This is a genomic window from Cutibacterium nasicola, from assembly GCF_052654715.2.
The window spans coordinates 2237193-2467878 of the sequence record NZ_CP199745.2; the positions used below are offsets into that span (position 1 = coordinate 2237193).

General features: G+C 62.9%; 183 protein-coding genes, 1 tRNA gene, 12 pseudogenes and 2 riboswitches (1 of these 198 running past the window's edge). Of the genes and pseudogenes, 98 read left to right on the plus strand and 98 right to left on the minus strand.

The window, feature by feature from the left end:
• The 11 genes and pseudogenes from ACUCCZ_RS10520 to ACUCCZ_RS10570 form a co-directional block, all read left to right on the plus strand.
• On the plus strand, positions 1 to 893 hold the 3' portion of the coding sequence (locus ACUCCZ_RS10520; RefSeq protein WP_435918221.1) for an oleate hydratase. The gene continues 892 nt to the left of window position 1, outside the view; only the last 893 of its 1785 coding nucleotides appear in the window; its start codon lies beyond the left edge, outside the window; its stop codon occupies positions 891 to 893.
• Positions 894 to 954: 61 nt separating this feature from the next.
• Positions 955 to 1734 (plus strand): AIR synthase related protein, encoded by a 780-nt coding sequence (locus tag ACUCCZ_RS10525; protein WP_435918220.1) that lies wholly within the window; start codon positions 955 to 957, stop codon positions 1732 to 1734.
• Positions 1735 to 2007: 273 nt separating this feature from the next.
• Positions 2008 to 3288 carry an ABC transporter substrate-binding protein gene (locus tag ACUCCZ_RS10530; RefSeq protein ID WP_435918219.1) on the plus strand — a complete coding sequence of 427 codons (1281 nt, stop codon included), beginning with the start codon at positions 2008 to 2010 and terminating at the stop codon, positions 3286 to 3288.
• 65 nt (positions 3289 to 3353) lie between these two features.
• The gene (locus ACUCCZ_RS10535) at positions 3354 to 4358 is read left to right on the plus strand and encodes a FecCD family ABC transporter permease (RefSeq protein WP_435918313.1); all 1005 of its coding nucleotides are present in this window, start codon (positions 3354 to 3356) and stop codon (positions 4356 to 4358) included.
• A gap of 11 nt (positions 4359 to 4369) precedes the next feature.
• A complete protein-coding gene (locus tag ACUCCZ_RS10540) occupies positions 4370 to 5356 on the plus strand; it encodes an ABC transporter ATP-binding protein (protein ID WP_435918312.1) in 987 nt (328 codons plus the stop codon).
• Between the two features lie 86 nt (positions 5357 to 5442).
• Positions 5443 to 6621 carry a radical SAM protein gene (locus ACUCCZ_RS10545; protein ID WP_462981575.1) on the plus strand — a complete coding sequence of 393 codons (1179 nt, stop codon included), beginning with the start codon at positions 5443 to 5445 and terminating at the stop codon, positions 6619 to 6621.
• Positions 6618 to 10634, plus strand: a complete 4017-nt coding sequence (cobN, locus tag ACUCCZ_RS10550) for a cobaltochelatase subunit CobN (protein WP_435918217.1) — start codon at positions 6618 to 6620, stop codon at positions 10632 to 10634. The genes ACUCCZ_RS10545 and cobN overlap by 4 nt, the downstream gene beginning before the upstream one ends.
• Positions 10635 to 10645: 11 nt before the next feature.
• Complete coding sequence (locus ACUCCZ_RS10555) at positions 10646 to 12709, plus strand: magnesium chelatase subunit D family protein (protein WP_435918311.1); 2064 nt, start codon at positions 10646 to 10648, stop codon at positions 12707 to 12709.
• 1 nt (position 12710) lies between these two features.
• A complete protein-coding gene (locus tag ACUCCZ_RS10560; RefSeq protein WP_435918216.1) occupies positions 12711 to 13703 on the plus strand; it encodes an ATP-binding protein in 993 nt (330 codons plus the stop codon).
• A gap of 134 nt (positions 13704 to 13837) precedes the next feature.
• Positions 13838 to 15472, plus strand: coding sequence for an ABC transporter transmembrane domain-containing protein (locus tag ACUCCZ_RS10565; protein ID WP_435918310.1), 1635 nt, complete (start codon positions 13838 to 13840; stop codon positions 15470 to 15472).
• Positions 15469 to 17208 (plus strand): annotated as a pseudogene (locus ACUCCZ_RS10570) (ABC transporter ATP-binding protein); the annotation flags it as partial. The gene ACUCCZ_RS10565 and the pseudogene ACUCCZ_RS10570, both read left to right, overlap by 4 nt.
• Positions 17209 to 17360: 152 nt before the next feature.
• On the opposite strand, the gene ACUCCZ_RS10575 reads toward ACUCCZ_RS10570, so the two are convergent.
• The gene (locus tag ACUCCZ_RS10575; protein WP_435918215.1) at positions 17361 to 18812 is read right to left on the minus strand and encodes a catalase; all 1452 of its coding nucleotides are present in this window, start codon (positions 18810 to 18812) and stop codon (positions 17361 to 17363) included.
• 227 nt (positions 18813 to 19039) lie between these two features.
• Between ACUCCZ_RS10575 and ACUCCZ_RS10580 the strand changes: the two genes are divergently transcribed.
• The 4 genes and pseudogenes from ACUCCZ_RS10580 to ACUCCZ_RS10595 all read left to right on the plus strand — a co-directional run.
• Positions 19040 to 19315: a GNAT family N-acetyltransferase gene (locus ACUCCZ_RS10580; protein WP_435918214.1), complete on the plus strand. Its 276-nt coding sequence runs from the start codon at positions 19040 to 19042 to the stop codon at positions 19313 to 19315.
• A 138-nt stretch (positions 19316 to 19453) separates the two neighbouring features.
• Positions 19454 to 20539 carry a hypothetical protein gene (locus tag ACUCCZ_RS10585; protein WP_435918309.1) on the plus strand — a complete coding sequence of 362 codons (1086 nt, stop codon included), beginning with the start codon at positions 19454 to 19456 and terminating at the stop codon, positions 20537 to 20539.
• Positions 20532 to 23309, plus strand: a complete 2778-nt coding sequence (locus ACUCCZ_RS10590; RefSeq protein ID WP_435918212.1) for a multicopper oxidase domain-containing protein — start codon at positions 20532 to 20534, stop codon at positions 23307 to 23309. Before ACUCCZ_RS10585 ends, ACUCCZ_RS10590 begins: the two co-directional genes overlap by 8 nt.
• Positions 23306 to 23869: pseudogene (locus ACUCCZ_RS10595) on the plus strand (helix-turn-helix transcriptional regulator); the annotation flags it as partial. The gene ACUCCZ_RS10590 and the pseudogene ACUCCZ_RS10595, both read left to right, overlap by 4 nt.
• A gap of 76 nt (positions 23870 to 23945) precedes the next feature.
• On the opposite strand, the gene ACUCCZ_RS10600 reads toward ACUCCZ_RS10595, so the two are convergent.
• The 8 genes from ACUCCZ_RS10600 to ACUCCZ_RS10635 form a co-directional block, all read right to left on the minus strand.
• Positions 23946 to 25103 (minus strand): 6-phosphofructokinase, encoded by a 1158-nt coding sequence (locus ACUCCZ_RS10600; RefSeq protein ID WP_435918211.1) that lies wholly within the window; start codon positions 25101 to 25103, stop codon positions 23946 to 23948.
• 583 nt (positions 25104 to 25686) lie between these two features.
• On the minus strand, positions 25687 to 28053 hold the full coding sequence (locus ACUCCZ_RS10605; protein ID WP_435918210.1) for a glycogen/starch/alpha-glucan phosphorylase: 2367 nt from the start codon (positions 28051 to 28053) through the stop codon (positions 25687 to 25689).
• A 55-nt stretch (positions 28054 to 28108) separates the two neighbouring features.
• Positions 28109 to 29395: a chloride channel protein gene (locus ACUCCZ_RS10610; RefSeq protein WP_435918209.1), complete on the minus strand. Its 1287-nt coding sequence runs from the start codon at positions 29393 to 29395 to the stop codon at positions 28109 to 28111.
• Positions 29396 to 29439: 44 nt separating this feature from the next.
• Positions 29440 to 30897, minus strand: a complete 1458-nt coding sequence (locus tag ACUCCZ_RS10615) for an NAD-dependent succinate-semialdehyde dehydrogenase (protein ID WP_435918208.1) — start codon at positions 30895 to 30897, stop codon at positions 29440 to 29442.
• 83 nt (positions 30898 to 30980) lie between these two features.
• Positions 30981 to 31751, minus strand: coding sequence for an ABC transporter ATP-binding protein (locus ACUCCZ_RS10620; protein ID WP_065672958.1), 771 nt, complete (start codon positions 31749 to 31751; stop codon positions 30981 to 30983).
• Positions 31748 to 32911, minus strand: coding sequence for a FecCD family ABC transporter permease (locus tag ACUCCZ_RS10625; RefSeq protein ID WP_065672957.1), 1164 nt, complete (start codon positions 32909 to 32911; stop codon positions 31748 to 31750). Before ACUCCZ_RS10625 ends, ACUCCZ_RS10620 begins: the two co-directional genes overlap by 4 nt.
• Entirely contained in the window at positions 32911 to 33858 is a 948-nt protein-coding gene (locus tag ACUCCZ_RS10630) for an ABC transporter substrate-binding protein (protein WP_435918207.1), read from the minus strand. The genes ACUCCZ_RS10625 and ACUCCZ_RS10630 overlap by 1 nt, the downstream gene beginning before the upstream one ends.
• Positions 33859 to 34008: 150 nt before the next feature.
• Positions 34009 to 34189: riboswitch (cobalamin riboswitch) on the minus strand.
• 30 nt (positions 34190 to 34219) lie between these two features.
• Complete coding sequence (locus ACUCCZ_RS10635; RefSeq protein WP_435918206.1) at positions 34220 to 35029, minus strand: class I SAM-dependent methyltransferase; 810 nt, start codon at positions 35027 to 35029, stop codon at positions 34220 to 34222.
• A 124-nt stretch (positions 35030 to 35153) separates the two neighbouring features.
• On the opposite strand from ACUCCZ_RS10635, the gene ACUCCZ_RS10640 reads away from it, so the two are divergent.
• Positions 35154 to 35906: an ABC transporter ATP-binding protein gene (locus tag ACUCCZ_RS10640; protein WP_435918205.1), complete on the plus strand. Its 753-nt coding sequence runs from the start codon at positions 35154 to 35156 to the stop codon at positions 35904 to 35906.
• Positions 35900 to 37348, plus strand: a complete 1449-nt coding sequence (locus tag ACUCCZ_RS10645; protein ID WP_435918204.1) for an FtsX-like permease family protein — start codon at positions 35900 to 35902, stop codon at positions 37346 to 37348. Before ACUCCZ_RS10640 ends, ACUCCZ_RS10645 begins: the two co-directional genes overlap by 7 nt.
• 36 nt (positions 37349 to 37384) lie before the next feature.
• Here ACUCCZ_RS10645 and ACUCCZ_RS10650 read toward each other — a convergent pair whose 3' ends face one another.
• From ACUCCZ_RS10650 to galE, 4 genes are all read right to left on the minus strand, one after another.
• Positions 37385 to 37540, minus strand: a complete 156-nt coding sequence (locus tag ACUCCZ_RS10650; RefSeq protein ID WP_435918203.1) for a hypothetical protein — start codon at positions 37538 to 37540, stop codon at positions 37385 to 37387.
• Positions 37541 to 37544: 4 nt separating this feature from the next.
• Positions 37545 to 39944 carry a YhgE/Pip domain-containing protein gene (locus tag ACUCCZ_RS10655; protein ID WP_435918202.1) on the minus strand — a complete coding sequence of 800 codons (2400 nt, stop codon included), beginning with the start codon at positions 39942 to 39944 and terminating at the stop codon, positions 37545 to 37547.
• Positions 39941 to 42751 carry an MMPL family transporter gene (locus ACUCCZ_RS10660; RefSeq protein WP_435918201.1) on the minus strand — a complete coding sequence of 937 codons (2811 nt, stop codon included), beginning with the start codon at positions 42749 to 42751 and terminating at the stop codon, positions 39941 to 39943. The genes ACUCCZ_RS10655 and ACUCCZ_RS10660 overlap by 4 nt, the downstream gene beginning before the upstream one ends.
• A 345-nt stretch (positions 42752 to 43096) precedes the next feature.
• On the minus strand, positions 43097 to 44086 hold the full coding sequence (galE, locus tag ACUCCZ_RS10665; RefSeq protein WP_435918200.1) for a UDP-glucose 4-epimerase GalE: 990 nt from the start codon (positions 44084 to 44086) through the stop codon (positions 43097 to 43099).
• A gap of 185 nt (positions 44087 to 44271) precedes the next feature.
• On the opposite strand from galE, the gene ACUCCZ_RS10670 reads away from it, so the two are divergent.
• The 6 genes from ACUCCZ_RS10670 to ACUCCZ_RS10695 all read left to right on the plus strand — a co-directional run bounded on the left by ACUCCZ_RS10670 (position 44272) and on the right by ACUCCZ_RS10695 (position 51781).
• Positions 44272 to 45630 carry a sensor histidine kinase gene (locus ACUCCZ_RS10670; protein ID WP_435918199.1) on the plus strand — a complete coding sequence of 453 codons (1359 nt, stop codon included), beginning with the start codon at positions 44272 to 44274 and terminating at the stop codon, positions 45628 to 45630.
• Between the two features lie 388 nt (positions 45631 to 46018).
• On the plus strand, positions 46019 to 46675 hold the full coding sequence (locus ACUCCZ_RS10675) for a response regulator (protein WP_435918198.1): 657 nt from the start codon (positions 46019 to 46021) through the stop codon (positions 46673 to 46675).
• A gap of 116 nt (positions 46676 to 46791) precedes the next feature.
• A complete protein-coding gene (locus ACUCCZ_RS10680) occupies positions 46792 to 47859 on the plus strand; it encodes an ABC transporter ATP-binding protein (protein ID WP_435918197.1) in 1068 nt (355 codons plus the stop codon).
• Entirely contained in the window at positions 47859 to 50339 is a 2481-nt protein-coding gene (locus ACUCCZ_RS10685; RefSeq protein WP_435918196.1) for an ABC transporter permease, read from the plus strand. The genes ACUCCZ_RS10680 and ACUCCZ_RS10685 overlap by 1 nt, the downstream gene beginning before the upstream one ends.
• A 224-nt stretch (positions 50340 to 50563) precedes the next feature.
• Positions 50564 to 51235, plus strand: a complete 672-nt coding sequence (locus ACUCCZ_RS10690; protein WP_435918308.1) for a hypothetical protein — start codon at positions 50564 to 50566, stop codon at positions 51233 to 51235.
• A gap of 24 nt (positions 51236 to 51259) precedes the next feature.
• Positions 51260 to 51781, plus strand: coding sequence for a hypothetical protein (locus tag ACUCCZ_RS10695; RefSeq protein WP_435918195.1), 522 nt, complete (start codon positions 51260 to 51262; stop codon positions 51779 to 51781).
• A 37-nt stretch (positions 51782 to 51818) separates the two neighbouring features.
• On the opposite strand, the gene ACUCCZ_RS10700 is transcribed toward ACUCCZ_RS10695, so the two are convergent.
• The 3 genes from ACUCCZ_RS10700 to ACUCCZ_RS10710 form a co-directional block, all read right to left on the minus strand.
• The gene (locus tag ACUCCZ_RS10700) at positions 51819 to 52229 is read right to left on the minus strand and encodes a hypothetical protein (RefSeq protein ID WP_435918307.1); all 411 of its coding nucleotides are present in this window, start codon (positions 52227 to 52229) and stop codon (positions 51819 to 51821) included.
• Positions 52230 to 52458: 229 nt separating this feature from the next.
• Positions 52459 to 54168, minus strand: a complete 1710-nt coding sequence (locus ACUCCZ_RS10705; RefSeq protein ID WP_435918194.1) for a formate--tetrahydrofolate ligase — start codon at positions 54166 to 54168, stop codon at positions 52459 to 52461.
• A gap of 44 nt (positions 54169 to 54212) precedes the next feature.
• Entirely contained in the window at positions 54213 to 55649 is a 1437-nt protein-coding gene (locus ACUCCZ_RS10710) for an APC family permease (RefSeq protein WP_435918193.1), read from the minus strand.
• Between the two features lie 345 nt (positions 55650 to 55994).
• Between ACUCCZ_RS10710 and ACUCCZ_RS10715 the strand changes: the two genes are divergently transcribed.
• Positions 55995 to 57338: an MFS transporter gene (locus ACUCCZ_RS10715; RefSeq protein WP_435918192.1), complete on the plus strand. Its 1344-nt coding sequence runs from the start codon at positions 55995 to 55997 to the stop codon at positions 57336 to 57338.
• A gap of 2 nt (positions 57339 to 57340) precedes the next feature.
• Here the strand turns inward: ACUCCZ_RS10715 and ACUCCZ_RS10720 are convergent, their stop codons facing one another.
• The 11 genes from ACUCCZ_RS10720 to ACUCCZ_RS10770 form a co-directional block, all read right to left on the minus strand.
• Positions 57341 to 60112, minus strand: a complete 2772-nt coding sequence (locus tag ACUCCZ_RS10720; RefSeq protein ID WP_435918191.1) for a LysM peptidoglycan-binding domain-containing protein — start codon at positions 60110 to 60112, stop codon at positions 57341 to 57343.
• Complete coding sequence (locus tag ACUCCZ_RS10725) at positions 60109 to 60546, minus strand: TadE/TadG family type IV pilus assembly protein (protein ID WP_435918190.1); 438 nt, start codon at positions 60544 to 60546, stop codon at positions 60109 to 60111. The genes ACUCCZ_RS10720 and ACUCCZ_RS10725 overlap by 4 nt, the downstream gene beginning before the upstream one ends.
• Positions 60543 to 60851 (minus strand): TadE/TadG family type IV pilus assembly protein, encoded by a 309-nt coding sequence (locus tag ACUCCZ_RS10730; RefSeq protein WP_435918189.1) that lies wholly within the window; start codon positions 60849 to 60851, stop codon positions 60543 to 60545. Before ACUCCZ_RS10730 ends, ACUCCZ_RS10725 begins: the two co-directional genes overlap by 4 nt.
• A gap of 65 nt (positions 60852 to 60916) precedes the next feature.
• Entirely contained in the window at positions 60917 to 61129 is a 213-nt protein-coding gene (locus ACUCCZ_RS10735; protein WP_435918306.1) for a hypothetical protein, read from the minus strand.
• 69 nt (positions 61130 to 61198) lie between these two features.
• A complete protein-coding gene (locus ACUCCZ_RS10740; protein ID WP_435918188.1) occupies positions 61199 to 62101 on the minus strand; it encodes a type II secretion system F family protein in 903 nt (300 codons plus the stop codon).
• Positions 62094 to 62969, minus strand: coding sequence for a type II secretion system F family protein (locus ACUCCZ_RS10745; protein WP_435918187.1), 876 nt, complete (start codon positions 62967 to 62969; stop codon positions 62094 to 62096). The genes ACUCCZ_RS10740 and ACUCCZ_RS10745 overlap by 8 nt, the downstream gene beginning before the upstream one ends.
• Positions 62960 to 64156, minus strand: coding sequence for a CpaF family protein (locus tag ACUCCZ_RS10750; RefSeq protein WP_435918305.1), 1197 nt, complete (start codon positions 64154 to 64156; stop codon positions 62960 to 62962). The genes ACUCCZ_RS10745 and ACUCCZ_RS10750 overlap by 10 nt, the downstream gene beginning before the upstream one ends.
• A gap of 284 nt (positions 64157 to 64440) precedes the next feature.
• Positions 64441 to 65259, minus strand: coding sequence for a hypothetical protein (locus tag ACUCCZ_RS10755; RefSeq protein WP_435918304.1), 819 nt, complete (start codon positions 65257 to 65259; stop codon positions 64441 to 64443).
• A complete protein-coding gene (locus tag ACUCCZ_RS10760) occupies positions 65259 to 65732 on the minus strand; it encodes an SAF domain-containing protein (RefSeq protein WP_462981576.1) in 474 nt (157 codons plus the stop codon). The genes ACUCCZ_RS10755 and ACUCCZ_RS10760 overlap by 1 nt, the downstream gene beginning before the upstream one ends.
• Positions 65733 to 66201: 469 nt before the next feature.
• Positions 66202 to 66861 carry a hypothetical protein gene (locus tag ACUCCZ_RS10765; protein WP_435918302.1) on the minus strand — a complete coding sequence of 220 codons (660 nt, stop codon included), beginning with the start codon at positions 66859 to 66861 and terminating at the stop codon, positions 66202 to 66204.
• 20 nt (positions 66862 to 66881) lie between these two features.
• On the minus strand, positions 66882 to 67454 hold the full coding sequence (locus ACUCCZ_RS10770; protein ID WP_435918186.1) for a GNAT family N-acetyltransferase: 573 nt from the start codon (positions 67452 to 67454) through the stop codon (positions 66882 to 66884).
• A 50-nt stretch (positions 67455 to 67504) separates the two neighbouring features.
• Here ACUCCZ_RS10770 and ACUCCZ_RS10775 point away from each other — a divergent pair.
• A pseudogene (locus tag ACUCCZ_RS10775) lies at positions 67505 to 68221 on the plus strand (patatin-like phospholipase family protein).
• A 3-nt stretch (positions 68222 to 68224) separates the two neighbouring features.
• Here the strand turns inward: ACUCCZ_RS10775 and hisC are convergent.
• From hisC to ACUCCZ_RS10810, 7 genes are all read right to left on the minus strand, one after another.
• A complete protein-coding gene (gene hisC / locus ACUCCZ_RS10780) occupies positions 68225 to 69283 on the minus strand; it encodes a histidinol-phosphate transaminase (RefSeq protein ID WP_435918185.1) in 1059 nt (352 codons plus the stop codon).
• 258 nt (positions 69284 to 69541) lie between these two features.
• Positions 69542 to 70294, minus strand: coding sequence for an amino acid ABC transporter ATP-binding protein (locus ACUCCZ_RS10785; protein ID WP_435918184.1), 753 nt, complete (start codon positions 70292 to 70294; stop codon positions 69542 to 69544).
• On the minus strand, positions 70291 to 71754 hold the full coding sequence (locus ACUCCZ_RS10790; protein WP_435918183.1) for an amino acid ABC transporter substrate-binding protein/permease: 1464 nt from the start codon (positions 71752 to 71754) through the stop codon (positions 70291 to 70293). Before ACUCCZ_RS10790 ends, ACUCCZ_RS10785 begins: the two co-directional genes overlap by 4 nt.
• Before the next feature lie 156 nt (positions 71755 to 71910).
• Positions 71911 to 73260: a GntP family transporter gene (locus tag ACUCCZ_RS10795; protein ID WP_435918182.1), complete on the minus strand. Its 1350-nt coding sequence runs from the start codon at positions 73258 to 73260 to the stop codon at positions 71911 to 71913.
• Between the two features lies 1 nt (position 73261).
• A complete protein-coding gene (locus ACUCCZ_RS10800; RefSeq protein WP_435918181.1) occupies positions 73262 to 74143 on the minus strand; it encodes an NAD(P)-dependent oxidoreductase in 882 nt (293 codons plus the stop codon).
• A gap of 44 nt (positions 74144 to 74187) precedes the next feature.
• Positions 74188 to 75621 carry a four-carbon acid sugar kinase family protein gene (locus tag ACUCCZ_RS10805; protein WP_435918180.1) on the minus strand — a complete coding sequence of 478 codons (1434 nt, stop codon included), beginning with the start codon at positions 75619 to 75621 and terminating at the stop codon, positions 74188 to 74190.
• Between the two features lie 96 nt (positions 75622 to 75717).
• The gene (locus ACUCCZ_RS10810) at positions 75718 to 76419 is read right to left on the minus strand and encodes a FadR/GntR family transcriptional regulator (protein ID WP_435918179.1); all 702 of its coding nucleotides are present in this window, start codon (positions 76417 to 76419) and stop codon (positions 75718 to 75720) included.
• 403 nt (positions 76420 to 76822) lie between these two features.
• Here ACUCCZ_RS10810 and ACUCCZ_RS10815 point away from each other — a divergent pair, with 403 nt between their 5' ends.
• Positions 76823 to 78466 carry an IS1634 family transposase gene (locus ACUCCZ_RS10815; RefSeq protein WP_435917672.1) on the plus strand — a complete coding sequence of 548 codons (1644 nt, stop codon included), beginning with the start codon at positions 76823 to 76825 and terminating at the stop codon, positions 78464 to 78466.
• Positions 78467 to 78706: 240 nt separating this feature from the next.
• Here the strand turns inward: ACUCCZ_RS10815 and ACUCCZ_RS10820 are convergent, their stop codons facing one another.
• Positions 78707 to 80599, minus strand: coding sequence for a BglG family transcription antiterminator (locus ACUCCZ_RS10820; protein ID WP_435917671.1), 1893 nt, complete (start codon positions 80597 to 80599; stop codon positions 78707 to 78709).
• A 272-nt stretch (positions 80600 to 80871) separates the two neighbouring features.
• Here ACUCCZ_RS10820 and ACUCCZ_RS10825 point away from each other — a divergent pair, with 272 nt between their 5' ends.
• The 6 genes from ACUCCZ_RS10825 to ACUCCZ_RS10850 all read left to right on the plus strand — a co-directional run bounded on the left by ACUCCZ_RS10825 (position 80872) and on the right by ACUCCZ_RS10850 (position 86933).
• On the plus strand, positions 80872 to 81945 hold the full coding sequence (locus ACUCCZ_RS10825; protein ID WP_435917670.1) for an alcohol dehydrogenase catalytic domain-containing protein: 1074 nt from the start codon (positions 80872 to 80874) through the stop codon (positions 81943 to 81945).
• Entirely contained in the window at positions 81935 to 82237 is a 303-nt protein-coding gene (locus tag ACUCCZ_RS10830; RefSeq protein WP_435917669.1) for a PTS sugar transporter subunit IIB, read from the plus strand. The genes ACUCCZ_RS10825 and ACUCCZ_RS10830 overlap by 11 nt, the downstream gene beginning before the upstream one ends.
• Positions 82238 to 82257: 20 nt before the next feature.
• On the plus strand, positions 82258 to 83514 hold the full coding sequence (locus ACUCCZ_RS10835) for a PTS transporter subunit IIC (protein ID WP_435917668.1): 1257 nt from the start codon (positions 82258 to 82260) through the stop codon (positions 83512 to 83514).
• Between the two features lie 57 nt (positions 83515 to 83571).
• Positions 83572 to 84048, plus strand: a complete 477-nt coding sequence (locus ACUCCZ_RS10840) for a PTS sugar transporter subunit IIA (protein WP_435917667.1) — start codon at positions 83572 to 83574, stop codon at positions 84046 to 84048.
• Positions 84049 to 84299: 251 nt separating this feature from the next.
• On the plus strand, positions 84300 to 85799 hold the full coding sequence (locus ACUCCZ_RS10845) for a xylulokinase (protein ID WP_445439692.1): 1500 nt from the start codon (positions 84300 to 84302) through the stop codon (positions 85797 to 85799).
• 99 nt (positions 85800 to 85898) lie between these two features.
• Complete coding sequence (locus tag ACUCCZ_RS10850) at positions 85899 to 86933, plus strand: NAD(P)H-dependent glycerol-3-phosphate dehydrogenase (RefSeq protein WP_435917666.1); 1035 nt, start codon at positions 85899 to 85901, stop codon at positions 86931 to 86933.
• Between the two features lie 176 nt (positions 86934 to 87109).
• Here ACUCCZ_RS10850 and ACUCCZ_RS10855 read toward each other — a convergent pair whose 3' ends face one another.
• The 15 genes from ACUCCZ_RS10855 to ACUCCZ_RS10925 all read right to left on the minus strand — a co-directional run bounded on the left by ACUCCZ_RS10855 (position 87110) and on the right by ACUCCZ_RS10925 (position 103672).
• Complete coding sequence (locus ACUCCZ_RS10855; protein ID WP_445439681.1) at positions 87110 to 87280, minus strand: SMR family transporter; 171 nt, start codon at positions 87278 to 87280, stop codon at positions 87110 to 87112.
• 63 nt (positions 87281 to 87343) lie between these two features.
• A riboswitch (guanidine-III (ykkC-III) riboswitch) is annotated at positions 87344 to 87409 on the minus strand.
• Between the two features lie 126 nt (positions 87410 to 87535).
• Positions 87536 to 87609 (minus strand) — tRNA-Ile (locus ACUCCZ_RS10860).
• Positions 87610 to 87703: 94 nt separating this feature from the next.
• The gene (gene rbsD / locus ACUCCZ_RS10865; protein ID WP_435917664.1) at positions 87704 to 88087 is read right to left on the minus strand and encodes a D-ribose pyranase; all 384 of its coding nucleotides are present in this window, start codon (positions 88085 to 88087) and stop codon (positions 87704 to 87706) included.
• A complete protein-coding gene (locus ACUCCZ_RS10870) occupies positions 88084 to 89025 on the minus strand; it encodes a ribokinase (RefSeq protein WP_435917663.1) in 942 nt (313 codons plus the stop codon). The genes rbsD and ACUCCZ_RS10870 overlap by 4 nt, the downstream gene beginning before the upstream one ends.
• Positions 89022 to 89966, minus strand: coding sequence for a D-ribose ABC transporter substrate-binding protein (locus tag ACUCCZ_RS10875; RefSeq protein WP_435917662.1), 945 nt, complete (start codon positions 89964 to 89966; stop codon positions 89022 to 89024). The genes ACUCCZ_RS10870 and ACUCCZ_RS10875 overlap by 4 nt, the downstream gene beginning before the upstream one ends.
• 50 nt (positions 89967 to 90016) lie before the next feature.
• Positions 90017 to 91018: an ABC transporter permease gene (locus ACUCCZ_RS10880; protein ID WP_435917713.1), complete on the minus strand. Its 1002-nt coding sequence runs from the start codon at positions 91016 to 91018 to the stop codon at positions 90017 to 90019.
• 53 nt (positions 91019 to 91071) lie between these two features.
• A complete protein-coding gene (locus ACUCCZ_RS10885) occupies positions 91072 to 92583 on the minus strand; it encodes a sugar ABC transporter ATP-binding protein (RefSeq protein ID WP_435917661.1) in 1512 nt (503 codons plus the stop codon).
• The gene (locus ACUCCZ_RS10890; RefSeq protein WP_435917660.1) at positions 92580 to 93587 is read right to left on the minus strand and encodes a LacI family DNA-binding transcriptional regulator; all 1008 of its coding nucleotides are present in this window, start codon (positions 93585 to 93587) and stop codon (positions 92580 to 92582) included. The genes ACUCCZ_RS10885 and ACUCCZ_RS10890 overlap by 4 nt, the downstream gene beginning before the upstream one ends.
• Before the next feature lie 236 nt (positions 93588 to 93823).
• On the minus strand, positions 93824 to 94456 hold the full coding sequence (locus tag ACUCCZ_RS10895; protein WP_435917659.1) for a DUF3566 domain-containing protein: 633 nt from the start codon (positions 94454 to 94456) through the stop codon (positions 93824 to 93826).
• The gene (gene gyrA, locus ACUCCZ_RS10900; RefSeq protein WP_435917658.1) at positions 94449 to 97124 is read right to left on the minus strand and encodes a DNA gyrase subunit A; all 2676 of its coding nucleotides are present in this window, start codon (positions 97122 to 97124) and stop codon (positions 94449 to 94451) included. Before gyrA ends, ACUCCZ_RS10895 begins: the two co-directional genes overlap by 8 nt.
• A gap of 49 nt (positions 97125 to 97173) precedes the next feature.
• Positions 97174 to 99231 (minus strand): DNA topoisomerase (ATP-hydrolyzing) subunit B, encoded by a 2058-nt coding sequence (gyrB, locus tag ACUCCZ_RS10905; RefSeq protein WP_435917712.1) that lies wholly within the window; start codon positions 99229 to 99231, stop codon positions 97174 to 97176.
• A 300-nt stretch (positions 99232 to 99531) separates the two neighbouring features.
• Positions 99532 to 100329, minus strand: coding sequence for a carbohydrate ABC transporter permease (locus ACUCCZ_RS10910; protein ID WP_435917657.1), 798 nt, complete (start codon positions 100327 to 100329; stop codon positions 99532 to 99534).
• Between the two features lies 1 nt (position 100330).
• Complete coding sequence (locus ACUCCZ_RS10915) at positions 100331 to 101224, minus strand: carbohydrate ABC transporter permease (protein ID WP_435917656.1); 894 nt, start codon at positions 101222 to 101224, stop codon at positions 100331 to 100333.
• Positions 101224 to 102597 carry an ABC transporter substrate-binding protein gene (locus tag ACUCCZ_RS10920; protein ID WP_435917655.1) on the minus strand — a complete coding sequence of 458 codons (1374 nt, stop codon included), beginning with the start codon at positions 102595 to 102597 and terminating at the stop codon, positions 101224 to 101226. Before ACUCCZ_RS10920 ends, ACUCCZ_RS10915 begins: the two co-directional genes overlap by 1 nt.
• Positions 102598 to 102646: 49 nt before the next feature.
• Positions 102647 to 103672, minus strand: coding sequence for a carbohydrate kinase family protein (locus ACUCCZ_RS10925; RefSeq protein ID WP_435917654.1), 1026 nt, complete (start codon positions 103670 to 103672; stop codon positions 102647 to 102649).
• Between the two features lie 129 nt (positions 103673 to 103801).
• On the opposite strand from ACUCCZ_RS10925, the gene ACUCCZ_RS10930 reads away from it, so the two are divergent.
• Both ACUCCZ_RS10930 and ACUCCZ_RS10935 read left to right on the plus strand, forming a co-directional pair.
• Complete coding sequence (locus tag ACUCCZ_RS10930) at positions 103802 to 104563, plus strand: DeoR/GlpR family DNA-binding transcription regulator (protein ID WP_435917653.1); 762 nt, start codon at positions 103802 to 103804, stop codon at positions 104561 to 104563.
• A complete protein-coding gene (locus ACUCCZ_RS10935) occupies positions 104560 to 105897 on the plus strand; it encodes a 6-phospho-beta-glucosidase (RefSeq protein ID WP_435917652.1) in 1338 nt (445 codons plus the stop codon). Before ACUCCZ_RS10930 ends, ACUCCZ_RS10935 begins: the two co-directional genes overlap by 4 nt.
• A gap of 64 nt (positions 105898 to 105961) precedes the next feature.
• Here ACUCCZ_RS10935 and manA read toward each other — a convergent pair whose 3' ends face one another.
• The 7 genes from manA to dnaA all read right to left on the minus strand — a co-directional run bounded on the left by manA (position 105962) and on the right by dnaA (position 113417).
• Entirely contained in the window at positions 105962 to 107155 is a 1194-nt protein-coding gene (gene manA / locus ACUCCZ_RS10940) for a mannose-6-phosphate isomerase, class I (protein WP_435917651.1), read from the minus strand.
• A gap of 18 nt (positions 107156 to 107173) precedes the next feature.
• Entirely contained in the window at positions 107174 to 107542 is a 369-nt protein-coding gene (locus tag ACUCCZ_RS10945) for a hypothetical protein (protein ID WP_435917650.1), read from the minus strand.
• A gap of 41 nt (positions 107543 to 107583) precedes the next feature.
• The gene (locus tag ACUCCZ_RS10950) at positions 107584 to 108189 is read right to left on the minus strand and encodes a DciA family protein (RefSeq protein WP_435917649.1); all 606 of its coding nucleotides are present in this window, start codon (positions 108187 to 108189) and stop codon (positions 107584 to 107586) included.
• Complete coding sequence (recF, locus tag ACUCCZ_RS10955; RefSeq protein WP_435917648.1) at positions 108182 to 109366, minus strand: DNA replication/repair protein RecF; 1185 nt, start codon at positions 109364 to 109366, stop codon at positions 108182 to 108184. The genes ACUCCZ_RS10950 and recF overlap by 8 nt, the downstream gene beginning before the upstream one ends.
• 48 nt (positions 109367 to 109414) lie before the next feature.
• Complete coding sequence (locus ACUCCZ_RS10960; RefSeq protein ID WP_435917646.1) at positions 109415 to 110068, minus strand: DUF6226 family protein; 654 nt, start codon at positions 110066 to 110068, stop codon at positions 109415 to 109417.
• Between the two features lie 124 nt (positions 110069 to 110192).
• Positions 110193 to 111353, minus strand: coding sequence for a DNA polymerase III subunit beta (gene dnaN / locus ACUCCZ_RS10965; protein WP_435917645.1), 1161 nt, complete (start codon positions 111351 to 111353; stop codon positions 110193 to 110195).
• Positions 111354 to 111908: 555 nt separating this feature from the next.
• A complete protein-coding gene (dnaA, locus tag ACUCCZ_RS10970) occupies positions 111909 to 113417 on the minus strand; it encodes a chromosomal replication initiator protein DnaA (protein ID WP_435917644.1) in 1509 nt (502 codons plus the stop codon).
• Between the two features lie 361 nt (positions 113418 to 113778).
• Between dnaA and rpmH the strand changes: the two genes are divergently transcribed.
• The 9 genes from rpmH to ACUCCZ_RS11015 all read left to right on the plus strand — a co-directional run bounded on the left by rpmH (position 113779) and on the right by ACUCCZ_RS11015 (position 122423).
• Positions 113779 to 113913, plus strand: coding sequence for a 50S ribosomal protein L34 (rpmH, locus tag ACUCCZ_RS10975; protein ID WP_435917643.1), 135 nt, complete (start codon positions 113779 to 113781; stop codon positions 113911 to 113913).
• 6 nt (positions 113914 to 113919) lie between these two features.
• A complete protein-coding gene (rnpA, locus tag ACUCCZ_RS10980; RefSeq protein WP_435917642.1) occupies positions 113920 to 114366 on the plus strand; it encodes a ribonuclease P protein component in 447 nt (148 codons plus the stop codon).
• Positions 114363 to 114836 (plus strand): membrane protein insertion efficiency factor YidD, encoded by a 474-nt coding sequence (yidD, locus tag ACUCCZ_RS10985; RefSeq protein WP_435917641.1) that lies wholly within the window; start codon positions 114363 to 114365, stop codon positions 114834 to 114836. The genes rnpA and yidD overlap by 4 nt, the downstream gene beginning before the upstream one ends.
• The gene (gene yidC, locus ACUCCZ_RS10990; protein ID WP_435917640.1) at positions 114836 to 115915 is read left to right on the plus strand and encodes a membrane protein insertase YidC; all 1080 of its coding nucleotides are present in this window, start codon (positions 114836 to 114838) and stop codon (positions 115913 to 115915) included. Before yidD ends, yidC begins: the two co-directional genes overlap by 1 nt.
• A 75-nt stretch (positions 115916 to 115990) precedes the next feature.
• Positions 115991 to 116596, plus strand: coding sequence for a Jag family protein (locus tag ACUCCZ_RS10995; protein WP_435917639.1), 606 nt, complete (start codon positions 115991 to 115993; stop codon positions 116594 to 116596).
• 293 nt (positions 116597 to 116889) lie between these two features.
• Complete coding sequence (locus ACUCCZ_RS11000) at positions 116890 to 117267, plus strand: hypothetical protein (RefSeq protein ID WP_435917638.1); 378 nt, start codon at positions 116890 to 116892, stop codon at positions 117265 to 117267.
• Between the two features lie 1129 nt (positions 117268 to 118396).
• Entirely contained in the window at positions 118397 to 119035 is a 639-nt protein-coding gene (rsmG, locus tag ACUCCZ_RS11005) for a 16S rRNA (guanine(527)-N(7))-methyltransferase RsmG (RefSeq protein WP_435917637.1), read from the plus strand.
• A gap of 1469 nt (positions 119036 to 120504) precedes the next feature.
• Positions 120505 to 121497 carry a ParA family protein gene (locus ACUCCZ_RS11010; protein WP_435917636.1) on the plus strand — a complete coding sequence of 331 codons (993 nt, stop codon included), beginning with the start codon at positions 120505 to 120507 and terminating at the stop codon, positions 121495 to 121497.
• A complete protein-coding gene (locus ACUCCZ_RS11015) occupies positions 121494 to 122423 on the plus strand; it encodes a ParB/RepB/Spo0J family partition protein (protein ID WP_435917635.1) in 930 nt (309 codons plus the stop codon). The genes ACUCCZ_RS11010 and ACUCCZ_RS11015 overlap by 4 nt, the downstream gene beginning before the upstream one ends.
• 315 nt (positions 122424 to 122738) lie before the next feature.
• On the opposite strand, the gene ACUCCZ_RS11020 is transcribed toward ACUCCZ_RS11015, so the two are convergent.
• From ACUCCZ_RS11020 to ACUCCZ_RS11030, 3 genes are all read right to left on the minus strand, one after another.
• Complete coding sequence (locus tag ACUCCZ_RS11020; protein ID WP_435917634.1) at positions 122739 to 122924, minus strand: hypothetical protein; 186 nt, start codon at positions 122922 to 122924, stop codon at positions 122739 to 122741.
• On the minus strand, positions 122917 to 123864 hold the full coding sequence (locus tag ACUCCZ_RS11025) for a D-alanine--D-alanine ligase family protein (protein WP_435917633.1): 948 nt from the start codon (positions 123862 to 123864) through the stop codon (positions 122917 to 122919). Before ACUCCZ_RS11025 ends, ACUCCZ_RS11020 begins: the two co-directional genes overlap by 8 nt.
• A gap of 242 nt (positions 123865 to 124106) precedes the next feature.
• Positions 124107 to 125453 (minus strand): aminotransferase-like domain-containing protein, encoded by a 1347-nt coding sequence (locus ACUCCZ_RS11030; protein ID WP_435917711.1) that lies wholly within the window; start codon positions 125451 to 125453, stop codon positions 124107 to 124109.
• 199 nt (positions 125454 to 125652) lie between these two features.
• Here ACUCCZ_RS11030 and ACUCCZ_RS11035 point away from each other — a divergent pair, with 199 nt between their 5' ends.
• Positions 125653 to 126333, plus strand: coding sequence for a hypothetical protein (locus ACUCCZ_RS11035; protein WP_435917631.1), 681 nt, complete (start codon positions 125653 to 125655; stop codon positions 126331 to 126333).
• Here ACUCCZ_RS11035 and ACUCCZ_RS11040 read toward each other — a convergent pair.
• Together ACUCCZ_RS11040 and ACUCCZ_RS11045 are read right to left on the minus strand one after the other, a co-directional pair.
• Positions 126261 to 126869: pseudogene (locus ACUCCZ_RS11040) on the minus strand ((2Fe-2S)-binding protein); the annotation flags it as partial. The gene ACUCCZ_RS11035 and the pseudogene ACUCCZ_RS11040 overlap by 73 nt on opposite strands.
• 249 nt (positions 126870 to 127118) lie before the next feature.
• Complete coding sequence (locus ACUCCZ_RS11045; RefSeq protein ID WP_435917630.1) at positions 127119 to 130499, minus strand: hypothetical protein; 3381 nt, start codon at positions 130497 to 130499, stop codon at positions 127119 to 127121.
• 327 nt (positions 130500 to 130826) lie between these two features.
• On the opposite strand from ACUCCZ_RS11045, the gene ACUCCZ_RS11050 reads away from it, so the two are divergent.
• From ACUCCZ_RS11050 to ACUCCZ_RS11130, 17 genes are all read left to right on the plus strand, one after another.
• Positions 130827 to 131642, plus strand: a complete 816-nt coding sequence (locus tag ACUCCZ_RS11050) for a DeoR/GlpR family DNA-binding transcription regulator (protein ID WP_435917629.1) — start codon at positions 130827 to 130829, stop codon at positions 131640 to 131642.
• Positions 131643 to 131875: 233 nt separating this feature from the next.
• The gene (locus ACUCCZ_RS11055) at positions 131876 to 133402 is read left to right on the plus strand and encodes an FGGY family carbohydrate kinase (RefSeq protein ID WP_435917628.1); all 1527 of its coding nucleotides are present in this window, start codon (positions 131876 to 131878) and stop codon (positions 133400 to 133402) included.
• Positions 133392 to 134438, plus strand: coding sequence for an NAD(P)-dependent oxidoreductase (locus ACUCCZ_RS11060; protein ID WP_435917627.1), 1047 nt, complete (start codon positions 133392 to 133394; stop codon positions 134436 to 134438). Before ACUCCZ_RS11055 ends, ACUCCZ_RS11060 begins: the two co-directional genes overlap by 11 nt.
• A 14-nt stretch (positions 134439 to 134452) precedes the next feature.
• Positions 134453 to 135103, plus strand: a complete 651-nt coding sequence (locus ACUCCZ_RS11065) for a class II aldolase/adducin family protein (RefSeq protein ID WP_435917626.1) — start codon at positions 134453 to 134455, stop codon at positions 135101 to 135103.
• A gap of 63 nt (positions 135104 to 135166) precedes the next feature.
• On the plus strand, positions 135167 to 135745 hold the full coding sequence (locus tag ACUCCZ_RS11070; RefSeq protein WP_435917625.1) for a glycerol-3-phosphate responsive antiterminator: 579 nt from the start codon (positions 135167 to 135169) through the stop codon (positions 135743 to 135745).
• A gap of 74 nt (positions 135746 to 135819) precedes the next feature.
• The gene (locus ACUCCZ_RS11075) at positions 135820 to 136488 is read left to right on the plus strand and encodes an L-ribulose-5-phosphate 4-epimerase (RefSeq protein WP_435917624.1); all 669 of its coding nucleotides are present in this window, start codon (positions 135820 to 135822) and stop codon (positions 136486 to 136488) included.
• A 242-nt stretch (positions 136489 to 136730) separates the two neighbouring features.
• Positions 136731 to 137219, plus strand: coding sequence for an RpiB/LacA/LacB family sugar-phosphate isomerase (locus ACUCCZ_RS11080; protein WP_435917623.1), 489 nt, complete (start codon positions 136731 to 136733; stop codon positions 137217 to 137219).
• Positions 137220 to 137373: 154 nt separating this feature from the next.
• Positions 137374 to 138453: a hypothetical protein gene (locus ACUCCZ_RS11085; protein WP_435917622.1), complete on the plus strand. Its 1080-nt coding sequence runs from the start codon at positions 137374 to 137376 to the stop codon at positions 138451 to 138453.
• Positions 138454 to 138476: 23 nt separating this feature from the next.
• The gene (locus ACUCCZ_RS11090; RefSeq protein ID WP_435917621.1) at positions 138477 to 139331 is read left to right on the plus strand and encodes an HAD-IIA family hydrolase; all 855 of its coding nucleotides are present in this window, start codon (positions 138477 to 138479) and stop codon (positions 139329 to 139331) included.
• Between the two features lie 65 nt (positions 139332 to 139396).
• On the plus strand, positions 139397 to 140959 hold the full coding sequence (locus tag ACUCCZ_RS11095) for an FGGY-family carbohydrate kinase (RefSeq protein ID WP_435917620.1): 1563 nt from the start codon (positions 139397 to 139399) through the stop codon (positions 140957 to 140959).
• 26 nt (positions 140960 to 140985) lie between these two features.
• Positions 140986 to 142350, plus strand: a complete 1365-nt coding sequence (locus tag ACUCCZ_RS11100) for a sn-glycerol-1-phosphate dehydrogenase (protein WP_435917619.1) — start codon at positions 140986 to 140988, stop codon at positions 142348 to 142350.
• Between the two features lie 94 nt (positions 142351 to 142444).
• Entirely contained in the window at positions 142445 to 144133 is a 1689-nt protein-coding gene (locus tag ACUCCZ_RS11105) for a ribulokinase (protein WP_435917618.1), read from the plus strand.
• A gap of 162 nt (positions 144134 to 144295) precedes the next feature.
• A complete protein-coding gene (gene tkt, locus ACUCCZ_RS11110; protein ID WP_435917617.1) occupies positions 144296 to 146353 on the plus strand; it encodes a transketolase in 2058 nt (685 codons plus the stop codon).
• Positions 146354 to 146372: 19 nt separating this feature from the next.
• Entirely contained in the window at positions 146373 to 147344 is a 972-nt protein-coding gene (locus ACUCCZ_RS11115; RefSeq protein ID WP_435917710.1) for a sugar-binding transcriptional regulator, read from the plus strand.
• Between the two features lie 147 nt (positions 147345 to 147491).
• Positions 147492 to 148550, plus strand: a complete 1059-nt coding sequence (locus tag ACUCCZ_RS11120; protein WP_435917616.1) for an NAD(P)H-dependent glycerol-3-phosphate dehydrogenase — start codon at positions 147492 to 147494, stop codon at positions 148548 to 148550.
• A gap of 347 nt (positions 148551 to 148897) precedes the next feature.
• A complete protein-coding gene (gene trxA / locus ACUCCZ_RS11125) occupies positions 148898 to 149224 on the plus strand; it encodes a thioredoxin (RefSeq protein ID WP_004809990.1) in 327 nt (108 codons plus the stop codon).
• 9 nt (positions 149225 to 149233) lie between these two features.
• Positions 149234 to 149671 (plus strand): OsmC family protein, encoded by a 438-nt coding sequence (locus tag ACUCCZ_RS11130; RefSeq protein ID WP_435917615.1) that lies wholly within the window; start codon positions 149234 to 149236, stop codon positions 149669 to 149671.
• 94 nt (positions 149672 to 149765) lie between these two features.
• On the opposite strand, the gene ACUCCZ_RS11135 is transcribed toward ACUCCZ_RS11130, so the two are convergent.
• Both ACUCCZ_RS11135 and ACUCCZ_RS11140 read right to left on the minus strand, forming a co-directional pair.
• Complete coding sequence (locus ACUCCZ_RS11135; protein ID WP_435917614.1) at positions 149766 to 150695, minus strand: alpha/beta hydrolase; 930 nt, start codon at positions 150693 to 150695, stop codon at positions 149766 to 149768.
• A complete protein-coding gene (locus ACUCCZ_RS11140) occupies positions 150696 to 151868 on the minus strand; it encodes an MFS transporter (protein WP_435917709.1) in 1173 nt (390 codons plus the stop codon).
• Positions 151869 to 152311: 443 nt separating this feature from the next.
• On the opposite strand from ACUCCZ_RS11140, the gene ACUCCZ_RS11145 reads away from it, so the two are divergent.
• A complete protein-coding gene (locus ACUCCZ_RS11145) occupies positions 152312 to 153157 on the plus strand; it encodes a pseudouridine synthase (protein WP_435917708.1) in 846 nt (281 codons plus the stop codon).
• A gap of 196 nt (positions 153158 to 153353) precedes the next feature.
• Here the strand turns inward: ACUCCZ_RS11145 and trxB are convergent, their stop codons facing one another.
• Both trxB and ACUCCZ_RS11155 read right to left on the minus strand, forming a co-directional pair.
• Positions 153354 to 154403: a thioredoxin-disulfide reductase gene (gene trxB, locus ACUCCZ_RS11150; protein WP_435917613.1), complete on the minus strand. Its 1050-nt coding sequence runs from the start codon at positions 154401 to 154403 to the stop codon at positions 153354 to 153356.
• 57 nt (positions 154404 to 154460) lie between these two features.
• Positions 154461 to 155507 carry a LacI family DNA-binding transcriptional regulator gene (locus tag ACUCCZ_RS11155; RefSeq protein WP_435917612.1) on the minus strand — a complete coding sequence of 349 codons (1047 nt, stop codon included), beginning with the start codon at positions 155505 to 155507 and terminating at the stop codon, positions 154461 to 154463.
• A gap of 161 nt (positions 155508 to 155668) precedes the next feature.
• Between ACUCCZ_RS11155 and arfA the strand changes: the two genes are divergently transcribed.
• The 6 genes from arfA to ACUCCZ_RS11185 all read left to right on the plus strand — a co-directional run bounded on the left by arfA (position 155669) and on the right by ACUCCZ_RS11185 (position 162129).
• Positions 155669 to 157186, plus strand: coding sequence for an arabinosylfuranosidase ArfA (gene arfA, locus ACUCCZ_RS11160; RefSeq protein WP_435917611.1), 1518 nt, complete (start codon positions 155669 to 155671; stop codon positions 157184 to 157186).
• 56 nt (positions 157187 to 157242) lie between these two features.
• A complete protein-coding gene (locus ACUCCZ_RS11165; RefSeq protein WP_435917610.1) occupies positions 157243 to 158571 on the plus strand; it encodes an ABC transporter substrate-binding protein in 1329 nt (442 codons plus the stop codon).
• On the plus strand, positions 158571 to 159539 hold the full coding sequence (locus tag ACUCCZ_RS11170) for a carbohydrate ABC transporter permease (RefSeq protein WP_435917609.1): 969 nt from the start codon (positions 158571 to 158573) through the stop codon (positions 159537 to 159539). The genes ACUCCZ_RS11165 and ACUCCZ_RS11170 overlap by 1 nt, the downstream gene beginning before the upstream one ends.
• Positions 159536 to 159745, plus strand: a complete 210-nt coding sequence (locus tag ACUCCZ_RS11175) for an ABC transporter permease family protein (RefSeq protein WP_435917608.1) — start codon at positions 159536 to 159538, stop codon at positions 159743 to 159745. The genes ACUCCZ_RS11170 and ACUCCZ_RS11175 overlap by 4 nt, the downstream gene beginning before the upstream one ends.
• A 63-nt stretch (positions 159746 to 159808) precedes the next feature.
• Positions 159809 to 160366 carry a carbohydrate ABC transporter permease gene (locus ACUCCZ_RS11180; RefSeq protein WP_435917606.1) on the plus strand — a complete coding sequence of 186 codons (558 nt, stop codon included), beginning with the start codon at positions 159809 to 159811 and terminating at the stop codon, positions 160364 to 160366.
• A gap of 359 nt (positions 160367 to 160725) precedes the next feature.
• Positions 160726 to 162129 carry a S1C family serine protease gene (locus ACUCCZ_RS11185; RefSeq protein WP_435917605.1) on the plus strand — a complete coding sequence of 468 codons (1404 nt, stop codon included), beginning with the start codon at positions 160726 to 160728 and terminating at the stop codon, positions 162127 to 162129.
• 80 nt (positions 162130 to 162209) lie between these two features.
• Here the strand turns inward: ACUCCZ_RS11185 and ACUCCZ_RS11190 are convergent, their stop codons facing one another.
• A complete protein-coding gene (locus tag ACUCCZ_RS11190) occupies positions 162210 to 163157 on the minus strand; it encodes a sugar-binding transcriptional regulator (RefSeq protein ID WP_435917604.1) in 948 nt (315 codons plus the stop codon).
• Between the two features lie 186 nt (positions 163158 to 163343).
• Here ACUCCZ_RS11190 and ACUCCZ_RS11195 point away from each other — a divergent pair, with 186 nt between their 5' ends.
• Together ACUCCZ_RS11195 and glpK are read left to right on the plus strand one after the other, a co-directional pair.
• Positions 163344 to 164132: an MIP/aquaporin family protein gene (locus ACUCCZ_RS11195; RefSeq protein ID WP_435917603.1), complete on the plus strand. Its 789-nt coding sequence runs from the start codon at positions 163344 to 163346 to the stop codon at positions 164130 to 164132.
• A gap of 61 nt (positions 164133 to 164193) precedes the next feature.
• A complete protein-coding gene (gene glpK, locus ACUCCZ_RS11200; protein ID WP_435917602.1) occupies positions 164194 to 165717 on the plus strand; it encodes a glycerol kinase GlpK in 1524 nt (507 codons plus the stop codon).
• A 414-nt stretch (positions 165718 to 166131) separates the two neighbouring features.
• On the opposite strand, the gene ACUCCZ_RS11205 is transcribed toward glpK, so the two are convergent.
• Both ACUCCZ_RS11205 and ACUCCZ_RS11210 read right to left on the minus strand, forming a co-directional pair.
• Positions 166132 to 167937, minus strand: coding sequence for a protein kinase family protein (locus ACUCCZ_RS11205; protein WP_435917601.1), 1806 nt, complete (start codon positions 167935 to 167937; stop codon positions 166132 to 166134).
• A 67-nt stretch (positions 167938 to 168004) separates the two neighbouring features.
• Positions 168005 to 169936, minus strand: coding sequence for a DUF6049 family protein (locus tag ACUCCZ_RS11210; RefSeq protein ID WP_435917600.1), 1932 nt, complete (start codon positions 169934 to 169936; stop codon positions 168005 to 168007).
• Here ACUCCZ_RS11210 and ACUCCZ_RS11215 point away from each other — a divergent pair.
• Positions 169935 to 170177: a DNA-binding protein gene (locus ACUCCZ_RS11215; RefSeq protein ID WP_435917707.1), complete on the plus strand. Its 243-nt coding sequence runs from the start codon at positions 169935 to 169937 to the stop codon at positions 170175 to 170177. The genes ACUCCZ_RS11210 and ACUCCZ_RS11215 overlap by 2 nt on opposite strands.
• A 20-nt stretch (positions 170178 to 170197) precedes the next feature.
• Here the strand turns inward: ACUCCZ_RS11215 and ACUCCZ_RS11220 are convergent, their stop codons facing one another.
• Entirely contained in the window at positions 170198 to 171697 is a 1500-nt protein-coding gene (locus ACUCCZ_RS11220) for a CCA tRNA nucleotidyltransferase (RefSeq protein ID WP_435917599.1), read from the minus strand.
• 120 nt (positions 171698 to 171817) lie between these two features.
• Positions 171818 to 172072, minus strand: a complete 255-nt coding sequence (locus ACUCCZ_RS11225) for a hypothetical protein (protein ID WP_435917598.1) — start codon at positions 172070 to 172072, stop codon at positions 171818 to 171820.
• Between the two features lie 49 nt (positions 172073 to 172121).
• Between ACUCCZ_RS11225 and ACUCCZ_RS11230 the strand changes: the two are divergent.
• A pseudogene (locus ACUCCZ_RS11230) lies at positions 172122 to 173332 on the plus strand (glycerate kinase).
• Positions 173333 to 173507: 175 nt separating this feature from the next.
• Here ACUCCZ_RS11230 and ACUCCZ_RS11235 read toward each other — a convergent pair.
• From ACUCCZ_RS11235 to ACUCCZ_RS11245, 3 genes are all read right to left on the minus strand, one after another.
• Positions 173508 to 173747: a helix-turn-helix domain-containing protein gene (locus ACUCCZ_RS11235; protein WP_435917597.1), complete on the minus strand. Its 240-nt coding sequence runs from the start codon at positions 173745 to 173747 to the stop codon at positions 173508 to 173510.
• 597 nt (positions 173748 to 174344) lie between these two features.
• Positions 174345 to 174920, minus strand: coding sequence for a P-loop NTPase family protein (locus tag ACUCCZ_RS11240; protein ID WP_435917596.1), 576 nt, complete (start codon positions 174918 to 174920; stop codon positions 174345 to 174347).
• A 189-nt stretch (positions 174921 to 175109) separates the two neighbouring features.
• Complete coding sequence (locus ACUCCZ_RS11245) at positions 175110 to 175967, minus strand: mechanosensitive ion channel family protein (protein ID WP_435917595.1); 858 nt, start codon at positions 175965 to 175967, stop codon at positions 175110 to 175112.
• A gap of 124 nt (positions 175968 to 176091) precedes the next feature.
• Here ACUCCZ_RS11245 and ACUCCZ_RS11250 point away from each other — a divergent pair, with 124 nt between their 5' ends.
• On the plus strand, positions 176092 to 176784 hold the full coding sequence (locus ACUCCZ_RS11250; RefSeq protein ID WP_435917594.1) for a suppressor of fused domain protein: 693 nt from the start codon (positions 176092 to 176094) through the stop codon (positions 176782 to 176784).
• 4 nt (positions 176785 to 176788) lie between these two features.
• On the opposite strand, the pseudogene ACUCCZ_RS11255 reads toward ACUCCZ_RS11250, so the two are convergent.
• Together ACUCCZ_RS11255 and ACUCCZ_RS11260 are read right to left on the minus strand one after the other, a co-directional pair.
• Positions 176789 to 177202, minus strand: a pseudogene (locus tag ACUCCZ_RS11255) (substrate-binding domain-containing protein); the annotation flags it as partial.
• Between the two features lie 12 nt (positions 177203 to 177214).
• Positions 177215 to 177612 (minus strand): annotated as a pseudogene (locus tag ACUCCZ_RS11260) (LacI family DNA-binding transcriptional regulator); the annotation flags it as partial.
• Between ACUCCZ_RS11260 and ACUCCZ_RS11265 the strand changes: the two are divergent.
• Both ACUCCZ_RS11265 and ACUCCZ_RS11270 read left to right on the plus strand, forming a co-directional pair.
• Positions 177600 to 178238 (plus strand): annotated as a pseudogene (locus ACUCCZ_RS11265) (carbohydrate ABC transporter permease); the annotation flags it as partial. The pseudogenes ACUCCZ_RS11260 and ACUCCZ_RS11265 sit on opposite strands and share 13 nt — an antisense overlap.
• Position 178239: 1 nt before the next feature.
• Positions 178240 to 178809: pseudogene (locus ACUCCZ_RS11270) on the plus strand (hypothetical protein).
• Between the two features lie 244 nt (positions 178810 to 179053).
• Here ACUCCZ_RS11270 and fumC read toward each other — a convergent pair.
• Positions 179054 to 180460, minus strand: coding sequence for a class II fumarate hydratase (gene fumC, locus ACUCCZ_RS11275; protein WP_435917593.1), 1407 nt, complete (start codon positions 180458 to 180460; stop codon positions 179054 to 179056).
• 350 nt (positions 180461 to 180810) lie between these two features.
• On the opposite strand from fumC, the pseudogene ACUCCZ_RS11280 reads away from it, so the two are divergent.
• Positions 180811 to 181691, plus strand: a pseudogene (locus tag ACUCCZ_RS11280) (DUF559 domain-containing protein).
• A 171-nt stretch (positions 181692 to 181862) separates the two neighbouring features.
• Here ACUCCZ_RS11280 and ACUCCZ_RS11285 read toward each other — a convergent pair.
• Positions 181863 to 182726 carry a hypothetical protein gene (locus tag ACUCCZ_RS11285; protein WP_435917592.1) on the minus strand — a complete coding sequence of 288 codons (864 nt, stop codon included), beginning with the start codon at positions 182724 to 182726 and terminating at the stop codon, positions 181863 to 181865.
• 124 nt (positions 182727 to 182850) lie between these two features.
• On the opposite strand from ACUCCZ_RS11285, the gene ACUCCZ_RS11290 reads away from it, so the two are divergent.
• The 3 genes from ACUCCZ_RS11290 (at position 182851) to ACUCCZ_RS11300 (ending at position 186412) form a co-directional block, all read left to right on the plus strand.
• Positions 182851 to 183687: a nucleotidyltransferase family protein gene (locus ACUCCZ_RS11290; protein WP_435917591.1), complete on the plus strand. Its 837-nt coding sequence runs from the start codon at positions 182851 to 182853 to the stop codon at positions 183685 to 183687.
• Positions 183684 to 184874, plus strand: a complete 1191-nt coding sequence (locus ACUCCZ_RS11295; RefSeq protein ID WP_435917590.1) for a galactokinase family protein — start codon at positions 183684 to 183686, stop codon at positions 184872 to 184874. The genes ACUCCZ_RS11290 and ACUCCZ_RS11295 overlap by 4 nt, the downstream gene beginning before the upstream one ends.
• Positions 184875 to 184987: 113 nt before the next feature.
• Entirely contained in the window at positions 184988 to 186412 is a 1425-nt protein-coding gene (locus ACUCCZ_RS11300) for a phosphoglucomutase/phosphomannomutase family protein (RefSeq protein ID WP_435917589.1), read from the plus strand.
• 202 nt (positions 186413 to 186614) lie between these two features.
• On the opposite strand, the gene alr is transcribed toward ACUCCZ_RS11300, so the two are convergent.
• Entirely contained in the window at positions 186615 to 187742 is a 1128-nt protein-coding gene (gene alr, locus ACUCCZ_RS11305; RefSeq protein WP_435917588.1) for an alanine racemase, read from the minus strand.
• Positions 187743 to 187980: 238 nt separating this feature from the next.
• Entirely contained in the window at positions 187981 to 189489 is a 1509-nt protein-coding gene (locus ACUCCZ_RS11310) for an amino acid permease (protein ID WP_435917587.1), read from the minus strand.
• A 622-nt stretch (positions 189490 to 190111) separates the two neighbouring features.
• Between ACUCCZ_RS11310 and ACUCCZ_RS11315 the strand changes: the two are divergent.
• Both ACUCCZ_RS11315 and ald read left to right on the plus strand, forming a co-directional pair.
• Positions 190112 to 190551, plus strand: a pseudogene (locus tag ACUCCZ_RS11315) (Lrp/AsnC family transcriptional regulator); the annotation flags it as partial.
• A gap of 230 nt (positions 190552 to 190781) precedes the next feature.
• Positions 190782 to 191894, plus strand: coding sequence for an alanine dehydrogenase (ald, locus tag ACUCCZ_RS11320; RefSeq protein ID WP_435917586.1), 1113 nt, complete (start codon positions 190782 to 190784; stop codon positions 191892 to 191894).
• A 64-nt stretch (positions 191895 to 191958) separates the two neighbouring features.
• Here the strand turns inward: ald and ACUCCZ_RS11325 are convergent, their stop codons facing one another.
• From ACUCCZ_RS11325 to ACUCCZ_RS11340, 4 genes are all read right to left on the minus strand, one after another.
• A complete protein-coding gene (locus ACUCCZ_RS11325; RefSeq protein WP_435917585.1) occupies positions 191959 to 192984 on the minus strand; it encodes an adenosine deaminase in 1026 nt (341 codons plus the stop codon).
• 286 nt (positions 192985 to 193270) lie between these two features.
• The gene (locus ACUCCZ_RS11330; RefSeq protein WP_435917584.1) at positions 193271 to 194557 is read right to left on the minus strand and encodes a citrate synthase; all 1287 of its coding nucleotides are present in this window, start codon (positions 194555 to 194557) and stop codon (positions 193271 to 193273) included.
• A gap of 313 nt (positions 194558 to 194870) precedes the next feature.
• Positions 194871 to 196304, minus strand: a complete 1434-nt coding sequence (locus ACUCCZ_RS11335; RefSeq protein ID WP_445439683.1) for a septal ring lytic transglycosylase RlpA family protein — start codon at positions 196302 to 196304, stop codon at positions 194871 to 194873.
• 242 nt (positions 196305 to 196546) lie between these two features.
• Positions 196547 to 197716: a L,D-transpeptidase gene (locus ACUCCZ_RS11340; RefSeq protein WP_435917582.1), complete on the minus strand. Its 1170-nt coding sequence runs from the start codon at positions 197714 to 197716 to the stop codon at positions 196547 to 196549.
• A gap of 295 nt (positions 197717 to 198011) precedes the next feature.
• On the opposite strand from ACUCCZ_RS11340, the gene ACUCCZ_RS11345 reads away from it, so the two are divergent.
• Positions 198012 to 198137, plus strand: a complete 126-nt coding sequence (locus ACUCCZ_RS11345) for an acyltransferase (RefSeq protein ID WP_435917581.1) — start codon at positions 198012 to 198014, stop codon at positions 198135 to 198137.
• Between the two features lie 190 nt (positions 198138 to 198327).
• Entirely contained in the window at positions 198328 to 199068 is a 741-nt protein-coding gene (locus ACUCCZ_RS11350) for a LolA-like protein (RefSeq protein ID WP_435917579.1), read from the plus strand.
• 446 nt (positions 199069 to 199514) lie between these two features.
• Here the strand turns inward: ACUCCZ_RS11350 and ACUCCZ_RS11355 are convergent, their stop codons facing one another.
• From ACUCCZ_RS11355 to ACUCCZ_RS11365, 3 genes are all read right to left on the minus strand, one after another.
• Positions 199515 to 201761 carry a 6-phosphofructokinase gene (locus ACUCCZ_RS11355; RefSeq protein ID WP_435917706.1) on the minus strand — a complete coding sequence of 749 codons (2247 nt, stop codon included), beginning with the start codon at positions 201759 to 201761 and terminating at the stop codon, positions 199515 to 199517.
• A gap of 172 nt (positions 201762 to 201933) precedes the next feature.
• Positions 201934 to 204003, minus strand: a complete 2070-nt coding sequence (locus ACUCCZ_RS11360; RefSeq protein ID WP_435917578.1) for an NAD(+) synthase — start codon at positions 204001 to 204003, stop codon at positions 201934 to 201936.
• A 38-nt stretch (positions 204004 to 204041) separates the two neighbouring features.
• On the minus strand, positions 204042 to 204947 hold the full coding sequence (locus ACUCCZ_RS11365; RefSeq protein ID WP_435917577.1) for a carbohydrate kinase family protein: 906 nt from the start codon (positions 204945 to 204947) through the stop codon (positions 204042 to 204044).
• Positions 204948 to 205198: 251 nt separating this feature from the next.
• Between ACUCCZ_RS11365 and ACUCCZ_RS11370 the strand changes: the two genes are divergently transcribed.
• Genes ACUCCZ_RS11370 through ACUCCZ_RS11380 form a run of 3 tightly spaced genes read left to right on the plus strand, consistent with a single transcriptional unit; the run spans position 205199 to position 206831 of the window.
• Positions 205199 to 205867 carry a L,D-transpeptidase gene (locus ACUCCZ_RS11370; RefSeq protein ID WP_445439693.1) on the plus strand — a complete coding sequence of 223 codons (669 nt, stop codon included), beginning with the start codon at positions 205199 to 205201 and terminating at the stop codon, positions 205865 to 205867.
• Positions 205864 to 206439 carry a hypothetical protein gene (locus ACUCCZ_RS11375; RefSeq protein ID WP_435917575.1) on the plus strand — a complete coding sequence of 192 codons (576 nt, stop codon included), beginning with the start codon at positions 205864 to 205866 and terminating at the stop codon, positions 206437 to 206439. The genes ACUCCZ_RS11370 and ACUCCZ_RS11375 overlap by 4 nt, the downstream gene beginning before the upstream one ends.
• Positions 206436 to 206831 (plus strand): hypothetical protein, encoded by a 396-nt coding sequence (locus ACUCCZ_RS11380; RefSeq protein WP_435917574.1) that lies wholly within the window; start codon positions 206436 to 206438, stop codon positions 206829 to 206831. Before ACUCCZ_RS11375 ends, ACUCCZ_RS11380 begins: the two co-directional genes overlap by 4 nt.
• A gap of 12 nt (positions 206832 to 206843) precedes the next feature.
• On the opposite strand, the gene ybaK is transcribed toward ACUCCZ_RS11380, so the two are convergent.
• Positions 206844 to 207332 (minus strand): Cys-tRNA(Pro) deacylase, encoded by a 489-nt coding sequence (ybaK, locus tag ACUCCZ_RS11385; RefSeq protein WP_435917573.1) that lies wholly within the window; start codon positions 207330 to 207332, stop codon positions 206844 to 206846.
• Positions 207332 to 208204: an aminodeoxychorismate lyase gene (locus ACUCCZ_RS11390; protein ID WP_435917572.1), complete on the minus strand. Its 873-nt coding sequence runs from the start codon at positions 208202 to 208204 to the stop codon at positions 207332 to 207334. Before ACUCCZ_RS11390 ends, ybaK begins: the two co-directional genes overlap by 1 nt.
• Before the next feature lie 138 nt (positions 208205 to 208342).
• Here ACUCCZ_RS11390 and ACUCCZ_RS11395 point away from each other — a divergent pair, with 138 nt between their 5' ends.
• Both ACUCCZ_RS11395 and ACUCCZ_RS11400 read left to right on the plus strand, forming a co-directional pair.
• Positions 208343 to 208990: a TetR/AcrR family transcriptional regulator gene (locus tag ACUCCZ_RS11395; protein WP_435917571.1), complete on the plus strand. Its 648-nt coding sequence runs from the start codon at positions 208343 to 208345 to the stop codon at positions 208988 to 208990.
• Complete coding sequence (locus tag ACUCCZ_RS11400) at positions 208990 to 210336, plus strand: MATE family efflux transporter (RefSeq protein WP_435917570.1); 1347 nt, start codon at positions 208990 to 208992, stop codon at positions 210334 to 210336. The genes ACUCCZ_RS11395 and ACUCCZ_RS11400 overlap by 1 nt, the downstream gene beginning before the upstream one ends.
• Positions 210337 to 210407: 71 nt before the next feature.
• On the opposite strand, the gene ACUCCZ_RS11405 is transcribed toward ACUCCZ_RS11400, so the two are convergent.
• The 3 genes from ACUCCZ_RS11405 to ACUCCZ_RS11415 all read right to left on the minus strand — a co-directional run bounded on the left by ACUCCZ_RS11405 (position 210408) and on the right by ACUCCZ_RS11415 (position 214835).
• A complete protein-coding gene (locus ACUCCZ_RS11405) occupies positions 210408 to 213017 on the minus strand; it encodes an AAA family ATPase (RefSeq protein WP_435917569.1) in 2610 nt (869 codons plus the stop codon).
• Positions 213014 to 214192 carry a metallophosphoesterase family protein gene (locus ACUCCZ_RS11410; RefSeq protein ID WP_435917568.1) on the minus strand — a complete coding sequence of 393 codons (1179 nt, stop codon included), beginning with the start codon at positions 214190 to 214192 and terminating at the stop codon, positions 213014 to 213016. Before ACUCCZ_RS11410 ends, ACUCCZ_RS11405 begins: the two co-directional genes overlap by 4 nt.
• A 97-nt stretch (positions 214193 to 214289) precedes the next feature.
• Complete coding sequence (locus ACUCCZ_RS11415; protein ID WP_435917567.1) at positions 214290 to 214835, minus strand: YceI family protein; 546 nt, start codon at positions 214833 to 214835, stop codon at positions 214290 to 214292.
• 140 nt (positions 214836 to 214975) lie between these two features.
• On the opposite strand from ACUCCZ_RS11415, the gene ACUCCZ_RS11420 reads away from it, so the two are divergent.
• A complete protein-coding gene (locus ACUCCZ_RS11420; protein WP_435917566.1) occupies positions 214976 to 215467 on the plus strand; it encodes a MarR family winged helix-turn-helix transcriptional regulator in 492 nt (163 codons plus the stop codon).
• Positions 215468 to 215582: 115 nt separating this feature from the next.
• Positions 215583 to 216989: an amino acid permease gene (locus tag ACUCCZ_RS11425; RefSeq protein WP_435917565.1), complete on the plus strand. Its 1407-nt coding sequence runs from the start codon at positions 215583 to 215585 to the stop codon at positions 216987 to 216989.
• Between the two features lie 32 nt (positions 216990 to 217021).
• On the opposite strand, the gene ACUCCZ_RS11430 is transcribed toward ACUCCZ_RS11425, so the two are convergent.
• A complete protein-coding gene (locus tag ACUCCZ_RS11430) occupies positions 217022 to 218794 on the minus strand; it encodes a chloride channel protein (protein ID WP_435917564.1) in 1773 nt (590 codons plus the stop codon).
• A complete protein-coding gene (locus tag ACUCCZ_RS11435; RefSeq protein WP_435917563.1) occupies positions 218791 to 219309 on the minus strand; it encodes a MarR family winged helix-turn-helix transcriptional regulator in 519 nt (172 codons plus the stop codon). Before ACUCCZ_RS11435 ends, ACUCCZ_RS11430 begins: the two co-directional genes overlap by 4 nt.
• 75 nt (positions 219310 to 219384) lie before the next feature.
• On the opposite strand from ACUCCZ_RS11435, the gene ACUCCZ_RS11440 reads away from it, so the two are divergent.
• The 4 genes from ACUCCZ_RS11440 to ACUCCZ_RS11455 all read left to right on the plus strand — a co-directional run bounded on the left by ACUCCZ_RS11440 (position 219385) and on the right by ACUCCZ_RS11455 (position 224995).
• A complete protein-coding gene (locus ACUCCZ_RS11440) occupies positions 219385 to 220350 on the plus strand; it encodes a 2-hydroxyacid dehydrogenase (RefSeq protein WP_435917562.1) in 966 nt (321 codons plus the stop codon).
• 417 nt (positions 220351 to 220767) lie between these two features.
• Positions 220768 to 222402: an anaerobic glycerol-3-phosphate dehydrogenase subunit GlpA gene (gene glpA, locus ACUCCZ_RS11445; RefSeq protein WP_435917561.1), complete on the plus strand. Its 1635-nt coding sequence runs from the start codon at positions 220768 to 220770 to the stop codon at positions 222400 to 222402.
• Positions 222399 to 223742: a glycerol-3-phosphate dehydrogenase subunit GlpB gene (gene glpB, locus ACUCCZ_RS11450; RefSeq protein ID WP_435917560.1), complete on the plus strand. Its 1344-nt coding sequence runs from the start codon at positions 222399 to 222401 to the stop codon at positions 223740 to 223742. The genes glpA and glpB overlap by 4 nt, the downstream gene beginning before the upstream one ends.
• Positions 223743 to 223744: 2 nt before the next feature.
• The gene (locus tag ACUCCZ_RS11455; protein WP_435917558.1) at positions 223745 to 224995 is read left to right on the plus strand and encodes an anaerobic glycerol-3-phosphate dehydrogenase subunit C; all 1251 of its coding nucleotides are present in this window, start codon (positions 223745 to 223747) and stop codon (positions 224993 to 224995) included.
• A gap of 276 nt (positions 224996 to 225271) precedes the next feature.
• Here the strand turns inward: ACUCCZ_RS11455 and ACUCCZ_RS11460 are convergent, their stop codons facing one another.
• The gene (locus ACUCCZ_RS11460; protein WP_435917705.1) at positions 225272 to 225847 is read right to left on the minus strand and encodes a DNA-3-methyladenine glycosylase; all 576 of its coding nucleotides are present in this window, start codon (positions 225845 to 225847) and stop codon (positions 225272 to 225274) included.
• Complete coding sequence (locus ACUCCZ_RS11465) at positions 225844 to 226017, minus strand: hypothetical protein (protein WP_435917557.1); 174 nt, start codon at positions 226015 to 226017, stop codon at positions 225844 to 225846. Before ACUCCZ_RS11465 ends, ACUCCZ_RS11460 begins: the two co-directional genes overlap by 4 nt.
• A gap of 106 nt (positions 226018 to 226123) precedes the next feature.
• On the opposite strand from ACUCCZ_RS11465, the gene ACUCCZ_RS11470 reads away from it, so the two are divergent.
• Positions 226124 to 226438, plus strand: coding sequence for an ArsR/SmtB family transcription factor (locus tag ACUCCZ_RS11470; RefSeq protein WP_036976361.1), 315 nt, complete (start codon positions 226124 to 226126; stop codon positions 226436 to 226438).
• Positions 226422 to 226745, plus strand: coding sequence for a hypothetical protein (locus ACUCCZ_RS11475; RefSeq protein ID WP_435917556.1), 324 nt, complete (start codon positions 226422 to 226424; stop codon positions 226743 to 226745). The genes ACUCCZ_RS11470 and ACUCCZ_RS11475 overlap by 17 nt, the downstream gene beginning before the upstream one ends.
• A gap of 104 nt (positions 226746 to 226849) precedes the next feature.
• Here ACUCCZ_RS11475 and ACUCCZ_RS11480 read toward each other — a convergent pair whose 3' ends face one another.
• Positions 226850 to 227860: a zinc-binding alcohol dehydrogenase family protein gene (locus ACUCCZ_RS11480; protein WP_435917555.1), complete on the minus strand. Its 1011-nt coding sequence runs from the start codon at positions 227858 to 227860 to the stop codon at positions 226850 to 226852.
• A gap of 70 nt (positions 227861 to 227930) precedes the next feature.
• Entirely contained in the window at positions 227931 to 229277 is a 1347-nt protein-coding gene (dnaB, locus tag ACUCCZ_RS11485) for a replicative DNA helicase (RefSeq protein ID WP_435917554.1), read from the minus strand.
• Between the two features lie 664 nt (positions 229278 to 229941).
• Here dnaB and ACUCCZ_RS11490 point away from each other — a divergent pair.
• Together ACUCCZ_RS11490 and ACUCCZ_RS11495 are read left to right on the plus strand one after the other, a co-directional pair.
• Positions 229942 to 230337 carry a metal-sensitive transcriptional regulator gene (locus ACUCCZ_RS11490; protein WP_462981540.1) on the plus strand — a complete coding sequence of 132 codons (396 nt, stop codon included), beginning with the start codon at positions 229942 to 229944 and terminating at the stop codon, positions 230335 to 230337.
• Positions 230338 to 230359: 22 nt separating this feature from the next.
• Positions 230360 to 230680: pseudogene (locus ACUCCZ_RS11495) on the plus strand (heavy-metal-associated domain-containing protein); the annotation flags it as partial.
• Between the last annotated feature and the right edge of the window lie 6 nt (positions 230681 to 230686).

Sequence of the window (230686 nt, forward strand, 5' to 3'; positions counted from 1 at the left end):
GCATCGACATGACGCCGAAGGACCTCGTCCTCGTGACGAACGGTTCGCTCACTGAATGCACCGGATACGGCGACATGGACACCCCTGCCCCCTACCACAAGGACATGCAGGCCGGATGGGAGCTGTGGCGCAACCTCGTGAAGCGCTCCCCGGTCTTCGGGCGCCCCGACGTCTTCTGCGCCGACGCCGACAAGACGGTGTGGCAGTCGATCAGCTTCAACTTCATCGGCGCCGACCACCCGTTCCTGCGCAAGATCAAGGAACTGACGGGCAACGATCCGCTGTCCGGACGCACGGTGACCGGCGGCATCATCACCGCCGAAGACTCGTCGTGGTGCATTTCCCTGACGATGAACCGTCAGCCACAGTTCCATGGCCAGCCCAAGGACTGGGGTGTCGCATGGGCCTACGGCCTGTACCCGCTCAAGAAGGGCGACCTCATCAAGAAGCCGATGCTGGAATGCACCGGCGAGGAGCTACTCAAGGAATACTGTTACCACTTCGGTCTGCTCGACCAGTTCGAGGAAATCAAGGCCCACACGAAGGTGCGCATCGCGACGATGCCCCACGTCACGGCCTTCTTCATGCCGCGTGGCAAGGGCGACCGACCCGAGGTTATCCCCGACGGCTGCGTGAACCTGGCCTGCCTGGGACAGTTCGTCGAGACCCCCGACGACTGCATCTTCACCACCGAGGGATCGGCCCGTACCGCCATGATGGCCGTCTACGGGCTGCTCGACCTCGACCGTGACATCCCGCCGATCTGGCCGGCCCAGTACGACATCCGGGCCCTGCTGGCCTCCGCCAAGACACTCAATGATGGACGCCTGCCTGGCGGATGGTTGTTGTCGAAGCTGCTGCACAATACTTACTTCGAGGACATCCTGCCGTGACGTGCTGACGTCATGACGCCCTGACAGTGCGGCTTCGGGGCGGTCGCGATTGAATGGCACCGTGACCGCCCCGAACCATGTCCCCTCGTCCCCGCTGCCCGTCACCAGACTGCGTGACCTGCTGATGGCCGATGTCCCGGCGTCTCGCCTGGTCATCGCCTGCGACACCGTCGGTGGCATCGGTCCGCGTCCTGACGACTCCTACCCGGCTGACCCGGTGTGGTGTGCTCATCTGGGAGCGCGGGTGCCGCTGTTGGAGGTGTTGTGTGCCGGTGCGCACCCCCTCATCCTCGTCGACACCCTCTGCCAGGATCGAAGGTCCGCCGAGCCCATGATCGAAGAGTTCCGCCACTGCGCGGTCACCGCCGGAATTGACCCCCAGGCGGTCACGGGCTCAACGGAGGACAACGTCGCGACGACCCAGACCGGGATTGGCGTGACAGTCATCGGCGTCATGCCGGAAGGAGAGCCACCCAGGGCTCATGATGGTGACGTGCTGATCTGCGTGGGGGCACCCATCTCAGCCCCTGACGACGACGTCACCCCAGGCCGGAGGGAGATCGTGACCGTGTCAGAGGTGCGAGACCTGCTTGCCTCCGGGAAGGTCCACGACTGCGTCCCGGTGGGTTCTCATGGGATCGCCTGGGAGGCGGCGCAGCTCGCCTCCGCCGCAGGACTACGGGCTGAGTTGCGGAAGGTGGAGGTTGACCTGATGCACTCGGGAGGACCCTCGACCTGCCTCGTACTGGCCTGTGGTCCGGGTGCCGTCGAGGAACTGCACGCCCTGGTGGCCCCGCGACGGCCATGGACGGTCATTGGTCGGCTCGCATCAGAATCCTGAGGGCTCGATACCTGAGGATCACCACACCCCTTGCTCACCACCGTTCACATGGGTGTTACTCTGCGATTGCCTCGAATCGGACTCGGTCCGGGGCACTCCTCAGCGAGCGAAGTCGGTGAGAATCCGACACTGTCGCGCAACGGTGATGCCTCACGGCTCAGTCCGGTCGACTCCCTGCGGAGTGGCAGGTGACGACTCTCGCCGTAGGAGTCTGCCGGGCACACAACGCGCGTGTCACAGCGAGTCCTGCGGCATGACCGCAGGGAGAACCGCGTGAGTACCCCGAAGACCACGCCGAGGAAGATCTCGGCCCTCATCACCCTCCTCGTAGCCCCCAGCCTCGCGCTGGCAGGATGCTCGGGCTCCGAGGGCAAACCTACACCGAGCGACAAGCCGGCGGCATCGTCCTCCGCCAACACCGGCGGGAGTACGTCCGGCTGTATCAAGGACTTCGACTCCTCGAAGGACTACTTCCCCGACAAGGCGACCTTCCGTGATGCCCGTGGCCTCACCGTGTCGTACCACAAGTCGTACAAGGTGGTGACGGTCAAGAACCCGTCGAACACCGCGAAGAAACCCGTGCAGTACGTCCTGGTGCAGTGCGGCGCCCCGCAGCCGAAGCTGGACGGTGACCTCGCCAAGGCACAGCGGATCACCATCCCCACCACCAAGGTGGCGCTGGGTTCGACCACTGAGCCGATGAAGTTCCAGATGATGAACAAACTGGACGCCGTGGTCGGAATGGCCAGTGTGGACAAGGTCGGTGACCCGAAGACCCGTCAGGCCCTCAGGGATCACAAGGTCGCTGACTTCGGCGTCGGGGACGGCACCACCGAGGTCAACACCGAGAAGCTGGCCGCCCTGCGTCCCGACCTGTTCATCATCAGCGGCCACGACGACCCCGGCAAGTTCGCCAAGGTCAAGGAGATGGGTACCCCAGTCGTCGCCGAGCCCGACTTCCTCGAGAACACGCCGCTGGGACGAGCCGAGTGGATCAAGTACGACGCCCTCTTCGTCAACACCGAGAAGGTCGCCAACGAGAAGTACGACGAGATCGCCAAGAAATACCACGAGACGACCCAGCTCACGGCCAAGGTCAAGACGCGACCCAGCGTGCTCTACGGCTACCAGTTCAAGGGTGTCTGGTACATCAAGTCCAACGAGAACTACTCCATCCAGTTCCTGCGTGACGCAGGCGGCGAGTACGTCTTCACCGACGTCCACGGCGTGGTCTCATCGAAACTGGACACCGAGACGATCCTCAGGAAAGCCCATGACGCCGACTTCTGGATCGACGGTCAGATCAACGAGTCGGAAAAGGCCTCCCTTCCGGCCATCGTCAAGGACGACCCGCGCATGAAGGCCCTCAAGGCAGTGCGCACCGGCAGCGTCTGGAACGCCGTCCTGCGTGATGACCCGAAGCACGGAAACGACTACTGGCAGACCGGCGTCGTCCGTCCTGATCTGGTACTGGCAGACCTGTCCGCCATCCTGCATCCCGAGCTCAGCCCGAACCACGAGTTCACCTTCTACAAGAAGGCACCAGCCAAGTGACCGCGTCGCAACGGACGACGCAACGGCGGCGTGGGTTGCCGTTGCCCGTCCGCTTCGCGATCCTCATGGTGATCTTCATCGTGGTGACGATCGCCGGGCTGGCGCTGGGGTCGGTGAACATTCCCATCGGTGACGTCATGACGATCGTCACCGGGGGTACCGGCGTCGACCCGGTGTCCCTGACGATCGTCCAGGACGTCCGGGAGCCACGCACCATCACCGCCCTGCTGGTCGGGGCGGCCCTGGGGATCGCCGGCCTGGAGATGCAGACCCTGTTCCGCAACCCGCTGGCCGACCCCTATGTGCTCGGCATCTCCTCGGGTGCCAGCCTGGGCGTCGCCCTCGTCGTGCTCGGCACGGCGTCGTCGGTGGGTGCGGCGACCTTCGCCTCCGGACTGGGTATAGGACCCGATCTGTTGATCATGGTGGCAGCCGCTCTGGGAGCGGCCGTCGTCCTGTTCATCGTCATGCTGGCAGGACGATTCATCCACTCCTCGACGATCCTGCTGCTGCTCGGCGTCATGATCGGATACTTCGTGTCGTCGGGGGTCACCGTGCTGTTGTCGCGAGCCAGTCCGGAGCTCATCGCCCAGTACACCCGCTGGCAGTTCGGCAGCTACCACGGCGTGACGTGGCAGAACCTACGAGTCATGGTGCCGATCATGGTGGTCATGATCCTGGCCAGCCTGCTGCTCGCCAAGCCACTCAACGCCTTGTTGTTGGGGGAACGCTACGCCCAGACGATGGGAATGAACCTCAAGGCGGTGCGCACCCTGCTGGTGGCCAGTACCGCGATCCTCGCCGGCGCCGCCACCGCCTTCTGCGGGCCTATCAGCTTCCTCGGCATCGCCATCCCCCACCTCACCCGAGGGGTGCTCGGCACCGCGAATCACCGCCATCTGCTGCCCGGCTGCATCCTCACCGGTGGCTCCCTGGCCCTGATTGCCGACATCCTGGCCCAGTTGCCGGGTGATGACGTCCTGCCCGTCAATGCCGTCAACGCGGTCTTCGGCGCTCCGGTCGTCATGGTCATCCTCATCCGTTGGTATCGGGATGCGGAGGCGACGTGATCGGTCTTGCCATGACGGATTTGTCCGTCGGCTACACCTCGGGCCACCACGTCACGACGGTGTTGTCCGGGGTGACGGGATCGGTGGAGGCCGGTCGAATGATCGGGCTGGTCGGGCCGAACGGGGCCGGTAAGTCCACCCTGCTACGGTCGGTGGCCGGGTTACAGCCGACTCTGGGTGGCGAGGTGTCCCTCAACGGCACGCCGACGTCAAGGATGTCACGTCGTCACATCGCCCAGACCCTCTCGACGGTGCTGACCGACCGAGCATCGGTGGCCCGTCTCACCTGCCGCGACGTCGTCTCGCTGGGACGTCATCCGCATTCGGGAATCAGGGGACGGCTGAGGCCCCACGACCAGGCCGTCATCGACGAGTCCTTGGCCGCGGTGGGCGCCACCGAGTTGGCCGAGGCCTTCGTCGGCGAGTTGTCGGACGGGCAACGTCAACGAGTCATGGTGGCTCGGGCGCTGGCCCAGGAGCCATCCATCCTGCTGCTCGACGAGCCGACCTCCTTCCTCGACCCGCCGGGCCGTATCGCCCTGCTCGGGATGCTGCGTGACGTGTGTACAACCAGGGACATCGGCGTCGTGGTGTGCAGCCACGACATCGAGCCGGTGATGCGTTACGCCGACACCCTGTGGGTGGCCGGTCCCGGCACTGACGTGACGATCGGTGCCCCCGAGGACCTGGCCCGCACCGGCACCCTCGAGGAGGCCTTCCGGACCGAGGGGATCACCTTCGATCTCCGCACTCTCACCTTCTGGCAGTCCGACGATGGACGCCCGACGGCGCGGGTCGTGGGGTCGGGGGTGGACGCCGACCTGGCTCATCACACCCTAGCACGATCCGGGTACCGGGTGGTCGAGGACCCTGCGGACGCGAAAGTAACGGTGAGCGTTTCCGATGGCGGTTGGGAGGTCGACGGTCACGTGCTGGCGAACCTGTCACAGTTGCATGATCATCTCGCTGGTCGTCGGGAGGAGAGCACCCGGTCATGACCGTCCGCTACCTCGTGCTGTGGCCCACCGCCGCCTGTGACCTCGCCTGCCCCTACTGCTACCGACGAAACCGCCGGGGCGGCCGGATGAGCATCGAGGTGGCGGACGCGGCACTGGATCTCGTCGCCGATGGCGTGCGCGGCACCGGTCGGCCTGCCCACGTCCAGCTGGCCGGCGGGGAGCCGACCCTGGTGCCGGACCTCGTCGAGCACGTCGCCCGCCGGGTCGCAGCCATTCGAGGCGGGCGGGTCACCTGCGGCATACAGACCAATGCCATCCACCTCGATGGCGACATGGTCGCCATGCTGAGACGCCATCGGGTGCGTGTCGGGGTGAGCCTTGACGGGCCGCCACAGGTGCAGGAGCAGGCGCGTGGGTCGGCAGCACAGACCTTCCGGAGCCTGATTGAGCTGGCTCGAGCTGATGTCCCGGTGCGAGTGACGACGGTGCTCTCGGCCCTCAACGTCGACCATCTGGGGGAGTTGGCGGTCACCCTGGGCGGGCTTCCCCACGTCACCGGGTTCGGACTCGACCCACTGGTGCCGATCGGGAGCGCGGCCGGTCGGGAAGATCTGGTGCCGTCCGAGGAGGCCGTCGTCGCGGGGGTCACCGCCCTGCACCGATGCCTCGCGCAGGTCAACGCGATGCGGGCCGACCCGTTGCGCTGGCGTGAGCTGGAGACCGTTCGGGCAGCGCTGCGTCGCGCGCCGAGCGGTCCCACTCGCCCCGGGCCAGGACAACCGCGTCCACCAGCCACCGGGGAAACGTCCCGGATCCGATCCACATACCCCTGCTGCATCCGCACACCAACACCCGCCGACGATTCGAGCCACACCGGCACGTCGAGCCCTCGTGGCAATCCTGTTCGTAACGACGTCAACTGCCACGCAGACGTGGTCGACCCGTCCGGGCGAGCACTTCTGCCACTGGCAATGCCGAACCGACCGTACTGTCATGCGGCGGTCGGCGAATCCTTGGCGGTGGCTCCCGACGGGAGCGTCTACCCCTGTTCCCAGGCCGTCGGAGACGTGGCGTCCCGGGTCGGAACCATCGACGACGTCGACTGGGATGGCTTGAGGCGTCGTTTCGCGCACGATGTCCACACGTTGCGTGGACCGTGTCATCGCTGCGCCCTGGCGGACCGGTGCCCCGGCGACTGCCCGTCCCGGGTGGAGGCGAATGCGTTGGCCGACCCGGAACACCGTCACACCCCGCTCACCTGCCTCATCGACGACACCCTTGCCCGTCTGGAGATCGCGTCATGACCACCCTGTGCTTCTTCTCAGCCACCGGAGGGGAACTCACCCTCGTCAGCCAGGCCCTGGCTCGGATGCGTGCCGACGGGATCAACGTCACCCTCTTCGGCCGCACCAAGGACCAACTCCTCGATCCGGAGTTGTCCCGCGCCTTCGCCCGAGCAGCCGCTCGCAGTGACGCCGTCGTGCTGAGTCTCCACGGTGGGACGGCCTCCTGCCCGGCGTGGTCGGACCTCGTCGAGGCCTGGCAGGACCGTCGCTCCCGCGGCCTGCCGCTGCCGTGGATCCACGTCCAACCCACCTCCGGGGACGACGATGGGCTGCTGGCCGCCCAGGACTGGGCCAGTGGCCTGGACGACGGCACCTGGCAGGGCCTTGTCGGGCTGCTGGGGATGAACGGTCCGGTCAACGTCGAGTCGGCACTGCGAGTCCTCGTCGACCGGGTACACGGAGGCTCGGCCCCGATCCCCGACGTCGTCCCCGCCCCCACCGAGGGAATCTGGCATCCGCGTCACGGCCTGTTCACCAGCCTCGCCGAGTATCGGCAGCACCTGAACCCCGACCGACCCACTGTCGGGATCACCTTCCCGCGCAGCTACTGGCTGGAGCACAACACGGCCCACATCGAGGCCCTCGTCACCGCCGTCGAGGAGCTCGACGCCAACACGGTGCCGTTCTTCTGCCTGCGGCTGCCCGACGCGCGACGCGGCAACCCCGGCATGGCGCAGGTTCTGGAGAATCTGTTGCGTGACGACGAGGGCCGATGTGTCGTCGACACCCTGGTCGACGTCCACGGGATGTCCATGACGGCTGGCGTGCCCGCCAATGCCGACGCCTACCCGAATCTGGGGGTGAGTGTGCTGCACGCCCTCACCTCCTACGCCCCACGAGCTGCCTGGCAGGCCACCGCCCAGGGCATGGGGTCAATGGACGTCGCCACCCAGGCCGCGCAGCCGGAGTTCGACGGCGCCCTCATCACCAAGTTCCTGGCCACCCGGGAGGTCGACACCGTTGACGACCTCACCGGAGCCGTCGTGCCCCGCATGGTCCCGGTCCTGGGCCGGGCGCAGGCGATGGCAGAGCTGGCCCTGTCCTGGGCCCGGCTGGCTCGCACCCCAGCCGGTCAGCGCAAGGTGGCGATCGTCTTCCATCACCACCCGCCACGCAATGATCGCATCGGCTGTGCCTCCGGTCTGGACACCTTCGAGTCGGTGCGTCAGCTGCTCATCCGGATGGCCGACGAGGGGTACGACGTCCCGGAACAGTTCGAGACCGGCGACGACATCGCCCAGATGCTGTTGTCGTGCCTGACCTGCGACCAGCGCTGGCTCACCCCCGAGCAGATGCACGAGAGGGCCGAGGCCCACGCCGATCTGGAAATCTCGCGTCCCTGGTACCGGGGGCTGCCGGACTCCGTGCGGGAGTGCATGGACCGCAACTGGGGGCCGCATCCGGGCACCCTCTTCGTCCACGACGACGAGTTCTCCTTCGCCGGTCACCTCGACGGCAACGTGTTGCTGACGATCCAGCCACCGCGCGGGACATTCGAGGCCGTCACGGACTCTGCCATCCACGACCCGGTGCTGCCTCCCCCGCACCACTACCTGGCCCACTACCGCTGGATCCGTGACGTCTTCAAGGCCGACGCCGTCATCCATGTGGGCACGCACGGCAGTCTGGAATGGCTTCCCGGCAAGGGGCTGGGCCTGTCCGAGGAGTGCTACCCGGAGCTCGCCCTGGATCGGATGGTCAACATCTACCCCTACATCATCAACAACCCCGGCGAGGGCACCCAGGCCAAGAGGCGCAGTGCCGCCGCCCTCGTCGACCACCTCACCCCACCCATGCGTCAGGCCGGCCTGTACGACTCCACCGCCGAGATCGACCGCATCCTGCGCGAGCACGCCGGGGCGCAGTCACAGAGCCCGCAGCGCGCCCGCCTCGTCGCCGAGCAGGTGTGGGACGCCGTCGTCGAGGCCGGCTTGGACACCGATCTGGGCCTGACCGCAGGTGACGTCGACTCAGACCCCGCCGAGCTGCTCGACAAGGTCCATCACCACCTGCTCGAGCTGCAGGATCGCGAGATCTCCGACGGTCTGCACGTCCTCGGACAACTCGTCGCCGGCCAGGACGACCCCGCCGCGGCCGAGGTGGAGTACGTCGCCCAGCTCACCCGTCAACCCAACGGGCAGGTGCCGTCGCTGCGCGAGGCGGTGCTGGATGCCTGGGGAACGAGTCTCGACGAGGTCAGCACCAAGGCGGGCGAGCCGGTCACCGTCACCGCTGACCTGCCCGACGGGCTCAGCGGACGCGAGATCATCGAGGCCACTCACCGGCAGTGCGTCGACCTGCTGGCCCCAGTCGTCGCCTGTCACCACGGTGGATGCTTCGACACCGAAGGGGCCCACGACCTCGCCGTCCAGCTGTGCCGAGAACAGCTCGGTGCCGAACGGGGTGACGTCGTCGAGACCCTCACCTGGGTCGCCACCGACCTCATGCCGCGCCTGGACGCCACGACCGACGAGATCGAGTCGATCATGACGGCCCTGGACGGTGGATTCGTCTCCCCCGGACCGTCGGGAGCGCCCAGCCGTGGCAACGCCCACATCCTGCCGACCGGTCGAAACTTCTTCTCCCTCGACCCCGAGACCATGCCGACGCCAACCGGTTGGCGAGAGGGGGTCGAGCTCGCCGAGCAGCTGCTGGCCGGGTACGCCGAGGCCCACCCCGACCAGCCGTGGCCGCGCACCGTCGGTGTCGTGGTGTGGGGAACGGCCAACATGCGCAGCGGCGGGGCCGACATCGCCGAGATCCTGTACCTCATGGGGGTGCGCCCGGTCTGGGAGTCATCAGGCCTTGTCAGCGGGTTGCAGATCATCGACCCGGATGAACTGGGACGTCCTCGCATCGACGTCTCCCCGCGCATCTCCGGGCTGTTCCGGGACGCCTTCCCCAACCTCGTCGAGATGGTCGACCGGGCCGTTCGGATGGTCGCCGCCCTGCCGGAGGATGGCGACGACAACATGCTGCGTGCCCACGTCGAGGCCGACGTCGCCGACATGATCGCTCGCGGGATCGACGTCGGGCAGGCTCGCCGCAAGGCGACGCTGCGGGTCTTCGGTTGCCCACCCGGCGGATACGGCGCCGGTGTGGAGGAACTCATCGAGACCAAGGCGTGGCAGGACAAGGCCGATCTGGGTCGGGCCTACATCGCGGCCTCCTCCCACGCCTACGGCGAGGGGGTGTTCGGGGACGTGGAGCCCGAGCGATTCACCGCTGCGTTGTCGCGGATGGACGTCACCGTCAAGAACGAGGACACCCGCGAGTACGACATGCTCAGCTGCACCGACTTCTACAACTACTACGGCGGGCTCATCGTCGCTGCGACGACGGTGCGCGGTGAGGCACCGATGTCGTTCGTGGGTGACTCCTCCGATCCTGCCCGGATCGCCACACGCACCACCACGCAGGAGGCCCGGATCATCCTGCGCTCCCGAATCCTCAACCCGTCGTGGATCGAGGGTCTGCAGCGCCACGGGTACAAGGGGGCCGGAGACCTGTCCAAGGTGCTCGACATCCTCATCGGCTGGGACGCCACCGCCGACGTCGTCGACGACGGCCTGTGGGAGAAGGTGGCGCGTCGTTATGCCCTCGACCCGGCGATGCAGGAGTGGTTCCACGAGGTCAACCCGCACGCCCTGCACAACATCGTGGACAAGCTCCTTGACGCCGCCCAGCGCAACATCTGGCAGGCCGACCCGGGCACCGTCGAGGAGTTGCAGGACACCTACGCCGACATCGAGGGGACCATCGAGGAGGTCTCCGACGACCCGTGCTCGGGCACCGGCGGCACCCCCATCCGCCCCAGGAACCCCATCAGCTCTGGGGATACCACCGGCACCGGAGACTCCCACGGCTCGACGAGCACCACCAGCCCGGCCGAGACTGCCCCACCAAAAACCTCCGACGGGGGCTTGGACCTTGCCGCGCTGAACCTCACCTCACTGAGGTTGAACCGATGACGTCTGTTCCGATGATCTACCCGTTCACCGCCGTCGTCGGGCAGGACGAGGCCAGGAGCGCCCTGCTGCTGTGCGCCGTCAATCCTCGTATTGGCGGGGTGCTGCTCAGCGGGGAGAAGGGGACGGCCAAGTCGACGGTGGTCCGTGGCCTGGCCGAGTTGCTTCCCGGTCGGGTGATGCGCACCCTGGCACTGGGGACCACCGAGGACCGTCTCGTCGGTGGGCTGGATCTCGAGGCCACCCTGGCCACCGGCCGTCCAGTGCTGCAGCCCGGGTTGCTCAGTGAGGTCGATGGTGGGGTGCTCTACGTCGACGAGGTCAACCTCCTCGACGACCATCTCGTCGACCTGGTCATCGACGCCTGCGCCGGCACACTCCGGGTGGAGCGGGAGGGCCTGACAGCCACCCTGGCAAGCCGCTTCGTCCTAGTCGGGACCATGAACCCGGAGGAAGGTGCGCTGCGCCCCCAGTTGCTGGACCGGTTCGGACTGTGCGTCGAGGTGCACGGCGAGTCGGACCCGGACACCCGCGCCGAGATCATCCGTCGTCGTCTCGACCACGACGCCGACCCAACTGGGTTCGCACGCCGTTGGCAGGACGACCAGGAACGTCAGACCGCGGCCATCAGCAGGGCACAGCGCATCGTCGACCAGATCGCGCTGAACCGCACCGTCACCGAGCTCATCTGCTCGCTGTGCCGACACAACCACGTCGCCGGGCACCGGGGCGACGTCGTCATGGCAGAGGCCACTCGTGCCCATGCTGCCCTGGCCGGCCGCAGGACTGCCACCGAGGACGACGTGTTGGCGGTCAGCGAGATGGTGCTGCGACACCGCCGACGTGACGAGACGCCGGCTGACCCTCCCCCACCGCGAGACCAGCACCCCGAGAACCGTCCGGACCGGCCCGAGGACCCCTCCCGCAATCCTGATTCCACCCCCGAGGGGTCCGATCCACCTCAGAACTCGGAGCAGGGCCCCGACCCAGGCGTGGAAAATCTGCATGGGAACGACGATGCTGCCACCTCAGGTGGCACACCGGGCGATCACGCGCACGATGACCACGGCAACGCCGAGGACAGCGACCCCGATGACGATCTGGCAGGCGGGAACCAGCAGTCCGAGGGCCAGCGCGACGCGGATCGCGACAGCACCAAGAACCCATCCCACGGCAGCGACCAGGTGGCCGCCCTGGGTGAGGCATTCGCCGTGCGCCCCCTGGAACCCGAGCAGGATCGCCTCTCCCGGCGGGCCTCGGGGCGACGCCTGCGCACCCGTAGCGAGGGCCGTCGCGGCCGTTACGTCTCGTCCCGCCCCACCGACCGTCCCGACGATCTCGCCCTGGACGCCACCCTGCGAGCCGCAGCGATCCACCAGAAGTCGCGGCGGACCGGCCCGCACCGCTCGGGCAAGACGCCCTCCAGCGGGGCGATTCGCATCGAACCCGTCGACTGGCGTGCCAAGGTGCGGGTCGGTCGAGCTGGCTCCTGCGTGATCCTCGTCGTCGACTCCTCAGGGTCGATGGGGTCACGTGGCCGGATGACCGCATCCAAGGGGGCCGTGCTCTCACTACTACTCGACGCCTACGTCAAACGTGACCGGGTCTGCCTCATCGGGTTTCGTCGGGACCGGGCCGAGGTGCTGGTCCCGGTGACCTCCTCGGTGGAGGTGGCCCAGCGCTGCCTCGCCGAGCTGCCCGTCGGCGGACGCACCCCACTGGCAGCTGGACTGGTCAAGGCCTGTGAGGTGGTTCGCCCGCTGCTGCTCAAGGACCCCGAGCTGCGGCCGCTGCTGGTGCTCGTCACCGACGGACGCGGCAACGTCGGTCTGGACGCACGACCCAACGGTCGAGCCACCGACGAGGCAATCGCGTTGGCAACCGAGATCGGTGCCGACCGACGTCTCAGCTGGGTCGTCATCGACACCGAGGATCCACGCGGCATCCGGTTGTCCCGTGCTCGCGACATCGCCGCCGCGTTGGGCGGGCCGTGCCTGCACATCGACGACCTGCGCGCCGACGACCTCGTCAACGTCGTCTGCCAACTCGACCCCACTGCTCCCCGAAAGGACTGCTGACATGGCACCACGTCCCGTCTACCCCTTCTGCGCCATCGTCGGACAGGAGGAGATGAAACTCGCCCTCATCCTCGCCACCATCAGCCCCGACCTGTCCGGGGTGCTCATCCGCGGCGAGAAGGGCACCGCCAAGTCCACTGCGGTCCGCGGTCTGGCAGCCCTGCTCCCGCAGCACCGGGAGGTTTCCGGTGCCTACCACCTGTCCCCCGAGGAGTACTCGGCCCACGCCGAGGAGCTTGGCCTGCCGGCAACCATGCCCGAGCCGCGTACCGTCCAGGTGCCGGTCGTCGACCTGCCGGTGGGGGCCACCGAGGATCGCGTCACCGGCACCCTCGACATGGAGACTGCCCTGCGGGAGGGACGACGTCGCTTCGAACCCGGTCTGTTGGCTGCGGCCCACCGGGCGATCCTCTACGTCGACGAGGTCAACCTGCTCGACGACCACGTCGTCGACCTGCTGCTGGACTCGGCTGCCATGGGGGTCAACACCGTCGAGCGCGAGGGGGTCAGCGTCACCCATCCGGCACGGTTCACCCTGGTCGGCACCATGAACCCCGAGGAGGGAGAACTGCGTCCCCAGCTGCTCGACCGGTTCGGCCTGTGCGTCACCGTCGGTGGGGAGGACGACCCCGAGCAGCGCATCGAGGTCATCCGGCGTCGGCTGGCCTTCGAGGATGATCCGGCCAACTTCACGCGCAAGTGGGAACAGCAGGGCCACCAGATCAGCGAGAGGATCGGGCACGCCACCGAGCTCGTCAAGGAGGTCCAGATCGACGACGAGACCCTCATGACGGTCGCCCGCACCTGCATCAACGCCCATGTCGACGGCCACCGCGCCGACATCATGATGGTGCGGGCCGCTCGTGCCCTGGCAGCGTGGGAGGAACGCACCACGATCACCACCGAGAACCTCACCCAGGCCGCCCGGCTCGTCCTGCCGCACCGCATGAGGCGGCGTCCCCTCGAGTCGGTCGGCGGGCCGGGGGCAGCGTGATACGTACTGTCCACCGTCATTGGCGGCCGAGGCTGAGGTGGCTGCCCCACATCCCGAAACAGACCCCACCACCCTTTGACGTCTCCCTCATCAACGTCAACGAGGTCCACGAGGGCCGGGCCGTGGTGCGTCAGATGTCTCACGACGGGAAGCGGTGGCTGCTGCCCGGCTCGATCGCCTCAGCCCTCGTCAGCCTGGTCAACATCGGGGTGCCGATGGCCCTTGGCCGCGCCATCGATGACGGAGTGGTCGCGGCCAACGCCGCTGTCCTCGCCGGATGGCTGGCCCTGGTGGCGCTGGCCTACGTGGCCCGCGCGGTTGCCCAGACGGTGCGGATGCAGACCAATGTCGGTGCCGCACTGGCCGAGCACGACCTTCGCGTCCAGGCCCTCGACCGCATCACCGCCCCGGAGGGAATCGGGGGAAGGTCCCGCCTTCCCGGTGATCTCCTCGCCGTCGTCGTCACCGACGTCCGGGCAGTGTCACGGGCCTTCATCGCCCTGGCCTCGATCCCCGGCAACATCGTCACCCTGCTCGGTTCCCTCGTCGCGATGGCCCTCATCAACGGCTGGCTCGTGCTCGCAACGGTGTGCATCGTCCCGCTGCTCATCCTGCTGTCGGTCAAGGGGGTCGCCCCGGTCAAACGCAGCACCCGCCGGGAACGACGAGCCGAGGCCGCGGCAGCTGGGTCCGCCGCCGATCTCACCAGCGGACTGCGCGTCATCCAGGGTCTGTCAGCCGAGCATCGCGCCACCGAGCGGTTTCGGGTGGTCAGCCGAGAGGGGTTGGCGGCCAGCCTGCGCAACCGGCGGGTCAAGGGGGTTTACACCGGCATCATCAATGCTTCCGTCGGGGTTTTCATCACGGCACTGACGGTGCTCGCCGGATGGCTCACCCTCAAGGGTCACATCAGTGTCGGACAGCTCGTCACCGTGGTGGGTCTGGCGCAGACTCTCGGCCCGCCGCTTCGGGCCCTCGGCGTCGACACCGCATCCATGTTGGCCAGTGCGAACGCCTCCGGGGACAGATTCTGCGAGCTTCGGGACAGTCCGGCTGCCTGGCCGGTCCACCCCGACGACGGGGCTCGCACCACTCCCGGAGACGGCCCGGTGTCGCTCCACGTTCCTGTCGAGGAGCCGGACTTCTGTCTGGACGTCCCCGCCGGGACCCACCTGGGGATCGTCGCTCCACAACACGTGTGTGATGCCCTCGCCAACGCCATCGACCATGGCCCCCGAACCCTTCTCAACGGGGTGGCGGCCAGCCGCCTCAACCCTTCCCAGCGGCGACGTCTGGTCCTGGTGGCTCCACGCTGCCCAGAACTCTTCGACGACACTGCGCGGTCCAACATCGTGCTGGAGCGCCAGACGACGGTGGCCAAGCTCAACGCCGTCGTCGCCGCCGCCGCTCTGGACACCGTCGCCAAGGTGCTGCCGCGTGGTCTGGAGACCGAGGTCGGAGAGGGCGGACGTCATGTCTCCGGAGGCCAGCGTCAGCGGCTGGCCCTGGCGAGAGCGCTGCTGCACTCCCCTGACGGTCTGGTGCTGATTGACCCCACCACCAGCATCGACGCCGTCACGACCGCCACCATCGCGGAGCGGCTGCACGAGTTGAGGAAGGGACGCACCACCGTCATCGCCACCACCTCCCCGGCCCTGCTGGACCGGATGGACGAGGTGGTCATGCTCGACGGCGACGGTCGCGAGGTCGCCCGCGCCCCACACCGCGAGTTGCTGACCCGCGAGAACTACCGGGGGATGCTGTCATGAGCACTTCCCATTGGCTACCACTCGCCACTGCCGCCCAGGTTCGTCAGGACGTCCAACGGGCAGCACGTGGCGTGCGCGGGTACTTCGTCGGAGCGATCATGGTGATCACGGCGGCGGCCCTGCTGGACCTGGCCGTGCCGATGGCAACCGGGTGGATCATTGACGCCGCCCGGGCCCACCGTCCGCCATCATCCCTGCTCACCCCTGCCCTCGCCATGGCCGTTGCAGTGGTCGGGTCGGGGATCTGCAATGGTGCGGCCCAGGCCCTGACGCCTTCCTTCTTCACGACCATCGTCACCCGGTTACGGGAGTCGATGATCCAGGTCGGACTAGGGCTGGACCAGCAGCGGGTGGAGAGGGCCGGTACCGCCGACCTGGTCTCGCGCGCGTCCGACGACGTCCAAGCGGTACGCGATGCGGCGAATGGAGCCCTTCCACGCCTTGTCAACACCATGATCATGGTCATCGTGTCAGTGGGTGCGCTGGCCAGCCTGCATCCGGCCTTCTTCATCCCGGTGCTCCTCGCGGGGGTTCTCTACGGCCTGGCGATCCGGGAGTTCCTGCGTACTGCCCCGCCCGTGTACCGAGCTGAGAGACGGGCCTCGACGACCCAGTCGCAGCACATCCTCTCGACCATCCACGGGCTCGACGTGGTGCGGGCCTTCGGGCTGGAGAACCTGCGTACTCGAACGGTGGCAGGCGGATCCTGGCAGGCCATCCGATGGGGCCTTCGCGGACGATTCCTCGGGAACACGCTGGTCGTCAGGCTGTTGGCCGGGGAGGCCGTGGCAACCATTGGCGTCGCGTGGACGGGATACCTGCTCGTCGCCAGCAACAAGCTCAGCGTCGGTGCGGCCGCGACGGCGGTCCTGGTGTTGCTGAGGGTGTTCTCCCCAGCGCGGTTCCTGCTGATGTTCCTCAACAACCTGCAGGCCGCGTGGGTGTGTCTGCAGCGAGTGGTGGGTGTCATCCATGCCCGTCACGAGGAGCCGACCGTCGTCGAGCACACCCACCAGGGCCCGACGTCGGTTCACGTGGAAGGGCTGAGTTTCGGTTATCAGGACGGTCCGGAGGTTCTGCACGAGGTGAGCCTGACCATTCCTGCCGGGCACACCATGGTGCTCGTCGGGGAGTCCGGTGCTGGCAAGTCGACTCTGGCAGCACTCGTGGCAGGCCTGCTGGAACCTCGGTCTGGTCAGGTCGCCATGTCCCCAGCCCATGCCCGAACCGTGCTCATCAGCCAGGAAATCCACACCTTCTCGGGAAGCCTTCTCGACGACGTGGCGCTCGGGTTGCCGACCACCGTCGAGGACTGGTCTGACGACCAGGTTCGCGAGGCCGTCCTGGACGCTCTGGAACAGGTCGGTGCCGAGTGGGTGGAGAATCTGCCCGACGGCGTCGACACCGTGGTGGGACGACTGGGAACTCGGCTCTCCCCGGCCCAGGCCCAACAGGTGGCACTGGCCCGGGCCCTGCTGGCGGATCCCCCAGTCATCATCCTGGACGAGGCGACAGCCGAAGCCGGTAGCTCGGGAGCGGCTGCCCTCGACCGAGCCGCCGCTGAGGTCGTCACGGGAAGGACCGCTCTGGTGGTCGCTCACCGATTGTCCCAGGTGGCGATGGCCGACGAGGTCGCGGTCATGGAGGACGGGCGGATCGTGGAGGTCGGGCCTCCCGAACAGCTGTGCGCGGGCGACGGTCCTTTCGCCCAGCTGTGGCAGGTGTGGTCGAGCCAGCGTTGGGCCGCTCTCAGCCACACAGCTGCGCCACCGTCCGACGCCTACGCCGCGAACGACCGACGCAACTGACAGAAAAAATGGCGCAGTTGGAAAGAGATGGTCCCCGAGAACCTCCATTCCCCGGGGACCACGAGTGGGTCAGAGCGACATCACATGGTGGACTCCACCTTGTCAGCGATACCGGCATCGATGTTGCGCCAGTAGGTCAGGGTGTTGCCGATGACCGGCTCCTCCATGTCGAAGTTGGTCAGCAGATCGACCAGGGTGTCGACGAGGTCGCTGCGCTCCTTATCGGAGAAGACGTCATGGACCAAGGTGTGAGCCTGACCGAAGTCGTCGTCCTCAGTGTGCAGGGTCTGGGCGGCGCGAACGAGGTCGCCGTCGGTCTCCCAGCTGGTCTCCGAGCCGAGACGGTAGCCGGTGGCGTAGTCGCGGCGATAGGAGTTCGGGGCGTAGGTCGGGGCGGAACCGGCATGCTCGTAGACCATCTGGCCGTCAAAGGTGTACTGGTTCGTCGCGACGGTCGGACGGTTCACGGGCAGCTGCTCGTAGTTGACGCCCAGACGGTTGCGGGCGGCGTCGTTGTAGGCGAAGACGCGACCCAGCAGCATGCGATCGGGTGACAGACCCGTGCCCTCGACGGTGTTGAACGGGGAGAAGGCCGCCTGCTCGATCTCGGCGAAGAAGTTCTCCGGATTGCGCTCCAGGGTGAATGTGCCGATGGTGTGCAGCGGGTAGTCCTGGTGCGGCCACACCTTGGTGATGTCGAACGGGTTGAACCGGTAATCCTTGGCGTCCTCGTAGGGCATGAGCTGCACCTTGACGGTCCAGGACGGGTAGTCCCCGTCGGCGATGTGGTTGAACAGGTCCTCGCGATGAATGTCAGGGTGATCGCCGACGATGGCCTTGGCCTGGTCGGCGGTCATGTTGTGGACGCCCTGGTCGCTGATGAAGTGGTACTTCACCCAGGTGATCTTGCCCTCGGCGTTCACCCACGAGTAGGTGTGCGAGGAGTAGCCGTTCATGGTGCGGTAGCTGAGCGGAATGCCTCGCGGTCCCATGAGGTAGGCGACCTGGTGCGCCGACTCCGGGGAGAGACTCCAGTAGTCGTACATCATGTTCGGGCTACGCAGGCCGGAGTTCGGCAGCCGCTTCTGGGAACGGATGAAGTGCGGGAACTTCATCGGATCGCGCATGAAGAACACCGGAGTGTTGTTGCCGACCATGTCGAAGTTGCCCTCGTCGGTGTAGAACTTCAGCGAGAATCCGCGAACGTCACGCCAGGTGTCGGGGCTGCCGAGTTCACCTGCGACCGTGGAGAACCGGGCCAGCATCGGAGTGTCCTTGCCCTTCTGCAGGAAACCGGCCTTGGTGTACTCCGAGACGTCTGCGGTGACCTCGAGGTGGCCGAAGGCGCCGGAGCCCTTGGCGTGCGGTTTGCGCTCGGGGATGTTCTCGCGGTTGAAGTGTGCGAGGGTGTCAACCAGGTGAGCGTCGTGCAGTAGCACCGGACCGTCGGCGCCGACAGTCAGGGAATATTCATCGCTGGGCGCCGGGGAACCGTTCGTAGTGGTTGACGGCTTGCTGGGATCAATGGGCATGACGCCTCCGTTCATCGGGTACGTCCCACCCTGCCCCCGTGACAGGCTGTATCCAAGGGGGCAGTCACGTCGCGCTCGACACCGCGGCTCGTTGTGGCAAACGTGTGTAGTAATACCCCGGTCACCACCAGAGGTGGCAGTGGTCCCCGTCCCGAACGGGATTACCACACGCCGGCACGAGCGCCATCAACGTTGGGCTACCGAAGGCCGCGGACAACAATGGAGCCATGACAACCGTCACCAGGAATGACCAGAAGTCGCGGTACGAGGCTCACATTGGCGGTGGGCTCGCCGGGTTTGCCGACTTTCGACACGAGGGGAACGTCGTCGTCATGCCTCACACCGAAGTGTTCAACGCCTTCGGTGGTCAAGGTGTTGGAGGCGCGCTTGCCCGCTTCGCCCTTGACGACATCGCCTCCCAGGGTCTGGCGGTGCGACCAGACTGTTCCTTTATCAGGGGTTGGTTGGACAAGCATCCCGACCACCCCGCGAATGTGGCCTGAACTCAGCTCGGAACCACGGGGCTGGTGCAGCTGGCGGGAGCACACATAGTATTTTGAGGATCCGATAGTCGAAAAAGGATTCTCGTGCCCATGCCCTCCACCGGATCGCACTCCACCAGATCGCGTCGCGCCTGGCTCATGGTCGGGGCCGGCGTCGCTCTCCTGGCCGGTCTCGATGGCGCCTTGCTCCTCCTCGGTGTGTGGTCGCCCGTGATGTCGTCGCGGCTGGCCGCCTGGCACGGCCCTCTCATGGTCCTCGGATTCATCGGCACCGTCATCTGCCTGGAACGGGCGATCGCCCTCGGGGCACGTCTCGGCTATTGCGTCCCGGCCATTTCAGGGCTCGGTGTCATCGTCTTGCTGACGCCCAGCCCGCCATGGCTCGGTCTGGCCCTGCTCGCCCTGGCCCAACTCGGACTGCTGGGCATATACGTCCCGTTGTGGAGACGCAGCCACGACGATGCGACGGTCATCCAAATCACGGGGGCATTCTGCGCCGCGGGTGCCGCCGCCCTCCTCACCTCAGGGGCCGAGGTGCCCGACGTCGTCGGATGGTTGGCCTGCTACCTCATCCTGACGATCTGTGGGGAAAGACTCGAGCTTTCTCGTCTCACGATGTCGCGCAATCGCGCCCTCCCGGGACTGTGTCTGGCAGTCGTGGCAGCCCTCCTCGTCTGCGTGGTGAGCCCACAGATCGGGTACCGAGTACTGGGAGTCGTGCTCGTCGCTCTGGCGGCGTGGCTGTGTCGCAACGACGTCGCCCGCGGTGGGGTGCGCCGCGGCGGTCAGGGCGCCTACATCGGCATCCTGCTCATGGTCGGCTATCTGTGGCTCGGGGTGGCCGGCCTTGCATGGGCGGTCAGCGGACCCGTCACCTCCGGTAGAGCCTACGATGCCGTCGTCCACTCAGTATTCCTTGGATTCACGATGGGGATGATCCTCGGCCACGCCCCTATCATCCTGCCGGCTGTGTTGCGCGCACGACTCGAGTGGACGACATGGTTCTGGCTGCCAGCGTTCCTGCTGGAGGCCTCTTTGCTGGCACGTGTCGGAATCGGTGACGGCCTGGGCCGACCCGCCGTTGTGCAAGCTGGCGGCGTCATCAATGTGATCAGCCTCGTAGCCCTGGTGGCCGTCGTCGCCGCCCACGTCCGACCCCGCAACCAGTCCGGACCACACCCGCAATCCACACCTTGCGTCCAGTCAGGAGAGGCTCATGCCTGAAATCTCCCCCGTCGGTCACAAACCCGACACCAACAAACGCAATTGGCACCGTAAAGCCTCACGTCCGGTCTCCGGGTGGCTAGCGGCACTACTCATCGTGGCGATCACGAGCCCGTGGATCCCACAGTCGCGCTGGCTGTTGGTACACATGGTCACCTTGGGCGTCGCGACGACGTCAATCATGGTGTGGGGGCAATACTTCACCGAGGCGATCTTGCACAACAGCCTCACTGACACCGACCGTCGTCGCCAAGTGTTGCGTATCAGACTCTTGACGGTCGGCATCATCGTCACCTGTATGGGAATGGTGGCGACGTGGCCGTGGGTGACCGTCGGCGGGGCAGTGGTGGTCGGATGCGTGCTGACGTGGTACGCCTTCGCCTTGGCTCGCCAAGTCGGCCACGCGTTGCCGGGACGGTTCGCCTCCACGGTGTGGTTTTATTGCGCGGCCGCTAGTGTGCTGCCGCTGGGAGCGGCTCTCGGCGCGATTATGGCCTTTTCTCCCACTGAACCGTGGCGGACTCGTCTGTTGGTGGCTCACCAGGCGCTCAACCTGCTTGGGTTCGTGGGACTGACCGTCGTTGGCACCCTGGTCACGCTATGGCCCACGGTTTTGCGCACCAAGATGCAGCCTTCCCAGGATCGCCACGGCAAGATTGCGCTCTACATCATGCTCGGTGCGGTTGTGGTGACAACCACCGGGGCGCTGGCCGGGCTGTGGTGGCTGGCAGCCCTTGGGGTAACGGCGCACATCGTCGGGATCTGCATCGTGCTGGGCGACCTGGTGGCTTGCGCCATCCACAAGCCGCCGCGCGACTTCCCCGGATTCACCATGGGTGCCGCCATCTGCTGGATGCTGGTGTGGCTTGTCTGGCTGACGTGGAAGCTGGCAGTCAACGGAACCGGGCTGCTGGCTGACGACATCTTCACCCTCTCGGTGCCCGTCATCGTCGGTTTCCTGCTCCAGCTCCTCGTCGGAGCCATGAGTTACCTCATGCCGATGGTCATGGGTGGCGGGCCGAAGATCGTCCGGGCCACCAATGCCAAGATGCACGCCTTCGGATCGCTGCGAGCCACCATCACCAACGCCGGGCTCGTGCTGTGGGTGCTCGCCATAGGCACCTGGACTCGTCGCATCGGCATGGTGATGGCCGTCGCCGGGCTGGCGACATTCCTGCCTGCCACCGCAGCGATGGTGCGCACCGGCATTCCCCTCCTCAAGGAGAAGGGACGCCAGATGGCGGGCAGGACGGCCGCTGCCGAGAAGGGGACACCCACGGTCTCCTCCGGCAAGGCGACCGTCTCGTCTGCTGCCAAGCCCGCAGACACCACGTCCACAGGCTCCGACGCACCGAACCGTTCCGCCGTCGCCGGGATCACACCCAAGGGTGTCGACCCGGCTGTCACCGCTCCGACTGATCGTCGCTCCTTCGTCGGAGCCTTTGCCGGTGTTGCCACCGCCCTGACAGCAGCCGCCGTCGGTCACCGACTGGACCAGAACACGCCTGTCGAGGACGCCGATGGCCCAACAGCGGTCGCCGGGAAGGTGTCCCCCACCGGCCACACGACGACGGTCAGCGTCACTGCCGAGGGAATGAAGTACCACCCCAGCACCATCAGCGTCCCGGCCGGTGACGAGCTCGTCGTCGAGATCACCAACACGGACCGCAACCAAGTCCACGACCTGCAGTTCGCCAATGGCGCTCATTCACCACGCCTCGACCCGGGGGCCCGCGCGACCGTCAATGCTGGAATCATCACCGGCCCGACCGAGGGCTGGTGCACCATCGTCGGCCACAAGTCGATGGGGATGGTGCTCAAGGTTCAGGTAAGCGGGGTGTCAGGAGCCGGCGAGCACGACGACCACATGGGCTCAACGGATCCTCGCCGCACGATCGACCTCACCAAGGCTCCCGGCAAGGGGTTCGAGACCCGTGACGCCGTCGTCCCCCCGCTGCTGGCCGGACGCGTCCACAAGATGACCCTGACCGCAAAGGAGTCGGTGCAGGAGATCGCCCCGGGAACGACCATCGACGCCATGACCTACAACGGCCGCTACATGGCCCCGGTCGTCCACGCCCGGATCGGAGACGAGATGCGCGTGCACCTGGTCAACAAGGGGACAATGGGACACTCTCTCGACTTCCACGCCGGCACCGTGTCGCCCGACAAAGTCATGCGCACCATTGCACCGGGCCAGGAACTGGACTACAACTTCACCCTGCACCGCGCCGGGATCTGGCTCTACCACTGCTCCACCATGCCGATGTCTGCCCACATCGCGGCTGGCATGTTCGGCGCCGTCATCGTCGCCCCACACGACCTGCCGCGCGCCGATCGCGAGTACTACCTGGTGCAGTCGGAGACCTACCTCAGCGAGCACAACGGGGCCGAGGTCAACATGGCCAAGATAGCCAACGAGACCCCTGACCTGACGATGTTCAACGGTCACGCCAACCAGTACGTCTTCGAGCCGCTGAAGGCCAAGGCCGGGGAGCGAGTACGCATCTGGGTGCTGGCAGCCGGACCGAGCCGCGGGTGCTCCTTCCACGTCGTCGGGACCCAGTTCGACACCGTCTTCAAGGAGGGCGCCTACACCCTCAAGCGTGGCAATCCGGAGGGCGGGGGCTGCCAGGCCCTCGGCCTGTCCAGTGCCCAGGGTGGTTTCGTCGAGATGGTCTTCAAGGAGCCGGGCCACTACACCTTCGTCAACCACTCCTTCGTGGAGATGGAGCGCGGTGCCCGGGGAATCATTGAGGTGACGGCATGAGTGAGACCAGCCTGGTCGACCCAGGGTCCGAGAAAAGGGTCGACAAGGTTGCCGACGCGCTGCAGAAACGAGGCGGGTCCGCCACCAGCGCTGAAGTGGCCGCTGACCTGGGGATCCACCCCTCGACGGCGCGGTTCCACCTCGACCGCCTCGTCGAACAGGGACGCGTCGGGACCGCTCGTGAGCATCGCGCCACTCGAGGCCGTCCACACACCGTCTTCACCCTCGTCAACGACGAGGGACCGCGCGCCTACCGGCTGCTGGCCCAGATGCTGGTCGAGGACGTTGCCACCAGCGACGATCCCATCTCGACAGCCACACGCATAGGTCAGCGCTGGGGATGTCACCGTCTCGGGGACCTCGTCGCAGTCCTTGACGACATGGGCTTCTCCCCCGCCCCCGAGGAGGAAGAAATTGTGCTGCGTCACTGCCCCTTCCTGGACCTCGCCCTCGATCACCCACAGGTGGTCTGTGCCCTGCACTGCGGGGTCGTTGAGGGTGTGACGGGAAAAGCGGCGACCATCGACGCCAATCCAGGGACACGGTGCGTGGTCCACACCGTCGCCTGGAAGCCGTCGACACAACGGATGGTGCCCACAGGGCAGGGCCGCGGGCATCACAACTCAGTCAAGGAGGTCAGTCGCCAAGGCCCGTTCCGACCTCACGGGCTGCCTCAACCCACGGATGGTCCGCGGGCACGTACTTGACCTTGCCCGCGACCTCCTTAAGGGGAACGGTCGTCGTGTCCCCACCCTTGGCGGCCACCATGATGCCGAACTCACCGTCGTCGACGAGTTTGGCACCCATGGTTCCCAGGCGGGTGGCGAGCAGCCGGTCGTGGGCACACGGGATACCGCCGCGCTGCACGTAACCCAGGATCGAGACCCTCGACTCCAGACCGGTGGCCTCCTCGAGCCGGGCCGCGAGCTTGAGGGTGTTGTCGCGCATCGAGTGCTCGAGATCCTTCTTGGCCTTCTTGGCGGCAGCCTTCGTCTCCGAGGTCTTGGAGGCGTCGACGAGGGCCCGAGCCCCAGCCATGGCAGCCGAGTCAGCCTCGTCACGAGCTCCCTCGGCCACCGCGATCACGGAGAAGTTGAGCCCCTGCTTCCGACGGCTCTCCACCGCTTCGACAATGGAGTCAACCTTGTAGGGCACCTCGGGCAACAGGATGACGTCGGCCCCACCGGCGATGCCAGACCCTAGGGCAAGCCAGCCAGCACGGTGGCCCATGATCTCGGCCAGGATGATGCGGTGGTGGGAGTGGGCGGTGGAGTGCAGCCGATCGATGGCGTCCGTGGCGATCTCGAGCGCCGTCGAGAATCCGAAGGAGTCATCGGTCCCGACGATGTCGTTGTCAATGGTCTTGGGCAGGTGTAGGACGTTGAGTCCAGCCTTGGCGAGCTTGTAGGCATTCTTGGACGTGCCACCGCCACCCAAGGTGACCAGGGCATCGAGTCCCAGTTTCTCGTAATTGTCGACGATGGTGGGGACCATGTCCTTTTCCTCGCCATCAATGATCATGCGATTGACCTTGTCACGGCTGGTTCCAAGAATGGTTCCCCCGACAGTCAGGATGCCAGAGAGGGCACCTGGCCCCAGAATGATGGTGCGGTTGTCCGCCAGCCCGAGAAAGCCATCTTGAATACCAATCAGCTCCATGTCGTGCTGTCGGATGGCTGCCTTGCCAAATCCACGGATTGCGGCATTGAGTCCAGGGCAGTCACCACCAGCGGTGAGGATGCCGACCTTCTTCTTGGACATGACGACTCCTGATCTGTGTCGAGTGTGCTCCATCCTTCCATGAATGGCGTCACCAGCTGAAGGGTGTCGACGATGCTGCCGGTCTCCGTGGCAATCGGGTTCGTCGTCACGTCGGTTGCCAATCGTTGTGGCAGGCGGCGCCCTACCCAGCATGATTGCCACAGCGGTGACAAGGAGAAGCGGCGGGTGCGGGGTAACCGCACCCGTCAATACTCGAACGGCGGGTATCAGGCGCCCGCCCCCACCGTGGTAAACCCGCGAGGAACGGCGGAGGATGCCACTCCCCGTGGCACGGCACCCCCATTCCCACCGAATCACCACAGCCGCCGACGTCGGGCAGCAATTCACGTACGCCCCGACGGCACCGACGAGATGCGCCGGTTCTGCCAAGTGGCCCAGGTCGCCGTCGATCTAGCCCAGGAGGCGCAATGCCCGTAGCCACGAGGATCGCGGCAGCCCACCTCAGGGTCAGACGCAACGCAAGCCAACAAGGAATCGAGCGCAGCCATCGAGCAGTTCATCATCGGACCGATGACGTCGGCATCGTGGGCCTGCCTACTCGCACTAACCGCTCGAGCGCTCTGCTGATCCGACACCCGGGTGGGCCGACCCCCTCTCAGGATATCGGCGTGGGATCCAGCTTCCACACCTGCTCGGCGTAGTCGCGGATGGTGCGGTCCGAGGAGAACCGGCCGGACTTGGTGATGTTCACCCACGCCTTGCGGGCCCAGCCGCGGTCATCGGCATGGTCGGCAGCCATGGCATCCTTGACGGTGCGGTAGGACTCGAAGTCACCGAGCACGTAGTAGACGTCAGGGCCCTCCCAGCCGGGCTCCATGAGGCTCTGACGCAGGTCGTGGAACCAGCCGGAACCATTGTCGTCGAGGGTGCCGTCGGTCAGTGCATCGATGACTCGTTTGAGACCGGGCACGTTCTCGTAGTACCAGCGCGGGTCGTATCCGCGCTTGAGTACGGGCAGCTGCTCCTCGGTGGCGCCGAAGATGTAGGCGTTCTCGTCACCGACGGCGTCGAGGATCTCGACGTTGGCCCCGTCGAGGGTGCCCAGAGTGAGCGCGCCGTTCATCATGAACTTCATGTTCGAGGTGCCCGAGGCCTCCTTGCCGGCCATCGAGATCTGCTCGGAGACGTCGGCAGCCGGGATGATGTGCTCGGCTGGGGAGACGTTGTAGTTGTGGACGAAGACGGCCTTGATGCGACCGTTGATGTCCTCATCATTGTTGACCAGGCGAGCCACCTCGTTGATGAATTTGATGATCGCCTTGGCGTGGATGTAGCCGGGAGCGGCCTTGGCTCCGAAGACGAAGACTCGTTTGGGGACGTCGAGGGTCGGGTCGTCCTTGAGACGGAAGTACAGATCCAGCACGTAGAAGGCGTTGAGCAGCTGACGCTTGTACTCGTGCAGCCGCTTGATCTGGACGTCGAAGATGGCATCCGGATCGACCTCGACTCCCTCGCGCTCGGCCACCCAGGTCGCGAAGTCGACCTTGTTGGCGTGCTTGATCTCGTTGATACGGTCGTAAACCGAGTCGTCCACGGAGTCGGTGTGGTTGGCGAGCACCGAAAGGTCCTTGACCCAGGCGTCGGACCCGGTGACCTCGGTCAGCAGGGCTGCCAGACGCGGGTTGCACTGGTTGAGCCAACGCCGCGGGGTGACGCCGTTGGTCTTGTTGTTGAACCGCTCCGGCCAGATCGCGTGCCACTCCTTGAGGGTTTCGCGCTTGATGATCTCGGTGTGCAGGGCGGCGACACCGTTGATCGAGTACGAGGCGTAACAGGCGATCCACGCCATCCGCACCTGGTTGCCCGAGACCGGAGCCATGTACTCGATGGTCTGGCCGTCGAGGCCGCGCTTGCCCATGTCCTCACGGAAGCGACGATCAATCTCACGGACGATCTCGCAGATGCGCGGGAAGAGACGATCGAAGATCTGCATCTCCCACTTCTCAAGAGCCTCGGCCAGCACGGTGTGGTTGGTGTAGGCGAAGGTGTGGGTAACGATCTCCCAAGCCTCGTCCCAGCCCATGCCGTGCTCATCGAGCAGGATGCGCATGAGCTCGGGGATGGACAGCACCGGGTGGGTGTCGTTGAGCTGGATGGAGTTGTACTTGGCGAAGTCGGCGAGGTCCTCGCCGTGGTGCTTGACGTAATTGTCAACGATCTCCTGCAAGGAGGCCGAGCAGAAGAAGTACTGCTGACGGACCCGCAGCACCTTGCCCTCGAAGGTGGTGTCGTTGGGGTACAGCACACGCGAGATGTCGGAGGTGCGCTCCCGCTCGACGATGGCGTCGGTGAAGCGCTGGGAGTTGAAGGCCTGGTAGTCGAACTGCTCCATCGGCTCGGCCTTCCACAACCGCAGGGTTCCGACGTTGCGAGTTCCGTAACCGGTGATCGGCATGTCGTGGGGGATGGCACGCACCCACATGTCGGCGTAGCGGACGATGCGCTGCTGCTCCTCGCGGCGGATGACGAAGGGGTAGCCCTCCTCCATCCACGGGTCCGGGTGCTCGGTCTGGAAACCGTTGTCGAAGAGCTGCTTGAACAGGCCGTAACGGTAGAGGATGCCGTAGCCGGTAACGGGCAGTTCCAGGGTGGCGCAGGAGTCGAGGAAGCAGGCGGCCAGACGACCGAGGCCACCGTTGCCGAGGGCTGCGTCCGGCTCCTGCTCGAGCACCTGGGACAGGTCGATGCCGAAGCTGGCCAGGGCCTCCCGGGTCTCGTCGACCAGGCCGAGGTTCGACAGGTTATTGAGCAGGGCTCGTCCCATGAGGAACTCGGCGGAGAAGTAGTGCTCCTGACGTCCTGCCTTGTAGACGGCGTCAGTGGCCTCCCAGTCGTCGGCAATGCGGCCCACGACGGAGGCTGACAGTCCCTGCCACACCTCCATGGGGGTCGACGCGGCGACGGAACGTCCCGAGGTCGATCGCACCTGGGATGTGATTGCTGAAGTCAGATCCTGAGTCATGTGCCCTTCCTTGGTTGGGAGGATCGCCGCGCGGCGGCTGGTACATCCAGTCAGACTATCGCGAATCTGACGTATTCCCCGGAGCACGACCGATCCCGCCGTGGAACCCCAGCCCCCGTTTGCCGATGAGGACGAAGCCAGCCCACCCCAGCAGAACCGCCACGACAACGACCGGAATGCCCAATGCTCCGGCACGGGTCAACTCCAGGGCGAACACGGCCGCGAACAGGGGCGCGCGCTGTGTCATCGACAGCACACAACCGGCTCCCACAATGGCCATCACTGCGACTTGGGAGGGAGACTCCATTCCCACCGCTGCCGCGATGAGGGTACCAACGAGAGCACCGGACGCCAGGGACGGGGTGAGCAGACCACCGGCTGCTCCCGACCTCAGTGCCACCGTGGTGGCGAGGATTTTCCCGACGAGCAGAGTTGCCAACGTGGCCGGGGCGACGGGGTGAGCCAGCACCAGATTGACGATGACCTGGCCGTTTCCGACCACCTGAGGAGCCATGAGGGCGATGGTCGTCACTCCGACCGATCCGAGCGGCACCGTCCACCACAGTCGGGAGGTCATCGGGACGCAACGTTTCATCTGCCCGAAGAGCACGCCCATCCCCGCTCCGACGAGGGTGGCCACGGCGACGACAAGGACGATCCATCCCAGAGTGGACGGGGTGACCTCAACCACCGGGGAGCGGTAGACGGGTCGATCGTGGTTGAACAGCCATGCCGTCACCGTCGAGAGCACCGAGATGACGACCGCACTCCCCACCTGTCCCCAACCACGGCGGGTGCGCAGGTTCGGACGCACCGTCAGCTCCACGGCATAGAGGGCACCAGCAACCGGCACGTTGTAGACCGACGCCAGGCCAGCCCCGGCGGCGCTGGCCAACAGCACTCGTCTCGTCGCGGCGTCGACGCGAAAGCCATCTGACAGGCCCTGGGCAGCCAGGGCAGCCATCTGCCGAGGCGCAGCCTCTCGGCCCAAGGAGCTTCCCGACCCGACGACGACGAGCTGGGCAAGAGCGTCAACGATCGTTTCGACCGGCCGCAACCGCTTCGGGGAGGCGACGTCGACAGCCTGGCGTACCGAAATGATCGAGCCTGACGGACGCAGCCACCACCACGTCAGACCGGCGATGACCGCACCCACGACCGGGGCAACCAATCGTCGCCACAGGACGACCTCGCCGACACCGGTGGTCGAGAAGGACAGGGGGGCACCGAAGGCACAGGACTCGATGAGGTGCGACAGCTCGCTGGTAAGGCCACCGATGAGTCCGGACACCAGCCCCGTCAGGACGACGGCGGCGATGCATCGGAGACGTGAGGTGCCCACCTGACAGACGCTACCGTCCCACCCTCGAGATCACGTCCGTTGACTCACGCCTGAAAAGCAACGTAAATCGTCTCCAGGAATTCCTCAATGCCCTGGTAGGAGCCTTCTCGACCCAGACCAGACTCCTTGACACCGCCAAATGGGGCAGCTGCGTTGGAAAAGACACCGAGATTGGCACCGATCATGCCGGTCTCCAGCTTCTGACCCATCCGCAGGATTCGCGCGGTGTCACCGGTGAAAACGTAACCGGCCAGTCCGACGGGGACGGAGTTGGCGATGGCCAGAGCCTCTTCCTCGGTGCTGAAGGTGGTGATCGGGGCGACCGGTCCGAAGATCTCGGTCTGCATGATCTCGGCATCGGCGGGCACACCGGAAAGCACCGTCGGTGGGTAGAACCAACCCTTGCCCTCCGGAACCTCACCACCGCAGCGGACGGTCGCACCGGCCTCGACCGCGCAACGAACCAGGCCGTCGACCTTCTCGCGGTCCTGCTCTGTGATCATGGGTCCGACCTCGGACTTCTCGTCCAGACCGTCCCCGACGGTGAGGTCGGACATCATCTCGACCATCCGGTTGGTGAATTCCTCGGCCACCGACTCGTGGATGATGAACCGGTTGGCGGCGATGCAGGCCTGGCCCATGTTGCGCATCTTGGCGCCTTTGGCCCCGGCAATGGCCTGGTCGAGGTCGGCGTCCTCGAAGACGATGAAGGGGGCGTTGCCGCCCAGCTCCATCGACGTGCGCAGTACGTGCTTGGCAGCCTTCTCCAACAGGTTGGTGCCGACTCCGGTGGACCCGGTGAAGGAGAGCTTGCGAAGTCGTGGATCCTCCAGGATGGCGTCGGTGACGGCGTGGTCACGACCGGTGATGACGTTGACGACCCCGGCGGGCAGACCGGCGTTGACGAGGGTCTTGGCGAAGAGCAGTGTGGTCAGCGGGGTGGCCGAGGCCGGGCGGATGACCACGGTGCAGCCGGCGGCGAGGGCTGGGGCAATCTTGCGGGTGGCCATGGCCAGCGGGAAGTTCCACGGGGTGATGAACAGGCAGGGACCGACGGGACGCTTGGTGACGAGCTGGCGAACCTTGCCTTCCGGGAGCAGGCCGTAGTCACCGCGAATGCGCACTGCCTCCTCTGAGAACCAACGCAGGAACTCCCCGCCGTAGGTGACCTCTCCGTAGGACTCGGCCAGCGGCTTGCCCATCTCGAGGGTGATGAGTTTGGCGAAGTCGTCCTTGCGCTCGGTGACGAGCTCGAAAGCCTTGCGCAGGATCTCGCCACGCTCACGCGGGGCGGTGTCGGCCCAGGACCCCTGGGCACGGACAGCAGCGTCGAGGGCGTCGGTGCCCTGGTCGAGGGTGGCATCGGCGATGGCGACGAGTGGCTTCTCGGTGGAGGGGTCGAGGACGTCGAAGGTGCGCGACGCCTCGGCGTCCACCCATTCTCCGTCGATGAGCAGCTGGGTGGGGAGATCAGGGGGAAGCGAGCGGTCGTTGGTCGGCATGAACCCACCCTACGACGGGGTTTCGACGCTTTGAGGGAGTTCGGTGTTCACGGGGAGGGGAACACGGCCGGCACCACCGACAATCACAGGACGGTTACTTGAACAGCGCCACTCGGGTGTCGACCGAGATGAGTGCACACTTTGTAGACGTCGTCCAGGATTCCCGGAGACAGCACGGCCGATGGCGCACCCGCTGCCACACATGTGCCCTTCGACATCAGTACAAGGGTGTCGCAGAATCGTGCGGCCAGATTGATGTCGTGAAGTGCCACCACCACCGTCGACCTGAGGCGCCGCGACAGCTCCATCACCTTGAGTTGATGATGAATGTCAAGGTGGTTCGTCGGTTCATCCATGATCAGCAGGCCGGTCTGCTGCGCCAGCGCCCTCGCGATTGTCACCCGCTGCCGTTCTCCTCCAGAAATCCGTGAGAATGTCGACGTCGCGAGATCTCCAACCTCCATAAGCTCCATGGCTGCGCCGCACAGGGCAAGGTCGCCCTCGCTCAGCGACCGCCACGACTTCTTGTGAGGTGTCCTCCCCATCCGGACGATTTCCCCGCACGTCAGCGGGAACTCCGCGGGAGTCTCTTGGAGAACCACCGAAATGTGCCGGGAGGACCACTTCGTGTCTCGCGCCCAGACATCGACACCATCGACGGTCACCGTCCCCTTCGTAGGGCGTCTCGAGTGGAAGATTGAGCGCAGCATCGTCGACTTGCCGCTCCCATTGGGGCCGAGGATCCCCACCACCTGACCGGGATGGGCGACGAAGTCGACATCCTGGACGATGTGGCGCCCCTCGATGTCGACACCCAGGCCCGCGACCACCAGTTCTGCACCACTGACGATCATGACGTCTCCCCCAAGGTGCGTCGCAACAGGAACAGGAAGAATGGAGCCCCGACAAGCGCGGTCACAATACCTACCGGCAATTCCTGCGGCTCAATGGCCATCCGCGCCCCAACATCCGCCAGCACGGTGAAAATCGCACCCAGAAGCAGTCCTACGGGAAGGGTTCGGCGGTGATCTGCGCCAACCAGCATCCTCGTAATGTGCGGCATCACCAGGCCGACGAATCCTATGACGCCACACACCGCAACTGTCACACCGACAATTGCAGCTGCCACAACGAACATCCAGGTTCGGAACCGATCAACGTCCAGGCCGAGAGAACCCGCTGTCCCTTCCCCACCAAGAAGGAGGTTGAGATTTGACGCCTCAGCCAGGCATAAGAGCATTCCCACAGCGAGGACGAGGGTGGGGACGGGAAGGTTCTCCCACTTGGCGGCCCCGAAGCCTCCGAGACTCCAAAAGAGGACTTGCGACGCCAGTTGCGGATCCGGGGAGGTCAGAACCATGAAGTTGTTGACTGCCGACAACAGGGCCGAAACCGCCATGCCGGTGAGAACCAACGTGCCTGCAGAAAGGGTTTGCCTCCGTCTGGCGATCACCAAGACGAGTAGAAGCGTCAGGAACGCGCCTGCGAACGCGGCCAACCCGAGAGAGACCGCACCACCGAGGAGCAGACCAAACCGCATGACGGTAATGGCTCCGGTTGCAGCTCCCGACGACACGCCGAGCACCGTGGGGCTCGCCAGTGGGTTGCGAAGCAGCGCCTGCACGACTGTGCCGACAGTGGTCAGCGCCATCCCTGCGACTGCCGCCAGGAGCACACGAGGAAGCCGGACATCAGCAACGATCCTGTCGATCGACGCAGTCCAATCAACGGTGACGACACCTGCCGGCAGAGCCCGGTGCGCAACGACCTTCCATACTTGGACGAAGGGAACATGAACCGAGCCAATTGACAGCGCGAGTCCCAGGACAAGAATCAACGTGACGGCCAGTACGGACAAGACTATGACCAGGTGTCCACGATGCGAATCGCCACGCCACCTGTCTTCCCCGACAGATGCCGACTCGGATGGAAGGGCATTGAGGACAGCAACGAGTTCGTCCTGCCGTTTCACAGCCGTGGATGACTCATCAATGCCACCACGTGCACCCATCATCAGCCGTGGAACTGCTTGGCAAGCTGCTCGATACCTTCAGCCGAACGCGGGCCGGGCTGTGCCAACGAGAGACTGATCACCGGGAAGGCATTGTTCTTGACGGCCTTGGTGTCCTTCAGTGCCGGAATTGACTTCAACGTCTTGATCTTCTGATCGACACTCGGGGTCTTGTAGTCGTAAATCAGAATCATGTCTGGATCAGCTTTTGCAACCTGCTCCCACGACATCTTTCCCCACCGCAGCGGTTCATTCGCGAAGATGTTCTCGCCTCCCGCCGCATCGATCATCACCGATGCATAGGCCCACCCACCAACTGTCGTCGGGGCGTCCTCACCTGAGTTGTAGAGGAACACCTTGGGGCGCTCCTTCCCCTTCACGGACTTCTTGACGGCATTGACCTTGTCGTTGAACTTTCGAATCGATGCCTCAGCTCGGTCATTCACATCGAAGATCTGGCCGATGGTCCTGATCTCCTTGGTCTCATCATCCAAGGCCTTGACCTCATTGGTGCATCCCACAGGGCTGAGATGCGTCTTGATCCCCATCTTCTGTAGGTCTTCCCGGGTGTGACCGTTGCTCCTTGAGAAACCGTCCGGGTACCCGGAATACACGAAATCAGGATTTACGGACAAAAGCTTCTCCATGGAAGGCTGCCCAGCGGCCAAAACCGACACCGAGTCGTAGGCCTCCTTGTATTGGGCACCGATGGGGCGAGTGCGTTGGTATGCCGTCCCGACCATGCTCTTCTCCAGCCCTAGCTCGAGCATCGTCTCAGTCGCCGTCGACGTCAATGTCACTGCGCGCGTCGGGGCGGAATCGAACGTCTGCTTCACCCCACAGCTCTCCACCGTCAGCGGGTATGACGTGTGCCCGGCCTTCGAACCGGTTGCGTGGGACGACGCCGTCGAGGCGTTCTGCTCCGTGACGGCGCTCCCACAACCAGCCATGAATGAGACAGGAATCACTAATGCAGCGACAAGAGCGACCCTCCGCGTGTACCTTCGCGCCATCGCAATGGTCCTTCCGTTCCCACGCCAACGGTCACAGATGGGCCCCACGTAAGGGTTTCCAACCAAAAGCCATGACGCGAGCTTGTGTCGAGTGGATTTTCATCGGCAGGTCTTCGGACTGGGGTTCAACCCGTTTCAGCACCTTCCCAGGCCTCACTGGCCCAGTGGCATACGCCGAGACGGTCACCGTCACCGCTGCGCGTCAGCCCCGGAGTCACACCGGAGTTCCCTCACACCCATTTGGGTTACCGACACACATACCCTATCAATGAAGACCTTGAACTGATCGACACTCCCCTCACACAGGCATGTCGGGCAGGGCCCCCACAAGGCCCTTCGCATCTACATGCACCAGACCAATTGTGCGTCTACACCTCCATCCGCGAGGGAATCCAATCGCATAGGAATCCATGATCCTGATCGCCTCGGAAAAATTACCTCCTCGAGTCTGGACCTCATGGTACAATTCATCTTCAGAAACAACTCGATATTCCTCGAGAATTCTAATTTCTGCTGGAATCCCCAATTGTGCGAGGCCACCTGCAAGGAGTAGATGGCGAGCCTGTGAAACACGGACATCTTCCCCCTGTGCTGCTGCAAGGGCATGATCCCAGGCCGTCGGTGATCCAGTGGTGTCAATAATGATGACGTGCCGTCGAGCCTGCCGAACCAATGCTCGCAAGGACGCCGCCAGATCGAGGACCCAGTACAAGGACCATGCAGCAAGAACGGTGTCGAAAACCCTTCCTGTGTCCATGGGCCATTGCCCCTGGATCGTCTCGATCTTGACTTCCTCGGCTTCAGCATTCTCCGAAAGCACACGGAGCATGTCCTCTGAACGGTCTACGACAGTCACACGGCAGCCGCGTTGTGCCAGCGGAATCGCGAACCGTCCAGTTCCGCCGCCAACGTCAAGGATCGATGACTCAGGTTCGACGATGCTGGTCACGGTGCCGATCTGAGCCAGGGAACTGCACGTCAAACCTGCGTGCTGGTCGTAGACCGCTGCGTGCCCATGCCAAAACGCCTTTTCCTGTTCCAAAGATCTGCGCGCGGGGTCCGATCTCCTATCGTTCTCCCACAGTCCGAAGTAATCACTGATCCTCATCGGCGCCTCCCATGTTCATCGGGACCAATCCTGTGGCATCGCCATCCTCCTACCACGGGAGGACGCTCCGATTCGACCGCCAGCACGATGTGCGACGAGGGGCCCGGACGGCACAGTGGATGACATGTTGACGACAACCCGCCCCAACCCTCACGCCGTCGCCGAATCTGTCCGCGGCGCTGACCTGCGCGCCCTCGGACTGACGAAGACCTACGGGACGACTCGTGCCCTCGACCACGTCGACATCGCCGTCCCGGCCGGCCAGTCGGTCGCCGTCATGGGCCCGTCCGGATCGGGCAAGACCACCCTGCTGCACTGCTTGTCGGGGATCCTCTCGACCGACTCCGGAAGTATCGAGCTGGGTCTGCCCGACCGCGTCATCAACGTCGAGAGCCTCTCCAATGAGGGTCGGGCGCAGCTGCGTCGCCAGTCCCTGGGGTTCGTCTTCCAGCAGGGGATGCTCGTGCCCGAGCTCACCGCTGTGGAGAACACCGCCCTTCCCCTCATGCTCAATGGTGCCTCTCGATCGCAGGCCATCGGGTACGCGGCGCAGTGGCTGAGCTCAATGGGGCTGGGAGGCATGGAGGACCGACGCATCGGTCAGCTGTCAGGTGGCCAGGCCCAGCGGGTCGCCATCGCGCGGTCCCAGGTCATCGACCCGGCCATCGTCTTTGCCGACGAACCGACCGGCGCTCTCGACTCGGCGACCGCTGTCGAGGTGATGTCCATCCTGCTCTCCGCGACGACCGGGCGGGGACGGACCCTCGTCGTCGTCACCCACGACGAGGGCGTCGCCCGTCGCTGCCAGCGCATCCTGCGCCTGCAGGATGGCCGGATCGTCTCCGATGAGATGCGTCACTCCGACGGGAAGTGGTGACCATGACCACGACGCCCGCCATTGAACCAGGAACCGCGGATCAGCAGATCCCGTCGATCTGCATCCCCGAACCACTCGGGGCCACAGCGGGACGCCCGGCGACCTCGTCAATCCTCACCATGACCCTGCGTGCCTCGGCCGCCGACCACTCCACCTGGCGGCTCCCGGTTGTCGCTTTCGCGGTCATCACGACGATCATCCTTGACGTCACCGGCGGTGCTGTCATGATGTGGCACCTGTCTGGGGAGAACGCCGTCTTCTACCGGCTGACGTCCTCGATCGCCGTCATTCTGCTGGTGTTGCCGCTGACGACCCTGGCCTCCTCAGCTGCACGGTTGTCCGCCCGACGCCGCGACGACCGGCTGTCCTCCCTGCGACTCGTCGGCGCGTCCTCCCGTCTGCTGCGAGTCATCACCCTGGCCGAGGCTGGCCTGCAGGCCTTGGTCGGATCCCTGCTCGGCATCGTCGGCTACCTCATCTGCGTACCACCACTGGGACGGTTGTCCTTCAACGGCAGCCAGATCGGGGCAGGATCGGTCTTGCTCGAACCTGCGCCGGTGGCCGGGGTCATCCTGGCTTTGGTACTCCTCGCCCTCATCAGTTCCGCCATTGGCTTGCGCCGCGTCGACGTCTCTCCCCTCGGGGTGCGGATGCGTAGTCAACCCCGCTCGGTGTCGTGGATTCGGCTGGCCATCGGGGGTGCCATCGTCCTCGTCATTCTCTCCTCGAAGACTGTGCTCAGTGTCCTGGGAGGTCAGACCGGCGTGGTCGGTGTGTACGTCTTCCTCGCCATCGTGCTGGCGGCCGTCGTCGAGCTCGCCAACATCATCGGCCCCAAGCTGCTGTCGATGTACTTCAAGCACCGCCTCGACAAAGCCAGGAGCGCGACCGATCTGGTCGCTGCCCGTCAGGTGCTGGAGAACCCGCGCGCTGCCTGGACCCAGGTCGCCTCCCTGGCAGCGGTGTGCGTGGTGGGAATGCTCGCAGGAACCGGGGCCGCCATGATGCAGGCGGCGAGCACCGGCGCTGACCCGACTGCCCGGATCATCGGGCAGGATTTGCAAACCGGCACCATCCTGCTCATCGTCTTCGCCTTCGCCACGGTGGCCTGCTCAGTGGGGGTCAATCAGGCCTCTGCGATCCTCGACCGTCGCTCGGTCGAGGTGGGTCTGGACGTCGTCGGGATGGATCTGGCCGCCCAGGACAAGGTGCGACGGATCACCGTCATCTCACCGATGAGGTTTGCCATGGTGACAGGCCTGGTCGCCACCGGGCTGTTGGTCGTCCCGATGGTGGGGGTGGCCCTCGTCGTGAGGCCGGTGACGATCCTCGTGACGGTCGGCACCATTCTCATCGGTTCAGGCATGGTGCGACTTGGCCTGTGGGTGACCCGTCCGACCATGAGCCGGGTGCTCGACGACGGGCTGGCACGCACTGAATGAGACCGAACCGGATGAGGGGCCGCCTGGCATCGACGATCAGCTCCACTGGTCGTCGTCGGGGCCTTCGTCGATCCCCTCCATGCCGAATCGCCACACCTCGTCTATCCAACCCCTCCGGACCGAGCGGATCCGACTGGTCACGGCAATGGCACTGGCCAGCACGGCAAGACTCGCGAGGAGGGGTTTGTTCATGGTGTCACTCTAGATCGCCGCGGCGCTCCCTGGCCGCGCTGGCCGCCAGAAGTTCCTTGGCGCTGGTCTTACGCCGTCGTCCCACCGCGAGCAGGCTGGCGAGGAGAGCGGCCACCGCCCATGTGACGACGGCCAGCAAGGATCCGAAGCTGGGACTGTTCCCGGCCACGACGGCCTGCACAGCCTGCAACGCAGGTCGCAGCGGGGAGACGGCGTCGCCCCAGCACACCGGGGCGGGGACAGTGCTCGCCAGCCCGGCAGCAACACTCACCGTCACCAGGACGACGCTGATGAGCCGCCCCAGACCATGCAACCATGCGGCCAGGGCGTGGTTGACCAGGCCGAACATCACACCGACGAGGAGCAGCGATCCTCCCAGTCCGATCGACCTCGGCACCGACAGCCCCAGCGCCACCGCGGCAATGACGGTCAGCCCTATGCTCACCGCGACGGTCACGATGACGCCGACCGACATCGTCCGGGCCAGCAGCCCCAGGGTCGAGCGCGCGGAGCTCAGCGCTCGCGAGGGGACCGTGCGAGCCACCAGCCAGGTCACCAGGGCGGCGAGCCAGGCACCAAGGATGAGCAGAACCGCCACCGCGGCCACCGAGGTCGCAATGGCAGGCCCATCCCCATTGACGGGAGCGGACACGACGTCAGCCAGCTTGGTGCGGTCATTCTGAGAGTAGGTCGGCACCTTCTTGGCCCCAGCAGCGAGCTCACTGGCGAACGTGCCGGTGCCGTCGGTCAGTTTCTGGGCCCCACCGTTGAGTTTCGTCATCCCGGACGCGAAGGTGCCGACCCCCACGGAAGCCTTCATCACCCCGTCGGAGAGCTGGTTCACACCGCCGACGTAGTGGTTGACCCCGTGCTCGAGCTTCGGGGTTGAGGCAGCAGCCTTGGAGACCCCACCGGTGTAGGCGTCCACACCATCGGCGAAGGTCGCAGCCCCGGCGGAGAGCCTGGCCCCGCCCGCTTTGAGTTGCCGGGACTTGGTGGCCAGGGTCTGAGCGCCGGTGGCGGCCTGGTGGATGCCATCTCGCAGCTGGGCGATCTGGCCGACCATCGTAGGCAGCCCGGTACGCATCTCAGCCGTGAACGTGGCGACCCCTTGGGACAACTGCGAGGAGCCGTCAGCCAGTTGGTCGATGCCGTCGTCGATGCTCATGCCGGAGTTGGGATCCTTGATGGCCATCGCCTTGACGGCCACCGCCGAGCCAGCGCGCACGCCGAGGACGTACCCGTCGGTCATGGCGTCGTGGACGAGAGGCAGTAGGTTCTGGCAATCCTGCGCGGTGTGCTTCTTGGTGCAGCGCGCCAGGAAGTCCGCCTCAACATGGGACAGGGCCTCCTTGTTGAGTTCGGCAGTCTTCTCCCCGGAGGCGTACTGATGAATCTCAGTGCGATACCCGACCAGGCCATCCGTGAACTGATCGATCCCGTCTGCCAGCTGGCTGGCCCCGTCGGTGAGCTGGTTGAGCTGGGAGGTGTCGATCTTGCCGGTGGCCGCGCTGACCTTCTGGTCCATCGTCGTCAGGCCAGCGGACAGCTGACCGATTCCATCGACGACCTTGCCGGTGCCATTGGTGTAGGTCGCCACCCCGCTGGCCAGCCCATTCGCACCGTCACTGAGCTGGTTGCCCTTTTCAGACAGAGCGTTGAGGCCACCCGAGAGCTGGGAGACGCCGTCAGTGAGTGTGCCCCCGTTGGCCTGCAACTGCCGGGCTCCACCACTGAGCTTCGTCATGCCGGTGGCCAGGGTCCTCGCTCCGGCGGCTGACGTCTTCGTGCCATCGGCAAGTTTCGTCGCCCCGTCATCGAGCTTGGCGGCGGCGTCGGCCATCGTGCCCATCCGCTGGGCAAACTGGTTGAAGCCGATGTAGACGTTCTCGAGATACCCCGAGGTCAGGGTGGTGTTGAGGGAACGTCGCGCCACCTGGGCAGTGAGGGCCGCGATGGTGGTGTCGGAGACCGGTGAGGTCTGGGAGGTGGTGATGTCGATGAGGGCCGGCCTGGCCTTGGTGGCGTCATTGGCGGAGTAGGAGGTGGCGTCGGACGAGAAGGACTCTGGGATCGTCACGACCGCCGAGTAGGTGCCGTCTCGCAGCCCCTTGGCGGCCCCGTCGGCGTCGGTCAAGGTCCAGTCGACGGTGTGGCCGTCAGTGATGTGAGAGCCAGAATCGACCAGTTCCGCGGTGAGCTGGCGTCCGATGGGAACCAGTCGTCCACCGACCTTGACGGCCTTGTCCTCGTTGACAACCGCCGCCTTCACCTGGCCTAGCCGGTCAGTGGTCCGCCAGGTGGTGCCGACCAGGCCGGCCACCACCACCAACGGTACGAGGATCAGGGCGACCACCGCCGGCCACCGCAATCTGATCGTGGAGTGGGAACGTTCGGTCATCATCGGGTACCTCCGAGGGATGGCTCGGGTTGGTGTTCGGTCAGGTCATGAACGGCCTGTGGCTCCAGCCAGTCAATGCGGCCGGCACGCTGGGCTCCCAGGATCACGGCGGCCTCACCGGCCTGGTTCACCTCGACAATGAGGGATTCCAGCTGGTCGCGGTGGGACTGCTCGACGATCTGATCAGCGTGGTCTATGAGGAACAGACGCGGTGGGCGTCGCGGCGGATGGGTGAGGGCTGACACGGCTTCCTGCAGTTCCTCGGTGAGGTTCTTGCCGGCGGCATCGATGAGCCATGCCACCCGACGCACCACGGAGGCCCGCTCGGGGAGGAGACGGCCACCCGACCTCATCCGACCGTGGTCGATGGCAAGTCGTCCCCCGGCCGCCAGCAGCACGGCCGTGACCGAGCCCGGTGACCCCACGACGGCCTGCACCTCATGTGGCTCGACGTGCAGGTCGAGGCCGGCGAAGAGACCGTCGACCCCGATCCCCTCGGCGTGCAGGGCCTCGGTGTGGTCAGGGGTGGGCCATTCTGCGAATTGCTCCTCGTGGGCAATCCCCTCCCCCTCGATGTCGAGTCGGGGCAGGCGGCGATCCAGCCATGTCGGCAGCCACCAGGCCTTGTCACCGAGCAGGCTCATGACTGCCGGGACGAGGGTCATTCTCACCAGGAAGGCGTCGGCGAGAATGCCGATGGCCAGGGCCAGGGCGATCTCCTTGATGGCATTCATGCCCTCCGGGATGAAGAAGACGAAGACCGAGACCATGATGACAGCGGCTGCCGTGACGACCTTGCCCGAACCGATGAATCCCCTGATCACCGAACCCTTGGCGTCACCGGTGTGGACGTACTCCTCGCGCATTCTCGACACCAGGAAAACCTCGTAGTCCATGGCCAGGCCGAAGAGAATGCCCATGACGACGATCGGCATGAAGGAGATGATCGGGACAGGACGGTCGAGGTTGACCACGGACAGGCCGATGCCTCGGTTGAAAACCAGCTGTGCGACTCCGAAGGCGGTCAGCACCGAGAGCAGGTAACCGATGGTTGCCTTGATGGGGACCGCGATCGACCGGAACACCACCGTCAGCAGCACCAGGCACAGCCCGACGACGAAGATTCCAAAAGGCAGCAGGGCGGCTCCCAGACGGTCGGAGACGTCGAGCTTGATGGCCGTCAGTCCGGTGACGGCGGTGTCAACCCCGTACTTGTCGTGCCATTCGGACTTGTGGCCGCGCAGTTCGCGAACCAGGTCACTGGTCGCCTCGTCGGTGGGACCGGTGGTCGGCAGCACCTGGATCATGGCTGTGTCGGCGTTCTGGTTCGGAACGGCCAGGGCGACGGTGTCGACGCCAGGAAGCTTCTCGATGTCAGCCTTGAGCCCATTGACGATCTTCATCGGGGCGGTCGAGGTGACGATGTCGGCGGTGACGATGACCGGGCCGTTGAATCCTGGCCCGAACTTCTTCTCCAGGGCGTCATAGGTCTGACGGGCGGTGTTGTCGGCGGGCAGTTCCGCGGCGGTGGGCAGGCCGAGGTGGAGGTCCTTCATCGGAACGGCCAGGGCCCCCAGCCCCACCACGACGACGAGGATGGTCACCAGTGGGACGCGGGTGACGGTGCGCACCCACCACCCGAAGATCCCGCCGGAGCGTTCTCCCTTGCCAACCGCAGTGGTGCTGGTCGACGGTGCGTCCCCACCAGCTGTGGCATTGTCGTCACTGTTCGCCCCGGTTGCCATCGCAGTTGGCTTCGACCCCCGTCCGCGACGAGATTTCCACGGGCGCAGTCTCTCTCCCATGAGCCCCATGAAGGCCGGCAGCATTGTCAGGGCGATGACAACCGCCAGAGCGACACCGATGGCAGCGAAGACGCCCATGACGGTGAGGAAGGGAATGTTGGCGATGGCCAGGCCAATGAGGGCGATGAGGACCGTCGCCCCGGCGAACACCACCGCCGAACCCGAGGTCGCAACGGCTCGGGCGGCCGATTCCTGCACCTCAAAGCCGTCACGCAACTGGTCGCGGTGACGCGACAGGATGAACAGGGCGTAGTCGATCCCAACGGCCAGCCCCAGCATGACGGCAAGCATCGGTGTGACTGAGTTGACTGTCGTGAACCGGGTGAGGATCGCCATGATCAAGTACGTGATCCCCACCCCGAGGACGGCTGTGATGATCGGCATCCCGGCTGCCACCAGGGATCCCAAGGTGATGGCGAGGACGACGAGGGCCACCCCGACGCCGATGACCTCGGTGATCGACAAGGAGGGCAGCATGGCCTCGAAGGCCTGGCCACCGACGTGGACGTGTGACCCCGCCGGGAGGCCAGCCTGTATGTCGTGACCCACCTGTTGCAGGTCGTCACGCCCGGAATCGGGGAAGGTCACCGCGCTGACCTGTCTCAGTTCCACCTGGATGACGACTGCGGTGTGGTCCTTGTTGACCATCCCGGTGACGTACTTGCTCCACGGTGACGTCGCCCCGGCGACGTCCTTGAGGTCCTTGAGCTCCTCAACCCCCTTCTCGATCCGGGAGCGAATGGGTGTCGAGGAGATGTCGGTGCCATCGGGCACGGTGATGACGACGTTGGCGCTCAGCGCGGAGGCTTGCGGGAAGGTCACCTGGAGCTTGTCGTAGGCCAACTGGGAGGGAGCACCCGGGATGGTGAAGGAATCGTCGTAGTCGCTGTGCAGGGCGACCATTCCTAGCCCGAGCAGAACCAGCAGGCCCAGCCACAGGGCGACGACGGTCTTTGCTCTGCGAAAGCACCAGGCCCCAAGATCGTGAAGGAAGGAGGACATCATCACCCCGCAATGAACTCGCCCGCACACCACTCGACACAAGTATGTATTCGATGCAGTACCGAACCCGATACTGCATCGTATTCAACGATCGAGGTCCCCAGGAGCGTCATACCCATCGCCACCTTCGCCCGCATGGGTGTGCCGGGACCCACCGTCGAGGAGACCTGCGAGGAGACTGGTGTCACCCTCGGAGCCTTCCACCCCAACGTCATTCCAAAGGACGAGCTGCGGGAGGTGCTGAGCCGCTACGTCGACACGAACCTGGCTGCCCTGGGACACGGGTCGGGGAAACACCACTGGCCCCGCACGAGTGCGAGGCCAGTGACAGGTCGGGGGTTCGGAGGATCAGTAACCCAGGATCTCCTTGCGACGGGGCAGCCAGGCGACGGCGTCCCGAATGCCATCGGCCGGGGTCAACTCCGCGCTCCAACCGAGCAGGTCCTTGGCACGGTGTGAGACGGTGTATGCGCCTGCGACATCGCCGGGGCGCGACGGGCCGTAGACGACATTGAGAGCCTTGCCAGTACCTTCCTCGAAGGCCTTGACGAGCTCCTTGACGGTCACGCCGTTCCCGGTGCCGATGTTGAACACCTGGTAGGGCTCGTCGACGGTCACCTCGTCAAGGTGCTCCAGAGCGGCGACGTGGGCCTGGGCCAGGTCCCAGACGTGGATGAAGTCACGGATGCCGGAGCCGTCCCGGGTGGGCCACTCGACACCCGTGACGGTGAAAGTGGAGTCCTCCATCCAGGCGTCGATCATCTTGCCGAGCACGTGGGTGGGGTGTTCGATCTGCTGACCGGTACGCAGCTTGGGGTCCGAACCGATCGGGTTGAAGTAACGCAGGCTGAGTGCCTTGAGGTCGGAGGCGTGGGCGGCGTCACGCAGGATGAACTCCACCATGAACTTGGTGGTGGCATAAGGGGAACCGGGGTCCAGCGGGGACTCCTCGGTCACCTTGAACTCCTCGTCGGTGGCGTAAATGGACGCCGAGGAGGAAAACAGGACGCGATGCACACCGTTGCGCTCCATGCCCTTGAGCAGGGCGACGGTCTTGCCGACGTTGTTGTCGTAGTAAGTCAGCGGCTCATCCACCGACTCCGGGACGATGATCTTGGCCGCGCAGTGCACGACTGCGTCGATCTGGTTCTCGGTGAAGACGCGATCGAGCAGGTCTTGATCGGCGATGTCGCCCTCGTAGAAGGTGCGGTCGCGGACGAATTCGCGGCGTCCGGCGGACAGGTCGTCCAGGACGACGACCTCGTGTCCTGCTTCCTCGCATGCCGAACCGACCGTCGATCCGATGTAACCGGCCCCGCCGGTGATGAGAATCTTCATGAGAACCTTCCGTGTCGCCGTGATCTTCGGCCTCAATTCTAGGGGCCGTTCACTGGCCTGAGCAGCAGGCGCGAACCGTGCGTGGTGAAGTGGTCGCCCATCGTGCACATTGCCACCACAGATGGCATCACCTGGCATCAGGAACCAATCCGCCATGGTTGGTCGGCCTTCCTAGACTGGCGGACATGGAGGAGACCGGCTCGCAGACCCCAACCGCGGACAACCGTTCCACCGGGTCCCGCGGATCTGGTGTGCGCGCCCGACTCAACCGGTTCAACCCGACCCGGAACAACGTTCCGCAGATCTCCATCCCCGGCATGGAGGAGGTGCTGGACCCCAAGCTCGACGACGGTCGTCCGGCAGACACTGAAAAGGCGTGGTGGGGAGATGTCACCCTCACCCTCGCCATGGCCGTGGTGACGATCGTCCCTTACCTCGTAAGCCTGGCGGAACATCCCCATCCCGAGTACGCGGCGGCCCTCATCTCCTCCATGATCATGGTGGCCTCACTACCGATGCGCCGTGATCACCCCCTGCTCATGATGGCCCTGGTGGCCTTCGGCGCGGGCATCCAATTCATCTTCGTGCCCTTCCCGGTGCTGAGCATCTTCATCGTCCCCATCGCCTCCTACTCGGTGGCCAGATGGGTGGACGGTCACCAGTCTCGCTGGGTGCTGTGGATCGGAGCGCTGGGATCGGTCGTCGGCCCCATGAGATGGCAACCCACCATCGCTGCTGGATACGATCCCTCTTCGGGGAAGCCCTGGGTGCTGCTGATCCTGGCCATGATGGTTTGTGCAGGTCTGGTACTCACCCCTTATGCGGTGGGGCGACGACTGCGCGAGTCGGCCCTCATCGACTCCCAACAGCGCATCGTCAAGGCCCAGCGGTACCGAGCCATCCTCGCTGAACGTGAACAGCAGGCCAGGGTCGCCGAGGAGCGCACCCGCAGCGAGATCGCCCGTGAGCTCCATGACATCGTCGCGCACTCGCTGTCCGTCATGATCGTGCAGGCCGAGGGCGGCAAGGCGCTGGCGACGAAGAAGCCGGAGAAGGGTCCTGAGGTCCTCGACACCATCGCCGAGACCGGTCGCGAGGCCCTCGTCGAGATGCGCCGCATTGTCGGGGTGTTGCGACAGGACACCGATGCTGAGTACTCCCCCTCTCCCGGACTGGCGGAGATTCCGGAACTCGTCGAGAAGTCCGGGGTGAAGGTCACCTTCACCGTCACGGGACAGGAGCCGGTGGTCTCCCAGGCCCTCGGTCTGGTGGTCTACCGGGTCGTCCAGGAGGCCCTCACCAATGTCCTCAAACATGCTGGCCCCAGTGCCCACGCCTCGGTGACCCTGGCCTACTCGCCCACCGCGATCGACGTGGAGGTCCTCGACGACGGGTATGGGGCGGCCGTTCAGGGAGACGGACGAGGCCACGGCCTGCAGGGCATGCGTGAGCGGGTGACGTCGATGGGAGGGAGGCTGGAGGCCGGTCCGCGTACCGAGGCCGGGTTCCGGGTTCAGGCCGTCATTCCCATTTCCGCAGCGTGAGACGCCAGGACAGCTGAACAGGTCCGTGAGGAACTCGAAGCTGTGGTCACCACACATGAGATCCTGCAACCTGACGGGGTTGCCGCCAGCCGTGGTGGATGCGGGAGGTCAGGTACGAGTTGCCCCAGAACGTGGTGGATGACGGAAGGACGCACCGGATCGGTGTCGTGGGGACGACGATCATCGACCCGGGCCTGGGAGGTGCCCTTCGCAGGAGACAGGGTCCTCAGCATGGCTGCGAGCTACCTGTCCTCGTCGACAGATCAACCGGCCATGTGACATCAGGACGTCACCGTCGGAGGCCCTCGTCGTGACTTCTTCCCCGCACGGCACGGACTGTCCCGCAACGGCAAGGCTCTACCATTACTGGCAAGTACCTGGAGGTGCCATGCCTGATTCGATCCGCGTCATCCTCGTCGACGACCAGTCCCTCGTCCGCTCGGGATTCCGCATGCTCATCGAGGCCGAGGACGACATGGAGGTCGTCGCGGAGGCGTCCAGCGGCGTCGAAGCCCTTGACGTGCTGCGTCGAATGCCGGTCGACGTCGCTCTCATGGACATCCGGATGCCGAAGATGGACGGCGTCGAAGCCACTCGACGCATCACCGCGTCCCCGCTGGACACCAAGGTACTGATTCTGACCACCTTCGACCTTGACGAGTACGTCTACGCCGCCCTCAAGGCCGGCGCCTCTGGGTTCCTCCTCAAGGACGCCCGCCCCACCGAGCTGTTGAGTGCGATCCGCAACGTCGCTGCTGGCGACGCGGTCGTCGCACCATCGGCCACTCGACGCCTGCTCGACCACGTCGTCCCCACCCTGCCCAATGACCCCAAGGCTGCCGACAAGCGGCTGTCTGTGCTGACGGACCGCGAGCGGGAGGTGTTAGTGGAGATCGCCAAGGGGGCCACGAACGCCGAGATCGCCCAGACCCTCTACATGGCGGAAGGGACCGTGAAAACTCACATTGGCCGGCTACTATCGAAATTGGAGTGTCGAGACCGGGTTGGACTCGTGCTTTTTGCGCATGAAGTCGGCCTTCTCTGACAACTTCCGACCACACACATATATTCGATATTGGATGCATCTAGTATCCACATCATTTTTCACGTCACTTCAGGCGTGAGGGGCGTCGTCCACCCGTCGATGCCTCCTCGGGAACCATGAAAGGCATCATGAGCGACCACATCCGACCTTATGAATCTGAAGAGCCCTGGCAGCCGAGCGACGCGGCCTCGAGCGAGCCAGAATCCTTCGAGTCACCGCGACACGGTGCCCCGTCTGAGCACGGTGCCCCATCGGAGTGGGCCAAGCCCTCGCCCCAGCCCAGCGATGAGCAGGACCGACAGCCGGGTCAGCCGTGGGGACGGTCACAATCGCCTGATCCCCAATCGGCTCGCGCCGCCGAGCCCTTCCCGACAAAGGCTGGGCCTGCCCAGCCTTTCAGCTCGAGCGGTACGGTCCGTTCTGATGGTCTGGCTCCTGGGCTGTTGAACACTCCCTTCGAGACGGACGCCGCCGCCGGTATCGACCTCACCAAGGTCTTCGGAGAAGGAGCGACCCGGGTCACTGCCCTGGACTCCATCAGTGTTCGCTTCACCCGCGGCACTTTCACCGCGATCATGGGCCCATCCGGATCCGGCAAGTCGACTCTCATGCATTGCCTCGCTGGCCTGGACCGGATCACCTCCGGTCGAGTGTTCCTGGCTGGCCAGGAGATCTCGGGCCTTCCTGATCCCAAGCTGACGACGCTGCGTCGCGACAATGTCGGCTTCATCTTCCAGTCATTCAACCTGTTGCCGATGCTCACCGCCGAGGAGAACATCTTGCTCCCTCTCGACCTGGCCGGACGCAAGCCGGACAAGGCCCTGTGGGATCAGCTCATCACCGGCCTGGGGATCGCTGATCGCCTCAAGCACCGTCCCTCGGAGTTGTCGGGTGGCCAGCAGCAGCGTGTTGCTTGTGCCCGAGCCATGATCACCAAGCCCCACGTCGTCTTCGCCGACGAGCCCACCGGTGCTCTGGACTCCAAGTCGGGAGCGAACCTGTTGAGCTACCTGCGCCACTGCGTCGACGACCTGGGGCAGACGATCATCATGGTCACCCATGACGCCAAGGCCGCTTCCTATGCCGATCGCGCCCTCATGTTGCTGGACGGTCGCATCGTCGACGACATCGCCTCCCCCACCGCCGAAGCGGTGAACGAGGCCATGGCCGGGTTGGAGGGCTGATGTTCACCGAGGCTCTCAGAGAGCTGCGTCAGCATCCAGGCAGGATGGCCGCAACCCTCATCGCCATTGCGGTGTCCGTCGGGTTTCTCGTCGGCATCTCGATGTTCGTACGAACCCAGGGAATGGCCCTGGGAAAGGAACAGGCGGTTGCCACCTCGAAGGCTGACGTCGTCGTCTACAACGCCGATTTCGAGGCCAGCCCCGAGGACATCACTCAGGGAATTCGCGACACTCCCGGCGTCCAGACCGTCGACGTCGTCCAGTCGACCACCATGGCCGCTTCCCATGGCCAGGACTCCACGATGATCGACGTCCACAAGACGCCGGTCGAACCGTTCCGCTGGTCCTCGGTGACCTCGGGCAACTGGCCATCAGGGCCCGGTCAGATCGCGCTGTCCAAGGCAGCAGCCGAGAACCTGAACGTCAGTGTCGGGGACACCATCGACATCGCCGGGAACAGCATCAAGGTGGTGGGAATCACCGACGATGCGAACGCCCTGCAGACCGCTCCGGCCTACAGCACTGAGGACGTCGACGAATTCCCTCACACCTGGGTCGTCAAGACCGAGGACGGGACGACTCCCGACCAGCTCGTCACCAACCTTGAGAAGACCCTGCCCACCATCAAGGGTGCCCCCAAGTTCAACACCGGCGAGAAGTACGGATCGACGATCGAGACCGCGCCCGATCATCAGAAGAAGACCGTCACTGATCTGGCTCAGGGAGTCGAGGTCACCAAGTACCTGCTCATGGTCTTCGGGGCCATTGCTCTGCTGGTGGCTGCGATCATCATCACGACGACCTTCCTCATCCTGTTGGCCCAGCGACGCCGTCAGATCGGCCTCATGCGGGCTGTCGGAGCGTCGAGTGGCCAGGTGAAGAAGCGGGTTCTCGGCGAGGCAATCCTGCTGGGTGCCATCGGATCGGCCCTGGGCATCGTGCTCGGAATCCTGCTGACGGTCGCTGGCGCTGCCTACACGGGCGCCCTGGCCTTCGGGTTGGAATGGCCGTGGATGGACATCGTCATTGAGTTCTTCATTGGCATCGTCATCACGGTTCTGGCCGCCTTCCTGCCGGCGCTGCGGGCCACTCGCGTGGCACCTCTGGAGGCGCTGCGCCCAGTTCCGACGGTGGAGCAGAAGCGCCGGGTCGGTCTGGCACGGATAATCACCTGTTCCCTGCTCGCAGTGATCGGAGTCACCACCTCCGTGGTGGCGATCACCGGCCACGGCAGCGCCATCGTCGGTTGGGCCATCGTGTCGGCCATGTGCCTGTCGCTGGCCCTCCTCATCGCCACACCGTTGTACGTGCCGTGGCTCATCAAGGGGTTCGGACTCCTGTTGCGCCCGCTGGGGCCGACGGCTCGGCTCTCGACCTCCAACGCCACCCGTAACCCGACTCGTACCTCGTTGACGGCGGTATCCCTCATGCTGGCTATCGGGCTGTCGGTGACCCTGCAGGTCGGCATCTCCACGACCCGCACGACGGTCATGGATCAGATCGACGATCACTACCCGATCGACATCACCTTCACGAACCTTCCCAGCAATGACCCGAGCACCGGCGAGCCCAAGGCGGGAACCCTCGATTCGTCGGCCACCAAGGCGGTGCAGAACCTGCAGAACGTCAAGGAATCCGTCATCCTCAAGGGTGGGTTCGTCGAGACTGACATGTCTCCTCAAACCCACATCGTTTCTGCCGACAAGGACAAGATCGCCAAGGTCGCGCCCTCGATTGCCAAGGAGATGGAGCCTGGGGTCGCGCTGGTGACGTCAATGGGCAATCCTGCGAAGACGATGGATTTCTCGTCGCCCAGGGGAAAAACGTCTCTCAAGGTCAAGAAGGTCAACGGACTCCCCTATTCCGACGTCCTTCTCACCGAGGAGGACATGAGGCAGATCGTTCCCTCCGTGGGCGACCAGGCTGCCTGGGTCCATCTCGAGGACCGGAGCGATCTGTCCTCGGTGCTGACGGTGATGGTCTCCTCGACGTCGGCGGGCACCGATTCGCAGCACACGGAGGTTGGTGGTGGCGCCCTCATCGGCGGCATCATCGAGCTGGTCCTCAAGGCCCTGCTCATCGTCATGACGGCTCTGCTGGGTGTTGCCGTGCTCATCGCCCTCATCGGTGTGGCCAACACCTTGAGCCTGTCGGTACTGGAGCGACGGCGCGAGTCGGCACTGCTGCGAGCCATGGGCATGCAGCGGCGCGGGCTACGGCTGATGCTGCTCTACGAGTCGATCCAGGTCGGCATGGTCGGTGTCGTCGTCGGAATGGTGGCGGGGTTCTACTTCGCCTGGCTGGGCATCCGGTCGATATTCCGGGTGGCTTCGGACACGGTTCCGGTGCATTTCTCGATCGACTGGCCCTGGACCCTCGGTCTCATCGCAATCTGCTTGGTGGCGGCCTGCCTGGCATCGGTCCTCCCGGGGCGACGCGCTGCCATGGCTGCCCCCACTGAGACGCTGGCCGACGAGTGAGTCTTTCACCGCCCGATCTGCGTGATGACGACCGGCCGTGTCCTTCGGGGCACGGCCGGTCGTCTTGATGGAAGAGTCTTGTCGTCATGGCACCGGACAACACTCACGTGAAGACGGACAACACTGAGCTCCGCATGGGCAACATCCTGATCCCGGCAGACAACACCAGGGGCAACGTCCTCTCGGTGGACTTGGGTTCATCCCCGATCCCGAGAGGTGCTGCTATGACAACCATGATCGACAGCCGTCTGAACTCCCACTGGGCCGAGATGTGCGCTCACCCCCGCGCCGAATGGCGGGCCAACCTCTTCTGCACCGGGTGTACGCCCGCCGACCTTCCTCGGACACTGCGTGACGACGACACGGCTGCCATCCGGGCCCTCATCGCTGCTCGCAGTGGTGCGGGCCAGACATCCGAGTTCGCCGGGATGGCACTGATCCAGGCGATCCTGCCAGCCCTCGTCATCATGGCGCGCAGGGATCGGCGGGCATGTCTGGACGATTATGTCGGTCAGGCATGGCTGGTCATCGTCAATTTCCCGCTGCCGCGCAACCGCAAGGTGTGCACGAATCTGGCCCTGGACTGTCTGCACGTCCTCTCGTCGGGGCGACGTGGGGCGAACAAGGAAACGCCGGTCGAGATCATGGAGATCAGTACGCCTGAGATGCCGGACAACCCCGGTGAGGTTGCCTCGAAACTGCTCACCGCCGCCGAGGAATTGGGAATCATCACCTCAACCAGTGCGCCCGTGCTGCGCAGCGTATGGGTGGACGCCCTGGATTCCGCATCCGCAGCACGACGCCACGGAACGAGTCCAGAGGCAGTACGTGCCCGATGCTCGCGGGCGAGTCGAGCCATGAGGGAGCGTCGTGACGAGCTGCTCGCCGCGTCATGAATGGGGTTGTCATACCTGCGACGTATGCTGTTCGCCGTGACGAAGTTCAAGCGTGTCATGGCCCTGCTGGGGGTCATCTACCTGGCCACGGTGGGATGCCTGTACTTGGTGCTGGCCGAACGCAGCGACGATTTCATTCGCAACGGTCAGATCATCCGGGGAACCGTCACAGCCGTGTACCTGCACGACCCCGTCAATACCGGAGCCACCAGGTACCTCATGCACACCGAAGGCGGCAACGTCGCCACCATCACATACACCTATGAGGGTGTCACCGACACCGTGCCGTCGAATCCGTATCGCGACGTCAAGAAGTACCAGGTCGGACAGCAGGTCGATCTGGTTGTCCAGGCCGCCCCAGGGCGCCCTGAGGACACCATCGTCACCGTGCGCGACCGCACCATCCTCGGTCTGCGTCTCGTCCCGTGGGGGTTCTTGGCCTGCGCTGCCCTCATGGCAGCCTGGTTCTGGCGTGATCACCTCAAGCCTCAACGTCGCCGTCGCATCACGTCACACCGACGGACGCCAGCCACCGTCACGGAGTGATCGTCAGCAGCGACGGCCTCTCGCCCACCAGAGTGGCTCAATCGGCCAGCAGCCAGCCCAGAAACTCCTTGAGATCGCCCGTCTCACCGTCACGTCCGCCACGACCAATGTGCATTGGCGGTAAGGAAGGCTCCAGCGTGACCCCACGCATCTGCTCCATGAGGCCACCCGGGACGACGAGCTGGTAGTACTCACCGTTCTCGCCGATGGCCAGGGAGTGCTTGGCGTTGAGGTACCAGCCTCGTTTGTCCGTGCGCGCCTCATGGCCATCCATGAGTTGGGCGCGCAGCGGCTCGGGTGTCATGCCCTTGGCCCGAGCGGCGGCGAGGAAGTCGTCAATGAGCCGTTGAGCCTGGGCAGCCTCCTGTCGGCGAGCCCCCTCCTCGAGTTCGATGCGAAGTCGGGCGTCCTCGGCGCGTTTGCTGCTCACAGATTGAGGGTACGGCACCTCGGAGTTGGCGCAGACCTTGGGCGGCGTGAACGCGACACGCGAATGACCGAGCGGTGGTCTGATGTCATCGCCATGTCCTGACGGCTGGGACACACACCGCACCATCAATGGGAGCCATGTCCGATGACCGGCGGTCCTGTTCGCCGAGGGACGTCGTCTTTGTCGGCACGAGGGGACAAAGGTCGGGGCCGCGGAGTTCGTCGGCAGCCCCGATGATCAAGATCGATCAGAACAGTCCGACGGTCTCGCCGTTGTCGTCGATGTCGATGCGCTCGGCGGCTGGGTGACGACCCAGGCCCGGCATGGTCCGCATGTCACCACAGATCGCGTAGATGTACCCGGCGCCCACGGCGGCCCTCACCTCGCGGACGGGCAGCCGCCACCCGGTCGGGGCTCCCTTGAGGCAGGGGTCGTGGGACAAGGACAAATGAGTCTTGGCGATGACGACCGGGAAATTGCCGTAGCCAAGATCCTCGAGGTGAGCGAGCTCCTTGGCAGCAGCCGGGGCGGCGTCGACTCCGTCAGCCCCGTAGACCTTGGTGGCCACCTTGGTGAGCTTGTCGACCAGGGAGTCCTTGAGGTCGTAGGTGTAGCGGAAATCGGTGTTCTGGTCGCACGCCGCGACGACCGCGCGCGCCAGATCGACGGCACCGTCGCCACCGTCGATGACATGGGTCGAGGCGGCGAAGTGAGCACCGGCAACCTCTGCCACTTTGCGGATGGCATCGATCTCGTCGGGATGGTCACTCGGAAAGACATTGAGAGCCACCACCGGGGAGACACCGAAGTCGCGGACGATCTCAATGTGCTTGCGTAGGTTGGCGGCACCGGCCAGGACGTCATCAGGATTGTCCTCGAGCATGGCCGGGGGCAGCGGCTTTCCCGGAACGACCTGGTGGCGACCGGCGTGGGTCTTGAGCGCACGCACGGTGACGACGAGTACGGCGGCGTCGGGACGCATGCCGCCCACGCGACACTTGACGTTGAAGAATCGTTCGGCACCCATGTCGGCGCCGAATCCGGCCTCCGTCAGCAGGTAGTCGCCGCAACCGATGCCGACGCGGTCGGCGATGACCGACGAGTTGCCCGTGGCAATGTTGCCGAAAGGGCCTGCATGGACGAGTACCGGGCTGTTCTCGGTGGTCTGCAACAGGTTCGGCTTGATGGCGTCCTTGAGGATGACAGCCATCGATCCTGCGGCATGCAGGTCCTCGGCGGTAACCGGCTCCTTGGAACGGTTGTACCCGATGACGATACGGCCCAGCCGAGCGCGCAAGTCCGACAACGACGTGGCCAGTGCCAGGATGACGCCCACCTCGCTGGCAGCGGTGATGTCGAATCCGCTCTGACGGGGGACTCCGTCAATCCGTGACCCGAGGCCGACGATGGTGTTGCGCAGGGCCCGATCGTTGATGTCGACGACGCGACGCCATGAGATGGAGTGAGGCTCGATGTCGAGCTCGTTGCCGTGGTGCAGATGGTTGTCGATCATGGCGGCCAGCAGGTTGTGGGCCGCGCCGATGGCATGAAAGTCACCGGTCAGGTGCAGGTTAAGTTTTTCCATCGGCAGCACTTGGGAATACCCAGCCCCGGCGGCACCACCCTTGATGCCGAAGGTCGGGCCCATGGAGGGTTGGCGTAGAGCGAGCACGCTACGCTTTCCGATCTTCTCCAAGCCCTGCGCCAGACCGACGGCTGTGGTCGTCTTGCCTTCACCAAGGGGTGTGGGGGTGATGGCCGTGACGACGACGTATTTGCCACGCGAACGGTCTCTGTTGTGCTCGATGACATCGAGATCAACCTTGGCGACGTCACGCCCGTAGGGCTCGAGGTACTTTTCCTCAATGCCGGCCCGAGCCGCCACCTTTTCAATGGGGTCAAGGTGGGCCTCACGAGCAATTTCCAGATCCGACTTCATTGTCATGTCTCCCATCATGGCGTGTTGTCAGGCCCTTTGCACACCTTTGAGAACAGGCGTCGTCAGCTCTTGACCGTGGTCTCTTCCACATTACCCAGGTTTTCATTGAGGTCATCAGCGTAGGAACCGAGCAAGTTGCCGAGGGCTTCGTCCTCGCTCATGGGCCTGGCCAGCTGCCACAGGATGACACCGATGACGGCCCAGACGAGCAGGACCAGGTACTCACCCGGCCACACCAGTGAGCTGTTCGTTCCCGGCCAGATCGCCATGACGACCGTGACGAGGGCGCCGACAGCTCCCACCCAGGGCAACCATCCGGCATGGTAGCTGGAACGCAGGTGGGGGTACTTCTTCGGCAGGGCGGACAAGGTGATGACGACAATGATCCACACCAGTCCGAGGTATATGCCGCCGGTGTCGAGGAACCACAGCATGGCGCCCGGGCCGAGGGCTCCCAGCAGCAAGGTCATGACTGTGGTGAGCAGGATGGCCCTGCGCGGGACCCCGCTCCTCTCGTCGACGGCGGCGAGGCCCTCCGGAAGGAGCCTGGCCCTTGCCATCGCGACGACGATGCGGGAGACCGCCATGAACAGGCCGAGGAAGCTCGTCAGCAGGCCGCAAATGGCAATGACCCAGGCTCCCCAACCGAGGATCGGGAATCCGGCAACGGTGTAGGCGTCAATGGTGCCAAGGTTCATCTTGGCGACGTCCTGCCAAGGAACGATCCAGGCCGAAGAGGCCAGCACCAAGCAGTAGAACAGGGTGGCCGTCAGAACGGTGAGGACGGTGATGCGACCGATCCTGCGGGCGGGGATGTCGGCGTCCTCGGCCAGCGCTGCCACCAGCCCGAAGCCCGCCATGTAGGTCATACCGGGCACGACGAAGCGGAGGGTGTCACCGACAGCGTCGGCATCGGCACGGTAGGGCGGGATGAAGTTGCTCGGGCTTCCGAAGACCAGTGCCGTGACGACCAGCACCAGTCCGATGACGACCATGGCCACGAACAGGATGGTCTGGATCTGACCGGAAAGGCTCACTCCGAACCAGTTCATCGCCGCGATGATGAGAGTCAGGACGACGCCGATCATCAACACAGTCAAGTCGACTGATTCCCCATTCACTGAATACAGCGGCACGGATCCCAAATTCGGCCAAATCTTTTCCAAGAGATATCCGAAAGCCGTCACGTAAAAGGCGGTGGACGAAAGATAAGCGCCGATGAGGAGCCAACCCGTGACAAAGGATGCCCCTCTCCCGAGGCCGACGTAACAGTAGACGACCTCGCCTCCAGCTCGAGGAAACAGCGTTGTCAACTCGCTGTAAGCCAGAGCCATACAAGCTGCAAGCAAACCTCCGAGGAGCATGCCGAAAATCATGCCGCCAGCGCCATACCTGTCAAAGAATTTCGAGTTTGTGTAAATCCAACTCGAGCCGATCAATCCGGCTACCCCGAGCGCGAGGAGCTGGAAGAATCCTAGGCCCTTCTTGAGTTCAGCCACGGTATCTCCTTCATTGTCAGCCCAACACCGCATTGCATTGCACGGCATCAATTAGGATACGTGAACGACATTGTTGCAGACAGAACGACAGAGGCATCCGTGGGGCGGTTGCGCATGCGGTGAACACGGCGTCGATCCAACACCGACCGATACGAGTGGTTGGAATCTGGCTGACCTTCCCAGGTCCACACCCTGTCTTCGGTGAACTCCTCATGCAGCGACGTTCTTGGGCCCCTTTCGGCTGTCCCACACCAGTCATGCTCGCGCACACAGCGACGGATCCGTTCAGCATCTCCTTCCCACGACCCTCTAGTATCGAGGCAGGCCGGCCCTGAAGGAGACCATGTGTTCTGGCAGAACCTGTGCCACCTGTGGCGACGCCACGACTTCCGAAAGATCCTCGGAGTCCGCGTAGCCACACAGGCGGCCGATGGCACCCTGCAGGTAGGGATGGCCTCCTACGTGCTGCTTTCTCCCGAGCAGCAGCCTGACGCGTGGTCGATCGCGATGGTGCTGGCCATCACCTTGTTGCCGTTCAGCATCATCGGGCCCTTCATCTCTGTCGTTCTCGACCGTTGGTCACGTCAGCGAATCCTCGTCTACACCGACGGCCTGCGCTGCCTCATCGCGATTGGGCTGGGGATCTTGGTCTGGGACGGTGCACGTGACCGACCTTCTCATCTGGTCTTGCTCATCGGGTTGCTCATCGCGATGAGCCTCAACCGCTTCCTTCTCACGGCGTTGGTGGCGGGGCTGGAGTACACCATTGACAAACGCGACTACCTGACGGCGTCCTCGATCATGCCGACGATTGGTCCTCTGGGACTCATGATCGGTGCCGTCGTCGCTGCTGCCGTTCGCATGATTGCCGGACGCTACATGCCGGTTCACCACGCCGACACGATCATCTTCTGCATCTCGGCGGTCCTCTTCGCGATGTCAGTGGCACTCGGGCTGCAGTTCTCGCGCCGAGAGCTCGGGCCACCACTGGTGCACCGCTCCCGGACGATGCGTGCTGTTGCCGGGGAGGTCGTTGACGGCTTCCGGTATCTGGGAAGGGCGCCCCTGGTGGGTCATTCCCTCACTCTCATCGGCGCCCAGCGCGCACTGTTCGGCGTGTACTCGGTGGCAATGATCCTGGGTTACCGCAACCGCTTCCACGTGCAGTCCGACATCAACGGCGCCATGGCTGACATGACGATCTGGGCGGTGGCCATGGGTGCCGGCTTCGTGCTGTCGGCCGGATTCATGCCGATGCTGGTGCACAGGCTGGGCATGAGGAAGGCCCTCATCAGCCTGTTGGTCGGCACCGCCGTCATTCAGGCGTTCCCGGGAGCCGTCCCGAACCGCTGGGGTCTGCTGGTCGCCGGCTTTCTCATCGGCTTGTTTGCCCAGTCCCTCAAGGCCGGGGTCGACACCATCTGCCAGGCCCACATCTCTGATGGTTACAAGGGCCGGGTCTTCATCGCCTACGACATGGTCTACAACGCGTTGTTCGTGGGTGGCTCGGCCCTGGCGGCGCTCGTGCTGCCGGTGCACGGACTGTCGGGACCGCACATGATTGGTCTGGCACTGGCGTACCTGATGGTGGCCGGAGTCTTCACCCTGGCCACCCGCGCGCACGGTGACGATGTCTTCGACAAGGGCAGCGCCATGGGAGGTCTTCCCACGGGCAGTTCTCAGGACTGAACTCACACCACCCGGGCTCGAACGTGGCCTTCCATCGCTTCCTGCAGGACTGAGATCGTCTCCTCCGACAAATCGACGCCAAGGCGACGAGCCTGGCGCGACAGCACGTAGACCAACCGTTCAACCTCGCCACGGTCGTCGAGTTCGTCAGCGAGTTTGATGCGCGCCACCAACAGCACCTCGTCCTCAGGGCAGGCGACGGTGGCACGTGCCAAGGCTCGAGATGCCAGCTCGAAGTCGCGAGTCTCCGTGGCTCTACGAGCCACCTCCACCCCGATGTCACGGATCATCTGAATCATGTCGATGCGCCATTCCTCGGCCCAGTGCCACTGCCCGGGAGCGGCGTCAGCCAACGGAGCCCCACGAACGAGATCCAGGGCCGAGAGGAGGTTGGCCAGCGGAGCGGTCGAGACCCCTCCTGCAACAAGCAGTTCAAGCCGTTCCCAGTCGCTACTGACGACATCTGCCAGACGCAGGGAACCGTCATACCCTTCGGGCAGATAGGCCCTACCGTCATCGTCGGTGCCCAGCCATCGCCGCAGTCGGGAGACATTGGAGCGTCGGGTCGGCTCGGCGACCATGAGGGCGTCAGCCATCTGCACCGACCGTGCGCCCGGATGGCACAGCAACCAGGCACAATACTCGAGACACTGCCGACGGGCCTTGGTCGGCGGATTTCCGCGAGCTCCTACGAGGTCGACCGGGCCAAGGAGGCGCAGGACGGGAGAGGGCACTTCGCCGACGGGTACGGGCAACTGGGCGACATCGCTCAGTGCAGTGGGCGTGAGCACGTGTTCCTCCTCGACGGTCGTATGGGCATCACTGGGCGGTAGTACAACGCAGGTCTCGGCAACCATCGGCGGAGGACTGGACGTCCCCTCCCCTCGCCGTGGCCCCCACCAGGGGGCAGGCTCGGTATCAGTTCGAGCGGTGGTCTCGAGCAGCTCGACGACGGCACGGCGCATCGGTGCGGTGACGATCTGGGGTGTGAAAGCCTGACCGTCCAGCTCGGCATGGTCGGGGTCGGTGACGACGACCGTCCGACCACATGCACTCGGCATGACGACGACGATTCCCGCCTCGACCACAGACGACGAGGTAGGAAGGTCGAGTGGCCGAGAGGACAACACGACCCTGCTGATCGATGGGTGATGACCGCTGGACCGGTCAGGCAGGCCTGCCAGCCCCCTGACGACTTCATCGGCGCCAGCACATTGCACATCGTCACTGCCGGTCCGTGACAACCACGCGAGGTCGTCACCGACGGCGACGATGTCGATTCCGCCGGACCACGGCGCCGCGACCAGGGACAGGCCGATCGATGCCACCATCGCGGAGGCCAACTCGGCGGTGGCGTCAATCCCCAGGAGACCGTCGATGTCGGCAAGATCGATCAGGACCGGGGTGTGCGGGTCAGTGGTTCCCAGCACGACGGTCGTGGGAGTCAGCGTGTCGGCGCACACGGGCTCGGTGGCCATGGCGTCGCTGCCCCGCACTGGTGCGTCATCCACCTGATCTGCCGCGGCGTCAAGTATTCTCCTGGCGCGACGCGGTGGTCCTGACACGGTGGGAATCCGCCGTCCCATCGGGCGGGTGAAGAGCTGCTGTTGACGGCGGGCAGTGACCGTCCCGGCGACCCCTCCGGCCAAGAACAGGCTCAGGCCCGCCAGCCCGGTACGGAGGATCTCGGCAGGGTCCTGGCCGACCCCGGCGGAGACCATCTTTGTCTCGGGTTGAGCAGATGGGGCATCTGTTGCAGGCGCATCCGGCGGCAGTGCGCTCTGGGGCATCTCTGCATCGGGTGTCTCGCCGTCGTGGTCGGGGAAGGTTTTCTGCGGCTCTACGATGGCAGCTTCGTCCATGTCGGGCGCTGACGTCGTCGTGGCCTGCTGAGGCTGCGGGCCCGGCACCACAAGTTTCCAGCCCGGCTCGATGTGGTCGGGATCTGTGATGACTTCCCCATTGAGATGCCACAGAGTCGGCCAGGCTGCGGCATCACCGAGCCAGGTCCGTGCGAGCTCGCTGAGGGTGTCCCCCTCCTGGACAGTGATCGTTCGGACGCCATGGTCTCCAGCTGACGGGGTGAGCCGATCGAGCTCGTCAGCATCGAGAGGACGGCCAGCGCCAGTATGACCGCTGGGGACGGTCATGGTGACCCCGGGAAGAGCGAGTTCCTGACCGACGGCCAGGTGGTCGACGTCGATCCCGGGATTGGCGGCTGCGATACGTCGCCACGAGGTGCCGTCCCCGTACCAGGTTTCGGCTATCGTCCACAGGTCTTCATGGGCACCGATGGTGACAGTCATGACCTCCTCGTCAGGGGCGGACTCACCCTCAGCCCTCGCCTGCACCGCATCTACAGGCTGCGGCGCCGCGGCAGCCGTCGCCACGATCGGCACCGGAGTGGGCGGAACAGCCGAGCGTGTCAGAGGGGACAGGACTGTCAGACTCGCCACGAGCAGTCCGGCGGCGATGCCCTGAACTGTGCCCAGTCCCGGAAGCTTGATGTGGCGACGCTGACTGGTCACCAACCCAACAACCTCCGCAACCACACAGACCGTGAAGACCACCCATGCCAGCCAACCGACGACGGTCGCAATCACCAGCAGGATCGTCCCGTCGTCAGGGGTGATCCAGCTTGACGGACGCAGCATGGTGGTGGCGTCAAGGCGTCCCCATGCCACCAGGGCGGCCGGGGAACCGAGGACCAGGATGACGAGGGCCACGAAGGCCGCAAGACCGCGCACTCTGGCGCGGAGGGATGTGTTCTTCATGCGTGTCGCTCCCGATGGCTGTCGACGGTGGAATGTGCCCTCGACTCGACGTGGAGGGCTCCCGGCATTCCTGGGACGAGAAGGTCAGCGAGCCTGACGGTGCACCTCACCCGGGCCGAGATGAGTCCCGTGGACCCCACTGGCACGGCCAAGGCCGATGAATCGATGGTGATGGCAGGGTCGCTGCACCTCGTACCGGCGAGCTCTACCATGGCGACTCGCTGGCCCACCGCATGACCTTCGCCGACCGTCGAGGCGACCGATCCAGCGCGTGCGGCTACCTCGGCAGCCGACTGGGCATCGGCTCGCACCTCGGACAGCCGCCAACCCCCTGTCGCCACTGCGGCGATCATGAGAAGGCTGGGAAGAATGAGCGCAGCCTCGACGGCAAGTGCACCGCGCTGATGTCCCCGACACTGAGCATGTCGAATCATGTCCCCTCCTCGACGGCGACGGCGTGGCCATTGACAGGGACGACAGCTCCGAACAGCGTCGCTGCCTTGCCCTCGACGTCAACACGTACCAAGGAGTCAGTGGTTGACACCCGTACCCTGACATCGGCCAATTTGGAGGCCTGGGCCACGTCACGAGCAGCAGCTTCGGCATCACCACCATGGGAGCCACGCAAGGCTTGCACCCGGACTGCTGCCCGGGCTGCCTCGGTGGCTGTGGCCCGAGCCTGCAGCACGACCGAGGTCTGCACGACCCCGACCACCACGAGCAGGACCACAGGCCACACCAGCGACCATTGAAGGGATTCGGAAACCCCGCGCTCCCGGGTTCGTCGGTCCGCCTGTCTCGACCTCACTTCGGCAGGTTCGAGGTCACATATCCCTTGATCACGGTTACCACCACCGTTGCGATGGACACAGCACCCACCAAGAGAATGGCGTTCTCGGTTGATTGGCTGAGTCCCCTCTCGTCGTGCTTCTCGACGACCGGCGGGATGCCGGCCATCATCGGCAGGACGACGGACGCGACGGTATTGACATGTTTCATGGCGACCTCCTTGGTCATTCGCACCGGTCTCTCCGGTGACGTCACGAACCCTGTTGTGGGGCAGGGTGTTGAGGGTGCAGGGCGTGGTCATGACGCCACCCCAGCCATGATCAGAAGCGGTGGAGTGATGAGCACCAGGCCCAGGACGAGAACTGGGATGACCATCCAGATCGTCAAGGATTCGGAGGTCGTCTGGGCCTCGACCTTCTCCCGGTTGAGATGGGCGTCCCTCATGTCATTGACGCGTGCTCGCAGAGTTTCGGCCAGCGAGGCCCCTTGATCGTCGAGCCGAAGTACCTCAACGAGCTCAGCCAGCTCCGGGAGCCCCAGTTCCTCGGACAGAGTCTCCAGGCCAGCCCAGGGCGACTGTTGTTCCAATCGGGAACGCTCCAGCGTGGTGCGGATCCGGGCCAGGACCGGGTGATCACTCATCTGTGCAGCCTCGACGAGGGCTCGAGGTGCCGACTGATTTGCCAGCCTCGCCAATGTGACGAGGTCAATGTAGACCAGTACCGCTTCGGCAGCATCCTGGCGGACCGCTCTGGAGCGTGACCTGATCCGGGTGTCAGGAATGAACCATCCAAGAATGGCAAGCACAACCGCCAGTCCGACAGGAGTCACCGGGAGGGCGTCACCCCATATCGCTGTCACGACTCGGGCGAGGACGGGCATCGTCATTCCGCCCACCGCCATGACAGCCTTCTCGGCGACCAAGTCACCGGGAGTCCGGCCCTGCAGCGCGAGGGTTCGACGAGACTTCTCACTGATGAGACGTGGCCACCGTGCCGCAGCGCGTGCTCCCCATCTCTCCAGCCGTCCATCCTCGGAGGCTGGACCGGCGACGGCGTCCTGCCGGATAGGCGCGGACAACCCTGCCAGAGCGTCAGACAGCCTCAGAGGAGCACCACGTCTTCCCGCCATGACGACGATGGGAGCGGATGCCAGCAGTGCTCCACAGATCGCGGCAAGGACCTGGGTGGATTCAGTCATGGTCGGCCTCCCGTCTCAGCAGGATCCGGGCGCGCCGTCGAGGCCTGCTGCGTCGCGACAGGGCGATGAGTCCGACGAGGTACAACCCGGCGTAGCAGCACAGCAGCAGCTGGCCGACACCAGTGCGATAAGGAGCCACATATTCCCGTCCCAGGACGAATGCGCCAGCCAGCACGACGGCGATGATGACGCTGACCTGGCGGACGACGACTCGTGGCTTGGCTCGCTCAGCCCGGATTTCTCGAGCTGCACGAATCCGTTCCTGGAGGGATGCGGCCAGCGCATCAAGGGTGGTGGTGGCTCCCGTTCCCCCTCGCTCGGCTGCCATCATGATCGCGCCAATGACCTGGTCGGCGTCCGCGCTGTCGAGGTCGTCAGCAAGGCCTTGGAGGGCAGTTCGGGTGTCCCATCGCGAATCCAGCCGCGCCACCATGCGAGTGAGCGGTTCCACAAGCACTTCCGGGGCCTGACGACGCGTCGCTCGGATGGCGTCGATGACAGACTTGCCCGTCGACGCGGAACCGCTGACCAGACGCACCCACCGTTCCAAGGCGCGCATGACATCGAGGTCATGCCGTGGCGGGTCGACCAACAAGGCAGGGACGACGACAGCCAGAACCGGCACGATGACGATCAACACCGCCCAGCCCGTCACCAGGTACCCGAGGGCGCCGATCCCCAGACCAGTGAGTCCGTGGACGCGGCTGCGGCGGGGCAATCGGGAAAACCACTTGTCCACCGTTGTCCACAGGCTTGTGGATTGACCTGTGGACAACTGATGGATTGGGGCTGCCCCGATGACGACCAGAGTCAGTCCTCCGACCAGCAGAACCCCCAGCAACGCGGCGACTGGTGTACTCATGCCCATCTCGTCACCTCGGGCTCGTAGTGGGCGAGTTCAGCAACGAGGGCCGGGTCGGGGTGGAAGAGCCCAGGACTCGTGGGAGTCGGTGCGGCGTAGGTGAGATGAGTGATGGGACGACCGTTCTCCAACGCACCGGTCAATTGCCGTATTTCCGTGACGTGACGACTCCGGGTTCCTCCTCGCCAGGTGTCGTCGACCAAGGTGACGTGGACGAGGAAGGTGATGTTGTGGGCGATCTGGCGGTACGCCTCTTCGATCGTCATGACCCCGCCCATGGCGACTCGTCCAGCCAAACGATCCATGGTCGAGGTCGCGGAATGGGAGTGGGTGGTGCTCATGGTTCCGGCCCCAGCCTGCATCGCCTCGAACATGGCGGCTGCCTCGACACCGCGAACCTCGCCGACGACGAGGCGTGACAGATTCTGACGTAGCGCCTCCGGGATGAGATCAGCAACCGTGAATTCACCGAGGGAGCGACCATCCACCTTCTCCCCGAGCCCGACGGTGGCCTGTAGGGCGACCATGTTGTCGCGATCCGGGTTGAGGTGGGTCAGCAACTCATAGTCGGTTTCGAGGGTTCCGAACCGCTCAGTGGGCGGGATCGTGTCGACAAGGGCACGCAACAGGGTCGTCTTGCCAGCTCCCTGGTCTCCCGCAATGACGATGGATCGTCGGGCCAGCACGGCCGCGCGCAACAACATTCCGACGTGGTTGGGCATCATTCCGGTGGCGACGAGGTCATCGATCGTCACCCTCGTCAGGGTGTGGTGACGGATGACGACCGAGGGCCGGTAGGACAGCCCGAACCCGATGGCGTGCAGACGATATTCCGAGCCGAGAGCCACCGTCATCGTCGGATGGGCGTCGTCAAAGGGCCGCGGCGGGTTGGCGGACTCTCCCAGGAAGCGGATCGCCTCCACGAGTTCGTCATCGCTGTCGGCGACCGGTGGGCCCGATTCACGTCGTCCGTCTCCGTACTGGATGAAGACCCGATCACAGCCGTTGATCTCAATGTTCTCGGCATCAGTGATCTGAAAGAGGGGCTGCAGCCGCCCGAACCCGAAGATCGCGTCCATGACGGCGTTGATATAGGCCTCCTTGGTGCGCGTACTCCACAACGCCTGGCCTTCGACTGTGAGCTTCTCGGCGTGGGATTCGACCACCTGGCGCACAATCGACCGACCGAGCATCCTCACGTCATCGCCGCTGAGATCGATTCCGTTGCGCTCACGATGCGATGCTCGTTCCGAGGAGATGCGCTCCGACGCCGTGCGACGCAGGACGACAACTGTGCGCCAGTCAACGTCAGTCGTCTCGAGTCGTCTTGGCGTGGGGCGAGGAGCCGTTGCTGGAGAAGGCGTCACGGACGGCGACATCCGTGACAACAGACCAGCAAGGTCTTCCCGGCTCTCGATGGTGGCTACCGGGGTGTCATCGGCGTACCGGCATACCGCCGAAGAGGTCTCATCAATCGTCATGACGCCGCCCCCACGGCCAACGAGGTCATGGGCTGTGGCCCGTTGATGGTCTCGTTGGAGCGACGAAGTTTGAGTTCCATCGTCTCGGCGAGGGCCCGCAGACTCGAGGCGTACCGTCCACGACTCCACCTCTTCCCCGCCGGGTCGCCATCGGACAGGACAGCCGCAGCCTGAGGATCCCGAGCCACCTCTCCCAACACCGGCAGGCCAAATTGATGTCCGATCTCGTGCGAGCTGTACGGATGCCCAGAGCCCACGACAGCAAGTCCCACCGTTGCGGTGGTGGTTGAGGAGATCGCCTCAATCTCCTTCGATCGCATGGACAGCCCGGCAAGCTGTCGCAGACGCGATCCCGTCACGATTCCGATGAGTGAGGAGCGAGAAATGAGGCTCTCGGACAAGGCTTGTGGACCGATTCGACCACCGTCGACAATAACGTCGACCCCGGCCTGACCGAGATCGGTCATGGCGCTGACAAGACCTGGCCAGGCAGCACCCATGAGAGACGCCTGCCCAAGATGCCCGTAACCGCTGATGAGCCCGACCATCCTATTCTCGTCATCGTGGGGAAGCGGGATGCTTTCCTCCCACATGGCCTGGACCGGATCGGCACCGTCACGACAAGCAGCGGCCAATCCGATCAGCCCAGGGCGCGGCGAGACACGTCCTGCCAGGAATCCTGATTCGATGGCGTGGCCTGGGCACGGGTCAGCGTCAATGAGAATGACGTCGCGTGGCCAGCTCAATGCCAGACCCAGGGCGGTCGTCGTCAGACCAGGGGCTCCTCCAGAGCTGGTGAGAAGCAGGATCGCCATCATCGTCCCCTCTCAACCAGGGCGATGCGGTCCAGTGAGGCCAGGTCAGCGAGCCGGGCCGCACTGCCGGAATCCACCTCGACGTCGACCAGCCAGCCCCCGTGATCGCTGGTACCTTTCGGGGCTGCCACGACGACGGCGTCAAATTTCGAGAGCTGTAAGACGGTCTCGGGCTCCTTGTCAGAGCTGGTTTCCACCAAGATCACCTGAGCTCCGGCGGGAAGGGAGACGGTGGGTAGACGTCCAGCAGCGAGCTTGAGACCAACCCGAGCGCGCCCCGATGCCACCCGAAGCTCGCCGACCGAGTGGGAGCCGAGCAGTTGGCCGGCAGAAAGATCGACGAGAGCATGATGGCCAACAATCTCGTCGAGCTGAGATGCCGGGATGGTCGTCACCGCCCGATCGACGGCCACAGATGTCAGACCGATATCCGTATTGCGGACGATCTCGCCCTGCCCCACTGCTCGCGTCATGACGAGAACCTGATCTGTATGGGCTGCACTGTGCCAGGCGAATGCTCCGCCCAGGCCGCCCAGGCAGGCGCAGAGTACCCCGATGGCGATGAGACGGGGCGAGCGACGAAGCCGAGGTGCCGGCGTCGCCATGTGTGCAGGAGTCGTCGCAGACATGGCCGTGAAGCTATGTGCGCGCCTCGGCTGCTCTCAAGAGACTCACAGCACATCTGTGAACAACAGTTTCATGGGTGTTTCAGATCACACCGCTCACGATCGTCATCCACAGTTTGGCACCGCAGTTGTGGACACTCCTGTGGACAACAACATCTCGGACTCTGCCCTGGCGCCCCTGTCGGGATGGTCATGAGTGAATGGCGTATCACACCACAGACCGTCGCCACCCGTCAGAAGGTGGCCTATGAACATGGCGATTGTGCCATTCAGACACGCCGCATTGATACGGGGGCGAGCTCCCAACTCCTCATGGCTACGCCAAATGCACCTGACCGGTGAGGGTCCACCCCAACCCCGGGTCCACCGCCCCTGCCGAATCGCACACCACGACCTTGGCCGTCACATCGAGTTGCTCTGCTGTCTCATAGGGGTAATTCGCCCCCACCATGAATGACTCTCCAGGTCCCAACACATATGGCGGCCGAGCATTTCCGGGAGCAAAAGGAGTCGTCACCACCTTGTGCATGGCATCGGCCGCTGGCGCCGGCACCGACACCAAGGGCTGACGCCAACTCCAGTCCGGGTAACGCGCAGTGATCGTCACAGTTCCCAGCCCCAGGTTGATCGGTGCGGTGGAGAGATTCGTGATGATGTAACGAACCAGCACAATCGGCGATCCCTTGCGCACCACCGGCGTACCGTCATCCGGATCAACCATGACGGAATCCTTGGGAGCCTTCACGATGGCGGCCTGCTCGACCTCGATGCGGATGCGGTCGTCGCCAAAGCTCCCCAGTTTCGTGCCCGATCGCGTCACCGTGACAGCCCAGGACGGATGAGCATCAGTCCCGACGGTCGGCGAACTCGCCGAGGATGTCGGAGTGGGTTGCGGATCCGTCAAAGGTTTGAGGGTGCTGCATCCACAGATGAGGACACAGAGGAGCAGGGCACATACCACCACGCTGCGGCGCATCTGCTCACCCCCCACCTCATTCAACTCGTCCAGTCGGCGCGCAACAAGGCCATCGTCACCGAATCCCACCGACGTCCTTGCCACGACCGTGCTTGCGGAATCCTGCCACATTCTCGGTATCCCACAGCATTGGCACAGTGAATCATTCTGTCATTGCCACTCCAGGTCGTCAGAGTCACCACCAGCGCATCCGTCGTCGCGAAGGTCTCCTCAGTCCACAATCGCAACGCTCGACGACCCATCCCTCGTCCCCACAGATCAGGTCGGAACAACACGATTCCGAGCTCCCACCAGCCGTCTCCAGCTGGTGGGAGCTCGAACCGGGAGACGAATCCAGCGCGGTTCCCGTCCACCGTCACCACGGCTCGGTGGCCAGTCATGAGGCCCGAGCGCCATTCCTCGGCGAATTCCTCCAAAGTACGGTCATCGTCAGCCCCGAAATACGGCCCGTCCCACTGTTTCCACTGCGGATCGACAACCTCGACATCCCAGTGCCACAGCCACTCCAGGTCCGCCTCCACGAGTGGCCGGACATCAACCTCTCCGACCCGCTCAGGGTCGCCACCACGAGGAACATCGGTTGGAGGAATCACTCCCCCATTCTGCCCGCCAATCCCAACCCGCAGCGTGGCAGGCTGGACGCATGACCACTCCCATGGAACGCACAGCTCTGGTCCTCGAGGGGGTGGGATGCGCTCCTCGTACACCAGCGCCGTCATCGTCAGACTCTTGGACATGGGCTGGGAATTCCCACACGTGTCCGGCATCTCGGCTGGGGCAACACACACCCGTCAACTACATCTCTCGCGACCATTGGCGTACCCGGCAATGCTTCACCGACTTCGCCGACCCCCGATTCGGCAATCTCGGCACCTGGATCATCGGGCGCGGATTCTTCCACGCCGAATACATCTATCAGCGCACCGGTAGGCCCAACCAGGCACTCCCCTTCGACTTCCAGACCTTCTCCGAACCCACCCAGCAATCTCGTATTGACGCCACCCGTACCGACAACGGCCAGCAGACATGGTTCACCGGCGACGAGATGACCACCATGGACGACCTCATGGTGCGGGTACGGGCCTGCTCGACGATGCCTGGTTTCATGCCCCCAATGACCATTGACGGCGTCGAGTACGTCGACGGAGCCATCGGTGACGCGAGTGGCATCCCCATCGACGCCGCCCGGGAGATGCTGCGCGACCTCGAGGCCGATGGCAAGGCCTACGTCTTCTACCCGCGCGTCATGCCCGTCACCAACAAGGAGAAGGACGTCACAAGACTGCGTCAGGCCTATGCCCTCGGAATGGCGCAGGTCAACGCCGAGCTTCCGAAATGGCAGGACTTCCTGGGGGTCTGAAACTCAGCCCTTGGCCACAACAGCCAGCGCCTCGATCGCCCGGTCGTTCTCCGCAGGCAACCCCATCGACAAGCGGATCCCCTCGCTACTCCAGCACCGAGCATAGACGCCCTGGGAAGCCAACGCCTCGTCAACCCGATCGGTGTCGTCCCCTGTTGCCAGCCACAGGAAGTTCGCGTGGGAGGGGCTGACCTGCCACCCCTGCCCGACCAGCGCATCAAAGACCCTGGTGCGCTCGGCGATGATCTGTTGGACCCTCTCGTTGAGCTCGTCCTCGACGGCCAGCGACGCGACTGCAGCCTGCTGAGCCAGGGAGGTCACCGTGAATGGGGTGGCGACACGACGCAGGTCGTCACTGATCTCGGGGGTGGAGATCGCGAAACCAATACGTAGACCCGCCAAACCATAAGCCTTGGAAAAGGTCCGCAGCACGACGACGTTCGGGTGGTGGTCGAGAAGGCTGAGCCCGTCTACGGCGCCTTCCTCCTTGTTGAAGTGGCAGTAGGCCTCATCCATGACGACGACGACCTCCTCGGGCACTTTGGTCAGGAACTCCTCCACCTCGTTGGTGTGCAGGACCGTCCCGGTCGGGTTGTTGGGGGTGCACAGGAAGATGAGTCGGGTGAGGTCGGTGATCGCAGCAGCCATCGCGTCGAGGTCGTGACGCAGATCCTTCGTCAACGGCACCGGAACAGGGGTGGCCCCGGCGACTTGGGTCAAGATTGGGTAGGCCTCGAAGGAGCGCCACGGAAAGATGATCTCGTCGCCAGCACCGCACACGGCATGCATGAGTTGGCTGGCGACCTCGGTCGACCCAGCCCCGACGGCCACCTGGCGCATGTCGACGCCGACATGCTCAGCGATGACCGAGCGCACTTCCTCAGCACTCATCAACGGGTAACGGTTGAACCCGACGAGCATCCGGGTGACGGCCTCGACGACACTCGGCAACGGCCCGAACGGGTTCTCGTTGGACGACAGTTTGACGGTCCCCTCACCGGGAGCGGCCCCCTGCTTGTACAGCGGCAGTCCTCGAACAACATCCCGCCGACTCTGGCTCACGTCGTCCTCCCATCGTCGCTTCGGGAACTCTTTCACACCCTGACTTCCGAGCTGACGCTGTTTCGTCTGGCGGCACCCGGCATGGTGGTGGAGAACGGGTTTGTGATCGGTCCCCCTGCCACCGTGAATAGTAGCTCCGACCGTCAGCAACCGAATTACCACACGCGATCCCAGGCACCCTCTCACCAGCCACCAACGCCCCCAGACACGGACGTGGCGACGCTGGGGAGCGTCGCCACGTCAGATCTCAGAGGTGTCTCACAGCACCTTCGACAGGAAGTTCTTCGTCCTCTCGTGCTGAGGGTTGGAGAGCACCTCGACCGGATCTCCCTCCTCCACGAGGTATCCGTCAGACATGAACATCAGTTTGTCGGCGACCTCGCGAGCGAATCCCATCTCGTGGGTGACGACGGCCATCGTCATGCCGCCCTCGGCGAGGTCCCTCATGACGTCGAGCACCTCACCGACCATCTCGGGATCGAGGGCCGAGGTCGGCTCGTCGAAGAGCATGACGTCGGGATCCATAGCCAGGGCACGGGCGATCGCAACACGCTGCTTCTGACCACCTGACAGCTGTGAGGGACGGACGTCGGCCTTGTCGGCCATGTGCACCCGCTCCAGCATCTGACGGGCACGCTCGGCAGCCTCCTTCCTGTTGGCTTTCTTGAGCTGCACCGGAGCCAGCATGATGTTCTCGGCAACGGTCATGTTCGGGAACAGGTTGAAGTGCTGGAAGACCATTCCCACCTTCTGGCGCACCTTGTTGATGTCGGTGTCCTTGGCAGTGAGGTCCTGGCCCTCCACCTTGACGGTGCCGCTCGTCACCTCCTCCAGCAGGTTAAGGCAGCGCAGGAACGTTGACTTTCCGGACCCGGAAGGGCCGATGATGGACAACACCTCACCCTTGGTGATGGTGGCCGAGATGCCCTTGAGCACCTCCATCTCCCCGAAGGACTTGTGCAGGTCGATGACCTCGATCATGGGGCCGTCAAAGGAAGTTGCGGTGGTCACTTGTTCACCTTTCTGTCGACGAAGTTCGACAGCTTCGTCAGGGCGAAGATGACGATGAAGTAGATGATGCCGACCATCAGCCAGATATCGAAGGACCGGAAGTTCCGTGCGATGATCTGCTGGCCCTGATAGGTCAGCTCGGCGAATCCGATGACAGCCAGCAGCGAGGTGTCCTTGAGGCTGATGACGAACTGGTTGATGACAGCCGGGGTGCTGATCTTGACCGCCTGCGGAACGATGACCTTGCGCATCGACTGCATCCAGTTCAGGCCCAGGGATCGGGACGCCTCCATCTGCCCGGGATCAACGGACTGGATGCCGCCGCGAACGATTTCAGTCATGTAGGCACCGGCGTTGAGGGACAGGGTCAGGACGCCGGCCGTCAGTACGCCGATCTTGATCCCGGTCACCGTGGGCAGACCAAAGTAGAAGAAGAAGGCCTGGACCAGCAGCGGTGTCCCTCGGAAGACGTCGACGTAGATGGCCGCGATGACCTTGAGGATCCCGATACCGGACACCTTGCAGAACCCGAAGATGACGCCGAGCATCGCTGCGAACAGCAAGCTCAGCGCAGTGGCAGCCAGGGTCATTCCCAGACCCTTCATGAGCGCAGGGAAGCTGCTCACGAAGAGCTGCCAGAAGGACTGGTCGGCCTCAGCGTCGGGGGCCTTGAGGTACTTGTCGACCATTTTGTCGTAGGTGCCGTCGGCCCTGACGTCTGCCAAGCCCTTGTTGAAGGCATTCATGAGGGCCACATTGGTGCCCTTGAGGACCGCGAAACCATAGGACCCGCCAGCCACCTTGGGCGTGACGGTCTTGAAGCCATTGCCCTGGGCAATGCCGTAGGCCAGTACCGGGTAGTCGTCGAAGACGGCGACCGCGTTACCGGTCTGCACCTCGGAGTACATGGTGTCCGCCTTGTCCAAGGCCTTGACGGTGAATCCGTACTTCGTCGCGATGGACTTGGCATACATCAAGCCCTCGGCGCCAGTCTTGGCGACCACCGTCTTGCCCTTGAGGTCCTCGTACCCGGAGATGTCCGAATCCTTCTTGACGGCCATCTGCACGCCGGACTGAAAATACGGATCAGAGAAGTCGAAAACCTTCGTGCGCTCGTCGCTGATCGACATTCCGGCGATCACGGCGTCGGCCTGTTTCGCCTGGACGGCCTGGAGCGCAGCGTCGAAGCCGATCGCCTTGATGTCAACCTTGAATCCCTCACGGTTCGCGATCTCGCGGATGAGATCCATGTCGATACCGACCATCTCACCGGAGGAGTCACGGTACTCAAACGGTGCGAAGGTGGTGTCAGTGGCAATGATGAAGGTCTTGCCCTTGACCGACGAGGAGTCGTCGGCATGTGCCTGGGTCATTCCGGAACCCATGAGGGTCACCAGGCCCACGAAGGCAGCCATGATGAGACCCATGAGTCGTCTGACCCGCTGTGACACGTGAATCATGCGGTTTCTCCCAACTTGACGCCGCTGTGGCGCCACGGCGGGAATCGTAGTGATATCGGGGGCCTTCCCGCATTCGTGCCACAAGGCGCACCCGCCCGGGAAAACCCGAGCGGGTGTGCCTTCGCCCATTCCGACGGCGGCCTTACAGCACCCTGATCAGGAGACCAGCGCGAACACTCCCCACGTCAGCAGGAAGCCTGTCAGGCTGAAGATCGTCGACAGGACTGTCCAGGTGCGCAGGCCGTCCTTGACGCTGAGCCCAAGGTACTTCGTGACGATCCAGAAGCCAGAGTCGTTGATGTGCGACAGGCCGAGGCCACCGAAGCCAATCGCGAGCGTTACGAGCGCCACCTGGGTGCTGCTGTAGCCGACGTCGGCGATTGGCTGCGCCATCAGACCAGCGGCGGTGAGGATCGCGACGGTGGCCGAGCCCTGCGAAGCGCGCAGCGCGGCGGCGATCAGGAAGCCAGCGAGGATGACCGGCATGTGGAGGCCGATGAGCACTTCGGAGAATGCTTTGCCGATACCCGACGTGACCAGCACGTTCGCGAACACTCCGCCCGCGCCGGTGACGAACACAATTACTGCCACGTCCGGTAATGCCGAGTCGAGCACCAACCCTCGCTTCGCCAGCCCCCACCGCTGCTGATGGCCGACGACGAGGTAGGCCACGATCACTGCTGTGAGGAGTGCGAGCGGGGCGGCACCGATGACTGCCGCGAGTTTCTGCGGCATCGAGCCTTTGGCGAGCATCATGTTGCCCACAGTGCCGATCATGATTTGCACGATCGGCAGCAGGATGAGCGCGACGACGGTCCCGGCCCCCAGCGGCTGGCGAGTTCCGCCGTCGACAGGCTCCGCCTGCTTGGTGGCCGGCGACTCCCCGAGCGTGACGCTCTCGAGCTTGAACAGCTTTGCGGCTATGAAACCGATCACCGTGGTCACAGCGGCAATCGGCAGGCCGATGAGCAGTGACATGCCGTTGTCGGCACCCGTGATACCCGCAGCAGCAACCGGGCCCGGATGCGGAGGCAGGGCGACGTGCACCGTCAGCATTGCACCTGCCACGGGGAGGCCGATGCGCAGGGGATTGATCTTGGCTGCGCGAGCGAAGCCGAAGATGATCGGAGCAAGGATGATGAACCCCACATCGAAGAACACGGGAATGCCGAGGACGAATGCGGCCGCAGTCACGGAGGCGACGACGCGCTTCGGCCCCAGCGCGGCCGAGAAGCGCTGCGCGAGTGAGTCGGCACCGCCGGCCGTCTCGATCAGGCGCCCCAACATCGCGCCGAGACCGACGACGATCATCACGCTGGACAGTGTGTTGCCCATGCCCGTGGTCATCGTCGGGATGATGTCGAGCAATGGAATACCCGCTGCCAACGCGGTACCGAATGACACGAGCAGCATGGCAACGAATGCTGGCATCTTGACTTCGATAACCAGCAACAACAGCAGCACGATGGCACCGAGTGCGATGCCGAGCAGCGCTCCGGCTCCCATGTCAGCCCCGCTTTGGGGTGACGACGTCGATGATCGACGAATCGTCGCGCGCAGCCTGACCGTTCGCGTAGCCGAGCAGGTAAAGTTGTTCGGCTGCGGCCGCGACGGGAACGGCCATGCCCACCGACTTGGCGGTGGCCGTCACGATCCCCATGTCCTTCACGAAGATGTCTTCGCGTGACTTCACCTCAGCCTCCTCGCCGCGATAGCGTTGAATGGCGCGGGGACCGCGGTCGCCCAGCATGAAAGACGCGGCAGCGCCGGACATGAGCGCTTCAAGGGCCTTCTCTTGGTCCAGGCCAAGTTGGCCCGCGAGCGCCAGCGCCTCGCCTGCGGCGGCGATATGGACGCCGCAGAGGAGCTGGTTGACCGTCTTCATGGCCTGCCCCTTGCCGGGCGTTTCACCGACGAGCACCAGGTTGGAGGCCATGGCCTCGAGCACAGGAAGGGCGTGGGCATACACGTCGGGGTACGCTCCGACGACGACCAGCAGGTCACCCTTGCCCGCGCGGACGGGGCCTCCTGAGACGGGCGCGTCGACGAGGCCGATGCCGTCGTCCGCAAGCCGTTGCGCGACCTGCTCGACAGCAGCAATACCGACGGTGGAGGTGAGGATGATCGCGCTGCCCTTCGGCAACATCTCGACGATGCCCGCGCCGCCGTAGAGGAGCTCTTCGAGCTGGGCCTGATTGCGCACTGCGACAAGGGCGACGTCCGCGTCGGCGCAGGCCTCTCGCGCGCTGGCGCGGCAGGTGACCCCCTGTTCGGCTGCGAGCTGGGCGCGCTCGTCGGCGATGTCGAAGCCCGTCACGGTGAATGACTGAGTAAGCCAGGTGGCCATGGGCAGTCCCATGGCACCCAGGCCGAGAACGGCGATGTTCATGGTTAAATCCTTTCGGTTGGAGGGGAACAGCGATGGTGGTGGGATCAAGCTTGGGTGAGTTTCACGACGACTTCGGCCAGCGAATTGGCCTGCCCAACGTTGCCAGCGAACACGACGAACGGAATGCCGGCTGCGGGGCCGTCCTGGGCGGACCAGAGCGACACGATGCCCGGCAGCATCGGACCGACGACGTTAGCCCGCCGGAAGCCGAGCCCGTGCGTCGCCACGTCGGATGAGGTGATGCCACCCTTGGCGACGACGAACCGCGGCAACGTCTTCGCCAGCACCTGCTGCACCACCTCGACGACGGCCTCCGAGACTCTCCGAGCGATGTCGAGCGACGCCTGCCTGTCGGGGCCCGTGACGAGGGCGCGGGAAGTGCGGACGACCACATTCCCTTCGGCGAGGTGCTTTGCCGCGCGGGCAGCGACATCACGAACATGCTCATCCCGACGGCCCTCACCGACGATCTGCGCCACCTCGATTTCGAGCTCGAACGGCTGTTGCGTCTCGCGGAGAAGGTTGAGCTGGTGAGTGGTGAGATCCACGTGACTCCCAACGACGATCAGTCCGCCCGGCGTAACGTCACGACCGCTGCGGGAGGCGCGGATCTCGTCGACGCTCACGGGCTCCTTGACAGCCTGTCCGATGCGGCCGCGGAGAAACGGCGGACCTACGCGATACACGAAGTGTGAGCCAGCGGACTCTGCCGCGATGAGGGCGAGCGCCAGAGCGCGCAGGTCGTTCTCTTCCACAATGTCCACGACGATCGGCTGCCGGTTCGTCGCCGAGCGCAACAACGCGATGGCGCCCTCATGGTCGGCGCGGAGCGTGGCGAGATCGAGCACCAGCACGTCGGCGGCGGGGACGGCGCCGTCGGTCTTCTCCTCCACCCAGCGAGGCAGGTGCGACGAGGAGTAGCCGAACGTCGCGTCGCGCGCGAACTGCGTCTCGCCGACGGGTGAGAACCCCTCGGCCACGGATCCGGCGTAGTGGGTACCGCGTACCGTGATTCGGCCCGCGTCACCGAAGGCAGGGACGATGACCACGCCGTCGACGGGGCGCGCTCCATGCCGAGCTAGCTCGTCGGCGATGGTGTCGGGCTCCAACGGGAAGTGCCCGCGCAGCGTGGAGTCCGAGCGCGAGACAAAAGCGACGGGGTGCCCTTGACTGGCCTCGATCGCGGCGGCTACGACCTCCCTGTTGACGCGCGCTGCGTCGTCGGGGGCCAGCGACCGCGAGTTGGTCATGACGTAGACGGCGGGTTTCCCGCTCGAGAAGGCCCAGCGGAAGTCCTCGACCTCCCAGTGCGTGAGCACCGGAAGATCGGCGACGGACTGCGTGCCGGTGGGGTCGTCGTCGAGGACGACGTAGGTGGTGGTGTCGTTCGCTCTCGTACGCGCCTCGACGACGTCCGCTGCCGTCAGCTCACGCGCTGGGGGCATCCCGTCCAAGAGTTCGGCCAACAGGAAAGCCATGCTCTCACTCCTTTGTGCTCAGACCTCTGAGGTCTTTGCTTGATGGTAGACACACCGAAGAATGTTGCGCAAGGGATCGTCGGAGATTTGGCCGGCTCAGTGGTCCGAGGCAAACTTCGCGATGTCGTCGCGCGTCTGCGTCATGTGTGCCCGCATGGCGTTCTTGGCTGCCTCCGCGTCCCTGACCTTGATCGCCCGGAGGATGTCGCGGTGGTGGCGCGTCGCGCGCTCCCGCACCTCAACCTGCGCCGAGGTGACCCGACGGGAACGCTGGAGGGCATCGGTCAGCGAGTGCATGACGGGGGCGAGGAAGGGATTGCCTGTCGCGCGGAGAATGCACTCGTGGAAGTCGAGGTCGAGGCGGACGACCTCTTCGATGTCTTCCCTGGCGGCAGCCCGATCATAGTCTGCGAGGCATGTTCGCAGGGCGTCGAGGTCCTCGTCTGTACGGTGCTGCGCAGCAAGTCCGCAGGCGCCAACCTCGATCATCCGCCGCACCTCCGTGAGCTGACGGCCGAGTTCCCGGGGTGAGGTGGTGCGGGCGACGACGTTGATAAACGTGGGCAGGTCGCGCCACTCGCGCTGCTCGGTGACGTAGGTGCCACGGCCGTGCACGACGTTGAGGATGCCACGGTCGGTGAGCGCACGGACCGCTTCTCGCATCGTCGGGCGCGAGACACCAAGGAGATTCGCAAGGTCCTGTTCCGACGGCAACGCCTCGCCGGGCGCAAACGTGCCGTCGACGATGTGGTCCAAGATCGCGTCGATGGCCTCGTCGGCAAGGGGTCGTCGGGCCATACTCTCCTCCGTCCTCCCGGCATGACCAAGTATGGCCAGCCGGTGTGTAGGGACGAGTCTAGTGGTGGAGGCCCTTTCCTCACCTGATCGGAGGGAGGCAGCCGCCCACAGCATCGCTTGGTGCAGGATGCCGCCAAGGTGGCTGTCGCGCGTGAAGGTCGCCCCGTCGCAGTCGAGCGTGACCGTCGGCTACCTCGGGGCGGCGATCGCGGGCACGGCCGGTCAAGTCCCTCGTAGTGGTGTAGCGGTGTGTTCTTTCGCTTAGGTGGGGCGGGCAGTAAGCCTGACTTGATGCAGTTTTTCGGGGTTCGGTCGGGTGTGTTGGTCTGGCTAGGGGTTTCGTGTTCGATCGTGGCTGTTTTGGGGCACTAAGACGGTCCTGGGGGCCCGTATTGTGGGGGTCATGACCTATGTCCGGACGGTCCGCACGGGTTCGGGTGCGGTGGCGGTCCAGATCGCTGAGAAGCGACGGGGCAGGCGCATCATCGTGGAGTATGTGGGCTCGGCTCACAGTGACGAGGAACTGGCGGTACTCAAGACCACTGCCTGGGCCAGGATCGAGCAGTTGAGCGGCCAGGAGCCCTTGGACCTGGGCGTGGAGATCCCGGTTGCGGTCGAGGAGTCGTTCACCGAGCCCGTGGTCCAGGACAGGTTGACCGGTGAGGACTCTGGACGCCATGAGAGTTCAGCGCTTGCCAGGCCTGCGCAGGTCGTCTCGACGGCCTCGGACCTGTTGTGGTCTGTGCTGGACAGGGCCTATCGCCGCCTGGGATTCGACGCGGTTGCCGATCAGGTGTTCGAGCAGGTCGTTGTGGCCCGGATCGTCGAACCCACCTCGAAACTGGCTGTCGGGCGGGTCCTGACCGGTTTGGGTCAGGACCTGCCGCATCACACCACGATCTACCGGCACCTGGCTCGTGCCCAGGACCGCGACTACCGTGCCGTGATCACTGATGCCTGCCACCGGTACTCGGCCGGTGGCGGGGAGGTGACTCTGGTGCTCTATGACGTGACCACCCTGTACTTCGAGGCTGAGAACGAGGACAGTCTGCGCAAGGTCGGCTATTCGAAGGAACGCCGGGTTGATCCCCAGATCGTGGTCGGGCTCCTCGTGGACCGCTGGGGCTTTCCCCTCCAGATTGGCTGTTTTCCCGGCAACAAGGCCGAGACCACGACCCTGATCCCGATTGTTGAGGCCTACCGGTCGGCCCACGAGATCGCCGACATGGTGGTGGTCGCAGACGCCGGCATGCTGTCGGCCTCCAATCTGGAGGCCCTGGACGGTGCGGGTCTGCGGTTCATCGTGGGATCCCGGTCGGTAAAGGCCCCCAGCGACCTGGCCGGCCATTTCCACTGGAACGGCACGGCCTTCGATGACGGGCAGATCATCGACACGATCACACCCCGCACAGTGAGGAGGAAGACCTGCCACCCTCGCAGCAGACGGGCCGAGCCGGTCTGGGATCCAGCCGGGTCCACCGATAGCTGGCGGGCGGTCTGGCAGTACTCCCGCAAACGGGCCGTGCGGGACTCGGCCACATTGACGGCTCAGGAGAACCGCGCCAAAGCCGTGGTCGACGGTGACAGACCGGCCCGCAAGCCACGGTTCGTCAGCGCATCGGCGAACGGCTTGTCCTTGGATCACAAGGCGATCGACCGGGCCCGCCAACTGGTCGGGTTGAAGGGATACGTGACCAATATTCCAGTATCGGTGATGACTCCGGTCCAGGTGATCGGGGCCTACCACGACCTCTGGCACGTCGAGGACTCCTTCCGCATGGCCAAGTCCGACCTGCGGGCCCGGCCCATCTTCCACCGGCTCTCTGACTCCATCGAGGCCCACCTGACCACGGCATTCGCCGCCCTGGCAGTCTCGCGTTACCTACGACAGGTCACCGGCCTGTCGGTCAAACGGATCGTCCATACCCTCGCCCCACTACGCTCAGCGACCCTGGAGATCAACGGCTCGCTTCACACCATCAAGCCCCAGACCACACCCGAGGCCCGCGCCATCATCAACGCGATCGAGTCCGATGCGGGGCACTAAGCCAATGCAACAAGTCAGGTGCCACGGAGCGCACCTGCCCGGGAAGGCGCGCCTTTGCCCATTCCAACGGCTGATCAGGCGAGCTCGTGGTGGTGCAATTCTTGCCTTTCGTCTCGGGTAGGGTGTCCCGCAGGATGACGTCGCGCAGCAGGCCGAGGGACATGCCGGCGGTACCGGTGATGGTGGGGTCGGTGCCGGCCGGACGTGATGACCGGAACGAAGGCGACGGCCCCGGAGACCTCACATGGATATTTGCTTGTCGAGAAATTTCATGAATTCATGATACGACGAAATTGACCGTAATTCTGTGAACAATTCCTGATCGTAGAGGACACGAATCAACGGCTGATAGAACCTCACGAAATCATCATAGTCCCCCTCATTGATGGCAAGCAGGAGAACCAAGCTAACATCTGACGTTTCCCAGTCGATCGGAGTTGACGGTATGAGGATCGCAATCTTGGTCTCATACGCCAAGAAGTCCATCGCGTGTGGGACCGCGAACCTCCGGAAGAAGACCGTGGATGAGTACCCTTCCCTCAGAAAAACACTTTCCCTGAAGGTGTCGGGAACAATACCATTCCCCTCCATCGCCTCACACATGAAGTCGAGAGTTTCACGCCATGAGTCGAAGGATCTTCCAGTGAAGAACAATGTAGGATCGAGAAAACGTTTCATCGCGCTTGCAGTGGCAATCCGCGACTTCTTCTCACTAGCCCTCAAGAGTGCAGAATCAATCGCCGACAGATCGAGATCCGACATCAACGCACTGATGGGAACACAGGTATGACGGTGCGATGGTTCCTCAGTCGTCGATATCACGATGTCGCAATCGCAGGTATCTGCTTCCGCGACAGATGAGACGATGTCCACAATTCTCATCCGATCCGCGAAATGGTCGACCAGTCCGGTCAATAGAAGATCACGGAGTGCCCGGTAACGAGGACAGACCACCACTGCTGTAACCAAACTCGGATTCGGCGCAGGTTCAGAATACAGTCCTATGTAGACGGCCAAAAGCCCGATCTCGTCATCGGTGAAGAAAATTCCCAACAGCCTCGAAAGCTTGTCAGCCAAGTACACGGCGGCGTCATAAAGGAATGGTGACCGTGATCTCAATGACTCACGCAGAGTATTGCGAAAATAGGGCATTGAAGGAGCGTGAGCCATGAGTCGTTCAACATGTTTCGAAACACTGCCGTACAGCTCTTCCTTCGCGATGACCAACCCGAAGTGTTCAACCGTGTCATCCAGGCACCTGCTCACTGTCGAGCAAATGTCACAGGAATCAGAGTGATGATCGGGTTCGCCATGCCCAAGTCCGAGGGTCGCTCCAATGATTGACCTCAAGTAGGCGTCATCAGCGGATGACAGTGGGCGATCAGGGTACAACTTCCGCAATCCAACCAGAAACTGATCGCACAACATCTCAGATTGGTTACTCATCACCAGATCCGTCGCCGCGTCGTCCTCGATCGGAAAACTGTACCGTTGTACGCATATTGCGATGTTCACGACCATGTTGCTGAGTCGTATGTCATCAATTTCCAGGTAGTGATCACACAACGTTTCGACGACCAAGTTCTCGATATCACCCAGTCTGACATCTGGCAGATACCTGGCCACCTTGTCATTCTGGCCGACAACAGCGTCCATGGCCGTATTCACGAGGCTTCCCAAGAAATTTCGGAAATGAACTTCGTCGCCATCCAGCTGAATCTCTGAACCCTTCACCGACAGGTGCAACGAATGATCTTCGAACTGTGGCTTCAAACGTTTCAGCGATGCTTTTATGACAGACTCGCTGAGATAGCAATCACGCATGACGTCATAGATCGTGGTGTCGGGAGTGTCGAGCAGATACAGGAGTATCCGTTCGTGATGCTCGAGCTGAGTTGAAAACTCTGAATTCCTTGCAACGACCTCGGTGTACACGGATTGCTCCACCGAATATCCGTTCGTCGTTGATTCAATAATATTTTCCCGACTGATCCCATTGATCCGCGCAATATCGTATCTGAGCGTCCTCGTACTGACACCAAGGAGCCCCGCGAGGTCGGTCCCTTTGATGGAGTGATCGACCTCGCTGAGCAGCTGCAGCAACAGAGCCTGCCGCTGTGAAAAACGAATCAACAGAACACACCTGACATCGACGTATCATCACTGGAACGACACATCATGTCATAGATCCTTGTGCGGTGGAATTCGGGTTTTGCCTCGGCACTGGCAACGAAGCGTTTCCCCCTGGACGGCAACGAATCTGATCCGCACTCCTGGAACCGATGGGGCATGAAATGCTCGTCGGCCTCAACCATCATTGTCGTCCAGGAAGGGTCATCGCTGACCCAGTGCCGAGGACAAAACGGCAACCACATCGCACCGCGGCGAAGACAGGAGGTTACTCAATGGCCGAGATGATGAACGCTGCACTAATGTATGGACCTGGCGACATTCGTGTCGAAGAGGTACCGAAGCCCACGTGCCCTCCCGGAGGATTCATTCTGAGGGTCGATGCCGTGGGACTGTGTGGTTCAGACGTTCGCAATCTCACGACGGATTCCCGGAAGGGCGACTATCCCTTCATCTACGGACACGAGGTCGTGGGGACGGTGTGCGAGACGGCCGATGACGTGGCCGGGTACAAGACTGGCGACAGGATCTACGTCTACCCCGAAGCACACTGTCTGAAATGCGAGTACTGCCGTTCGGGACACAGCAACCTGTGCACTGACGTCGAACACTACGTGGACCGCCCCGGCGGTTTCGCAGAGTACGTTTCGTACACGAGTAAGCGTGTCGAGCGCGGTGCAACGTTCCGGGTACCCGAGGGAATCTCACCGGTTCGTGCCAGCCTGGCCGAGCCCCTGTCGTCGGCGTATTCGTGTGTTGAGAACATCAACGTCAAGCTCGGGGACACCGTCGCGATCCTCGGAGCTGGCCCCGTTGGCATTTTCCTGTCCATCCTGAGCAAGCTGCGCGGGGCATCGCGGATCATCCTGATCGACATCAACAAGAACCGTCTGACGCGCGGGCTGGATTTCGGAGTCGACGAGATCATTGACTCCAGCGATGTTGATCCGATCGGCGCTGTCCGTGAGCTCACGCACGGATTGGGCGCAGACAAGGCCATCTCAGCAAACCCGACCGCTCTTGGCCAGCAACAAGCCGTCGAGATGACTCGCCCCGGAGGAACCGCTGTCTTCTTCGGTGGTGTCCCCAAGGGGACCTGTGTCAGCCTTGATTCCAATTCCGTCCATTACAAGGGCATGTGGATCTACGGCCACTATGGGGCAACCAGTGTTCAGGTCCAAAAGGCATTCGAACTCGCCATTGACGACAAGTTCCCCGCCGAACAGGTCATCAGCAACGTTGTGCCACTGAGTCAGATCAACGAAGCTATCGAACTCACCCGTACCGGCGAGGCCCTGAAGGTGGTCCTCGTACCCCATGAAAAGGAAGGTGAACACCATGACAAGTGAAGTCAAAGTTCTCATCGCATGTGGCTCAGGAATCGCCACGTCTACGGTCGCTCAGGAAAAGGTCAAGGAAATCCTGCGAGACGCCAAAATACCCGCAAAGATCACCAAAGGGACTGTGGGACAGCTGCCGACTCTCCAGGACGGAGTCGATGTCATCATGTTGACGACCCGCTACGGCAAGCCGTTGAACAAGCCCGTCATTCAAGTGTTCGGTCTCATTTCCGGTATCAACCAAGACGCGGTGGCAGAAGAAATCATCTCCACGTGTCGAGATGTCTTGAACCAGAAATGATCTTCTAGGAGCATTTTATCATGTCAATCATCAAGGATATTCTTGACATCGGCGCCGTGGTCATCCTGCCGATCGTCATGCTGATCCTCTGCCTGATCTTCAGGATGCCTTTCGGTAAGTCCCTCAAGGCCGGTCTGATGATCGGTATCGGATTCTCCGGCCTGTCCCTGGTCATCGGATTCCTGATGACGTCCGTGCAGCCGGCAGTGGATTACTACCGGCACATGGGCGGTGGATTCACGACGGTTGATGTCGGCTGGGCAGCAGTTGGTGCGGCATCATTCGGAGTACCGTTTGCCGCTCCCGCCATCCTCCTTGTCGTCCTCATAAACGTTGTCATGATCCTCGCGAAGATGACGAACGTACTCAACGTCGACATCTGGAACTTCATTCATTTCCTGGTCCCCGGGACGCTGGCCTATGCACTGACGAACAACGCCTGGATAGGACTGGGTGTCGTCTTGGTGCTTTCGGTCATTGATCTCATCGTGGCTCAGCATGTCGCACCAAAGTGGCAGGAATACTATGGTCTCACAGGAACAACATGTTCGACTCTTTCCTACATCACATCGGCATGGCCCATCGCAATCGCATTGAACTGGGTCATCGACAAAATTCCCGGAGTTCGTAAGATCGACATCTCCATGGAGAATGTCGGCGACAAGCTCGGATTCTTCGGCGACACCGCCTTCATCGGTCTCATCGTTGGTGTATTCCTAGGACTCATGACCCGTCAGCCCTGGCAGGGCGTCCTCATCATGGGTATGGGAATCGCCGCCGTTCTGGTGCTCCTGCCTCGAATGGTCTCGGTCATGATGGAGGGTCTGTCGACGGTCGGTGAAGGTGCGAAGGCCTTCATGAAGCACCACCTCGGGAAGAACAAGGATGGCAGTGAACGCGAGCTCAACATCGGCATGGATGTCGCTCTGGCACTCGGTGACCCGGCAGCCATCACCATCACCGTTCTCATGATCCCGCTGTGCATTGCCTTCGCATTCATCATTCCTGGAATGAACTACTTCCCGGTCGGGATGCTCACCGTGATCGTCTACATGATGCCGATGATCTGTCTGGCATGCAACGGAAACATGTTCCGCTCTCTCGTCATTGGAACGATCTACATGTTCTTTGTTGAGTGGGGTGCCAGTTTCTTCGCGCCAGAGGCTACTGCGATGATGCACGCCACCGGCGTTCAGGTTTCCGGCTCTGTGACTGATGCATTCTTCGGTTACAACCTTCCCAACGTCATCATCTCGCTCATCCACCGGATGTTCTGATCTGACGGAGCACAGTATCCCCGCGGCTATTTCCGAGCCTGTGAAAGCAGTAACAATATGAGTGTACTTCTGAACACCAAGCTCACAAGCATAAATATCGACGCCACCGACCGTGATCACGTCCTGACAACCATGGCTGACCAGCTGGATGAGTCCGGGGTAACCAGGCCAGGATTCTTGGAAGCCCTCTTGAAACGAGAGAAGGACTACCCAACCGGCCTGCCTGTCAGTGGCGGCGTAGCCATCCCGCATACAGATCCTCTGTATGTCACGAGAGATGCCCTGGCTGTCACGACCTTGCGTACACCGGTTCTCTTCGGTCAGATGGGAGGATCAGAAGAGGATGAGGTTCCAGTGTCCGTCGTCATTCTCATGGCTTTGTCGAATGCGGACGATCATCTGAGCATGCTTCAGAACATCGTTAAATCCATTCAGGATGGCGATCTCATGAAAACGATCAGGAGCGCTACCGAACCAGAAGAGATCGTTTCCCTCGTCAGGGCGATGATACCTTCTGATGCCGAAGCTGCCTGACGACAGCTGGCGCTGAATCTCATACCAGATTGTGCAGCGCGACATCATGCCACGACAAAAGAATGAGCTTGTGTCGCTCATGACGTCGCGCTGTATTCACATTCGATCCTGATTGTTTCGGCATGTGATCGGGATCACCAAGACGACTTCGTCGTTGCAGTTGTTTTTGGAAAGGCTGAAGAATGAACAACAAGAGCACTGACGGGCCCCTTGTCGTCGCCATCGATTCATCAACGACCTCCACGAAGGCCATCGTCGTCGATGTCGACGGAAATGTGCTGGACACCGCCAAGCGTCCCATCCAGTTGCACACCCCTGCAATGGATCAGTACGAGCACAATCCCATCCGCTGGTGGGAAACCTCGCGCGACACGATCAGCGAGGTCATTTCTGGTCTCAGTCCTGCAGATCGATCCCGTGTCCGCGCTATTGGCGTGACACAGCAGCGAGAGTCCTTCGCCCCGTTCAAGGCAGACGGCACACCACTGCGCAACGGCATTCTGTGGTTGGATGGCCGCGCCACCGAGCAAATTCGCACCTACGGCACTGATCGCGTCCACCAGTTGTCCGGAAAACCGGCAGGCGTCACACCTGCCATCTACAAGATGGCATGGCTCAAGCAATACGAACCGGACGCCTTCGCCCCGGCCGACAAGGTCATCGACGTCGGCGGCTACATCTGCTTCAACCTCACCGGGAGGTGGGCCACGTCGGAGGCGTCCGCCGACTCCCTTGGTCTGTTCGACATCGAATCGCGCACGTGGGCCGACGAACTCCTCGAGGTCGCCGGTGTCCGTCGCGACCAGATGGCCGAACTCGTCCCACCTGCTGATGTCATTGGCAATCTACGCCCCGAGCTTGTCGCGGACTGGGGACTTGACGGTACGATCCCGGTCATAGCGGGGCTTGGCGACGGTCAGGCAGCCGGCATCGGCGCCGCCGCAATCACTCCCGACATCGCCTACCTCAACCTCGGCACCGCCGTGAACGCTGGCGTCGAATCCCCCACCTACAGGTACGACTCCGCGGTACGGACCCTGGTGTCCGGAATTCCTGGTGAGTACGTCTTCGAGGTTCTGCAGTCGTCCGGCTCCTACCTGGCCGGGTGGTTCCGCGAGGCGCTCGGTGATCCACGTCTCCTGGGTGAGCCAGATCCCGAGCTCGAGGCGGCTGCCAGCACCATCCCTCCTGGCTGTGAGGGCCTCATCACCCTCCCCTACTGGAATGCCGTGCAGTCTCCGTACTGGGATCCGGTCGCCCGTGGAGCCGTGGTAGGTTGGCGCGGGACTCATTCCCGTGCACACATGTATCGCTCCATCCTCGAATCCATCGGATTCGAGATGCGCTTCAACCTGGACTGCATCGAGAAACAGACGGGCGTCCGCATCACGACCTTGCGTGCCATGGGAGGCGGAACTCGTTCCACGCTGTGGCGTCAGATCATGGCCGACACCGCCGGTGTGCCCATCACGACATGCGTCGAGGACGAGATTTCTGCGCTGGGTGCCGCTGTGCTCGCCATGGCCGGTATCGAGGCACATGGCAGCCATGACGTCGCCGTCTCCGCCACGGCGATGGCTCACTTCGGCGACACCACCGAGCCCGACATGTCCCTGCACGAGCAGTACGAGGACATCGCCGAACTCCAGCATCGTCTCTACCCGCAGCTTCAGGAGGTCTTCGAGGACCTCCACACCTTGGCCAACAGATACCCCAGCACCAAGCCCGAGTCACCCAAGCTGTCGTGCTGAGGAGGGGCAAGACTACGGTGGGGTTGAAGGTGCCAGATCTGACATCCTTCGCGACACCGTCCGCCTCGTGATCGACAGCGAACACAGGAAGGATGCAACATGTCAATTTTCACCGTTCTGGGCGCAGGAGCCATGGGCACCGCGCTGTGCAAACCCCTCATCGAATCGGGTTGGGAGGTGCATCTGTGGGGGACATGGTTGGACGACCACCTGCTCGACTGCATCGAGAAGGGTGAGTCCCATCCCCGCATCAAGGTCGAGGCAGCACCGGGAATCAAGACATATCGCTGCGACGAGCTCGCGGCGGCCCTCGCGGACTCTGAGGTCATCGACATCGCCGTGACGTCTGACGGCCTGCCGCATGTCACCGAGATGGTGCTGGAACACCTCGGAGATCTGCGGGCTCTGTGCCTGACGGCCAAGGGCTTCTGGACCAATCCCGAAGGACGCATCACACTGCTGCCCGACGCCATTCGTGCCATCGCAGCTGACAAGGGGGTCTCCCTTCCCCCGATCGTCGCCATCGGTGGACCTGTCAAGGCCAATGAGTGCGCTGCCGGAGAGGTGACGGCGACGACCTTCGCCTGCACCGACTTCGACATCGCCAAGGGACTGGCAGCTGATGCGTCCACCGCCACCTACGGCATTCGTCCCAGTGACGACGAGGTCGGCGTCGAGCTGTGTGCTGCCCTCAAGAACGTCTATGCCATTGCCCTGGGCATCGCTGACGGTCTGGGGGAGGCGAGCGGCATCCCGCGTCACAACCTCAAGGCAGCGACCTTTGCCCAGGCCGTCCGGGAGATGTCCATCCTCGTCGACCATGCCGGTGGTCATGCTGAGACTCCCTACGGCCTCGCCGGGGTGGGAGACCTCGAGGTCACCGGTCTGTCCGGCCGAAACAAGCTGTACGGCGTTCGCCTCGGCAAGGGGGAACACCCCGATGACGCCTTGGCGACCATGAATGAGCTCGAACAGACCGTCGAGGGGTACCCGGCAGCTCCGCTGGCCGTTCGATTCGCCGATCAACTTGGTGCGGACGAGAAGACGGTCCCACTGCTGCACACCGTGGCCCGCATCCTTTCCGGGGAGGCAAACGACGTCCACAAGGCTGTAGCTGCCGCCGTCAAGCCCTGACGATGTGACAGGAACAGTGCGGTGCGGAGTCATCGATCCGCACCGCACTACTTGTCTCGTGCGTGGGCGACAACATGGACACCTACGTCACTCCACGAGCGTGAGACCAATGACGCACCCGACGATCCCGCCCAGCAGCAGAACCCTGACCACCCAGCCCGGCTCAACGCCGATGATCATCGCGTACACGACCGTGACAACGGCCTCGTTCCAACCCACACGGCACAGGCCGTCCCTACACGTACGGACTTCAGTGCCATCGCCACGCCGAGCATGCTCACGGCACACCCGACAACGACGCTCGGGACGGGTTTGGTGAATCCTTCGGATCGACCCATTACCGTCATTCAGACGGCCCCAAGGAACCGAGCACCACAAGACTCAGCCATGCCATGACAACAACCACCTTTTCCAGGCCGCCTTGTCGCTGCCCGGGTACGGCTCCCTCGTCCGGATCCCACTGGTCAGGGGCATGGCCCCTCCTCACACACAGCGAGCTACCGACCCAAAAGGCCTCCACTGCGGACAAGCATGGCGCACAGCGCCAGTGAGACGCCATCTAGACGCAACAAAACCCCTTGTCATCAAGGGGTTTTGTGTCGTGGGCCTAACTGGACTTGAACCAGTGACCTCCGCCTTATCAGGGCGGCGCTCTAACCGACTGAGCTATAGGCCCGAACCTCGACCGGTTTACCGGCCGCGAATAAGGACCCTAATGGATACTTACCGTTCAGGGCAAATCGGCATCCGATCGAGGTGTCATGCTCCACTCAGAACGCCACTCCACAATGAACGATGACGTTGGAGTACGGAGTCGTCTCACCGGTTCGCACCACGAAGGAGACACTCGGAAGTGCCTTCTTCAGGTCTTCGTGACTGACGGCTCTGACCTCGTCGATCCGATTCCTCACCCACTCCTCCGGCTCGTGGCCGACAGCTTCGGTGGCGATCGTGGCCCCCTCGACGGCGACCTCATCCAGGATGGCGTCGAAAACCTCCTGGAACCTCGGAGTTCCCAGCACCAGGGCCAGATCAATCACCGGAACGTCCGCAGGAATCGGTAACCCGGCATCCGCGACGACGAAGGTCTGGGTATGCCCCAACCTGGCCACCGCCGCACACAACTGAGGGTTGAGCAATCCGCTCTTCCTCATGCTTGATCCCCCTGACGAAGGCTCTCGATCTCCCCAACGCTGGGGTAGGAGGTCTGTGCCCCTCGTCTGGTCACCGTCGCCGTCGCCACCGCAGTGGCAAAACGGCAACCTTCGAGAAGGCTATGGCCGCGAGCCAGCTCAGCGGCCAAGGCACCGACGGAGGCGTCACCCGCACCGACCGTATCGACAGCAACAGTGCTCGTTGCCGGCACGGAGTCGAAGCCTTCCGGTCCGCCGACAATGCATCCGGCCGATCCCAGGGTGATGACGACGCTGCGACACCCAAGGTTCAACAACTCACGCAGGGCGGCATCAGGATCCTCCTCGAGGCGAGGTGTCGTCGACCCCAGCGCGGCAGCGACAAGGGCAGCCTCGTGCTCATTGACCACCAGTGGATCGGACATCCGGATGACCTCTGGGTCCACGTCAATGACCGGAGCCAGGTTGAACACGAACCTCTTGGCGCAGCGGGCCGCCGCGGCGATCCCGTCGCGCGGGATCTCGCCCTGGCAGACCACGACGTCAGCGCCCTCCACCCTCTCGGCCTGAGCACGCACGCTCTGGCCATCAACCGTCCCATTGGCAGCCGCGATGACGATGATCGAGTTCTCCCCGGAATCAGCCACCATGACGACGGCGGTCCCCGTCAGGATGTCTCGATGCTCCACACCGTCAAGGCCGACGCACTCCGAGAGCAGGGAGAGGGCCGTCCGTGCGGTCGGATCATTCCCGACGGCACCGACCATCTCCACCTGGGCTCCGCAACGCGCCGCCGCGAGGGCCTGGTTGGCCCCCTTGCCGCCGGGGGTCAGGGTGGCCTCTCCCCCGGCCAGGGTCTCCCCAGGTCCTGGGAACCTCTCCACACCGACCCTCATGTCGGTGTTGATCGACCCCACGACGGCAACCTTGCCGGAAGATGTCACACACTCATCGCTCATTCGTAGTCCTTCGCGTTGTCCTTGGTCACCAGCACAACCTTGATCGGGGTGGTCTTGGAAACCGTCTTGCCGGCCAGAATGTCGGCGGCCTGGTCCACCGCGGCCTTGCCAAGCAGAGCGGGCTGCTGGGCGATCGTCGCTCCCAGGGTTCCAGTCTTGACGGCCTTGATGCCGTCAGCAGTGCCGTCGAAGCCGACGATCTTGACGCCCTTGCCAGCCTTCGATCCCAGAGCGGAGATGGCGCCGATGGCCATCTCGTCATTCTCGGCGAAGATGCCAGCCGCCTTCGGGTGTGCCTGCATGAGATTGGTCGTCACGTCGAGGGCCTTGGAGCGGTCGAAGTTGGCGGTCTGCTTGGCGACCACCTTGATGGACGGGTGTTTGGCGATCTCCTCGGTGAATCCCTTGCCACGGTCGCGGGATGCCGAGGCTCCCGGGGTCCCCTGCAGGTGGATGATCTCGCCCTTGTCGCCCATGATCTTGGCGAGCTCCTTGGCAGCCTCGGCACCACCAGCCACGTTGTCAGAGGCGATGAAAGAGGCGACGTCACCGCTGGAGGAGCTGCGGTCGACAGTGATGACCGGAATCCTGGCCTTGTTGAGGGCCTTGACTGAGGGGGCGACGGCGTCGGAGTCGGTCGGGTTGACGATGACGACCTTGGCCGCAGTGGACACCGCATTGGCGAGCTGGTTGGCCTGGGTGGCGGCGTCGTCGGAGGCATCCTGGACCTGGAGGTTGACCCCCTTGGCCTTGGCCTCCTTCTCGGCGCCGTCAACCAGCTGGACGAAGAAGGGGTTGGTCTGGGTGGAGACGGCCAGCACGACCGTCCCGGTGGCGGCCGATCCGGATCCGCCGTCGCGGTTGCAGCCCGCCAAACCGGTGGCAGCCATCGACGCGACGACCGCCGTCGCGAGGACCTTGTGAGCAGTCTTGAACTTCATCGTTCCACCTTTCATCTTTCAACAGTGTTTTTCAGTTGCCAATATTGTGCTCAGGACTCTTTCTTGGACCTGAGGACGTCGAATCCGACAGCCAGGGCAATGACGCAGCCAATGACGACCTGCTGCCAGAAGGAGGACACATTGAGAATGTTGAGGCCATTACGAATGACAGCCAGAAGGACAGCACCAATGAAGGTACCGCTGGCCTTTCCAGAACCGCCCGACAGGGAGGCGCCACCAATGACGACGGCGGCGATGGCATCCAGCTCATATCCCATACCCGCTTGGGGCTGAGCCGAGGACAGGCGACCGGCCAGCACCAGGCCGGCCAAGCCTGCGAACAGACCGGCGAGGGCGTAGACGGCGACGAGGATGCGACGCACCGGAATTCCGGAAAGGCGAGCAGCCTCCTCGTTGCCACCGATGGCGTACAGGGACCGGCCGAGCACTGTGCGCGACAGGATGAACCAGCACACCACGCCAGCCAGAGCCAACATGATGACGGGGACGGGGATCGGACCGAGGTCCGCACCCAGGTGGTCCACCGCATCCGACGTGGCAACCGGTGTTCCACCGGATATGACGAGAGTCAGGCCACGAGCGACGCTCATCATGGCCAGCGTCGCGATGAAGGCCGGCAGCTTTCCGTAGGCGATGGCCAGACCGGAGGCGGCCCCGGCGAGGAGACCGATGAGCAGGCCGATGATGAGGGTGAGCCATCCCGGCAGACCGACGTTGGAGAACATCCACGCCGAGACCATGGCCGACAGCGCGGCGACGGAACCGACCGACAGGTCGATGCCGGAGGTGACGATGACGAAGGTCATACCGAAGGCCATGATGGCCACCACGGCTGCCTGAATGCCGATATTGATGATGTTCGGCACGGTGAGGAACACCGGGGTGGCAATGAACAGGGCAATACACAGAATGATAAGACCGACAAGGGCACCATGATTGAGGGCCCAGGAACCAATTCTCCTACCGACTGACGGTTTTTGAGTGGTGGCTGTTGTTGCGGTGGTCACGATGATATTTCCTTTCCCGATCATCGCCGATCGAGACAAGACGACATTGTTTCAATACTTTTCGGATTCAGAAATGGTCATTCTGGTTTTTCATCGACGGGATCGACGGAGGCCACTGCCAACTCCATGACGGCATCCTCGGTGGCCGTCCTGGCATCCAGGGTCCCCATCGCCCGTCCGTGGGCCATGACGAGGATTCGATCGCTCATCCCGATCACCTCGGGCAATTCGCTGGACACCATGAGGACGGCTCCCCCGGCTTCGGTGACGGAGTTGATGAGCTGGTAGATCTCGACCTTCGCACCGACGTCGACCCCTCGGGTCGGTTCGTCGAGCAGCAGGATTGACGAGTCCGCGAGGATCCAGCGACCGATGACGACCTTCTGCTGGTTGCCACCGGACAGGTTGCGCACCGGCTGATCCAGACCGGCCATCCGCACCCGCAGTTTCCCGGCGACGTCCTGGGCTCGTCGTCGCTGGCCGGATCGATCAACCAGACCGGCGTGGGAAGTCGACTTCATGGTCGCGTAACCGAGATTCTCGTTGACCGAGGCGTCCAGGACCAGTCCCTGGGACTTGCGCTCCTCGGGCACGTGGCCGATGCCATGGGCAATCGCGCGGGATACCTTTCCGCCCGGAAGCTCCTTGCCATGAACGCGGACGGTGCCGGAGTCGTACTTGTCAGCCCCGGCAACGGCTCGCAGGACTTCGGTACGTCCGGCTCCCACCAGGCCGGCCAGACCCAACACCTCGCCGGCATGCAGCTCGAATTCGACGTCCTGGAATGCCCCTTCACGACTGAGTCCCTTGACTGACAGCAGCACCTCTCCGACCTCGCCGCGGTGGCGCGGGAACTGGTCGTCAATGTCACGGCCGACCATCATCTTGACCAGCTCGCGCTCGGTGGTGGAGGCGGGAACCTCACCGACGAGGGTGCCGTCGCGCAGCACGGACACATCGTCACCAACGCGCGAAATCTCGTCGAGGTGGTGGGAGATGAACACCATCGCCACGCCCTTGGCCTTGAGGTCGTCCATCACCTCGAAGAGCTGACCGGATTCCTTGCGAGTCAGGGCAGCGGTGGGCTCGTCGAGGATGAGCACCCTGGCATCCATCGAGAGAGCTCTCGCGATCTCCACAAGCTGCTGGTGCGCAGTACTCAGCGACCCGACGAGCCGATCCGGGGAGACGTCCAGGCCAATCCGCTCCAGAGCGGCACGGGCCTGGGCTCGCATCGGACCCCAACTGACGAGTCCACCACGGCTGGGAGTACGTCCCAGCATGATGTTCTCGGCCACCGACATCTGTGGAACGAGGTTGAGCTCCTGGTGGATCGTCGCGATGCCCTCGGCCTCAGCAGCCTTGACGGTGGGAAGGTCAACAGGGTTGCCATCGATGACGATGGATCCCGAGTCTGGGTGGTAGATACCGCTCATCATCTTGATGAGGGTGGACTTTCCGGCTCCGTTCTCACCGAGGAGGACGCGCACCCTGCCCGGGATGACGTCCACGGAAATGTCCTCAATGACCTTGACGGGCCCAAAAGCCTTACTGACGTGGTCCAGTCGAAGTACTGGCGATGTTGTCACTGGTCCTCCTTGACCATTCGGGTTGATGCCCTGACGATGAGATGGGTGTCCAGTCGAGCGGAGCTGGTCGGTTCACCAGCCATGGCATGGTCCAGCAGATCAACGGCCACCTTTCCCATGGCGTCGATGTCCTGGGCAACGACGGTGAGGGCCGGATTGGTGAGACTGAACACCGGAAGGTCGTCGAAACCGACCAGGTCGATGTCTTCACCGATGCGAACTCCCCTGTCGAGGCAGGTTCGCAGGGCTCCCATCGACATCAGCGAGTCGGAGGCGAAGACGGCGGTGGCACCGCGATCGAGTAGTTGTCCGGCACCGACGCGTCCCGATTCCTCCTGGTAGTCACCTTCCACCACGAGGTCATCGACGACGTCGACATCATGCTCGGCCAACAGCTGGCAGTAGGCCTGGTAACGCTCCAAACCAGTCGACGTCTGTTGGGGGCCGGTGATGAAACCGATCCTGCGGTGCCCACGTTCCAACAGGTGATCGACGGCCTCCCCCATTCCGTTCCACGGATCAGAGGTGACGGAGGGCAGTGACGACCCCGCGACCTCACGGTCCACGCAGACCACCTGGACCCCGTCGTCGACCAGGTCCTTGACGGCAAGTTCTCCCAAGCCGGTCGGGGTGACGATCGCACCGTCGACTCGCTGACGACGAAGGGTGTCGACGTATCGGTTGAACTGGTCAGGGGACTCATCGGCGTTGCACAGCAAGGTGGCCCAGCCATGGGCCAGGCAGGCGTTCTCCACAACTGATGCCAGCTCGGCAAAGTACGGGTTTCGAATGTCCGGGACGACCAGACCAATGACGCCGGTGTGGGCCGAACGCAGCGACCTGGCATGAGCGTTCGACAGATAACCGAGCTCCTTGGCCGCCTTGCGCACTGCAGTACGCGACGCTTCCGAGGTCGCGGAACTGCCATTGAGAACGCGAGATGCTGTCCCGAGGGACACACCGGCCAGCTTGGCGACGTCCTTGATCGTCGATTTGCGATCCACCTTTCCCTCCTCTCGTCATCGAGTCCGAGGTCGCCGGGGCCTGTCCCCGACCTCACCCGTGGAAACGTTTCCACAGATGTATGGCATAAATGAAAGCAAACGAGGAACCCCGTGTCAAGGGAATTGGCAGCGGTCCTCGTCAGACCAGTGGGATTGGTATGTGACGTCGCGTCGGACAACACAAAACGTCCCCGAATGCTCACGCATCCGGGGACGTTTCCGCACTTTCAAAGTCCTCAGTCCTCCGCGAGGGTCACCTCCAAGCCACCCATGATCTGAGCGGCCAGGTTGTACAGGAAGCTGAACAGGGTCGAGATGGCTGTGAACAGCACCGCGTTGATGGCACCGATGAGGGCGGTCAGACCCAGCACTCGGCCAGTGTTGACGTAATCGGACAACTGGAACTTCGAGTTCGAGCTCGGGGAGCTGATGAGGTCGTTGGCGACCTTGTTCATAGAGTCGAAGGCACCCGAGGCACCGATGATGCCCCAGATGATCCAGGTCGCGATGAAGAAGATGATGGCACCGGCGACACCGAAGAGCAGGGAGGTCTTCATGACCGACCACGGGTCTACCCGCGTCAGACGCAGCCGGGCCTTACGGGTACGCCTGGCAGCGCGGGCGGGTTGATGCGCCTGGGCGGGACGGGAATCCGGCTGATTGGGCGCCTTCTCCCACGTCGTCGCTCTCGCGTCGGCGCGCTTCACCGCAGGGGTCGACGCCGTCGTCCGCTTGCGATCAGACTCTTGACGCGGGTCGCGGCGCTGCTGGCCCTTCTGCTGGAAGGTACGACGAGCTTCACCGGCAGTCCAGTGCGTCGCCTCTGGGTCGTCGGGACCCGGATGCGTCACCTTCTTCTCGTCACTCACCGTTGTCCTCCGGCTTCATGTCGCTTTCCGCCGTATCGACGGTACGGTCGTCGTCCACAGTATCGCCTTGCGGAAGCACATCCCCGGATTCGGTCTGCGTGGCACCACCTTCGGCGGTTTCCACAGCCTTTTCCTCGACGTCCTCCTCGACCTCGTGCTCGGGATTCACCGCGATGATCGAGACGGCGTCGTCACCGTGCACGGAGACGAACTTCACCCCCATCGTCGAGCGTCCCTTGGCGGGAACCTCGGAGACGGCCGACCGTGTGATCTGACCCGAGGTCTTGATGGCGATAATCTCGTCAGCCTCGCTGACCACCAGGCCACCGACGAGGGAACCACGCTCCTCGTTCAGGGCCATGGCCTTGATGCCAAGGCCACCACGTCCCTGCTGACGGTACTCCGAGACGGCGGTGCGCTTGGCGTAGCCACCGTCGGTCGCAGTGAAGATGAAGCGGTCGTCCTCAGGCATGTCGGAGTGAATGATCGACATCGACAGCAGCTCGTCGTCACCACGGAACTTCATGCCGGTCACGCCGGAGGTGGCACGACCCATCGGCCGCAACTGGTCATCACCGGCGGAGAACCGGATCGCCTGACCTTTGCGGCTGATGAGCAGGACGTCGTCCTCGGCCGAGCACTGCTCGGCACCGATGAGTTCGTCGTCCTCGGTACGGAAGTTGATGGCGATGACGCCGGCCTGACGGGAGGAGTCGTAGGCCTTGAGGGCAGTCTTCTTGACCAGGCCCCTACGGGTTGCCAGCAGCAGGTACTCGGCGTCCTCGTAGGAGCGCAGGGTCATGACCTGGGCGATCTTCTCATCGGGCAGGAAGCTCAGCAGTCCGGCGACGTGACCACCCTTGGCGTCACGGCCGGCCTCCGGCAGCTGCCACACCTTGGTGCGGTAGACACGGCCCATGTTCGTGAAGAAAAGGATCCACTGGTGGTTGGTGGTCGTGAACAGCTGGGCCACCTCGTCGTCAGCACGCAGGCTGGCACCGCGAACACCCTTGCCACCGCGCTTCTGCACGCGGTAGAGGTCGGTGCGCGTGCGCTTAGCGTAACCACCACGGGTGATGGTGACGACGACATCGTCGTCGGGGATGAAGTCCTCCTCGGAGAAGTCCCCGTCAGCCGCGATGATGCGGGTGCGACGCTCGTCACCGTACTTCTCGACGATCTCGGCGAGCTCGGTCGAGATGATCTCGCGCTGACGATCCTCGCTGGCCAGGATGGCCTTGTACCCGGCGATGAGACGCTCGAGTTCCTCGAGACGGTCGATGATCTTCTGGCGCTCCAAGGCGGCCAGACGACGCAGCTGCATGTCGAGGATGGCGCGAGCCTGGATCTCGTCGATGTCGAGCAGCTCCTGCAGGCCGGTGCTGGCGGCCTCGGTGTTCGGGGAGCGACGGATGAGGGCGATGACCTCGTCGAGCATGTCGAGGGCTTTGACGAGGGCTCGCTGGATGTGAGCGTCCTTCTCGGCCTGGGCCAGACGGTACTCGGTACGCCTGCGGATGACCTCCATCTGATGATCGATCCAGTAACTGATGAACTGATCCAGACGCAGGGTGCGCGGCACGTTGTCCACCAGGGCCAGCATGTTGCAGCCGAAGGTGTCCTGCAGCGCGGTGTGCTTGTACAGGTTGTTCATGACGACGCGCGGCTGGGCGTCCCTCTTGAGGACGATGACCAGACGCTGACCGGTACGGGCCGAGGAGTCGTCACGAATGTCCGCGATGCCGTTGATGCGACCGGAGTTCACCAGGTCGGCGATCTTGGTGGCGAGGTTGTCGGGGTTGCACATGTAGGGCAATTCGGTGACGACCAGGCACTGGCGTCCCTTCTTGTCCTCCTCCATGTCGATGACGGCGCGCATCGTCACCGAGCCACGACCTGTGCGGTAGGCGTCCTCGATCCCCTGACGACCCACGATGAGGGCTCCACCGGGGAAGTCCGGGCCCTTGATCCGCTCCATGCACGCCTCGAGCAGTTCCTCCTGGGAGGCCTCAGGGTGTGCCAGGGACCACTGCACAGCCTCGTTGACCTCGCGCAGATTGTGGGTCGGGATGTTGGTGGCCATACCGACGGCAATGCCCGAGGAACCGTTGACGAGCAGGTTCGGGAACCTGGCCGGCAGGACGACCGGCTCGGTCTCCTTGTTGTCGTAGTTGGGCTGGAAGTCGACGGTGTCCTGGTCGATGTCGCGGACCATCTCCATGGCCAGCGGAGCCATCTTGCATTCGGTGTACCGCATGGCCGCGGCACCGTCGTTGCCCTGGGAACCGAAGTTGCCCTGGCCTTGTACCAGCTTGTAGCGCATCGCCCAGGGCTGAGCCAGTCGCACCAAGGTGTCGTAAATGGCCGAGTCGCCGTGGGGATGATACTTACCCATGACGTCGCCGACGACGCGGGAGCACTTGTTCCACCCGCGATCGGGACGATATCCGCCGTCGTACATCGCGTAAATGACGCGACGGTGCACCGGCTTGAGGCCGTCGCGCACATCGGGCAGGGCTCGCCCGACGATGACGCTCATCGCGTAGTCGAGGTAAGCGCTCTGAATCTCGTTGCGAATCTCGACCGGCTGGATTCCGACGTGACGGCCGGTCACCAATCCTTGACGGTCCGCCTGGTTCTGTTCGTCGGGCTTCTCGTCGTCAGCCATGGAGTGTCCTTTGAATGATCAGTGGATGAAGGGAGGTTCGAGGGGATGTTCAGATGTCGAGGAAACGAACGTCCTTGGCATTACGCTGAATGAACGATCGGCGCTGCTCGACGTCCTCACCCATGAGGATGGAGAACATCTGGTCGGCCAGGGCGGCGTCGTCAAGGGTCACCTGGAGCAGCAGGCGCTTGTCGGGGTCCATGGTGGTGTCCCACAGATCCTCGGCGTCCATCTCGCCCAGACCCTTGTAGCGCTGGATCGGGTTGACCTGAGGCAGCTTCTTGCCATGGGCCAGACCGTCGGTGCGCAGCAGGTCGCGCTCCTCGTCGGAGTAGGCCAGCTCATGGGGGGAGTTCGTCCAGCGCAGCCGGAACAGCGGTGGTTGGGCCAGGTAGACGTGCCCGGCGTCAATGACCGGACGCATGAACCGGAACAACAGGGTCAACAGCAGGGTGCGGATGTGCGCGCCGTCGACGTCAGCGTCAGCCATGAGGATGATCTTGTGGTAGCGCAACTTATCCAGATCGAAGTCCTCGTGGACGCCGGTTCCCAGCGCGTTGATGATCGACTCGATGGTCTCTGAGCTCAGCGCGCGGTCGAGACGGGCCTTCTCGACGTTGAGGATCTTTCCTCGCAGCGGCAAGATCGCCTGGATTCGCGGGTCGCGGCCCTGGGAAGCTGATCCACCGGCGGAGTCACCCTCCACGATGAAGATCTCGCACTCCTCTGGGTTGGTCGAGGAGCAGTCCTTGAGCTTGCCGGGCAGAGAGGTCGAGCCCAGCAGACCCTTGCGGTTACGAGCCAGGTCGCGGGCCTTGCGGGCTGCCACTCGGGCCTGGGCAGCGGCCTGGGACTTGCGGACGATGTTCTTGCCCTCATTGGGGTTCTCCTCGAACCAGTCGGAGAGCTTCTCGTTGAGGGCCTTCTGGACGAAGGACTTGGCCTCGGCGTTGCCGAGCTTGGTCTTCGTCTGGCCCTCGAACTGCGGTTCGGTGAGCTTGATGGAGACGACGGCGGTCAGTCCCTCGCGGATGTCGTCACCGGAGACGCGGTCCTCACGCTTCTTGATGAGTCCCCAGGTCTCGCCCCACCGGTTGACGGTGTTGGTGAGGGCAGCACGGAAGCCCTCCTCGTGGGCGCCACCCTCGATGGTGTTGATGGCGTTGGCGAAGGTGTGGACGCTGGTGGTGTACGAGGTGTTCCACTGCATCGCAATCTCCAGACCCATGCCCTCCTCGGGACGGTGGGACTCCAACGAGATGATGGTGGGGTTGATGACGTCGCGGGTGCCGGTGAGGAAACGGACGTAATCCTTGAGGCCCTCCTTGTAGAGGAAGTCCTCGTGGACCGGGTTTCCCTCGTCATCGGCGTGGTCGGCACGACGGTCCGTGAGTGTGATCCGCAAACCCTTGTTGAGGAAGGCCATCTCGCGGAACCGGTTTGACAGCGTTTCGTAGTCAAAGACGATGGCATCGAAAATCTCGTCAGACGGCTGGAAACGCACCGTGGTGCCCTCATGGTCGTCGGGGCCGAGGGCCTCGCACTGCTCCAATGAGCCGTCCGGTTCTCCCAGACTGAAGGACTGACGCCAGTGGTAGCCATCGCGTCTCACCTCAACGACGAAGTGGGAGGCCAGGGCGTTGACGACCGAGGAACCGACCCCGTGCAAACCGCCGGAGACCTTGTAGCCGCCATTGCCGAACTTGCCACCGGCGTGGAGCTTGGTCAGCACCAAGGTGACGGTGGGGATGTGTTCGATGGGGTGTTCCTTGACAGGAATACCACGTCCGTTGTCGGTGACCTGGCACCAGTTGTCATCGAGTAGCTCGACCCGAATGGTGTCGCAGTAACCGGCCATCGCCTCGTCAACGGAGTTGTCGACGATCTCGTAGACGCAGTGGTGCAGGCCGCGCTCACCGGTGGAACCGATGTACATGCCAGGACGCTTCCGAACGGCTTCCAGACCTTCCAGGACGGTGATTTGACCGGCGTCATAGGACCCGTCGACGGTCGTCGGGGGAAGATCCGAGTTGAGAACGTCAGGATGATCAGTGGCGTCGATGAGAAGGTCCTCGGGGGTGTCCCCGTTGGTCACGGACTCGGGCATCTCGGGCTGGCTCACGGGCAATGCGCTCCTGTGTCTCTACAGAGGTCACGGTGACCTCCGGGCCTGGCGTCACCGTCGGATGTCGTGAGCCGACGGAGAGCTCAACGCCCTAATGCTACCGCAATCCTGCGCGGTACCGGACAGTGGAATCCGCGAGACGGACTTTGAAAGGCCCTGAGAGCGATTCGACCCCCTACCCCGACCACCGGGTCCGGAGTCGGGGGTCACCGCTTCAGCAGCGTTTCGCGGCCCGTCATGGACGAGACGCCGTGACCCTGACGATCCGGGCCCCGGGCGAGGTCATTTCACGGCACCCTCGGTGATGCCCGCGATGAAGTACTTCTGCAGGATGACGTAAGCAATGACGACGGGCAGGGAGATGATCACCGAGCCGGCGGCCAACAACGTGAATCCCTGGGTGTACTGCCCCTGGAAGAACGCCAGCCCGAGAGGCACGGTTCGCAGGGAGTCCTTGGTCGTCATGACCAGCGGGATGAGGAACTCGTTCCACGTCCACATGAACTCCAGCACCAGCAGGGTGAGGATCGAGGAACGCCCGAGCGGGGCGACGATCCGCCACAGCGTCTGCCAGGAATTGAGGCCGTCGATCCGGGCAGCCTCGACGACGGAGCGGTCGGCCGATTGGAAGTAGGTCCGCAGCCAGAAGGTGCCGAAGGCGATCGACTGAGCGGTCTGCGGTGCCACCACCGACCAGATCGTGTCGGTCAGACCCACCGTCCTCATGTCGAAGTACAGGGGCACGATGATGGCCTCACTGGGCATCATCATCCCCAGGATGAACACATAGAACATCACCGTCGAGCCGCGGAAACGCATCGTCCCGAAGGCATAACCGGTCATGATCGACGCCACCGTGGCGATGATGACCACGAGCAGGGACACCGTGATGCTGGCCAGCATCGAGCGCCCGAAATGTCCTTGGGTCCAGGCCTGGCCGAAGTTCACCAGACCTCCCGGAGCCCCGGCGTCATGGCCCATCGCGGCCTGCACGAGGATCACCAAGGGCAGCAGGGCAAACAGACAGAACAGGACGAGGATGACGTAGTTGACGACCGTCTCACTGGTACGGGTTCGCATGTCAGCCCTCCTTCCCGATGCGCTGGACTCCGACCGAGATGACGAAGATGATGAGGGTCAGGAAGACGCCCACGGCCGCGGCCTGTCCGACGCGGCCCAGCTCGAAGGCCTGGTGGTAGACCTGATACGACGGCACGGTCGTGCTGTACCCCGGCCCGCCCTTCGTCATGACGTAGACGAGGTCGAAGGTCTTGAGCGCGGCGATGACGGTCATCGTCAGGGACACCGCTATCTGCGGACGCACCGACGGCAGCGTGACGCTCAGGAATTCCTGGATCGGTCCGGCACCGTCGAGGCGGGCGGCCTCGTACTGTTCGCGCGGAATGCTGCTCATCCCGGCCAGCATAAGGACGGTCACCAGACCGATCTCCACCCACATCCCGACGATGCCGACACTCGGCAACGCCCAGCCCCTGTCCCCCAACCACGCCTTGGTGGCCACTCCCAGTCCGATGGCGCGCAGCGCTACGTTGAGCGGACCGTCGGGCTCGAAGATGTGGCGCCATGCCACACCGATGGCAACCATGGCGACGACCTGGGGCACGAAGATCACCGTCCGGAAGAAGGGAATTCCCCGGATCCTGCCCCGGTCGATGATGGCCGCCACGACGAGCCCGATGACCAGCGGTATCAGGGCGAAGAAGATGATGAGAACAGCCGAGTGCACGAAGGCGACGCCGAGCTTCTCGTCGGAGAAGATCGCCCGGTAGTTTCCCAGTCCCGCCCACGTACCCAGGGTGATCCCGTCCCAGTCGTACAGGGAGATCTGGACCGACCGGATGAGGGGGTAGAGCAAGAAGGCGGCGTAGATGAGGAAGCCGGGCAGCAGGTACAGCCATGCCACCCGCCTCGGCTCACCCGGCGCTCCTCGGCTGGGGGTTGTGTTCCTTCTCATCACGAATTCTGGTTCCCCACGAAGTCCTCGTAGTCCTTCTCCAGGGTCTTGAGGGTGTCCTCCGGGGAGGCCTCACCTGCCAACAGACTCTGCAACGCCGCCCCGAGGGTGTCGCTCATCGTCGGGGTCGCCCAGTCGAGGTAGGGCAGCAGGGAGTTGTCCTGCGAGGCCTTGCCGAAGGCGTCGAGGAGATCCTCGGTCATGTCGTCGGAAGCCTTCTGGTCGGTCGTCTCGACCACCGGCAGGTTTCCGGTCTCGGCAATGACCTCCATGGCGTCGGCACTGGTGATGTGGTTGATGAAGGCAGCAGCGGCATCGGGGGTCTTGCACTTGCTGGTGACGGCGAAGGGCAGACCGGTGGCACCGGTGGTGTACGAGACCCCGTCGGCCTTGGCGGGCGGGGGAAGGATGAACTCGACGTCACCTCCCATAGCCTTGGCCAGGTCGGCACCCAACCAGGTGCCGCCGATGAGGAAGATGCCCTTGCCCTTGGAGAACTGCTGCCAGGCCGGGTCGTAGCCCAGTCCGTTGACCCCGGAGTTGAAGTAACCCTTCTTGACCCATTCCTGGATTCTCTCCATGACCTTCCGGTTGCCGTCACTCTGCCAGGTGGCTCCCTTGTTGCCGTATCCGAGCTTGCGAACGGCCTCGGGGTCCTCGAAATGCCCTTGGACGGCACCCAGGACGTGGATGGCAGGCCACTTGTCGAGGTTTCCGAGCATGAGTGGGACCTCGTTGGCGCCCTTCGCCTTGCCCAGGGCGGACTCGAAGTCGTCCCAGGTCTTCGGCAGCTCGAGGCCGACCTTCTTGAGCTTGGCCTTGTTGACGTAGACGCCGACGACCTCGCCGACCTGGGGCAGACCGTAGAGCTTGCCGGCTCCGAAGGTCTTGGCGTCGTCGGAGTAGGACGCGGTGGCACGCACCGACTCGGGGTAGCGCTTGTCCCATCCGTAGGCCTTGGCGTACTGGTCCAATGGGATGAGCTGACGGGCCTTGACGAACTGGCCGAGCTGGGATCGGGTGTTGTTGGCCTGGACGACGTCGGGGGCGTCATTGCCGGACAGCGCCAGGCGCAGGGTCTTGGTGAGGTCGTCGAAGGACCTCGACACCCGCTTGATCCTGATGTTCGGGTATTTCTTCTCGAAATCCGCAATGAGACGGGTCATCTGAGCGTTGCCACCACCACGGACCTCCTGGTCCCAGACCGTCAGGGTGACGTCGCCCATCGCCTTGGCGTCGGTCTTGACCGAGGAGGGCTCGACCTTCGGACTCGAGATGGATCCGCTGTTGGAACCCGGAGCACATCCAGCGGCGAGGACGGCGACCGCCAACCCCTCGATGACCGTCCTTCTGCTGACCTGGTTGTTCCTCATGGTGTGCCCTCCTTGGCGTGGTGTGCCTGCGATGGTGAAGACGATGTGATCAGGGTGTGGCCACCGTGGGGTTCGGTCGACGGGCTGGTCCGGTGCCCTCCGGGCAGTCGGCGAGGAAGGCGAATCGCGTCGCCAACTCCTCGTCGGAGCGACCGATGGTCCACCACCACTGATGGATCTCGGTCCAGCCGGGGGTCGAGAGGGAACCGGTGAGTCCCTCGACGGTCAGGGCCGAGCACAGACTCGCGAGGTCAAGGGTGCGTGCCAGTGGCCAGCCGTTCAGGGTTCCCCACAGCACTGCGGCGTCGAACTCGTCGCCAGCCCCGGTGGCGTCGACCATGGACGCCTCAACGGGACGCACCGGGAATCCCTCGGGATTGTCCGGATCAACCGCCCAGGCACCGTTGGCGCCGTCGGTGACGATGACCGTCGGCACCCGGGACGCGAGAACTGCGGCCGCATTTTGAACGGTCCACACCCCGGTGAGGGCACGGGCCTCCAGGGAATTGGGAACGATGATGTCGCAACGGTCCAGCAGGGACAGCGCGTCAAGGTCCCACCTGCCCGACTCGTCGAAACCGAGATCCCCCACGACGATCGCCCCCTCGGGAATGTCGACGTGCTGGTCACGTCGCGGGTCGAGGTCGACGAACACGGCACGAGGGTGCCCGACGATTCTCCGGTCGTGGGAATCAGGCGTGGGGGTCTGGTAGGTGATCATTCGGCGATCGTCCGCCTGTGCCAGAGAGACGGTCACGGGTGTGACCCAGCCGGGATGTGTCGCGACGTTCTGCAGGCCGACACCCTCGTCATCGAGGATCGCCAGCATCCGGTGGCCCAGCAGGTCGTCCCCGGCGTCGGTGGACAGATCCACGCGGGCTCCCAGTCGGGCCAGGCCGACCGCCAGATTCGCGACGCCACCGGGAGCCATGGCCATCGTCGTGGTGAAGATCTCCTCACCGCCCTCGGGCAGGCGTGCCAGATCAGCGAACACCATGTCGACGAAGAGTTGGCCGCACAGCGCGACATCAGTCCAGCCGTGTCGGCCAGTGGGACAGGCGATTGGTCGCGTCATCGGAGTCCTCCGTTGGATAGTCCATCTGACCTCATGATGCAACGACGATATCCGGATCGCAACCATTTGCGCCGAAATTCCATCATGTTTGGAACAACATGAGCGTTTTTGAGTGTTAGGGTGATCACCATGAAGGAGATGCGACAGGACCAACTGGCAACCCTTCTCGCCGGCCGCGACACCTGCACCGTCACAGAACTGGCCGCTGCCGTGGACGCCAGTGTGTCCACGGTACGCAGGGATCTCGACGAGATGGCCCGCAGTGGACGTATTCGCAGGGTTCGTGGTGGCGCGATGGCCGCCCACGACCGGTCCGACTCCGACGAGAACAACCCCTTCCAGGTCGTGCTGAGCCACAACCGCCCCAGCAAGGACGCCATCGCCCGGAGAGCCGCCGAACTCGTTAAGGACGGCGACTCGGTCATCATCGACATCGGGACGACGACCTGCCGGCTCGCCCACTACCTCGTCGGTCGACCACTGACCGTCTTCACCTCGAGCCTGCCCGTCCTCGACGAGTTCCGTCATGACAGCACGACCGAGGTCATCGTCATCGGTGGGAAGCTCCGGCGGTCCTACCAGAGTCTCGTCGGCGTCATCACCGAGGACGTCCTGGCGAGGATCTCGGCGAACTGGGCCTTCCTGGGAACCAGCGGTGTCTCACGGGGCCGGGTTCTCGACACCAGTTACGTCGAGGTGGGAATCAAACGCTCGATCCTCACCCATGCGGACAGGACGGTCCTGCTGGCCGATCACGACAAGTTCCCCGGGAGCGGGAATCTCGAGGTCGCACCCGTGGGCGACTTCTCCGTACTCGTCACCGACTCCGCCACTCCGGACGGCGTCATCAATGAAATTCGTGAAGCTGATGTGGAGGTATTGTTGGCATGAAACTCACAATTCTGGGCGGCGGCGGATTTCGCGTCCCACTCGTGCACAATGCAGTGCTGAGTGACCCCGAGTGTGCCATTGACGACATCTGCCTGTACGACACCTCGCAGCCCCGTCTGGAGATCATGAGGTCGGTACTCGTGGCTCAGGCCGAGGAGATGGGAACCTCCCGACATCCCTCGATCACAACGGATCTGGACCGGGCACTAGAGGGGGCCGACTTCGTCTTCTCGGCGATCCGCGTGGGAGGACTCGAGGGTCGTTGCTGCGACGAGCGAGTGGCCCTCGGTCATGGCCTGCTGGGTCAGGAGACAACGGGGGCCGGAGGTCTGGTCTACGGCCTGCGAACCCTTCCGGAGGCCATGCGCATCGCCCATGCCGTGGCCCGGACGGCTCCGAACGCCTGGGTCATCAACTTCACCAATCCGGCCGGGATGATCACCCAGGCCATGCAGTCGGTGCTGGGCAACCGTGTCATCGGCATCTGTGACTCACCGATCGGACTGGGTCGACGGGCCGCACGCGCACTGGGCCTGGATCCGGCACGAACCCAGTTCCGCTACTCGGGCCTGAATCACCTCGGTTGGCTCCACGAGCTGCGTCACGAGGGACGCGACGTCCTCCCCGAGCTGTTGGCCGACCCCGACCGGTTGCGCACCACGGAGGAGGGTCGTCTCTTCGGTTCGGAATGGCTACAGATCCTCGGCTCCATTCCCAATGAATATCTCTATTACTACTACTTCAATCGTGACGCCATTGAATCCATCACCCGGGCTGACGAAACACGCGGCGAATACCTGCGCCGGACCCAGCACGATTTCTATCAGGAGGCATCTGCGGAACAGCGAAATTCCCTCGACATCTGGAATGACGTGCATCGTTCCCGCGACGCGACGTACATGAAGGAGTCCCGCGGGAACGGGGAGGAGCGCGACGAGGAGGACATCACCGGTGGTGGGTACGAGAGGGTGGCCGTCGCCATCATGAAGGCGATCTCCCGGGACGTCCGGACCTCCATCATCCTCAACACACGCAACGACGGCGCCCTCGCCGGTCTCCCTGACGACGCCGTGGTCGAGATCCCGTGCACCGTCGACGCAGCAGGTCCAGCAGCACTGCACCCTCATCAGTTGAGTGGTCACCAGCTCGGGTTGGTGGCCACCGTCAAGGAGTGCGAGATGCTCATCATCGAAGCCGCACGTGACAAGGACCGTCGGGCAGCGGTCAAGGCTCTTGCCATTCACCCGCTGGTCGACTCGGTCACGGTTGCCGAACAGATGCTCCGAGAGCACACCGAGAGATCACCCTGGATTGCCGCCGTTCTTCCCCACTGACTCGCAAACCTGGTGCGGTTGCCCACCGCACCGGGTTCGGTCCGCGGTGCGTGCCACGTCTCACTCAGGAGTGGTCGGTGTCCACTCCGGCACTCGCCAAGAATCCATGCCCTTGACCTGTCAGCGTGACCTGTTCACCAGCGGCCAGCCACGCCGCTTGGCCACGGTGTAGCTCAAGGTCGTCACTATTGGATTGGGCCACCACCGTGCCCTCAGTAATAAGAACAATCCGCCCCAGCTCGACAGCAGGAAGGGTGATCGGATCGTCGCCGCCCTGTACCGACCAGAGCCTGAATTCCGGGAACTCAGTGCGGTACAAATCCACTCCAGGGGAGATCTGCTGTGGATACTCACCAACGCACGGCACAGGACTCATGATGGCGTGGTCACGCAAGGCCTTGACATCGATGTACTTGCTGGTCAGGCCACCGCGCAGGACGTTGTCGGAGTTGGCCATGATCTCCACACCAGTGCCCCGCAGATACGCGTGCAGGGTCCCAGCACCAAGATGGATGTGCTGGCCGGGTGCCAGTCTGACCCGGTTCATGAGCAAGGCGACAAGAATCGACGGGTCGCCGGGATGGTCTCGCCACAGGTCGACGGCAGTGTGAGCCAGACTACGGACGTCCTCGTCCGTTCCATCGCTGAGATATGCGCGCGAAGCCGTCACAACTCTCTCAACGACCGAGGTCACCGCGTCGCCACCTGACAACGCCGTCGCCACGAACTCAGCCAGGCCATCGTCCCTGCTCAGCAGTGTCAGCAAGTGGTCGAGGCCGTCAACCTTGCCCAGGCCTGATAGCAGCGCCAGGGATGACGAAGACTCGCGGAATCCACACAGGGCGTCGAAATCGGTGAGGGCGACGATCATCTCCGGTTTGGGCCAATCGTCACGAAAGATGCGATTGGGGGCATCGACGGGCACGCCAGCCTCGTTCTCGGCGGCGAATCCTTCCTCGGCCTGCTCACGCGACGGATGAGCCTGGATGCTCAGGGCATGGGAGGCCGACAAGATCTTGAGCAGGAAGGGCAGACGATCACCGAAAGCCTCACGGCTTTCTGCGCCCAACTCGTTGGGGTGCTGCACGAGCCACTGGTCTAACGCTGAATCGTCAGGCAGGGTTGACGGCGCTTTAGGGTGGGCACCTAGCCAATATTCGGCCCACGGGGTGCCATCGGGTGTGACACCGAGGATGGTGGGGATGGCGTCGGCTGAACCCCAGTCGTAGTGTTGAATCCGGCCTGTCAGTGCACGCATGACCCAATTTCATCACGCCTATCGTGGTCGAGTCATCTGGACAAGAATGGTCCCGACGATCATGAGGATCACCCCGCCGATGACGCCCGAGAATCCGAAAACGTTGATGGTCGTCGGTTCATCGTGCACAAGGAAGGAACCGACCGCAACCGCAAGGACCACGCACCCGATGCCGTGAACCCACCGTGATGCACGAGACCCTGGTCCCTTGACGGCTGCCAACACACCCAGTACACACGCGATTGTGAAAATAATCCCAAATACACAAGCATAACCTAACGAGCCATCGATTCTCTTGTCAGCTGACACCATAATCATAACGACGAGCGTCACGATGTCCGCGATGACAATTCCGCTTGACCACATGGAAAGATTGCTTTTCATCATCCACACCTCGAGAACACGATCACAATGACTGGACTTCCGCCTCATCCGTAGGTATCTCGCGGCCCACGTCCTGGCACTGACCGTGGCCCATGCCTCCAACTCGGTGTATTCGGTCCCTCAATCACAACACGAGTGACGGTCCCCTCCCCCAGCCGGCGATTGAGTTCGGCGACCAGCTGTGGGGCGATGGTGCGCAAGGAGGTGGCCCACACCGTCGCCTCGGTACGCACCGTGAGAACCGTGCCCTGGTACTTGACCGGCCGGGAGTGCTCGGCGTTGGTCGGGCCGACGAGTTCTGGCCAGCGTGAGAGGACCAGGTGCAGGTTGACCTGACGTCCCCATCCCTTGGACTTCACAAGGTTGGTGAAGGCATCTCCCAGGGCCATCGGGTCGCGGGCGTCCTTTCCCGGGCCTGACCATGTCGGGGTACCGGGGGGACGATGACGTCTCCTCGCCGTGGCGCGCCGAGGGGGTGGTAGCAGAACCTCACCGTCATCGTCACGACGCGGGGTTCCTGCTGGTTCGCCACGGGCAGCCCGGGCGATGGTCAGGGCGACGTCGACCCCTTCGTCATCATGATCGGCGGCCAGACGACGGTCCTCGTCGGAAGGGACGACCCGGTCTCGCGGATCAACTCCGTCAGTCATCGTCACTCCCCTCATGAGCCAACACCTGACCACCACCGACGTCGAACCTCTCCCCTCGCAGAATCTTGGGGACGTCCGAGGCCACCGCAGCCGTCACAAGCACCTGATCGGCCTGCACCACTGACGATGCCAGTCGATCCCGGCGCGTTGCGTCCAGCTCGGCGAAAACGTCGTCAAGGACCAAAACGGGCTCAACCCCATCGTCACGCAGTAGCTGGAACGACCCCAGTCGTAAGGCCAACGCCAGCGACCACGATTCACCATGTGAGGCATATCCTTTGGCCGGCATCTCACCAATATGCAAGACGATGTCGTCGCGCTGTGGTCCAACGAGGGTGACGCCACGACTGAGCTCATCACCTCGGCGCCTCGCCAGGGCGTTCAGAAACCGATTCGCAAGCTCACCACGGTCAATGGGGGCACCAGTGTGACCCTCCTGCGGAGGCGACCACAACCCGTCGAGATCAATCGTCGACTTGTATGACGCTGTGGCCAAGTCGTTCACCGGAGCAATCTCGCGGTAGGCAACTGAGGTCAACGGCATCACAGTCGACAAGGTGTCCAAGCGCGCAGAAAGCAACTCGGCACCGATCGTGGCCAGCTCATCGTCCCAAATCTCCATTGTGGCGCCGATCTCAGCCCCAGCCGATGGTCCCTTGCCAGCAAGTGATTTGAGCAGGGCATTGCGCTGTTTGAGGACGCGTTCGTAGTCCGCCTTCACCCCAGCCATCCGCGGCCATCGCGTCACCACCAGGCCATCGAGGAACGCTCGACGATCCGACGGATCACCGCGCACCACTGCCAGGTCATTGGGTGAGAACACCACCGTTCTCAGCACCCCGAGGATCTCGCGAGGACGCGTCAGCGGAGCACGATTGATGCGTGCCCGATTCGCGCGACGAGCATTGACCTCCACCTCCAACAACAAGCTGCGAGCATCGTCGACTCCGGCACGAACCCGGCCTCGCACGACTGCCTGATCGGCTCCCAGCCTCACCAATGGGGTGTCGTTGCTGACGCGATGCGACGACAACGTTGAAAGGTATTCCACCGCTTCTACGAGGTTCGTTTTCCCCTGACCGTTGGATCCGATGAAGGTCGTGGCCCCTGCGGTCATCGGAACGTCGGCACGAACGTACGAGCGGAAATCAACTAGTTCGAGGCGCTCAACAAACATCCGAACCTCCCCCGATGCTCAACCTGTCAGGTTACCGGACAGGCATGGTCACAGCCACGGCCTACCGTGCAGGATGACGCAACCCTCGGGCAGGAGAGGATCATCACCGCTGCGGATCGCGTCGACGACGGCTTCCGGTTCCGACAGCGGAGCAGGACCGTCCCCTCCCCAGTCCAACGCGCAGCGTCGGCTGGTGGCCACCAGTCGGAACGCCGACCGATCCGAGTCCGACGGGGCGACGATGGAGACCAGACTGCCGTCGACGAGGGCCGTCATGTCGTCGTCGAGGACGGCCAGCAGGTCCGCAGACCCGGAGTCACAGGCATCACAGGCACAATCGGGGACGATGTCGAAGGGGTCGGCGTCGGAGGTGACCGACAGCCCGAGGAAGGGGACCTGGTCGAAGGTGACGACGGAGACGTACAGCGGCAGAGTGTCTCCGTGCGGGCTCGACCAGCGCTGCTGCAACCGGTCCTCCCCCTTGGTCATGGTGTCGACGTCGACGTCGCACAGGATGGAAAGAGCCTGTTGCCAGGCTTGCAGACGAAGCACGAGAGCCCGATACCGCTGTGGATCGGTGACCCTGCTGTACTCCTCCTCGGCCGCAATCGGGTTGTCAGCGTGGGGATCGGGCCAGGAAGGCGCATTGAGGGCATCGAAGACGCGGTTAACCTCAGTCCTGACGTCAGCGATGGTTGTCATGGAACCAGTGTGGCAATCCGTCCAGGACAGTTACCTGGCACCCCATAACACATGGGAACAAGGGACAGTGCTATGGCCCGACACGACTAGGCTGAGATCAGCGTTCTCGTGACTCGCCGCGACGTCAGGACGGCAACCTCATCAGCATGATGACGTGACGGTAATCCGTCTCCGGCTTGCCGTCGAGATCATTGAGACCGGTGACCAGGCACGGCTTACCGGGAGCGGTGAAGGAGAAATGCACGTAGGGGGTGTCCAGGGCACTGAGGGCGTCAGACAGGTAGTGCGGGTTGAATCCAGCCGCCGTGATGGTGGGCTCTCCGTCGACGTGGTCAGTGACAATGGCCTCGATGGCCTCGGAGGCCTGGGCCTGGTCGCCGGTGGCAGCCGACAGGGCGACCGAGTCGTCATTGATGACCATGCGTAGGGGGGTGTTGCGCTCGGCCACCAGGGAGACACGACGCACCGAGTTGATGAGCTCGTCGGTACGAGCGCGCACCGATCGGGTGGCCTTGATGTCCATGAGGTGGCGAACCTTGGGGAACTCCCCACTCAGCAGACGGGTGGTCATCCGACGCATGCCGTTGGCACCATCACCCTCGAAACCAACCAGGCCCTCGCCGTTCTCGCCTGAGGAGAGGTTCACAGTGACGTGCTCACCGGAGGTCATGGAGCGGGCGGTCTCATTCATGACCTTGGCCGGCACCAGCGCGGTGGCCTCGGCGTCGGTGGTGGCCGGGTTCCAGGTGATCTCCTTGAGGGCCATGCGGTAACGGTCGGTGGCCAGGAGGGAGAGGACCTCGCCATTGATCTCGACGCGCACGCCGGTGAAGACCGGCAGCAACTCGTCGCGGCCAGCAGCCACAACGACCTGGGCGACAGCCCGGGAGAAGACATCGGCCTCAACGGTGCCGGTGGCAGCCGGCATCTGCGGCAGGTCAGGGTACTCGTCAACCGGCAGAGCCTGCAAGGTGAAGCGGGCAGATCCACAGACAAGATCCATCTTGGCGGGATCCGTGGTGATCTGGATCGGCTTGTTGGGCAAGCTGCGCGCAATGTCGGCCAGCAGCTTGCCGGAAACCAAGGATTCGCCAGGCTCGTCGACCTGGCCGGGAAGGGTGATCTGAGCACTGGTCTCGTTGTCGGAGGCAGACATCACGACGGAGCCGTTCTCGGCGCGCACGAGTAGTCCAGCCAGGATCGGCACTGTCGGCCGGTTCGGCAGGCTGCGGGCAGCCCAGGCGACAGCTTCGGCCATGACATCACGTTCCAGACGGATTTTCACTGCGTCCCCTTGACTTAGCGTCTTGCACCCCACGGTGCTTGCAGGTCGATCATATCCATGCCACAGGGCGAATCGCACCCAGGTGATGTCAATGTTGAGGGTGTGGTCGACGATCTGGGGGAACTTACCGTCAGTAGATCTTGTGGGGTTGAGCAACAGCGAAGGAGGCCTTGTCCCCAAATCCACACCCACAGACTTTCAAGGGATGGAGATGTATGTCTTTTCTTCATACTCATAACCCCTGTGGATCTTGTGGATAACCCGTGAAGACCCTTGTCGCAGAGTCTTTGAGGGTGTGGATGACGACGTGGATCGGATGTGTGTGCCGAAGAGGTGTCTGTGGACGGTCGACGTTGTCCCCCGAGTGTCCACCGGTTTTCCACACACGGGTGTGGGAATGGGCGTATGGATGCGTGGGTAAGGCATCCGCAGAAGCAGGAATGGGTCTTGGAACGCGCACGTGCTTCGGCTGGATGCGGACAGGCATCAGCATGGCAGGGTTGGAGGGGCGACCGATGACGGTTCCTCAGAAACGCCGGGATCGTGGAGAGACGGTCAGTACTGCTTGATGCGGTTGGTGATCTCGGAGACCTGGTTGAAGATCTGCCGCTGTTCCCCCATGAGAGCGCGGATCTTGCGGTCGGCGTGCATCACCGTGGTGTGGTCCTTGCCACCGAACTCAGCACCGATCTTGGGCAACGAGAGATCGGTGAGTTCCCGACACAGGTACATCGCGATTTGTCGGGCTGTGACAAGGGTCTGAGTGCGTGAAGTGCCCAGCAGGTCATCGGTGGAAATGTCGAAATAGTCGGCGGTCTCGGCAATGATTCGTTCGGGAGTCACTGGGGTCTCCCGGCCTTCTGGCATGAGGTCCTTGAGGACGACTTCCGCCAAGGAGATGTCCACCGGTTGTTGGTTGAGGCTGGCAAAGGCCGTCACCCGGATAAGGGCGCCCTCGAGTTCACGGATGTTGGTCTGGATGCGGCTAGCGATGAACTCCAGTACTTCAGGCTCAACGGTGATCTTCTCCGCTGCGACCTTACGCCGCAGGATGGCGATGCGTGTCTCGAGATCGGGGGGCTGGATGTCGGTGAGCAGGCCCCACTCAAACCGGCTGCGCAGACGTGGCTCCAAGGCCTCCAGCAGCTTTGGCGGCCGGTCGGAAGTCATGACGATCTGCTTCTGGGCGTTGTGGAGGGTGTTGAAGGTGTGGAAGAACTCCTCCTGGGTCTGGATCTTCGACTCCAAGAATTGGATGTCGTCGACCAGCAGGACGTCGACGTCGCGGTAGGAGCGACGGAATTCCCTGGTGCGGTTGGTGCCGATGGCGTTGATGAAGTCGTTGGTGAGTTCCTCGGTGGAGACGTATTTCACCTTGACGTTGTCGTAGTAGGACATCACGTAGCGACCGATGGCGTGCAGCAGGTGGGTCTTGCCCAGTCCGGAGCCGCCATAGATGAGTAGCGGGTTGTACGACTTGCCGGGCGCCTCCGCGACGGCGACAGCAGCCGCGTGGGCGAACCGGTTGGAAGCGCCGATGACGAAGGAGTCGAAGGTGTACTTGGGGTTGAGTCGGTTGCCCTCGTCATCATCAACGCCTGGGGTTGGCTGGGTGGAGGGTTCAGCCGCTCCGACGGTGACCTTGGGAACGAATTGGGCCGGTGGGACGGGAGTCTCTTCCTCCTCGTCGTCATGCTCGGGGGCACCGAGGGCCAACTCCAGATCGGAATCGATCGTGATGGCGAGTCGGATGCCCTTGTGGAACTGGTCGGAGAGGAGCTCTTCGAGTTCATGACGCATCTTGGACTCGACGCGTTCACGGGCAAATTCGTTGGGGACGGCGATTATGACGGTCGACCCGTGCATCGTCACTGGTGTGGTGTTGGACAACCACGCGCGGTTGGGTTTGGAAACCTTCTTGAGGATTTCGTCCCAAGCCGTGTTGAGGGCCTTGATGGGATCACTGTCGCTCGGCTGCGAACTCATCGGTGGGGGCAGCACGGCGTCCGGATGAATCGGCGCGGGACGAGGGTGGTCGGCGTCGCCGAACGGGGTGTCGGACATTCCACCACCTGTTCCCTTAGAAAGTCGTCGAGAGTTGTCCACACAGTTTTCCACAACCCGTGTGACAGGGCACCGGAAGGGCGCCGTACTGTCGAACGCTAGTGAGTCACGGGTCCATCCGCAACCGGTTTGAATGGCTTGTCAGGCGGGTCAGAGCACTACATCACTGTGGTTTCATGGATGTTGTTCAGTAGCTGTTCGTGGCGAGATTGCCAGTTTGCCGACAACGGGTTTGACAACGTAGAGTTGTCCGGTCGCTGTCCTCAGCGTCCACTTCCCCTGCGCCCATCCGGGCGCCCCGGAGGCACCGGCTCGTGTCGATCCCCCGGGTGATCCCCGAGACACAAGGGAGAACATCCCCGTGAAGCGCACCTTTCAGCCCAGCAACCGTCGTCGTGCCCGTAACCACGGCTTCCGTTCCCGCATGCGCACCCGTGCCGGCCGCGACATCCTCGCCGCTCGTCGTCGCAAGGGTCGCGCCAAGCTGTCGGCCTGAGTCTCCATGCTGCCCGCCCGGTTGCGGATGCACCGTCCTGGTGACTTCCGCGCCGCGGTTCGCGAGGGCGTTAGATCAGGCCGTCCCACTCTCGTCGTCCACGCTGGACGATGTGCATACGGTCAGCCTGAACCGACCGATATCACCGAGTTGTCCACAGCTGTTGTGGACAACTGTGGTACCGGTGGGCCACCAGCGTCCGACGGACCGACAACTTCCCGACCCGAGCTCGCGCCACGGGTCGGTTTTGTCGTCTCCAAAGCCGTCGGCAATGCCGTCACCCGCAATCGGGTGAAGCGTCGTCTGCGGCACCTGTGTCGTCCCTTCGTTGACGAACTCGAGGATGGCACCGTCGTCGTCGTGCGAGCCCTGCCAGCTGCCGCAACCCAACCTGATCGGGTTGCCAAGGATCTCGACGGGGCATGGCACCAAGCATTGCGGAAACTTCGATGATGACTGCAACGGTACCGGCACGGCGTCCGGCTCACAGCAGTGGTCTGTGGGGCACGCCGCGACGTTTTCGCCCCTTCACATGGCTGGCCATTGGCTTCGTCAAAGGCTGGCGGGCCTTGATCTCGCCACTCTACGGTGATGTCTGCAAGTACGAACCGAGCTGTTCCTCCTATGGTCTGCGAGCCCTGCAGGTGCACGGAGTGTTCCGGGCGACGCCGATGATCATCTGGCGGATCCTGCGATGCAATCCATGGTCCAACGGTGGGTACGACCCTGTGCCGGGCACCCGCGAGGCGAGACAATGGTGTGACCTGCACCCCGAGCTGGCGCGCTCCACAAAGAAATCGACCGATGACCTGACGGGTGATGACCCGAGGGATCACGGATCGGCCCCACGAACCATCCCCGGACACACCGATCCGGGGAGTACCCACATGGGTACCCCTTCCCACACCCGAGGTGAGAACTGATGCTCAACCCGATGGTCATACTTGGCCTGGGCGGCGCCCTACATGCGATGGGTCACGCCATCATGGTGCCGCTGTACTGGGCGGTGTCCGGCCTACTTGTCCTCTTCCACTACCTGTGGTCGCCGCTGTTCGGTCGCGACTCTGGCGTGTCGTGGACGTTGGCCATCGTCTGTCTGACGATCTTCATCCGTCTGCTGTTGGTGCCGCTGTTCGTCAAGCAGATCAACTCTGCGCGATCGATGCAGCTGATTCAGCCGAAGATGAAGGCCATTCAGGAGAAGTACGGCGATGACCGGGAACGTGCCGGTCAGGAAATGATGAACCTTTACCGCGAGGAAGGGGTCAACCCGGCGGCGTCCTGTCTTCCCGTGTTGCTGCAGATGCCAATCTTCCTGGCCCTGTTCCGCGTGCTCGACGGTGCCTCCCGCGGTATCGCCCGCGGTCACTTCTTCACCGAGAACCCGGGACTCATGGAGTCCCTGCAACATGCCAAGTTCTTCGGCGCTGAGCTGGCCGGCCGCTTCCTGCCGATGAACAACGGCTTCGGTGGCACCCAGATCGTCGCCCTGGTCCTCATCATCATCATGGTGGCGACGTTGTTCTACACCCAGCTTCAGCTGATGCGCAAGAACATGCCGCCGGAGTCCCTGACCGGCCCGATGGCACAGCAGCAGAAGATGATGATCTACCTCTTCCCTGCGATGTACCTGTTCTCCGGTGTGAGCTTCCCGATCGGCGTCATGCTCTACTGGTGCACCTCGAACCTATGGACCCTCGGTCAGCAGGAGATCCTCATTCGTAACAACCCGACGCCGAACACCCCGGCCTACATCGACTGGCGTGAACGCATGATTGCCAAGGGCAAGGACCCTGACGAGATCGAGCGTGCCCGTCGCGAGAAGCGTCGCCGCAAGGTCGTCGCCCCCACTGCGGTGGCAACCGCCGAGGATGGCGAGAAACCGATGGTTGCTCGTCAGGGTGTCACCCGTCAGACGGTGCGCAAGGACGTCAGTGGTGGTCGTCAGGTCGTCCGTCGTCAACAGCCTGCCAAGCAGACGCGAGCCCAACGCAAGAAGTGAGGTCGGGCCCCGGTCCGCCACGAACCATTCCACGGACCAGCATGACTGGTTGATCTTGAGAGGTAACGAACAACGATGAGCGAGAGCAGCGAGCGTATTGAGGAGCTCGACGTCGATCAAGTTGAGGATCGCGGCAGTCTTGATGTCGAGGATATTGAGGACGACGACGTCGACCTCGAGTCGGAGGATGACGTCGACGACGATGAGGAGGGCGGCGAGGAGTCTGGTGACCCCCTCGATGAGGAGGGTGACGTCGCCGCTGACTATCTCGAGGAGCTCCTCGACATCGCCGACCTGGATGGTGACATCGACACCTATGTGGAGAGCGGGCGAGCCCACATCTCCATCGTCACGGATTCCCAGATCCTCGTCGGCAAGGACGGCAAGGTCCTGGAGGCCCTGCAGGAGTTGTCCCGCCTGGCCGTCATGACTGAGGTCGGGCATCGCTCCCGCCTCATGCTTGATGTCGCCGGATACCGGGAGTCGCGTCGCAAGGAGCTAGTGGTCCTGGCAACCGAGGCAATTCAGTCGGTCAAGGAGACCGGTGAGCCAGCCCATCTGGCTCCCATGAACCCCTTTGAGCGCAAGATCGTGCACGACGCGGTTGCGGCCGCGGGACTCGTCAGCGAGTCCGAGGGTGTTGAGCCCAAGCGTCACGTGGTCATCACGCAGGAACAGTGACCCATACTCAGTCGAGTCATGAGCGTGGGACCCGGCGGGTGTGACACCCGCCGGGTCCCTTTTTGTGCATGAGTCGTGCCCGAAGTGAGCAGGTCAAGCCGACAGACATGGCTGTCATCTTTGATGAAGGGATTATTCCGACGTTGTGGTCAGAAGACAATTCCGTTCGCCTCATTCCCGTCCCTACGATGCTCGAGTTCATTGCGGCACGAAGGTCACGTTCTTTTTGCAAACCCCGGCTCGGGTGCAGGTGAAGGGGCAGTAGCGAGGTGAATGGATCGGGTCTTACGACGGTGACGAACTCACCTTGTTACCTGGCCTATTTTCCAGGAGGACCGGTCCTCAACGAGTACCGCAACGACATTGCCGAGCACCGTATCTGGGGTACCAAGACGATCAGGGACGCCATCACCAATCACAACGGCATCTCGCTAACCGAGGTGGAACTGGACGTCACGGCCCCTGAAGGCCAGCGCGTGACGTCGGTACTCAAACAGGGGACTCAGAGTGGCCACGGACTTGCCGCCGGAAAGCCACAGTTCAACGTCCAGCTTGCGTTGCGCCACGAGGACGGGACCCTCAAGACCGAGGACGAGCTTCGAGGGCTTGAACCAGCTGCTGAGGTGACCTGCAGGGCCCCGGTTGTAGAACCTTTGTGCGAGCCGCCCTGACGTGCTGAGGGTGAGTCGGTGGTGGCGCCACTCTCCTGCTGTCATCGCCAACCTGTGGGGACCGCCGAGCTGTATGGATGGCCGCGGTGCCAAAATCCTGCGTGCTGTTTGGTCATGGACGTCTGGCTGGGGGAGAGGTCGGAACTTGCAGGTCTCGCTCGGGCACATGGATCACCGACCCAGCGCGGATAGGATATTTATCGATAAACAGCTATATAGCTGGAGTCTGTCCCACGCGACACGTTCGAGTTCTTGAAGGGTGTCGTTGGTAGCCGATGCCTGGATATTGCCGGTCTTGTCGATGGGATACCAGAAGCGATACGTGAAGATGCGATGGTCCGTCCGCCGGCTGACCGTACGAAACCGAGCTCCATGGTGTGCCGATCGTATAAATCAGAGGACGATGTGTTCACAACTTGAGTCCTGAGGACTCTACAATTCGGGCATCACTGAGTCATGCTGGAGCCGAATGTTCGAAGCGCCACTCAATGGGTGACTGAAACATATGGCTGAAATTCTGTCGTGCACAAGTTATTGAATACCAGTGGTATCTTGAATTTGAGTAGAAGTATGGGTGACGAATTGGATGGGCCTCACTGGGTGGGTCTTACGAGCTAGGACGTCCAGTCCTCGCGTGAGCCGCGGCCTCACCGCGACGAGTCTGTGTTGAGGCAGCGCGCCACACTTGTTGGCACAACTGGGGCAGACCCTGAGATGGTCGGCCTTCACGGGAGGACAGTTCAAGGGCGTCGGTGACTACTCCCCCGGTGTGGGGCAACCAGTGTCGACACGTGGTCATGGTACCGCCTTGAGGCTTGTGGAGGTGATCATGGGCTTGGTTGGGTCTAATGGGGATGCCCGGTACTACCGGTGGCTGGGCCCGCGTCCGTGGAACAAGGAGCTCGCGGTGTGATGGAATCGCGACGATGGGAAGGTCGAGAAACCCAGGGTCCTCGGGGGAACGTGATGTGGCTGATACCCTCGAGGCGACCTGAGAGTCGCGATGAGCTCTGTCGGGGGTGGGCGGAACGAGTGGTGTCGGCGGATCGCGAGGACGCTGGAACTTGCCACCGTGGTATCGAAGTGCTGGAAGAGAGCGATCATGCTCACTGTATGCAGGCATGGCAGGATGTCTGCCATGACCCAGGTGACAGACGATGCGATAGCCGAGCGGCTTTACGGCGCCAGATATGAGACAATTAAACGATATGTCGATATATTGTCTAATCGCGGAGTTGAGTGGGGATTGATTGGACCCCGTGAGGTCGACAGGTTGTGGGAGCGCCATGTCCTCAACAGTGCGGCGCTGGAAAGCCTGATTCCGCAAGGATCTCACGTTGCCGACGTGGGAAGTGGCGCAGGCTTGCCTGGCATTCCACTAGCGGTTTTGCGACCAGACCTGGAGATGACCCTCGTTGAGCCGATGCTGCGACGCTACAACTTCTTGACTGACGCCGTTGATGAACTTGAGCTGAGCGATCGGGTGACGGTTGTGCGGGACCGTGCCGAAGACGCAGGCATTTCGGTCGACGTTGTCGTGTCCCGAGCGGTTGCGAAGCTGGTCACCCTTATTGCGTGGACGGCTGATTTGTTCGGACGGACTGGTTGTCTTCTGGCATTGAAAGGGCAGTCTGCCGATGAAGAAGTGGCCAAAGCGAAGAAGGAACTTTCCAAGCGTCATCTTTCTGCGGAGGTACTTCTCGTTCGCGCTGATAGATCGTCGGAAGTGACGCGCGCAGTGCGTGTCCGTCGATCTGAATCTGCCTGAAACGGTGTGATTGTCCAATAGCGAGATTCAAAGTCGAGATCCCCGACGAAAGTCTGCGTGATCGCTGTCTGACTAGGTTGGATTCGTAACCTCGATAGCGGGAGATCTGCTATGAGAGCTGGGTCGAGGTTGGGCGTCCTTCGTTGAGGTCAGGATGCCAGTTGGTTCACGAGGCGGTGTGGTGGGGTGCCTCAGTGGTGGGGTGGCCCATTGCCAGAGTGGCACCGTCGTGCGGTGTGGTTGACATAATGGTCTGTGGGGGCGAGGGCAAGACCTGGGTTCACAGCCATGCTCCGTGCGCGGAAGAAACTGACGCCACGGAGTGATTGGCGCAGCGAGCGTCGTTGGGATTTGTAGCGTGTATGGCCGAAAGTTGAAGTGACCGAGCTTGGTCGGTGCAGTGCGATCCTGGTTGCATCGCCGAGCGATCAGACAGTTCGACCGCGACCCGACTGAGATGGACCGGTCCTGTTTCACGTGAAACACGACTCCACATGCGTTGTTGGTGATCTCACGGTACCGATCGACATGACGCTGGCGAATCGTGCCGACCACCTCGTACTGGTCGACTTGGAGTAACCCCTGGTGCCGTCCCCATCAACATGGCCAGTAACGTAAAGTCCTCCGTTGGTGCGTGCATGACTCTGTACTGCGCAACAAAGATCGTTGGTGATGTTGCCCACAGGTGACCCCCACGTGGCTGCCAACTGTATTGGTGCAGCGTTGAGGGGCAACACCAACACCGAGTCGAAGGAGGAAGCGAAACTTTCTGAGGACTTATGTAGTCAGAAAGGTTACTGTCGACCGCGTGGCGGTATGAGGCACTGGAGGTAGTTCTCCAAGGCGGCGCATGAGGGGTGATCTGGTCACGTGGCGGGCCGGTCGGATCGACTGAGTCAACAGTTGGAAAGGCAGGTTCATCGGACAATTCAAGTGTCAACCGGGCTCGACGGAAGATTGCTACTGGGCGAGTTCTTGACCAACCAGGGGAAAGTGATCATGCGACATAGACCACGGTGCGACTGGGATCCTGGACCCGGTGGGTGATCTCGAGTGACTCTAGGTGTGAGGCACGCATCATGGAAGTTCGACCGAAAGACTTGGTATAACGGGATGGTTCTTGAGGCCGGAACGCGATGCATTTCCACGACCCGGATCACACAGGGGCAGTCTGTCTTGGGGACTCGTGAATTGATGTAGTCTTCAGCCAACATGAGTCGAGACAATTCCTGGCCTGGGGGTTCGTGGCGGAAGAGGCCGAAGAGAATCTTGAGTCGGCATGTTCTCAGTTCAATTATCTAAGTCACCGTTATCCACCTGCGCTATGAGGTTATCCACAGGATCTCGTGGTTGGGGTGTGTAGTTATCCACAGGCGAAGAGATGTCTCTAAGTCTGCGGGAGGTGCCCGGTAGAGTGACCAGACGACGGTGTCTCACGTGAAACATCACTCTCGCTCGCAACTGAAAGGATGCGCATGATCGACGAGGTCCCCATCTATGACGGAGCACCTAAGCGGGCGGCCTTTGATGGGCCCGAGGTGCCTGAGGCACCGGATCCAGCGGCCGATCGCGTCGACGATTCGAGGGCGTCTGCTGTACCATTGACACTCCCCCGTCCCACCAGAGCCACGACGATCGCTGTGGCCAATCAGAAGGGCGGAGTGGGTAAGACAACCACAGCGATCAACATTGCCGTCGCCCTGGCCATGAGCGGGCTAAAAGTGCTCATCATCGATACCGACCCTCAGGGTAACGCATCGACGGCCCTTGGAGTTGAGCATGAGGCAGGGACACCTGGAACGTACGAGGTCCTCATTGATGAGGAGGACATTGCCCTCGTCACCATGGAGAGCCCGGAGGCGCCCGGACTCGAAGTCGTACCTGCGACGATTGATCTTTCCGGAGCAGAGCTTCAACTTGTCGATGTGAAGGGACGAGAGCGTCGCCTTCGGAAGGCGCTGCGCAAGTACCTCAAGACTCACGACGTCGACTATGTCATTCTTGACTGCCCGCCGTCTCTTGGCTTGCTGACCCTTAATGCGCTTGTCGCCGCTGATGAAGTCTTTGTGCCCATCCAGTGTGAGTATTACGCCCTTGAAGGTGTCACTCAGCTCATGAGAACTATTGACGCCGTCCGTCGTGCGATGAACAAGGATCTCCGCCTGGGTTCGATTCTCATGACGATGTTTGACGGCAGGACCAGGCTGTCCACACAGGTGGATGAGGAAGTACGCACCCATTTCGCACGTGAGACGATGAAGACACGGATTCCGAGGTCTGTTCGGGTTTCAGAAGCACCTAGCTACGGTCGGAGTGTCCTCACATACGAGCCAAACTCTGCCGGCGCCGTCGCGTACCGAGAGGCGACCGCGGAGTTCGCCAAACGGCACGCACCTGCCCCATATTCCAGCGAGCATGGCGGTGACTCGCCAGTTGATACCTCCGATGCGAAGGAGAAGTGACGATGCCAGCAAAGCACAGCGGTTTGGGCCGTGGTTTCGGCGAGTTCTTCCAGAGGACTGATCTCGATGACGATGATGAGGAGATCCTTGACACGGACGGCGACTCCGCGGATGCATCTGCGGAAGATGGCATCCAAGGTTCACGATTCAGGCTCATTGAGGTCGACAAAGTCCGGCCGAATAGCAAACAGCCACGCAAGGTCTTCGACGATGATGAGCTGACGGAGCTGGCTGAGTCGATCAAGACGGTGGGCGTCTTGCAGCCTGTGATCGTCACGCCAGTTGACGATGGGTACGAACTCGTCATGGGCGAGCGACGGTGGCGTGCAGCCCGGAAAGCTGGTCTAGCGACGATTCCTGCGATCGTGCGAACGACGGCGAGCGAGGACATGCTGCGAGATGCCCTTCTCGAGAATCTCCATCGTGTCCAACTTAATCCATTGGAAGAGGCCGCCGCGTACGAGCAGATGCTCAGCGATTTTGGTTGCACCCAGGATGAATTGTCGGAACGTATTCGGCGGTCTCGGTCGCAGATTGCCAATACGATACGACTGTTGAAGCTCAGCGCAGGTGTTCAAAAGCATCTCCTCGAGGGTGACATCACTGCCGGACACGCTCGTCCACTGTTGTCGTTGGACGATTCGGAGCTCCAGAACAGGATTGCCGATCGTATTGTGGATGAGGGTCTGTCAGTGCGAGCGACGGAGGAACTCGTTCGGCAGACCCTGGATGACACGACGGAGGTCAAGCCCCATCAGCGCAAGAAGCCGCATAGGGACGCCGAGGCCGTGAAGTGGGGGGATGAGCTGTCCCAACGTTTCCAGACCGCGGTGAAGGTGAAGCGGCGCAACGGTCGGGGCACGGTCACCATGGCCTTCAATAGCAATGAAGAGTTAGAACGACTTATCGATAAATTGTCACAGTGACACGGTATCTGCGACAGCCGTGCCGGCGGTGGCTTCAGGTGCTGGAGAAGCGTGTATGGATGGTGACATACGCAGGCTCGGTCGTCAATGTCATCGGGTAGTCGGGCGTGGGTGATCAATCGTCGACACCGCTGTGACCGGTCAGTGCGAACGTCAGTGGCATCCCTGCCAGTGCCACGCACGTTTTTTGGCGCGCCTGTAAAGGGCCAGCCAAGAGTCTCGCCGGTCACGTCGTCGCCGTGTTGCACGTGAAACAGAGTACTGAGGCCGGCCAACCAACACTTCCAGTCGAAGTCAGGAGTACAACGGTCGAGATCACGGAGTCGTGATGACCGTCGTCAGCACCTTCTGCCAAGGTGACCGTGCGCTGGGTGGAATGGGCACTCTCTTACCCTTGCATACCTGATCAACCCCGGCCAAGAGAATGCCGACCAGCATGATGGGTGCCTGCCCGATGCGAGTGGTAAGGACGGTCCGTGAAATCTGGTCGATCTCAGCCATGGCTATGAGCGACATCGTCAACGAGCTCCGAACACACCTCGCCAAGATCCAAACCAGCAGCTTCCATGGCCACAGGGACAAGGGATGTTGCCGTCATGCCTGGAACAGCTCCGGCTTCCAGGAAGACTGGACGACCCGACTCGTCCACGATGGCGTCCACTCGTGAAATACCTGAGAAGTCGAGTTCACGTTGAACGATCCTGGCCATCTCGGTCGCAGCTTCTGCCGCGTCATCGCTGATGTCGGCGGGAGCGGTCAGACGAGCCTCGCCACCGGTATACATCGTCGAGTAGTCATAAAACCCGCCGACCGGGCGGATTTCCACAGCAGGCAGCACCTGCGTCCCTTGAGAGGTCGTGATCATGCCGATTGCCAGCTCCGTGCCAGTGATGAATTCCTCGACGACTGCCATGTCATCGTAGGAATATGCGTTGGCAATGGCTTGGGGGAGATCTACGGCATCGTCAACCTTCGTGACTCCCAAGCTCGAGCCGCCGCAAGCTGGTTTCACGACGACTGGGAGTCCGAACCGTTCCGCGATGGACTGGATGACGCTCCGAGCTCCGAGCTCTCGGAAGATGCCGTGGGGAAGAGCAACCTGCTGCGGTGTGGTGACACCCGCGGCAGCAACAGTTCGTGACGTGATGGACTTGTCGAAGGAAATGCGGCAGGTCGCCGGTCCCGACCCCACATAGGGAACACCCATGAGCGTGAGCACATCAAGAAGGGCACCATTCTCTCCCAGGCCGCCATGCAAAAGGGGGAAGACAACAGCTCCATCGTTGGCACGCAGGGTCTCAATGAGGGAGGAGTCGACGTCGGCCTCGACGACCTCATGCCCGACTCGGCGCAACGCCTGTGCAACGGTGCGACCTGACTTCAAGGAAATGTCGCGCTGGTGGCTGAGTCCCCCTGCAAGGACGACGACTGTCTGCAACATGGAACCATTCAACCAGCGTCGAGACGAGGACAGGGATACCGACCCCCCATGTCAGCCAGACAGGGCACACAGCCCTAAACAGACGCGGCTCACATACATCGATTCACAGATAAATCGACAAATCGTTGTTTTCTGGTCGACGACCACGTCACTCTCGCGGCCCATGAATCATTGCCCAGTCAGCCAGACGTGGCGTCGCGCCCACGGGCAAGGTTCTCACAGACTTCGCGCCCGTAGGGGGATTAGGTGAGGTTCGGTCCTGGGCCAAGATCGCGAGTATAACGTTGGCCGTCAGCCAATTCGAAGGTCTCGGCGATCTCGAGCTCCTCGCGCATCACACCGGCAAGTCTCTCGACGCCGACCTTGATCCGCTCAGGCGTCGGGTAACAGAACGACAGTCGAATATTTCGCTGTCCTCGTCCGTCGGAGTAAAAAGCCGTTCCGGGAGTGTAGGTGATGAGCTTGGTGACGGCCCGGGGGAGCATTGCCGCTGAGTCAAGCGCTCCCGGCATCGTCAACCAGACGAAGAACCCACCAGATGGACGAGTCCACGTCGTCCCTTCAGGCATGTGCTCGGCCAGACAGGTCAGCATGGTGTCGCGACGGACGCGATACATGTCGATGAAGCTGCGGATCTGCCCGCGCCAGTCCCAATGTGTCAGGTAGCTGGAGATGGCGAACTGAGAGAAGACCGGCGGGCACAAGGTTGCCGACTCCTGGGCGAGGACCAGCTTGTCGCGCACGAAGGACGGGGCGAGCACCCAGCCGACGCGGAACCCCGGCGCAAAGGTCTTGGAGAATGATCCCAGGTAGACGACGTTCTCGGGATCCATCGATTTCAGGGTCGGCAAGGGATCCCCGTCAAGATTGAGCAGACCGTACGGATTGTCCTCGACCACGAGCAGGTTGAGCTCGTCCGCCACGGCCAGGACCCCACGTCGCCTGTCGGCAGACTGGGAGATTCCCGACGGATTCGAGTGGTTGGGAATCGTGTAGAGGAACTTGACCGACTTGCCCTTGCGACGGGCGTCCGTAACCTTCTCGCGCAGCGACTCCGGCACCAGGCCGTCGTCGTCCATGTCAACGTGGATGACCTCAGCTTGGTAGGAGGCGAAGGTGTTGAGAGCCCCGACGTAGGACGGCGATTCCGCCATGATGACGTCGCCCGGATCGCAGAAGACTCGAGTCACGAGGTCGAGTCCCTGCTGGGACCCGCAGGTGACGGTGACATCGTCGGGGTCAGCGACGAGACCTTCGACGGCCATGACCTCACAGATGTGCTCGCGGATTTCCGGCTCGCCCTGGCCTGATCCGTACTGCATGACGATAGCGCCGCGGGTGTCGACGAGTTCCTTCAACGATTCGCCGACGACGTCGAGGGGTAGGTCGGCGATGTTCGGCATGCCACCGGCCAGAGAGACAACCTCGGGCCGATTCGCCACCGCGAAGAGGGCTCGAACCGGAGAGGTCTTGAGACCGAGGGTGCGGACGGAGTAGCGATCATGGAACTTGTCGAAGGTGGTGTCGACGCGACGGGTTGCGGTGGCCCCAGCGGCCTTGGGAGCGGCAGTGGCGGCATTGATGCGCACGTCATCGGTCGAAGGGGCGGGCTGCCTGATGATGTGGTCTGTGCTGCTCACCCCCTCACTGTGCCCCACCAATGCTTCGGAAATCTAGAATGACACTCATACGGATGTGGTCTATGTCACCCACCGCGACGTGACAAAAGGCCCTGTCGGTAGTGTTCATCGCCACCGGCCATGCATGGGGCTCATTGGAGGAGGCATCGTGCGAGTCAGACACCTGACGACCCTGGAAAGGGAGGATGTCGCATCCCTTGGTAGGTCCGGAAATCTTCGTCCCTGGGGGATCGACGCCGATTCGCCCTTTCCTGACTGGGCTGACGCCGCGTGCCGAGCCTGGGGATTCCTCGGGGTCGCAAGTCGGCACGGGGACGAGTTCGACGGGATCATTCTGGTGGCCCCCGAATCCTGTCTTCCCCTCGAACACCCGATTTCGAAAATTCCCCGTACACCGGGGGGAGCGGTTCTGGTGGGCTTCCTGCCCCATCGAAATGACGTTTCTTGGGGACGAGTGCGTACCTCTTTCCTGGCAGCACGCCTGTACGGGTCAGTTCCGGTCATCGAAGCCGGTGGTGTCGTCGGACCGTGTGGTGATCGACGGCTCGCGCCGGTGACCTGGTTGGAGTCGTGGGGATTTCAGGAGACCGACCCCATGTGCGCGGGGCCCGTTCGACGGATGAGGCTGGATCTGCGCAGGTCAGTCAAGGCTGAGGAGAGCTGGGCGGAACGCTGGTTCGGGTGGCTGCGCGGTAACGGGCTCGCCCCGGCGGACGTCGGACGGTTGCGATGGCCGACGGGTTCAGCGCGCCAGGATCATGAACCGACGGCGACCGTTGAGACCAGGACGCAGTCCTTGCAGCAGGCGATTCGCGAGCCGCTCACCTGATAGTAGAGGCAGCAACTGCGTCGCTGAAACCTTGGACCGGCAGTGACATCAGGGCGAGGGTCGACCATGACCAACAATTCGGTTGCAGCATTGATGGCCGCCTGCCGTAGATCGGGACGGCAGCGGGAAATCATGACGACCGACGTGCTCACCGCTGAGGCCAGGTTGTCGAGAGCGACAGCTTTGCTCAGCCCGGCGTCGATGAAGGCATCGGTGATTCGTCTCACCGCCGAGTCGGTGATGTTGGCTGGTCCAGGTTTCCAGGACACCGAGATCGGAACGGGGGCTGCAAGCACATCCTGGAACCAGAGATCCTCCAATCGGGGGAAATCGACGTCATGGCCGAGCGTGCGAGCCGCGACCACGGATACGACGAGCCTGGCGACAATCCCCAATTGGGTGGCGGACAAGGCGACTCGACGGGCAACCGGGCCTGAGGCTGCCGCGACGTCGTGACCGTGACCGGCCTTTCCCTCGTGACGCTGGGCCAGCAGGGCCTCATGGGTGTGGTTGATGCGACGTCCCATGACCTCCGGGGTGACGAGGAGAGTGCCGGGAAAGGGCTGGTTCTTCGCAGTGAGGGGCCATTTGGTAGTCACGGGCCTGTTTTTGGGCAGCAGTGGGTCTCAGGTGCGAAAACCCCCGCCCCGGACAGGGCTGATGCACTCGTCTGCGTCGGGCCCTGCTGAGGCGGGGATTTTTGTCACCAAGAGGGCAGAGGGTGGTTGTGAATGACCCCGGGGAGAGAAATCGGCTCCCGGTGACATCACCTGGAGCCGTCAATCTCAGCGGAAGTTGACCTGTCGGCCGAGAGTTCCCACCAACTGCTGGCGATATTCCACGCTGACGGCCCGGTCGTGGAACCTGCGGACGTGGTTCAGGCGAGCCTGGACGTCGATCTCCTCGCAGGCAGCGGCGTTGCGCGGGTCAGCCATGAACTCCTCGAGTTGTGCAATGCCCTTCTCGGAGCGCCGGACGTCCTCGGCCTGCTTGGCGTCGAGGCGCTCGGCATACCAGTCAGAGGCCAGCACGGACTCGTGGGTGAACATTTCTCGCAACTCGGGATCGTCCAGGGTCCAGCCCTCCGAACAGGTCCCGTTGGCCATGACCTCGAGCAGGGCCCGAATCGGTGGCACGGCCAGTGAGATCGTCCCGTCGTCGAAGTAGGCCTTGGCCACCCGGGCGTGAGTCATCGAGATCGTCCGCACCGAATCAGCGAAGATCTCGGCATCCTGCAGCTCCGGACGCAGCATCTCCGGGGTGAAGACCGTGTCGGGGTGCAGGAAAATGCGGCCGAAGTAGGCGCGCATGAACTTCTCGGTCATGCGGTAGCCCAGACGGGAAGCAAGAATGACCTCCCCGTCCTTCTCGAAGTCCTCCATCTTCTCCAGGTACCCGCCCTCGATGAGGGTCTTGGCATCCCTCTCCTCCGGCGACATCCGGGAGAAGATTTCCGGAACGAGCAGGGAGATGTCGTGGGCCACCTCGACGTTGGGTCCGATGAACCCGGCCGAGGACAGCCAGCCGTCGTAACCCGACAGCACGAAGGACAGGAAGGAGGAGTTGAGGTCGAAGACCGCCGGCAGGGCATTGAACGGAGCTTTCGTCAGCGCCCCCTCCGAACCGGCACCCGTCGTCGAGGGGCTCTTGCCGGTCATGGAGGAGATGAACTCCATGAACAGCTCCGGCAGCTCCATGTAGTGCAGCGGGTTGTAGGCGCACAGAGCCGGAATCTTGTCCTCCGGCGGGTTGTTGCGGCGTCCAGCGGCCACGACGTCGACCGGGAGCGGCAGCGGCTCGTTGACCCGACGGTCGTAGTACAAGTGGCTGGCCAGGTTCGCGATGGCCGTCTCGCGCGGCTTCGCGATGTCGGGACGAACCTGCAGGTAACGCGGGTTACGCGACCGCACCCCGTCGATGAGACGCGGGTCCGCACTGGAGACGACGTACTTCGGCGCCTCGGAAGGATCGGAGTCGGCGAAATTCGACAGGAAGGTGCGCATCGGCTTGGTGAACTTCGAGAACGCGACCACATCGTCGCGCATCGCCGTGACGTCCTCGCGAGTCAGCGGCTGATAATTCGAGATGAACAGGCCACGCTCACTCATGTCGCGCTCGGTCTGGGTGTCATAGCCACGGTGAATGGCGTCGTCAGGACGCTGGAAGAGGAGAGCCTCACAGTTGGCGACGACCTTGCGCGACAGGCCCTCCGGACCGGTGACCATGCCGGGGGAGGTGACGATGGAGGCCGTCATGTCGTCCTCCGTCTGCACCTTGATGGCCGGGGCGTAGTCGTGGCGCAGGGTGAACAGACGCCAGGAACCGTCGGGCTGGAAACCGACGCGAGCCATGCTCACTAGGATCTTCTGCCCGTCGAGTCGCACCATGTTGCCGTGCCGACCATTCGTCGGCGCGACGGTGAAGTGGGAGCGCCAGTCGTCACCCCATTCCGGCTTGTAGTAGCGCTTGATGGTGAAGACGAGCTCCTTGCGGAACGACGGAATGGAGTTGATCCAGTCGTTGTACCAATCGGTGAAGTCCGAGGACGGAGTCAGCAGCTTGATGACCGACCCGACAGAACGCTCCGCCGACAGGATCGGACGGTGATCCTTGCCGTTGAGCTCGGGATCGGCGAATCGGGTCGAGAAGTCGCGATGCAGGATGTCCTCGACGGCATCCATGTCGGCCTCGAAGTCCGGGACGTAGGCGTTGCCCTGCAGGAAGGTGTCCGAGATCGCCTTGGAGATCTCCGACTTGCCTCCACCGGAGACGGTGCAGCACTTGTGCAGGGTCGTCGACTCACCGTAGGTGCCCTTGAGGTACCACTGGTCGTCGGCCTCGTTGTGGATCATCGTCATGCGGTAGCCGTCAGGGGAGAGGTACTCGGTGTCGGCCCGCATCGGGATGGACTGTGCACCGTCATCCCAGGAAACGGTGCCATCCCGCAGGCTGAACTTAGTCCCGCCGGGCACCAGCAGGACGTTGTCGATGCCGAGGACCTTCGCATGGCCCTTGTCGAGCATCTCGAAGTCATCCGGGTTGTCCGCGACGACGTCGGCGACCGTCTGCTGGCAGCTCGGGGTGGCGTACTCCTGGCCCTGGTTGTGGGAACGGTAGGCGCGGGCACCGCCGGAGTGCTCCTCCTCGGCCAGTCCGAAGAGGTTCGCGGAGTAGGAGATCTGGGTCTTGACCTCCTTCTTGCAGTAGCCGAAGTAGTTGTCGGCGACAATGGTGAGGATGACTCCGGACTCGTCACGGGCGCACAGCTTGAACGGCTTGCCCTCGTTGTAGAGCTCGGACTCATCGGACCAGCACATTCCGTCGCGACGCTGCCGGTCGGTGGCCTGGTCGATGTGAGGCAGACCGACGTCGACCTTGCGGACGAGGTTGAGGTGCGGGGCCAGGATGACACTGCCGCTGTGGCCGGTCCATCCAGCGGGGGCGAGGGCGGAGTCGTTGCCCGGCAGCAGCGGATCGCCGGCATTGCCGAAGATCCCCTCGACGAAATCGAGGTTGGAGACCAGACCACCGGGGGCGAAGAAGCGGATCTCCATCCGACGCTCGGAGACGAAGTCGGGAATCTCGGGAACCACGAGCGGGCGGAGCAGCAGGGACACCCAGGTGTGAGCCTGACGCTCCACGGGCTGGGTGGAGGTGTAGGGGAGCAGGGTGTGTTCCGGTGGGGCCTGGAAGGCGAGGTCGAGGAGGCGAGCGACGACCTCGATCGGAACGGCCTTCTTGTCGTCGGGGATTGCCAGCCCGCCCTCTGCGACGTGGAAGACGCCGGCCGTGGTGCGGCGGTCATTGCGCGGGTTGTGCAGCACGCCGTTGGCAACCCGGTAACTCGCGACCAGGTCGGAGGTGAACTCGTCACCATCGACGGGGAGGGAAAGGGCTCGGGCCAGACCGGGCTCATCGAGAGTCAGGGTGGTTTCGGGCAGGTGGGGATGGACGGGAGAGTCCTCACCGAGGTAACGGTCGATGAATGCTTGGATGCGTCGGTCAGCCGGGCAGAGGAGCTCGGGGACCTCTCGCCTGAGCTCCCGTTGACGAGCAAGTACTGGGGCGACGACGTCGATGTCGGAGGCGCGCGCGGCTGTCGGCAGTGGCAGGCCGTTGAGCGCCAATCTGAGGTTCACGGAGTCGGTGTGAGCTTGGGTGGCCATGGATCCATTGTCCCCTGAGTTCGTGAGCTTTCCATGAAGAATGGTCAGAAGGGCAATGGGCCTGAGCGGGGGTGGGCGTAAGGGCAGTCGTCCTTCACTCCCACCCCAGCGGCTGCCCAGGCTCACCATCGACGAGGCCATCGAGCTTGGCACGCCGTCACCACGCTGAACTCAGCAACCTTCGTGATGTGTGGGGTGGCGGCGGACAATGGTGCCGGGTTCTGGCATCACTCGTGGTCAACCGCCGATCTCTGCTCTTGTCAACAGCGTGCGACCATCTTGTCGATAGAATTCTTGCGAATTGGACGTGTTGGGAGGCGATGAGTGATGGCCGGCAGTGGGACCACGGCTCCCAAGGGTCAGGACGGGCCGCGGGCGCGTCAGCTTGCGATTGCAGAGGCGGTCGTTCGAGCGGGGTCGGTCACCGTCGAGGATCTCGTTGAGGCCACCGGCGTGTCTGCCATGACGGTTTATCGCGACCTTGCGATCCTCGAAGCCAGTGGAGTGCTGCAGCGCCACCGTGGCCGGGTCGTTGCGGTGGCCAACGGTTTGCACGAGGCGGACGCCACATTTCGACTGGAGCAGAGTTCGACGGACAAGCAGGCGGTGGCCGACCTTGCTGGTGATCTCATTGGCCCAGGATGCTCGATCATGCTTGACGACTCGACGTCGGGAGTGTGGCTGCTGCGCTCCCTCGGAGACCATTCGCCACTGACGGTTGTCACCAATTCCCTCTTGGTGGCCGACGAGGTCATTGCCAATGGTTCGGACAAGCTCGTCGTCTCAGGTGGCGAGTACCAGTCGTGGGCAAAGTCGTTGATGGGCCCCGCGGCGGTTCGGATGATCCGTTCCATGCACGCGGATCTGTGCGTCCTGTCCGCCTCAGGGATTTTCGACGCCGGCTGTTATCACCCGTACCAGGAGGTCGTTGAGGTCAAGCGGGCCATGCTCGAGTCCGCCGAGAAACGGGTCCTGCTGCTCGACCACACCAAGTTCGGGCGACGCGCGCTGTTCAAATTTGCCGATCTGACAGAGTTTGATCACGTCGTCGTCGACGCCCACACCCCGCACGGGATTCTTGACCAGCTGCGCGATCTCGGGGTTCACCTCATGGTGGCAGAAAGTCCTACGAAGAAGTCGTGACTACTGGCGGGGCATTGTTCTCCAATCCCCTTGATCTGGAACGTATGGGGTGACACGATGGGGTGACACCCGCTGATGGCGGGCAACCCTCTCGCCTTGGTTTTGGGTTTGCGAAGGGTGATCGGTGGAGTGCGTCCGCGTGGACGCCGAGCCGAGAAACCACGTGGTCACAGATGTCGATCGGATGTATTCCGGCGACAAGGACCAGCAAACACACTCACGAGGAAGTGGCCATGGCTGAAATCGTCATTGGTGTCGATGGGGGAACGACCGCAGTCAAGGCGGTCGCATTCAGTCTTTCGGGCGACGTCGTCTCGACCCGTCATGAATCGGTCCCAGTCAGGTACGGCGATCATGGCGAGGCTGAGCAGGACATGAATCAGATCTGGGAGGCTGTCGCAACCTGTATCCACGGTGTCGCGGATGCCTTGGGCCCAGAGGACGACGTCGTGGCGGTCGGTCTGACCGGTCAGGGCGACGGAGCGTGGCTGATAGACGAGGATGGGACTCCTGTCCGGCCTGCGGCAACGTGGCTGGACGGTCGGGCCAGCGAACGAGTCGAGCAGTGGAATGACGATGGCCGAGCGTCCCGGGTCTTTGACGTGACAGGGACGAAGATCTTCGGCGGGCTCTTCCCCGTCCTCATGGAGGAGCTGTTGGAGACTGATGGATCTCGTGTCCGCCGTGCAGCGACTCATCTCAACTGCAAGGACTGGATACGATTCAAACTCACGGGGAATCGTCTCACGGATTACACCGAGGCCTCCCGATCATATTTGGATGCGACGACTGCTCAGGGATTCTCGCGCGGATTGGCGGAGGACTTGGGGCAATCGGAATTACTTGACCTTCTTCCGGACATTCGACGTTGCGAGGACATCGGGGGTTATCTCACGGAAGAGGCATCCCATGAGGTAGGGCTTCCGGTCGGTACTCCGGTCGGAGTGGGCATGCTCGACATCGCTGTCACTGGCGTTGGTCTGGGCGCGGCTCATGACGGGGATGGCTGGCTGATTCTGGGAACCACTGGATTCGTCGGGACCCTGCTGCCGTCCATCGAGGACCGTAGGTCCAAGGAGTCCATGCTGGTGGCGACCGGTCGTGGCACCCAGGTGCTGGAATTCATGGCGCCCATGACGGGCACGCCAAACCTTGACTGGATCCGACGGACCCTGGGGTTGGCCGATGAGAGCTGGCAGAGCATCGAGGCCCGCGCTCGCCGGTCCACCCCTGGGGCGAATGGCGTCGTGTACCTGCCCTATGCCTCCCCTGGGGGCGAGCGCGCGCCCTTCGTCGACACCAACGCCAGCGCATCGTGGATGGGGATGTCGCTCACCACGACCCCCGAGGACGTGTTGCGCAGCGTCTATGAGGGCGTTGCATTGTCCCTGGCCGACTGCGTCTCACACTTGGCGATGAGTGGCGATCTCGTCGTGTCCGGCGGTGGGTTCAGGTCCGACCTGGTCTGCGAGATTCTCGCTGACATTACGGGCAAGTGTGTGGTGCGACAGAGCGCGCCGGAGGCCGGAGCTCGCGGAGCAGCTGTTCTTGCCCTGGTCGCGGCCGGCCGTTACGAGACGATCGGGGACGCCTCTGCAGCCATGGCATGTTCCTTCGAGACCTTCGACCCGCATCCGGAGCGCGGTGAGATTTACCAGGCCGTCGCGGATGTGTATTCCGAATCCCGTAATGCCATCAGGCCGGTGTGGCCCCAGATGAGAGCCCTTCGACAGATCAAGGAGGCTGACAATGAGCGTTGAGTGTCCGGTGAAGGTCCTTGTGGCAGGAGATCAGTTCGAGACCGTCGAGGTGCTTGAAGACGCCTTGCGCAAGGCTGTTCCCGATGCCGAGATCACTGAGCTGTCATCGCAGTGGCCCATCACGCCAATGGGTGACGTCGACGAAGTGCACGAGGCAGCCGGTGACGTGGGTGAACTCATTCAGGCGCTTCAAGGGATCGACGTGTGCGTCAGCCACACCTATCCATTCACTGACGAGGTGTTCGACGCCTGCCCTGAACTCAAACAGGTGACCATCACCCGGGGTGGTCCGGTCAACGTCAACATCGAGTCGGCCACCCGTCATGGGGTCCTGGTGACCTACGCACCGGGTCGCAATGCGACGGCAACCGCGGAACACACCGTGGCCATGATCATGGCCGCGGTGAGGCAGATCCCTGCTCACCACGTCACCCTGACCTCAGGCACCTGGGAGGGCGACGCATACCGGTACGACCGTGTGGGCATGGAGATCAGCGGAAATGACGTAGGAGTCGTCGGCTATGGTGCGGTCGGTTCGCGGGTTGCCAGGGTCATGGCAGCCATGGGAGCCACGGTGCGGGTGTTCGATCCCTGGGTCGATCCCGACGCGATGCCAGATGGCATCACGGTCTGCGAGGATTTCGACGAGATGCTCAAGGTGAGTCGCATCCTCACGCTTCATGCCCGCGCCAACGAGAGCAACCATCACATGATTGCGGCTGGGCAGCTTGCGGAAATGCCTGAGGGTTCCGTGCTCGTCAATTGTGCTCGCGGTTCGCTCGTCGACTACGACGCAGTGTGTGATGCCATCGACAGTGGCCATCTTCACGCTGCCGCCTTTGACTGTCTACCCCACGAACCGTTGCCGCCGGATTCCAGGCTGCTGCACACCCCGCGTGTGGTCCTCACCCCGCACATCGCCGGAGCATCCAAGCAGGCCGCAGAACTTGCGGCGCGTATTGCAGCTGACGACGTCGCCGCTCTGGTGCAGGGACACACTCCCACATATCTTGCCAACCCCGACGTCATTGAGTGAGTTAGGAGAACATCATGCTCTTGGAACAACAACGACAGGCTGTCGTGGACACATGCCGAACGATGCAAGCCCAGGGTCTGGTCGTGGGAACTGCAGGAAATGTGTCGATTCGCGTCGACGACATGGTGGTCGTGTCACCGTCTGCGGTGCCTTACGAGAACCTGACTGCGGCTGACATCGGTGTCCATGACATGGAGGGCAAGGCCATCGAGGCGAAGTACAAGCCCTCTTCTGAGCTTCCGTTGCACCTGAGTGTTTACCGAGCCAGCGACGCAGGGGCGATCACGCACAACCATGCCCCGGCATCAACAGCTCTGGGCCTCGTCGTCGACGAGATTCCGTGGTCCCACTACTACTCCGGAATGTTTGGCGGTACCGTCCGAGTTGCACCGTACGCCGAGTTCGGAACCGATGAGCTGGCACGTAACGTCACGAAGGCGCTCGAGGGACGGTGCGCAGCTCTGATGGCCAACCACGGTGCGATCACGACGGGGCCGACGGTTGACAAGGCTCTCTGCCTGCTTCCCTACCTCGAGTACATTTGTGAGGTACACCTCCGCGCGATGTCCACTGGTCGTCCCATCAAGGTACTTGATGACGAGCACATCGCCGATGCCACGCAGGGGATTGCCGGTTACAAGCCGAAAGCTGTCGATGAAGGCTGAGAATCCCGAATGACGTTGCTCTGCCTCAGCCCCTGAAACGTCCGGAACAGAAGGAGAACGCAGATGCCGAAGCTCGGACGCGGCATGGTTATACCATCTGCCACGAGCCAGACGTTGCAGGCTGCCCTTGCGGCTCCCTCGCCGAATGTCCTGCTGACTGATGTGGCTCTTGACGAGCTCCCAGAACTGGCGAAACACGTGCTGGGAGCCGGTAAGCACGCGATTGTTCACGCTGATATGACATCAGGCTTGCACCCAAACGCAGCGGGGCTGGCGTTCCTGAAGGACCATTGCGGAGTTGAGACGATCATCAGTACCAATGCCAGGGTCATCGAGGCAGCTCGCCGCCAGCACCTACAGACAGTATTCAGAGTGTTCCTGCTTGACTCAATTGCGCTGCGGAGCGCGGTACGCACGCTGGGAAACATTCACGTCGATGCCGTGGAGATCCTGCCGGGGCCAATGGCAAGGTCCGTCATTGAACACATCCGGGCCACCGGTCCTGATCGCACATTGCTTGCGGGTGGTTTTGTCCGGGCGTCGCAGCTTGTCGAGGATCTGTTTCGCGTCGGGTTCGACGGGGTGACGACGTCCTACCCTCCACTGTGGTCGAGAACGTCACTGAGGGAAGATGCCTGCTGAGCACAGCGTGTCGGATCACCTGTCGTCATCGGCCGACACAGGGCGCACAACCTGTCCAGAGAAGGAGAACAGTCATGTTGGAGCATCTCAAGGCCGAGGTCTGCGATGGTAACCTCGAGCTCCCACGCCACGGCCTTGTGACATGGACATCGGGGAATTTGTCAGCCCGTGATCCTGAGACCGGGTTGGTGGTCATCAAGCCATCTGGCATGTCGTATGAAGGGATGACGCCCGACGACATGGTCGTCGTCGATCTTGATGGCAAGGTCGTCGAAGGGGTGCACGGACCCTCGTCCGACACGGCGTCGCACCTGTACGTGTACCGCCGGCGTGCTGACATTCGCAGCATCATTCACACTCACTCGACCTTCGCGACGGCGTGGGCCGCGACCGGCCAGGACATCCCGTGTTGCTTGACAGCCATTGCCGATGAGTTCGGTGGGCCGGTGCCGTGCGGTGACTATGCCCAGATCGGTAGTGAGCAGATTGGTGAGCAGATCATGAGGTTCGTTGATCAGTGCCCTGCAGTCCTGCTGAAGAAGCACGGTGTCTTCACGGTGGGCACGTCGATGGAGAAGGCCGTCAAGGCTGCCGTCATGGTGGAGGATGTCGCCCGGACGGTGACCTACGCGAAGCTCATCGGGGAGATCTCGTCGTTGCCACAGTCCGAGATCGATGCGAACCATGACCGATACACCAATCGGTACGGAACCGCGGAGGCATCGTCAGGTGTGACGCTCTGACCCGATGCGTTCTCGCAATGCCCCTGCCATCCCTCGAGCCAGACCTGGTAGCAGGGGCATGTGACGTCTTGACATCGCGCGGCTGGGGCCTGCGCCCGAGCGCGGTACCCAACTGTGGCGAAATCCACACGCTGAACCCTTCCTTTTCACATGAATGGTGTTAATATCAACACCATGAGTTGTTGCTTCTCGCATTTGCGAGTGAGACTCCCCAACGCACGGCAACGAAGCATGGAGGGATCATGGGACTGAGAATCGTCGTCGCTGCGGATCCGGCGGCAGTGCAGTACAAGGACGCCATCAAGGCCGACCTTGAGGCCGACTCGCGAGTCGACGAGGTCATCGACGTCGGCGTCCAGGAGGGTGATGACACCCTGTACCCGCACATCGGCGTCAAGGGAGCCCACGTCATCAAGGACGGCAAGGCCGATCGAGGCATCTTCCTCTGCGGCACCGGAATGGGCATGGCCATCACCGCCAACAAGGTGCCGGGCATCCGGGCCTGCACCGCCCACGATTCCTTCTCCGTGGAGCGCCTCATCATGTCCAACGACGCTCACGTCCTGTGCCTGGGACAGCGCGTCATCGGACTCGAGCTGGCTCGTCGTCTGGTACACGAGTTCATCGGGTACACCTTCGACCCGAGCTCTCACTCCAAGACCAACGTCGACCTCATCACCGCCTACGAGTCAGGCGCCAGCGACGGGCAGACCGCCCCGGGCGGCTGCTGACACAGTGTGGCGCGGGCGCCCGAGCCACACTCACATCTGAGCCATCCCACCCCTGGGGACAACCTCCAGGACACCCAGAAACAACGTGTGCGGCACCGTCGTCGCCCACGGACATCCGATCGCGGGTTCACCTCGCCCTCATGAAGGAACACCGATGTTCACCACCTCTGTCGGAGTCTTCATCTTCGGACTCCTTGCCGCCATCGCCGGCGGCGCTGTCGGGGCTGCCATTGGCGGCAACTACGCCTTCGTCCTCACCGGCTTCTGCGTGCTGGCCTCCTGGGGAGTCTTCGCCGCAACCGGAAACACCTTTGGCCTGGACTACCTGGCCTTCGGCCCCTTCATGGGCCCGCACATCGCCTTTGCAGGCGGCGTCGCGGGAGCCATTTACGCCCGCTACCACGGCCGTCTCGATGACGGCAAGGACGTCAACACCCCGCTGGCCGGCATCGGTCGCCCCGACATCCTCCTGGTTGGTGCCCTCTTCGGCGTGTTTGGATACCTGTGCCAGATTGGCATCTCCAACATTCCGTGGTTCGGCAAACACACTGACTCAGTTGCCCTGACGGTGCTGATCTCCGGTCTGCTCGCCCGCCTCGTCTTCGGCGGTGTCCCCGGAGAGGGTCTGTTCCGCGGCTCCCTGCACAACCCGGAGCTCTTCCACGAAGACGCCACCACCTTCCCCGCAAAGATCAAGCCAGGCCCCAATGGACGCTGGCTGGAATGGCAGGAGAAGCCCAGCCAGTTGCTGACCATCGGCTCTCTCTTCGGCATCTTCGCCGGTGGCGCGTCGCTCTTCCTGGCCGCCAACGTCGGTGCACGCCTCACCACGATGGGCTTCGACAACAACCTGGCTGCTTTCAACGCCAACAGCTTCTGCTTCGGTATCTCGGCCGTCATCATCCTGTTCCTCATCACCAACCGGAACATGCCGGTCCAGCACCACGTGACGAACATCGCCGGTCTGGCCGCAGTGCAGTTCTTCCCGCTGCTGATGGGCGAGAACATCGGTACTTACACCTGGACGGCCACCTCGACGTGGGATTCCCACACCTGGGCAATGGCAGCGGTCGCCCTGCTCATCGCCGCGATCTTCGGCATCTTTGTTGCTGGCCTCGGCGAGTTCTGCGCACGGCTGTGGTACGACCGCGGCACCAGCCACATCGACCCGCCTGCTGCTGCCATCTGGCTGAGCAACACCGTGGTCGTCACGTTGGCTGCCCTGTTCGCCTGATCTGATCCAAGGAAATAGCAACCATGAATGACGTCATCGACGCACCAACCGAATTCGCCAAGGCCTATGTCTTCGACATGGACGGCACCATCTACCTCGGTGACCACCTGTTGCCCGGTGCCCGCCGCATGATCGAGGAACTGCGTCGCCGTGAGATCCCGGTGAGGTTCCTCTCGAACAACCCGACGAAGGATCCGAGTCAGTACGTTGAGAAGCTCGAGAAGCTGGGGCTGCCGACCGCCATCGAGGACATCTCCAATACCGTCGTGACGACGACCCGCTGGCTGGTCAACAACCACCCTGGCGCCAAGGTCTTCGCGATTGCGGAGGAGCCCCTCAAGCGGAGCCTGCAGAAGGCCGGTATCGAACTGTGTGAGGACCCCGAGAAGATCGACATCGTCATCGCCTCGTATGACCGCACCTTCGATTATCGCAAGCTGCAGATTGCCTTCGACGCCATCTGGTTCCACAAGCGCGCCTTCCTCGTCCAGACCAACCCGGACCGGTTCTGCCCCTTCCCGGGCGGCCGCGGCGAGCCCGATTGCGCTGCCGTCACAGCGGCCATCGAGGCGTGCACCGGACAACAGTGCAAAGTCAGCCTGGGCAAGCCGTCCCCGGTCATGCTCACCGAGGCGCTGGCCGGGCTGGACGTCGATCCGTCGGAGTGCGTCATGGTCGGCGACCGACTGCAGACCGATATCCAGATGGCCCTCGACACCGGCATGAGGTCAGCCTGCGTGCTGACCGGTGAGGCCACCGCGGATGACGTCGCAGCCCTGGACGCCGAGCACCGTCCGACCTGGACCCTGGATCGCATTGACCGGCTCATTCCTGCCGCGGTATGGCAGGAACTCGGCTGGACCGAAGACAACGATTGACACGACGGTGGGGCTGCAAGCATCGCGGCCGCAGCCCCCTCAAGACACTCTCGTAGGAGACAACGATGTTGAACAACGGCCCCTACCTCTTGGGCATTGACTACGGCACCGAATCGTGCCGGGTGGCAATTTTCGACCTTGAAGGACGTCCGCTGACCTTCGCGGCGACACCGTACAAGACCACCCACCCCCGTCCGGGCTGGGCTGAGCAGGATCCTGAGGAATGGTGGAAGGCCCTCCAGGCTTCCTGCCACCGTGCCATCGCGGCTGCCGGAGTCTCCCCGGCCGCCATCGCCGGTATTTCCTACGACGCCACGACCCTGACGATGGTTGCCATGGACGAGCGCGGCAACGAGCTGCGTCCGGCCATCATGTGGATGGACGTCCGCGCCACCGAGCAGGCCGCTCGTGCAGAGGGATCTGACTCGGTCGCCCGCCTCTACAACGGCGCCGGAACCTCCCCGGCCACCGCCGAGTGGTACCCCTTCAAGGCCGCTTGGCTGCGCGAGCACGAGCCGGAGACGTACCGTAAGGCCGCTCACCTCGTTGACGCACCGGACTGGGTGACCTACAAGCTCACCGGCGAGTGGACGACCAACATCAACTCTGCCGCCATCCGGATGTACTACAACCGTGACAAGGGCGGCTGGCCGGAGGACTTCTACGACACCATCGGCTGTGGTGACGTTTTTGACAAGATCCCGGAGCGAGTCCTTGATCTCGGCACCCCGGTCGGCACCCTCGGCACGATTCCTGCCCAGCTGCTCGGGCTGCGTCCGGGAATCCCGGTTGCCCAGGGTCCGGCCGACGCATGGGCCGGTCAGATTGGCCTGGGCGTGCTGTCCCCGGGTTCGATGGCCCTCATCACCGGTTCCTCGCACGTGTTGACCGGCCAGTCCGACACCGAGATCCACGGCCAGGGATTCTTCGGTGCGTACACCGACGGCGTCATGCCCGGCCAGTACACCGTCGAGGGCAGCCAGGTCTCGACCGGTTCGGTGCTCAAGTGGTTCAAGGACAGCTTTGCCGCCGACTACACCGCTGCCGCGGAGAAGATCGGTCTCAATCCCTACGACGTCCTCAATGAGCAGTCCCGGAACATTCGTCCCGGATCCGACGGCCTCATCATCAACGAGTACTTCCAGGGCAACCGCACCCCCTACACCGACTCGAAGGCCCGCGGCATCATCTGGGGACTGTCCCTCATGCACACCCCGGCGCACTTCTACCACGCCATTCAGGAGTCGGTCTGCTACGGCACGGCCCACAACCTGCGGGCCATGAAGGCTGCCGGTTTCGAGGTTGACCGCATGGTCGCCTGCGGCGGTGCCACCAAGAGCCGCGACTGGATGCAGATGCACGCCGACGTCGCAGGTGTCCCGATCGCTCTGACCGAGGTTGGCGACGCCGTCGTGCTCGGTACCTGCATGGTCGCCGCCGTCGGTGCCGGTCTGTTCAAGGATCTGCCCGAGGCCGCCAGGCAGATGGTTCACGAGATCGACCTCATCGAGCCCAACCAGGAACGTCACGAGGAGTACCAGTACTACGTGGACAAGTACTGCGACACCTACCCGCAACTGCGTCCCATGATTCATGACATGGTCGACCACGAGACCGACAAGAACTGACGATCACACCGATCAGAGGAGAAGCAATGTCCGAATTGATTGACAAGGCATTGGCCGATTGCGATGACACCGACGTCGTGATCATGGGTCATGACGTGCTTGGTGAGACCGGGCGCGTGTTCAAGGAACTGTTCGGTGACGCCAAGGCAATCCTCATCTCCGACGAGAGCACCTGGGCCGTTGCCGGTGAGCAGACCAAGGCGTCCTTCGAGGCTCACGGGGTCGAGATCGTCGAGTCGATGATCCTCCCGGGACGTCCCACCGTCTACGCCTGCTACGAGAACGTCGAGAAGATCCGCGACCACATCCGTGATCTTGACGGGATGATTGCCTGTTCCATCGGTTCGGGCACCCTCAATGACCTCACCAAGCGAGCCAGTGACGAGCTGGGGCGGCGCTACATGAACGTCTGCACGGCTGCATCGATGGATGGATATGCCGCCTTCGGCGCTTCCATCACCGAGAACGGCTTCAAGCACACCATGAGCTGCCGCGCCCCCCAGGCCCTCATTGCCGATCTGCCGACGATGGCTGGTGCACCCCAGCGCTGCACCGCCACCGGACTCGGTGATCTCATCGAGAAGGTCCCGGCCGGAGCCGACTGGATCCTCGCTGACGAGCTGGGTGTTGAGCCGATTGACCGCGAGGTGTGGGACCTGGTCCAGGGTCCGCTGACGAGCGCGATCAGTGACCCGGAGGGCCTTGCGAACGGAAAGCCGGAGGCATTCAACGGCCTCATCGAGGGTCTTGTGATGTCCGGTTTGGCGATGCAGAAGTACCGCATCTCGTCTCGTCCCGCATCGGGTGCCGGCCACCAGTTCTCCCATCTGTGGGAGATGGAGCATCTCGGTATGGATCACGAGCCCCCGTTGACCCACGGGTTCAAGGTGGGCCTGGGAACCATCTCGGTGCTTGCCCTGTGGGAGAAGGTGCTGGAGCATGACTTCACGACTCTTGACGTCGACGCCGCCGTCGCCACATGGCCCACGGCGGAGGACATGGAGGCCAAGGTTCGCGCGAATTTCTCCGGTGACATGCTGGAGCCGGCGGTCAAGCAGACGATGGACAAGTACCTCGACGCCGATGCCCTGCGTGAGCGTCTGGAGGTCGTGAAGTCGAAGTGGTCGACCATCCAGGAGCGCTGCCGCGCTCAGGTGATGCCTGCGGCCCGTGTGGAGGAGATCATTGAGGCCGTTGGTGGCATCTACCATCCGGCCCAGATCGGCCTGACCCGGGAGCGTTTCCACGACACCTACTACCGGTGCCAGATGATCAGGTCGCGTTACACCCTCCTTGACCTGCTGGTCGAGACGGGGACCATCAGCGACTTCGTCGAGCCGCTGTTCGCGCCTGACGGATTCTGGGGCCAGCGCCCTTGGCCGCAGGACTGACGAGGTCCGTCAGGACTGACACATAGACCGTCGTGGGGGTGCAGGTCGGCTTACTCGCCCCGGCCCACCCCACGACTGCATCGAGGAGAGGATCATGACCGACAAGTTCGTGGTGGGACTGGACTTTGGCACGCTGTCGGGCCGGGCAGTCGTCGTCAGGGTGAGCGACGGCACCGAAATGGGCACTGCCGTCCACGAATACCCACATGGCGTTATGGATCGGGTACTCAGTGCGGCGGACGGACAACAATTGCCGCCTGATTTTGCGCTTCAGGACCCTGCTGACTACATGGAGACACTCGAGGTCATAGTTCGCAAGAGCATCGAGGATGCCAGGATCGATCCCGCGCACGTGGTTGGGATTGGTCTGGATGTCACCTCGGCGACGGTCGTGGCCGCGAAGGCGGATGGCACACCGATGTGCCAGCTGTCTGAATTCCGTAATGAGCCTCACGCATGGGTGAAGCTGTGGAAGCATCATGGCGCGCAGGACCAGGCGGATCGCATCGTGAAGCTCGCACAAGTGCGCCGGGAGCCGTGGCTCGCCCGCTACGGAGGGATACTCTCCTCCGAGATGCTCATGCCCAAGGTTCTTGAGACCTTGGAGTGGGCGCCGGACGTTTACCACGCCACCGATGTCTTCTGCAATGCATTGGACTGGTTGACGTGGAGACTGACCGGAGTCCTCGCCTTCTCGGCGGGGGATTCGGGATACAAGCGTATGTATCAAGACGGCCAGTACCCGTCCCAGGAATACCTGGCCAACCTGAACCCTGAATTCGCTGATGTCTTCGTCGAGAAGATGAATGCACCCGTGCTGCCGTTGGGGGCGCGGGTCGGTGGATTGACACCTGAATTTGCGGAGCGTCTTGGCATGTCGGCAGGAATCGCCGTCGCGACCGGGAATATCGATGCCCACGTCACAGCAGCAGCTGTTCAGGCAGTTGAGGATGGCCAGATGACGGCCATCATGGGAACTTCTGCCTGTTACGTCGTCCCGGGGCCGCAGTTGAAGGAAGTCCCAGGGATGTTCGGCGTCGTCGACGGAGGCATAGTCGACGGCTCATGGGGTTTCGAAGCTGGTCAGACGGCTGTCGGGGACATCTTCGCCTGGTTCGTCAACAACTGTGTCCCAGGATCCTACTATGACGAGGCCAGGCGTCGCGGTATGGGCATCCACGACTTGTTGACCGAGAAGTGCGCGGGCCAGGAGGTTGGAGCCCACGGACTCATTGCACTGGACTGGCACAACGGCAACCGATCAGTCCTGGCAGATGCCAATCTGTCTGGAATGATCCTTGGTCAAACCCTCGCGACAACCCCGGAGGATCAGTACCGGGCCCTGCTGGAATCAACAGCGTTTGGTGCCCGCACCATCATTGAGTCGTTCCGCAATTCGGGTGTTGACATCAATGAGCTCGTCGTCGCTGGTGGACTGACCAAGAACGCTTTCCTCATGCAGCTGTTCTGTGACATTTGTAGGGTGCCTCTGAGCGTCGGGACCGCGCAGCAACCGGGTTCGCACGGATCTGCAGTCTTTGCGGCAGTCGCAGCCGGTCTCTATCCAGATGTCAAAACGGCCTCTGCTGCCATGGGAGCGAAAGAGGATGGTGTCTACCAGATCAATGAGGACAGAGCTGCTCAATACGACGCCTTGTACGCCGAATACGCCCACCTTCACGACTACTTCGGTCGTGGCGGAAATCAGGTCATGCACCGGCTCAAGGAGATCCGACGCAAAGCCCATGTGCGGGACCGGGAAGTCACGATGGGTGACGAGTGACGGCATCGCTGCACAGTTGTGACATCAGTATCCGCACAAGTGCATGACAATGAGGTTGTGAATAGGATTCTCATGAGGACCTGAACCCCCACCCCTCATCGCCGTGACGAGCGACAACACATCACACAGATCAGGCCAACAAGCCGATACGAGAGGAACATCGTGGCTACCGAACTGACGTGGACCGACACCGACAAGCTGGCTGTCGACACCGCACGAGTGCTTGCGGCCGACGCCGTCGAGAAGACCGGTAACGGACACCCCGGCACCGCCATCTCCCTGGCCCCGCTGAGCTACCTGCTCTACCACAAGATCATGGCCATCGACCCGTCCGACCCGAACTGGCTCGGTCGCGATCGCTTCATCATGTCCGCAGGACACTCCTCGCTGACCCAGTACACCCAGCTCTACCTGGCCGGTCTGGGCCTCGAGCTGTCCGATCTGGAGTCTCTGCGTACCTGGGGATCCCTGACTCCCGGCCACCCGGAGTATGGCGTGACGAAATTCGTCGAGACCACCACCGGCCCGCTCGGTGCCGGCGTTGCCAACGCCGTCGGCATGGCGATGGCAGCTCGTCGTGAGCGTGGCCTTCTCGACCCGGACGCCGCTGCCGGAACCAGCCCCTTCGACCACTACGTGTACGCCATTGCCGGTGACGGCTGCATGCAGGAGGGCGTCGCGTCCGAGGCGTCGTCCTTGGCCGGAACCCAGGAACTGGGCAACCTCATCCTGTTCTACGACGACAACCGGATCACCATCGAGGGCGACACCACCATCGCCTTCTCCGAGGACGTCGAGGCTCGGTACGAGGCTTACGGCTGGCATGTTCAGCACGTCGACTTCACCAACGGTGGCACCACCTACGAGGAGAATGTCGAGGCCCTCATGGCGGCCATCGACAACGCCAAGGCCGTCACTGACAAGCCGTCCTTCATCCGTCTGACCACCGTCATCGGTTGGCCGATCCCGGTGCTTGCCGGTCTGGCCCAGGTGCATGGCGCGAAGATCGGCACCGAGGGCATCAGCGCCCTCAAGGAGAAGCTCGGTTTCGAGGACAAGCCCTTCGCCGTCGACGTCGAGATGGTCCAGAAGGTGCGTTCCGCCTTCGCCGAGCGCGGCAAGGGCCTGCGCGAGGCCTGGGACAAGAAGTTCGCCGCCTGGCACGACGCGAACCCTGAGGGAGCCGCCCTTCTCGAACGGATGCGTGCCCACAAGCTGCCCGAGGATCTCGAGATCCCGACCTTCGAGCCCGGCAAGATGAGCACCCGTAAGGCATCCGGAGCGGTCCTGAGCGCCCTCGGCCCTCAGATCCCCGAGCTGTGGGGTGGATCGGCAGATCTTGCCGGTTCCAACAACACCACCATCAAGGGGGCCGACTCCTTCCTGCCCGAGGACCGCTGCTCCGAGGAGAATCCGGGTGGCCCTTACGGTCGCACCATCCACTTCGGAGTGCGCGAACACGCCATGGGCGGCATCCTCAACGGCATCACCCTGTCGGGTCTGACCCGCTGTTACGGCGGAACCTTCTTCGTGTTCTCCGACTACATGCGTCCCTCGGCCCGTCTTGCGGCTCTCATGAAGGTCCCGTCGATCTTCGTGTGGACCCACGACTCCATCGGTGTCGGCGAGGATGGCCCCACCCATCAGCCGATCGAGCACCTGGCCTCATACCGTGCCATCCCCGGCCTTGACATCGTCCGTCCGGCCGATGCCAACGAGACTGCGGTGGCGTGGCGCACTATCCTGGAGCACATCGACCGCCCTGCCGGACTGGTGCTGTCGCGCCAGGACCTGCCGACGATCGACCGCAGCGAGTATGGCTGTGCCGAGGGTGTTGCCAAGGGCGCCTACGTGGTGTCCGAGGCCAGCGCCGATCCCAGGCTCATCCTCATCGGGACCGGATCCGAGCTGTCAGTGGCCCTCGAAGCGCAGAAGAAGCTGGAGGCTGACGGGGTCCCGACCCGCGTCGTCTCGATGCCGTGCCAGGAGTGGTTCGACGAGCAGGACGAGGAGTACCGCGAGTCGGTCCTGCCCAGCTCGGTGACGGCTCGTGTCAGCGTCGAGGCCGGTATCGCCATGGGATGGTCGAAGTATGTCGGCTGCAAGGGTGCGTCGGTCTCGCTGGAGCACTTCGGTGCTTCTGCTGCCGGAACCCTGCTGTTCGAGAAGTTCGGCTTCACCGCCGACCACGTCGCAGAGGTCGCCAAGTCCGTGCTGTGACGCGGACTGAGGCATGACGATGTCGAACCGACGCCGGGCGGGTCAGGACGAGGAGATGCTCCACGTCGCGGAGATGTACTACTTCGAGCAGATGACCCATGCCGCGATCGCCCAACGGCTCTCCATGAGCCGTTGGACGGTTGGCAGGATCCTGGAGGAAGCTCGCCGCACCGGGATGGTCAAGATCACCATCGACCACCCACTGGCCCGGCATCACCGACTCGAAACCGAGTTGGTGGAAACCTACGGGTTGCACTCAGCCGTCGTCGTGCCCGTCCAGGCCAGTGATGAACTGACCCTGGACCTCGTCACTCGGATGGCAGCTCAGCGGCTGTCCGAGTGGCGACCCCAGCCGCGGGTGGTCGCGGTGAGTTGGGGTCGGACGACGGCTCATCTCGCTCAGCACCTGGGGTCCGGTTGGGATCCCGATGTCGTCGTCGCCCAGACCAACGGCGGTGTTGCGGTCACGAGGAACGACCTGGTGGGACGCTCCGTCGTGCGGATGGCCGAGCTCGGTCCGGGCAGATCTCTCGCCTTGCAGGCCCCGACGATCGTCGAATCGACAGATCTGGGAGAGATGCTCCGCAAGGACGCGTCGGTCTCACGCCCGCTGGAGGCTGCCCACAAGGCTGATCTCGTCGTCTATTCGCCCGGAGCTGTCAGTACCGATTCGATCCTGGTGACGGCCGGCCACGTCACGAAGGACGGTATTGAGGAGCTGCGTCGCAAGGGGGCCAGCGCAGACATCATGAGCCACTACGTCGACGTCCACGGCGAGGTCGTTGATGAGGAACTGGATTCGCGCACGATTTCAGTGGATGTGGACTGCGTCAGGGTGACTGACGACGACCACGACAACTCGCGTCCGCGACGAGTCCTGGCTGTCGCATCGGGAGCCGAAAAGGTTGAGGCCGTGGGGACGGTTTTGCGGGGAGGACTGTGTACGGACCTCGTTGTCGATGCCGAGGCCGCGGAGCAGGCTCTGCAGTGATCCTTGGTGTGGTCGGAAGGCCCGGATCGTCATTTCTGCACGCAAGTGCAGATTGCTGACGAATGCGGTACTCGCGTGTGAGTGGCGGTTAGCGTGCATGGTGTCGGGCCCGTCGCTGGGTCATAACCCACCTTCGGAGGTACGAAGATGCTCAAGATTGCAGTGCTCGGTGCGGGCGTCATGGCCACCGCACTGACCTTCCCCGCTGTCGAGAACGGCAATGAAGTCCGTCTCATCGGCACCCACCTCGATGACGAGATCATTGATTCCATCCAGGCCACCCGGCAGCATCCTGTTCTCGAGCTCAAGGTCGACGAACGCGTCAAGGCCTACCACTTTGCTGACGCAGCCGAAGCCATCGAGGGAGCCGACATCATCATGAGCGGCGTCAACTCATTCGGCGTGGACTGGGCCGGTGAGCAGCTGGCCAAGCTGGCGAAGCCGGGCCAGACCATCCTGTGCGTCACCAAGGGTATGCAGGCTGATGAGGACGGTACCCTTCACATCCTCCCAGACGTGTTGAAGAAGCACATGGGCGACCTTGCCAACGAGGTTCACTGGGCAGCGATCGTTGGACCATCGATTGCCGGTGAGCTGGCTGTGCACCGCGACACCTGTGTGGTGTTCTGCGGCGAGGAACAGGAGGTGCTGGACAGACTTGCTGCGGCATATCGCACCAATTACTACCACGTCTGGACGTCCACCGATTTCATCGGACACGAGGTCGGCGCCTGCATGAAGAACATTTTCGCCTTTGGGGGGGGATTTGCGGCTGGCATGCTCGAGAAGGCCGGCCAGACTGACGCAAAGTACGTCATGTACGACTACACGGCGGCCCTGTTCGGTGAGGGCGCCCGCGAACTCAAACAGATGGTTTCCTTCATGGGCGGTGATCCCGAGGTGGCCACCGGTCTGGGTGGGGTTGGCGACATGTTCGTGACGACGATGGGCGGGCGCAATGTGCGCGCCGGGACCTATGTCGGGGCTGGGGTGCCGTTCTCGGAGGTCCGCAACGTCAAGATGAAGGGCATCACCCTCGAGGGGGTTGCCGCCATCGGCGTCGTCGGCGAGGCGATCGGAAGGATGACCGAGCGCGGGATCATTGCCGAGACCGATTTCCCGCTGGTGCGGGCGCTGTACGAGATCATCGCCCATGATGCGCCGCTTGACCTGCCTTGGGAGAAGTTCTTCGGTGGGGAAAGGTGATCACTGGCCCGCCTCGGTAGGGGGTGGGAACCCAGTGCGGGCGTGACGGTGCCCGAGAGCCGTGAGGCTCTGCACACCTTCCCACGGCCATGAGCACCCACCGTCACTGGTATCTGCCGTCGGCACCCACCGCAGCGGGTGCAAAAACTGCCGACTCGAGAGGGTCTTGAGCACTCTGGTGTTTCACGACCCCGCGGGTCGGTGTTTTTGTGCACCGGGACTGGATTGCTGGGTGCTTCCAGTGGTTTTGCCTGGATGGGCCGGGTAACCGCTCGGTGGTTGTGAACCGGAGGTGCCCTTCGAGCCACCACGACCTAGACTCATCTGGTCGAACTAGAAAGGCTGTCATGAACAACGTCATCGAGGTCACCGACGCGACCTTCGCCTCCGAGGTTCTCGGGGCTGCCAAGCCCGTCCTCGTCGACTACTGGGCTGACTGGTGCGCCCCCTGCAAACAGCTCTCCCCGATCATCGAGGAGCTGGCTGGGGTCTATGGCGACCGGATGGTTTTCGCCAAGGTCGACACCAACGCCAATACCCGGATTGCGGCCGAGCAGGGAATCATGTCCCTGCCCACGATTCAGGTCTGGCAGAGCGGCCAGCTCGTCAAGTCGCTGCAGGGCGGTAAGACGAAGAAGGCGCTCGTCAAGGTCATCGAAGAGTTCGTGCGCTGAGGAGGAATCATGCCGTCCGCCACCAAGAAGGTTTCCCTGGTCCGTCGTAGCGAGGGCCACTACACCGCCACCAACGCGCGTGGCGGTCAGATCCGTTTCGGCTCCGGTCAGGATGCCGAGTTCACCCCCGTTGAGTTGCTGCTGGCAGCCATCGGTGGATGCTCGTCCATCGACGTCGACACCGTGACGAGCCGTCGCGGCGGGCCGACCCAGTTCACTGTGTCCGTCATGGGCACCAAGGTGAGCGACGAGGAGGGCCGAGCATCCCTGGGGGACGTCTCGGTCGACTTCCAGCTCACCTTCCCCGACACCGACGAGGGGCGCGAGGCTGCCGGGCTGGTCAACCGCGTCGTTGCCATGTCGCGCGACAAGAACTGCACCGTCTCGCGCACGGTCGAGGCTCAGACCCCGGTGACCTTCAGCGTCGCCGGCGAACCGCTCGGCTGAGGCTTTTCTCGTAGGGGTCTTCAGGCCTCTGTCTTGGACATGACGACGGTCAGGCCCGGTGACGAAAAATCCCGGGCCCGGCCGTCGTATGTCATCAGGAGATGAGATCGCGCAGCCAGGCGACCATGGTGTCTTCAGCTTCCTTCGCCTGGGGGAAGGCGAGGGTGAAGCTCTGGGTGGCGTGTGCCATCCCCGGGACAGTCGTCAGCTGCACGGGTACACCGGCCGCTTCCAGCTTGCGCTGCCACGCGAAGGAGTCGTCGCGTAGTGGGTCCACCTCGCAGTTGAGCAAAAACGTCGGCGGAAGGCCAGTGGCATCCTCCAGGCAGATCGGGTTGCTGCACGGGTCGTCAAGGCTTGCCCCATGGGACAGGTAACGAACGTGACTGTGGTGCAGCGCGGCCGCGAGATCGGGGGCGTCGCGCTTGGCCTCCGCCATCGCCTCAGAAGTGTCTGAAAGGTCGAGAACTGGCATCTCGAGGATCTGCCCGAGAGTCTTTGGGCCGCCCTCGTCGCGGCAGGTGATTCCTGTCGCGGCCGCTAGATTTCCGCCGCCTGAGTCACCACCCACGACAATTCTGGACGCGTCGAACCCCTCGGCCTCGGCGTCTTCGGCAACCCACCGCACGACATCAACGACGTCGTGCAGATTCTCGGGGTAGTTGTGCTCGGGCAGCAATCGGTAGTCGACACTGACGACGCACATGCCGACGCGCTGGGCAATACTGGCCGTGCGGGAGAGCACGGTGCGCGGGGAGCCGTGAACGAAGGCCCCGCCATGGGCCCACACCAGGACTGGCGTGGGATCAGGGAGGCTCTCCGGCCGCTGGATCAGGACCGGGATGGGATGATCGCGGCCTGGCACCATGCGATCCTCGAGCTCGAGGGAGTCAGGGATCTCGGGTGTCAGTTTTCCCCGCAGACTTGCTGCGAAGTCATTTTGCTGCGCCCGCTGCTCGGCGAGCGTCTGTTCCTTCTGGGGCTGACGCTCCAGGATCTCTGCCAGTCGTGGATCGAGTTTCATTTACTTCACCCTTGTCACTCGTGTGATGCACAACGATCCGAGGATGACCAGGATGATCGTTGCGATGAAGAGTCCGGGGTAGCCCGTCGTCTTCACCAGGGTCGCGCCAATACCGGGGGCGAAGACGATCGGCAGGGAGTTGGCGGCGTTGAGGAAGCCCAGGTCACGAGCCGAGTCGTCGCGGTTGGGCAGAACCTCCACCATGAGTGCTCCATCGACGGCCATGTACGTACCGAAAGCGGCGCCGCCCATGGCTGCGAAAACGGTGAGAGTCCAGGGCTCGTTGACGAGGAGGAGGGGGATGACACCTGCACCTGCGACGAGCGGGGCGATCATCGTGAAGGGCTTGCGACGCTTGATCTTGTCGGACCAAGGCCCGGTGATGACGTCGAGGACGACTGCAGTGACTGCGAGCACTGCCGAGTTCATGGCAATGAGTTTTCCAGCGGCTGCCCGCGTCATTCCCATCTCGTCAGTGGCGATGTAGAGCTGGAACTGCATCACCATGAACAGGGAGATGACGAAAAGGAACCGACCAACCAGAATCCACCAGAATTGTCCGTCCGTGGGCGGCTTCATCTGGGACGCGAACTGACGCCAGGTGACCGGTGGCCGTGGGGATTGATTGCGCAGCGGGTGGGGTGGCAGAAGGATGACGACGATGACGCTCGAGATCAACAGCATCCATGCCGCGACGAGGAATCCGTGGGATGGTCGGGTGACCAGCGCTCCAGCGATGACCGCGCCAATGATCTGGGCCAGAAGATAGCCCGCGCCGCCAAAGGCGGACACCTTGCCGAGGACGGAGTCCGGCACGTAGTCCGGCGGAATGGCGTTGAAGGCGCCGAGCATGCAGTTGAGTCCGCCCTGGTAGATCATGTGCGCGATGACGAGAAGGGCGGGACTCCTGGTCAGGCCGATGGCCGCGAAGGCCAGGGTTGCGACGATTGCGCCGCCGATGATCCAGGGATTGCGCGGGCCGAACCTTGACCTCGTGCAGTCTGACAGGGTGCCCGCCGTGATCATGCAGATGACAGCTGCGATGGCTCCCGTGGTGGTGAGCAGGGCGAGGAAGTCGACCTTGTTCTCAGGCTTCACCTCGGCTGCCAGCGCCGCCAGCAATGTTCCGCAGGCTGCGCCGACGGCGGCCCAGCCCAACTGTCCGATGAACATGATTGCACCAAGACGGCCGGTACTCGCGTACTGCTCCTGTTGAGGCTGAGCAGCTTCGGTCGAGGTTGTCGTCATGGGTTCGCTCCTTTGCCGGGGAGGTGCGGGGCCGACCTCCACAAAACCCTAGTGGTACTAGGTATTGTAGGGCATGGTTACCTCCGTGGTCGACATCTGGGGTGGCTCGAGCACGTTGGAGAACCCAAATCCCGCCTCGCGCGCGGTTGAAGCACTGCCTTGAGCTGTGAGCCCGCGAGACGGGGTTCTTGTGAACCGGAACTGGAGGAGTGGTGGGCCGCGTCGGCGACCCGTAGGCTGACACGGTGCCCCGATCGCCTCTTCCACAACGTCACGGCCTGGAATCGGCATGGGTCCACACTCCCGATCACGGGGAGTGCCGCAGGTTGGCGAGCGCACGAGGGAGCGACGGCTGGCCCTGGCCAACGATGCGTGACTATCTGGTTGAAAAACTCGTCAAAGTGGGCGAGCAGCGGGTTGACGAGATGCTCGACGGCGAGAGGTTCGTCGACGAATCCGGAGGTGCGTTCACGAGGAGCTCCCCGTTCGCTCCGCAGACATTTGTTTTCTTCCACCGCGATCTTCCCGAGGAGGCCCCTGTCCCGGCGGGTATCGGGATCCTGTACGCCGACGATCGGATTCTGGTCGTCGACAAACCGCACTTCCTGTCGTCAATTCCGCGAGGTCAGCACGTTCTCGAGTCGGTGGTTGTCCGGCTGCGGACCCAGCTGGGGTTGCCAGAACTGACCGTGGCTCATCGCCTCGACCGGGTCACTGCTGGAGTCCTGCTGCTGACCAGGGAGAGGCAGTGGCGTCGGCCCTACCAGGAGATGTTCGAGCGCCGGGAGGTGTTCAAAAAGTACCGGTTGGTTGCCCCCGTGGTGCGCCACCGTGCTGGGGACGTGGTCGTGGTGACGAAACACCGCTGGCAGGTGAGGTCGAGAATCATCAAGGAGCGGGGCATCCTGCAAGCTCGTGAGATCCCGGGGGAGCCGAATGCCGTGACTGACGTCACTTTGCTGGACCAGCATGATGGGCTGGGTCTCTACGAGGCCAGACCGAGGACAGGTCGCACCCACCAGATTCGTCTCCACATGCAGAGGCTGGGCGCTCCCATCGTCAATGACCCCTTTTACCCGGTACTTCTGGACACCCCTGTCGACGACTTCAGCCATCCGCTGCAGTTGCAGGCCTGGCAGATGGGATTCACCGACCCCATCTCCGGGGAGCCAAAGGTCTTCACATCAAGGTTGGGGTTGGCCGCCTGGCGATGAGCGGCGTGAGTCTGCCCAAGGATGAGATGACGAAAACTGTCATCGCGCCGGGGTCCGGTTCACAGGAGTGCTTCATGCCCGTGCTGAGGCGTTATTTTTCGACACCCGGGCACGCGCCGGCATTCACCCCGGAGCAGTAGTTCGCCGCATCGCCTCGTACCTTCACGAAGTGATGCGGCGACAACAGTCGAGAGACTCAGCGTCCCAGCTCGGCGAGGAACCTCTCCGCATCGAGGGCCGCACGACATCCGGACCCGGCCGCAGTGATGGCCTGCTGGTAATGGGAGTCGACCAGGTCACCGCAGGCGAAAACCCCCGGCAGATTGGTGCGGGTGGACGGCTCGGCGCACACGACGTACCCGGCGTCGTCGAGGTCGACCTGGCCGCGGACCAACTCGGAGCGCGGGTCGTGTCCGATCGCCTCGAAGACTCCCGCCACCTCGAGCTGACGCTTCTCACCGGTCTTGGTGTCACGCAGGGTCACCGACTCCAGCTTGGACTCGCCCTGCATGGAGACGATCTCGCTGTTCCAGGCGAAGGTGATTTTGGGGTCGGCCTTGGCACGGTCGGCCATAATCTGGGAGGCGCGCAGCGCGTCACGACGGTGAACGAGGGTCACAGAGTTGGCGAAGCGGGTGAGGAAGGTGGCCTCCTCGACAGCGGAGTCGCCTCCGCCGACGACAGCGATGTCCTTGCCGGTGAAGAAGAACCCGTCACAGGTGGCGCACCAGGACACGCCTCGACCTGACAGACGGGCCTCGTCCTCGAGCCCGAGCTTGCGGTAGGCCGATCCTGTGGCGAGGATGACGACGCGAGCCTGGTGAGTCGTTCCGTTGGTGTCGATGACCTTCTTGATCTCACCGGTGAGGTCGACCTCGGTGACGTCGTCAGCGACGAGCTCGGCCCCGAATCGCTCGGCCTGGGCTCGCATCCGAGCCATGAGGTCGGGGCCCATGATGCCCTCGGAGAAGCCCGGGTAGTTCTCGACCTCGGTGGTTTGCATGAGGGCGCCACCGGCATCCATGGACCCTTCGAGGACAAGGGGCTTCAGCCCCGCGCGCGCGGTGTAGACGGCCGCGGTGTACCCGGCCGGGCCGGAACCGACGATGATGACCTCACGGGGGTCGTCGCCTTGGGTGTCGGTGTCGACCTTCTCGGTGGAGGGCTGGACGGTGTCGGTCTGCGAGGAATCGGACAGCGAGATGTTGCCGAGGATGGTGTTGGACACAAAGGGCTGAGTGGTCATGGCGTCTCCTGGTCGGTTGGCTGGTTCAAGGATCAACCTATCCAGCGCACAAAGGATTCAGGGCATTCCCGGAGGGGCTGAGGGGCGTACGGTAGGCCCTCCGGTGCTCTCACGAATGATGAGGTGCCAGGGTACAGGGACGTCGGTTCCGGGCTGGTGCGCGTCACTGGTGGATTGACCGATACGTCGGGTGAGGATCGTCAGGGTCTTGTCAGCGAGCGCGTTCAGGTCAGGAGCGATGGTGGTCAGGGTCGGGGTTGAGTAGGCGCCCTCTTCAGTGTTGTCGAATCCCGCGATTGCAATGTCTTGGGGGACTCGCACCCCCGCTTCGTGGCAGGCGCGAACCGCACCGATAGCCATTGTGTCGTTGAAGCAGAAGACGGCGTCAGGCTTCTCCGGGAGGCCGAGTAGGCGGTTCATGGCATCAAACCCAGCTGATCGCGAGTACGTGGGTACGCCCACGACGAGGTCGTCGTCGAAGGGAAGGGCTGCTGTTTCGAGCGCCTGACGATATCCGGTGAGCCGCGTCGATGCAGTGCCCTGATTTGGGACATGACCTATGGCGGCGATTCGTTGGCGTCCAACTTCAATGAGATGCGCGGTCATCCGGCGTGCAGCGTCGACAGATCTCACTGCGACATGGTCATGATCGGGCGGAGTTGCCCGCTCACCGAGTAACACCATGGGGACACTGGTGGGATGGTCGGAAATCTCCTCCGAGGTCAGGGACAGGGGTGAGAAGACAACTCCATCAACGACACCCCGGCCGAACCGAGTGAGTACTCGACTTTCCATGACGGGATCCGCGCCAGTCAGTTCCATCAGAGCGACGAGGCCCTCCTCCTTGGCCCGCTCTGAAATACGAGAGGCGAGCTCTGCGAAGTAGGGGGTCTCAATTTCTGGGAGGGCCAGAGCGATGAATCCAGTTCGTCCGGCTTTCAATTGGCGCGCTGCACGATTGGGTTGGTAGCCGAGTTCCTTGATGGCCTGCTCGACCCGAGCCCGAGTGCCGGGGCGGACGTGGGGGCTCTCGTGTACAACGTTGGAAACAGTCTTGACGGACACTCCTGCAGCTTCGGCGACATCCACGAGACGCGCTGTCATAGTCATGATTTTAGATCCTCATGATGATTCGAGCAATGCCACCGGACTGGCAGTGCAGGCGTGTACCTTGCATGTTCCGTTACATCGTTGTAAGAATGGATTACAACGTTGTACAGGAGCTACGGAGACGGCACCGACGTCGTCGCATAGAGGAGACATCCATGAGGACAACGACTGTCCACGTCCATCCCGCCTATCAGGTGGGAGAAGTAAACCGGAGGATCTTCGGCAGTTTCGTCGAGCACATGGGTCGCTGTGTCTACACCGGCATCTTTGAACCGAATCATGCCGATGCTGATTCCCGCGGATTTCGGCGTGACGTGGCAGCACTCGTCAAGGAACTAGGAATTACAGTTCTGCGCTATCCCGGCGGAAATTTCGTCTCGAACTACCGTTGGGAGGATGGCGTCGGACCGCTCGAGGAGCGACCGAGGAACCTTGATTTTGCGTGGCGGTCGGTTGAACCCAACACTGTTGGGGCCAATGAGTTTCTCGCATGGTGTCGACGCATGGGTATTGAGCCGATGCTCGCAGTCAATCTTGGGACACGTGGGCTCAACGAGGCCATGGAATTCCTCCAGTACGTGAACGGAGATACCGACACCCGTCTTCCCCAGTTGCGTAGGAGCCATGGGTGGGAAGATCCGTGGAACGTCGAGACCTGGTGTCTGGGAAACGAGATGGACGGACCTTGGCAGATGGGCCACAAGACGCCCGACGAATATGCCCGGACGGTGACCGAGGTGGCCAATGCCTTCCACCGCTTCGACGACAAGCTGTCCCTCATTGCGTGCGGTTCGTCATCGCGGTCTATGCCGACGTTCGGACGCTGGGAGCGCGTCGCCGTCGATGCAGCGTTCGACAACCTCGACATGGTGTCAGCCCACGCCTACTACGAGCCCATGGATGATGATGTCGCCTCCTTCGCCTGCTGCGCAGAGGACATGGAGAGGTACATCCGTGATGTCGTCGCCACCCTCGACCACGTCGCGGCCATGCATCACAGCGACCGTCGACTCAAGATCTCCTTCGACGAGTGGAATGTCTGGTATCAGAGCCGGTTTGGTGGGGAGAATTCTATCGGCATGGAGCATGCGCCACACCTCATCGAGGACACTTACTCGGTCTTGGACGCGATGGTCGTGGGCTCCCTCCTCATTACCCTGCTACGTCATACGGACAGGATTGGTGTCGCATGTCAGGCGCAGCTTGTCAATGTCATCGCTCCGATTCGTACTGAAGAGGGTGGTCGCGCCTGGCGGCAGACGATCTTCCACCCATTCGCGTTGATGTCACGACACGCTCGCGGGGTGGTTCTTGATACTCGCTGCGAGGGACCGGCAATCTCCACACAACGGTGGGGAGGGGCCGATCAGGTGTGGACCGTGGCGACGTGGGATGCCGAGAACCATGATCTCGTGGTCTTCCTCGTAAACCGTGACCTTCACGAGAGAGCTCGGGTGCGGATCGATCTGCGGGCCTTCGGCGACTGCAAGGTTGTCGAGTGCCTCGCTCTCGACGATGAGGACATTGCAGCTGTCAACACTGCAGACCGACCAAACCGCGTTGAACCGCGCAACGCTACCTGCGACATCACGTCAGGAATTCTCACTTTCGATGCCAATCCGGCGAGCTGGAATTGCCTGCGGCTGAAGACCTCGTCCAATGAGGACAACTGATTTTCGGAATGGGTGGATCGATGTCGATCTGACCAACAGGAAAGGAAGAACACAGCATGATTGAAAATCTGACACGACGGGGTTTCCTCTCTGGCGCGGTGGTGGCCGGTGCGGTAGTCGGCCTGACTGGTTGCGGTGGCGGTAAGTCTGCCGGTGGCACGACGAGCGACCAGGTATCGGGCAATGGCGGAAAGACCTACGACGGTCCCAAGGTTGAGCTCACCTTCTGGAATGGCTTCACTGGTGGTGACGGCACCTTCATGAAGGAACTCGTCAACAGATTCAACTCCAGCCACGACAACATCAAGGTCACCATGCAGTCCATGCAGTGGGCCGACCTTTACAAGAAACTTCCGACCGCTGTCACAGCGGGCAAGGCCCCTGACGTGGCTGTCATCCACCTTGACTCGGTGGCGACCATGGCGGCCCGAAAGTCCATCCAACCTCTCGACGACGTGGCCAAGGCACTTGATCTGAAAGGCTCCGACTTTGCGAAGGTGCCGTGGGCAGCTGGAATCTATCGCGATGTGCGGTACTCGATTCCGCTCGACGTCCATCCCATGGGCCTGTTCTTCAACAAGACCGTCATGGACAAGGCTGGGCTGGATCCCAACAAGCCGCCGCAGACCCAGGACGATTACATGTCTGCGTTGGAGACACTCAAGTCCAAAGGGGTTGCTGGGCACTGGGCATCGCCGTTCCAGTTCACCGGAGGAATGAGCGTCTTCAGCTTGGTGTCCCAGTTCGGTGGAGGACTCTTCTCGGAGGATGCCTCCCATGCGACGTGGCACGAAGAGCCGGGTATCAAGGCCATGACGTGGTGGATGGATTTGGTCAAGAAGGGGTATTCCCCAGCCAAGGTTGCCCAGGATGCGGACTTCGTCGCCCTTCAGAACGGGAAGACCGCTTTCAACTGGAATGGCATCTGGTCGCTTAACACCTTGGCTGAGAACAAGGCTCTGGAGTGGGGGGTCGCCCCGTTGCCACAGATCGGTGCGCGTGAGGCCGCCTGGGCCAACTCTCACCAGTTTACGATCCCGACACAGCGCAATGGGAACTCAAACCGTGCGGATGCTGCCAAGGTGTTCGTCAACTGGGTTTCCCAGCAGTCGCTGGAGTGGGCCAAGGGCGGCCAGATCCCGGCACGTAACTCGGTCCGCGAAAGTGATGGTTTCGCCAAGCTGACTGGCCAGTCAACCTTGGCCAAGCAGATCAACGATGTGGTGTTTCCCCCAACCGTCCCTGGCATCAGTGATGTCATCGGTGAGTTCTATCGCGCTGTCAACGAAATCATGCTTGGTGGCAAGGCAATTGAGTCGACGTTGAAGGAATCCGCCAGCAGAGCCGACAAGATTCTCGAGGAGAACCGAAAGAAGTATCAGTGATGTCGGTCTCAAGGGAAGGAACTACAAGGAGGAAACGTAAGAGCGTCGAGGGCTCTGCGGGTGTTGCGTTAGTCTTCCTCGCTCCCTACCTCGTCGTGTTCACGGTCTTCGTCGCCGTTCCTGCAGTGTACGGCATCTGGATCAGTTTGCATGACTGGGACTTCACCCTCCCGGCGCGTCCTTGGGTGGGGTTGCAGAACTATGCGGACCTGTTTGACCCACAATCGGTGCAGTACGAGCAGTTCTGGCGAGGCATGGCGAACACCGGTATCTTCACGGTGGCGAGTGTGCCTTTCCTTGTAAGCCTTCCGTTGGGGCTCGCAATCCTGCTGAACATGAAGTTCCCGGGGCGGACGTTCTTCCGGGCAGTGTTTTTCGCTCCCTACGTGCTCGGCGTCGCTGTCATCGGTGTCATGTGGAGATACCTGCTGGACGGCAACTTCGGTCTGGTGAACGCCATCTTCCACACAAACATCCAGTGGACCACCTCCCAACCCTGGGCCTGGATTGGTCTGGTCGGTGTCACGGTCTGGTGGACGATCGGGTTCAACGCAGTGATCTACATGGCCGGCCTGGCCAATATCCCTCAGGAACAGTATGAAGCTGCGGCCATCGACGGTGCTGGACGGTGGCAGCAGTTCAAGTACGTGACCATGCCAGGGCTGCGTCCCGTGTTGATCTTCGTCCTTGTCACAACGGTGTTGGCCAGTGCCAACATGTTCGGCCAGTCTTACACCATCACCCAGGGTGGCCCGGCTGAGTCGACACGGACCGCGATCATGGTCATCACCGACCTGGGGTTCAGCCAGAACCGTGCCGGTCAGGCCGCCGCTGAGAGCTACATCCTTGCAGCCATCCTCGTGGTGATCTCAATCACACAGTACTACGCCACACGCGATCACAAAGAGGCGAAGGACCGACGCCGGTTCCGTCATGCTGCCCGGTCCAGGAAGGGCGAACCGTCATGAGGAAAACATGGAGAAATCCGCTGTTCTGGGTGATGATGGTCATTCTTGCCGTCATCTTCCTCGGGCCTCTCGTGGTCATGATCCTCACCTCGTTCAAGACGAACATCGAGGCAAAGCAAGTTCCGGCCACATTCTTTCCGCGCACCTGGACGTTGCGTGCCTACCGGCAGTTGTTGTTCGTAGATGATGCGAGTCCGGTTCTTTGATGGGTACTGAACTCATGTGCGGCTGCGACGGCCAATTCGGTACTGACCTGCTTGTTTGCCGCGATGGCTGCCTACGCCTTTGCCCGGCTGCGGTTGCCCGGGAAGAACGTCCTGTTCGTAATCGTCCTGTCGACGATGTTCGTGCCAGGGTTCATCTTCCTCATGCCGAACTTCGAGTTGATGTCAAGGCTTCAGTGGTTGGACTCGCTTCCCGCGATCATCTTCCCGGGAACCGCAGGAGCCTTCGGAGTGTTCTTCCTCAGACAATTCTTCGTGGCGCTGCCGAAGGAGTTCGAGGAGAGCGCGAGGATCGACGGAGCTGGACCGTTCAGGACCTTCTTCACGATCGTGCTTCCCAACGTCAAGGGAGCCTTGGCGACTCTGCTTGTGCTGTCTTTCCTGGGTAACTGGAATGACTTCGTCTGGCCAATTTATGTGTTGTTCAGCGACACGAGTCTCACGCTTCCAGTCGGTCTGACCCGCCTGCAAGGAAGTTACACAATTGACTACCCGGTCATCATGGCTGGTGCGACGATGGCAGCCGTTCCGGTCCTCATCATTTACGTAGTCTTGCAGCGGTACATCATCGAAGGCGTTGCCAGTTCCGGCCTCAAGGGGTGAGGAAATGATGGCGAAGCGGCGTTTCGCAGCGCTTGTGCGGGGGTTCTGTCTGATCGTGGCGGGTTGTGAGCCAGTAACCGGTCGAAACTGACCTCTCATGCGACTCCGGGATTGCTGCCGGTCAGATCGTCAACCCAGTGTCGCGCAGCTTTGTCGGCACCCGGGCCGATCCGTCAGTCATCAGAGGTGTGGACGGCGGGCTCCCTGACTGGGGACTGACGCGATCTACGTGGCGCCTGACCACGGTCGGATCCGATTTGTTGGAGGGTGGGACTGTGGCCTTGAACTTTCTCCGCTGACGGCAAAACGCTGCTGGACAGGGCATCGACCACTTGGAGCGGTCGTGAACACTTGGAGCCATGAGTGAGTCGACGAATGGTCCCCGTGAGCCGCGTGAACCCAATCCCTCCCAGCATGGCGGGGAGGGGGGTTACCCCGCTTGCCCTGACGACAATCACCAGAGCTCGGCGCAGGATTCATATTGGTCGCGCAGTAACGATTCCTGGGCGACCCAGGGGAATCCGTCAACTACCCAACGCCCTGCGTGGGAGGTGTCTGAGCAGCCGGCCTCGAGTGCGAGTGACAAAACTCCCGACCCATCGAAGGGCTCGTCGCGATCGGGCCGTAAGGGCTTTCGTGGCGGGACCGTTGTCCTGGTCGCCGTAGTGGCGGCAGCTGTTGGTGGCGTTTCCGGGGGTTTTGTCGATCACTCCCTGACAAGGAACGACGCTTCAGCTGTGACGTCGAGCTCGGCGTCACCCAGCAGCGTCACCAAGGTGGTTCAGGGTTCGTCCTCCGCCCCGGACTGGACCGCCACCGCCTCCGCCGTGTCGAATTCGGTGGTCGCCATTACCGTGAGAACGGGTCATGGTGGAGGCGAGGGATCGGGAGTCGTCGTCGATACGAGTGGCAACATCGTCACCAACAATCACGTCGTTGCCGACGCCGCTTCGGGCGGCGAGCTGACGGTTTCCATGGGTAACAAGACCTATGAGGCCAAGGTTGTCGGTACGGATCCATCGACGGACCTTGCCGTCATCCGAGTGACGAACCCGCCGAAGTCCATGAAGCCGATCAGCTTTGCTGATTCCAGCAAGTTGACCGTCGGGTCCCCGGTGATGGCCGTCGGCAATCCGCTCGGCCTGTCAGGTTCGGTGACGACCGGAATCATCAGCGCCCTCAATCGCCCGGTCGCCACCACGAATCGCAGTAATTCAGGGGATTTACTGAGCTCGCGGGATTCGTCGTCGGGTGTGGTCGTCACGAATGCCATACAGACCAGTGCAGCCATCAATCCGGGAAACTCAGGTGGTGCTCTTGTCAATTCCGACGGTGAACTCATCGGGATTAATTCGTCGATTGCCAGCCTCTCGTCAAGCCGATCTGAGTCGTCGGGAAATATCGGAATCGGCTTTGCCATCCCGTCGAATCTTGTCAAATCTATTGCTGATCAGATCATTGCCACCGGAAAGGCAACTCACGCCTTCCTCGGAATGTCGGTGCGTGACGCTGCTGCAAGCAAGGATGGCGTCCAAATCCTCGGGGCCGGGATCGCCGCGGTCTCGCCGAATTCGCCCGCTGGCAAGAGCGGTCTGCAGCGCAGTGACGTCATCACGAAGATTGACGACACCGATATCGCCTCCGGGGAGTCACTGGTCGGACTCGTGAGGTCGTTCAAGCCTGGCCAGAAAGTCAAGATCAGCTACATCCGCGGGTCGCATCAGGCCACCGCAAACGTTACCTTGGGGACGGCGAAGTCCTGACACCACGTGTCACATGGCAGGAAAGAGTCCCGCAGCTGCAGTAGCTGCGGGACTCTTGTGACGGGCACGGGACTGGCGAGTCACATCAGATCGAGGACCGCACGAGCAGTTGCATCGTCGACGACGAGGTCCGTCGCCACCCTGGCGCGCAGCGCTGCCAACAGTCCGACAGCTTTGGCGCGGCCAGCGACGACACAGAGCCGCCGCGGTACGCGTTGCAACTGGAAGGGGGCCAGTCCGGTCGCTCTCTTGTTGAACTCGACGTCATAGGCGCCGTCGGCCTTGAGGAAGACGGTGTTGACGTCACCAACAACTCCAGCACGCACCAAACTTGCCTTTTCCTCATCGGTCACATAACCCGAGGAATAGACGTGAGAGGGGACCGGGCTGTTGAGGGCTCCAACGCCGAAAACGGTGAAGTCGAGCTCACGGTGTGCCTTGAGTACAGCCTGAACTGATCGCTCTTGCCACATCGCAGCTTTCGTTGATGCATTGTCGAAGAATGCTGGCACTGGGAAGTGAATGACTTCGCCGCCGAATGCGGAAGCCATTCTGGAAAGAATGGATCCAACGTAAGGGATCCCCGAACTTGCTGGGTTGGCCGACCCATTCATCTGGACGACGCGCACCCCTTTGACGTCCTTGGGGACGACGTAATGGGTGACGGCGTCGAGGGTTGTCCCCCAAGCGACTCCGACCGCGGAATTGTCCTCGACCATGTCCGTGACCATCTGCCCAGCGATCCTGGCGACCTGGTCAAGACGGTGAATCTCGGTGGTTCCTGATTTCACTGGTACGACAGTGGTGTTGACCCCGAACATCCTCGTCAGGGTGGAATCCAGGCCACTGCGTAATCCAGCCGGCTCTGACAAGGTGATACGCACGACCCCGGATTGACGTGCCTGTTTGAGAAGGCGAGACACGGTCGAGCGGGATGTGCCGAGATGGCTGGCGATGGCATCCATTGTCTCACCCTGCATGTAATACATGGACGCTGCTGTCCACACATCATTGGACAATTTGTTCATGCCTCCCCCCTTGCCATGCACATAAGTGCAGAATCGCGATTCTTCGGCGCCGTTGATGTTTGACTGAGCCACGTCCAGCCCCCACAGGGTCGGGACGACGGTCCCCGTTTGCTGAATCCTACGGGATTGACCGCCACCGGCGAGTAAATCGGTGTCAATGGATGACACCACGACGAAGGAGTCCTCATGCTTCTCGAAACCGCGGTGCCCGCCGCGACGATCTTCGGATCTGAGTTCTTGGGCACCATGATCCTCATTGTGCTGGGTTGTGGCGTCGTCGCCAACAACCTCCTTCCCAAGTGTAAGGGTCACGCCAATGCCCCCGGTTCCCTCCAGATCAACTGGGGATGGGGCTTCGGCGTGATGTTCGGTGTTTACGCCGCCTACAAGACCGGTGGTCACCTCAACCCTGCCGTGACCGTGGGCCTGGCCCTGGCCGGCAAGGACCTGGCGGTCGGTATCCCGGCCACCCCCGCCAACATCATCCTCTACATCCTCGGCCAGTTCGCCGGTGCCTTCGTCGGTGCCATCCTCTGCTGGCTGGCTTACAAGCAGCACTACGACGAGGACTGCGACCCGGCCCTCAAGCTCGGTACCTTTGCCACCGCCCCTGAGATTCGCAACCCGCTGTGGAACACCATCACTGAGATCATCGGCACCTGGGTCCTGGTCCTGTGGGTCATCATCTCCAACTACACCGCCGCTGCCTCGGTCGACCTGAAGACCGGCGTATTCTCCGGCACGGCCATCGGTCCGCTGGCCGTGGCCCTGCTCATCGTCTCGATCGGCGCCTCCCTTGGTGGCCCCACCGGTTACGCCATCAACCCGGCTCGTGACCTCTCCCCACGTATCGCCCACGCCGTCCTCCCCATTAAGGGCAAGGGCGGGTCGGACTGGGGCTACTCCTGGGTCCCGGTCGTCGGCCCGATGATCGGTGCTGTCCTGGCCTCCGTCACCTACCTCATCTTCTGGTGAGTCCGGGCCCCGGCCCGTCCACATTGATTCAACGTCATAGTCGACACTGAAAGGCATCATCATGAGCGACGAGAAGTTTGTACTTGCCATCGACGAGGGCACCACCTCGACCCGGGCCATCGTCTTCAACCACTCGGGCCAGATCGTGGCCGTCGGCCAGCAGGAATTCGAGCAGATCTTCCCGCGTGCCGGATGGGTTGAGCACGACCCGATCGAGATCTGGGAAGCTGTTCGCGATGTCGTCGGACTCGCGCTGACCAAGGCCAACATCAACCGCCACCAGCTGGCTGCCGTTGGAATCACCAACCAGCGCGAGACCGCCGTGGTGTGGGACAAGAACACCGGCGACCCGATCTATAACGCCATTGTGTGGCAGGACACCCGTACCCAGAAGATCTGTGACGAACTGGCTGGCGACGAGGGTGCTGACCGCTTCAAGCACATCTGTGGCCTGGGTCTCGCCTCGTACTTCTCTGGCCCGAAGGTCAAGTGGATCCTCGACAACGTCGAGGGTGCTCGTGAGAAGGCTGAGGCTGGCGACCTGTACTTCGGCAACATGGACACCTGGGTGCTGTGGAACCTGACCGGAGGCACCGACGGCGGCGTGCACGTCACCGATCCGACCAACGCTTCCCGCACCATGCTCATGAATGTCAAGACCCTCGAGTGGGACGACTCGATGTGCGAGGTCATGGGCATTCCGAAGTCGATGCTCCCCGAGATCAAGTCCTCCTCCGAGGTCTACGGCTACGGCCGCAAGAACGGCCTGCTGATCGACACCCCGATCGCTGGCATTCTCGGCGACCAGCAGGCTGCCACCTTCGGCCAGGCCTGCTTCGAGAAGGGCATGGCGAAGAACACCTACGGCACCGGCTGCTTCATGCTGATGAACACTGGCGAAGAGGCCATCTTCTCCGAGAACGGCTTGCTGACCACCGTCTGCTACAAGATCGGCGACCATGCCACCGTTTACGCCCTTGAGGGCTCGATCGCCGTTGCTGGATCCCTGGTCCAGTGGCTGCGTGACAACGTCAAGATGATCGAGACCGCCCCGGAGATCGAGGCTCTCGCCAACACCGTCGAGGACAACGGCGGCGCTTACTTCGTGCCGGCCTTCTCCGGCCTGTTCGCCCCGTACTGGCGTCCGGACGCCCGTGGCGCCCTCGTCGGCCTGACCCGTTACGTCAACCGTGGACACGTCGCCCGCGCCGTACTCGAGTCAACCGCCTACCAGACCCGTGAGGTCCTCGAGGCCATGAACGCCGACTCCGGTGTGCCGCTCACGGAGCTGCGCGTCGACGGTGGCATGACTGCAAACGAGACCCTCATGCAGTTCCAGGCCGACCAGGTCAACGTTCCGGTGGTTCGCCCGGTGGTTGCTGAGACCACCGCTCTGGGTGCCGCCTACGCCGCTGGCATCGCCGTCGGCTTCTGGGAAGGCGAGAAGGACGTCACCGCTAACTGGGCCGAGGACAAGCGTTGGGAGCCCAAGATGGACGAGGACGAGCGTGAGCGTCTGTTCCGCAACTGGAAGAAGGCCGTCACCAAGACCTTCGACTGGATGGACGACGACGTCAAGGAGTGATTCTGAGTTGATCCTGATGGACTGATGACACTTGGTGCCCCGTGCTTGCGAGCACGGGGCACCACTGCGTTTGGGGCCCTCGCCTTCGTGGATGGTCCGGTAGTTTCCCGTTGCGGGATTGTCGCGACGAGCCCCTGCCGCACAATCTTTCTCCACATGCCCCTCATGCCAGCCCCAACAACGACCAGACTCCATGACGAAAAGTGTCAGCTCGGGCGTAGGTTGGTGAATCCTGGTCTCGGGAGCGCGACGAGTTGGGAGTTTTCGTCATCGAGGTGGCGGACATCGGTAGACAAGGATGCCTCACTCGACGACGGCTCGGTCGGAAAGCCTTCGGTCAGCAGCTGGTGCCGCCACTGGGACGCACCCGCCGGAGAGTGGATGGCCGCCGGAGCGTGGCGTCGAAAAACGTCGTCAGGACCCGGTGACGGTGATGTCTGCGATCCCACCCTGGAACCGCGCGGTTGATTTCGGAGGAAGCTCCGTCAGATAGATCAGGAGATGACGGGTCCTCGTCTTGCCGGATGGTTTCAACATGACCGTCGATCCGGCCCCCGGTACCGCCGCCACCTGGGTCCACTCCTTGATCGTCGTCATAGGAGCTTCATCGGAGGAGACATCGCTGGTCGGCTGCCACAAGGAAATGTCCGTACCGGACCCAACCAGTCGCACCTTCACCGACGTGACCTCGGTGACGCGTCCCAAATCAATGACCAGGCCGACTCCGGGCTTGAGGTTCCCGAGTTTCGCAGAGTTGTGATAAATGAGTGTGTGCCAGGCCGTTGACGGGTCGCCGTCGATCGCGAGTCTGACCTCGTCGTGGTTTTCCTGGGCGTCGCCACCATCCCTTTCGGGATCAAAATCCTGGACGTGGGCCATCCTGACGGTCGTTGGCTCGCTGGATGCTTCCGGAGCGCTGCCGCCTGAATGGCGCACCCCTGCGACAATGAGACACACGATCATGACCACGCCAACGGCAGTCATGAGTATTGGTGGCCATCGACGGTTGTGAGGGCGTGGTTTCGCCAAGGCCGACTCGTCGTTGTCGTCCTCCGGCCATTCCTGCCCAGCGGGGGAGATCTGTGTGGTGTGGGGGTCGTTGTTGCTCGTCCACGGCACCGGACCTGCCTGACGACTCCACTCCCCGGCGGCAGCGTCCGGGGACCAATACCCCTCATCGTCAGGTCCGTACTCCTCTGCCCGTTCTGGCTGATCCTGGCCTGGCGCGAGAGTGGCGGATTCGTCGGATCGCCGTGGCTCCTCCCCGGCGCGGGAAGCCGGTCCCAGTGGGAACCGGATACGACGCTCGAGGTCAGCGGCGGCATCAGCTGAGCCGAGGGTCCGGCGCAGGGAACGTGCAATCTCATTCGCGGTGCGCAATGGCACTTCGTCGTAACGCGGAACCTGCGAGAGGATCTGGTCGCAGAGGACATCGAGGGCTGGGGAGACTCCGGAGCGCACTTCACGTGGGGTGAGCCAGCCGTGGGAGTCAGTAGGGGCGGGCGGCAGCCCCCAAGACATTGTCGAGGTCGGCTCGACGGATGGGCGGTGGCCACGTCCGACTGGCCAACGTGAGACCAGGCAGGCGTAAAGAACCCGTCCTATGTCCGTCACGTCGGCGACCTCGCGGTCCGGCCACGGACGAGAATTGTCGCCCGGTTGAGGATGCAACGCGGCTTCGATGAGCAAGCCGCTGATCTTGAGATTTCCAGTCGAAGTGACGAGCACTGTTCCGGGGTTGATGCGCTCGTGGAAGACCCCTTGGGCATGCAAGGGTGCCATCGCATCGGCGATTTCATGGGCAATCCAAGCCGCCTCCAACGCCGAGAGGGGCCCGGTCTCGAGCAGCTCCTCGACCGACTTCCCGGGAGCGTATTCGCTGACGACCCAGGATGCGGAGTCGCCCGGTCCGACGACGGCGTCGAGGACCCGCAAGAAGCGTGAATCGGTGGCGACGGCGGCCCGTCGGGCTGCATCCAGGACAGCGGGTGTGCGACGACCGTGCGGGGCCAGAGCGTGGATCAGGACCGGGCGATGCAGCTTGGTGTCGAAGGCTCGCCACGTCAGTGAGGACTCGGGATGGGAGAGCTCCTGGTCGAGGCGGTAACGCCCGCCCAGAAAGGACCTGGGGAGAAGATCGGGGAGGTCATCCTCGGCATGGAGATCCGAGTCGTGCTCACCGCCGTAGCGATCGGCGGGGTCCTCGAGAGACACTGCCACCTCCTGCCCGATCGATCCGAATGTGCATCGTCAACGATACCGATCCGTCTCGCGAACCTCGGGATTGTCACTCGGCGGGGTTGTCCTTACCGGTGGGGAGGCGATGTCCAGAATCGTCGTTCGGCGCGGTGTCAGTACTCTCTACCGCCAAAAGGGAGGGCGTGGTGTCAGAAATGTCATCGGGGGTCGAGTCAGTGGTGGGGTCGCTGGTCTGGGACTCACCGTCGGATTCGGCCTGACGTCGGGAATTTGCGGTCACCTGACGAATGCGCAGCACGGTGACGATGATGAGTACCAAGGCCGACACGACAATGATGATCCAGCCGACATCGTCCATCTGAGTCGCCTTGACGACGAAACTGGTCTGAGCTTCCAGGGAGCGTCCCGATGGTGTCGACAGGTGTGCCTGCATCTCGACGACGCCATTCGAGCTCGCCTTGGGAGCGAACTTGATGGTTTGTGTCTCCTTGGGCTGGATCGTGACGACCTGGGTGTCCGGGATGTCGATGCGCTGCGGGTTTTCCGAAGAGACGACGACCTTGACGTGAACCGTCTGCGCGAGCGAGTTCGTGACCGTCAGCGGAAAGTCATTGGTCGAGGAGGACATCACGAACTGCGGGGCCGAATGCAGGACCAGTCCGTTGCCGGCCATGGCGGCTGTCGCCGGGCGCATGACGTCAGTAGCCCATGCCCCGCGATCCTGGAGCGACGATGACAACGACCTGCTGACAAATTTCGCCGAGGTCAAGGACGTCATCTCTGGCGAGGCTCCCACGAGGTCAGACCAATCGTCCGAGTCGATCCCGACGTCATGTTGGACGCGCCACCAAGGGTCTTTCAGGATGGTGTCACCAGCGCGTGTTCCCGGCAGCCGCAGGCCCGGCTTGGCTCCAGTGAGAACTGCCGAGAGGCTCTGTAGATGCAACCACCCGACTGGTGCGGTGGCCTGGACATCATCTGCGGTGGTGACGAGGGTGACCGCCGGAATCGACTCGTGAGTCATGAGGAGGGCCTGGGACAGCAACATTCCCCGCCGCTGGGGGTCGCTGTTGGACTGTGGATGGCCGTCGGTTCGAGCGGTGTCGGCCAGACCGATCACCTTGACTCCGGCCTCTTCGCGGACGCCGCCACGAGCCGATGCCGCACACGTCAGGACCAGCGCGGGTGAGAGCTCCTTGGTGAGGGTCTTGAACGATGACTTGTCGAGTTCAGCTGCTGGGTCGACGATCGCCAATGGCAGCTTCGCGGCTGGATTCAATGGGTCCAGGGCGTGTTTCACCGTCAACAGGACATCGGGGCGGCCCTGTCGAACCGCTCCAATGACATCGGCATTTCCGTACGGTAGGCGATATGCCTGGCCGGTGGTCAGTAATGGTTCGACGAGGTCGAGCCATTCCCTGGCAGTTTGCTGGCCCCTGCCCTCGATGGTGGCCGAACCCTTGCCAGCGACGCGATATCCCGAGGCCATCGCGCGGACCTCATCGATGAGACTTGGATCAACGAGAACTGTCGCGTTACGGGTGCGTGCCGCCTCGGCCAGAGGTTTCAGTCGATGGGTGATGTCATTTGCGAGTGACTCATCAGTGAAGGTCCCGTCGATCCTGTGGGTGGGTACGGTTGAGAGCACGATGACGGGAGCAAGGTTCGCGCTGGTGTGTGCGTCTGAGAGCACCGTGAGGACTCGTGCTCGACCGACAGTTCTGCGCGACTGGTTTTCGGGGGACGCCTGCACGTGGACACCGACCGCGTAGACGGCGTTGGGTGACGTCAACCCCATCTGGGCTGGCGTTCCAGTCACGGTGAATGACCCGCTGTCACCTGGTTTGAAGGTCTGGTTGGCCTCAGGGTCGGTGATGTTGAAAATTGACGCTTCGTTGGGCTCCCGGTACCACCGCATGCCGACCGGCACGGTGGCGGGGGATGCCAGCAGGTCGGAAAGGTCCCGGGTGTCGTTGATCTGGTCCTGGGAGCGCCAGAACGACGCTTGGACCCATGTCATCGACACCGCGGAGGTATTTGTCACCGTCCCCTTGATGGTGATGGGAGTTTTGGGATCCCCTGTGGGTGGGCTGACGGAAGTAATCGCAACCTTGACCAACTCCGGTGCGGTACGTGCTTGGGCAGGAGAGGATCCTGCGGTGACGGTCGCAAGGACCATCAACAATCCCAGCAGCCAAGCGGCTGGGCGAAGGCGGGAAGCAGGTGACACGGTTGTCATGGTAGTTGGCTGGGTCGGGTGAACCCGCGGTCCGCGGGAGGATCAGTGCTCTTGCTCGGCCCACCACGCCAGCAGCGCAGCCTTTGCCTCGTCAGGAGTGTGCGGGCCTTCGTCGAGACGGAGGTTGAGGAGGAACGTGTAGGCCCTGCCCACCGCTGGTCCGGGTTTGATGCCCAGGGTGGCCATGATCTCCTCGCCGTCGAGGTCGGGACGAATCGCAGCCAGCTCTTCCTTGGCGGTGAGTTCGGCGATACGCCTCTCGAGGTCGTCGTAGGCGAATTCCAGCCGCTCAGCCTTGCGACGATTCCGGGTGGTGCAGTCGGAGCGGGTCAGGATGTGCAGACGCTCCAGCTGGTCGCCGGCATCACGGACGTAACGACGCACTGCCGAGTCCGTCCACCCCTGGTCACCGTAGCCATGGAAGCGCAAGTGCAGTTCGATGAGTTTTGACACGTCCTTGACGATCTGGCTGGGGTAGGTGAGGGCCTTGAGACGTTTTCGGGCCATTTTGGCTCCGACGACGTCGTGGTGGTGGAAGCTCACCTTGCCACCGGACTCGAATTTACGAGTCGGCGGTTTGCCGATGTCATGCAGCAGAGCAGCCAGACGACCGGTGAGGTCTGGCTCGTGATTGCGGTGCTTCTCGAGATCGATGGACTGGTCCAGGACTGTCAGGGAATGCTCGTAGACGTCCTTGTGACGATGATGCTCGTCACGTTCCAGACGCAGGGCCGGCAGCTCGGGGAGCACATGGTCAGCGATGCCAGTGGTGACCAAGAGGTCGAGGCCGTCGCGCGGGTGGTCGGTGAGGAGAGTCTTGGAAAGCTCGTCACGGACGCGTTCGGCGGAGATTATCTCGATGCGCGAGGCCATGTCAGTCATGGCGGCACGAACGTCATCGGTGACGGTGAAGCCGAGCTGGGACGTGAAGCGAGCAGCCCGCATCATGCGTAGCGGGTCGTCGCTGAACGACCGCTCCGGTGGGAAAGGAGTGCGCAAAATTCCCGCCACGATGTCGGCGAGTCCGGCGTAGGGATCGGAGAATGCTCGAGTTGCGGCATGCAGCGCCATCGCGTTGACCGTGAAGTCGCGACGAATGAGATCATCCTCGAGGGTGTCTCCGTAGACGATCTCGGGCTTGCGGGAGTCAGGGTGGTAGGCGTCGGCTCTGTAGGTGGTGACCTCCACCACCCATTCGCCGATGTGGGCACCGATCGTCCCGAAGGCTCGGCCGATGTCCCACGTCGCATGGGTGCGTTTGCGAAGAATTGCCTCCGTCTCGTCGGGGTGAGCGTCGGTGGTGAAGTCAAGGTCGTGTCCCAGACGGCCCATGAGGGCGTCACGTACTGACCCGCCGACGAGACAAAGATCATGGCCCGCCTGGGCAAAGACCTCGCCTAGTTCAGCGACCAGCGGCACCTGCTCAAAAAGCACATCGATGCGGTGTTGGAGCAACTGGGGCACGGTCATCCCCGACTCGTCGGGGGCTGGGCGCAGGGTGGTGGACAGCGTCGAGGGGCTGTTGACGTTTTTCTCAGGCATGGCGGCAGACAGCCTACGCGACAGTGGCCACCTCGCCGGCCACGGAGGTGTCAGGTGAGAGAGGAAGCGCCGGAACCGGGGCAGAAGAGGCCTGCGCTGTCGCGCTGACCGATGTCTTGGTCACGACAACTTACGACCGCGCGAGCTCTGGCGGGCGGTACCGCGGGACTTACCAATGCGGGCCAAGGTTCGCACGCGGGACCACTCGCAGAACAGGGAGAACAGCACAACGCACGCCAGCGTCACTCCAGCTGCCCAGCCGGGTAGATGACGGTACGCGGCCACCCACAACACGAGGGCAAGAACACTCAGGGACAGGTAGGCGCGATTCACCATGCCTCCAAGTTTACGGGTTGTGACGAAAACTGCCGACATCGTGGATGTCGGGGACGTCCCGTGACGGAGACAGACCTGAGATGGGGAAATGGTCATTGAAGTTGAGGGGGAGCCAGCTTCGGGTACGTCATGTTCGCGTGTCATGCTGAGAGCATGCGTTCTGATCCGAATGCGCCCGTGGTTGTGGCCGTTGACTCGTTCAAGGGGTCGCTGAGCTCCGGCAAGGCATGTCGGGCGGTACAGCGGGGATTTTCCGCAGCTGACCCGGATCGCGATGTACTGACGATCCCTGTTGCGGATGGCGGCGAGGGGACTGTGGAGGCCGTCCTGGCAGCCGGATTTCACGCCGTCACTGTCAAGTGCCACGGTGCCACTGGAGACCTCGCCGAAGTCGATTACGCCTTGCGCGGCGACGAGGCCGTCATCGAGATGGCCACGTGTTGCGGTCTGGAGCGAGCGGACAGGGTTTCCGGACCGCCGACTTCACGACGGGGATTGGTGGCGTCCAGCCAGGGGCTCGGGGAGGTCATCGCTGCTGCGTTGCGCAGTGGCGCGACTGACATCACCGTTGGTGTTGGGGGATCGGCATCCACTGATGGCGGTGCGGGCATGTTGGAAGCCCTTGGGGTGCGCTTGCTCGACAAGAACTTGGCGCCCATTTCTCCCGGTGCAGCGGGGTTGACGGACCTTTCACGCGTCGACCTGTCCGGGCTGAACCGAAAACTGGCAGGAGTGAAACTGACGGTGGCGTGTGACGTCACCTCTCCGCTGCTGGGGCTGAACGGCGCAGCGGCAGTCTTCGGCCCGCAAAAGGGATTGGACGAGGAAGGGGTTGAGGTTGCTGAAGCCGGTCTTACCGAGCTCGCTGATCTCGTGGAGGCGACCATTGGTAGCGCATACCGGGACTGCCCTGGCTCCGGTGCTGCCGGTGGAGTTGGTTGGGCGCTTCGTTGTCTGGGCGCGGAGTATCGCCCGGGAGCAGCCACAGTGCTCGGATGGGCCAAGGCGGTGTCAAAAATCTCGAGGGCGGGGTTGGTCATCACAGGCGAGGGCAGACTCGACCAGCAGACCCTTCTCGGGAAGCTACCCGACACCATCCGCAAGATTGCTCTCGATGCCGGGGTTCCCGTCTGGGCAGTGTGCGGCAAGTGCGACCTACCAGAGGACAAGCGCGGTGCCTTCCAACGGATCATCAGCCTGTCCGACATCGAGCCGGATCCTCACGAGTCGATGGTCCACGCAGGGTCATTGCTCAGTCGGGCGGTCGAGGCGGCCGTGCGGGAACAGTCGGCGGGCTGAGAGGTGAGAGGCCTTTGCGCATGGCGACTGCGGCGATTTCGGGTCGATGCCGGACTGGCCGTTGAGCACCGCACGAATGGCGTTCATGAGGGAGGCGCCAGTGATGGATTTGAGGAGGCAACCGTCTGCCCCGGCAGCCATGCGGCGTGCAGGTGATCGCTGCTTGGCAGCGCCGTCAGAAGAATGATGCTGCCTTTGTACCCCCATGCCTCACAGGATTTTGGCGGCCTCGATACCAGTACGCCCCGGGCAGGTCGATGTCGGCGAGGACGAGATCGGACATGAGCCCAGTGGCTGCCGTGACCAAGCCGTCACCACGTGCGACGCGATGAATGATCTCGAATTCGGGCTCGGTCGGCAGCAGTGCCTCAGCTACGAGCTCAGAGTCTTCGGTGACGAGAATTCTTGACGTCATGGGCATCCTCCGTCACCACGATGCCCGTCCTGGGCTGCTGGTGGGGAAAATCTCACCGGGGACCCGAGACGATGAGCATCTTCGCGGAGCCGTTGGAGGGAGAACGTGTTCGTGTCCCCGGCGACAGCGTAGTCAGTATGGTGGCGCGCTCAGGCAGTCCGCCACCCATCAATGGGCTGTGGGGCTTCTGGGCCTGAGGATGACCGGAACCGCCTGACAACCGGAACACTTGGGCCGGGCTGGGTGCGAAGCATTCACGCCCTATGACGAGTTTCGTCAGTTCGCGGCACGGAATGACACGTGGGTGCACAGAGGTGTCGAGAAATGGGAGAAGCCCGCGAAGACGCGGGAGTTTAACGGTTGGTCAGTTCATGGGGCCAATGGGACAGCTGCCGTTCGGTGCTCTTGGTGAAGCGTTGGGAGGCCCAGAACACAAAATCGGTGAACCAGCACAAGGTGCCGAGGAAGGCGAGCCGGGTGCTCACTAGGGCAGGAACGTGCATGACGACATCCGGTCGAAAAGACAGACCGATGGCCAATCGAAAGCGGAGAAAACTACCGAGCTGAACCAAGCACCGTCAATCTTATGGCCCAGACTCACGGGACGCCGTGGGCCCAGCCGTTGGCTTCGTCGACAGAAACCGACGCCGCACAGTTGGCACTGGAGGTTGCCGCATCGTGAACGGCGATGCCGATCGCCATCCACATGGCGAAGTTGCCTCCCGGAAGATCAGCGGAGTGGGTGGTGCGGAAAAGCGGGAGATACAGCATCGTTGGCAGGGCGGGGTTGAAGATCAACGTCGAGCGTCGGAAAGGATGGCCCAATTCGCGCCAGAGGCGCTTCAGGGAGATGGAGAAGTGGCGGTGCGCCTCCCGAGCTGCGACTGTGGTGAGGGTCCCGCGGCCATGTCGGGTGTCCTTGTGGATCTCGTCCCAGACGTCGCGGCGGGCCTCGACGTCTATACCCGCGGTCGGCTCATTGAGGATCAGGAAGTCCGGACCGGGCAGCCTGGAGGGGATCAGTTCCGAAGACGTCCGTGCGACCGGCGTCGGGGCGGGTGGGGCCCAGAGATATGTCGATAGTGTGTCGATGGTCCTGGATTTCTCGGTGCCGTTCGGGCCGATGAGAGCAACCACTTCGCCGCGTCCAACCGTGAAGGAGATGCCCGTCACCGCGTGAACAGTTTTCCCGGCTGGGCCACGTGTGGTTTTTCATCATGAGCCGTTTCTGTCCAGTGGAGTTCCGTTGGGAGCGACCCTTCTCAATGAGAAGATCCAGAACCCATCCAAGGACCTATCGAGGCGCGGTATCACACGACGGTGATGACAGGTGTCATGTTTTGTCGAAAACGACCCGTCAGATCAGAACGCCCCGCGAATCCGCGCCGCGTCGAAGGCGTCCTTGCATTCGCGACGCAGCGCCCGAAGTACAGCGGGGTGCTCATTCGCGATGCACTTCGTCATCACTTGGAACGTCATAGTGTCGCCGGTAATGTCCCCGACTCCGAGCACTACAGGCTTGTCGAGAAGAATATTTTCGAATTCGGCTTCGAGATCGTTGAGGACCTTCCGGATAACGCGAATTACCTGATGTGGATCTTCCAAGGCGTGGACTTTGATATCGGTGCAAGAGGTGGTCCACCCCTGGGTAATGTTGCCGACCTTGATGATCTCACCATTGCGCAAATACCAGGCTGCCCCATTCCAATCTCGAATTCGAGTAACTCGAAGGCCGACATCCTCAACGAGTCCTTCCACCTCATTGATCTTCACCGCGTCCCCGACGCCATACTGGTCCTCGAAGATGATGAAAAGTCCCGCCAGGACGTCCTTGACGAGGGTTTGTGCGCCGAAGGCCAGCGCCACGCCGACGATTCCGGCAGAGGTGAGGATCGGAGTGATTTTGATGCCGATCGTGCTGAATCCCGATAGCAGGGCGACGATGATGATGACCGCGACGCCGACGTTCGACAGCAGCCCGCCGACTGTTGTGGTGCGTTGATTCTGCCTGTCGAGGCTCGCACCGGTCGCCCCCGCAAGGATACGACGGGTGCGCCCGGGCATAGTGGCCTCGCGCTTCTCTGAGCGCGACACCATGAGGCGAATGGTCCAGTCGACGCCTTTACGCAGCAGCCAGCGGGCGACAATCGCAAGAGCGAGGATGATGAGGATGTGGATAAGAGTGTCCCATGTCCACACGTCGGATTTCAGCGGAGGCATGCTCTCCCTTCACGGTCGGGGTCAGGTGACAAAAGTGTTCTTGGCAACACCTCCACCTTCCCACTGCGGGCAAAAATCCCCCTTCGCGGACACGCTCGAGTCGTCAACGTGACAGGATCGAGGTATGAGTGACGACAATGTCTCCCCTGCAGCACGCCTTCCTGGCGGTGACCAGTCGGCGGCAGAACGACCGCTTGACCCACAAGACCTGCCTGAGCATTTGGCCGAACCGACGCAGATGCCTTCGACCGGTCCTCAAGTCGCCCAGGCGGTGGTCGAGGCAGTCGGTGGCACTCCTCGCGCTGATGGCATGGTCGATGCCTCTGAGGAGGTTCGCATTGACGTGCTGTCCTTCGCGGACGCACCGGCGCCGGGGTGGTCAACCTGGTCGACCGTGAGCTTGCACGTCGAGCCGAACGCCATTGCCCTCGCCGACGGCACCAGCAGTGACATTCGTGCCGAGCTCATGGTGGTCGGAGCTCCCGGTTCTGACGTCATGGGCAAGGTTCTCGGATCCTGTGCCTTTGCGGTGCTGCGTGACCATTGGCCGATGGCCCCCGGCATCGTCTTCGGTGACGTCGTGTCGATGTACGCGCCGAATTCCACCACCCCACACCTGATGTGGTGTCATCCATTCACCACCCCCCAGCTCGACCGGGTGGAAATCGGCGACCTCAAGGTGCACTGGTTGCTGGGAATGCCGATCACCGAGGCTGAACGTCAGTGGTTGGAGACCAACGGATTCGACGCGTTCGTTGAGCTGCTTGACGCGAAGGCGGTCAATTACACCGACCTGCAACGTCCGTCGGCGGTCTGATCTCTCAGGCTGACTCGCGCCAGACTATGTCGTTGGGTAGAACGAGGTGGCGCTGGAGGAGTTTCTGACCGCGAATCTGCGCAACGGCCATGTCTGCCAGGGCAGCTCCTGTTGCCTTGGCATCGCTGCGCACTGTTGACAGCGGGGGATCGTTGAGTGCTGCGACGGGTGCGTCATCAAAACCGACCATGCCCACGTCCTGCGGCACTCGTCGACCCGCCTCGCTGAGGGCCCGGATCGCGCCGGTGGCGTGCAAATCGGACGCCGTGACCACTCCGTCGAGGTCCGGACAGCGCTCGAGGAGTTCGGACATTGCCCGCTCGCCTGCAGCGGGGGTCCATCCGTTGACCGTGGTGTGCCCGATGGCGGCATTTTTCGCACCTTGGTGAAAACCGTCGAGGCGCATCTGGGTGACGGGCCCCTCCAACGTGTCGGTGTCCGCCGATGGGATGTCAGATCCAGGGAATGGCAGGGACGCCGTAACGAGAGGGATGGTCGTCGTCATGAGACGCCGGATCAATGGATCTTCGTTGGTCATGGCGACGAGAATTGCCGCGTCGAAGGATCCTCCGGCAATCAATGTCCGACGCGTTCTGCCGAGTGGGGGGAATCGACGAGCGCGAGCAGCATCTGGTAGCCGTGTTCCGACAGGCGAAGACTCGCTCTGGATGCCATCTGAGAAAGGGTCGGCTCGGTATAGAAGACGTTGACGTTTTCTCGCGCCACCAGCACCACGGTGCCAGTCGATTGAATCCGCAGCGACCGTACTGCCCGATTTGGCACGTAGCCGGTGGCGATGATTGCGTCAGCAACAGCTCGGGCTGCAGAACTTCCACGAGGTGTGCACGAATACGGCCTTTCGGAGCCGTCCAGATCCCGATCATGATCCTGGCCGTCCTGTTCCTGGCCCTGGTTATCGACTCCCATTTGGTGCGCCATGTCGAGTTCTGCCGACTCTCCTACTTCCTGCCCTACGCGGTTCCGGGCCTTGCCCGCGCAATCATGTGGACCTACCTCTACCTGCCTGAAATTTCGCCGTTCGTCGGGCATCTCAGCTTCAGCTTGCTGAGCTCTCACGTCATTCTGGGCTCAATGGCCAACATGACGACGTGGACGTTCACCAGCTACGACATGCTCATCTTCTTGGCCGCTTTGCAGGCGATGGTGCTTCCGGATGGCAGATCGTGACGAAGATCAAGATCTCGATGGTTCGCGGTGCTGCACTGCTGGCTGTCCTGTTGTCGATTATCGACGCCGTCCAGCTCTTCAGCGTGGCCACCCAGGCGACCTGGATCCCGCGTGACTACACCCCGATGATGATGGCCTACAACGCCATGAATGGAAACAGCAGCCCGAGTGGTGCCGGACCGGCCTCGGCGGTGTCCATCATGATGGCGTTGGTCGCTGGAATGCCCACAATGATCTATGCCCTCGTCCAGAGGAAGGCGGACTGACATGGTTCACGCCGAGACTGCCGTCACCAAGAACGGCATTCGCTACCGTTCGTCGCCGGCAGGGCTGCCGCCGCGCTCCATCGCTCCCTCAAGGACGGCTAGGGGGATCACTTTCGTGATCTTGGTCTTTGTGGCCTGCTGCTTCTTCCTATCATCTGGTTGATTATCGCATCGACCAAGAACAACACTCACTTCGTGAGTACCCCTGAATTCGCCCTCGGCGACTTCAGCCGGGTCACCAACTGGCGTTCCCTGATGGTTTGGACCAAGGGGCTGTTCCCGCGTTGGGTCCTCACTCGTTGGTCTACTCGACCGTGGCAGGTGCCGCTGGGACGATCATTACCATGGTGTTGCGCCTGCTTGCCCATGCCATGGTGACGATCTTCTTGTTCATTTTCGTCGCCACGTGGAACAAACTCCTGTTGCCGTTGATGATCACCAACGAGAGCGTGCCGCCGGTGGCCCAAGGGCTCTACGGCATGAGGGCCCGGGCAAGGGCGCGGTGATGCTGGCCACTGTCATTGACGTCATCCCGCTGGTGATTTTGCTCCTGGTGCTTCAACGTTACTGACAGTCTGGGCTCGCCGCCGACGCCGTCAAGAGCTGATGCCAGATGGAGTCCAACTGGACCCCGGCCGCATAGATTCCTATGTCTGGGTGGGTTTTCCTGTCTTAGGATCCACCAGACGTGCGACGGATCATCTCGTATTTGAAACGGCCTGCTTTCCCTGATCCTGTTCTCGTGTGTCCAAAAACATCGGACCGGTCACTGTCAATGCAGTGACCGGTCCGATGCGTCGTCGGGACGACGAAAATCACTCGGCAGCGCTGGGGTGAGTCATGTCAGCGGGGACGACCCACCTGTCGAAGTCCTCTTCGCTCATGTCACCGACCGTCAGGGCAGACTCGCGCAGGCTGATGTCCTTGTGGTGGGCATTCTTGGCGATCTTCGAGGCCAGGTCGTAACCGATGTGACGGTTGAGAGCCGTGACCTGCATGAGGTTCTTGTCAAGGTTCTCCTTGATCTTGTCCGGGTTCGGCTCGATGCCGTATGCGCAGTGCTTGTCGAAGCTCCTGCACGAGTCGGCAATGAGGCGAATCGACTCCAGGCAGGCGTGGGCCATCACGGGCTTGAACACGTTGAGCTGGAAGTTGCCCTGTGACCCGGCGAAACCGACCGTCGCGTCGTTGCCGAAGACGCGAGTGACGACCATCGTCATGGCTTCACACTGGGTCGGGTTGACCTTGCCAGGCATGATCGAGGAGCCGGGCTCGTTCTCAGGGATGAGGATCTCGCCGATACCATTACGCGGTCCGGAGGCGTACCAGCGGACGTCATTGGCGATCTTCATTAGGGCGTCGGCGAGGACTCGCAGCGACCCGGATATCTGCACTAGGGCGTCGTGGGCGCTCAGGGCAGCAAAAAGATTGTCGGCCTGCCTGAACTCGATGCCGGTCTCCTCGGTCGCATGCTTAGCGACGGTCGGACCGAAATCAGGGTGGGCGTTGAGGCCGGTGCCGACGGCGGTGCCGCCGATGGCCAGCTCACGAGCGCGGGAGTCGGCGTAACGGATCCCGTCCAGGGCGAAGTCAATCTGGGCGACCCAGCCGCTGATGACCTGGCCAAGACGGATCGGGGTGGCGTCTTGCAGGTGGGTGCGACCGACCATCACGACGTCGTCGTACTTCTTGGCCTTCTCGTCGAAGGTGTCGCGAAGTTGCTGGACGGCGGGGTACAGGCGCTCGTTGATGGCGCACACGACGGCGATGTGCATGGCCGTCGGGAAGGTGTCGTTGGAGGACTGGCCGCGGTTGACGTGGTCGTTCGGGTGGACAGGTTCCTTTGAACCGCGCTCGCCACCGGCCAGTTCAATGGCGCGGTTGCTGATGACCTCATTGGTGTTCATGTTGGACTGGGTGCCCGAACCGGTCTGGAAGACCACCAGCGGGAACTCGTCGTCGAGTTTTCCGGCGATGACCTCGTCAGCGGCCTTCACGATGAGGTCGGCGATATCGCCCGGCAGCTCCCCCAGTTCCTTGTTGGCCAGTGCCGCGGACTTCTTGAGAGTTCCGAGAGCACGGATCATGTCCCGGCCCCAGACGAAGGTGTCACGGCCGATTTCGAAGTTGTGAAGGGAACGCTGTGTCTGGGCGCCCCAGTAGTGCTCGGCGGGTACTTCGACCTCGCCCATGCTGTCTTTCTCAGTGCGCATCTCTGCCATGCCGCAAGCCTACTTTGCAGGTTCATGATGGGACCGGGTGGGGTGTCGGGATTTTTCGTCAGCGAGTGCAAGTGGCGGGAACAACACAGGGCGTCCCTTCCTGGCAGGTGATTTACCGGAAAGTAGCGGTCCTGGTGGGGGACTCGGATGACAACTGTCATCTCGCTGGTGCCACAGGCATTGGGGCGCAGGTGACACGTCTGGACCGACGGTTTTCGACGGGAAGAGACGAGGCTCGGATGTCGACTCATGAAGATGCTTGTGGATAACGCCGAATCCACATCCACGATTTATCCACAGATTTCACATTGGATGGCGGAAACGCCCACCCCGAGACGACAACTGAAGACATGGAGCTAGTCGACATCCTTGAGGCCAGCGGTGGCGTGGCGAGAATCAGTTCGGTGGGCCGGATTGCGCGACAGGCGCGCAAAGCCGCGCGAGAAGGTCGGGTCATCAGACCCTTGCCCCGCATCGTGATGACGATGGAGGCGGCGCGGCGACCTGACGCCTGGATGCGGGCTGTCATGCTGTGGCGGCCGAATGCAATCTTCACCGGGCGTGCCGCGCTCTACTTAGCAGGAATGACGGACATTGACGTCACGGAGATCGACGTCATAATCCCGCATGTGATGCCCCGGTTGCCAAGGAGGAGCTGGCTACGTTTTCACCGAGCCGGATGCGAGTCAATCACTGACGACCGTGATGGATTCAGGACGACTCACGCCTACACGTGCTTCTGGTTGGCTCTTCGAGGGGACTGGGAAGCAGCCACGGCATCCCTTCGCGCAGGATGGGTGAGTCCTGAGGAGCTCCGACACGCCCGACATCGCTTGGCCCGTAAGGCGTCACCTCGAACCACCAAAGAGGTGCTGCGGCAACTCCTCGATCGACCATGGTCGGTAGCCGAACGGGAGCTTCATGCGCTCTTGCACGAGTACCGAATCAGCGGGTGGAAGGCGAATGAGAGGTTGTGGATCAATGGACGCGTGCTCTTCCCCGATCTCTGGTTCAAGCAGGAGAGGGTGATCGTCGAGGTTGATGGCTACGCCTTTCACGGGAAGTCCCGGGATTACGAGATGACTGCTCGGCGTCATGCCCTCCTGGCAGGGGCTGGGTGGCGCGTCATCCGCGTGCGCCGACGATGATCCGCGAGGCTCCAGAGCTGGTTCTTGACACCATCAGGTCAGCATTGTGGCGTCGACATCGAGGGACATTCGTCCCGGTATGAGGCGCGGCTGCCAATGCCTCGATCCGGAGCGTTGGAGCGGCCCTGGATGGGGCGACGCGAGTGCGAAAACTGTCACCTCAAGAAGGGGCGCAGCAAATTCGCGTAGATCCCGTTGTGCAACGGAGGTTCTTCACGCCTCACAGTGAGAGGTCGGCCGCATGTCGAAGGTTGTCAGTGTTGCGAGAAGATGGACGACGTCAACAGACATGAGCCGTGGTCCTCCGAAGCGTCATGGAGGCGCATGGTCGATGGCTCCTGGGTCATGGAGATGGCAGCCGAACCGCAATGGATGTCGTCGAAGCGATAATCGGCGACGACCTTTGCCGTGCCGGTGCTGGTGGGAGACTTTACGGCTACAGCAGAGAGGTGTTTCCCTTGAGTAGTGGGAGTTTCCGGGGATGCCGATGAATGCGCGCTGCACAAGGGGAGTGGGGGCGCTTCGGGAACTGAGAGACTCGCCGTATCAAACCGGGGGGCAGGGATCTCGGATGGAAGGGGTTCGTAACTGTAAATCCCCACGGGTTCGGGGACGTTCCCATCGGGGTCTGGGGTAGTAGACGGCGAAGGCTGCGCATACGTCGGTGTTGGGAGGGTCTGATGATGAGGACGTACAGGTTCATCGTGCTTCTCGGGGTCGTCAAGAATGCCCGGGAGCGCACCAGTCAGGGCGGTGAAGGAATCGCTGAGCAACTTGTCATCTGAGAGGTCTGACGACGTATCAGCAGCATCCGCCGATGGGTGGGGTCGACGTTCGATGACGTTCTTCTGCTCCAAGGAGTCGGGGCTCGGGCTCAGCGGTTCATCGTTGTCCGCGTCAGATTTGTGCTCGTAGTCCCAACCAGTGCTGCGTTTCTTCTTGTCCTTCTGCGCCTGAACGATCCACATGATGACAGTCACGAGTAGCGCCAGCCCAATGGCCCCGTCGAAGCCTGTGTCCTTCATGACGAAAAGGAGGATGGTGAAAAAGACTACTGCCGATGAGTATTTGCTAGCCGACGAGCCTTTGCCCGGGGTGCCCTTGCTACTGATGGCCATGTCATGAGGATACGTGATTGCTGGCGCCAACGGTCTGCCGGCAAAAATGGAAAGGGATCACCTGAAGTGACCGTGTGCCGTCCTCGCTGCGTGCGAGAACGAGACGATTCCTAGGATTACTCACATGACACACGATCCCGTGACACAACGAGCTCCTCACAAGGCCGTCATCATGGCTCGAGGCCTGGGAACCCGCATGCGCAAGGCCGCTGTGGGTGTCTCCCTCACTGCAGAGCAGGCAAGCGCCGCACAAGCGGGCGTCAAGGCAATGATCAGTCTGGATGGCCGTCCTTTCCTCGATTATGTGATTTCTTCCCTCGCAGATGCCGGGTTTGACCAATTCTGTCTGGTGATCGGTCCGGAGCATGATCTGATTCGCGATTACTACGACTCTTGCGAGAAGTCACGAGGCGAGATCACATACGCGATTCAGGAACAGCCGCTAGGTACTGCTGATGCAGTTGCAGCTGCCGAGGACTTCGCCGGTGACGACAGAGTCCTTGTTGTGAACTCGGACAATTTCTACCCCGAGGACGCTGTTGCCAGGCTTCGCGAAGTACCCGCATCGGCGACGCTCGGCTTCACGAAGCGTGCCATGATCGATCAGTCCAATATCGACCCGGAGCGTATTCGTGCCTTCGCTCTGCTGGATTCTGACGATTCTGGTCAGCTCACCGACATCATCGAGAAGCCGGCCCCCGAAGTTGTTGACGCTGCTGGGGAGACCGCGTTGGTCTCGATGAACTGTTTCCTGCTTACCCCGAGGATTTTCGAAGCCTGTCGTTCCATCGAGAAATCTGCGCGTGGTGAGTACGAGATCGTCGATGCGGTGCGGTGGATGGTCGAGCAAGGCGAGCGGTTTGCCGTTGTTCCCGTCGAAGCGGGCGTTCTTGACATGTCGAACCGTGGGGACATCGCCTCGGTGGTTGACGCGCTCGGTGGTCGCGAGGTGAAACTATGACGCGTTGGTTCGTTCCAGGGCGTATCGAGGTCCTCGGGAAGCACACCGATTACGCCGGTGGGTCGACGTTGGTGGCCGCAGTGGATCGCGGCGTGACAATTTCGGTGGAGCCAGGGGACAGGGGGCTCACAGCATCGACCGACGCAGCTCCCGGTGAGTTGTCGTTGAAGGCTGGCTACGATCCAAAATTGCCGGCAGGGCACTGGGGCAGGTACGCCCAGGCCGTACTCGATCGCCTGACGGCCAATTTTGGCGACCTGGCCCCGGCGAGGATCCGGTTGACCTCCGACCTGCCGCTTGCCAGCGGGATGAGCTCCTCGTCAGCTCTGGTCAGCGCGATTGTGCTTGGTCTGGCCGATTTCAACGGGCTGTCGGATACCACTGCTTGGCAAGACAACATCACCGATGACGTTGACCTGGCAGGATACCTGGCCTGCCACGAGAACGGCATGACCTTCAAGAACCTTGCTGGTGCCGCTGGCGTGGGAACTTTTGGCGGCTCAGAGGACCACACGGCGATGGTGTGCAGCGAGGACGGTCGACTCGGGCAATTCCGCTTCTGCCCGATCCGACTGGAGAGACGAGTCCCGTTCCCCGAGGACATGTCGTTCGTCGTCATTGTTTCTGGGGTGGCGGCTGAGAAGACCGGAGCTGCGCGGGATCTCTACAACGCAGCGTCCCTGGCAACTCGGGAGATCGTCAGTCGGTGGAATTCGAACACTGGTCGTCATGACGCGGTCATCGGCGATGTCCTTGCCGTTGACCCTGACGCCGAGAAGCTTTACGAGGTGGTGCGGGATCGAGAGGACCTCACCCGACGCCTGGATCATTTCCTGACCGAGTCCGAAAAGATCATCCCGGAGGCGTCCAAGGCGCTATCGGGTGGCGACCTCGAGGAGTTCGGTCGAATGGCCCAGGAATCTCAGCGAGCGGCCGAGGATCTTCTTGGCAACCAGGTTCCGCAGACCGCCGCCTTGGCGCGCATCGCGCATGATCTCGGAGCGGTTGGTTCAACCTCCTTTGGTGCTGGTTTTGGCGGCTCGGTGTGGGCGTTGGTTCCGTCCGCGGAGTCGAAGGAGTTCGCCGAAAAATGGATCGCCTCGTATCGCGACGAGTACCCGGAAGAAGCGTCCCAAGCGATGACTGTCGTTGCCCGTCCGGGACCCTCTGCTCGGCGCCTGGACTGAAAAGCCGGGAGTCCGCTCATCGCCATCTCGCCATCGCGCAGGGGTGGTGAGCGGATCTTCGCGACCGCGGTCGTCCTGGAACCTGAAAGGGTTTTCCAGCTTATTCTTGAGTCGTGGCGGACGAGATCGAATTTGGCACTGGCGGCTGGCGAGCGATCATCGCGGATACCTTCACTCGTTTCAATGTTGAGCGAGTCGCTCAGGCGTTATCAGACCGTATACATGACGAGAATCAACAGCAGCGCCCGGTTGTCATTGGGTACGACCAACGCTTCCTCTCCCCAGAATTCGCATGGTGGGCGGCAGAAGTGCTCGCGGCTAATGGGCTCACCGTTCGGATCATTGACCGGCCTGCCCCGACCCCGATGATCATGTGGACTGTCCGCGATCTGGACTGTGCCTATGGCATGGCGGTCACGGCCTCCCACAACCCCGCGACGTACAACGGACTCAAGGTGTTCACGGAGGGCGGTCGTGACGCCAAGGTGGAGATCACTGAACCCATCCAGCGTCGTGCCAATTCCATCGGCCCATCCGACATCAAGCGCGTACACCGCGCTGACGCCCTTCGCGACGGGCTGGTCGAGGTGCAAACCTCGATGAACTGGTACATCGATGCGATCCTCGACAACGTTGACCTTGACACGATCCGGCACGCCCACCTCAAGGTTGTCCTCGACCCGATGTTCGGAGTCTCTCGCACCTGCCTCCAGACCATCCTCATGACGGCTCGTTGCGACGTCGACACCATTCACGAGCGCCGCGACACCCTCTTTGGTGGGCGTCTTCCTTCCCCGAACTCCAAGACTCTGCAAGCGTTGACCCAGGAGGTCGTCGAGCGGGGAGCCGACATCGGCATCGCCACCGATGGTGACGCTGACCGACTTGGTATCATTGATGATCAGGGACATTTCCTGCACCCCAACCAGATCTTGGTCCTGCTGTACACGTACCTGTTGGAGGACAAGGGCTGGAAGGGCGGGTGCGTGCGCAACCTCGCGACGACACACCTGCTCGATCGCGTTGCCGAGGCCCACGGGCAGACGTGCTACGAAGTTCCGGTCGGTTTCAAGTGGGTGTCGTCCAAGATGGCTGAGACCGGCGCTGTGATCGGCGGTGAGTCCTCGGGAGGTTTGACCGTCAAGGGACACATTGCGGGCAAGGACGGCGTCTACGCGGGCACCCTGCTGGTGGAAATGATCGCCAAACGGGGCAAGAAGCTCTCCCAGATCTACGCTGACATCGAGGAGCGTTACGGTCGCCTCGAGATGGTGGAGGATGACTTCTCCTTCGCGTCCGAGGACAAGGAGGCGCTCAAGAAGCGCATCTACGAGGAGAAAGATCTTCCCGACTTTGGCCTCGAGATTGACCACATCAGCGACATGGACGGAGTCAAGGTGTACTTCGCCAACGGTGGGTGGATCATTGTTCGCTTCTCCGGTACCGAGCCCCTGCTACGAGTGTTCTGCGAGATGCCGGCCGTTGGGACAGCCCGCGCGTGCATCGACAAGGTCGTCAAGCACTATCACTTCGAGTGACTGGTTGGCCAAGGGGTTTGGTCCGGCGAGCCGAGCCGTTGGCCCAGCGATGGATTTACCCGTTTGGTGTGTGGTTGCGGCAAAGGTGTGACGTGACCACACATGAGGCGGGGATTCTTGCGTTGTGGGCCCAGGGCAGGGAGCCATAGGGCTGAATCGGGATGAGGTCGTCCTTGCCCAGCAGTCCAATGAGATCGGCCCGTCAGCCCGCGGTCCAACGACGATCCACCCGCTTCGAAATGTCACAGGTGACCTCGTAACTGATTGTTCCGAGCTGCTCAGCCATGTCGTCGGCGGTCAGAACCTCGTCCCCCTGGGTTCCGATGAGAACTACCTCATCGCCCACGGCGACGGTCGAATCAGGGCCGAGATCGACCATGAACTGATCCATGCATACCCGACCGACGATAGGATGAGCAGCGCCTCCGATGAGTACCCGCCCCTTGTTTGACAATGCCCTGGACAGGCCATCTGCGTATCCGACAGGCACGGTGGCGATCTTTGTCGTCTCGCTTGCGGTCCAGGTCCTTCCGTAGCCGATGGTGTCGCCCGAACCGACGGTTTTGACGAAGGTGATGTGACTCACCCAGGACAACGCAGGGTGCAGCTCGACGCGATCGGCGTGTGGGTCAGGGTCGTATCCGTAACCAACGATGCCAGCGCGCACCATTGACGTTCTTCCCAGGTCATGACCAAGGATGGCACCGGAATTCGCAAGATGCACCAGCGGGAAAGGCCCGGTCCTTGTCTCGACCCGGGAGACAGCGTCCATGAAGGTCACGATCTCGTGACGGGTGAAGTCCTCACCTTCGGGAACGTCACTGATGGGTAGGTGAGTGAAAACTCCCTCGACTTCGACGTTCTCGGCACGATTCGCGGCGGCTGTGAGTTCGCCAAGTTGTTCAGGCCGCAACCCGATACGCCCCATACCGCTGTCGACGGCAATGTGAACCTTGACGGTAGCTCCCCGTTTTCCAGCGGCAGAGTTCACAGCATCCAAGGTGTCGAAATCCACCACCGTGAGTCGCATGCCGGATTCGACAGCGGCGTCAAGGTCCCAGGGGTCAACGGGGGACAGCTTGAGGATGGGGAGGGTGATGCCGGCTTCCACCAGTTCTTGACCTTCCGCGACAGTGGCGACGGCGAGCCAGTCAGCGTAGTGATGCTTTTCGACATAGCGGGAAACTTCGACGGCGCCGTGTCCGTAGGCATCGGCCTTGACGGCAAAGAGGACTTTCCGATCACCAGCCCGTTTTCTGACGACGGCGAGGTTCGCAGCGATGGCAGACAGGTCAATGGTGGCATGTGAGGGCGACGGGCATCTTGACATGTGTCATAACTCCTTTGAGCTGTCAGAAATTGCGATGCGGTCAACGAACTGGGGAGGGCAGCACAGGCAAGCGCGACGAAATAGTGGAGCTAGCCACGTCCGCGTGGATGGCGGACGGTTCATCCTGGGCACGTCATTGCTGAACGGTTGCCCACCCGGTGTGTCATCGGGCTTTGTGCTCGGGTCGGGATCCCTACCAGCCAAGGTCTGGTGCGACCCCGATAGGACATGCTGATCATCATCGTCGCTCAGCTGTCCCTTTCGAATCGGCGTCATCCGTGCCAGTATCGTCCCGAACGGCGTGGTGGCGGTCGAAGAACCAGCCGATTCCGAGAAGGACGAACCAAAAAGGCGTGAGTGCGAGAGCACGGGCGGTGTCAGGTTCTTGGGCCAACAGCACGAGGATGAAGACGAAAAACGCCAGGATTGCCCAGCACATGCCGCGCCCCCCAGGCATAGGGTATTTGGATGCTGAATGGGCGTCCGGAACAATCTTTCGATACTTCATGTAGCTGATGACGATCATGCTCCAGACAAAGATGAACAGTACTGAGGAAATCGTCGTCACAAGAGTGAAGGCCTCGACGAAGGATTCCGATGCCGCCAAGACAAGCGCAGTGCTGAGAACCAAGACGGTGACGACGAGCCCCCATCGCGGGACACCACTTTTGCTGAGTCGCCCAAACTGTCTCGGTGCCATCTTCTTGTGTGCGAGGCCAAAGAGCATCCGTGAGATGGAGTAGATTCCGGAGTTCGATGACGACGCGGCGGACGTGAGTACGACAAAATTCATCACGCTGGCGGCTCCAGCGAACCCGACGAGCCCCAAAACCTGCACGAATGGTGATGAATCCGGGCGGACCTCGTTCCAGGGCACGACCGTCATGATTGCGGCCAGAGAGCCGATGTAGAAGATGAGGATTCGTGCCGGGACGGCGCTGATGGCTCGGGGAAGCGTCTTTTCAGGATCTTGGGTCTCGGCAGCGGTGGTGCCGACGAGCTCAATTCCTACGAATGCGAATGCCGCCATCTGGAATCCTGCGAAGAACCCACTCCATCCTCGAGGCATGAATCCTCCGTGATCCCACATGTTGGCGAACGATGCGGCGCTCCCGGAGTGGGGTTTGAACGCAATGATTGCCAGAACGATGGCAAGAATGATAAGTGAGATGATCGCGATAATCTTGATTAGTGAGAACCAGAATTCCAGCTCACCGAACATTTTAACGGTCATGAGATTCAAGCAGAGAAGTAGGGAAAGCGTCGCTGCCGCTAATAAGGTAGCGTGACCATGGCTTTTGACCCAGAAATTCCAGTAATTAGCGATTCCAATGAGCTCGGCCATTCCTGTGACAATCCAGCAGAGCCAATACGTCCAGCCCAGAAAGAACCCTGCCCAGGGGCCGATCAGGTCGGCCGCGAAATCCTGGAAGCTCTTGTACTCGAGGTTGTACATCAGCAACTCACCCATGGCTCGCATGACGAAGTAGAGCATGGTGCCGATGATGAGGTAGGACACGATAATGCTTGGTCCGGCAGCGTGGATGGCTTTGCCGGATCCGAGGAACAGGCCGGTTCCGATGGCGCCACCGATCGCGATGAGCTGGATGTGGCGATTGCTCAGATTGCGATGAAGGTGTGTCTCACTGTGTCCCTCGGAATGTGGTGAATCCGCAGTCCGGGAAGCCTCGCTCGTTGGCGTTTGAGAGCGCCCCCAACCGTCTGGATTTTCGCCAAAACCAGCCATACTCGCCTCCATGAAATGAGCGTCAGAGTCGCACAGTGAAGCACGATAAGGGTGAATCTATGACGATCAACCTATATCAACAACCATTGAACCATCCGACCAACTACCGCGTCCGTGGTGCCGACAGCTTCGGTCGGATGGCCACTTCCAGAGGTCGACGACGATCAACCCAGTGTCTCCTTGAGCTGCTTGCGGTGGCGATGGAAGAAGCTCATCGAACCGCTGAAGATGAACCAGATCGGCGTGACGAATCATTGCGATTCGCGTCGTCGGGTCCAAGGCGCGGGTGCTGAGGCTGATCGCAAAGAATGCCAGCACAACTCAGCACTTCGGGACGCCGTCAGGCATCGTGTACACCGATTTCTCGTCCAGGGGGGCGATTCTTCGTTGATCCGCCTGGGCACGACCTTGTCACTGGAAGTACGCAGCGGCTCGTGCTGCAGATGTGCGCAGAACCAGGAGGGTTGCCGCATATTACTTCCAACCGAGGTGTGAAACGTTTGGGAATCTTCCCAGTGGCGGCGGAGGAGACACATGCACGAAGAGCAAGACCAACGGCTCGTCAACGTCGTGCACATCGACCTGCGTGTCACCTGGGCCAGAGGGGCAAAATTTTAGGTGTCTCTCCGATATGGTCATCGACTGGATCGGTGGGCTGTGCGGTGTTCATGGGTCACGCAGTGCGCTGTGACGTCGGTCGTCATTGGGCGGACGCCTGGCGCAGCTATGCCCTCAACACGTTGGAGAAAACTGTTGCCAAGAGCTCGCAGTCGGGAGAGTTGTGGATGGTGCCGTCAGACGATCTTGATCGTGAGCTGGCACAGCTGCTTGCGGCTGACGGACGTGCCAGTGGGACCTCTTTGGCCAGGATCCTGGACATTTCGGCGAACACGTTGCGTCGCTGGTTGCAACAATTGCTCACCAACCGGCAGTTCCAGCTCAGGTGTGACGTCTCCCGGGAGCTGGGCGGGTGGAATCTGGGGTGTACCTGGACGGCCACCATCCCCCAATCACAAGACGAGGGTGCTGGAGTTGGGTCAGCAGTTGTCGCTGCGGTCGTGCCACCGGGGAGTTCATCTGTCCTCCACCGATCGGAGATCATGAGAGAGGCGATCACGAACAGCGCCAGCTCCGGATGAACGGCTCTCGAGGTTGCCGCACGATTTTGAAAAAAGTCAGGAATCTGCCTTGCTGAGTGCTGCCGCTGGACCGTGTAAGTGCCTATCCTCTAGGTGTTACCTGCAGCTGGTTGACGATGATGTCGACGAGCACACTGCAAAGGAGAAGGTGAAATGCGTGTTGGTATCCCCACAGAGATCAAGAACAACGAGTTTCGTGTGGCTGTCACGCCCGACGGGGTTAACTCGTTGGTCAGTCACGGTCACGAAGTGATGGTTCAGGCCGGCGCGGGAGAGGGGTCAAGGATCCCGGACGTTGAGTACAAAGACGCTGGCGCGAAGATCATTGATGACGTCGACAAGGTGTGGGATGACGCCGAGCTCATCCTGAAGGTCAAGGAGCCCATCGAGGATGAGTACCATCGCATGCATGAGGGGTTGACCCTCTGCACCTATCTGCACTTGGCCGCGGATCGTCCGCTCACCGAGGAGCTCCTGAAGCGCAAGGTTACCTCGATCGCCTACGAGACCGTCGAGATGAATGACCACTCCCTGCCGTTGCTGTCTCCGATGTCGGAAATTGCCGGTCGACTCGCAGCCCAGGTCGGGGCGAACTGCCTCATGCAGCCTGCTGGTGGAAATGGCGTGCTCATTGGTGGCGGCTCCGGTGTCCGCAACGGTCGAGTGACGGTGCTCGGCGGCGGCGTCGCCGGATTCTGCGCCGCCCGCGTCGCTGACGGTATGGGCGCCGACGTCACCATTTTTGACGTCAACGTCGCTCGGATGCGCTACATCGGCGAGGTGACCGGAGGACGTATCCGCACTCAGTTCTCCAGCCTGCTGGCCGTCAAGGAAGCTTGCAAGGAGTCGGATTTGGTCATCGGATCCGTGCTGGTTCCGGGCGCTCGTACCCCGCACTTGGTCGACAACGAGACCGTCGCGCAGATGATGCCCGGTTCGGTGCTCGTCGACATCGCCATCGATCAGGGCGGCTGTTTTGAGGATTCCCACCCGACGACGCACGCCGAGCCAACCTTCAAGGTCCACGATTCAGTGTTCTATTGCGTCGCCAACATGCCGGGCGCCGTCCCGCACACCTCGACCTACGCGCTGACCAATGCCACCATGCGTTACGCGGTCCTCATTGCCGACGAAGGATGGAAGGGCGCTTGCAAGAACCGCACGGAGCTGGCTCGTGGCCTGACGACTCACGACGGCAGGCTCTACACCGCTGGCGTGGGAGAGGCCCTCGACATGGACGTCTCCTGCGTCTCCGAACTCTTCTGAGGTGTTGAATGATCATGGCGCGGTGTCTCAGAGTACCGCCCCATGATCACGTCAGGGGCTGGGTTCACACCAGCAGGGGTGCCAGGGACTCCTTGTCGGTCGAGGTGCAGAAAGCGGCCTGTAGGGCATTGCACTGGACCGAGAGGGCGTCGTCGCGACTCCAGGCGAGTGCCTGGGACACCAGGGATACCTCCCGGGACGTCGTCGTGCGGCTCATGAGGCGGTTGTCACAGCTCAGCATGATGTTGAACCCCGCTGGCCACAGCACCGACAGCGGATGATCGTCAATCCTGTGACAAATGCCGGTCTGGGTGTTCGAGGACGGACAGACCTCCAGTGGCACCCTGTGTGACAGCACTCGCTGGGCCGTCGGCCCCCATCCGGATACGTCGCGGTCCTCGATGATGCGCACCCCGTGGCCGAGGCGCTCCGCCCCATGGTCGAGGGCGTCGAGAACCGACTCCGGGCCAGCGGCCTCGCCAGCGTGGACGGTCAGGTGGATTCCGGCAGCTTGAATGCGCTTCAGGGCATCGCTGAAGGGAGCCAGGGGGAAACCGTCCTCAGGACCAGCAATGTCGACGCCAACGACTCCCGGAGCATGGTTGACGGCGAGGTCGACGACATCTTCGGGGACGTCGAGATGTCTCATGAGGCACAGGACCTGTCGCGCGACGATGATTTTGCCCGCGCTGGAGGCGGACTCCATCCCCTCCTGGAGACCGATCTGGACTGCCTCGGTGGCCTCGACGGCGGTCAGACCACCCTCGAGATGCTGCTGGGGAGCCCATCGAGTCTCGGCGTACACGACACCATCGGTCGCCATGTCCTCGACGAATTCCCGCGCTATGCGACGCAAGGAGTCAGCATCCTGCATGAGGGCGACAGTCTCGGTGAAAGTGTCGAGGTATCTGGCCAGGGAACCGGAATCAGCTGCCTCGAAGAACCAGCTGGCAAGACCCCCAGGCGTGTTGGCCGGGGCGGGTCGACCGTGTTCGGCGGCGAGGTCCAAAATCGTCGCCGGACGCACCCCTCCGTCAAGATGATCGTGCAGCACAACCTTGGGAAGACTCATCGCTTCTGCCAAATCCATGCGCCGGAGTTTATCGACGAGGCCTCCGTTGCGAAGCCGCGTGCGGCGATCCCCAGCGCTGATGGGCGAAATTTCCCGGTCCAGGAGTGGCCCCGGCTCTGGAGTGACGTGTCGCTCGGGGAACCGACGGAAATCGTCATGGGGGTGGGGAATGGTGTCAGCCTCGCGGCGGAAACTGGAGGTCCGGTGAGTGCCGGTGCCTGGCAACACGCCAAAGAGTTGCCGCGTGCCGGAGCATCGGGCATGAAAAGGCCCGGGAGTCGAAGCCCCAGGGCCCTTTGCACACTCAGGCGCGCTGATCCAGGGGCACGTAGTCGCGCAGGTCAGCTCCGGTGAAGATCTGACGCGGACGCCAGATCTTGTTTCCGCCAGTGGCTACCTGCTCGCGGTAGTGGGCGATCCAGCCGGGCAGACGCCCCAAGGCGAACAGCACGGTGAACATGTTCATCGGGAAGCCCATGGCCTCGTAGATGAGACCGGTGTAGAAGTCGACGTTTGGGTAGAGTTTGCGCTCCTTGAAGTAGTCGTCGCTCAGCGCGGTCTCCTCGAGTTCCTTGGCGATCTCGAGAAGGTCCTCGCGACCGGTGTGGAGCTCCAAGATGCGATCGGCGTGCTCCTTGATGATGGCGGCACGCGGATCGTAGTTCTTGTAAATGCGGTGACCGAAGCCCATCAGCTTGATGTCGGACTGCTTGTCCTTGACCTTGCGGACGAACTCCTTCGTCGTCATGTCGGAGTCGCGGATGTACTGCAGCATCTCGAGGACAGCCTGGTTCGCTCCACCGTGTTTCGGACCGGACAGCGCATTGACGCCGGCGGCAATTGCGGCATACATGTTCGCACCCGACGACGCGACCATGCGGACCGTCGAGGTTGAACAGTTCTGCTCGTGGTCGACGTGCAGGATGAGGAGGGTCTCCAGGGCCTTGGTGATCTGGTCGTTGAACTCGTAAGGCTCGGTCGGGAAGCCGAAGCTCATCCGGATGAAGTTCTGGACGTAGCTCAGCGAGTTGTCGGGGTACAGGGTGGGCTGGCCCATCGAGTTCTTGTAACCGAAGGCGGCCAAGGTTGGGACCTTGGCGATCAGACGGGTGGTGGCAGCCTCGACCTGCTCCGGATCGGTTCCCGACGATTTCTGGGAGAAGGTCGACAGGGCCATGATGCCTGCGGCGAGCACTGGCATGGGGTGGGAATGACGGGGGAAGCAACGGAACAGGTCGCGCATGCGCTCGTCAATGAGGGTGGTGCGGCGGATTCGCTCCTCGAATCCCTCCAGCTGTGCCCTGCTCGGTAGCTCACCGTAAAGAACGAGGTAAGCGGTCTCGAGGAAGGTGGACTGTTTGGCGAGCTGCTCAATGGGGTAGCCGCGATAGCGCAGAATGCCCTTCTCACCGTCGATGTAGGTGATCTGAGACTCGCAGGATGCCGTGTTGACGAATCCCGGGTCGATCATGACGTTACCGGTCTCGTTGAGCAGACCCTCAACGTCGTAACCCACCTGGCCGTCCGTGGCGACGACCTTGTTGAAGGCGAGTTGGGTGTCTTCGTCGACGAACCTTGCACTCAAACCCATCGTGCGATCCTTCCTGGCGGCCTCGTCCGGACATCACGGGTGGCCGAGCATACGTGGACGGGCGGCACTGCGGGGTCGTTCCCGAGCGTCACCGCGGTGTGAACAATGGCACATCCAGGCTACGGCTCGCCGACGCGAATAACCAAGAAACCGACGTATTGTCCGGCATGGTTGAGGGTTCCTCGAATGTCGGGTGACAGTTTTCGACACCCGCCCGGCGGACGAACGGTAGGCGCCTGAGGAGACGCGGGTGGGGGCGGCCCGCCCATCGGCGAACCGCCCCCACGGGGAAGGTGTGCTCAGTCCCTCGTCATCAGTCGAGGACGGTGTAGGTGATCGGTGTCGTTCCCTGGCCGAGATCGGCGATCCGGGCGAAGGAGGCGCGCGACAGGTCGACGCAACGACCGGCGACGTACGGGCCACGGTCGTTGATCCGAACGACCACCGAGCGACCGTTGCGGACGTTGGTGACACGGATGTGAGTACCCAGAGGCAGGGACTTGTGGGCAGCGGTGATGGCGCTCGGGTCGAACTGCTCGCCCGAGGCGGTCGACTGCGGTTCGTCGTAGAACGAGGCGATGCAGCGTCCGCCAACGCCACTGGAGCCCTTGGAGGGACGGGCCTTCTCGCGGCTGGTGTTGTTGTGGTGTTTGGCGGGGGTTTGTGTCTTGGGTGTGGGGATTTTGCCGGTGAGGTAGGTGCGGTAGAGCCAGCCGGTTTTGCCGTTGGCGTGGACTTGGACCCAGTTGCCGTTGGTTTTGCCGGTGACGGTGACGCCTTGGTTCTTGGTTAGGTGGTCGATGATGGCTGATGTTGATGATGCTGAGGCGCGTAGGTTTAGGCCGTCGGTGGTGTGGGTGGCGGCGTTGTCGCGGCTGGTGTTGTTGTGGTGTTTGGTTGGGGTTTGTGTCTTGGGTGTGGGGATTTTGCCGGTGAGGTAGGTGCGGTAGAGCCAGCCGGTTTTGCCGTTGGCGTGGACTTGGATCCAGTTGCCGTTGGTTTTGCCGGTGACGGTGACGCCTTGGTTCTTGGTTAGGTGGTCGATGATGGCTGATGTTGATGATGCTGAGGCGCGTAGGTTGAGGCCGTCGGTGGTGTGGGTGGCGGCGTTGTCGAGAGCCGGACGGGCCTTCTCGCGGCTGGTCGAGGAGTCGCCCTTGGCGTCGGTGCTCGGCTTGGCGGGAGCAGGGGCTGCCTTGCCGGTGGTGAGGTAACGACCGTAGATCCAACCCGACTTGCCATTGACGGAAACAGGGACCCAGCTGCCGTCAGGACGACCGGTGACCTGGACCTCCTGACCGCGCTCGGCGGCGGTGAGAACGTTGCCGGCATTGCGGGAGTCGTCACGCACGTTGACCGGGACGGTCGCGATCATGGTGTCAGGAAGCGGATCGGACCCGAAGTGCACCGGGAGGGTGTTCTCCTCGGTGAGGAAGCGCTGGTAGATCCAGCCGGTGGTCCCGTTCACGGTGACGGGGACCCACCCGCGCACCTTCTTGCCGGTGACCTGCACCGACTGGCCACGGGCCGCGATGGTGAGGACCTTGCCGGAATTGGAGGAGGCAGACCGTACGTTGACATCCGTTGTCGCGTACATCGTCTGCGTGTTCGCTGCGTGTGCGACCGCACCAATGACGGCGGGCGCAACGACGCTGATCCCAGAGGTGAGGGCGATGGTGGCGGCAGCACCTCGGACAGAGCGCTTGGGGCGGATCACGGTGTGACTTCCTCTCGCCGTTGAAGGCATCGGAGCTTTCGATCCCGGCGTTTCCGGGACGAGTGGGACACTAGGAATCCACAGCTGTTCAACCCAAGGACGTTGAGGGTTTGAGCGTGTCGTGGCAACTGTCATGAGGGGTGGACGATGACCGGGAAAACCGCGTCATGAGGCGAGAAACACGTTGCGATGGGGTGAGGCACCCCGACACGGCAAAACCCTCTACCTTGCATCGAGGTAGAGGGTTTCATGGCACATCGGATGAGAGTTGTTCAGAGTGCGCTCAGCTTCTGCCAGCCCTCCCAGTCATAGCACCAGCAACCGATGCCTTCGTCGGGCTTGAACTGTCGGTTCGACCCGGTGTTCATGACGGGGTCACCAGCCGAGCACAGGTTGTACAGCCACTTGGCATTCGCGGTGGACATGCCGATGCAGCCGTGGGAGACGTTCGCAGAGCCCTGCGAGCCCGCAGACCAGGGCGCGGCGTGGATGAACTCTCCGGTGTTCGTCACTCGCATGGCGTACTTCACTTTGACGTTGTAGTACCCACTGCTCCCCTTGGGGACGCCGACGGTCGACGAGTCCATCACCTTGACAGCGTTGCGTTCGATGATGACCTTGGTCCCCGATCGGGTCGTGGTTCTCGCACCGGGCTTTCCGGTCGTCACCGGGATGGTGCGGACGGTCTTGCCGTTGACGACGACGTCCATCTTGTGCTTGGCGATGTACACCTTGAGAATCCGCGAATCACCGACACGGAGGGACCCGGTGACGTTGTTCGTGATCCAGCGGTGGCTCGACGTCGGTAATCCGGTGAGGTCAGCCTTGACGCTGACCTTGGTGCCGGCTTCCCAGAACTTCTTGGGACGCCACGCGAGCTGGGACTGGTCGAGCCATCCCCACGCCCCCTCTTGGTTGGGCGAGACGTCGATCTCCATCGCCTCCTGGATCTTGGCGCGCATGTCAGCGTCGATGACGTCCTTGCGGAACTTGATGATGACAGGCATGCCGACGCCGACGGCGGCATCCTTGTAGAGCATCTCGGCGACGTTGACGTCACCGTCAAGGCTCTTGACCTTCGTGGTCACAGTGGTCGTCGCCCCGGCATGGGGATCCGTGTTCGTCAGGGTCGCCGTCACGGTGTAGCGGGTGTTGAGGCTCCACGGTTCCTCCGGGGTCCAGGTACTCTCCTTGAGAGTTCCCTTGACCTCCCCGTCATCCTTGTCGGTGACCTTGACGTCCTTGAGAGCACCATTGACGACGGCGAACTTCAGGGCGTCGCCAGGCTGCAGCTCGGTGATCGGGTGGTCCGAGGTGATCGTCAGAGCTGCTGGGGTTGGGGTCGGAGTGGGCGTCGGGGTCGCGGACGATTTACCGGCGTTGTCTCCGGGGCCAAAGCCGTCCCCGCCCAGGGACGTCTTGGCACAAGCAGCAACAGTCATTGGCAGAGCCACGGCACTTGTGGCCATAACCGAACGCCGGGTCAGTCTCGACGGCACAGTACCTCCATGCTTTGTGTGCGAGATGAGAACTCTGGTCCATTTCGCGGGAAGGATGAACGGGATACATGGTACAGCGCTGAACCGGCGACTTCCCAAACGTCAGCTGGGCCTTGGGTGGGCACTTTCACTGCCCGCTGATCGGCCTCGGACGGTCCTTCCATGGGGGTAGGCAGTCATGATTTCCAGCTACTCTTTCATGGACATCACCGCGTGAAAACTGGCCTGGAGGTATCTCATGTCTGAAGGCGACCCGACCCCGCCCCGCCAACATCCTGACTGGCTGACGTGGGTGATCGTCGTCATCGTGACGATCATCGGCGTGACGATTCTCGGGCTGTGGGCGTGGGCCATGGTTCGGTAATCCCGTGAAGGCCACTGGTGTCACGATGAACATGACCCCGTCGAAGTTCGGGGCCCTCAGTATTCTCACGGCGTCGTGAACAACCAAGGTTTTGGGTCGCCTCATCGTCAGGGGTGGGACGACCCAGGCGCGCCGGGAAGCGCCTAGCATCGGAGGTGGAAAGGCCGGCACATCCCCAGCCGGAACATGTATGCGAGTGTTTTCACGTACCCCGTTGAAGGTTGCTGCCGTGGCGCTGGTCGCGACGACGAGTTTGTCTCTGGCTGCGTGTGATGGCGGATCGAAGGCGGGTGACAGCCATTCCAACTCCGCAGCAGCTAATCCACTGTTCAAGAAGGGGAAGGTCGACAAGACGAGGTTCTCCAAGGAGGTCAAGACCTCCATGGGAAAGGTGAAGACTTACCGTATGGAGGCCACCCTGGACGGCTCGATGAATGGTCAGAAGACGAATATGAAGGCCATCACGGACTACGACGGTACGAATTCGTCCAAGCCCAAGGTTCACATGGTCACGACGGACCCTGGGGTGAACGGAACCCTCGATCAGGTGATCATCGGCGATGAGAAATACACCAAGCAGGGGTCGCAGTGGCAGAAGACTCCGTCTCAGACCAAGAGTGATGAAACCGCTCCCGGCGCCATGGCAGCCGGATTCACTCAGGGTATCGACAACCTGACCTATGTCGGCAAGGAGCCCCGGGGTCATCGCTACGACGCCACGGTCTCGGCAGATTCCAACAGTGTGACCCCGAGCGCCTCGCCGAGTGCGGGCGAGAAGAAGACCACCGGCAAGGTCACTTATTGGCTTGACGATTCCAAGCGGTTCAAGGGCGTCAAGATGTCGATGCCCGCCGGTCAGGGCGGGGACATGGCTATTGACATCACCTTCTCCAAGTACGACGAGAAGGTGGAGATCCCGAAGGTCGCCTGAGTACTGCTTCCTGGCCTCCCCTGACGAAAACCGTCAGCTCACCGGTCCGATCAGACGAGGGTCGACCGGGGTGGTCCCGCCCACCGAGTTGGCGCGGTGACCGACCTGGTTGACCCTCGGCACGTTGGCAGTCAAGTCACGTGCCTTGCCGATGTGGGTGGCCAGCCCCCGCGCATGGGCGACGTTGAGGTGGGCCGGATCGCGCCATTCGCCGAGGTCGTCGGACTCTCAGAGCTGTCGTCGATTTTTCGCATCCTGGCGGTGGCCGCTGCACTCAGGAGCCCGGACCCACATGTGCAGTGGGGAGTTTTGTCACCGCGCTCTCCGGTCCATTCGAAGTAGCCGTCATGGGTACGACGCAGCGTTGGGAAGCCATCGCGGTACGAAGCATCCCATTGGTGACGATGAAGTACCGCGGCTGCCAGGAAGTGCCGAGGTGTCTGAACTCAGCGCACCTCGTCGGACACCATTCGTCCCACCTGCGACATCGTCAGCCACCACTGCTCGCGGGGACGACGGTGAGCGGAATCGACCAGAGACGGCATCATCTCCATCTGGCTGGGACACATACCCGACTCGTTGACACCGATGAACCACGACCCGTCCTGGCGGGCAGCCAGCTCGTCGTCAATGAGATTGAGAGCGCGGTAGGCGAGGCGGTTGGCCAACAACCGGTCGAAGGGGGAAGGAGATCCGCCTTGTTGCATGTGACCCAGCACGACCTGGCGCACGTCGTACATGCCGTGGGACTCCTCCTCCAGTAGTCGAGCGATGAAGTCGGTGGTGTAGTTGCGAGAGGCGTTCTCGTTGCGGACGGCCAGGAAGAGGCGTCGTCCGTGGGCGAAGGACTCGCGCAACCAGTGGACGTCATTGGCCAGATCGTCCAGGGAGATGCCGTCCTCGTTGGTGTAGATCCGCTCGGCGCCAGCGGCGATTCCGGACATCAGGGCGAGGTATCCGCAGTCACGGCCCATCGTCTCGACGACAAAACACCGCCGCGACGCGATGCCGGACTCCTTGATCCTGTCCACCGCCTCGACGATGACATTGAGGGCGGTGTCGGCGCCGATGGACAGCTCGGAACCGGGGAGATTGTTGTCGATCGAAGCAGGGATGCACACCGTCGGGATGCGCAAGGCCGGGTAGCGGTCCCGTTCCGTCGTCATGGTGTGGATGCCCTCGTAGGCCGAGTAACCGCCGATGACGAGCAGGGCATCGATGTGATTGTCCTCCAGTGCGCGGCTGACGGCGTAGAGGTCACGGGGGCTCGGGCTCTCGCGGCGGGTGCCCAGCTCGGCACCGCCCTCCCCGGCCCAGCCCTCGACGTCGCCCCAAGCCAGTTCCGACATGTCCCCGGCAGCCAGACCGACGAATCCGTTGTGGATTCCGATGACGGTATGACCGCGAGAAATGGCCAGCCGGACGGCCGCGCGCGCAGCAGTGTTCATGCCTGGGGCAGGACCGCCGGCGTGCATGATCGCAATCCGCCTCTGATCGGCGTCCCCTACCCCCTCGGTCGTGGTGCGGGCTGGCTCGCTGAGTTCGGTGAAGATGGCGTCCATCTCGACGAAGGAACGCCCCCTCATCCTCATGGCCTCGTTGAAATCACCCCGCTCAATGAGGCCCGGCACCGACTTGGTGTCGGCCACGGCCTTGACCAGGGGCAAGCGGTGGATGCGGTTCGCACTGGTCCCGATGACGCGTCCCTCGGCCTCCGGGGTCGTCGAGAGCACCTCGTGAACGGCGTGATAGCCGAGCCAGGTAGAGGCCCAGCGGTCATAGGCAGAGGGGCGTCCACCGCGCTGGACGTGGCCCAGAATGGTGACGCGGGCGTCCTCCCCGAGCTTGTCCTCGAGGACCTGGCGGACGTACTCGGAGGTGATGCGGTTACCGACGCGATCGGTGGCTCCTTCGGCGACGATGACAATCGAGTCGCGGCGACCTGCCTGTCGGCCTCGCTTGAGCTCGGCGCACATCCGATCCTCCCAGCCGTCCTCCGGTGGGCGCTCGGGGATAAGTACGTAGTCGGCACCACCGGCGACCGCTGCCATGAGGGCGAGATAGCCACAGTGACGACCCATCACCTCGACGACGAAGGATCGTTGGTGGCTGGCCGCGGTGGAGGTGAGGTCGTCGATGGCATCGACGATGCGATGCAGGGCCGTGTCCGCGCCGATGGTCATGTCGGATCCGACGAGGTCGTTGTCGATGGAGCCCACCAGGCCCGCGATCATGAGGCATGGGTGCTCGCGGGCCACTTCGGGGCTCACCCGACCCGTATCGACGAGCTCGGCGACGAGGTCGGTCCACTCGGTGCGCAACACGTCCAAACCGCTGAGTGAACCATCGCCACCAATGACCACGAGACGATCGATTCCGTGCTCCAAGAGGTTCTGGACAGCCTTCAACCGACCTGAGCGTTCGCGCATCGCTTTGCAGCGAAAAGTCCCGATCACGGTGCCACCGCGGTTGAGGATCGAACCGACGTCATCCCATCCGAACTTCCGGATACCGTTGCCTCCGTCGATCATGCCTTGATAGCCCTCGTAGATCGCATAGACCTCGGCGCCCACGCTCAACGCAGAGCGCACCACGGCGCGGACAGCGGCATTCATGCCCTGGGCGTCGCCACCGCTGGTCAGGATGCCGATGCGCAGCCCATGGCCGTCGGGGAGGGTGGGGGTAAGCCTCAATTCGTCATCAACATGCACGGTTCAATACTGCCGCGTCGGAGTGGCCGCGGGGTGAACTGTGACTATGAGGTTTTTCGGTCGGGAGTTTTCGTCACTGGTGTGGTGACACGGCGGAGGGTCGAATGGACCCGCGTGAGCATTTTTTCCCCCCGGGGCGTAGGCCATACGAGCCTCAGGAGCGCCCGTCGGGAACCGTCTCGAGGTCGTCCATCCAGGCCCGAGCCACGGCGTCGGAGGGCATCCGCCAGTCACCACGCGGACTCAAGGACCCACCGGCGACCACCTTGGGTCCGTTGGGCAGGGTGGAGCGCTTGAACTGGTTTCCGACGAACCGCCACAGGAACAGCCGCGTCCAGTCCTTGATGGCCGGAAGGTCGTAGGAGTGACGGTCCTCGTCGTGGAACCCGGGTGGCCAGGACCCCACGGAGGAGTCACGCCAGGCGTGATGGGAAAGGAAGACGATCCGGCTGGGACGCATGCCGTGGCGCAGCAGGTGGTAGAGGGTGAAGTCCTGCAACTCGTAGGGGCCGATCTTCGCCTGGGTGGACTGGATCTTCTCCCCGGGGCGAGCCGGGACGAGCTCGGGGGAGATTTCCGTCCCCAGCACCGACTCGAGGACGACATTCGTGGCTTCGTCGAACTGACCCGACGAAATGCACCACCGGATGAGGTGCTGGATGAGGGTCTTCGGCACACCGGTGTTGACCCCGTAGTGGCTCATCTGGTCACCGACGCCAAAGGTGCACCATCCCAGGGCCAGCTCGGACAGGTCTCCGGTGCCCATCACGATGCCGCCACGCTGATTGGCGATGCGGAAGAGATAGTCGTAACGCAGGCCAGCCTGGACGTTCTCGAAAGTGATGTCGTAAACCTCGGCCCCGTCACCGGCTGGGTGTCCCATCTCCTTGAGCATCTCGGTGGCTGCTGGGCGGATGTCCAACACCTCGCAGGGAATGCCGAGTGCTCGGCACAGGTCCAGGGCGTTGTTCTTGGTGTGGTCAGTCGTGGCGAATCCGGGCATCGTGAAGGCGAGGATGTCGGTGCGCGGGCGGCCCATCTGGTCCATCGCCTTGGCAGCGACGAGCAGGGCATGGGTGGAGTCCAGGCCACCCGAGACACCGATGACGACCTTGGGCGACCCAATTGACTCGACGCGACGACGCAGCCCATAGACCTGGATGTTGTAGGCCTCGTAGCAGTCCTGGGCGAGCTGGCCGGCCTCATTGGGAACGAAGGGGAAGCGGTCGACAGGCCGCTCGAGACCGATGTCTTCGTGAGTCGGGTCAAGGATGAAGGTGTTGGTGCGCCAGCCCTTGCCGTTGGGCTGGGCCAGGGCATTGTCGTCGAAGGAACCTTGACGCATCCTCTCCTGGCGCAGCAGGTCAAGGTCGATGTCAGTCAGACAGTACCCCGGTTCAGGGGAGAACCGATCAGTCTCGGCCAGCAGGGACCCGTTCTCGTAGATCATCGTCTGACCGTCCCAGGACAGGTCGGTGCTCGACTCCCCAGGGCCAGCGGCTGCATAGACGTAGGCCTGCAGATTGCGCGAGGACGTCACCTTGCACAATTCGTGACGTTGGCGGGATTTTCCGACCGTGATGGGAGACCCGGAAAGGTTGACCTCGAGGACAGCCCCTGCGAGTGCGGCCTGGGAGGAGGGGGCGACCGGAACCCACACGTCCTCGCAGACCTCCACGTGAAAGGTGAGGTCGGGCAGGTCGGATGCCTGGAAGAGCTGGTCGGGGCCGAAGGGGACTTCGGTCGAGGTCACGCGAGATTTCTGTCGGCCCGACAGGTCGATGGTTCCGCTGGTGCCTGCACCGGCGGCGAAGTGACGTTTTTCGTAGAACTCCCGGTAATTGGGGAGGTAGCTCTTGGGCACCACGCCGAGCACCTGGCCGCGGTGCACGACGACCGCACAGTTGTACAGCCGGTTCCCTCGCTGCAGCGGCGCACCGACAATGATGACGGGGAAGAGGTCACGAGAGGCCTGGCGCAGGGTTTCGATGGCGTCGAGGACCGCGTCCAGGACGACGCCCTGGAGCAACAGGTCGTCGATGGCGTAGCCGGTCAGGCATAGTTCGGGGAAGACGGCGATGGCCACGTCACGGGAACTGAGTTCCCGGCAGGTGTCGAGAATTCCCGCCACGTTCGAGGCTGGGTCACCGATGTGCACCGTCGTGGTGCATGCTGCGACTCGTGCGAAGCCTTGGTCATATGCCGAGTGGAAATTCCCCTTCATGGAGCCAGTCTCGCAGAAGCCGGGGTGGGGAGCCCCGTTCACCCCAGTTCGTTGCTACGCGGGGGGTTTGCGCCGGCCCGGGAGACGGTGATGGCGGCGACGTGGGCGGCCCTGTGCATCACCTGACGAAGGATGTCAGGCTGGATGCGACCGAGATCCGCGCGATGTTCGGCCCCCAACAACCCGGCAGCCCACAATCCGTCAATGGTCGCCGACATGAAGGAATCCCCAGCACCGACAGTGTCGACGACCTCTGTTTGTTCCCCGGGGACGCGAATTTCAACACCTGCGGACGTCATGGCCACCACGCCGTGTTCCCCCATCGTCAGGATGCCGATTTTTGGCCCCATTCCCATCCAGCCGGCGAGCATCTCGACCGGATCAGCGCCTTCTCCCAGCCACGTCAAGTCCTCGTCGGAGGCCTTGACGACGTCAGCCAGCCGCACGAACTGCTCGACGCCATGGCGCGCGGTACCCGGATCCCCGAGCAGGCTGGGCCGACAATTCGGATCGAAGGTGATCGTCGCCGAGTCCCGGGCAGCGGCCACCGTCTCGGCCACCACTTGGCGTCCCGGAGCGATCCCACACGCCAAAGATCCGGTGTGGACGACCACGCAGTCAGCGGGAATCTGGACCGACGGCAGCGCCCACTCGAGATCGAACTCGTAGCTCGCCTGGCCTCCTGTCAGGGTGGCGGTGGCCGTGGACGTACGATCGGCGTCTCGAGAAGAGCTACTGAGACGGACGTTGTCAGCCCCGACGTGGGCCTCGATTTCTCGACCGTGATCGTCATGACCGATCCAGGTCGCCAACTCGACGTCGCGTCCCAGGCGTGCCAGCCCGATCGCGACGTTCATGGGTGAGCCGCCTGGATGCTCGCTCACTCGTCCAGCATCGTTGACGACGTCGATCAGTGACTCCCCGATGACAAGTGCGGTGGACATGGTCTCTCCTCCCGGTGCTGCCTCCAGTCTCTCGTACGGCTCTCGACGTACTGGCGGAGGGGTCAACCATCGTTCTACTACCAACATTGCATTCGAATAGCCCCGATGTGGTCTCTAGACTGGATGCAATGATCGCCTCCGGAAATACCCCGACCTCGGAACCGTGCGCCGGCTCTGGCCTCTGGCGTGGCGGTGGCCTTCTCGCTGCCCTGGTGGCAATGGTGTGCCTGGTCGCCGGCTGCGGATCACCCATGCCCGCCGCGACGGCGTGCATCGATTCGGTTCCTGGTGCGGGCGATCATCGCGCGCGTCACCGCCATACCGTGACATGCCCGACGGCATCCCCCGAGCAGACGGCCAAGGCGTCCTCGAGTGAGAAAACCCAGGACAGACCGAGTGTCAAGAGCGGTGCCGACGAGCCCGAGGACTCCGCCAGCCCTCAGTCGGGCGACCCAGGGCCCTCGATTCCCGGCTTGACGCCACCTTCGGCATCTCTGGCAGTGGGTGAGGAGTCCTCGGCGGGTGCTGGAACCTATGTGTTGTGGATCAAGGCGGAGAATCACGTCTACCTTGTTGACGATGGTGTGGTGAAGCGCGCGATGCTCACCACCGCGGAGCCGTGGAAGACCCCGGTCGGGGATTACCAGATCGAGTACAAGGCTCGACACGCTGCATCGACCGAGGACGGCATTCGCTGGTACATCCCCAATTTCCTGGCTTTCTATCAACGCCCGGGCGCGGTCGGCCGCATTGGCTTCCACCAGATTCCGTGGGACGAGAAGACCAAGAAACCTGCTCAGCCCGTCTACGCCCTGGGCCTTCCGGGGTACTCGAGTCACGGCTGCGCGAGGTTGGCGCCGAACGATTCGGAGGCCCTCTACTCCTTCGCTCACAAAGGCACGAAGGTGAAGGTGCGGTGAGTCGTCGACGCGACGAGGAGAACTCCTCCGGTCTGAGAATGTTGCTGGGTCACAACGTTGACCAGGGCAATCCAGACACCTTGGGGGCGACGACCGAATCTGCCCGGGTCGGTAGGTCTGCCGGCGCCTTTGTCGCGGTAATGGTCATCACCGGAGTGGTGTGGGGTCTCAGTCTGGCGATCTGGGCCGTCACGCCTGGGGCCAATGGCACCAGCGGAACAATGCCGGTGCGTGGCTGGGTCGGCAGTCTCCTCGTCGGTCTGCTTTATGCGATGGGCGTGACGGTGATCCTCATCATCCCAGTCGTCGTGCTGGCAGCTTTGCTGGGTGCGCGACTGGAGCAGCGGAGGAGTCAGTGTCTTGCCGGTGGGATCGTCGGGGGAGTGACGGTGCTCCTCGGAGCAGCTGGTCTTTATGCTTTGATGCCAGTGCTCTCAGCGGTGGCCGAGGTCACGTGGCCTGCCCTCCTGGCAGCCATCGGACTGGGGGTCTGGTGGGGGCCGTGGGTCATGGAAGGACGCCGTTCACGACAAGGCCGGGACGGCCATGGTGACCTACAGTGTGAGTCATGACACAGAACAACCCTGTCGTTCCCACCCCTCCCAAGGCCCTGACGATCTCTGCTTGGGTCGCGGTCGCCTCCGTGATCCTTCAGACTGTGTTGGCCTGGTTCATGCTCTCTGGTGTTCACGGTCTCGGCGACGTGCACATGGGATTCGGAATTGTGACCCTGGTGGCCGCCATTGTGACTGCCGTCCTGGCTGTCATGTGGAAGCGCCGCGGTGGACCCTCGGCGATCGTCGGACACGCCATTGGCATGGCGGTACTGGTCCTTGTCCAGTTCGGCCTCGGCGAGATGAGCAGCAGCGGTGCAACCAAGTGGATCCACGTGATCCTGGGCGTGGTCATCGTCGTCGGGTTGCTCGTTCTGCCCCAGTCGATCGCCAAGTCTTCCCGGGAGTGATGCAGGCTGGCGTCAGCTGGCAATTTTTGCCGTCGAGGCCTCGGTGACAGCCACCAGGTCTGATGGTGACAATTCCACTGACAGCCCGCGACGCCCGCCTGAAACCAGCACCCGCGGCTGCCCCAGCACCGGTTCGTCGATGCACGTGGGCAGCCGCTTTTTCTGTCCAAGTGGCGAAATTCCCCCGACGATGTAGCCCGTCGCGCGCTCGGCTGCCGCGGAGTCGGCCATGGCGGCTTTTTTCGCACCCATCACGGATGCGAAGGCCTTGAGGTTGAGCTGGCCACTGACGGGGACGACGGCAACGGCGAGTTTTCCTGAGGAGGCGAGCTCGACGACCAAGGTCTTGAGCATGATGGCCGGGTCGAAGCCGAGTTTTGCGGCTCCCTCGTCACCGAAGTGGTGGTTCGCGGGGTCATGGTCGTAGCTGTGCAGAACATGAGCCACCTTGGCCTGGACAAGGGCTTTGGTCGCGGGGGAAGCAGAGTCCGAGGCTGGCATCAGTCCTCGAATCCGGCCCACATCCGCAGTCGGTGGGTCATCTCGTCGTCCTGGGGAGCTGGGAGGCCGTCAATGCTCAGAATGGGGACGATGCCACGAATGGATGACAGCAGCCAGGCCCCTTGAGCACGCAACACCTCGTCGCGCTTCATGAGGCGGGTGGAAGTCTTGAGCCCGTTGTCGTCAGCGGCTTCGAAGACGGTATCGACGGTGATCGAGCTGAGGATCCCCGTTGCGCCGGTCGGGGTTGTCCACAACCCGTCGGCAGCTTCGACGACCAACCCAGAGGTGGGGCCTTCAAGCAGATAACCCTCGGTCGAGGTGAAGATGACGTCGTCAGCGCCCTGGGACTTGGCATGACGCAGTGCCGCGACGTTGACGGCATAGGACAAGGTCTTGACGCCGCCGAGAAGCCACGGCGCATCAGCGAAGGATTCGCTGGTGACCCCACGCGACAGGCACAGCACATCGATTCCTTCTCGCTCTTCCTTGTGGGTCTCGGAGAGGGGAGCGATGGTGAGGAACCCTCGCGGAGGTCCTGGGACGACTTCGCGACCGTTGGTGTAAACGAGTTTGAGAGTGGCCTCTCCGGGGATGCGCCAGTTACGCGCAGCATCCTCGATGAGGTGAGTCCACGAGTCCATGTCGGGCGTGGGTCCGTCCACGCCGGCGATTGATCGCGCGAAGCGGGAGAGATGATCCTCGAGATGATCGATTCGGGACGTTCCATCTTGGGCGGTCACGATACGAGTCGCGTCGAAAACTCCGTCGCCACGCAGCAGCCCGAGATCGTCTCCATGGCACACGGTGGTCGAGGACGGCACAACCCCTTCGCCAAGTATCGCTAGTAGGTATGGAACACTTGAACGCATGCGTTCAGCCTAGTTGAGTGCAAGTTGGATGGACACAGAGGTTGTCATCCGAGACCACAGCAATGTCACGTATGGTTGGGCGTCGATGTTCAGCCACTCACGCTGACGTCATAGTACTAACGGACCGGGAGATCATTGATGACGGAGTCGTATCGCTCGTCGCAGACACGTCAGACCTACCACCATGGCCATCTGCATGAAGCCCTTGTGGAAGAGGGTTTGGAGATGGCTCGCAGTGGTGGCGCCGAGGCGGTCGTGCTTCGTGAAGCGACTCGCCGAGCTGGCGTGTCACCCAACGCGGCGTACCGTCACTTCACGAACCGTGAAGCCCTTCTCGATGAGGTGGGTTTGGCGGCTGCCGAGCAGATCGGTCGTAAGATGTGTGACGCCATGGCTGAGGTTCAGCCTGGAGACGATGAAGCTGAACCAGTTGCCAAGCTGGTGGCTGCTTGCCGCGCGTATCTTGACTTCGCTCTGGCCGAGCCGGGGCTTTTCGACGTCGCATACCGCATCTCGGATGCCGGTTTCGACATGATCAAGACAGAGCGGCCGACGGCACCGAACTTGCCCGACTCGGTCATCGGGAATGTTCTCACCGGCCCTGACATCAAGCTCTCGGAGCGAGTCGATGTGCGCGGTCTCGGCATCCTGCTGTGGTCGTTGCTCCACGGGTTTGCCTCGTTGTCGACCTTCGGTCCGCTGCGCGGCGAGAAGACCTCCGAGCGAGTCGAGAACATCCTCAACGTCATTCGCGCTTCCCTGCGTGGTGCGATTGCTCGAGCCTGATGGCTCGAGCAGATCACAATACGGACTCCACAGCTGAGGCCGGGTACCGCCAGATCCTGAATCTGGCGGTACCCGCTTTCTTGTCCTTGGTGGCGGAGCCGTTGTTCCTCGTCGCTGATTCCGCCGTCGTCGGCCACTTGGGCACCGACCAGTTGGCCGGTCTCGGTGTTGCCTCGGCGGCCCTGACGACGTTCACGGGCCTCTTCGTCTTCCTCGCTTATGCGACGACGGCCACGTCCTCGCGCCGGATGGGGGCGGGGGATCGGCACGGTGCGGCTCAGGCTGGTGTTGACGGACTCTGGCTGTCCGTCATCATCGGAGTCCTCGTCGCGATCATGCTGGTCGTCATACCGACGACGGTTGCCGGGTGGTTCGGTGCCAGCGGGGTGGTCGCTGAACAGGCCGGACGATATCTGCGCATCACTGGGTTTGGTGTGCCCGCCATGCTCGCAACGATGGCCGTCACCGGCGTACTGCGAGGATTCCAGGACACCCGGACGCCCTTGGTCGTCACCGTCATCACCTTCAGCCTCAACCTGGTGCTCAACCTGTGGTTCGTGCTCGGAATGGGCTGGGGGATCGAGGGATCAGCAGTGGGCACCCTGATGTGCCAGATCGCCATGGCGGTGGCCCTGGTATGGGTGTTGCGAATACGTACCCATGGTCTGGAGTTGAGCCTGGTGCCCCACCTGGGTGGTATCGCCTCGAGCCTGCGCGATGGTGTTCCGCTACTCATTCGTACCCTCGCGCTGCGGGCTGCCCTCTACGTGACGACATGGGTGGCAGCACGAGCGGGAGCCGTCACCATGGCTTCCTACCAAGTGACGATGACGATCTGGAACCTGCTCCTCATGACGATGGACGCCCTCGGCATCGCTGGCCAGGCCCTGACGGGAGCGAGCTTGGGAGCTGGCGACACTCGCCGTACCCGGTCCTTGACCGGCACCATGACCCGGTGGGGAGTGTGGGCCGGAGTTGTCATCGGGGCTCTTCTGGCAGCATTCCACCAGTGGGTTCCTGCCATCTACACGAATGATCCGGCAGTTCACCGGGCGGTGGCGGTTGGTCTACTCGTCATGGCTGTTGAGCAGGTCATCGCTGGGCCAGCCTTCGTTCTCGACGGAGTACTCATCGGAGCTGGTGACGGGCGCTGGTTGTCGGGGGCCCAGGTGATCATGTTCGTGGTGTATCTGCCGATGGCATTGGCGGTTCATCTTTGGGCTCCGGCAGACCCGGTGGCCGCGGTCGTCTGGTTGTGGATCGCCTTCGGTGGATTCATGGCCGTGCGCTGCGCAATTCTGGCCTGGCGGGCTCACGGGGATGCCTGGATGCGGACCGGGGCCTGAGCGAGCTCCGGCTGGTTCGCTGGTCCGAGGCCGATCGGCCTCGGACCAGCTCCCTCGAATGACGGATCGGTTCAGTCGAACCGGACCTGGTGGGCCCCAGGAACCGAGTCGTACCTCTCAGGCGCACTGGTGAGCACGACGATCTGACTCGTCCGAGCTCCTTGGGCGACCTCGGTGAGGATGTGCCTGACCCTCACCGGGTCTGAGTAGACCAAGGCATCGTCAAGAATCACGGGCACTCCGTCATCGGGGTCAATGAGGCGAGCCGCTGCCAGTCGGACCACCAGTCCCAGCTGTTCTCGGGCCCCTGATGACAGCTGATCCCATTCCAGGCGTGCGCCCTTGAGCTGGCGAGCCACCACCGTCAGCGTGGAGTCGATCTCGACGTGGAGATCTTGACCAAACACCGCCCTACCGATCCGGTCGATCTCGCTGGTGAACGGGGCCACGTAGGACTGGCGCACCTGGTCGAGGTGACGGCTGAGGGTGTCGTACAGCAGCTTCGTCGATCGTGCCCGGCTTTCCAGCCCGGCAACGCGTCGGGAGAGCTGGTGCTTCCTGCTGGTCAAGGCATCGACGTCGGCCTGGCGTTCCTGGCGACCCAGGCCCAGCAGCTGCCCCTTGAGCTCCAACTGACGATCGGTGTCCTCCTTGAGGCGAGCGGTTGCCTTGCTGAGAGCCAGCTGGCTCCCCTCGGCCTCGGCGTGGACCTGGTCAGGGTTACGTTCGGCGAGGGTGGCTGCGGCGCGGTCGGCGTCGGCCTTTGCGACGCGGTCCTTCTCCTCGGCGGTCGTGAGGGCGTCGAGGAGGGCGTCGTCCGGGATGGTTTCCCGTGCGGCGGCAAGTTCCTCGGCGAGTCGGGCAACGGTCTCAGCCGCATTGTCGAGGTCGATATTGGCGCGGAATGCCTTGTCGTGGGCTTCCGCGCCACGTTTGTCCACCGCTTTGACGCGGGCCTGGGCCTGGCGTTCGGCATTACGAGCGTCGTTGGCCGTGGCGACGGCGTCATCCTCCAGCTTCTGGGCTTCCGAGGCCGGGAGGGAAACCTCCTCACTGGCCTGGTCGGCCAGCGCCTCGAGTTCCTGAATGGTGCTCTCGCCCTGCTCACGCTCCAGCTGTTCTTGCCAGGAGGCGAGGTTTGACTGGAGAACCTTGCGCTCGGCCATGCGGGCCTCGGCCTGTTCCAGACTGGCCACGCCGAGCTCCGCGAGGAGGGACACGACCGCGTGGTGCGCCTTCTCCGCGTCACGTCCCAGGTTCATGACCTCGGAGGTGGGGGAGATTCTCAGCCGCCAGGCATCGCCCATCTCCATGACGAGCTCGCCGTCGACGCTGCGCTGGCTCGTCTGGCCGACGGGCAGGTCAAGCTCGGTGCCGTCGATCCGTAGTGGATCTTTCCCGTCCAGGTGCTCGATGATGAGCTGGGTGCTCGCCAGCGCCGCTGCTTCCCGGGCGAGGTCGTCGGCCTTGACGGCTTTCTTGAGCTTGGTCAGCAGCTGGTTCGTCACCTTCTCGGATTCGAGACGGTGCTGTCCTGCGGAGATGCGCTCCTTGAGCTCGGTGACCCGGTCCAGTTTCTTGCGTGCCTTGGTGGCCTCCTCCCTGGCTCGCACGGCGGCGAGGGTACGTCGTGCTTCCTCCTGCGCAGTCTCGGCCTCAGCGACCTTGGACGTGGCGTCGTCGAGGGCGCCCTGGGCCTGCGCGAGTTCAGTGGCGAGGGCCCGGCCCCTCTCGGTGTTCTCGGTGGCCAGCTGCTTGCACTGCTCGTGTCTGTCGCGAGCTGCGGTGAGGCTGGCAACGAGTGTGACTCGCACCTCGTGAGCGGATGTGGCCTCGGCGTGATGCTGCGCCGCGTCCTTGGCGGCGCGACTGGTGGCCTCAACCTCCGCCTCCAACTCGGTGAGACTGTCGAGAGCAGCCTTGGCCTGTTGACACTCGATCGTCTTCGATGCCACCACGTCGTGGTCGTGACGGATCTGCTCATTGATCCTGCTCAGGGCCTCGACGACCTCGTCGACCTCCTTGAGACGCGCAGCGGCCTCCTCGAGTTCCTCACTGACCGCATTCAGTTGCTCCCGCTCCTGGAAAGCTCCCTTGCGTTCCTTGCCGGTGGTGGGTTGGTAGTACACCTCGTACTCGGCACGGACTCGGTCCATGAGACCACCGATCGAGCCTTCGTCGGGTTTCTGACCGCCCGTCTGTTCGAGCGCTGCTGTCAGGGCCGTGGAGGAGTCCAACCGCAGTGGCGACAGGCCGCTGGCCTGCATGAGCCGCAGGGCATTCCACAGCGTCATGTCCGCACCAGCGAGCAGGGTCTCCATCGTCTTGACGGCCTCGTCGCCGGTGATGATCTGCCCGGCCCGCGGACCGGAGATGAACCTCAACGAGGACTCCTTGTCCGTGAGGAAGCTCTTGCGGTGGACGAAGCGATGCTCACCGATGGTCATCTCGGCCTCGACGACGACCGGGAGCGACGTGCCGTAGGGCTGGGCCTGTCGGACTTCCTGCGCCTTCGAGGAGGCCTTGTACTTGGTGCCGAGAACCAGGTCCAGCGCCTCGACCATTGAGGTCTTTCCCACCTCATTGGGGCCGGTCGCCACGACGATTCCCGCATCGGGCAACTCCAAGGTGCGCTCATCAATGGCCTTGAAGTTCTCGACATGGATGCGATGCAGCTTCATCGGGACACCTCCGCAGGGTGGGTCGCGGTCGCGGGATTCTCTGCGTTCACGAGACGGTGCAGGAGGGTCAGGGCTGCGACGGCGTCCTCGTTGGTGGCACACATGTCTGACAATTCCTCAGCAGCATCCCTCACCCAGTTCGGCAGATCGGCGCCGGCCAGGCTGGCGTCATCCCCGACGACGGTGAGATCGTGGCGGTTCTCACTGGGCTCCAAGCTCGCGAAGACCGTCTCGTGGTCGGCAATGATCTCGTCGAGCTCGGCCTTCTGGGAGATGGTGAGCTGGCCGTGCAGGTCATAGCGGATGATGGTGCGGTCCCGGTGGTCGAAGGACTTGAACCGGTCCGTCAAGGCCTCCAGGTCTGCCTCGCCGGCGACCTCCTGGCTGATCCGGGCGTGCAACCAGGTGCCAACCTCGATCGTCGTGCAGGTGAGAGGGTCGGTGAGATCGACGACGACTGCTGTGCCGACGGTGTCCTCGTCGAAGCTCGTCGTCTCCTGGGTGCCGCTGTAGCGAATTGCAGCGTGGTCGTCGCCGACCGGCCATGCGATGTGGCGGTCTCCCAGAGCGACGTACGTCAACGCGCCACGGGCAATGGCGTTGTCCAGAGGAGCCCGCGAGATGAGGGCTTCCCGGGTGTCACCCGACAACCCCTCCAACTGGCCGTGACCAACCAGGATGCGAGGGGCCTGGGTGGGCTCCAGACTGGTGGCGAGTTCTGCCAGTGGATCCGTCGATGGGTGCCGGGTCGTCAGGGGAGCGGCGACGATCGTCGCGATGACGGAGCCATTGGCATCAGTGACGTCGACTTCCGTCTGATCGCGCAGGACGTGGACATTGTCGGGGCAGCGACGGGTGAACTCCGTTCCATCCCACAAGCATCCGGGCTCCAGGCTGTCGTGGTTTCCCGGGAGGAGATACACGGGCAGACCGATGGAGGCCATCGCCTCGCAGCTACGGGCGATGATTTGAGCAGAAACGTTCTGGGTCTCGAAGACGTCGCCGGCCACGACGACGAAGTCGCATTCTTCCTGCCGGGCGACCTCGCCCAGTCGGCGCACCGTCTCTATGCGATCGGCAGTGAATCGTGCCTGCGGGTCGTCGTCGCCCCGCTTGGACAGATAGTGCCGAGTCATCCCCAGTTGCCAGTCCGAGGTATGGAGGAATCTCGTCATGGCTACACGGTAGGAGACGACGCGGACACTTCTGCGCAACGGATGTTCCGTCAGTGTTCTGGCTTGTCACGTCAAGGTTTTGGTGGAGTTGTGGCAATCAGTTCTGCTTGATGGCGCTGATCTCGAGTTCCAGGGCAACCTCGTCGGACACCAGCATGCCGCCGGTCTCCAGAGCGGCGTTCCAGGTCAGGCCGAAGTCCTTGCGGGAGATCTTGGTGCGTCCCTCGAAACCGATGCGGGTGTTGCCGAACGGGTCGAGAGCCTCGCCACCGAACTCGAACGGGATCGTCAGGGACTTCGTCACTCCCTTGATGGTGAGGTCGCCGGTCAGCTCGAGGATGTCGTCGGTGATGGCAGCCGAGGTGGAGCGGAACGTCATGGTGGGGTGGTTCTCGGCGTCGAGGAAGTCGGCGGACGTCACGTGAGTGTCCCGGTCGGCGTTGCCCGTCGTCAACGATGCCGTCTGGGCGGTGACCTCGACGGACACGCTGGAGGTGTCGGAACCGTTGCCCGAAGCGGTACCGGCGAACTCGTCGAAGGATCCACGTACCTTGGTGATCATCGCGTGGCGGGTGATGAAGCCCAGACGGGAGTGGGCAGGGTCGATGGTGAAGGTGCCGTTGACAGCGGTGACGTCAGTCATGTGATTCTCCTCGTTCTCCGGATGTTCTGATTGATGTGTCAACTATGATGGCAGAAGAAAGGTGACACGTCAATAACAGGAAGTTTCCAGGGCTCTGGCGTGCCTACTGGGCCCCTATACTCAGTGACAAAGGAGGCACAGTGACAGAGGATCGCACCGTGTGGCTGGATGATCACCAACAGCGCGTCTGGCGCCTGTGGTTGGAAGTGACGACGACCCTGCCAGCCGTGCTCAATCGTCAGCTGTCGCGCGACTCGCAGCTGTCCGTGCAGGATTTCGAGGTCCTCGTCCGGCTCTCGGAGGCCGACGACGCTGAGATGAGGGTCGTCGCGCTGTCGGAGCACATGGGATGGGAACGGTCGAGGCTGTCCCATCACCTCACCCGTATGGAGAAACGCGGTCTCGTCGAGCGTCGTGTCTGTTGCTCCGATGGCCGCGGAGCCATCATTCACCTCACCGATCAGGGGATGACGGCGTTGCAGCAGGCTGCCCCGGGTCATGCGGCCTTGGTGCGGCGGGTTGTCTTCGGTGGTTTGGACCACGGTCATCTCGACGACCTGGAGACCATTCTCAGCCGCATGTGCGACGGCCTCGTCAAGGAGGAGAGGAGCCAGCTGGCCGATCCTGAATGACCCTCGAAGGTCGGTCGTGTCAGTTGTGGTCCGTCCCACCTACGGAAACAGCAGTCTCCAGTCAGTGGACTCGGCCCTAACATCAACCTCACCCACACGCAGGTGAGGAGCGACCATGGCCACACAGACGACGGACGTCACGCGGGCGTCCACGGGCCCTGCCGGAGGCAAGCCCCGGATGAAGGGCCGTCATCTCGTGATGATGAGCCTTGGCTCGGCTATCGGAACCGGGCTTTTCGTCGGCTCTGGCAAAGGGGTTGCGGCGGCTGGTCCGGCCACCCTGGTGGCATACGACGTCGCCGGTCTGCTCGTGATCGTCATCATGTACATGCTCGGCGAGATGGTTGCGGCCGATCCCGATTCCGGCGCCTTCTCGGTCTACACCTCGCGTGCCATGGGCCCGGCTGCCGGGTTCGCAATGGGCTGGGTCTGGTGGATCGAGTTGGTCATCGTCGTCGCGGCCGAGGCAATCGCAGCGGCGGCAACCCTCGTCGCGATGTGGCCGATAGCGCCGGTGTGGCTGCTCACACTCATCTTCCTGGTCGTCCTGACGGCCATCAACTTGCTGGGGGTCGACCGCTTCGGGGAGTTCGAGTTCTGGTTCGCCCTGCTCAAGGTGGCCGCCGTCCTCGTCTTCCTCGTCATCGGCGTGCTGCTCATCTGTGGCGTATTGGCAGCTCCCGCAGCCGGAGCGTCCAACCTCGTCGAGCACGGTGGGTTCATGCCCAACGGGTGGTCCGGTGTCGCAGCCGCCCTCCTCATGGTGACCTTCAGTTTCGGTGGCATCGAGATCATGGCCGTGGCCGCTGCCGAGACCGAGGACCCGGCTCACAACGTCTCCCGCGCGGTCCGGACCATCGTCTGGCGAATCCTGCTGTTCTACATGGGTTCGGTGGCCATCATGGTCATCGCGGTTCCCTGGGACGACCCCAAGCTCGGTACCTCCCCCTTCGTCGCCGTGCTTGACCGCGCCGGTATCCCGGCCGCTTCCGAGATCATGACCCTGGTCATCGTCCTCGCCCTGCTCAGTTCCCTCAACGCCAACCTCTACGGCGCAGCCCGAATGTTCGGCTCCCTGGCCGAGCGTGGCATGGCTCCCCGCGCCGCGACGCGGACGAGGGGACGGTCGGTGCCTGCAGTAGCCGTCCTCGCCAGTGTGCTCTTCGGATTCTGCTGCGTGCTGGCGACCTTCAAGTGGGGTGACGCCGTGCTCGGGACCCTGCTCAACATCGTCGGCTCGACGATCATCGTCACCTACTTCTTCACGATCTGTTCCCAGTACGTGCTGCGTCGTCGGGTTGAGAGCGAGGGCACTGAGCTGCCGATGCGCATCAAGGGATTCCCAGTGGTGTCCTGGGCCTCGATGATCCTGTTGATGGGCATCATCGTGCTGGGGATGTTCGCGCCCGATGTGCGCGCCCAGTTGCTGTCAACCGGTGGTCTCGTCGTCGTGCTGTACCTCGTCGGGGTCGCATGGTCGCTCCACGATGGACGCAGCCCGTTCCGCCCGACGACTGACTGAGGGCGGGCTGACCCGGACGGGACCGGTCGAGATCAGGCGGGCGAGGGGCCCGGGTCCTCCGGCGGCTCGGGCGACCGGGCGAGGAGTTCCCGCTTGCGGTCCCCAGCCCGAATGACCTCCGGGACGATCTTGGTCGACGCCGCGGCACGCACCCGGTCGGAGGCCGTTGCCGTCGCCTGGGGTGTCGTGGACGCGGATTCAGGGGATTCCACGACGACGGGCCGGGCCTCTGTCCTGCCCAGGATCGGCTTGCCGAGAACTGGTTTCTTCGGCAGGGCGGTCTTCGTGCCGTCGGTGTTCTTGGTTGCCGGTTCATCGGTGAACGGCTTCGGGCTGGCCACCTCGTTCTCGGGCTTGGCCTCGGCTGGCTTCGTGACGCGACCCATGGCGTGGACGCGACGACCTTCCAGGCGGTCCTTGAGCTGGGAGGTGTAGATCGAGGTGTCTGCGACCACTCGTCCAGCCACGGCGACGGCAATCATGCCGGGAGCCAGCATCGACAGGTTCCCGGTCATCTCGCCGACCATGAGCAGCATGCCGAGCGGGGCGTGGGCCACCGATCCGAAGCAGGCGATCATGCCGACGATGACGAAGCTCATCGGTGAGGACGGGATACCCGGCAGGCCTTCGAGGAGCCGCCACAGCGCAGCTCCGGTGGCGCCGCCGATGACCATGCCGGGGCCGAAGACGCCACCCGAACCACCCGAGCCGATCGACAGGGTCGTCGAGAGGATCTTGGCGAACGGGATCGCCAGCACCATGAGAAGGGGCATACGCATGAGGTTGTCGGCGAACATCTCCTGCTGCACCGATCCGTAACCGGTTCCCAGGGCGGCCGGAATGACCAGGCCGAGCAGGCCGACGCCGAGGCCGCCGATGGCGGGGACGAGCCAGCCAGGAACCTTCTCGAGCCGGCCGAACAACGTGGTACCGCCGTAGAAGACGCCGACGTAGAGCTTGCCCATGAGGCCGGCAGCCAGGCCGAGCAGAACGTACCAGATGAGCTGTAGGGGCTGGGAGAACTGCACCCCACTCAGCGATCCGAAGATCGGCTCGAAACCGTAGACCGATCCGAAGACGGCGAAGGCGACGATCGAGGACACCAGGGACGGCATGATCGCGTCGGATTCCATGTCGTCGCGATAGAGCAGTTCAGCACCCAGCAGGGCGCCACCCAGCGGAGCACGGAAGATTGCGCCGATGCCCGACGCGGTCGCTGCCGAGACGGCGATGCGGGCGTCCGGTGTGGTGATCTTGAGCTTTTTGCACAGCGAGGAGATGACGGTGGCGCTGATCTGGGCGGTGGGGCCCTCACGACCACCTGAGCCTCCGGAACCGATCATGAGCGACGAGGCGATGATCTTGACGGCCGCGACCTTGCCCTTGAGTGCCGTCGGGTCGTGGTGGACGGCGTGAATGGCGTTGTCAGTGCCGTGACCCTTGGCAGTGGGGGCGACGAAGTGCACCAGGATGCCTGAGACCAGCGCGCCACCGGTGACGATCAGTGGGATGGCCCAGGGCCGGGTGAGGCCGGTTCCCGGCTTGCCGCCTCCTTCACCAAGGGTGCCCGGCGGGGTGTACCCACCCAAGGTCTCCAACAGGTAGTGGGTACCGGTTTCCAGACAGAAGAAGAAGATGATGGCGCCGATACCCGAGACGATCCCGATGACCGTGCCCATGAGCAGCCATCGGTTGAGGGAGTCTCGGAAGGCTTTCGGGCGGTGCGGGACGAGGGCGCGGCGCAGACGTCTCAAACGTTTGGCCCACGCGGCTCGGGCCTCGGGATGGACGGCGGTCTCGGTCATTGCTGGCTGGGGTCCTCTGGGCAGGAGCGATCGGAAGTGGGAGTGCCGTGGCCACTGGCCTCGGCGGCGCGGGTGAACAGGGTGAACCCGGTGACGACGGTCTCGATCTGTCCTGGTTCCAGATGGTTGAGCAGGTCGATGAGCTGACGTCGACGATGCTCGTTGACGTCCTGGACGAGCTCTGAGCCACGCGGGGTGAGGGAGAGGACGTTGGCGCGACGGTCGTGGGGGTCGGGGGAGCGGTCGATGAGTTTCTTGGTGACGAGGCGCTCGACCATCCGCGCGATGGTTGAGGAGTGAACCTCCAGGTCTTGGGCCAGGTCGACCCCGCGCGTCACCCCTGCGTCGATGAGAACGAGAAGTCGGTACTGGGGGGCACTGACGTCCTCGGCAAGTTCGACGAGGGATCGGGCCGCGACGTCGACGAGGGCCCATGACGCCTGCAGCGCCGTCTCGACATCGGCATGGTTGGGATTCAATCCCTCCGATGTCGTTGCGCCCTGCGATATCTGCACAGCGCAAGTGTTGCACACTGCATCAATGTGTGCGACCTCCTGTGGCGGCGGGTCGTGCTCACCTACAGTGATGCCATGGCTCGCATCATCGTCACCACGCCGCAGCTCATGTCCGTTGTCAACGAGGAACTTCCCGGTCACGAGACGGTGGGAGGCGACCATTTCATGGATCGCCAAGAACTCGCCGACCGGATCCCCACCGCCGACGCACTCCTGACGAGCTTGTCCGACCCTCTCGACGCCGAGATGATCGGGAAGGGCGAGAAGCTCAAGGTCATCGGACAGTGCGCCGCTGGGTTCAACAACATTGACCTTGACGCAGCAAGGCGAGCCGGAGTCGTCGTCACCTCGACCCCGGGCGTCCTTCATGAGGCCACAGCGGATCTTGCCTTCACCCTGCTGCTCGAGGTCACCCGTCGCACCGGCGAGGCGGAGCGCTGGGTGCGCGCCGGCAAGCCTTGGCGTTACGACCACACCTTCATGCTGGGTGCCGGGGTGCAGGGAGCCACCCTCGGCATCATCGGCCTGGGGCAGATTGGCGAGGCCATGGCCCGACGCGGTGCTGCGTTCGGCATGAACGTCATCTACAACGCCCGCCACGAGAAGGATGTCGCAGCGATCGACGCGGTCAACCCGAACACCCAGCCGACTCGTCGCGTCGAGCTGGACGAGCTCTTCGCCACCTCTGACGTCGTCTCCCTGCACTGCCCGCTCACCGACCAGACCCGCCATGTCGTCAATGCTGACGCCTTGGCTGCCATGAAGGAGACCGCCTACCTCGTCAACACCGCTCGTGGTGCATGTGTTGATGAAGCTGCTCTCGTTCAAGCCCTCAAGGCTGGGTCGATCGCCGGTGCCGGACTGGACGTCTTCGAGGACGAACCGACGATCACCGCGGACCTGCTGACGATGGACAACGTCGTGTTGCTGCCACACATCGGATCAGCTGCCCTGCCGACCCGCGAGGCCATGAGTCGGCTGGCTGCTCGCAACATCGCCAAGGTGCTGTCCGGGGAGCCAGCTGAGACTCCGGTGGAGTGACCCGTTCGCTCACAGCGTTGCGACCGCGAGCCCGGCTCCTGTCGGCAGGGCTGTGTTGTCGGGGCCTGGCTCAGCTGTGTCGGGCGGTACCGACGAGATCACGTGATGACGCGGCGGAAGTTACTCCAGAGCGGGGTTGAGTGGCTATTCCCGCAATTGTCGTTCCATTATTTAAACAAGCTATTTTTTGCCTATATTCCGACGTCGGAAACGCGCTACGGGCGAGCGAAAACCGCGCCATGAGGCCGTTTGCACGTCTGTTCCCAGGGGTCTGCACGAACATGCACAAAAGCCGGTTCAAGTGGTTGTGACCCATTGTTTTCCCTAACCTTGACGAGTACCTGGCAACGGTGGCGGGGCAGCGATAACCCCTTACGTCACACCCCACATGCCGGATGTTTTCGAAGGGAGCATTCAATGAGGACCATGGACGCAGACGTCGTCGTCATCGGTGGCGGTGCCACCGGTGCGGGCGTCGTGCGGGACGTCGCGATGCGTGGATACCGCGCCGTTCTGTTGGACAAGGCCGACCTCGGCCAAGGAACCACCGGTCGTTACCACGGCCTGCTCCACTCCGGTGGGCGATATGTCGTCTCGGATTCCGGGTCGGCAACGGAGTGCGCCGAGGAAAACGAGATCGTCACCCGGATCCACGCTGATGCCGTTGAGAAGACTGGCGGCCTCTTCGTGGTGACCCCCGAGGATGACTTGGAGTTCTCCGATCAGTGGGTCGAGGGCGCCAAGAAGTCCAAGGTGCCCTTCGAGGAGATTTCCACTACGGAGGCACTGCGCCGCGAGCCCCGCCTCAACCCTGGCATCAAGCGTGCCTTTGCTGTTCGCGACGGCTCGGTGGATGGCTGGCAGATGGTGTGGGGTGCTGCGCACTCCGCCATTGAGTACGGCGCCAAGGTGATGACCTACACCGCTGTCACCGAGATCATCCGCGAGGGTGACCAGATCAGCGCTGTCGTCGCCCACGACCTGAAGCACGACGAGCAGATCCGCATCGACTGCAAGTTCGTCATCAACACCGCCGGTCCGTGGGCCGGACGTATTGCCGAGCTCGTCGGCTGCCACGACGTCGACGTCGTCCCGGGTCGCGGCATCATGATCGCCATGAACCACCGCTTGGTGAACACGGTTGTCAACCGCTGTATCTACCCGGCTGACGGCGACATCCTCGTGCCGGTGCACACCGTGTCAATCATCGGCACCACCGACGTCAAGGCCGATGATCCGGAGCGTCTGTCCATCCCGCGCAACGAGGTGCAGCAGATGCTCGACTCCGGCGAGGCCCTGGTCCCCGGATTCCGCGACGCCCGAGCCGTGCACGCCTGGGCCGGTGCCCGCCCGCTGTTCAAGGACAAGCGGGTCTCCGCCACCGACACTCGTCACATGTCTCGCGGCATGAGCATTCTTGACCACGGTTCCCGCGATGGCGTCAACGGCATCGTGACGATCATCGGCGGCAAGCTCACCACCTACCGTCTGATGGCCAAGAACGTCGTCGACGTCATGTGTGAGCAGTTGGGTGACGATCGTCCCTGCCGCACCGCCGAGGAAGTCGTGCCCGGTTCGACCGCCGGCAAGAACTACCTCATCACCCATCGTCTGGGCGAGAACGAGGAGCGTCGCGCGAGCACCGGTCTGGTTCGCGGTGGCGATCCCGAAGCCGTCCCGATGTCTAAGAAGCTCGACGACCAGATCATCTGTGAGTGTGAGCTGATGAGCCGCAAGATGTTCACCGACTTGCTGGCCGAGCAGCCCGACGCCACCTTCGACGACCTGCGTCGTCAGCTGCGTCTGGGCATGGGCCCCTGCCAGGGCGGCTTCTGCTCGATGCGCGCCACCGGCGTTGCCGTCGAGGAGGGTAACATCGACGCCGAGCGCGCCACCGGTCTGCTGCGTCTGTTCCTCAAGAACCGGTGGATCGGCCTGTGGCCGATCCTCTACGGCGAGCAGGTTCGTCAGACTGCCCTCGATGACTGGATCTTCCAGGGCACCTTCGACGTCGAGCACCTTCCCACCCCGCAGCAGGAGGTCGAGCTGTGAGCACCGCAACCGTTACCACCTCATCGCCGACCTCCGACCGCTTCAAGGCGCCGCACGTCGTCGTTGTCGGATCGGGCTTGGCCGGCCTGACCGCCGCCCTGCGTCTTCGCCGTGGTGGCGCCCGTGTGACCCTCGTCACCAAGGGTGTCGGCGGCCTGCAGCTGGGCCAGGGCACCATTGACGTCCTCGGTTACACCCCTGAGCGCGTCGAGAAGCCTTACGAGGCCGTCAAGAAGTACGCCTCCGAGCATCCCGAGCACCCCTACGCCAAGATCGGCGTGGAAGCTGTCAAGGAGGGCATCGACTTCCTGTGTGAGGTCGTCGGTGAGTCCTTCCTGGTCGGCGACGCCGAGTCGACGATCAATCTGCCGACCGCTGTTGGCGCGATCCGTCCTACCGCCCTGGTCCCGCCGTCGATGATCAATGGCAACCTCAAGGACGGCGACACGGTCGTCGTCATCGGCCTGGCTCAGTACAAGGACTTCCACGCCGGCCTCATCGCCCAGAACATTGACCGCACTGAGCTGCCCGGCGGTGGCCATGCCTCCGCCCGCGCCGTCGTCGTCGACTTCGAGCCCCGCGAGGGTGAGTACGACGCTTCCGGCCTGAACATGGCTCGCTCCCTCGACAACGCCCGTACCCGACGGGTGCTGGCCGAAAGTCTCAAGGGGTTCATCAAGCCCGGTGAGATCGTGGCGTTGCCGGCCGTCCTCGGCATCGACAACCACGACGAGGTTCTGGCCGACTTCAGCAAGATCCTCGGCGCCAAGGTGTTCGAGATCGCCTCCCTGCCGCCCTGTGTGCCCGGCATGCGTCTCAACAACAAGCTCGTCGTGATTGCCAAGAACGAGCGCGTCGACTACATGCTCGGCTCCAAGGTCACTGGTTGCAAGGTTGTCGACGGCAAGGTCGTCTCCGTGCATGTCGGCACTGCCGGCTCCGGCAAGGACATCAAGGCTGACGCCGTCGTCCTCGCCGGTGGCGGCTTCGAGTCCGGAGCCCTCAAGCTCGACTCCCACGGCCAGCTGCACGAGACCATCCTCGACCTCCCGGTCACCATGCCGGATGGCGTCAAGGAGGAGGATTTGATCCACGGCGACTACTGGGGCTCGGCGCAGCCACTGTTCCAGTGCGGCGTTGAGGTCGATGACAACATGCTCGTCACGTACCAGGGCAAGCCCGTCCATTCCAACGTCTACGCCGCCGGCAGCGTCATCGCCGGTGCCACCAGGTGGCAGGAAAAGTCGGGTGAGGGCATCGCCCTCGGCTCGGCCATCAAGGCCGCAGATGCCATCCTGTCATCGGTCGGGGCCGGTGCCGCGGCCAAGGAAAGGAACTGATCATGGGTGTTATCGAGGAGACATTCGCCGGACACGAGGCCTCGCGTCAGTCGCTCGACGCCTGCGTCAAGTGCACGATCTGCGAGACGATGTGCCCGGTTGCCAAGGCCACCCCGCTCTACACCGGACCGAAATACAACGGTCCGCAGGGTGAGCGTTACCGCGATGGAGCTTCCGTTGATCACTCCCTCGAGTGGTGCAACTTCTGCGGTATCTGTACTCTGCACTGCCCGCAGGGCGTGAAGATTGCCGAACTCAACGAGCAGGCCTCCGCCAAGATGAAGCACCAGAATGGTGTTCCGCTGCGTGACCGCCTCATCCCGTTGACCACCCTTGAGGGACGCGTGTTGTCCCCGATTGCTCCGCTGGCCAACTGGGGCCTCAAGCAGAAGGCGATTCGCATCGCCGTCGAGAAGATCATCAAGGTCCACCGCGATGCGCCGATGCCGACCGCTCAGACTGAGACCCTGAGCAAGTGGATGCGTCATCATAAGCCGGCCAAGCCGGCCACCAAGGGGCCGATCGTCTTCTTCCAGGGCTGCGCTGGCGGCTACTTCGAGACTGAGACCTCCAAGAAGTCCATCGAGGTTCTTGAGCACCTGGGCTACGAGGTGCTCGTGCCGAAGCAAGGCTGCTGCGGCCTGGCCAAGCAGTCGAATGGCCTGTTCGAGGGTGCCACCAAAGACATCCTCAACCTGTGCGACAAGATCATCAGCCTCGGGAAGGGGCTGACGATCGTGTCCTCGTCGGGTTCCTGCGTCGGAATGATGAAGCATGAGGCTCACGAGATCATGGGTGTTGACGATCCTCGTCTGCACGACGTGTCGGTGCGCTCTCGGGACTTTTCGGAGTTCCTCATGGATGAGTACCGCAACGGCGAGCTCGACGCCTCACAGTTCCGTCCGGTCGACATCACAGTTCCCTACCACCAGCCTTGCCAGGTCAAGAGCCAGGGCATGGGATTCCCGGCCGTGCAGCTCATGGAGCTCATCCCGGGCGTCAAGGTGCTGGAGTCCAATGAGCCGTGCTGTGGCATCGCCGGTACCTACGGGCTGAAGGCCGAGCGCTACGAGGTTGCTCAGAAGATCGGTGCAGGTGTGTTCAAGCACATGCAGGATCACAACGAGGGCATCGGCGTGTGTGACACCGAGACCTGCCGTTGGCAGATCTCGAAGTCCTCGGGAGTGAAGATCGTCCATCCGGTGTGGTTGCTGCACCACTCCCTCGGACTGTCGGACAACCTGCTCGACTGATCGAGGAGACCTACTGAGCCAGACCGCTCCTCGATGGTGGGGCTCAGTTTCGCCGGACCCCTGTGATCCGGAGTCGGCCGGGACCTGCTGTGGGGGCGGGTCCCGGCCTTTGTACGTTCCCTCCCACCTGGCGTCGAAAAATCCCGACTCGCGAAGGGCTCACATCATTGGAGTGATACGACCCTTCGCGAGTCGGGATTTTTCGTCACGGTGAGCCAGGTGTGTGAGACGCGTGGTCCAGAAGGCGTCCTTCACGGCACCCGGCTGGCTTGATTCCTACTTCCGAGGCCCGGACACCGTCGGGTCCCTCGGGATCCACCACCGCCAGGGAGCGTTGACGTTTCTGCTGATTCCCACCCGGGGGCCTTGACGAAATTCGACCGCGTGGTCCGCGGGCTGAAGCCGCCATCCCGACGTCGAGGTGGCGACGGGGCTGATGAGCTCCACCGGGTCCCCGGACTCGTCGAGGGTTGCTCCCAGGGCCGAGCCCATATTTCCCGGTCCGCAGGCGAGACGGTTCTCGGGGACTCCTCCGCGGCGAAGGCGAGCGTCGTTCTCGCCGGCGACCACCCGTCCGCCGCGCAGCAGCACTGCCGAGGCCACACCATCGGGGGAGCAGACGAGGTTCACGCAGCGATGGATGCCGTAGGACAGGTACACGTAGACGTGGGAGGGCGGTCCGAACATCACGCGGGCACGTGGAGTCGGTCCACGGAAGGCATGGGATGCGGGATCGTCGAGCCCCATGTACGCCTCGACCTCGGTGAGGCGGACTCCCACCGGTCCGTGCCAGATCGTCGCCCCGAGGAGTGAGGGGGCAACGTCAGTGGCGGGCGCCGACAGGTCGATCATTTCGTGGCGTCGCACAGGATGTTGCAGGGGGTGCGGGTCGCAGCAGTCACGGGCCATGCGCCGATCTTCTTCGCCAATCCGTGGGAGGCGCCAAAGGCACCCAGGTAGGTCGCTCCCAGGGTGTCGGCGACCTCGGCGGTGTTGACGTCTTCAGCCTTGTTCAACTTCATAACCCGAGTCTAGGTACCGAACCGGGCGGTGCCACCCAGATGAAGATGAGAATGATAACCATCAAAATAGTTGTATATACAAATCTCCTGATATACAGTCGTGGACATGAGCAAGAACGTGGAATCGGGGGAATTCGACCCCGTCGTTCGGCTGTTCTCCGCCTTGGCGAATCCGATTCGGGCACGGATCGTCAATCGCCTCACTGATGGTGAGGCATCGGTTGGAGAACTGTCGGAGATCGTCGGCGTCAAGCAGCCGCTGGTCTCCCATCACCTCAAGGTGTTGCGAAGCGCGCATCTCGTATCTGCGCGTAAGGACGGGCAGAAAGCCATGTACTCGCTCATTGACGACCATGTGGCGTCCATCTTTCTGGACGCCTTCAACCACATGAAGGAGCACGACCATGACTGTCACCACTGAGCATCGTCCCGCTGAGACCCACCACCACACCCACGGCCCGAACTGCGGCCACGAGGCTGTCATCCACCACGACCACGTGGACTACATCCATGACGGTCACGCTCACCACGAGCACGACGGCCACTACGACGAGTGCACCACCTGTCAGTGTGGACACTGCGACGATTCCTGCGCCAACTGCAGCTGCAAGGAGTGCACCTGCCCGACGTGCGATCACAAGGAGTGCGAGTGCGGTCACTGCAGCGATTCCTGCGGTAACTGCACCTGCGATGACTGCGCCTGCCCGACCTGCCAGCACGCCGCCTGAGTTCATTTTCTCCAGCTACGCACGTCAACTGAACCCCCGGCAAAACCGGGGGTTCAGTTGTGTTCTGAGCCATCCGCAACGGTGCGGGTGACTGGTGAGGATCGTCACAGCGTGATGACGACCTTGCCGATCATGGCCCCGGACTCGACGAGCTCGGTGGCCTCGCGGACGTGCTGAGCCGTCAGTCCCTCGATCTGGCGGGTCATCGTCGGGCGGATCCGGTCATCCTCCACCAGCTGCGCGATACGAGCGAGAACTTGTCCCTGTTTGGCGACGTCGGCGGTGCCGAACTGTGGACGTGTGAACATCGACTCGCTGGTCACCGACAGCGACTTTGGTTTGAAGGCCATGAGGTCGAAGGAGTCGGTGCCGTCGATCATGACGAGGTGGCCGAAGGGAGCCATGATCTCGGCCAGCACGGCCGCCGGCGGGGTGTAGGCCGACAGGATGCCGTCGAAGCCGTCAATCCCGGCGTCCCTGACCTGCGGGGCCAGGGGTTTGCGGTGGTCGATGATTCCGGTGGCGCCCATGTCGCGACACCACTGGGCGGTTTCTGGACGCGAGGAGGTCGCGACGACCGGTCCGCTGGTGATGGTGCGGGCGAGCTGGATGGCCGCGGATCCGACTCCGCCGGCCCCTCCGATCATGAGGAATGCCTTGTCATTGCGCTGGTCCGGGGTCCCCAGACCAATGTGCTCGACGAGTGCCTCCCAGGCCGTCAAGGTGGTCAGCGGCAGAGAGGCAGCCTCGGCGATCGTCAGCGATGACGGACGCCTCGCGACGATCCGCGAATCCACCAGGGTGAACTGGGAATAGGTGCCGGGATGGCCGCGGCTCCCGGAGTGCCACACCTCGTCACCCACGGCGAAGTCGTGGACTTCTGAGCCGACGGCACGTACGACGGAAGCGGCATCGAAACCTAGCACCAGGGGCGTCGACGGGGTGCCAGCTCCGTTGCGCAGTTTGACGTCAATGGGGTTGACGGAGACCGCCTGTACTTCGACGAGGAGGTCGTGCGGACCCGGTTCGGGTACCGGCAGGTCAATGTCAACGAAACACTCGGGATCGGTGACGGGCAGGGAGCGTGTGACGGCGACGGCATGCATGCTTTCCATGTCCCCACGGTAGTGCCGAGCGGGTTGATTGAGTACTGCGATCAGTTGACATCCGACCGAGCCAGGAGTCTCAGCGCTGCATGTCGACGAATCGCGAGTAATGGCCCTGGAAGACGACCTGAACCGTTCGCGTCGGTCCGTTGCGGTGTTTGGCGACGATGATGTCAGCCTCCCCGGCGCGCGGGGACTCCTTGTCGTAGACGTCCTCGCGGTGCAGAAGGATGACGACGTCAGCATCCTGCTCCAACGAGCCCGACTCACGCAGGTCGCTCATCATCGGTTTTTTGTCATTGCGCTGCTCAGGCCCTCGGTTGAGCTGGGAGAGTGCGACGACTGGGATCTCCAACTCCTTGGCCAACAGTTTGATCTGGCGTGAGAACTCGGAGACCTCGAGCTGACGAGACTCCACCTTCTTGCCGGAGGTCATGAGCTGCATGTAGTCGATGACGACGAGTTTGAGGTCGAACTTCTGCTTCATCCGGCGGGCCTTGGCGCGGATCTCCATCATCGTCAGGTTGGGGGAGTCGTCGATAAAGAGCGGGGCCGATGAGATCTGGGTGGTCTTGTCGACCATGCGCTGCCAGTCCTCCTCGGAGAGACGACCGGAGCGCATGCGCTGCAGCTCGATCCCAGCCTCCGCCGACAACAGCCTCATGACGATCTCGTTGCGACCCATCTCGAGGCTGAAGATGGCCGCTGCCAGATGGTTCTTGATCGCAGCAGCGCGGGCGAAGTCCAGGGCGAGGGTGGACTTTCCCATGGCAGGACGGGCGGCGACGATGATCATCTGGCCAGGCATGAATCCGTTGGTGAGCTCGTCGAGATCAGTGAATCCGGTGGGGATGCCGGCCATGGCGTCGCCGCGGGCCTCGATGGCCTCCAGCTCGTCGAAGGTGTTCTCGAACAGCTCGGAGAGCGGGTGGTAGTCCTCGCTCGTCTTGCGGGTGGAGACGTCGTAGAGGGTTTGTTGGGCGGCGTCGACGATGTCGGCGACCTCTCCCTGGCCCTGGTAGCCCATCTGGGCGATTCGGATCGACGCCTCGACCAAGCGACGCAGCACGGCTTTGTCGGCCACGATCTTGGCGTAGTACGTCGCGTTGGCGGTGACGGTGACGTTGCTCAGCAGCTCGGCGAGGTACAGACGTCCACCGGCGCGTTCGAGTTCCCCACGACGATCGAGCTCGTCGGCGGTGGTGACGGTGTCCGCCGGGTCGCCGCGACCGTAGAGGTCGGTGATGGTGTTGAAGATGAGCTCGTGTCCGGGTCGGTAGAAATCGACACCTTTGAGCTCCTCGACGACGTCGGCGATGGCGTCCTTGGAGGAGAGCATGGCTCCGAGAACGGACTTCTCGGCGTCAAGGTCCTGGGGAGGGTTGCGGTCCAGGGATGGTCCGGGTTCGGCGGGTGCGCTGGACATGACTGCTCCTTCAGGGTGACACGGGGTGACGGATATCTCGACGTTTACCGTCAGGGCGAGGACAACGTTCCAACCTCGCTCCGACACCTTCCCGAGTGGGAGTGTGTCACGATTTCGGATCGCCTGCAGGTGAGTTTTCCACAGCCCCTGTGGGTAAGGAGTCGATGCGTGTGGACTGCTTGGGGAAACCGTGTGGACAACTCAGCGGATCTGGGGATGTGGCGTGGATTACTCGCCTGGAAAGGACTTCTGACCAGGGGTGATGGTGACGTAGTGAGGAAATGGACGAAAGTTTTCGGCGTGTCGGTTTGGGGATGAGCCACGTCATGGGTGCGGGTAACGGTGGTGTCACCAGCTCGAAAGCCCCCTGTAAGCAGACTTATCCACAACGTCTGTGGATAGTGGACAGTGGCCTGTGGGGCCGGTCAGAGCGGGATTTGGGGGTGGTTGGCTCGGGTGCGTCGGTGTGTTGCGAAAACCCCCGGTCCGGGAAGCGCAGAGTCACTGGGGTGAACCGAGACGAGGCGAGCCGACGAAAATCATCAACCAGCGTCGAACTGCTGTGCCGTCGGGCCACCCCTCCTCTCAAGCGGGGTCTTGAGATCGGTGAGGCGACCCTTGCTTCAGATACCCCCAGAGGGTATTCTCCTCATGGAGGAGGACCATGACCCACTCGGATGACTGCTGTCACACCCCTGAGCCGATCCCCGCTCGTCGCGATGTCGAGAAATGGACGTCGAGCGACGCGTGTGGAGGTTGCGGCTGCCATGACCACCCCCAACACGGGTACCTCGGACACAAGGAGATGCATCTGCGTCGCCTCAAGCGAATCGAGGGGCAGGTGCGAGGCCTCGAGAGGATGGTCGATGAGGAGAAGTACTGCATCGACATCCTGACCCAGGTCTCAGCAGTCACCTCGGCCCTGAAGTCAGTGTCCCTGGAGCTGCTGGCCGAGCACATGAGTCACTGTGTGGTTCGTGCCGCGCAGGCCGGTGGACAGGAGGCTGAGGACAAGATCACCGAGGCAAACCAGGCCATCGCCCGCCTCGTCAAGGCCTGATCCCGAGCACACTGGAGGAACAATGCACAAGACGTACACCATCAACGGAATGACCTGCGAGCACTGTGTCAACGCCATCACCGAGGAGGTCTCGGCCATCAGCGGCGTCGACAAGGTCACCGTCTCCCTGGAGTCTGGCTCCATGACGATTGATTCGGCCGAGGAGATCTCCTTCTGCAAGGTTGCCGACGCCGTTGACGAGGCCGGCGAGTACACCGTTGCCGAGGCTGCCTCCCTTGACACCGCCGGACACCCGGGTGGCCAGTGCGGATGCGGTGGCCACGGACACGGTGCCCAGCCGGTCGAGGAGTCCGGGTGTGGCTGTGGCTGCGGCGGACACAAGGCCTGA

Bases quoted from the DNA above. Each gene is read 5' to 3' on its own strand.
- ACUCCZ_RS10880 (WP_435917713.1), bottom strand. From the start codon at position 91,018: ATGATCGGGAAAGGAAATATCATCGTGACCACCGCAACAACAGCCACC.
- ACUCCZ_RS11460 (WP_435917705.1), bottom strand. From the start codon at position 225,847: ATGATCGACCTGTCGGCGCCCGCCACTGACGTTGCCCCCTCACTCCTC.
- ACUCCZ_RS10635 (WP_435918206.1), bottom strand. From the start codon at position 35,029: ATGAGGATCAGTGATTACTTCGGACTGTGGGAGAACGATAGGAGATCG.
- ACUCCZ_RS11465 (WP_435917557.1), bottom strand. From the start codon at position 226,017: ATGAAGTTGAACAAGGCTGAAGACGTCAACACCGCCGAGGTCGCCGAC.
- ACUCCZ_RS10800 (WP_435918181.1), bottom strand. From the start codon at position 74,143: ATGAACATCGCCGTTCTCGGCCTGGGTGCCATGGGACTGCCCATGGCC.
- ACUCCZ_RS11380 (WP_435917574.1), top strand. From the start codon at position 206,436: ATGACACAGAACAACCCTGTCGTTCCCACCCCTCCCAAGGCCCTGACG.
- ACUCCZ_RS10745 (WP_435918187.1), bottom strand. From the start codon at position 62,969: ATGGGCATGAGTACACCAGTCGCCGCGTTGCTGGGGGTTCTGCTGGTC.
- ACUCCZ_RS11120 (WP_435917616.1), top strand. From the start codon at position 147,492: ATGCTCAAGATTGCAGTGCTCGGTGCGGGCGTCATGGCCACCGCACTG.
- ACUCCZ_RS10580 (WP_435918214.1), top strand. From the start codon at position 19,040: ATGACAACCGTCACCAGGAATGACCAGAAGTCGCGGTACGAGGCTCAC.
- ACUCCZ_RS10805 (WP_435918180.1), bottom strand. From the start codon at position 75,621: ATGGCTTTCCTGTTGGCCGAACTCTTGGACGGGATGCCCCCAGCGCGT.
- ACUCCZ_RS11220 (WP_435917599.1), bottom strand. From the start codon at position 171,697: ATGCCTGAGAAAAACGTCAACAGCCCCTCGACGCTGTCCACCACCCTG.
- ACUCCZ_RS11475 (WP_435917556.1), top strand. From the start codon at position 226,422: ATGACTGTCACCACTGAGCATCGTCCCGCTGAGACCCACCACCACACC.
- ACUCCZ_RS10555 (WP_435918311.1), top strand. From the start codon at position 10,646: ATGATCTACCCGTTCACCGCCGTCGTCGGGCAGGACGAGGCCAGGAGC.
- ACUCCZ_RS10945 (WP_435917650.1), bottom strand. From the start codon at position 107,542: ATGATGAAAAGCAATCTTTCCATGTGGTCAAGCGGAATTGTCATCGCG.
- ACUCCZ_RS11370 (WP_445439693.1), top strand. From the start codon at position 205,199: ATGCCCGCCGCGACGGCGTGCATCGATTCGGTTCCTGGTGCGGGCGAT.
- rnpA (WP_435917642.1), top strand. From the start codon at position 113,920: ATGCTGCCCGCCCGGTTGCGGATGCACCGTCCTGGTGACTTCCGCGCC.
- ACUCCZ_RS10920 (WP_435917655.1), bottom strand. From the start codon at position 102,597: ATGAGGAACAACCAGGTCAGCAGAAGGACGGTCATCGAGGGGTTGGCG.
- ACUCCZ_RS10995 (WP_435917639.1), top strand. From the start codon at position 115,991: ATGAGCGAGAGCAGCGAGCGTATTGAGGAGCTCGACGTCGATCAAGTT.
- ACUCCZ_RS11025 (WP_435917633.1), bottom strand. From the start codon at position 123,864: ATGTTGCAGACAGTCGTCGTCCTTGCAGGGGGACTCAGCCACCAGCGC.
- glpA (WP_435917561.1), top strand. From the start codon at position 220,768: ATGAGGACCATGGACGCAGACGTCGTCGTCATCGGTGGCGGTGCCACC.
- ACUCCZ_RS10590 (WP_435918212.1), top strand. From the start codon at position 20,532: ATGCCTGAAATCTCCCCCGTCGGTCACAAACCCGACACCAACAAACGC.
- ACUCCZ_RS11195 (WP_435917603.1), top strand. From the start codon at position 163,344: ATGCTTCTCGAAACCGCGGTGCCCGCCGCGACGATCTTCGGATCTGAG.
- arfA (WP_435917611.1), top strand. From the start codon at position 155,669: ATGAGGACAACGACTGTCCACGTCCATCCCGCCTATCAGGTGGGAGAA.
- ACUCCZ_RS10825 (WP_435917670.1), top strand. From the start codon at position 80,872: ATGGCCGAGATGATGAACGCTGCACTAATGTATGGACCTGGCGACATT.
- ACUCCZ_RS10655 (WP_435918202.1), bottom strand. From the start codon at position 39,944: ATGATGACCGAACGTTCCCACTCCACGATCAGATTGCGGTGGCCGGCG.
- ACUCCZ_RS10750 (WP_435918305.1), bottom strand. From the start codon at position 64,156: ATGCTCGGTCGGTCGATTGTGCGCCAGGTGGTCGAATCCCACGCCGAG.
- ACUCCZ_RS11045 (WP_435917630.1), bottom strand. From the start codon at position 130,499: ATGGCCACCCAAGCTCACACCGACTCCGTGAACCTCAGATTGGCGCTC.
- ACUCCZ_RS10790 (WP_435918183.1), bottom strand. From the start codon at position 71,754: ATGATTCACGTGTCACAGCGGGTCAGACGACTCATGGGTCTCATCATG.
- ACUCCZ_RS10735 (WP_435918306.1), bottom strand. From the start codon at position 61,129: ATGACCAAGGAGGTCGCCATGAAACATGTCAATACCGTCGCGTCCGTC.
- ACUCCZ_RS11310 (WP_435917587.1), bottom strand. From the start codon at position 189,489: ATGGCTGGTTTTGGCGAAAATCCAGACGGTTGGGGGCGCTCTCAAACG.
- ACUCCZ_RS11360 (WP_435917578.1), bottom strand. From the start codon at position 204,003: ATGAAGGGGAATTTCCACTCGGCATATGACCAAGGCTTCGCACGAGTC.
- cobN (WP_435918217.1), top strand. From the start codon at position 6,618: ATGACCACCCTGTGCTTCTTCTCAGCCACCGGAGGGGAACTCACCCTC.
- recF (WP_435917648.1), bottom strand. From the start codon at position 109,366: ATGTTTGTTGAGCGCCTCGAACTAGTTGATTTCCGCTCGTACGTTCGT.
- ACUCCZ_RS11250 (WP_435917594.1), top strand. From the start codon at position 176,092: ATGAGTGACGACAATGTCTCCCCTGCAGCACGCCTTCCTGGCGGTGAC.
- yidD (WP_435917641.1), top strand. From the start codon at position 114,363: ATGATGACTGCAACGGTACCGGCACGGCGTCCGGCTCACAGCAGTGGT.
- dnaB (WP_435917554.1), bottom strand. From the start codon at position 229,277: ATGTCCAGCGCACCCGCCGAACCCGGACCATCCCTGGACCGCAACCCT.
- ACUCCZ_RS11480 (WP_435917555.1), bottom strand. From the start codon at position 227,860: ATGGAAAGCATGCATGCCGTCGCCGTCACACGCTCCCTGCCCGTCACC.
- ACUCCZ_RS10910 (WP_435917657.1), bottom strand. From the start codon at position 100,329: ATGCGAACCCGTACCAGTGAGACGGTCGTCAACTACGTCATCCTCGTC.
- ACUCCZ_RS10765 (WP_435918302.1), bottom strand. From the start codon at position 66,861: ATGCGCCGCAGCGTGGTGGTATGTGCCCTGCTCCTCTGTGTCCTCATC.
- ACUCCZ_RS10680 (WP_435918197.1), top strand. From the start codon at position 46,792: ATGAAAGGCATCATGAGCGACCACATCCGACCTTATGAATCTGAAGAG.
- ACUCCZ_RS10725 (WP_435918190.1), bottom strand. From the start codon at position 60,546: ATGATTCGACATGCTCAGTGTCGGGGACATCAGCGCGGTGCACTTGCC.
- ACUCCZ_RS10855 (WP_445439681.1), bottom strand. From the start codon at position 87,280: ATGACGGTAATGGGTCGATCCGAAGGATTCACCAAACCCGTCCCGAGC.
- ACUCCZ_RS11055 (WP_435917628.1), top strand. From the start codon at position 131,876: ATGGCTGAAATCGTCATTGGTGTCGATGGGGGAACGACCGCAGTCAAG.
- ACUCCZ_RS10740 (WP_435918188.1), bottom strand. From the start codon at position 62,101: ATGACTGAATCCACCCAGGTCCTTGCCGCGATCTGTGGAGCACTGCTG.
- ACUCCZ_RS11165 (WP_435917610.1), top strand. From the start codon at position 157,243: ATGATTGAAAATCTGACACGACGGGGTTTCCTCTCTGGCGCGGTGGTG.
- ACUCCZ_RS10605 (WP_435918210.1), bottom strand. From the start codon at position 28,053: ATGACTCAGGATCTGACTTCAGCAATCACATCCCAGGTGCGATCGACC.
- ACUCCZ_RS10660 (WP_435918201.1), bottom strand. From the start codon at position 42,751: ATGATGTCCTCCTTCCTTCACGATCTTGGGGCCTGGTGCTTTCGCAGA.
- ACUCCZ_RS11075 (WP_435917624.1), top strand. From the start codon at position 135,820: ATGTTGGAGCATCTCAAGGCCGAGGTCTGCGATGGTAACCTCGAGCTC.
- manA (WP_435917651.1), bottom strand. From the start codon at position 107,155: ATGCGTGCACTGACAGGCCGGATTCAACACTACGACTGGGGTTCAGCC.
- ACUCCZ_RS10650 (WP_435918203.1), bottom strand. From the start codon at position 37,540: ATGAACAAACCCCTCCTCGCGAGTCTTGCCGTGCTGGCCAGTGCCATT.
- ACUCCZ_RS11400 (WP_435917570.1), top strand. From the start codon at position 208,990: ATGGCTCGAGCAGATCACAATACGGACTCCACAGCTGAGGCCGGGTAC.
- ACUCCZ_RS10575 (WP_435918215.1), bottom strand. From the start codon at position 18,812: ATGCCCATTGATCCCAGCAAGCCGTCAACCACTACGAACGGTTCCCCG.
- ACUCCZ_RS10950 (WP_435917649.1), bottom strand. From the start codon at position 108,189: ATGACTGACGGAGTTGATCCGCGAGACCGGGTCGTCCCTTCCGACGAG.
- ACUCCZ_RS11180 (WP_435917606.1), top strand. From the start codon at position 159,809: ATGGCTGCCTACGCCTTTGCCCGGCTGCGGTTGCCCGGGAAGAACGTC.
- ACUCCZ_RS10875 (WP_435917662.1), bottom strand. From the start codon at position 89,966: ATGAAGTTCAAGACTGCTCACAAGGTCCTCGCGACGGCGGTCGTCGCG.
- ACUCCZ_RS10560 (WP_435918216.1), top strand. From the start codon at position 12,711: ATGGCACCACGTCCCGTCTACCCCTTCTGCGCCATCGTCGGACAGGAG.
- ACUCCZ_RS10930 (WP_435917653.1), top strand. From the start codon at position 103,802: ATGAAGGAGATGCGACAGGACCAACTGGCAACCCTTCTCGCCGGCCGC.
- ACUCCZ_RS10720 (WP_435918191.1), bottom strand. From the start codon at position 60,112: ATGAAGAACACATCCCTCCGCGCCAGAGTGCGCGGTCTTGCGGCCTTC.
- ACUCCZ_RS10600 (WP_435918211.1), bottom strand. From the start codon at position 25,103: ATGGAGCACACTCGACACAGATCAGGAGTCGTCATGTCCAAGAAGAAG.
- ACUCCZ_RS11115 (WP_435917710.1), top strand. From the start codon at position 146,373: ATGTCGAACCGACGCCGGGCGGGTCAGGACGAGGAGATGCTCCACGTC.
- ACUCCZ_RS11210 (WP_435917600.1), bottom strand. From the start codon at position 169,936: ATGACATGGGTCCAAGCGTCGTTCTGGCGCTCCCAGGACCAGATCAAC.
- ACUCCZ_RS11090 (WP_435917621.1), top strand. From the start codon at position 138,477: ATGAATGACGTCATCGACGCACCAACCGAATTCGCCAAGGCCTATGTC.
- ACUCCZ_RS11085 (WP_435917622.1), top strand. From the start codon at position 137,374: ATGTTCACCACCTCTGTCGGAGTCTTCATCTTCGGACTCCTTGCCGCC.
- ACUCCZ_RS10670 (WP_435918199.1), top strand. From the start codon at position 44,272: ATGGAGGAGACCGGCTCGCAGACCCCAACCGCGGACAACCGTTCCACC.
- trxA (WP_004809990.1), top strand. From the start codon at position 148,898: ATGAACAACGTCATCGAGGTCACCGACGCGACCTTCGCCTCCGAGGTT.
- ACUCCZ_RS10585 (WP_435918309.1), top strand. From the start codon at position 19,454: ATGGTCGGGGCCGGCGTCGCTCTCCTGGCCGGTCTCGATGGCGCCTTG.
- ACUCCZ_RS11330 (WP_435917584.1), bottom strand. From the start codon at position 194,557: ATGGGTTTGAGTGCAAGGTTCGTCGACGAAGACACCCAACTCGCCTTC.
- ACUCCZ_RS11235 (WP_435917597.1), bottom strand. From the start codon at position 173,747: ATGACGTCAAGAATTCTCGTCACCGAAGACTCTGAGCTCGTAGCTGAG.
- ACUCCZ_RS10675 (WP_435918198.1), top strand. From the start codon at position 46,019: ATGCCTGATTCGATCCGCGTCATCCTCGTCGACGACCAGTCCCTCGTC.
- ACUCCZ_RS11130 (WP_435917615.1), top strand. From the start codon at position 149,234: ATGCCGTCCGCCACCAAGAAGGTTTCCCTGGTCCGTCGTAGCGAGGGC.
- ACUCCZ_RS11225 (WP_435917598.1), bottom strand. From the start codon at position 172,072: ATGTCGGCAGTTTTCGTCACAACCCGTAAACTTGGAGGCATGGTGAAT.
- rsmG (WP_435917637.1), top strand. From the start codon at position 118,397: ATGTCTGCCATGACCCAGGTGACAGACGATGCGATAGCCGAGCGGCTT.
- ACUCCZ_RS10960 (WP_435917646.1), bottom strand. From the start codon at position 110,068: ATGACAACCATCGCTGACGTCAGGACTGAGGTTAACCGCGTCTTCGAT.
- ACUCCZ_RS10545 (WP_462981575.1), top strand. From the start codon at position 5,443: ATGAGCATCGAGGTGGCGGACGCGGCACTGGATCTCGTCGCCGATGGC.
- ACUCCZ_RS10640 (WP_435918205.1), top strand. From the start codon at position 35,154: ATGTTGACGACAACCCGCCCCAACCCTCACGCCGTCGCCGAATCTGTC.
- ACUCCZ_RS10795 (WP_435918182.1), bottom strand. From the start codon at position 73,260: ATGGGAGCCGGAGCGCTGCTCGGCATCGCACTCGGTGCCATCGTGCTG.
- ACUCCZ_RS11335 (WP_445439683.1), bottom strand. From the start codon at position 196,304: ATGCCTTCAACGGCGAGAGGAAGTCACACCGTGATCCGCCCCAAGCGC.
- ACUCCZ_RS11105 (WP_435917618.1), top strand. From the start codon at position 142,445: ATGACCGACAAGTTCGTGGTGGGACTGGACTTTGGCACGCTGTCGGGC.
- ACUCCZ_RS11080 (WP_435917623.1), top strand. From the start codon at position 136,731: ATGGGACTGAGAATCGTCGTCGCTGCGGATCCGGCGGCAGTGCAGTAC.
- ACUCCZ_RS10915 (WP_435917656.1), bottom strand. From the start codon at position 101,224: ATGAGAAGGAACACAACCCCCAGCCGAGGAGCGCCGGGTGAGCCGAGG.
- ACUCCZ_RS11490 (WP_462981540.1), top strand. From the start codon at position 229,942: ATGACCCACTCGGATGACTGCTGTCACACCCCTGAGCCGATCCCCGCT.
- ACUCCZ_RS10925 (WP_435917654.1), bottom strand. From the start codon at position 103,672: ATGACGCGACCAATCGCCTGTCCCACTGGCCGACACGGCTGGACTGAT.
- ACUCCZ_RS11140 (WP_435917709.1), bottom strand. From the start codon at position 151,868: ATGTTCATCGGACAGTTGGGCTGGGCCGCCGTCGGCGCAGCCTGCGGA.
- ACUCCZ_RS11095 (WP_435917620.1), top strand. From the start codon at position 139,397: ATGTTGAACAACGGCCCCTACCTCTTGGGCATTGACTACGGCACCGAA.
- ACUCCZ_RS10935 (WP_435917652.1), top strand. From the start codon at position 104,560: ATGAAACTCACAATTCTGGGCGGCGGCGGATTTCGCGTCCCACTCGTG.
- ACUCCZ_RS11350 (WP_435917579.1), top strand. From the start codon at position 198,328: ATGCGAGTGTTTTCACGTACCCCGTTGAAGGTTGCTGCCGTGGCGCTG.
- ACUCCZ_RS10625 (WP_065672957.1), bottom strand. From the start codon at position 32,911: ATGATGGGTGCACGTGGTGGCATTGATGAGTCATCCACGGCTGTGAAA.
- ACUCCZ_RS11190 (WP_435917604.1), bottom strand. From the start codon at position 163,157: ATGAACAAATTGTCCAATGATGTGTGGACAGCAGCGTCCATGTATTAC.
- ACUCCZ_RS11245 (WP_435917595.1), bottom strand. From the start codon at position 175,967: ATGCCTCCGCTGAAATCCGACGTGTGGACATGGGACACTCTTATCCAC.
- ACUCCZ_RS11065 (WP_435917626.1), top strand. From the start codon at position 134,453: ATGCTCTTGGAACAACAACGACAGGCTGTCGTGGACACATGCCGAACG.
- rbsD (WP_435917664.1), bottom strand. From the start codon at position 88,087: ATGAGGAAGAGCGGATTGCTCAACCCTCAGTTGTGTGCGGCGGTGGCC.
- ACUCCZ_RS10760 (WP_462981576.1), bottom strand. From the start codon at position 65,732: ATGACGCGAGCAGTGGGGCAGGGCGAGATCGTCCGCAATACGGATATC.
- ACUCCZ_RS10535 (WP_435918313.1), top strand. From the start codon at position 3,354: ATGGTGATCTTCATCGTGGTGACGATCGCCGGGCTGGCGCTGGGGTCG.
- ACUCCZ_RS10695 (WP_435918195.1), top strand. From the start codon at position 51,260: ATGCTGTTCGCCGTGACGAAGTTCAAGCGTGTCATGGCCCTGCTGGGG.
- gyrA (WP_435917658.1), bottom strand. From the start codon at position 97,124: ATGGCTGACGACGAGAAGCCCGACGAACAGAACCAGGCGGACCGTCAA.
- ACUCCZ_RS11145 (WP_435917708.1), top strand. From the start codon at position 152,312: ATGCGTGACTATCTGGTTGAAAAACTCGTCAAAGTGGGCGAGCAGCGG.
- yidC (WP_435917640.1), top strand. From the start codon at position 114,836: ATGCTCAACCCGATGGTCATACTTGGCCTGGGCGGCGCCCTACATGCG.
- ACUCCZ_RS11345 (WP_435917581.1), top strand. From the start codon at position 198,012: ATGTCTGAAGGCGACCCGACCCCGCCCCGCCAACATCCTGACTGGCTG.
- ACUCCZ_RS11070 (WP_435917625.1), top strand. From the start codon at position 135,167: ATGCCGAAGCTCGGACGCGGCATGGTTATACCATCTGCCACGAGCCAG.
- ACUCCZ_RS11440 (WP_435917562.1), top strand. From the start codon at position 219,385: ATGGCTCGCATCATCGTCACCACGCCGCAGCTCATGTCCGTTGTCAAC.
- alr (WP_435917588.1), bottom strand. From the start codon at position 187,742: ATGTCAAGATGCCCGTCGCCCTCACATGCCACCATTGACCTGTCTGCC.
- ACUCCZ_RS11170 (WP_435917609.1), top strand. From the start codon at position 158,571: ATGTCGGTCTCAAGGGAAGGAACTACAAGGAGGAAACGTAAGAGCGTC.
- ACUCCZ_RS11060 (WP_435917627.1), top strand. From the start codon at position 133,392: ATGAGCGTTGAGTGTCCGGTGAAGGTCCTTGTGGCAGGAGATCAGTTC.
- ACUCCZ_RS11100 (WP_435917619.1), top strand. From the start codon at position 140,986: ATGTCCGAATTGATTGACAAGGCATTGGCCGATTGCGATGACACCGAC.
- ACUCCZ_RS10615 (WP_435918208.1), bottom strand. From the start codon at position 30,897: ATGCCGACCAACGACCGCTCGCTTCCCCCTGATCTCCCCACCCAGCTG.
- ACUCCZ_RS10850 (WP_435917666.1), top strand. From the start codon at position 85,899: ATGTCAATTTTCACCGTTCTGGGCGCAGGAGCCATGGGCACCGCGCTG.
- ACUCCZ_RS11020 (WP_435917634.1), bottom strand. From the start codon at position 122,924: ATGGCTGAGATCGACCAGATTTCACGGACCGTCCTTACCACTCGCATC.
- ACUCCZ_RS11415 (WP_435917567.1), bottom strand. From the start codon at position 214,835: ATGACTGACGTCACCGCTGTCAACGGCACCTTCACCATCGACCCTGCC.
- ACUCCZ_RS11010 (WP_435917636.1), top strand. From the start codon at position 120,505: ATGCGCATGATCGACGAGGTCCCCATCTATGACGGAGCACCTAAGCGG.
- ACUCCZ_RS10755 (WP_435918304.1), bottom strand. From the start codon at position 65,259: ATGGCGATCCTGCTTCTCACCAGCTCTGGAGGAGCCCCTGGTCTGACG.
- ACUCCZ_RS11050 (WP_435917629.1), top strand. From the start codon at position 130,827: ATGGCCGGCAGTGGGACCACGGCTCCCAAGGGTCAGGACGGGCCGCGG.
- ald (WP_435917586.1), top strand. From the start codon at position 190,782: ATGCGTGTTGGTATCCCCACAGAGATCAAGAACAACGAGTTTCGTGTG.
- ACUCCZ_RS11295 (WP_435917590.1), top strand. From the start codon at position 183,684: ATGACGCGTTGGTTCGTTCCAGGGCGTATCGAGGTCCTCGGGAAGCAC.
- ACUCCZ_RS11155 (WP_435917612.1), bottom strand. From the start codon at position 155,507: ATGACAGCGCGTCTCGTGGATGTCGCCGAAGCTGCAGGAGTGTCCGTC.
- ACUCCZ_RS10815 (WP_435917672.1), top strand. From the start codon at position 76,823: ATGACCTATGTCCGGACGGTCCGCACGGGTTCGGGTGCGGTGGCGGTC.
- ACUCCZ_RS11405 (WP_435917569.1), bottom strand. From the start codon at position 213,017: ATGAAGCTGCATCGCATCCATGTCGAGAACTTCAAGGCCATTGATGAG.
- ACUCCZ_RS10540 (WP_435918312.1), top strand. From the start codon at position 4,370: ATGACGGATTTGTCCGTCGGCTACACCTCGGGCCACCACGTCACGACG.
- ACUCCZ_RS10565 (WP_435918310.1), top strand. From the start codon at position 13,838: ATGTCTCACGACGGGAAGCGGTGGCTGCTGCCCGGCTCGATCGCCTCA.
- ACUCCZ_RS11390 (WP_435917572.1), bottom strand. From the start codon at position 208,204: ATGCGTTCAAGTGTTCCATACCTACTAGCGATACTTGGCGAAGGGGTT.
- trxB (WP_435917613.1), bottom strand. From the start codon at position 154,403: ATGACCACTCAGCCCTTTGTGTCCAACACCATCCTCGGCAACATCTCG.
- dnaA (WP_435917644.1), bottom strand. From the start codon at position 113,417: ATGTCCGACACCCCGTTCGGCGACGCCGACCACCCTCGTCCCGCGCCG.
- ACUCCZ_RS11290 (WP_435917591.1), top strand. From the start codon at position 182,851: ATGACACACGATCCCGTGACACAACGAGCTCCTCACAAGGCCGTCATC.
- ACUCCZ_RS10685 (WP_435918196.1), top strand. From the start codon at position 47,859: ATGTTCACCGAGGCTCTCAGAGAGCTGCGTCAGCATCCAGGCAGGATG.
- ACUCCZ_RS11135 (WP_435917614.1), bottom strand. From the start codon at position 150,695: ATGAAACTCGATCCACGACTGGCAGAGATCCTGGAGCGTCAGCCCCAG.
- glpK (WP_435917602.1), top strand. From the start codon at position 164,194: ATGAGCGACGAGAAGTTTGTACTTGCCATCGACGAGGGCACCACCTCG.
- ACUCCZ_RS10705 (WP_435918194.1), bottom strand. From the start codon at position 54,168: ATGATGGGAGACATGACAATGAAGTCGGATCTGGAAATTGCTCGTGAG.
- ACUCCZ_RS10840 (WP_435917667.1), top strand. From the start codon at position 83,572: ATGAGTGTACTTCTGAACACCAAGCTCACAAGCATAAATATCGACGCC.
- ACUCCZ_RS10690 (WP_435918308.1), top strand. From the start codon at position 50,564: ATGACAACCATGATCGACAGCCGTCTGAACTCCCACTGGGCCGAGATG.
- ACUCCZ_RS11430 (WP_435917564.1), bottom strand. From the start codon at position 218,794: ATGACCGAGACCGCCGTCCATCCCGAGGCCCGAGCCGCGTGGGCCAAA.
- ACUCCZ_RS10810 (WP_435918179.1), bottom strand. From the start codon at position 76,419: ATGGCCCGACGACCCCTTGCCGACGAGGCCATCGACGCGATCTTGGAC.
- ACUCCZ_RS11365 (WP_435917577.1), bottom strand. From the start codon at position 204,947: ATGTCCACCGCACTTGTCATCGGGGAGTCACTGATCGACGTCGTCAAC.
- fumC (WP_435917593.1), bottom strand. From the start codon at position 180,460: ATGGCAGAGATGCGCACTGAGAAAGACAGCATGGGCGAGGTCGAAGTA.
- ACUCCZ_RS11175 (WP_435917608.1), top strand. From the start codon at position 159,536: ATGAGGAAAACATGGAGAAATCCGCTGTTCTGGGTGATGATGGTCATT.
- ybaK (WP_435917573.1), bottom strand. From the start codon at position 207,332: ATGCCAGCCTCGGACTCTGCTTCCCCCGCGACCAAAGCCCTTGTCCAG.
- ACUCCZ_RS11285 (WP_435917592.1), bottom strand. From the start codon at position 182,726: ATGGCCATCAGTAGCAAGGGCACCCCGGGCAAAGGCTCGTCGGCTAGC.
- gyrB (WP_435917712.1), bottom strand. From the start codon at position 99,231: ATGCCCGAGTCCGTGACCAACGGGGACACCCCCGAGGACCTTCTCATC.
- galE (WP_435918200.1), bottom strand. From the start codon at position 44,086: ATGAAGATTCTCATCACCGGCGGGGCCGGTTACATCGGATCGACGGTC.
- ACUCCZ_RS11425 (WP_435917565.1), top strand. From the start codon at position 215,583: ATGGCCACACAGACGACGGACGTCACGCGGGCGTCCACGGGCCCTGCC.
- ACUCCZ_RS10630 (WP_435918207.1), bottom strand. From the start codon at position 33,858: ATGGCTGGTTGTGGGAGCGCCGTCACGGAGCAGAACGCCTCGACGGCG.
- ACUCCZ_RS10870 (WP_435917663.1), bottom strand. From the start codon at position 89,025: ATGAGCGATGAGTGTGTGACATCTTCCGGCAAGGTTGCCGTCGTGGGG.
- ACUCCZ_RS11410 (WP_435917568.1), bottom strand. From the start codon at position 214,192: ATGACGAGATTCCTCCATACCTCGGACTGGCAACTGGGGATGACTCGG.
- ACUCCZ_RS10830 (WP_435917669.1), top strand. From the start codon at position 81,935: ATGACAAGTGAAGTCAAAGTTCTCATCGCATGTGGCTCAGGAATCGCC.
- ACUCCZ_RS11395 (WP_435917571.1), top strand. From the start codon at position 208,343: ATGACGGAGTCGTATCGCTCGTCGCAGACACGTCAGACCTACCACCAT.
- ACUCCZ_RS11340 (WP_435917582.1), bottom strand. From the start codon at position 197,716: ATGACTGTTGCTGCTTGTGCCAAGACGTCCCTGGGCGGGGACGGCTTT.
- ACUCCZ_RS11455 (WP_435917558.1), top strand. From the start codon at position 223,745: ATGGGTGTTATCGAGGAGACATTCGCCGGACACGAGGCCTCGCGTCAG.
- ACUCCZ_RS11470 (WP_036976361.1), top strand. From the start codon at position 226,124: ATGAGCAAGAACGTGGAATCGGGGGAATTCGACCCCGTCGTTCGGCTG.
- ACUCCZ_RS10835 (WP_435917668.1), top strand. From the start codon at position 82,258: ATGTCAATCATCAAGGATATTCTTGACATCGGCGCCGTGGTCATCCTG.
- ACUCCZ_RS10620 (WP_065672958.1), bottom strand. From the start codon at position 31,751: ATGATCGTCAGTGGTGCAGAACTGGTGGTCGCGGGCCTGGGTGTCGAC.
- ACUCCZ_RS11325 (WP_435917585.1), bottom strand. From the start codon at position 192,984: ATGGATTTGGCAGAAGCGATGAGTCTTCCCAAGGTTGTGCTGCACGAT.
- ACUCCZ_RS11185 (WP_435917605.1), top strand. From the start codon at position 160,726: ATGAGTGAGTCGACGAATGGTCCCCGTGAGCCGCGTGAACCCAATCCC.